The 226,298-nt window shown below is 64.2% G+C and carries 218 protein-coding genes, 7 tRNA genes and 1 pseudogene (1 of these 226 running past the window's edge); 151 read left to right on the forward strand and 75 right to left on the reverse strand.

All coding sequences use genetic code 11. The features are described 5' to 3' along the window. Nucleotides 1–258: 258 nt before the first annotated feature. From A6723_RS11300 to A6723_RS32105, 4 genes are all read right to left on the reverse strand, one after another. Complete coding sequence (locus A6723_RS11300; protein WP_064979651.1) at nt 259–498, reverse strand: hypothetical protein; 240 nt, start codon at nt 496–498, stop codon at nt 259–261. Between the two features lie 35 nt (nt 499–533). Beyond that, nucleotides 534–926, reverse strand: a complete 393-nt coding sequence (locus A6723_RS11305) for a hypothetical protein (RefSeq protein ID WP_064979653.1) — start codon at nt 924–926, stop codon at nt 534–536. A gap of 203 nt (nt 927–1,129) precedes the next feature. Next, on the reverse strand, nt 1,130–1,411 hold the full coding sequence (locus A6723_RS31215) for a hypothetical protein (protein WP_083192828.1): 282 nt from the start codon (nt 1,409–1,411) through the stop codon (nt 1,130–1,132). Nucleotides 1,412–1,617: 206 nt separating this feature from the next. Then, nucleotides 1,618–1,782 carry a hypothetical protein gene (locus A6723_RS32105; RefSeq protein WP_175405540.1) on the reverse strand — a complete coding sequence of 55 codons (165 nt, stop codon included), beginning with the start codon at nt 1,780–1,782 and terminating at the stop codon, nt 1,618–1,620. A 1,015-nt stretch (nt 1,783–2,797) separates the two neighbouring features. On the opposite strand from A6723_RS32105, the gene A6723_RS32110 reads away from it, so the two are divergent. Next, nucleotides 2,798–3,412: an SH3 domain-containing protein gene (locus tag A6723_RS32110; protein WP_064979654.1), complete on the forward strand. Its 615-nt coding sequence runs from the start codon at nt 2,798–2,800 to the stop codon at nt 3,410–3,412. A 5-nt stretch (nt 3,413–3,417) separates the two neighbouring features. Here the strand turns inward: A6723_RS32110 and A6723_RS11315 are convergent, their stop codons facing one another. The 6 genes from A6723_RS11315 to A6723_RS11335 all read right to left on the reverse strand — a co-directional run bounded on the left by A6723_RS11315 (nt 3,418) and on the right by A6723_RS11335 (nt 6,559). After that, complete coding sequence (locus A6723_RS11315; RefSeq protein WP_064979656.1) at nt 3,418–3,627, reverse strand: hypothetical protein; 210 nt, start codon at nt 3,625–3,627, stop codon at nt 3,418–3,420. Between the two features lie 196 nt (nt 3,628–3,823). After that, nucleotides 3,824–4,291 carry a hypothetical protein gene (locus tag A6723_RS11320; RefSeq protein ID WP_064979657.1) on the reverse strand — a complete coding sequence of 156 codons (468 nt, stop codon included), beginning with the start codon at nt 4,289–4,291 and terminating at the stop codon, nt 3,824–3,826. After that, nucleotides 4,291–4,629 carry a hypothetical protein gene (locus tag A6723_RS31710; protein ID WP_139092955.1) on the reverse strand — a complete coding sequence of 113 codons (339 nt, stop codon included), beginning with the start codon at nt 4,627–4,629 and terminating at the stop codon, nt 4,291–4,293. The genes A6723_RS11320 and A6723_RS31710 overlap by 1 nt, the downstream gene beginning before the upstream one ends. Next, nucleotides 4,626–5,249 (reverse strand): hypothetical protein, encoded by a 624-nt coding sequence (locus A6723_RS11325; protein ID WP_064979659.1) that lies wholly within the window; start codon nt 5,247–5,249, stop codon nt 4,626–4,628. Before A6723_RS11325 ends, A6723_RS31710 begins: the two co-directional genes overlap by 4 nt. Nucleotides 5,250–5,275: 26 nt before the next feature. Continuing rightward, nucleotides 5,276–5,740 (reverse strand): zinc ribbon domain-containing protein, encoded by a 465-nt coding sequence (locus A6723_RS32115; protein WP_175405541.1) that lies wholly within the window; start codon nt 5,738–5,740, stop codon nt 5,276–5,278. A 21-nt stretch (nt 5,741–5,761) separates the two neighbouring features. Further along, entirely contained in the window at nt 5,762–6,559 is a 798-nt protein-coding gene (locus tag A6723_RS11335; RefSeq protein WP_256546898.1) for a S24 family peptidase, read from the reverse strand. Nucleotides 6,560–6,597: 38 nt separating this feature from the next. Here A6723_RS11335 and A6723_RS11340 point away from each other — a divergent pair, with 38 nt between their 5' ends. Further along, nucleotides 6,598–6,837, forward strand: coding sequence for a YdaS family helix-turn-helix protein (locus A6723_RS11340; RefSeq protein ID WP_064979665.1), 240 nt, complete (start codon nt 6,598–6,600; stop codon nt 6,835–6,837). Here A6723_RS11340 and A6723_RS11345 read toward each other — a convergent pair. Beyond that, entirely contained in the window at nt 6,806–7,033 is a 228-nt protein-coding gene (locus A6723_RS11345; protein WP_064979667.1) for a hypothetical protein, read from the reverse strand. The two genes, A6723_RS11340 and A6723_RS11345, sit on opposite strands and share 32 nt — an antisense overlap. A gap of 96 nt (nt 7,034–7,129) precedes the next feature. Further along, on the reverse strand, nt 7,130–7,327 hold the full coding sequence (locus A6723_RS11350; RefSeq protein WP_064979668.1) for a hypothetical protein: 198 nt from the start codon (nt 7,325–7,327) through the stop codon (nt 7,130–7,132). Between the two features lie 206 nt (nt 7,328–7,533). On the opposite strand from A6723_RS11350, the gene A6723_RS11355 reads away from it, so the two are divergent. From A6723_RS11355 to A6723_RS11525, 37 genes and pseudogenes are all read left to right on the forward strand, one after another. Next, entirely contained in the window at nt 7,534–7,965 is a 432-nt protein-coding gene (locus tag A6723_RS11355) for a phage regulatory CII family protein (RefSeq protein WP_064979670.1), read from the forward strand. Nucleotides 7,966–8,059: 94 nt separating this feature from the next. Further along, nucleotides 8,060–8,251: a hypothetical protein gene (locus A6723_RS11360; protein ID WP_064979672.1), complete on the forward strand. Its 192-nt coding sequence runs from the start codon at nt 8,060–8,062 to the stop codon at nt 8,249–8,251. Beyond that, complete coding sequence (locus tag A6723_RS11365; protein ID WP_064979674.1) at nt 8,248–9,237, forward strand: replication protein; 990 nt, start codon at nt 8,248–8,250, stop codon at nt 9,235–9,237. Before A6723_RS11360 ends, A6723_RS11365 begins: the two co-directional genes overlap by 4 nt. Then, the gene (gene dnaB, locus A6723_RS11370; RefSeq protein ID WP_064979675.1) at nt 9,234–10,574 is read left to right on the forward strand and encodes a replicative DNA helicase; all 1,341 of its coding nucleotides are present in this window, start codon (nt 9,234–9,236) and stop codon (nt 10,572–10,574) included. Before A6723_RS11365 ends, dnaB begins: the two co-directional genes overlap by 4 nt. A 118-nt stretch (nt 10,575–10,692) precedes the next feature. Then, complete coding sequence (locus A6723_RS11375) at nt 10,693–10,878, forward strand: hypothetical protein (RefSeq protein ID WP_064979677.1); 186 nt, start codon at nt 10,693–10,695, stop codon at nt 10,876–10,878. After that, on the forward strand, nt 10,871–10,996 hold the full coding sequence (locus A6723_RS32405; RefSeq protein ID WP_256233804.1) for a hypothetical protein: 126 nt from the start codon (nt 10,871–10,873) through the stop codon (nt 10,994–10,996). Before A6723_RS11375 ends, A6723_RS32405 begins: the two co-directional genes overlap by 8 nt. Beyond that, a complete protein-coding gene (locus tag A6723_RS11380; RefSeq protein ID WP_054908762.1) occupies nt 10,989–11,576 on the forward strand; it encodes a DUF1367 family protein in 588 nt (195 codons plus the stop codon). The genes A6723_RS32405 and A6723_RS11380 overlap by 8 nt, the downstream gene beginning before the upstream one ends. Next, on the forward strand, nt 11,573–11,878 hold the full coding sequence (locus tag A6723_RS11385; protein ID WP_054908761.1) for a hypothetical protein: 306 nt from the start codon (nt 11,573–11,575) through the stop codon (nt 11,876–11,878). The genes A6723_RS11380 and A6723_RS11385 overlap by 4 nt, the downstream gene beginning before the upstream one ends. A 241-nt stretch (nt 11,879–12,119) precedes the next feature. After that, nucleotides 12,120–12,722: a recombination protein NinG gene (locus A6723_RS11390; protein ID WP_054908799.1), complete on the forward strand. Its 603-nt coding sequence runs from the start codon at nt 12,120–12,122 to the stop codon at nt 12,720–12,722. Between the two features lie 47 nt (nt 12,723–12,769). Continuing rightward, entirely contained in the window at nt 12,770–13,570 is an 801-nt protein-coding gene (locus A6723_RS11395; protein WP_065348194.1) for an HNH endonuclease signature motif containing protein, read from the forward strand. A gap of 258 nt (nt 13,571–13,828) precedes the next feature. After that, nucleotides 13,829–14,401, forward strand: a complete 573-nt coding sequence (locus tag A6723_RS11405; RefSeq protein ID WP_054908758.1) for a hypothetical protein — start codon at nt 13,829–13,831, stop codon at nt 14,399–14,401. 137 nt (nt 14,402–14,538) lie between these two features. Beyond that, a complete protein-coding gene (locus A6723_RS32120; protein ID WP_175405542.1) occupies nt 14,539–14,715 on the forward strand; it encodes a hypothetical protein in 177 nt (58 codons plus the stop codon). A gap of 244 nt (nt 14,716–14,959) precedes the next feature. Beyond that, complete coding sequence (locus tag A6723_RS11410) at nt 14,960–15,277, forward strand: hypothetical protein (protein ID WP_054908757.1); 318 nt, start codon at nt 14,960–14,962, stop codon at nt 15,275–15,277. Between the two features lie 219 nt (nt 15,278–15,496). Next, on the forward strand, nt 15,497–15,721 hold the full coding sequence (locus A6723_RS11420; protein ID WP_054908755.1) for a hypothetical protein: 225 nt from the start codon (nt 15,497–15,499) through the stop codon (nt 15,719–15,721). Beyond that, nucleotides 15,721–15,885, forward strand: a complete 165-nt coding sequence (locus tag A6723_RS32125) for a hypothetical protein (protein WP_175405543.1) — start codon at nt 15,721–15,723, stop codon at nt 15,883–15,885. Before A6723_RS11420 ends, A6723_RS32125 begins: the two co-directional genes overlap by 1 nt. Further along, nucleotides 15,882–16,310 (forward strand): hypothetical protein, encoded by a 429-nt coding sequence (locus A6723_RS11425; RefSeq protein ID WP_054908754.1) that lies wholly within the window; start codon nt 15,882–15,884, stop codon nt 16,308–16,310. The genes A6723_RS32125 and A6723_RS11425 overlap by 4 nt, the downstream gene beginning before the upstream one ends. Nucleotides 16,311–16,315: 5 nt before the next feature. Continuing rightward, nucleotides 16,316–16,915, forward strand: a complete 600-nt coding sequence (locus A6723_RS11430) for a hypothetical protein (protein WP_054908753.1) — start codon at nt 16,316–16,318, stop codon at nt 16,913–16,915. Between the two features lie 2 nt (nt 16,916–16,917). Further along, nucleotides 16,918–18,411, forward strand: coding sequence for a hypothetical protein (locus tag A6723_RS11435; RefSeq protein WP_054908752.1), 1,494 nt, complete (start codon nt 16,918–16,920; stop codon nt 18,409–18,411). A gap of 4 nt (nt 18,412–18,415) precedes the next feature. After that, on the forward strand, nt 18,416–19,810 hold the full coding sequence (locus A6723_RS11440) for a DUF4055 domain-containing protein (protein WP_054908751.1): 1,395 nt from the start codon (nt 18,416–18,418) through the stop codon (nt 19,808–19,810). Beyond that, a complete protein-coding gene (locus A6723_RS11445; protein ID WP_054908750.1) occupies nt 19,797–20,885 on the forward strand; it encodes a minor capsid protein in 1,089 nt (362 codons plus the stop codon). Before A6723_RS11440 ends, A6723_RS11445 begins: the two co-directional genes overlap by 14 nt. A gap of 9 nt (nt 20,886–20,894) precedes the next feature. Next, complete coding sequence (locus A6723_RS11450) at nt 20,895–21,170, forward strand: hypothetical protein (protein ID WP_054908749.1); 276 nt, start codon at nt 20,895–20,897, stop codon at nt 21,168–21,170. Between the two features lie 111 nt (nt 21,171–21,281). Beyond that, on the forward strand, nt 21,282–22,040 hold the full coding sequence (locus A6723_RS11455) for a hypothetical protein (protein WP_054908748.1): 759 nt from the start codon (nt 21,282–21,284) through the stop codon (nt 22,038–22,040). A 19-nt stretch (nt 22,041–22,059) separates the two neighbouring features. Then, nucleotides 22,060–23,052: a major capsid protein gene (locus tag A6723_RS11460; protein WP_054908747.1), complete on the forward strand. Its 993-nt coding sequence runs from the start codon at nt 22,060–22,062 to the stop codon at nt 23,050–23,052. A 44-nt stretch (nt 23,053–23,096) separates the two neighbouring features. Beyond that, nucleotides 23,097–24,050 carry a hypothetical protein gene (locus A6723_RS11465; RefSeq protein ID WP_064979679.1) on the forward strand — a complete coding sequence of 318 codons (954 nt, stop codon included), beginning with the start codon at nt 23,097–23,099 and terminating at the stop codon, nt 24,048–24,050. A 2-nt stretch (nt 24,051–24,052) separates the two neighbouring features. Continuing rightward, nucleotides 24,053–24,550, forward strand: a complete 498-nt coding sequence (locus A6723_RS11470; protein WP_054908745.1) for a DnaT-like ssDNA-binding protein — start codon at nt 24,053–24,055, stop codon at nt 24,548–24,550. Then, entirely contained in the window at nt 24,547–24,930 is a 384-nt protein-coding gene (locus A6723_RS11475) for a hypothetical protein (protein WP_054908744.1), read from the forward strand. Before A6723_RS11470 ends, A6723_RS11475 begins: the two co-directional genes overlap by 4 nt. After that, entirely contained in the window at nt 24,930–25,325 is a 396-nt protein-coding gene (locus tag A6723_RS11480; protein WP_064979682.1) for a hypothetical protein, read from the forward strand. Before A6723_RS11475 ends, A6723_RS11480 begins: the two co-directional genes overlap by 1 nt. A 3-nt stretch (nt 25,326–25,328) precedes the next feature. Continuing rightward, nucleotides 25,329–25,748: a phage tail terminator-like protein gene (locus A6723_RS11485; RefSeq protein WP_054908741.1), complete on the forward strand. Its 420-nt coding sequence runs from the start codon at nt 25,329–25,331 to the stop codon at nt 25,746–25,748. Between the two features lie 3 nt (nt 25,749–25,751). Next, nucleotides 25,752–26,897 (forward strand): phage tail tube protein, encoded by a 1,146-nt coding sequence (locus tag A6723_RS11490; protein WP_054908740.1) that lies wholly within the window; start codon nt 25,752–25,754, stop codon nt 26,895–26,897. Nucleotides 26,898–26,942: 45 nt separating this feature from the next. Continuing rightward, a complete protein-coding gene (locus A6723_RS11495) occupies nt 26,943–27,347 on the forward strand; it encodes a hypothetical protein (protein WP_054908739.1) in 405 nt (134 codons plus the stop codon). Nucleotides 27,348–27,626: 279 nt separating this feature from the next. Then, nucleotides 27,627–30,092, forward strand: coding sequence for a tape measure protein (locus A6723_RS11500; protein WP_054908738.1), 2,466 nt, complete (start codon nt 27,627–27,629; stop codon nt 30,090–30,092). After that, on the forward strand, nt 30,092–30,958 hold the full coding sequence (locus A6723_RS11505; RefSeq protein WP_054908737.1) for a DUF2460 domain-containing protein: 867 nt from the start codon (nt 30,092–30,094) through the stop codon (nt 30,956–30,958). Before A6723_RS11500 ends, A6723_RS11505 begins: the two co-directional genes overlap by 1 nt. A 40-nt stretch (nt 30,959–30,998) precedes the next feature. Beyond that, nucleotides 30,999–31,115: pseudogene (gene zipA / locus A6723_RS31720) on the forward strand (cell division protein ZipA); the annotation flags it as partial. Nucleotides 31,116–31,416: 301 nt separating this feature from the next. Further along, on the forward strand, nt 31,417–32,310 hold the full coding sequence (locus tag A6723_RS11510) for a DUF2163 domain-containing protein (protein WP_054908736.1): 894 nt from the start codon (nt 31,417–31,419) through the stop codon (nt 32,308–32,310). Beyond that, nucleotides 32,307–32,738, forward strand: coding sequence for an NlpC/P60 family protein (locus tag A6723_RS11515; RefSeq protein ID WP_054908735.1), 432 nt, complete (start codon nt 32,307–32,309; stop codon nt 32,736–32,738). The genes A6723_RS11510 and A6723_RS11515 overlap by 4 nt, the downstream gene beginning before the upstream one ends. Then, nucleotides 32,735–35,830: a phage tail protein gene (locus A6723_RS11520; protein ID WP_064979683.1), complete on the forward strand. Its 3,096-nt coding sequence runs from the start codon at nt 32,735–32,737 to the stop codon at nt 35,828–35,830. The genes A6723_RS11515 and A6723_RS11520 overlap by 4 nt, the downstream gene beginning before the upstream one ends. Further along, nucleotides 35,827–37,035 (forward strand): DUF2793 domain-containing protein, encoded by a 1,209-nt coding sequence (locus tag A6723_RS11525; protein WP_054908733.1) that lies wholly within the window; start codon nt 35,827–35,829, stop codon nt 37,033–37,035. The genes A6723_RS11520 and A6723_RS11525 overlap by 4 nt, the downstream gene beginning before the upstream one ends. Before the next feature lie 75 nt (nt 37,036–37,110). Here A6723_RS11525 and A6723_RS31225 read toward each other — a convergent pair whose 3' ends face one another. Then, a complete protein-coding gene (locus tag A6723_RS31225; RefSeq protein ID WP_175405544.1) occupies nt 37,111–37,842 on the reverse strand; it encodes a hypothetical protein in 732 nt (243 codons plus the stop codon). Nucleotides 37,843–37,869: 27 nt separating this feature from the next. On the opposite strand from A6723_RS31225, the gene A6723_RS11530 reads away from it, so the two are divergent. From A6723_RS11530 to A6723_RS11540, 3 genes are all read left to right on the forward strand, one after another. Continuing rightward, nucleotides 37,870–38,364, forward strand: coding sequence for a glycoside hydrolase family protein (locus A6723_RS11530; protein WP_054908732.1), 495 nt, complete (start codon nt 37,870–37,872; stop codon nt 38,362–38,364). Continuing rightward, on the forward strand, nt 38,361–38,864 hold the full coding sequence (locus A6723_RS11535) for a lysis system i-spanin subunit Rz (RefSeq protein WP_054908731.1): 504 nt from the start codon (nt 38,361–38,363) through the stop codon (nt 38,862–38,864). Before A6723_RS11530 ends, A6723_RS11535 begins: the two co-directional genes overlap by 4 nt. Nucleotides 38,865–39,183: 319 nt before the next feature. Next, entirely contained in the window at nt 39,184–39,675 is a 492-nt protein-coding gene (locus A6723_RS11540) for a MarR family winged helix-turn-helix transcriptional regulator (protein ID WP_054908730.1), read from the forward strand. Between the two features lie 3 nt (nt 39,676–39,678). Here the strand turns inward: A6723_RS11540 and A6723_RS11545 are convergent, their stop codons facing one another. Continuing rightward, on the reverse strand, nt 39,679–40,428 hold the full coding sequence (locus A6723_RS11545; RefSeq protein ID WP_054908729.1) for a sulfite exporter TauE/SafE family protein: 750 nt from the start codon (nt 40,426–40,428) through the stop codon (nt 39,679–39,681). A gap of 55 nt (nt 40,429–40,483) precedes the next feature. After that, nucleotides 40,484–42,451: a bifunctional tRNA (5-methylaminomethyl-2-thiouridine)(34)-methyltransferase MnmD/FAD-dependent 5-carboxymethylaminomethyl-2-thiouridine(34) oxidoreductase MnmC gene (gene mnmC / locus A6723_RS11550; RefSeq protein ID WP_054908798.1), complete on the reverse strand. Its 1,968-nt coding sequence runs from the start codon at nt 42,449–42,451 to the stop codon at nt 40,484–40,486. A 109-nt stretch (nt 42,452–42,560) separates the two neighbouring features. Between mnmC and pap the strand changes: the two genes are divergently transcribed. After that, nucleotides 42,561–44,066, forward strand: coding sequence for a polyphosphate:AMP phosphotransferase (gene pap / locus A6723_RS11555; protein WP_054908728.1), 1,506 nt, complete (start codon nt 42,561–42,563; stop codon nt 44,064–44,066). Nucleotides 44,067–44,613: 547 nt separating this feature from the next. On the opposite strand, the gene lapD is transcribed toward pap, so the two are convergent. Both lapD and lapG read right to left on the reverse strand, forming a co-directional pair. Then, nucleotides 44,614–46,569: a cyclic di-GMP receptor LapD gene (gene lapD / locus A6723_RS11560; RefSeq protein WP_054908727.1), complete on the reverse strand. Its 1,956-nt coding sequence runs from the start codon at nt 46,567–46,569 to the stop codon at nt 44,614–44,616. A gap of 11 nt (nt 46,570–46,580) precedes the next feature. Beyond that, nucleotides 46,581–47,282 (reverse strand): cysteine protease LapG, encoded by a 702-nt coding sequence (lapG, locus tag A6723_RS11565; protein WP_054908726.1) that lies wholly within the window; start codon nt 47,280–47,282, stop codon nt 46,581–46,583. Nucleotides 47,283–47,490: 208 nt separating this feature from the next. On the opposite strand from lapG, the gene A6723_RS11570 reads away from it, so the two are divergent. Genes A6723_RS11570 through A6723_RS11585 form a run of 4 tightly spaced genes read left to right on the forward strand, consistent with a single transcriptional unit; the run spans nt 47,491 to nt 53,891 of the window. Continuing rightward, the gene (locus tag A6723_RS11570) at nt 47,491–48,636 is read left to right on the forward strand and encodes an efflux RND transporter periplasmic adaptor subunit (protein ID WP_054908725.1); all 1,146 of its coding nucleotides are present in this window, start codon (nt 47,491–47,493) and stop codon (nt 48,634–48,636) included. Then, nucleotides 48,633–51,728: a multidrug efflux RND transporter permease subunit gene (locus A6723_RS11575; RefSeq protein ID WP_054908724.1), complete on the forward strand. Its 3,096-nt coding sequence runs from the start codon at nt 48,633–48,635 to the stop codon at nt 51,726–51,728. The genes A6723_RS11570 and A6723_RS11575 overlap by 4 nt, the downstream gene beginning before the upstream one ends. Nucleotides 51,729–51,774: 46 nt before the next feature. Beyond that, complete coding sequence (locus tag A6723_RS11580; protein ID WP_024766145.1) at nt 51,775–52,467, forward strand: heavy metal response regulator transcription factor; 693 nt, start codon at nt 51,775–51,777, stop codon at nt 52,465–52,467. Further along, nucleotides 52,464–53,891, forward strand: a complete 1,428-nt coding sequence (locus A6723_RS11585) for a heavy metal sensor histidine kinase (protein WP_082450666.1) — start codon at nt 52,464–52,466, stop codon at nt 53,889–53,891. Before A6723_RS11580 ends, A6723_RS11585 begins: the two co-directional genes overlap by 4 nt. 310 nt (nt 53,892–54,201) lie before the next feature. Here the strand turns inward: A6723_RS11585 and A6723_RS11590 are convergent, their stop codons facing one another. Next, complete coding sequence (locus A6723_RS11590; RefSeq protein ID WP_024766143.1) at nt 54,202–54,600, reverse strand: YbaN family protein; 399 nt, start codon at nt 54,598–54,600, stop codon at nt 54,202–54,204. Nucleotides 54,601–54,651: 51 nt separating this feature from the next. Beyond that, the gene (locus A6723_RS11595) at nt 54,652–55,239 is read right to left on the reverse strand and encodes a YecA family protein (RefSeq protein WP_054908723.1); all 588 of its coding nucleotides are present in this window, start codon (nt 55,237–55,239) and stop codon (nt 54,652–54,654) included. 196 nt (nt 55,240–55,435) lie between these two features. Between A6723_RS11595 and recQ the strand changes: the two genes are divergently transcribed. The 6 genes from recQ to A6723_RS11625 all read left to right on the forward strand — a co-directional run bounded on the left by recQ (nt 55,436) and on the right by A6723_RS11625 (nt 63,381). Further along, nucleotides 55,436–57,580, forward strand: coding sequence for a DNA helicase RecQ (gene recQ, locus A6723_RS11600; RefSeq protein WP_054908722.1), 2,145 nt, complete (start codon nt 55,436–55,438; stop codon nt 57,578–57,580). Nucleotides 57,581–57,683: 103 nt separating this feature from the next. Continuing rightward, on the forward strand, nt 57,684–57,956 hold the full coding sequence (locus tag A6723_RS11605) for a hypothetical protein (RefSeq protein ID WP_037010097.1): 273 nt from the start codon (nt 57,684–57,686) through the stop codon (nt 57,954–57,956). A gap of 67 nt (nt 57,957–58,023) precedes the next feature. Continuing rightward, on the forward strand, nt 58,024–59,220 hold the full coding sequence (locus A6723_RS11610) for a diguanylate cyclase (RefSeq protein WP_054908721.1): 1,197 nt from the start codon (nt 58,024–58,026) through the stop codon (nt 59,218–59,220). A 97-nt stretch (nt 59,221–59,317) separates the two neighbouring features. Then, on the forward strand, nt 59,318–60,334 hold the full coding sequence (locus A6723_RS11615; protein ID WP_054908720.1) for a DUF2804 domain-containing protein: 1,017 nt from the start codon (nt 59,318–59,320) through the stop codon (nt 60,332–60,334). A gap of 119 nt (nt 60,335–60,453) precedes the next feature. Then, nucleotides 60,454–60,888 (forward strand): transcriptional regulator SlyA, encoded by a 435-nt coding sequence (gene slyA, locus A6723_RS11620; RefSeq protein WP_024766137.1) that lies wholly within the window; start codon nt 60,454–60,456, stop codon nt 60,886–60,888. Nucleotides 60,889–61,275: 387 nt separating this feature from the next. Continuing rightward, complete coding sequence (locus A6723_RS11625; RefSeq protein ID WP_306304366.1) at nt 61,276–63,381, forward strand: FimV/HubP family polar landmark protein; 2,106 nt, start codon at nt 61,276–61,278, stop codon at nt 63,379–63,381. Between the two features lie 186 nt (nt 63,382–63,567). Here the strand turns inward: A6723_RS11625 and A6723_RS11630 are convergent, their stop codons facing one another. After that, on the reverse strand, nt 63,568–65,754 hold the full coding sequence (locus A6723_RS11630) for a patatin-like phospholipase family protein (RefSeq protein WP_024766135.1): 2,187 nt from the start codon (nt 65,752–65,754) through the stop codon (nt 63,568–63,570). Between the two features lie 70 nt (nt 65,755–65,824). On the opposite strand from A6723_RS11630, the gene A6723_RS11635 reads away from it, so the two are divergent. The 3 genes from A6723_RS11635 to A6723_RS11645 all read left to right on the forward strand — a co-directional run bounded on the left by A6723_RS11635 (nt 65,825) and on the right by A6723_RS11645 (nt 67,850). Further along, nucleotides 65,825–66,109, forward strand: a complete 285-nt coding sequence (locus A6723_RS11635) for a SelT/SelW/SelH family protein (RefSeq protein WP_054908718.1) — start codon at nt 65,825–65,827, stop codon at nt 66,107–66,109. Nucleotides 66,110–66,232: 123 nt separating this feature from the next. Continuing rightward, entirely contained in the window at nt 66,233–67,225 is a 993-nt protein-coding gene (rfaD, locus tag A6723_RS11640) for an ADP-glyceromanno-heptose 6-epimerase (protein ID WP_024766133.1), read from the forward strand. A gap of 121 nt (nt 67,226–67,346) precedes the next feature. After that, a complete protein-coding gene (locus A6723_RS11645; RefSeq protein WP_054908717.1) occupies nt 67,347–67,850 on the forward strand; it encodes a hypothetical protein in 504 nt (167 codons plus the stop codon). Between the two features lie 211 nt (nt 67,851–68,061). Here A6723_RS11645 and A6723_RS11650 read toward each other — a convergent pair whose 3' ends face one another. The 3 genes from A6723_RS11650 to A6723_RS11660 form a co-directional block, all read right to left on the reverse strand. Next, a complete protein-coding gene (locus tag A6723_RS11650; protein WP_054908716.1) occupies nt 68,062–68,928 on the reverse strand; it encodes a DMT family transporter in 867 nt (288 codons plus the stop codon). A gap of 87 nt (nt 68,929–69,015) precedes the next feature. Further along, a complete protein-coding gene (locus A6723_RS11655; protein WP_054908715.1) occupies nt 69,016–69,357 on the reverse strand; it encodes a tRNA-binding protein in 342 nt (113 codons plus the stop codon). A 74-nt stretch (nt 69,358–69,431) separates the two neighbouring features. Next, a complete protein-coding gene (locus A6723_RS11660; RefSeq protein WP_054908714.1) occupies nt 69,432–70,196 on the reverse strand; it encodes an AraC family transcriptional regulator in 765 nt (254 codons plus the stop codon). A gap of 137 nt (nt 70,197–70,333) precedes the next feature. Here A6723_RS11660 and A6723_RS11665 point away from each other — a divergent pair, with 137 nt between their 5' ends. Both A6723_RS11665 and A6723_RS11670 read left to right on the forward strand, forming a co-directional pair. Next, complete coding sequence (locus A6723_RS11665; RefSeq protein WP_024766131.1) at nt 70,334–71,143, forward strand: UDP-2,3-diacylglucosamine diphosphatase; 810 nt, start codon at nt 70,334–70,336, stop codon at nt 71,141–71,143. Further along, nucleotides 71,140–72,183 carry a glycosyltransferase family 1 protein gene (locus tag A6723_RS11670; RefSeq protein ID WP_054908713.1) on the forward strand — a complete coding sequence of 348 codons (1,044 nt, stop codon included), beginning with the start codon at nt 71,140–71,142 and terminating at the stop codon, nt 72,181–72,183. Before A6723_RS11665 ends, A6723_RS11670 begins: the two co-directional genes overlap by 4 nt. A 3-nt stretch (nt 72,184–72,186) precedes the next feature. Here A6723_RS11670 and A6723_RS11675 read toward each other — a convergent pair whose 3' ends face one another. Continuing rightward, nucleotides 72,187–72,435 (reverse strand): hypothetical protein, encoded by a 249-nt coding sequence (locus A6723_RS11675; RefSeq protein ID WP_024766130.1) that lies wholly within the window; start codon nt 72,433–72,435, stop codon nt 72,187–72,189. A 214-nt stretch (nt 72,436–72,649) separates the two neighbouring features. On the opposite strand from A6723_RS11675, the gene A6723_RS11680 reads away from it, so the two are divergent. Continuing rightward, on the forward strand, nt 72,650–73,783 hold the full coding sequence (locus A6723_RS11680) for a GNAT family N-acetyltransferase (protein WP_054908712.1): 1,134 nt from the start codon (nt 72,650–72,652) through the stop codon (nt 73,781–73,783). An 88-nt stretch (nt 73,784–73,871) separates the two neighbouring features. Here A6723_RS11680 and A6723_RS11685 read toward each other — a convergent pair whose 3' ends face one another. The 6 genes from A6723_RS11685 to A6723_RS11710 form a co-directional block, all read right to left on the reverse strand. After that, nucleotides 73,872–74,435: a cytochrome b gene (locus A6723_RS11685; RefSeq protein ID WP_054908711.1), complete on the reverse strand. Its 564-nt coding sequence runs from the start codon at nt 74,433–74,435 to the stop codon at nt 73,872–73,874. A gap of 142 nt (nt 74,436–74,577) precedes the next feature. Beyond that, entirely contained in the window at nt 74,578–75,852 is a 1,275-nt protein-coding gene (locus A6723_RS11690) for a virulence factor family protein (RefSeq protein ID WP_054908710.1), read from the reverse strand. Between the two features lies 1 nt (nt 75,853). Further along, nucleotides 75,854–78,487 carry a bifunctional lysylphosphatidylglycerol flippase/synthetase MprF gene (gene mprF / locus A6723_RS11695; RefSeq protein ID WP_054908709.1) on the reverse strand — a complete coding sequence of 878 codons (2,634 nt, stop codon included), beginning with the start codon at nt 78,485–78,487 and terminating at the stop codon, nt 75,854–75,856. 161 nt (nt 78,488–78,648) lie between these two features. Continuing rightward, nucleotides 78,649–78,725 (reverse strand) — tRNA-Met (locus A6723_RS11700). 115 nt (nt 78,726–78,840) lie between these two features. Further along, nucleotides 78,841–78,917, reverse strand: a tRNA-Met gene (locus tag A6723_RS11705). 115 nt (nt 78,918–79,032) lie between these two features. Next, nucleotides 79,033–79,109 (reverse strand) — tRNA-Met (locus tag A6723_RS11710). 219 nt (nt 79,110–79,328) lie between these two features. Between A6723_RS11710 and dinB the strand changes: the two genes are divergently transcribed. Next, nucleotides 79,329–80,387 (forward strand): DNA polymerase IV, encoded by a 1,059-nt coding sequence (dinB, locus tag A6723_RS11715; RefSeq protein WP_082450664.1) that lies wholly within the window; start codon nt 79,329–79,331, stop codon nt 80,385–80,387. A 17-nt stretch (nt 80,388–80,404) separates the two neighbouring features. On the opposite strand, the gene A6723_RS11720 is transcribed toward dinB, so the two are convergent. The 4 genes from A6723_RS11720 to A6723_RS11735 form a co-directional block, all read right to left on the reverse strand. Then, nucleotides 80,405–80,803 (reverse strand): META domain-containing protein, encoded by a 399-nt coding sequence (locus A6723_RS11720; protein WP_054908708.1) that lies wholly within the window; start codon nt 80,801–80,803, stop codon nt 80,405–80,407. Then, complete coding sequence (locus A6723_RS11725; RefSeq protein ID WP_054908707.1) at nt 80,800–81,240, reverse strand: hypothetical protein; 441 nt, start codon at nt 81,238–81,240, stop codon at nt 80,800–80,802. Before A6723_RS11725 ends, A6723_RS11720 begins: the two co-directional genes overlap by 4 nt. Nucleotides 81,241–81,302: 62 nt before the next feature. Next, nucleotides 81,303–82,292 carry a 2-hydroxyacid dehydrogenase gene (locus tag A6723_RS11730; protein ID WP_054908706.1) on the reverse strand — a complete coding sequence of 330 codons (990 nt, stop codon included), beginning with the start codon at nt 82,290–82,292 and terminating at the stop codon, nt 81,303–81,305. A gap of 16 nt (nt 82,293–82,308) precedes the next feature. After that, the gene (locus tag A6723_RS11735; RefSeq protein WP_054908705.1) at nt 82,309–85,080 is read right to left on the reverse strand and encodes a response regulator; all 2,772 of its coding nucleotides are present in this window, start codon (nt 85,078–85,080) and stop codon (nt 82,309–82,311) included. 127 nt (nt 85,081–85,207) lie between these two features. Between A6723_RS11735 and A6723_RS11740 the strand changes: the two genes are divergently transcribed. The 6 genes from A6723_RS11740 to mazG all read left to right on the forward strand — a co-directional run bounded on the left by A6723_RS11740 (nt 85,208) and on the right by mazG (nt 92,817). Continuing rightward, nucleotides 85,208–85,918: a response regulator transcription factor gene (locus A6723_RS11740; RefSeq protein ID WP_054908704.1), complete on the forward strand. Its 711-nt coding sequence runs from the start codon at nt 85,208–85,210 to the stop codon at nt 85,916–85,918. Nucleotide 85,919: 1 nt separating this feature from the next. Next, nucleotides 85,920–87,266, forward strand: coding sequence for a sensor histidine kinase (locus A6723_RS11745; RefSeq protein WP_054908703.1), 1,347 nt, complete (start codon nt 85,920–85,922; stop codon nt 87,264–87,266). Between the two features lie 102 nt (nt 87,267–87,368). Continuing rightward, nucleotides 87,369–88,268, forward strand: coding sequence for a cysteine synthase CysM (gene cysM / locus A6723_RS11750; RefSeq protein ID WP_054908702.1), 900 nt, complete (start codon nt 87,369–87,371; stop codon nt 88,266–88,268). 1 nt (nt 88,269) lies between these two features. Further along, nucleotides 88,270–89,640, forward strand: a complete 1,371-nt coding sequence (rlmD, locus tag A6723_RS11755) for a 23S rRNA (uracil(1939)-C(5))-methyltransferase RlmD (RefSeq protein ID WP_054908701.1) — start codon at nt 88,270–88,272, stop codon at nt 89,638–89,640. A 92-nt stretch (nt 89,641–89,732) separates the two neighbouring features. Continuing rightward, entirely contained in the window at nt 89,733–91,991 is a 2,259-nt protein-coding gene (gene relA / locus A6723_RS11760) for a GTP diphosphokinase (RefSeq protein WP_054908700.1), read from the forward strand. Further along, entirely contained in the window at nt 91,984–92,817 is an 834-nt protein-coding gene (gene mazG, locus A6723_RS11765; RefSeq protein WP_054908699.1) for a nucleoside triphosphate pyrophosphohydrolase, read from the forward strand. Before relA ends, mazG begins: the two co-directional genes overlap by 8 nt. Nucleotides 92,818–92,940: 123 nt before the next feature. Here mazG and A6723_RS11770 read toward each other — a convergent pair whose 3' ends face one another. Continuing rightward, nucleotides 92,941–93,873: an aspartyl/asparaginyl beta-hydroxylase domain-containing protein gene (locus A6723_RS11770; RefSeq protein WP_054908698.1), complete on the reverse strand. Its 933-nt coding sequence runs from the start codon at nt 93,871–93,873 to the stop codon at nt 92,941–92,943. Nucleotides 93,874–94,034: 161 nt separating this feature from the next. On the opposite strand from A6723_RS11770, the gene A6723_RS11775 reads away from it, so the two are divergent. Further along, nucleotides 94,035–94,574 (forward strand): DUF2058 domain-containing protein, encoded by a 540-nt coding sequence (locus A6723_RS11775; protein WP_054908697.1) that lies wholly within the window; start codon nt 94,035–94,037, stop codon nt 94,572–94,574. 18 nt (nt 94,575–94,592) lie between these two features. Here A6723_RS11775 and A6723_RS11780 read toward each other — a convergent pair whose 3' ends face one another. Continuing rightward, nucleotides 94,593–94,871 (reverse strand): Rho-binding antiterminator, encoded by a 279-nt coding sequence (locus A6723_RS11780; RefSeq protein WP_054908696.1) that lies wholly within the window; start codon nt 94,869–94,871, stop codon nt 94,593–94,595. Nucleotides 94,872–94,882: 11 nt separating this feature from the next. Beyond that, nucleotides 94,883–95,107 carry a thioredoxin family protein gene (locus A6723_RS11785; RefSeq protein ID WP_054908695.1) on the reverse strand — a complete coding sequence of 75 codons (225 nt, stop codon included), beginning with the start codon at nt 95,105–95,107 and terminating at the stop codon, nt 94,883–94,885. Nucleotides 95,108–95,221: 114 nt separating this feature from the next. Here A6723_RS11785 and A6723_RS11790 point away from each other — a divergent pair, with 114 nt between their 5' ends. Beyond that, a complete protein-coding gene (locus A6723_RS11790) occupies nt 95,222–95,791 on the forward strand; it encodes a MarR family winged helix-turn-helix transcriptional regulator (protein ID WP_054908694.1) in 570 nt (189 codons plus the stop codon). Nucleotides 95,792–95,954: 163 nt separating this feature from the next. Here the strand turns inward: A6723_RS11790 and A6723_RS11795 are convergent, their stop codons facing one another. The 4 genes from A6723_RS11795 to A6723_RS11810 all read right to left on the reverse strand — a co-directional run bounded on the left by A6723_RS11795 (nt 95,955) and on the right by A6723_RS11810 (nt 99,716). Continuing rightward, a complete protein-coding gene (locus A6723_RS11795; protein ID WP_054908693.1) occupies nt 95,955–97,244 on the reverse strand; it encodes an outer membrane protein transport protein in 1,290 nt (429 codons plus the stop codon). Between the two features lie 185 nt (nt 97,245–97,429). Further along, a complete protein-coding gene (locus A6723_RS11800) occupies nt 97,430–97,909 on the reverse strand; it encodes a hypothetical protein (protein ID WP_054908692.1) in 480 nt (159 codons plus the stop codon). A gap of 182 nt (nt 97,910–98,091) precedes the next feature. Next, nucleotides 98,092–98,745, reverse strand: coding sequence for a tetratricopeptide repeat protein (locus A6723_RS11805; RefSeq protein WP_054908691.1), 654 nt, complete (start codon nt 98,743–98,745; stop codon nt 98,092–98,094). A gap of 116 nt (nt 98,746–98,861) precedes the next feature. Beyond that, the gene (locus A6723_RS11810) at nt 98,862–99,716 is read right to left on the reverse strand and encodes a sulfurtransferase (RefSeq protein ID WP_054908690.1); all 855 of its coding nucleotides are present in this window, start codon (nt 99,714–99,716) and stop codon (nt 98,862–98,864) included. Between the two features lie 80 nt (nt 99,717–99,796). Between A6723_RS11810 and A6723_RS11815 the strand changes: the two genes are divergently transcribed. Continuing rightward, nucleotides 99,797–100,591: a 1-acyl-sn-glycerol-3-phosphate acyltransferase gene (locus A6723_RS11815; RefSeq protein WP_054908689.1), complete on the forward strand. Its 795-nt coding sequence runs from the start codon at nt 99,797–99,799 to the stop codon at nt 100,589–100,591. Nucleotides 100,592–100,595: 4 nt separating this feature from the next. Here A6723_RS11815 and A6723_RS11820 read toward each other — a convergent pair whose 3' ends face one another. Beyond that, nucleotides 100,596–101,657 carry an SMP-30/gluconolactonase/LRE family protein gene (locus tag A6723_RS11820; protein WP_064979685.1) on the reverse strand — a complete coding sequence of 354 codons (1,062 nt, stop codon included), beginning with the start codon at nt 101,655–101,657 and terminating at the stop codon, nt 100,596–100,598. Nucleotides 101,658–101,790: 133 nt separating this feature from the next. Here A6723_RS11820 and rnd point away from each other — a divergent pair, with 133 nt between their 5' ends. The 3 genes from rnd to A6723_RS11835 all read left to right on the forward strand — a co-directional run bounded on the left by rnd (nt 101,791) and on the right by A6723_RS11835 (nt 104,440). Further along, complete coding sequence (rnd, locus tag A6723_RS11825) at nt 101,791–102,930, forward strand: ribonuclease D (protein WP_054907201.1); 1,140 nt, start codon at nt 101,791–101,793, stop codon at nt 102,928–102,930. Between the two features lie 33 nt (nt 102,931–102,963). Then, nucleotides 102,964–103,257, forward strand: a complete 294-nt coding sequence (locus A6723_RS11830; RefSeq protein WP_024766453.1) for a YcgL domain-containing protein — start codon at nt 102,964–102,966, stop codon at nt 103,255–103,257. Between the two features lie 250 nt (nt 103,258–103,507). Continuing rightward, nucleotides 103,508–104,440 (forward strand): D-2-hydroxyacid dehydrogenase, encoded by a 933-nt coding sequence (locus A6723_RS11835; protein WP_024766454.1) that lies wholly within the window; start codon nt 103,508–103,510, stop codon nt 104,438–104,440. Nucleotides 104,441–104,606: 166 nt separating this feature from the next. On the opposite strand, the gene A6723_RS11840 is transcribed toward A6723_RS11835, so the two are convergent. Further along, a complete protein-coding gene (locus A6723_RS11840) occupies nt 104,607–105,200 on the reverse strand; it encodes a nitroreductase family protein (RefSeq protein WP_054907202.1) in 594 nt (197 codons plus the stop codon). A 258-nt stretch (nt 105,201–105,458) separates the two neighbouring features. Here A6723_RS11840 and A6723_RS11845 point away from each other — a divergent pair, with 258 nt between their 5' ends. Next, nucleotides 105,459–105,908 carry a YcgN family cysteine cluster protein gene (locus tag A6723_RS11845; RefSeq protein ID WP_024766456.1) on the forward strand — a complete coding sequence of 150 codons (450 nt, stop codon included), beginning with the start codon at nt 105,459–105,461 and terminating at the stop codon, nt 105,906–105,908. A gap of 1 nt (nt 105,909) precedes the next feature. On the opposite strand, the gene A6723_RS11850 is transcribed toward A6723_RS11845, so the two are convergent. Beyond that, entirely contained in the window at nt 105,910–106,257 is a 348-nt protein-coding gene (locus A6723_RS11850) for a CPCC family cysteine-rich protein (protein ID WP_054907203.1), read from the reverse strand. Beyond that, nucleotides 106,257–108,317 carry a S9 family peptidase gene (locus tag A6723_RS11855; RefSeq protein ID WP_054907204.1) on the reverse strand — a complete coding sequence of 687 codons (2,061 nt, stop codon included), beginning with the start codon at nt 108,315–108,317 and terminating at the stop codon, nt 106,257–106,259. The genes A6723_RS11850 and A6723_RS11855 overlap by 1 nt, the downstream gene beginning before the upstream one ends. Before the next feature lie 103 nt (nt 108,318–108,420). Here A6723_RS11855 and A6723_RS11860 point away from each other — a divergent pair, with 103 nt between their 5' ends. The 4 genes from A6723_RS11860 to A6723_RS11875 all read left to right on the forward strand — a co-directional run bounded on the left by A6723_RS11860 (nt 108,421) and on the right by A6723_RS11875 (nt 110,794). Beyond that, a complete protein-coding gene (locus tag A6723_RS11860; protein WP_054907205.1) occupies nt 108,421–108,891 on the forward strand; it encodes a hypothetical protein in 471 nt (156 codons plus the stop codon). 64 nt (nt 108,892–108,955) lie between these two features. Continuing rightward, nucleotides 108,956–109,402 (forward strand): HIT family protein, encoded by a 447-nt coding sequence (locus tag A6723_RS11865; RefSeq protein WP_054907206.1) that lies wholly within the window; start codon nt 108,956–108,958, stop codon nt 109,400–109,402. A 3-nt stretch (nt 109,403–109,405) separates the two neighbouring features. After that, nucleotides 109,406–110,179 (forward strand): class II glutamine amidotransferase, encoded by a 774-nt coding sequence (locus A6723_RS11870; protein ID WP_054907207.1) that lies wholly within the window; start codon nt 109,406–109,408, stop codon nt 110,177–110,179. A 90-nt stretch (nt 110,180–110,269) separates the two neighbouring features. Further along, on the forward strand, nt 110,270–110,794 hold the full coding sequence (locus A6723_RS11875; RefSeq protein ID WP_054907208.1) for a DUF2937 family protein: 525 nt from the start codon (nt 110,270–110,272) through the stop codon (nt 110,792–110,794). A 105-nt stretch (nt 110,795–110,899) separates the two neighbouring features. Here A6723_RS11875 and A6723_RS11880 read toward each other — a convergent pair whose 3' ends face one another. From A6723_RS11880 to A6723_RS11895, 4 genes are all read right to left on the reverse strand, one after another. Further along, nucleotides 110,900–111,166, reverse strand: a complete 267-nt coding sequence (locus A6723_RS11880; RefSeq protein WP_024766463.1) for a DUF2790 domain-containing protein — start codon at nt 111,164–111,166, stop codon at nt 110,900–110,902. A gap of 259 nt (nt 111,167–111,425) precedes the next feature. After that, nucleotides 111,426–111,656, reverse strand: coding sequence for a cytochrome Cbb oxidase CcoQ (locus A6723_RS11885; protein WP_054907209.1), 231 nt, complete (start codon nt 111,654–111,656; stop codon nt 111,426–111,428). 1 nt (nt 111,657) lies between these two features. Beyond that, entirely contained in the window at nt 111,658–113,085 is a 1,428-nt protein-coding gene (ccoN, locus tag A6723_RS11890) for a cytochrome-c oxidase, cbb3-type subunit I (RefSeq protein ID WP_064979687.1), read from the reverse strand. Nucleotides 113,086–113,235: 150 nt separating this feature from the next. Then, nucleotides 113,236–113,670, reverse strand: a complete 435-nt coding sequence (locus A6723_RS11895; RefSeq protein WP_054907211.1) for an NUDIX hydrolase — start codon at nt 113,668–113,670, stop codon at nt 113,236–113,238. Between the two features lie 120 nt (nt 113,671–113,790). Between A6723_RS11895 and rluB the strand changes: the two genes are divergently transcribed. Continuing rightward, the gene (gene rluB / locus A6723_RS11900) at nt 113,791–115,248 is read left to right on the forward strand and encodes a 23S rRNA pseudouridine(2605) synthase RluB (protein ID WP_054907212.1); all 1,458 of its coding nucleotides are present in this window, start codon (nt 113,791–113,793) and stop codon (nt 115,246–115,248) included. Between the two features lie 165 nt (nt 115,249–115,413). Here the strand turns inward: rluB and A6723_RS11905 are convergent, their stop codons facing one another. The 5 genes from A6723_RS11905 to A6723_RS11925 all read right to left on the reverse strand — a co-directional run bounded on the left by A6723_RS11905 (nt 115,414) and on the right by A6723_RS11925 (nt 120,430). Continuing rightward, nucleotides 115,414–116,340, reverse strand: coding sequence for a GGDEF domain-containing protein (locus A6723_RS11905; RefSeq protein ID WP_054907333.1), 927 nt, complete (start codon nt 116,338–116,340; stop codon nt 115,414–115,416). A 267-nt stretch (nt 116,341–116,607) separates the two neighbouring features. After that, the gene (locus tag A6723_RS11910) at nt 116,608–117,351 is read right to left on the reverse strand and encodes a YciK family oxidoreductase (protein WP_054907213.1); all 744 of its coding nucleotides are present in this window, start codon (nt 117,349–117,351) and stop codon (nt 116,608–116,610) included. A gap of 53 nt (nt 117,352–117,404) precedes the next feature. Continuing rightward, complete coding sequence (gene mupP / locus A6723_RS11915) at nt 117,405–118,082, reverse strand: N-acetylmuramic acid 6-phosphate phosphatase MupP (RefSeq protein ID WP_139092956.1); 678 nt, start codon at nt 118,080–118,082, stop codon at nt 117,405–117,407. Then, the gene (gene ubiG / locus A6723_RS11920; RefSeq protein WP_024767043.1) at nt 118,079–118,777 is read right to left on the reverse strand and encodes a bifunctional 2-polyprenyl-6-hydroxyphenol methylase/3-demethylubiquinol 3-O-methyltransferase UbiG; all 699 of its coding nucleotides are present in this window, start codon (nt 118,775–118,777) and stop codon (nt 118,079–118,081) included. The genes mupP and ubiG overlap by 4 nt, the downstream gene beginning before the upstream one ends. Before the next feature lie 327 nt (nt 118,778–119,104). Further along, nucleotides 119,105–120,430, reverse strand: a complete 1,326-nt coding sequence (locus A6723_RS11925; RefSeq protein WP_054907215.1) for a TRZ/ATZ family hydrolase — start codon at nt 120,428–120,430, stop codon at nt 119,105–119,107. Between the two features lie 153 nt (nt 120,431–120,583). On the opposite strand from A6723_RS11925, the gene mtnA reads away from it, so the two are divergent. The 11 genes from mtnA (at nt 120,584) to rarD (ending at nt 135,501) form a co-directional block, all read left to right on the forward strand. After that, entirely contained in the window at nt 120,584–121,660 is a 1,077-nt protein-coding gene (gene mtnA / locus A6723_RS11930) for an S-methyl-5-thioribose-1-phosphate isomerase (RefSeq protein ID WP_054907216.1), read from the forward strand. A 233-nt stretch (nt 121,661–121,893) separates the two neighbouring features. Continuing rightward, a complete protein-coding gene (gyrA, locus tag A6723_RS11935; protein ID WP_054907217.1) occupies nt 121,894–124,683 on the forward strand; it encodes a DNA gyrase subunit A in 2,790 nt (929 codons plus the stop codon). A 14-nt stretch (nt 124,684–124,697) separates the two neighbouring features. After that, the gene (gene serC / locus A6723_RS11940; protein ID WP_054907218.1) at nt 124,698–125,783 is read left to right on the forward strand and encodes a 3-phosphoserine/phosphohydroxythreonine transaminase; all 1,086 of its coding nucleotides are present in this window, start codon (nt 124,698–124,700) and stop codon (nt 125,781–125,783) included. Then, nucleotides 125,783–126,880 carry a prephenate dehydratase gene (gene pheA, locus A6723_RS11945; RefSeq protein ID WP_054907219.1) on the forward strand — a complete coding sequence of 366 codons (1,098 nt, stop codon included), beginning with the start codon at nt 125,783–125,785 and terminating at the stop codon, nt 126,878–126,880. Before serC ends, pheA begins: the two co-directional genes overlap by 1 nt. A gap of 1 nt (nt 126,881) precedes the next feature. Next, nucleotides 126,882–127,517 (forward strand): adenylyl-sulfate kinase, encoded by a 636-nt coding sequence (gene cysC / locus A6723_RS11950; RefSeq protein ID WP_054907220.1) that lies wholly within the window; start codon nt 126,882–126,884, stop codon nt 127,515–127,517. Further along, nucleotides 127,507–128,619 carry a histidinol-phosphate transaminase gene (hisC, locus tag A6723_RS11955; RefSeq protein ID WP_054907221.1) on the forward strand — a complete coding sequence of 371 codons (1,113 nt, stop codon included), beginning with the start codon at nt 127,507–127,509 and terminating at the stop codon, nt 128,617–128,619. Before cysC ends, hisC begins: the two co-directional genes overlap by 11 nt. Continuing rightward, on the forward strand, nt 128,612–130,831 hold the full coding sequence (locus A6723_RS11960) for a bifunctional prephenate dehydrogenase/3-phosphoshikimate 1-carboxyvinyltransferase (protein WP_054907222.1): 2,220 nt from the start codon (nt 128,612–128,614) through the stop codon (nt 130,829–130,831). Before hisC ends, A6723_RS11960 begins: the two co-directional genes overlap by 8 nt. Beyond that, on the forward strand, nt 130,831–131,520 hold the full coding sequence (gene cmk / locus A6723_RS11965; protein ID WP_024767051.1) for a (d)CMP kinase: 690 nt from the start codon (nt 130,831–130,833) through the stop codon (nt 131,518–131,520). The genes A6723_RS11960 and cmk overlap by 1 nt, the downstream gene beginning before the upstream one ends. Nucleotides 131,521–131,915: 395 nt before the next feature. Further along, nucleotides 131,916–133,598, forward strand: a complete 1,683-nt coding sequence (rpsA, locus tag A6723_RS11970; protein WP_038803317.1) for a 30S ribosomal protein S1 — start codon at nt 131,916–131,918, stop codon at nt 133,596–133,598. Nucleotides 133,599–133,738: 140 nt separating this feature from the next. Next, nucleotides 133,739–134,608: a carboxylate/amino acid/amine transporter gene (locus A6723_RS11975; RefSeq protein WP_054907223.1), complete on the forward strand. Its 870-nt coding sequence runs from the start codon at nt 133,739–133,741 to the stop codon at nt 134,606–134,608. Then, nucleotides 134,605–135,501: an EamA family transporter RarD gene (gene rarD, locus A6723_RS11980; RefSeq protein WP_054907224.1), complete on the forward strand. Its 897-nt coding sequence runs from the start codon at nt 134,605–134,607 to the stop codon at nt 135,499–135,501. The genes A6723_RS11975 and rarD overlap by 4 nt, the downstream gene beginning before the upstream one ends. Before the next feature lie 37 nt (nt 135,502–135,538). On the opposite strand, the gene A6723_RS11985 is transcribed toward rarD, so the two are convergent. The 3 genes from A6723_RS11985 to A6723_RS11995 all read right to left on the reverse strand — a co-directional run bounded on the left by A6723_RS11985 (nt 135,539) and on the right by A6723_RS11995 (nt 137,434). Further along, nucleotides 135,539–136,096 (reverse strand): C40 family peptidase, encoded by a 558-nt coding sequence (locus tag A6723_RS11985; RefSeq protein ID WP_371914055.1) that lies wholly within the window; start codon nt 136,094–136,096, stop codon nt 135,539–135,541. Between the two features lie 391 nt (nt 136,097–136,487). Then, nucleotides 136,488–136,892, reverse strand: a complete 405-nt coding sequence (locus A6723_RS11990) for an NUDIX domain-containing protein (RefSeq protein WP_054907226.1) — start codon at nt 136,890–136,892, stop codon at nt 136,488–136,490. Next, on the reverse strand, nt 136,889–137,434 hold the full coding sequence (locus A6723_RS11995) for a dihydrofolate reductase family protein (protein WP_139092957.1): 546 nt from the start codon (nt 137,432–137,434) through the stop codon (nt 136,889–136,891). The genes A6723_RS11990 and A6723_RS11995 overlap by 4 nt, the downstream gene beginning before the upstream one ends. A 171-nt stretch (nt 137,435–137,605) precedes the next feature. On the opposite strand from A6723_RS11995, the gene A6723_RS12000 reads away from it, so the two are divergent. After that, nucleotides 137,606–138,943 (forward strand): DEAD/DEAH box helicase, encoded by a 1,338-nt coding sequence (locus A6723_RS12000; protein ID WP_139092964.1) that lies wholly within the window; start codon nt 137,606–137,608, stop codon nt 138,941–138,943. Between the two features lie 59 nt (nt 138,944–139,002). On the opposite strand, the gene A6723_RS12005 is transcribed toward A6723_RS12000, so the two are convergent. Next, nucleotides 139,003–140,667, reverse strand: coding sequence for an MFS transporter (locus tag A6723_RS12005; protein ID WP_054907229.1), 1,665 nt, complete (start codon nt 140,665–140,667; stop codon nt 139,003–139,005). 221 nt (nt 140,668–140,888) lie between these two features. On the opposite strand from A6723_RS12005, the gene A6723_RS12010 reads away from it, so the two are divergent. Further along, nucleotides 140,889–142,184 carry a hypothetical protein gene (locus tag A6723_RS12010; protein WP_054907230.1) on the forward strand — a complete coding sequence of 432 codons (1,296 nt, stop codon included), beginning with the start codon at nt 140,889–140,891 and terminating at the stop codon, nt 142,182–142,184. Between the two features lie 58 nt (nt 142,185–142,242). On the opposite strand, the gene A6723_RS12015 is transcribed toward A6723_RS12010, so the two are convergent. Then, nucleotides 142,243–142,506: a DUF2790 domain-containing protein gene (locus A6723_RS12015; RefSeq protein ID WP_024766324.1), complete on the reverse strand. Its 264-nt coding sequence runs from the start codon at nt 142,504–142,506 to the stop codon at nt 142,243–142,245. A 473-nt stretch (nt 142,507–142,979) separates the two neighbouring features. After that, nucleotides 142,980–145,127 carry an FUSC family protein gene (locus tag A6723_RS12020; protein WP_054907231.1) on the reverse strand — a complete coding sequence of 716 codons (2,148 nt, stop codon included), beginning with the start codon at nt 145,125–145,127 and terminating at the stop codon, nt 142,980–142,982. Nucleotides 145,128–145,471: 344 nt separating this feature from the next. Between A6723_RS12020 and A6723_RS12025 the strand changes: the two genes are divergently transcribed. From A6723_RS12025 to A6723_RS12145, 25 genes are all read left to right on the forward strand, one after another. Beyond that, nucleotides 145,472–146,419, forward strand: a complete 948-nt coding sequence (locus A6723_RS12025) for a LysR family transcriptional regulator (protein ID WP_054907232.1) — start codon at nt 145,472–145,474, stop codon at nt 146,417–146,419. Nucleotides 146,420–146,623: 204 nt separating this feature from the next. Then, nucleotides 146,624–147,667: a TRAP transporter substrate-binding protein gene (locus tag A6723_RS12030; RefSeq protein ID WP_054907233.1), complete on the forward strand. Its 1,044-nt coding sequence runs from the start codon at nt 146,624–146,626 to the stop codon at nt 147,665–147,667. A gap of 45 nt (nt 147,668–147,712) precedes the next feature. Then, nucleotides 147,713–148,351: a TRAP transporter small permease gene (locus tag A6723_RS12035; RefSeq protein ID WP_054907234.1), complete on the forward strand. Its 639-nt coding sequence runs from the start codon at nt 147,713–147,715 to the stop codon at nt 148,349–148,351. Continuing rightward, nucleotides 148,348–149,628, forward strand: a complete 1,281-nt coding sequence (dctM, locus tag A6723_RS12040) for a C4-dicarboxylate TRAP transporter large permease protein DctM (protein WP_054907235.1) — start codon at nt 148,348–148,350, stop codon at nt 149,626–149,628. The genes A6723_RS12035 and dctM overlap by 4 nt, the downstream gene beginning before the upstream one ends. 150 nt (nt 149,629–149,778) lie before the next feature. Continuing rightward, a complete protein-coding gene (acs, locus tag A6723_RS12045; protein WP_054907236.1) occupies nt 149,779–151,734 on the forward strand; it encodes an acetate--CoA ligase in 1,956 nt (651 codons plus the stop codon). A 572-nt stretch (nt 151,735–152,306) separates the two neighbouring features. After that, nucleotides 152,307–153,086, forward strand: a complete 780-nt coding sequence (locus tag A6723_RS12050; RefSeq protein ID WP_054907237.1) for an ABC transporter substrate-binding protein — start codon at nt 152,307–152,309, stop codon at nt 153,084–153,086. A 140-nt stretch (nt 153,087–153,226) separates the two neighbouring features. Continuing rightward, complete coding sequence (locus tag A6723_RS12055; RefSeq protein WP_054907238.1) at nt 153,227–153,916, forward strand: ABC transporter permease; 690 nt, start codon at nt 153,227–153,229, stop codon at nt 153,914–153,916. 16 nt (nt 153,917–153,932) lie between these two features. Next, nucleotides 153,933–154,631, forward strand: a complete 699-nt coding sequence (locus tag A6723_RS12060; protein WP_037017106.1) for an ABC transporter permease — start codon at nt 153,933–153,935, stop codon at nt 154,629–154,631. A gap of 10 nt (nt 154,632–154,641) precedes the next feature. After that, nucleotides 154,642–155,754 (forward strand): succinylglutamate desuccinylase/aspartoacylase family protein, encoded by a 1,113-nt coding sequence (locus A6723_RS12065; protein ID WP_054907239.1) that lies wholly within the window; start codon nt 154,642–154,644, stop codon nt 155,752–155,754. 17 nt (nt 155,755–155,771) lie between these two features. After that, the gene (gene aotP / locus A6723_RS12070) at nt 155,772–156,536 is read left to right on the forward strand and encodes an arginine/ornithine transport ATP-binding protein AotP (RefSeq protein WP_024766334.1); all 765 of its coding nucleotides are present in this window, start codon (nt 155,772–155,774) and stop codon (nt 156,534–156,536) included. A 37-nt stretch (nt 156,537–156,573) separates the two neighbouring features. Then, a complete protein-coding gene (gene argR / locus A6723_RS12075; RefSeq protein WP_054907240.1) occupies nt 156,574–157,557 on the forward strand; it encodes a transcriptional regulator ArgR in 984 nt (327 codons plus the stop codon). 425 nt (nt 157,558–157,982) lie between these two features. Next, nucleotides 157,983–159,203: an aspartate aminotransferase family protein gene (locus tag A6723_RS12080; protein ID WP_054907241.1), complete on the forward strand. Its 1,221-nt coding sequence runs from the start codon at nt 157,983–157,985 to the stop codon at nt 159,201–159,203. 152 nt (nt 159,204–159,355) lie between these two features. Continuing rightward, a complete protein-coding gene (gene aruF, locus A6723_RS12085; RefSeq protein WP_054907242.1) occupies nt 159,356–160,372 on the forward strand; it encodes an arginine/ornithine succinyltransferase subunit alpha in 1,017 nt (338 codons plus the stop codon). Between the two features lie 11 nt (nt 160,373–160,383). Beyond that, the gene (astA, locus tag A6723_RS12090) at nt 160,384–161,403 is read left to right on the forward strand and encodes an arginine N-succinyltransferase (RefSeq protein WP_024766337.1); all 1,020 of its coding nucleotides are present in this window, start codon (nt 160,384–160,386) and stop codon (nt 161,401–161,403) included. 25 nt (nt 161,404–161,428) lie between these two features. Further along, the gene (gene astD / locus A6723_RS12095; protein WP_139092958.1) at nt 161,429–162,895 is read left to right on the forward strand and encodes a succinylglutamate-semialdehyde dehydrogenase; all 1,467 of its coding nucleotides are present in this window, start codon (nt 161,429–161,431) and stop codon (nt 162,893–162,895) included. Continuing rightward, nucleotides 162,895–164,241 (forward strand): N-succinylarginine dihydrolase, encoded by a 1,347-nt coding sequence (gene astB, locus A6723_RS12100; RefSeq protein WP_054907244.1) that lies wholly within the window; start codon nt 162,895–162,897, stop codon nt 164,239–164,241. The genes astD and astB overlap by 1 nt, the downstream gene beginning before the upstream one ends. Nucleotides 164,242–164,250: 9 nt before the next feature. Next, complete coding sequence (locus A6723_RS12105) at nt 164,251–164,532, forward strand: hypothetical protein (RefSeq protein WP_054907334.1); 282 nt, start codon at nt 164,251–164,253, stop codon at nt 164,530–164,532. Between the two features lie 50 nt (nt 164,533–164,582). Further along, the gene (gene astE / locus A6723_RS12110) at nt 164,583–165,575 is read left to right on the forward strand and encodes a succinylglutamate desuccinylase (protein WP_054907245.1); all 993 of its coding nucleotides are present in this window, start codon (nt 164,583–164,585) and stop codon (nt 165,573–165,575) included. Nucleotides 165,576–165,875: 300 nt separating this feature from the next. Next, nucleotides 165,876–166,880, forward strand: coding sequence for a low-specificity L-threonine aldolase (gene ltaE / locus A6723_RS12115; protein ID WP_054907246.1), 1,005 nt, complete (start codon nt 165,876–165,878; stop codon nt 166,878–166,880). Between the two features lie 121 nt (nt 166,881–167,001). Further along, complete coding sequence (gene alaS / locus A6723_RS12120) at nt 167,002–169,626, forward strand: alanine--tRNA ligase (RefSeq protein ID WP_054907247.1); 2,625 nt, start codon at nt 167,002–167,004, stop codon at nt 169,624–169,626. Between the two features lie 101 nt (nt 169,627–169,727). Continuing rightward, nucleotides 169,728–170,963: an aspartate kinase gene (locus A6723_RS12125; RefSeq protein WP_054907248.1), complete on the forward strand. Its 1,236-nt coding sequence runs from the start codon at nt 169,728–169,730 to the stop codon at nt 170,961–170,963. Nucleotides 170,964–171,149: 186 nt separating this feature from the next. Beyond that, the gene (gene csrA, locus A6723_RS12130; protein ID WP_003085981.1) at nt 171,150–171,335 is read left to right on the forward strand and encodes a carbon storage regulator CsrA; all 186 of its coding nucleotides are present in this window, start codon (nt 171,150–171,152) and stop codon (nt 171,333–171,335) included. A gap of 60 nt (nt 171,336–171,395) precedes the next feature. Further along, nucleotides 171,396–171,486, forward strand: a tRNA-Ser gene (locus A6723_RS12135). Nucleotides 171,487–171,595: 109 nt separating this feature from the next. Beyond that, nucleotides 171,596–171,672 (forward strand) — tRNA-Arg (locus tag A6723_RS12140). Nucleotides 171,673–171,770: 98 nt separating this feature from the next. Beyond that, a tRNA-Arg gene (locus A6723_RS12145) sits at nt 171,771–171,847 on the forward strand. Nucleotides 171,848–171,913: 66 nt separating this feature from the next. Here the strand turns inward: A6723_RS12145 and bamE are convergent. Beyond that, a complete protein-coding gene (gene bamE / locus A6723_RS12150) occupies nt 171,914–172,441 on the reverse strand; it encodes an outer membrane protein assembly factor BamE (RefSeq protein ID WP_054907249.1) in 528 nt (175 codons plus the stop codon). Between the two features lie 322 nt (nt 172,442–172,763). On the opposite strand from bamE, the gene mgtE reads away from it, so the two are divergent. Further along, nucleotides 172,764–174,206 carry a magnesium transporter gene (gene mgtE, locus A6723_RS12155; protein WP_054907250.1) on the forward strand — a complete coding sequence of 481 codons (1,443 nt, stop codon included), beginning with the start codon at nt 172,764–172,766 and terminating at the stop codon, nt 174,204–174,206. 129 nt (nt 174,207–174,335) lie between these two features. Here mgtE and amrZ read toward each other — a convergent pair whose 3' ends face one another. After that, a complete protein-coding gene (gene amrZ / locus A6723_RS12160; RefSeq protein ID WP_024764908.1) occupies nt 174,336–174,668 on the reverse strand; it encodes a transcriptional regulator AmrZ in 333 nt (110 codons plus the stop codon). A 486-nt stretch (nt 174,669–175,154) separates the two neighbouring features. Between amrZ and phnN the strand changes: the two genes are divergently transcribed. Then, nucleotides 175,155–175,718: a phosphonate metabolism protein/1,5-bisphosphokinase (PRPP-forming) PhnN gene (gene phnN, locus A6723_RS12165; RefSeq protein WP_054907251.1), complete on the forward strand. Its 564-nt coding sequence runs from the start codon at nt 175,155–175,157 to the stop codon at nt 175,716–175,718. Between the two features lie 2 nt (nt 175,719–175,720). On the opposite strand, the gene A6723_RS12170 is transcribed toward phnN, so the two are convergent. Next, a complete protein-coding gene (locus A6723_RS12170) occupies nt 175,721–176,197 on the reverse strand; it encodes a GNAT family N-acetyltransferase (RefSeq protein WP_054907252.1) in 477 nt (158 codons plus the stop codon). 92 nt (nt 176,198–176,289) lie between these two features. On the opposite strand from A6723_RS12170, the gene A6723_RS12175 reads away from it, so the two are divergent. After that, nucleotides 176,290–176,366 (forward strand) — tRNA-Arg (locus tag A6723_RS12175). Between the two features lie 208 nt (nt 176,367–176,574). Here A6723_RS12175 and A6723_RS12180 read toward each other — a convergent pair. The 7 genes from A6723_RS12180 to wecB form a co-directional block, all read right to left on the reverse strand. Beyond that, entirely contained in the window at nt 176,575–177,681 is a 1,107-nt protein-coding gene (locus A6723_RS12180; protein WP_054907253.1) for an acyltransferase, read from the reverse strand. Between the two features lie 11 nt (nt 177,682–177,692). Further along, the gene (locus A6723_RS12185) at nt 177,693–178,796 is read right to left on the reverse strand and encodes an acyltransferase (protein ID WP_054907254.1); all 1,104 of its coding nucleotides are present in this window, start codon (nt 178,794–178,796) and stop codon (nt 177,693–177,695) included. Between the two features lie 152 nt (nt 178,797–178,948). Next, entirely contained in the window at nt 178,949–180,016 is a 1,068-nt protein-coding gene (locus A6723_RS12190) for a diguanylate cyclase (RefSeq protein ID WP_054907255.1), read from the reverse strand. A gap of 96 nt (nt 180,017–180,112) precedes the next feature. Further along, nucleotides 180,113–180,988 carry a DUF4434 family protein gene (locus A6723_RS12195; RefSeq protein WP_054907256.1) on the reverse strand — a complete coding sequence of 292 codons (876 nt, stop codon included), beginning with the start codon at nt 180,986–180,988 and terminating at the stop codon, nt 180,113–180,115. Further along, a complete protein-coding gene (locus A6723_RS12200; RefSeq protein ID WP_054907257.1) occupies nt 180,988–184,170 on the reverse strand; it encodes a hypothetical protein in 3,183 nt (1,060 codons plus the stop codon). The genes A6723_RS12195 and A6723_RS12200 overlap by 1 nt, the downstream gene beginning before the upstream one ends. Continuing rightward, nucleotides 184,167–186,341 carry a cyclic di-3',5'-guanylate-activated glycosyltransferase NrfB gene (nrfB, locus tag A6723_RS12205; protein ID WP_054907258.1) on the reverse strand — a complete coding sequence of 725 codons (2,175 nt, stop codon included), beginning with the start codon at nt 186,339–186,341 and terminating at the stop codon, nt 184,167–184,169. The genes A6723_RS12200 and nrfB overlap by 4 nt, the downstream gene beginning before the upstream one ends. Next, complete coding sequence (gene wecB / locus A6723_RS12210) at nt 186,338–187,492, reverse strand: non-hydrolyzing UDP-N-acetylglucosamine 2-epimerase (RefSeq protein WP_054907259.1); 1,155 nt, start codon at nt 187,490–187,492, stop codon at nt 186,338–186,340. The genes nrfB and wecB overlap by 4 nt, the downstream gene beginning before the upstream one ends. Before the next feature lie 254 nt (nt 187,493–187,746). On the opposite strand from wecB, the gene A6723_RS12215 reads away from it, so the two are divergent. From A6723_RS12215 to A6723_RS12275, 13 genes are all read left to right on the forward strand, one after another. Continuing rightward, complete coding sequence (locus A6723_RS12215; protein ID WP_054907260.1) at nt 187,747–188,598, forward strand: LysR family transcriptional regulator; 852 nt, start codon at nt 187,747–187,749, stop codon at nt 188,596–188,598. 218 nt (nt 188,599–188,816) lie between these two features. Continuing rightward, complete coding sequence (gene flgB / locus A6723_RS12220) at nt 188,817–189,224, forward strand: flagellar basal body rod protein FlgB (protein ID WP_024764913.1); 408 nt, start codon at nt 188,817–188,819, stop codon at nt 189,222–189,224. A 2-nt stretch (nt 189,225–189,226) separates the two neighbouring features. After that, a complete protein-coding gene (flgC, locus tag A6723_RS12225; RefSeq protein ID WP_054907261.1) occupies nt 189,227–189,673 on the forward strand; it encodes a flagellar basal body rod protein FlgC in 447 nt (148 codons plus the stop codon). A gap of 16 nt (nt 189,674–189,689) precedes the next feature. Next, nucleotides 189,690–190,388 (forward strand): flagellar hook assembly protein FlgD, encoded by a 699-nt coding sequence (gene flgD / locus A6723_RS12230; RefSeq protein WP_054907262.1) that lies wholly within the window; start codon nt 189,690–189,692, stop codon nt 190,386–190,388. A 27-nt stretch (nt 190,389–190,415) separates the two neighbouring features. Further along, complete coding sequence (flgE, locus tag A6723_RS12235; RefSeq protein ID WP_054907263.1) at nt 190,416–191,723, forward strand: flagellar hook protein FlgE; 1,308 nt, start codon at nt 190,416–190,418, stop codon at nt 191,721–191,723. A gap of 221 nt (nt 191,724–191,944) precedes the next feature. After that, nucleotides 191,945–192,688: a flagellar basal-body rod protein FlgF gene (gene flgF, locus A6723_RS12240; protein WP_054907264.1), complete on the forward strand. Its 744-nt coding sequence runs from the start codon at nt 191,945–191,947 to the stop codon at nt 192,686–192,688. A gap of 56 nt (nt 192,689–192,744) precedes the next feature. After that, nucleotides 192,745–193,530, forward strand: a complete 786-nt coding sequence (gene flgG / locus A6723_RS12245) for a flagellar basal-body rod protein FlgG (RefSeq protein WP_024764918.1) — start codon at nt 192,745–192,747, stop codon at nt 193,528–193,530. Nucleotides 193,531–193,704: 174 nt separating this feature from the next. After that, nucleotides 193,705–194,397, forward strand: coding sequence for a flagellar basal body L-ring protein FlgH (gene flgH, locus A6723_RS12250; protein WP_037014602.1), 693 nt, complete (start codon nt 193,705–193,707; stop codon nt 194,395–194,397). Nucleotides 194,398–194,498: 101 nt separating this feature from the next. Next, on the forward strand, nt 194,499–195,554 hold the full coding sequence (locus A6723_RS12255; RefSeq protein ID WP_235376402.1) for a flagellar basal body P-ring protein FlgI: 1,056 nt from the start codon (nt 194,499–194,501) through the stop codon (nt 195,552–195,554). A 10-nt stretch (nt 195,555–195,564) separates the two neighbouring features. Then, the gene (gene flgJ, locus A6723_RS12260; RefSeq protein ID WP_054907266.1) at nt 195,565–196,821 is read left to right on the forward strand and encodes a flagellar assembly peptidoglycan hydrolase FlgJ; all 1,257 of its coding nucleotides are present in this window, start codon (nt 195,565–195,567) and stop codon (nt 196,819–196,821) included. 34 nt (nt 196,822–196,855) lie between these two features. Then, nucleotides 196,856–198,853, forward strand: a complete 1,998-nt coding sequence (gene flgK, locus A6723_RS12265) for a flagellar hook-associated protein FlgK (RefSeq protein WP_054907267.1) — start codon at nt 196,856–196,858, stop codon at nt 198,851–198,853. A 10-nt stretch (nt 198,854–198,863) separates the two neighbouring features. Continuing rightward, nucleotides 198,864–200,459, forward strand: coding sequence for a flagellar hook-associated protein 3 (locus A6723_RS12270; protein WP_306304365.1), 1,596 nt, complete (start codon nt 198,864–198,866; stop codon nt 200,457–200,459). A gap of 50 nt (nt 200,460–200,509) precedes the next feature. Further along, nucleotides 200,510–201,160, forward strand: a complete 651-nt coding sequence (locus A6723_RS12275; protein ID WP_024764923.1) for a hypothetical protein — start codon at nt 200,510–200,512, stop codon at nt 201,158–201,160. Between the two features lie 300 nt (nt 201,161–201,460). Here A6723_RS12275 and A6723_RS12280 read toward each other — a convergent pair whose 3' ends face one another. Both A6723_RS12280 and A6723_RS12285 read right to left on the reverse strand, forming a co-directional pair. Beyond that, nucleotides 201,461–203,047, reverse strand: coding sequence for a methyltransferase domain-containing protein (locus A6723_RS12280; RefSeq protein WP_054907268.1), 1,587 nt, complete (start codon nt 203,045–203,047; stop codon nt 201,461–201,463). Nucleotides 203,048–203,138: 91 nt separating this feature from the next. Beyond that, complete coding sequence (locus A6723_RS12285) at nt 203,139–204,776, reverse strand: tetratricopeptide repeat protein (RefSeq protein WP_054907269.1); 1,638 nt, start codon at nt 204,774–204,776, stop codon at nt 203,139–203,141. A 209-nt stretch (nt 204,777–204,985) separates the two neighbouring features. Between A6723_RS12285 and A6723_RS12290 the strand changes: the two genes are divergently transcribed. The 16 genes from A6723_RS12290 to A6723_RS12365 all read left to right on the forward strand — a co-directional run bounded on the left by A6723_RS12290 (nt 204,986) and on the right by A6723_RS12365 (nt 221,153). Continuing rightward, nucleotides 204,986–206,131 carry a flagellin gene (locus A6723_RS12290; protein ID WP_024764928.1) on the forward strand — a complete coding sequence of 382 codons (1,146 nt, stop codon included), beginning with the start codon at nt 204,986–204,988 and terminating at the stop codon, nt 206,129–206,131. A 79-nt stretch (nt 206,132–206,210) separates the two neighbouring features. After that, entirely contained in the window at nt 206,211–206,552 is a 342-nt protein-coding gene (locus tag A6723_RS12295) for a flagellar protein FlaG (RefSeq protein ID WP_054907270.1), read from the forward strand. A gap of 103 nt (nt 206,553–206,655) precedes the next feature. Continuing rightward, nucleotides 206,656–208,062 carry a flagellar filament capping protein FliD gene (gene fliD, locus A6723_RS12300; RefSeq protein WP_054907271.1) on the forward strand — a complete coding sequence of 469 codons (1,407 nt, stop codon included), beginning with the start codon at nt 206,656–206,658 and terminating at the stop codon, nt 208,060–208,062. Between the two features lie 137 nt (nt 208,063–208,199). Continuing rightward, nucleotides 208,200–208,580 (forward strand): flagellar export chaperone FliS, encoded by a 381-nt coding sequence (gene fliS, locus A6723_RS12305; protein WP_024764930.1) that lies wholly within the window; start codon nt 208,200–208,202, stop codon nt 208,578–208,580. A 26-nt stretch (nt 208,581–208,606) separates the two neighbouring features. Further along, entirely contained in the window at nt 208,607–208,903 is a 297-nt protein-coding gene (gene fliT, locus A6723_RS12310) for a flagellar protein FliT (RefSeq protein ID WP_054907272.1), read from the forward strand. Between the two features lie 269 nt (nt 208,904–209,172). Continuing rightward, the gene (locus A6723_RS12315) at nt 209,173–210,648 is read left to right on the forward strand and encodes a sigma-54 dependent transcriptional regulator (protein ID WP_054907273.1); all 1,476 of its coding nucleotides are present in this window, start codon (nt 209,173–209,175) and stop codon (nt 210,646–210,648) included. Between the two features lie 122 nt (nt 210,649–210,770). Further along, a complete protein-coding gene (locus A6723_RS12320; protein ID WP_054907274.1) occupies nt 210,771–211,991 on the forward strand; it encodes a PAS domain-containing sensor histidine kinase in 1,221 nt (406 codons plus the stop codon). Nucleotides 211,992–211,996: 5 nt separating this feature from the next. Next, the gene (fleR, locus tag A6723_RS12325) at nt 211,997–213,409 is read left to right on the forward strand and encodes a sigma-54-dependent response regulator transcription factor FleR (RefSeq protein WP_054907275.1); all 1,413 of its coding nucleotides are present in this window, start codon (nt 211,997–211,999) and stop codon (nt 213,407–213,409) included. A gap of 334 nt (nt 213,410–213,743) precedes the next feature. Next, nucleotides 213,744–214,076, forward strand: a complete 333-nt coding sequence (fliE, locus tag A6723_RS12330) for a flagellar hook-basal body complex protein FliE (protein ID WP_024764936.1) — start codon at nt 213,744–213,746, stop codon at nt 214,074–214,076. Nucleotides 214,077–214,095: 19 nt separating this feature from the next. Then, nucleotides 214,096–215,886: a flagellar basal-body MS-ring/collar protein FliF gene (gene fliF, locus A6723_RS12335; RefSeq protein WP_024764937.1), complete on the forward strand. Its 1,791-nt coding sequence runs from the start codon at nt 214,096–214,098 to the stop codon at nt 215,884–215,886. Further along, the gene (fliG, locus tag A6723_RS12340; protein ID WP_017520274.1) at nt 215,879–216,895 is read left to right on the forward strand and encodes a flagellar motor switch protein FliG; all 1,017 of its coding nucleotides are present in this window, start codon (nt 215,879–215,881) and stop codon (nt 216,893–216,895) included. Before fliF ends, fliG begins: the two co-directional genes overlap by 8 nt. 1 nt (nt 216,896) lies before the next feature. Next, nucleotides 216,897–217,685: a flagellar assembly protein FliH gene (gene fliH / locus A6723_RS12345; protein WP_054907276.1), complete on the forward strand. Its 789-nt coding sequence runs from the start codon at nt 216,897–216,899 to the stop codon at nt 217,683–217,685. Continuing rightward, a complete protein-coding gene (gene fliI, locus A6723_RS12350; RefSeq protein WP_024764939.1) occupies nt 217,675–219,030 on the forward strand; it encodes a flagellar protein export ATPase FliI in 1,356 nt (451 codons plus the stop codon). The genes fliH and fliI overlap by 11 nt, the downstream gene beginning before the upstream one ends. Before the next feature lie 136 nt (nt 219,031–219,166). After that, nucleotides 219,167–219,610, forward strand: coding sequence for a flagellar export protein FliJ (gene fliJ, locus A6723_RS12355; protein ID WP_082450515.1), 444 nt, complete (start codon nt 219,167–219,169; stop codon nt 219,608–219,610). Between the two features lie 65 nt (nt 219,611–219,675). Beyond that, nucleotides 219,676–220,512: an aminoglycoside phosphotransferase family protein gene (locus tag A6723_RS12360; protein ID WP_054907277.1), complete on the forward strand. Its 837-nt coding sequence runs from the start codon at nt 219,676–219,678 to the stop codon at nt 220,510–220,512. After that, entirely contained in the window at nt 220,500–221,153 is a 654-nt protein-coding gene (locus A6723_RS12365; protein ID WP_196912671.1) for a DUF1345 domain-containing protein, read from the forward strand. The genes A6723_RS12360 and A6723_RS12365 overlap by 13 nt, the downstream gene beginning before the upstream one ends. Here the strand turns inward: A6723_RS12365 and A6723_RS12370 are convergent. From A6723_RS12370 to A6723_RS12380, 3 genes are all read right to left on the reverse strand, one after another. Continuing rightward, complete coding sequence (locus A6723_RS12370; RefSeq protein WP_054907278.1) at nt 221,150–221,770, reverse strand: LysE family translocator; 621 nt, start codon at nt 221,768–221,770, stop codon at nt 221,150–221,152. The genes A6723_RS12365 and A6723_RS12370 overlap by 4 nt on opposite strands. Nucleotides 221,771–221,819: 49 nt before the next feature. Then, on the reverse strand, nt 221,820–222,623 hold the full coding sequence (locus tag A6723_RS12375) for an AraC family transcriptional regulator (RefSeq protein WP_054907279.1): 804 nt from the start codon (nt 222,621–222,623) through the stop codon (nt 221,820–221,822). A 304-nt stretch (nt 222,624–222,927) separates the two neighbouring features. Continuing rightward, on the reverse strand, nt 222,928–223,644 hold the full coding sequence (locus tag A6723_RS12380) for a TorF family putative porin (RefSeq protein WP_024764953.1): 717 nt from the start codon (nt 223,642–223,644) through the stop codon (nt 222,928–222,930). Nucleotides 223,645–223,893: 249 nt separating this feature from the next. On the opposite strand from A6723_RS12380, the gene A6723_RS12385 reads away from it, so the two are divergent. The 3 genes in view from A6723_RS12385 to A6723_RS12395 are tightly spaced (at most 55 nt apart) and all read left to right on the forward strand, a layout consistent with a single transcriptional unit that may run on beyond the window. After that, entirely contained in the window at nt 223,894–224,199 is a 306-nt protein-coding gene (locus A6723_RS12385; protein WP_054907280.1) for an STAS domain-containing protein, read from the forward strand. Nucleotides 224,200–224,227: 28 nt separating this feature from the next. Next, nucleotides 224,228–225,925 carry a SpoIIE family protein phosphatase gene (locus tag A6723_RS12390; protein WP_054907281.1) on the forward strand — a complete coding sequence of 566 codons (1,698 nt, stop codon included), beginning with the start codon at nt 224,228–224,230 and terminating at the stop codon, nt 225,923–225,925. A gap of 55 nt (nt 225,926–225,980) precedes the next feature. Continuing rightward, nucleotides 225,981–226,298, forward strand: partial view of an Hpt domain-containing protein gene (locus A6723_RS12395; protein WP_054907282.1) — the 5' portion only. The gene runs 24 nt beyond the window's last position; 318 of the gene's 342 nt are visible here — the first part of the coding sequence; its start codon is at nt 225,981–225,983; its stop codon lies off the right edge, out of view.

Below are 226,298 nucleotides of genomic sequence, written 5' to 3' on the forward strand. Positions count from 1 at the left end.
GCTGATGCGGCTGCCGACGCAGCGCGCCAGTGAGATCGCCGAGTTGTTGCCGCATAACTGGCTGCCGTTACGCAACCTGTAATGCCCGTTCGCTTACCGAAAAAATGCCCGGCGTACCGGGCTAAGAGGGGTAGGGTGGGGATGGCCGGGGATGAAGCCGGCTTGCTCTCTAGGTGACGGAAAGCTCACGTCTAGCCCGTGCTCGGATCATCATTCCGCTATGCATCCCCATTGAAGGGTGGCGTCCTTGCCGGGGAGTCAGTCGGCGCTCTTCTCGCGCACAACAATCTCGTGTGTCGCCCGGCAGTCTCGGCAGATGGCAGCCATGTCCCCGCAGTAGTCGAGCTTGCAGTTGGTGCCGAGCATCATCTCGTCAGCAGGGATGTTGTTGCCCCACGAGTCGTTGCCGTTCTTGTCGGGCCACTCGTAGTTCAGGTTCGCGTCGTAGAAGCATTTGCTGCCGCATACGTCGCATGAGTAGTAGTCACCAGCTGCCATATCTCGCCTCCAGTGTGTGTATGCGCAAGGGCGCGTTAGGCGGTGGCCTTGCTGATTGTTGCCTGAGCCGAGCGAAGGTTCTGATCTTCGCTCTCCATCTTGTCTACCGGGTCGCAATCGCCACCAAGTGAGAGGATTCGGTCGTGAGCAGCTTCGAGCAGGCGAACGTAAGCGCGGTAAAGGCTTTTGAGTTCGTCCAGCAGCTCCGGCGCCGCAGCGATAAGGCGGGCGTTGGCTTCCTTCAGTCCAAGGCCAAGCTCATCGCTGAAGCCTTCATCCGTCAGCGTATGAACTCCTGGATCACAGTCAGCGATCATCCAGCCATCAGATGCGTGTGCTAGGCATCCGTCGCCGCTGTCTGCACCTAGCTTGGAAAAGACCTCGACGCGGTTACGGACCTCCCAAGGCCCCGGCGTGTGCTTACTCATCTATTTCTCCTGTGTGCGGAGCCATGGGGGAGCGGTCTGGCCGGTGCTGATCTCCGGCTTTCTCGAGGCCGCTTCGGTTGGTGAGTCAGTGCGCGGAAGGAGTGGACGCGCCCAACCTACTGAGGTTTCCAGTCAGCCCTGGGATTCAGACCGCTCCCCTCATGACTCCAAGGTTCGATGCCTATAACTGAAAATCGTGGCGGCTATTCTGTGCCGGTAAGCCATTCCACGCCTTTTGCTTCAGCCAGCCACTCGCGAAGAGTGCCAAGCGGTGCTTTGTCTTCATCTACCCACTGCTCATCTAGAAGCGGTCCAGTTACTTCTTGACAGTTATCGATGTCATCCGGATCGCACCCAAGCATTTCTGCATGCTTAGCTATGGCTTCTTCATAGGTGCTTGCTGCGTAGTAATCGCTTTCATCAACGCAGAAAACTCTCAACTTCTGTACTACTGGCTGGCCATCCAGGGTTAATTGTTCGTTCATGCTTCTTACCTTTGTATGAAGCCAAGTGGCAAATTGGTTATGTCAGGAAAACTTGCCAGTTAGTTACTTGATTAGATCAATCCCAAGAGCTTCCAATATGCAGGCGGCTAGGATGGCAATTTGATCGTTATCCAGCTCCGATGGATCGAAGCCTGCCGACCTCATGTGGTCGGCTATCGCTTCTATCTGTTCATATGTAAGGCTCATTAAGCGGCCACCTTCATGGAGGCTACGAAAGCGTCATGACCCATCTTCTTCAGGCGCTTTACCAGCTTGGTTGCACTGCTACGGTCGCGCAGCTTGTTGCTCATGCGGGTGCTGTAGCTCGTGCCTTTGTATTCGCGGATTTCGTAGAGGGTTACAGTTTTCATCGTCTTATCTTCCAGGTTCCGGTTGTCATCCCGCAGCCAGCTCTGGGGAACTGGCTGAAGTGATGCACTGGTGCCGCTCGCACCTTCTGGGATCTTGAGCGGCTGCATGCTCAACAATGTGTCGTCTGACCCGCTGCCGATGCCTGCAGCTAAGGCCTTCTAGATGGTGGCTTGGGGCTTCCCTGGTCATGGCGCCGTGGGCATCGTGTTCGTTTCGCCATGGTCGTCGGGCATATACAACTCGCCGCGTACAGCCCCGGTGCCCAGTTGGTGTAGGGCACACGACGAGAGGTCCGGCGCGCCTTCAGCCGAAGCTCGGCGCGCTAATTCGATTCGGTGTCGCTCCGCGTTCGCCTACTGGGCTTCTACAACCCGCGGGTGGTGCTGTCCTCACCACTGCCGATAGCAGCTCGGACTAGATATGTTTGGCCTTGGGCTTCCCTCGCTGCGCCTTCAATCGGCTTACGGAGCAGGTCATGGGGTTCAGGATTTCTCTCGCGGCCTACTGCAGCCCGGCGGCCTGGTGATGTGGGCAGCTGCTCGCGAGGTGCCGACCCGTGTTGTCGGCTGGGCTTAGTTCTGCATTGGCTGGTTCCTCCTCTGTCATTTGTTCCTCCCCATGCGCGGCGCCGCGGTTTCCCCACCTGCCGGCATTGCACATTTCGTGGTCGATGCGCTCCCGGTGGCTTGCATGGTTTGGCGTCCTCCCATATGGGGAGTCCGGCAGCTTTCCAGAGGCTGCGTGGGCGACGGTTTAGCTTTCTCACCACCGGCTGGGGCCGGTACGTCGCTTGGGTCACGTCGGATTGTGTAAAGAGCGTCGGCGCTTGGCCTGGCCGGCGGTGTGTTGCTCGGCTTGGGATTAAATATGTACCACAGGTTCATATCGAGTCAAGAACCAGTGGTACATATTTTTCTGAAGGGCATGAAAAAGCCCGCACGTGGCGGGCTCAAGTTCGTGTTACTGGATGGTCTGGCGGGTAGAATCCAAGGCTATGTATGGAGGAGGCCAACCATGGAAGACGACGAGAAGAAATGCCCGTTCTGTGCCGAGCTCATCAAGTCAGAGGCCGTCAAGTGCAAGCACTGCGGATCGACACTTGCAGGCGCCGGCTTGCCCGTGAGCGCAGCCAAGAAAGGGATCGGAGCACTGGGGTGGGCCGCGTTAGCTGTCATCGCTGGCGGCGTGGCGTTGCTCGGGTTCGGCGCTTACATTGGTTCCACGCCAGAAGGGAAGGCGCGTAGCCAGGCGCGCGCAGCGATCGATCTGTGTCATGAGGAGCGCGACCGGCAGCCAAGCGGCAGTTCGACATGGCAGTTCGTAGATAGAACCTGCAAGAAGATGGAGCAGGACCTGCGCAGCGGGAGGCCTGCTGTTTCCATTGCGGAACCGCAGCCGAACTATCCATCACCGGAGGGCCGCCAGCCAGCGGTCAAAGTCGGTCAGATGACGGCCCCGTTGAAGGCGAAGGTGTTTCTGCGGGAATCTCCAGACATCCAGGCTCGCGTCGTTCGGGAAGTCCGTCCTGGAGAAACACTGGTTGTCCACGAGATACGAGATGGATGGATTCAGGTGTCAGATAACAAGTCTCGCCAAGAATGGGCGATTCCGGATCTTCTGGATTGGTAGGCAAGTCATCCTTCGCGCGCAATCAGCTCCACCATCGCCTCGGCGATGAAGTCGGAGTTCTCGATCAGCGTCTCCAGGTGGAGCTTCACGGCGTCGGATGTCTCGGTCGAGCCTCGCTGCTCAACCCAGATAGCCAGCTCCTCGACTGCGGCGCCGACGGCGTTGATGTTCTGGTTGAGGCGGTAGAGCAGGGCGGGGAGAGGGGAGTCGGCCATGGCAACCTCCTGGGCAGAGGTTTCAGCGTAGGACAGAAAAGAAAAAGGCCGCACCCATAGATGCGGCCTTTGCCATGTAGCCGCTGCTCTCCGAGCCACACGGCAGGTGAAAATTTACCAAAACGGGCAGGGCGGTCAAGACCTGGCAGAAACGAAAAGCCCCGCGGTGCGGGGCTTGTCTGTGAGCTTCAGCGGGCTATTGGCTTTGGCCAAGGCGTCCCTGTTGCTTCTGCAGGTCAAGGATGGCGTTCGTGGTGATGATTCTGTCGTCGCGCATCTCTTTCCGCAGCAACTCAAACTGATGATTCATGTCCTCTCGACTCTTCCGCAGCTCTTCGCGAATGTCTTGGAGAGCCTGCTCGGAAGCCACGTCGCTCATCTTGTCGTTGATCTTGTCGATCTTCGAGTCGATGAATCCGTATAGGGTAAGCCCTCCGAGCAGCATGACGCCGATCAGTGAGAGCGTTTCCTTCCATTGGAAAGCCTGTGTTTGTGCTGCTGCCATTTCCTCAACCTCGATGGCTGCTGGGGATGAGCCATCTACGTTCTCCAGTATACCGAACGGCGTGGCTTCCAGGGTGAGTTCGAAGCTGATCACCGTTCGCTCTATCGCGCGAAGCGAAGTGAATACCTGAAAATCATCAGCGTGGGCGACGGCGACCATTAGTCGTCCCCGATGATTTTTGGCGCTATGTGGTGAGCATTGAACAGAGCCGTATGCCCGCAGTTCGGGCAAATCAGCATATACATCCAGGCGCCGATGCCTTTGACGTGAGGCACAGCAGCCGTAACTAGAGCTGCTGATTCGCCATTAGGGTCAGTTGGAACAAAGTACTCAGCTTGGCCGCAGTAGCTGCATTTTGCGTCTGGCGCAACCTTGTTCAGAAACCCGGCAAGAAGACCAGGTGTAACCTTCAGGACGCGCTGGGAGCGCTCTGAGCTCATTGGCTCAGATGGAGGCTGTCCGTTCCCGCTAATTTCGATTTCGTCATCCTTGCTCATTGCCCCATGATCCTCCGGTACTCCTGCTGGTACTGCTCGTAGGGCAGGTTGCGCTGCTGGAGCTTCAGAATCTGCTGATCGCGCGTCAAGGCTGGGCCTGCAGGTGCCGTTGGAGCCTGGGGCGCGAGAGTGCCGGCCGCATAGCTGCGCTTCAGATACTCCATCGCATCGGCGAACTCCTCGGCGCGCGACTCGGAGCGGAAGAAGATGCGGCGCGCCGTGGTCTGCTCGACGGTGCGGATGATCACCGCATAGCGATTCTCGCGAGCGTTCTTCTTGTAGACCTGGATGTCGCCAACCGACCGGAAATAGATCCGCTGGTTGATATCCTGGGTTGTCATGTAGGTCGATCCAAGGCCGACAACGACGCCGTTATACGCAGACGCCTGGCCGAGGTTTACGCCACGACTCACGGTGCCGTTCGAGAGGGCGATGTACTCGGGCGTCACCATGGCTGACTGGGCCTTTTCCTTCCCGAAGTCCTCATAGAAACCCTGCTCGACCACCGATGCCGCCTGCGCAGCATCCATCCCTGGGCGAGGCTTTGGGGTGTAGTCGACCCTGGTGTGGCCGCAGGCAGCAAGCAGTGCGAAAAGCATAAGAATGGCTACAGAGCGCATAGAGCCTCCTTGCGCAGGATCGTCAGTTATTTGAACTTGACGCTTTGCGCTGTCCAGGTCTTCCCATCAGCGGATGGCCCGAGCACCGCTACATAATGGGTTCTGATCTTTGCGCCAAAACTGTTCTGGGAGTCCACGTAGGCATCAACCTGGAACTTGCAGGACGGAAGTTTGGAGACGCTGACACCATCTGACGTGATGTAGGGGAAGTCGGCGGTTGACGGAGCCTTGAGCGACTTCTCGACGAAGCCCTGAGACATAACAAACGCCATCGTCGTATCGCTGCAATGGTCGACTGTCTTGGCAGCGCCAGATCCCCCGGTCGCCCCGGATCCGCCGAACATCTTGGAGAAGATGAATATTGCAATGCCAATGACGATCAGTCCGCCAAGGGTGCCCACCGTTTTCTGCGGCTTTGCGCCACATGACGGGCAAGCCTTGGCGTTGCTTGATACCTGACCACCGCATTCCTTGCATTTGACGAGTGCCATCTGGACTCCCTGTCTGCCCGGCTAAAGCTCAACGTACCTGGTTGATTTCGAGATAGCGCCCATGAAGTGGATCTTCTCGATGTCTGTCTCGGCGATCGTCAGCGGTGGGTGGGCATCGTTCACGCTCAATAGGCGAACCATGCCATCCCTCGCGTACATGAAGACTTTGATCATGGACTGACCACTTGTCGTCCTGACTAGCACCTCATCGCCCGCGACATACGGTTTGTTCGGCTCGATGATGACGAACTCACCACTACGAATTCTCGGCTCCATGCTGTTGCCGACAACCTTCAGCGCGTAAGCATTCGGATCATCACTGCTGATCCTGATGTAGCCGTCCCCATGGCCTACTGGGTAATCCAGGGCCTCGAAATAACCGTCCGTTCCCAACTGCGCCATCCCTACGACTGGAACCAAACCGTCCTTGACTGCCATCGGTCCGCCTTCGACGTTACCGATGTTCTCTGCGGACAGGGCCGCTAGACGTATAGCTTCCCTGGTCATCTCTGGGGTCATGAATTTGCTTTGCTTGGGTTCGACTCCGTGCTCAAGCCATTCAGCTCGCACCTTCAGGAAGTCGGCGAGCCTAAGCATCGTCATCCGATCAGGCATCGACTCAAGGTTCAGCCATTTGCTGGCCGCCTTCGGAGTGACCTTGCCAGCATCCGCTAAACGCTTGCCCAGCCCCCATTCTTTCAGCCCTGCGTCTGCAGCAGCCTCTTTCAGTCTCGCAGCAAAGCCGCTTCTGATCATTTCGATGTTCTGAACCATGCGTTCAATTTCGCATGTTCTTGCATGTACATTCAGTTCAGACATAATATGTACTCATGGTTCACATTGGCCCGGAGGCCGCCATGAGCAATCTCAAGGAATTCATCGACATCGCCGGTGGCGTGCCAGCGGTAGCTAAGGCGTGCGGTATCAGCGACCGGGCCGTTTACAAGTGGCTTGCGACCTGCAGCCTGCCGCGAACCGAGTACACCGGCGAAACCAACTACGCAGAGGCCATTGCGGGCTTGGCTAGCCAGCGCGGTGCCGCCGTTGATGCAGCAACGCTCCGCGCTAACGCTGCGCCTGGGCGCACTGCCGCTTAACCCTCATCCGCACGACGGCGCAGGCGAAACCTGCCTTCCCGGCGTCGTCGAGGTTACCCAGCAGTAGATGTTCCAGCTCTTCGAACCGCCGCCACATCGAAGCCTGAGAGGCGATAGGGGCAACGTTCAGCAGAGCAGCAAGGGCACAGGTAAGGGCGAGTACTTCGCCACGTAATTCGGACAGATCAGCAGCCATGGGGGAGTTCCTCCGGGCGGGAGAGAGACAGTGAAGCTTGAGATTTCTGCGGATCTTCGCGCCCTGGAGGAGGTTGGTGACCGGATTGAGCGGTCGCTACTTGCCCTTGAACAGGTTCCCCAGTTTCCCCTGGAAGAGTTCCTTGGCCTGCTTCATGGCCTGATCGCGAATCTCTCCGTAGACGCCCTTGGCTCCGCATCCGGCGCACGTAATGACCGAATCGTCCTGCGGGTTGGTGGGCTGCTCGAACTGTTCGCCGCCGCAGTTGGAGCACTTGAAGGTCAGTTGTGCCATCGGGATTCACCTCTGCTTGGTTGACGGTTGGCGCTTTCAGCCTAGCGGAGAACGCGTCACCTGCGCAGTGGTGAGGAAGCCGGGGCAGACCGGCACGGATTTGGAGGTCGAGCGGCATGGGGAATTCCCTGTCGGTTGATCGAGTGATGACAGGTTGCCAGCGCGCCGTCAGCGACGGAACGCGAAACGAAACGAGGATTCGCGAGATGGAAAACTTCGAAAAGGCCATTCACGACGAGGTGATCGCCCACGGCGGCACCGATCTGGCCAAGAGCATGGGGGTGAACCGCACCCGCCTGCTGGATTGCGCCAACCCGAACCGTGAAGAGCACCGCATGAACCTGCAGATGTTCGGCCTGGTTCTGGCCCACGTTCCCGAGGAAGGCCGTCGCCGCATCCTGCGCTCGCTGCTCGGCGAGTACGGCTACGACCTGGTGGCACGAGCCACTCCGCGCGCAGAGGCGCCCCTGCAGGCTCTGGTAGGGCTCCTGGCTGAAGTAGGCGACGTGACCCGTGAGCTTCACGACGCGCTGGAAGACAACCGCATCACCCAGTTCGAGAAGGCAACCCTGAGCCGTTCGATCAGTGAGATCCGCTCCGCTGTGGAAGTGCTCGAGCACTCGGTGAAGGTCGCCTGATTTTCCGCGCCGTGCGCGGATTTTGATTTTCACGGAACCGCGGAAAACGTCCCTGTGGCTTCGCATTAGAGATGTAGGCAACCAGAGAAAGCTGATGAGAAAGCGACTGACTCAAGGGGACTACGAGGCGATGGCCAAAGCGGCGGAAGAGCTGGAATCGCTTTGCGCGAATGATGCGCGGCGAGAAATGAACAAGGCCCTGCAGCAGTACTACAGGGCCTTGGCAATGCGCAAACCGGTGGCAGCCGGAGTGCAAATGGAAACGCGAGCAACGGAGTCAGTATGAGCAACGTTATCTCATTGCGCAATACCGGGGGGTTTACCCGGATGGACAACAGCCTGATGGAATCACTGGCCAAGGTTGATTTGCCTGCCCGTGAGTTCCGCGTTCTTTTCGCAGTAAGCCGCCAGACGATCGGCTACCAGGTCGAGGCAAAGCGCCTCACTGCCGACGAGATTGGCGCTCTAACCAACATGCGCCGCGACGTAGTTTCCAAGGCGATCAGCCACCTCCTCGAGCGTCGCATCCTGTTCCGTATTGGTGGAAGCCGCGGTGAGTTGGGCGTCGCTCCGGCTAACGAGTGGGTCTTCTTCGAGGAGAAGGAAAACAGTCTCAGTGAGACCAAATCATCTCACTCGGACAATGTGGTCTCACTAGGCGCGCAGTCGAGTGAGACCAAATCTGCTCAGACCCTTCTCTATACAAAGAAAGAAGATCTCCCCCTAGAAACTGTTCCTTCGGAACAGATTTCCGCCCCCCAGGGGGCCGATCACCCTCCGGTCGAGAAATCCAACGGGGTTTCGTTCGATGGCGAGGAATTCCAAGTTGAGCCCGAGCTGATCGCAAAGTGGGCTGGCGTCTATGCCCCGGTTGACGTGGAAACCGAAGTTTCCCGTGCTGCAGTCTGGGCTGCTGCCAACCCTCGCAAAGTGAAGAAAGACTGGCGCCGCTTCCTGGTCAACTGGATGGCTAAGCGCGCCGCCAAGGCCGTGAGCGAGGCCGGCGTTCCGGTCGACAAGATCATCGACCTGTACCACCGCACCTGCCCGAATCTTCCCACTGTCGCGGTTGCCGGCGACAAGGTTCTCCGCGCCCTGATCGTTGAGCGCTGGAACGAGAGCGACAAGCACCAGGCCAGCCCGCTCTGGAAGACCATTTTCGACCGCGCAAACCGCATGACTCAGGTCTGGTACCGCGGCGCCAACGTTGTTCCTCGTCTCGAAGTGATCTGCTCCCGTGCAGTGTTCCGCCAACTGGAGGAGCAAGCATGATCGAACTCCATAGCCTGGAAGCAGAGCACGGCGTCATCGGCGCCATGCTCAAGCAGCCGCATCTGATCAGCGTTCTTTCCGATGAGCTGGCGCCGGATGCCTTCGCATACTCGATCAACGCCGACCTGTACCGCCTGATCCTCGACCTTGAGTTGGCAGGCACGCCGATCGACATCATCACCCTCGGCGAAGCCAAGGAATTCTTGGACGACGAAACGCGGACCATGGCTTACGTCGGCGAGATCATGGCGAATACGCCCAGTGTGGCCAACGCCAAGGAGTACGCCCGCATCGTCCGTGAGCGCGCCATCTCCCGCCAGATCGCAGGCGCAGCGAGCGGTATTGAGGAGATCGCGCACCAGAGCGGCTCCATCGAGGACAAGATCGCCCAGGCCCAGGCTCTCGTGCTCGGTTTGGATGTTGGCGGCGCCGACGGTGAGTGCCAGATGATCGGTGACATCCTTCGAGATCACGTTGAGGTGATCCAGGAGCGACACGACCGGGCGATGCGTGGCGAGGTCATCGACGGCCTGAAGTCCGGCATCCCCGACCTGGACAAGTTCACCCAAGGACTCAAGGCAGGCCAGATGGTGGTCATTGCTGGTCGGCCGGCCATGGGTAAGACCACCTTGGCAATGAACATCGTTGCTGATGTTGCCATCGCCCAGAAGAAACCGGCCCTCGTCATCAGCCTGGAAATGACCAAGACCCAGCTGACTGACCGCCTGCTGGCCGCTGTAGGCGGTATCCCGCTGCCGAACCTGAAGGACGGCTCCTGCGCCCATAAGGACTCGACCGAACTCGGCGCGGCGACCTTGAAGCTGCGCGATGCCCCGATAGTGGTTTCCGACGTTCCGGTGATGACCATGCCGCGGATTCGCTCCATCGCGCGCCGGCAGAAGCACCGCATGGGTGACCTGGGCCTTATCGCTATCGACTACCTGGGTCTCGTGGAGGGCGACGGCAAGGGGCGCGTCGACGACGTCACTACGATGTCCCGCCAGGTGAAGCTGCTCGGGCGCGAAATGGGCTGCCCGGTGCTGCTGCTCTGCCAGCTCAACCGTGGCTGCGAATCCCGCCCTGACAAGCGCCCAGTGCTCAGCGACCTCCGCGAGTCCGGCGCCATCGAGCAGGACGCCGACATCGTGATGTTCGTGTACCGCGACGAGGTCTATCACCCGAACACCCAAGACAAGGGTATCGGGGAAATCATCATCCGCAAGAACCGTGACGGCCAAATCGGAACCGTGCTGACCGCATTCCAGGGTGAGAAGTCTCGTTTCATGCCTCTGGCCAGCCACTTCCGCCGCGAAGAAGAAAAGCAGGAGGACTGGTGATGAAACGCTGCTGGAAGGTAATCCTGCCGGGCCGCCCGGCATTCACGATGATCCTGATGGAAGACTGCGACCCGCTGCAGGTCGTGCAGTCGATCTGGCCGAATGCGGAGGTGGCGTGATGGCTGAATTCGAGATCGAGTACATCCATAACGGCGCCCACCGGGTGGCGATCATCCTCGCCGACGACCACCGCGACGCCTACCAGGCCTTCGAGTCGATGAAGTCCAACGGCGTGATCGGCGACGAGATCGTCGAGCGCGGCGATGCGGGCGTAGAGGTAGAGAGGAGGGCGTGCAATGGCTGACCTCTCCATCATCGCCATCCTGTCGTTCTTCGGCTGGCTATCGCTGAACCGCAGTAGCCTTATCGGAATTGGCCTTTGCATGGCGCTCGCTGTCGCCTTTGGAGCGAGCCATGGCTGAACTCGCACTGATTCGTACCGCCCAGGGTCTGGTGCCGGCCACCGAGGCAGACCGCGAAACCGTCCAGAAGTGGAAGGCCGGCCAGGTTGTCCATGGCAAGTTCACCAAGATGCGCAATGCCAAGTTCCACGGGAAGTTCTTCGCCATGCTCGATCTGGCCTGGGAGTACTGGGAGCCGAAGGGCGGCCTGGTTCCTCGCCAAGAGATGCGCGGCATCCGCGGACTGGCCAAGTACTTCGAGGAGTTGAACGGACGTCCTGGGCAGCTCCAGAACGCCGTCGCTGCCTACATCGAGAAGCTGGAAGCTGACCGCGCTGACCGCTTCCCTGCAGTCGAGAAGAGCCGCGAGGCCTTCCGCGAGTGGATCACCATCGAGGCCGGCCACTTCCACCTGGTGCACACCCCAGAGGGCGTGCGCAAGGAAGCCAAGTCGATCAGCTGGGCAAACATGGATGACACGGCATTCGAGCCGCTGTACCGCGACGTATTCGCCGCCTGTTGGCGTCTGGTCCTGTCCTCTCACTTCGAAACCGAGGCTGATGCCATGGCCGCAGCCGATCAGATGGGGAGTTTCGCATGAGCAAGTTCAAGGCTGGCGATCTCGCGCTCGTGATCAAGGCGAACCATGAAGAGAATCTGGGGAAGGTTGTAGAGCTGCTTCGCTCCAGCAATGAGTCGCAAATTGACTGCGGCCGACATGCAAGGACGGCAAACCCAGAGCGCCTTCAATGCTGGGTGGTTCGGCATGAATCAATCCTTGTTGCCAATACGCTTGGGTTCCAGCGGGTCGTAACGGACGCAGCGCTGCCGGAGTCATGGCTCATGCCCCTCCGCGGCGACTTCCAGCCCGAGCAGCAGAAGGCGAAGGAGGTCGAGGCGTGATTAACCTCAATAGTCTCTCCGCGAACGCTCGCTCGGCCGCAATGCGCGGTGGAACCGCTGGCTGGGGTGAGATGGGAAGCGCCAGTGCGAACGTCCGCTACATGGAGCAGTTGGAGAAGCGTCGCGGCCGGCGCCGAAAATGCCATTGCGGCTGCGATCGTCCGATCACCCACCGCGGCATGGCCAATGGCGTATGCCTGATGACCGGGTGCGAGCTAACAGTTCGCAGATGGGTGAAGGCATGACGCTCTCCACCCGCCAGACCAAGCCAAAGCGCTGCCAGAACGCTGAGTGCGGCCAGGAATTCGTACCGCGCTTCAGCTCCACGCAGAAGGTCTGCTCCCCGGCCTGCGCCCTGGCCACCAAGGACATGAACCAGGCTTCTGCGCGGAAGGCGATCGCCGATCGCCAGCGCAAAGAGATCAAGGTGCGCAGGGAGAAGCTGAAGAGCAGGGCGGATCACCTGCGCGAAGCTCAGGCGGTAATCAATCGGTACGTTCGCCTACGCGACGAGCATCTCGGCTGCGTCAGTTGCGACAAGCCAGCCACATGGGGAGGCCAATGGCACTGCTCGCATTTCCGCAGTGTTGGAGCCGCACCTCAGCTCAGGTTCAACCTGTGGAACATGAACAAGTCCTGCAGTGCATGTAACAACCACCTGAGCGGAAACCTGATGGTTTATCGGCCTCGCCTGATCGAGAAGATTGGCCAATCCAGGGTTGATCAACTGGAAGGAAACAACTCCGTCGCCAGGCACGACATCCCATACCTGAAGCGCCTGAAGGCTGTCTTCTCCAAGAAAATTCGCCGGATGGAGGCTCGACGCAAATGCAATGCCGCGTAGATGGTTGCGATCGGGAAGCCCACTACAAGGGAGTCCAACTCTGCCAAATGCACTACTTCCGACTTCGTAGGAATGGCGATTTTACGCTGAAGCTCGACAAGAAGAAGGAGGATCTTGGCTACACGAGGGTGTACAGGATAACGATGCCCGGAAGGGGCTATCAGCGGCTATATGAGCCAACTCATCCGCTGCGAGACAGTCAGGGCTATATCGCCGAGCACCGAATGGTTATGTACGCAAAGTACGGCGCCGCTCTTCCTGATTGTGAGCTTTGCGGCGTTCCTTTGAACTGGTCTACATGCCACATCGACCACAAGGATCGCGACGTTAAGAACAACGTCGAAGAAAACCTTCGGCCACTTTGCCCTCCATGTAACACGTGGCGGGATTACCCAGCCCAGGCATCTCTTGAGAAGAATCACCGCATAACTATCGACGGAGTGACCCTGACTCCTGAGGAGTGGAGCCGCGTCCCAGGAGTGAAGGTTAGCGGCCGGACGATCATCGGCAGGAAGAGCCGCGGATACAGCGATTTCGATGCTGTGTACGCACAGAAGATCACTCACAACGGCAGAAAGCGGATCGCTCCAGCGCCCAAGACAAACCACAAGCATGAGCGCAGCAATGCGGTGGCTATCAGCATTGAAGGGGTAACGATGACTGCCGCTGAGTGGTCGCGCTTTGACGGCGCAGCAGTTACTGAGAACACCATCATCGATAGGTTCCGCGCTGGGTGGGATGCCACCGAAGCAATCGTCACTCCGGCGTTTCGCCGTCCTGCAGGTTACGAGGCCAAAACGGCCGAATTCCGCGCCAAGGTGCGCGAGCTGAAGGGGAGAGCAGCGTAATGAGCATCATGCCGAACGGTTCGTGCTTTCACCTTCTGAGCAAGCCTCGCATCAAGAAGCAGTACGGCATCTGGTCCTGCATCAGCAGCTACTTCTGGCATGGGGCGAAGCACTCGCGCTTGGCGTATGGGGACTCGCCATCCGCCGCATACGAGAAATGGAAAGCAATGGGGACCATACGGCAATGACCCTCGCCGACTACATCGCAATCCAGTGGGCAATCCTTCGGGAATACGGGCTTATCAAAGGGGAATGACTATGACCGTTTACCGCGACGCCGAGCACGCAATCGCTCGCATCATGAGCATCGAGACCATCGACGGCACCAAGAAGGCCGACTGGCAGCGTCGGTACGAGTCTGGCTGGCAGGAGGAGCCCCTGGCGGCTAACCCATGCCCACTGTCGACCGAGGAGCGGCTGACCCAGGACGCGATGACCCGCGCGCTTCTGCATCGTGAGCTTTCCCAGGCGCACTGGAACGCCCTGGTGGCCAAGTACAGCATCGACGATATCGAGGTAGGCGATGCGGTGCGCTGGCTGGTTCCAAGGGTGGTAACGCCAGCCCATCACCTTTTCCGCACCTTCTGCGTTACGGCTTGGGCCATTCCTCCGAAGCGCGGCGTGCAGGCAGGCGCCAAGACATCTCGCCGCGGACTCAAGCCGGAGTTCTACGAGATTCACCGGTGGGACACTGACGGCACACCGGAAGGCAGCCTGCGCCGGTGGAAGCACTTGACCTTCCGTTGGCTAGAGGATCAGGTAACCGAGGGGATCCGCTCGGTGAGTTCGATCCTGGAGCAGAACGAGCTGATCGAGCGCCAGGCAGCCTGATTCACAAAAAGTTCGGCAAATGCTGAAAATACACCTTGCATTCCACCGAACAACCGAACAAAATTCTCTCATGCTACCCAAGTAGTCGAATCCAAAGCCCTGGCACACGCCGGGGCTTTTTCGTTTCTGGAGCCCGCATGCCCCTCGAAGCCCGCATCAAGCGCTGGTACTACGAGGCGCAGAGACGCGGGATCACACTCCAGAGCATCCTGATCCACCCCAACGACTACCATCGAGCCTGCCGGGACTTTCCGTTCCTGCCCATTCGAGTGCTCGGTGGTAGCATCAGAAGTGCAGATGAATTCCAGGGCTGACTGGACCAAGTTCGCGTAAGGCGTCGCCGGATAACGAGCGCCCGATTCAGTCGGGAGATTAGGGAGCCGGCCCCGCATCCCCTGCCGCGACTGCTTAGTGGGTGCTGCATCCTATGCAGTTAGGGGGTTAGCTCAAGCATGCTGGAGATCAGCGCCAGCCATCTGCCATTTTTCCGCGCGCTCCCCAGCGCCCTCTGCCGGGTCTATCTAGTACGTCCCCGGCGTTTTCTTCTGGAGACACGCAATGACCGACGTTTCGCGCATTGCGGACAGTCCCTTGTTCAAGCTCGTGGTCCCGGTGGTCCAGACCCTGCTGTCCGCTGCCGCGATAGGCGCCTTCACCTTCGTGATCGGGTCGCTCTCATCGATCAATGCCCAGCTCAGCAACTACCAGACCAGCCAGGCGCTTCTGACCCAGCGGGTCGAGGCCCTGGAGCGCGCACGGGACAGCAGTGACAAGTTCATCGACTCGCTGCGGGTCGAAGCCCAGGAAAGCAGATTCAAAGTCGCCCAGATCATGGAATGGCAGAAGGGGCTGGTGCTTCAGACGAGGCCGAAGTGAAACGGCTGCTGCTGATCGTCCTCCTCGCCGGCTGTGCGCAGCAGGAGAGGGTGCAGCTACCCTCCAGGCCCTACGTCCCGACTCCGGTAGTCCGCCACTGTGACTGCCAATGCGAACCCATCGAGCCGATTCGCCGGAAGCTCCGCCAGGCCATGAAAGACGCGGCCGAGTGGAAGCGCTACGCCGAAAGCCTCGAACAACTACCCGCGGTGAAACCAGATGGAGCTCATCCCTGAAGCCAAGCACTGGTGGCGGCTGAGCAGTGTGCAGCTATCCATCCTTGGAGTGGCGCTCAACGCCGCCGCAACCGGATGGTCTGCATTCCAGGGCGCCGTCGACCCGCTGGTGTTCTCTGTGGTGAACATGATCCTGGGCATCGCCGTCGCCGTGTCGCGGGTGATCGCCCAGCCCTCTCTGCCGAGAGAGCAGAAGGAAGGTGAGTGATGGCCGCCACCCAACTGACCGTAAGCATCAAGCGCGCATGGTGGGTAATCCCCTATGTCCGCGCCTGCATGGTGTTCGCCTGGCTGACAGGCATGGAGCCGGACGGCGAGAAGATCGCTGACACTGCGATGCGTGGCATGAAGTTCGAGTTCAAGAGCCAATGACCACCATCGCCTACAAGGACGGAGTGATCGCCTACGACTCGCTGGTAACTGCCGGCGACACGGTGATGTATGACGACTTCGACAAGAAGAGAGAGCGCGATGGCGTGCTGTTCTTCGGAGCAGGCAGTACTCAAGACATCCAGCTACTGATCGCGGCGTACTTCGGCGAAGTCCCAGGCTTCGACCTCGATGCCAGGGCGCTGGTATTCCGTGACGAGAAGCTCTCGGTTCTTTGCTTCAGCGATGGCCGCGTATACGAGAGTGAGGTTCTGCTGGATCGGAGCTATGCCATCGGCAGTGGGCGCGACCATGCGTTCACCGCCATGGACATGGGTGCATCCGCCCTCCAGGCCGTTGAGCTTGCAGCCAAGCGTGACACCTGCACCGGCGGGCTGATTCGCACCTTCACTCTGCCCAAGGGCTAGCGGCAATGACTACTAAGCAGACCGACTGGGAAGCTATCGAGCGCGCCTTCCGCGCCGGCGCCCTGTCGATCCGCACAATCGCTGATCGCCACGGGGTAAGCGACACCGCTATCCGCAAGCGTGCAAAGGCTGGCGGATGGGAGCGCGACCTCTCCGAGCAGGTCCGCAAGGAAGTTCGCAACAAACTCGTTCGCGGCGAGGTTCGCGACGATCAACCTGCGAACCCTGAGGATGATGCCGGGATTATCGAGGAGGCTGCCCAGGAAGGAGTCACCGTAGTTCGTTCCCATCGCCGGGACATTCGCAAGGCCACGAACCTTGCTGATCTGCTGATGGATGACCTGCTGCTGACTATCCGCAAGCGGGAAGAGATCGAAGACGCGATCGAGGACGAGACGCGCGAGGACAAGAACGGAATGCGCCGGGCCACGATGCTCGCCGCAGTCGCGCTGCCCAGCAACGCCAAGACCCTGTTCCAGCTGTCCTCGGCCATGAAGAACCTGCAAATCCTGGAGCGCCAGGCATTCGGCCTGGACGACAAAGACACCCCGACCAATTCGGACGAGCTGTCCAAGCTGATGGATGAGCTATCGAAGGAAGCCTGAGCATGAAGCCCGAGCACTTGAAGCTGCTCAGGGACAAGCAATGGCGCCTGAACAACCTCTACTTCATCACGGACCGGCACGGTAAGAAGGTCAGGTTCCGGATGACGCCGGAGCAGCTCGATTACTTCGAGGGGCTGCACACCCGGAACATCATCCTGAAGGCCCGCCAGCTGGGCTTCACGACTGAGCAGTGCATCATCCAACTGGATGCGGCGCTGTTCGAGTCGGCCAAGTGCGCGCTGATCGCTCACACGCTGAACGACGCCAAGCGTCTGTTCCGCGAGAAGGTGAAGTACGCCTACGACCACCTGCCCGAGCAGATCAGGAAAGCGAACCCAGCCAGGAACGACGCGGCTGGTGAGTTGGTGTTCGCCAAGGGCGGTTCGCTTTACGTCAGCACCTCCTTTCGCGGCGGTACACTGCGTTACCTGCACGTCTCCGAGTTCGGGAAGATCTGCGCCAAGTACCCTGACAAGGCCAGGGAGATCGTCACTGGCGCCTTCGAGGCAGTGGCTGCTGATTGCGTCGTCACCATCGAGTCGACGGCGGAAGGACGGGCTGGCTACTTCTTCGACTTCAGCCAGGCGGCCGAGAGGCAGAAGATCACCGGCGCGCCGCTGGGCAAGCTGGATTGGAAGTTCTTCTTCTTCCCCTGGTGGCGGAGCCCTGAGTATCAGGTTGAGCCGCTATCGCCGGCACCGCAGCGCCTGCAGGATTATTTCAAGGAGCTTGAGGCCAAGCACGGCATCAAACTGAGCGAAGGCCAGAAGGCCTGGTACGCCGCCAAGGAGAGAACCCTCGGCGACGACATGAAACGGGAATACCCGTCGACGCCGGCCGAGGCGTTCCAGCAGTCGGTAGAGGGCGCCTACTACGCCAAGCAGTTCTCGAAGCTCTACGAGAAGCAGCGCATCGGCGAGCTTCCCGACAACAGTCACCAGGTGGTTCACACCTTCTGGGACATCGGTGTCGGCGACTCCACCGCGATCTGGTTCGTACGTGAGGTCGGCGAAGAGTTTCATGCCGTCGACTACTACGAGAACAGCGGCGAGGGGTTGAGGCACTACCTCAAGATCCTCCGCGACAAGGCCAGGGGCCGCGGCTACGCATATGGCGAGCACTGGGGTCCGCACGATATCGACAACCGAGAATTCGGCAGCGACGGCAAGACACGCCGAGAACTGGCGAAGGAAGGCTACGAGATCGACGGCCAGCGGTACGCCATCAAGTTCAACGTGGTGCCGAAGCTGGGTGTCGACGAGGGCATCGAGCAGGTCCGCGAGATTCTTCCGCGCTGCGCCTTCGACGAGGCCATGTGCGAAGAGGGTCTGAACGCCCTGGAGAACTACCGCAAGGAGTGGGACGAGAAGCACGGGTGCTGGAAGGACAAGCCCCTGCATGACTGGTCATCCCACGGATCAGACGCATTCCGGTACTTCGCAGTGGCGAAGACCAAGCGCATTCGCAAAGCAACCTCCGAGCCCCTAAGGATGTAACCCAATGAGCGATGATCCGAGCATCGTCAGCCCCGACGTGCAGAAGATGCGTGCCCATTGGGCCATCGTCAGTCCGCTGATGGGCGGGACTGGGGCGATGCGTGTTGCTGGTGAGGAATTGCTGCCGCGCTGGCCAGCCGAGGACTCCGAGTCCTACAAGTGCCGCCTGCTGTCGTCCACGCTGCTGCCTGCTTACTCGGAAACCGTGATGAACATGGGCAGCCGGGTATTCGCCGAGCCGATCCACCTGATGGATGACGTCCCTGCGCGCCTGCGCGAGTACTGGCAGGACATCGATCAGCAGGGCAACAACGGCACAGTGTTCGGCCGCGGCTGGTTCGAGGACGCCCTGGCCAAGTCGATCAGCTTTGTCTACGTCGACTACCCGCAGAGCCCGGCGAACGAATCGGAAGGCGAAACCATCGTCACCGAGGCGGACGTCATCACCACTGGCGCGCGACCATACGCTATCCACATCCGGCCTGAGCAGGTCCTGGGCTGGAAGGAGTCCGGCGGCCAGCTCCTGCAGTTCCGCTACGAGGAATGCGTTTACGAGGATGAGGGCGCTTTCGGCCAGAAGGCTGTCGCGCAGATACGCGTGCTCGAGCCAGGTAGCTGGGCCATCTACCGGCACGCCGGGAAGGATGGCTGGTACGTCCACGACAGCGGCCCCTCCAGCCTCAGCTACATCCCGATCGTGCCGTTCTACACCAAGCGCACCGGATTCCTCACCGGTAAACCGCCGCTGATGGAGCTGGCTTATCTGAACGTCAAGCACTGGCAGAGCCAGAGCGACCAGGACACGATCCTGCACTACGCCAGGGTGCCGATTCTGTTCGGCGCAGGCTTCGAGGAAGATCACGCCATCGTCATCGGTGGTGGCACGCTGGCCAAGAACGACAACCCGGAAGCCAAACTCTCCTACGTGGAGCACGGCGGCAAGGCCATCGAGGCGGGCCGCGACTCCCTGAAGGACATGATCGAGGAGATGCGCATTGCCGGCGCCAAGCTCCTGCGTCTGGAGAATGCCGCGCCGAAGACCGCCGAGCAGGCCCAGGAAGACGCCGCAATCGAAATGTCGCCGCTGCAGATGATGTCCGGCCAGTTCGAGGACGCTTACGCCCAGGTCCTCCAGATCATGGCGGACTACATCGAAGAGACTGACGGCGGCCACGTTCAGGCGCGCGGTAACTTCGAGATCGATTACGCGCCGGAAGCGACCATGCCGACCCTGCTGAGCATGGCGTCCCAGGGCAAACTCTCCGACGAGACCCTGTTCGGCGAGTACCAGCGCCGAGGTGTGCTCTCCAGCGAACTGGATTGGGATTCGGAGAAGGAGCGCATCGAGTCGCAAGGCCCAGCGCTCGGCATGATGGGAGCCGGCGGTGGCAACGGTTAACGACAAGCTGGCAGACGCCGAGATCGCGCACGCGGTCAGCATGCAGCGGTTCAGCAATGGCGTGGTGCGGCGCATGATCGCGCTACTCAACAGAGTGGACAACGACCTCTATGCCAAGCTCATGGAAGCGATTGAGCAGATGTCGCCCGGTAGCTTTACGGTTCAGCGCCTGGACCAACTGCTTCAATCAGTGAAATCCCTGAACGCCCAGGCCTATCAAGCTCTCGGGCGTGAGCTCGATGAAGAGATGCAGGCCTACGTTGCGTACGAGGCTGACTACCAGCACAAGCTCTTTGTGAACACCATCCCTGAGCCAGTCCAGGTCGTTGTCCCGGTCAACACTGTGAACGCTCAGCAGGTCTACGCGGCGGCGATGGCCAGGCCATTCCAGGGCAAGCTGCTCTCGGAGTTCACCAAAGACCTCGAAGCGGACCGCATGACCCGCGTGCGGGATGCCGTTCGCACCGGATTTGTCGAAGGCGAGACGATTGACCAGATGGTCCGTCGGATTCGCGGCACTCGCACTGCCGGCTACGCAGACGGTCTGCTGGAGATTGACCGCCGGAACGCCGAGGCAATCGTCCGGACCTCGGTCAACCACCTGTCGAACTTCACCCGCCAGGCCTTCTACGCGGAGAACGACGACCTGGTGGATGAATGGCAATTCCTGGCCACGCTGGACGGCCGGACCACGATCACCTGCGCAAGCCTGTCGGGTAAGACCTTCCCGATCGGAAAAGGCCCGATGCCGCCGCGGCACATCAACTGTCGCAGCACTTCCACCCCTGTCATCAAGTCTTGGGAGGAACTGGGCCTTACCAAGGAAGAGATCGGCAAGGGCACCCAGGCGAGCATGGACGGGTATGTCGCTGACGACGTGACCTACAGCGACTGGCTGCGCGACAAGCCGGCTGCCTTCCAGGACGAAGTTCTTGGCCCGACCCGCGGGAAGCTCTTCCGCGACGGCAAGGTGGACATCGATAAGTTCACCAACGACAAGGGCAAGGTCTACACCCTGGACCAGCTGAAACAGCGCGACGAAGACCTCTTTGAGCGGGCGGGTGTTGCGGCGTAAGATCGCTGCATGACTGATCACCTTCGCCTAGTGCCCAAGCGTGAGCCGACCGAGAAGGAAAAGCTCATTCAGCGTCTGAAGAACGCCCCGAAGCCGGACGGGATGCTTTCCTGTCCGGAGTGCGGCGGCCGCAGCGCTGTTACGGTGGAGAACGGTGTTTTCGTGAAGAACGGGCGCCGGACCAAGGGGACTGTGATCCACCGAGACATCTGCGACGTCTGCAGGACCCTGAAAGGGCGGATCGTGAAGATGCGCACCGGCAAGGAAAAGCCTGAGATCGTCTGATCAAACCAGTTTCCAGAAGCCCGCCTAGTGCGGGCTTTTTCATTTCCAGCCTCGGCAATGCCGGGGCTTTTTTATGCGCCAAGGGCGCCAACAGTCCCAAGGGGATAACACATGTTCCAACTCAAGCAGCTGTTCATGCAGGAAGAAGGCGGCGAAGGCGGTAACGGTGGTGGCGGCCAAGGGCCAGAGATCACCCCGGAAATCCAGGCTCTGATCGATGCGCAGGTCAGCGCGGCAGTGGGCGGTCTCAAGACCAAGAACTCCGAGCTCCTGGGCAAGCTGAAAGAGCAGGGCGACAAGCTGAAGACCTTCGACGGCATCGACCCCGAGGCCGTGAAATCCATCCTGCAGCGCTTCTCGGACGACGAAGAAGCCGGGCTCATCGCAGCCGGCAAGATCGACGAAGTCCTGACCAAGCGCACTGAGCGCATGAAGTCCGGCTATGACCGCGATCTGCAGGCCGCCCGCGACGAGGCAACCCGTCATCAGTCCCGCACCGAGAAGTTCGCTTCCCGCGTGCTCAAGGGCGAGGTGATCGGCGCCGCCACCGACGCAGGCGTCCACAAGTTCGCCATGGAGGACGCCATGCTGGCTGCTTCGCGCGACTTCGAGCTGGACGATGAGGGTAACCCCATCGCCAAAGAAGGTCGCTTCGGCAAAGACGGCAAGCCGCTGACCCTCAAGGAGTGGTTCGCGGAGATGAAAGAGACTCGCCCGCACTGGTTCCCTGCCAACGGCAGTGGCAGCGGCGCCGGCGGCACTGGTAGCGACGTTCGGCCGGGCACCCCGCGGTCCAAGATGACCGCCAAGCAGAAGGCCGAATACATCAGCAAAAACGGGAAAGACGCCTACCTGGCGCTTCCCGCCTAAGCCATTGGGAGAATGAATCATGGCCGCAGGCAAAGCTTCTGACTTCAAGGTCTATCAGGACCAGTTCCAGGCGGGCGTCATCGAGACCCTGACCCAGAACAGCAACGCGTTCAACGCGGCCTCGGCCGGCGCGATCGCCCTGTCCACCCTCAGCCGCCGCGGTGATTTCTCGCAGCAGGCGTTCTTCAAGAATGTCGCGAACCTGATCACCCGCCGCGACACCACCAGCACCTCGGCCGCCACCATCCTCGGCATGACCCAGGACGAGTGGGTCAGCGTCAAGCTGAACCGCAAGATCGGCCCGGTCGACCAGACCAAGGACGCCTTCCGCAAGATCATGGCCGGCCTGGCTGAAGATGAGATGTCCTTCATCCTCGGCGAGCAGGCAGCCAAGGCCATGCAGGTGGAAATGCTCAACTCCGCCCTGCGTGCCGGCCGCGCAGCCCTGAACGCCCAGGCTGCGGTGAAGTACACCATCCCCACCAACGGCACCCTCGGTACCGCTGGCCTGGTCTCCGGCCTGTCGAAGTTCGGCGACGCCGGCAGCCAGATCGTGTGCTGGGTCATGCACTCCAAGGCCTACTACGACCTGGTGCAGAACCAGATCACCTCCAACATCGACGGCGTGTCGAACTTCAACGTGGCCACCGGCACCCCGGTAACCCTGAACCGCCCGGTTCTGGTGACCGACTCCGACGCGCTGCTCGTGAACTCCGGCTCCGGCTCCACCGCTGTGACCGACTATTACACCCTCGGCCTCACCGCCGGCGGTCTGATCGTCGAGAACACCGAGGAAGAGGAGCTGGTCATCGAGAACGTGACCGGCAACGAAAACCTGATCACCCGCCTGCAGGGTGAGTTCGCCTACAACCTGGGCGTCCGCGGCTTCAAGTGGGACATCGCCAACGGCGCTGCCAACCCCACCGACACCGCTCTGGGTACCGGCACCAACTGGGACCCGAACCGCGATTCCTTCAAGGACTTCGCGGGCGTGGTCATCCAGAGCCGCTAAGGCCAGAAGCCCCTCTTCGGAGGGGCTTTCTTTTGGAGGTTGCAATGAAGATCGGTATCTACGCGCGGGACCACCAGGTTGCCGCAGTGGCCATGAAGCATGGCTTCGAACTGCAGGGCCAGCGCGCACTGTTCCGATCCCTGCCGGACTACGGGCATGGCTGCATCGAGGACTTCGACCTCGTTGTGATCGTTGGCCTGCGCGGCAAGGGCGCCGATGCGCTGCGTGACTACCAGGAGCGCGACGTGCCGGTCCTCGTGATCGACTACGGCTACCTGAGCCGCGCCACTGCTGACGATGCAGACGGCTATTGGCAGGTTGGCCTGGGCGGTCTGAACCAGATCCCCGAATTCGAATGCCCGAGCGACCGTTTCGAGGCGCTGGGGCTGGATATCCAGAAGCCCGTGAAGGGCGACGGCCCGGCTATCCTCTGCGCCCAGGTGGTTGGCGATGCCGCCCACCCGTTCGACACAGTGGAGAAGCTGGAAGCCTGGGTAGAAACCGTTGAGCACGACGAGTATCGCGCGCATCCGGTTGCCGGTGGTGAATCTGAGCCGCTGAGCGATGTTCTGGCACGCGCCGGCAAGATCATCACCTGGAACAGCAACGTCGGCCATGATGCTCTTCTCGCCGGAGTTCCGGTGGAAGCCCATGGCCCGGCGCCTTACGCTGGCGTTGCAGTCGATGCCAGTGAGGCCTACTTCGCCCGCGTCGCCTACGGTCAATGGACGGTGCCGGAGATGGAGGATGGCCACGCCGCCGCCTTCGTACTCGAAAAGCTGCTCGGCCAGCCTGCTGCTGTTGCTCCGGTTGAGGAGGTCACGAACACTCTGACCGAGACCGAGACCGAGACCGAGACCGAGACCGAGACCGAGCAGGCGCTGACTGTGGTCCAGAAGGGCCGCGGCAACTACTCCGTCGTCCGTGCGGATGGCTCTGTCGTCGCCGAAGGCCTGAAGAAGGCTGCCGCTGACGCCATGGCGAAAGGTAAAGCCTGACCATGGCCCTCGTCATTGAAACTGGCGGCGGCCTGCCTGATGCCGATTCCTTCGCCACCGTTGATGAACTGGTGCAGTTCGCCAGTGACTACGGCTGGACCATCCCGGATGACACCGCCGCGCGCGAAGCGATCCTGCGCCGCGCTGGCGTGGCCATGTGGGCGATGGAGTGGGTAGGCACCCAGCTTCATGACGAGCAGGGCTTGCCCTGGCCGCGTTACTACACCGTCCGTCGTGGATTCATGGCGGATGGCGCTTCACTGCCTCGCAACATCAAGATGGGACAGATGGCGCTGGCCTGCGAAATCCACCAGGACGACATTGACCCGCCCGAGGCCCGCACTGGTGCTGTCACCGAGGAGCGCGTAGAGGGCGCCGTCGACGTCAAGTACGGCGCCATCAGCGGCTACAAGGCCAAGGCTGCCGCAGGGCGTCAGTCCGATGGCTTCTTCGCCAAGTACACCTTCGGTCCTTACAACGGCCGCCTGGTGCGCGCATGAGCGCCTTCTACGACCGAATGGCTGCGACGGCCCTGCGCCTGATCAGCCGTTTCGGGTCGGAGCAGACCCTGCGCGACGTCACCGCAGGCGTATATGACGATGTGAGCGGTACGTGGACCACGCCGCCGACTGACATTAGCCAGCCGGCCCAGCTCCTGCTGCTGGACTACACCCTGCAGGAATCCGGCCAGCAGTACGCCGAAGGCTCCGAGATTCGCCAGGGCGACAAGAAGATCATCATCGCCGCCAGGGGGCTGGCTTGGGCGCCTGCGCTTACCACCCGCATCGACGTCGACGGCGTGCTCTGGCAGGTTGTGAACGTCAAGGAAGCGAACCCCGCCGGCACTCCGCTTGTGTACTTCTGCCAGGGGCGCAAGTGATGAGCTTCACCAGCGACATGGACAGCGCGGTCCGGAAGATCATCGACGCCCAGGACAAGATCGCCAGGGCAGCGACCATCGACTTCTTCAGCGGCACGGTGAAAGACACCCCTGTCGACACAGGCCGCGCCCGCGGCAACTGGGTGACGACCACTGACAAGCCGGCCCAGGGCGAGATCAACCGCGAGGATAAGTCGGGATCGGCCGCCATTTCAGAAATCGTTGCCAAGACTCCGGAAGGGGCAGGGCAGGAGACATTCATGTCGAACTCGCTCCCCTACATCGACAAGCTCGAGTACGGCAGCAGCAAGCAAGCCCCGAACGGCATGGTGCGCCGCAACTTGGCGCGCGTGCAGCGCATCGTCGACACCGCCATCGCCAAGTTTCGAGTCTGACCAATGTCTGAAATCAAGATCAACGCCGCCCTGGTGTCAGGGCTGACGGCGGCTGCGCTCGGCATCCCTACTGCCAATGAAGGGAAGAGCTTCACCCCGCCGTCGCCGTCACTGCCTTGGGCGGCCTGGTTCAACCTGCCGGCCAGCACCGACCCTTCGAGCCTCGGTGTGGGCGGCATGGATGAAACCGTCGGCCTCTTCCAGGTCGACCTGAACTACCCGATGAACGACGGCACCGGGAACATCCTCGCCGCCGTGCAGAAGCTGCGCGACTACTTCGTTGCCGGCCGGCGCCTGGTCTACCAGACCCAATGCGTCCACATCGACCGCGTCACCCGCAACAACCTCCGGCCCGTCGACGGCTGGCAGCAGATCAACGTCTCCATCTACTACAGCGCCAACACCATCCGCCCGGAGGTATAACCCATGGCCTGCTTCGCCAACGGCTCTGCCGTCAAGCTCTACTACGTCCTCGAGGGCGCGACCAAGACCGCCGCTACGATCAGCGCGACCGCGTCGGACTCCAGTTACAACGACTCCGGCAATGGCTTCCTGACTGCAGGCTTGGGCGTCGGGCAGATCATCACCGTCTCCGGGTTCGCCAACGCGGCGAACAACGGCAAACGCAAGATCGCCACCGCCGCAGCCGGCAAGATCACCGTCACCAACGTCGACGGCTCGGCCGTCACCCTGGTGGACGCAGCGGCCAGCCCGTCGATCACCATCGTCATGGAAGGCTCGATCCCGGGTAACCCCCAGTTCAAGCCGATCCGCTTCGTCACCGAAGGCCTCAGCCCGAACATCAACCAGATCGAGTCGGCCGAGATCAACCAGGCCCGGCAGCGCGCGCCGAGCCGCGGCGGTAACTACAGCGTCCAGGGCGAGATCGCCGCCGAGGTGAGCTTCGGCAGTTTCGACGACCTGATCGAGGCGGCACTTCAGGGAACCTGGACCGGTGACGTGCTGATCGTTGGCTCGACCGAGCGCTCCTTCGCCATCCTCGAGCGTCACTCCGACATCGGCGCCGACTACATCTACCGCGGCTGCCGCGTGAACACCATGAACATCGCGGCCCCGCTGGGCGACAAGGCCGGTATTACCTTTGGGATGATCGGCACCAAAGCCGAGCCCTACACCATCCCCGGCGGCGCCACATTCATGGCCGCAACCACCAGCGACATGATGGTCACCACCAACGGCTCCTTCACCGAAGGCGGCCAGGTGATCGCCTATGCCACGGAGTGGAACCTGAGTCTCGATAACGGCATGGAGGCCGCCTTCTCGCTGTTCCAGCGCGAGGCCTACTGCGTCACCAACGGCATCGCTGCCGTCACCGGCACCATGAACGCCTACCTCAAGGACGGCTCCCTGTGGGCCAAGGTGCTGAACGAGACCGAAACCAGCCACATCGTTGTGCTGGAAGAGGGTACCGATAGCTACACCATAGAGTTGCCGAAGGTTCGCTATACCCAAGGCCAGAAGCAGGTCAGCGGTCCTGGTGCGGTGATCCCGCAGTACACCTACTCGGCCGGCTACGACGGCACCACCACCCTTCGCATCACCCGCAGCTAATCAAGCGGCCCCTCTTCGGAGGGGCTTCTTGTGTCTGGAGAGACCATGCGCAAAGAAGACTTCTACACGAAGCCGAACGCCGACAAGGGCGTGAAGATGCAACTGATGCAGGCCGACGGCAGCCCTTCGGAGCATTGGCTGATGGTACGGGGCATCGACTCCGACGCCTTCCGTAAGGTGAAGTTCGAAGGATCGCGTACCATGCGTGACCTGCCCGCCAACGCCAGCGACTGGGACCGCGCTGCTGCTCGGGATGAGGCCGTCATGAACAGCCTCGTCTCCCTGGTGGCCGACTGGTCGTTCGACGAACCCTGCACGCCTGAAGCAGTGCGTGAATTCCTCTCCAACGCGCCTATCGTCGCGGATGCTGTTGATAGCGCGGCAGCGGACCGCTCCCGTTTTTTCGGGATCGCCTCGGAGCCCTCGAGCGACACGCCGAAGCAGAGCTAAAGCTCCTAAAGCGCGCTCCGGGCTCGAAGCGCACGACTCGTGAACACCTGGAACAGATCGCCAGAGTCATCGGCGAGCAGCCCCCAGAGCTCCAGACGCCTCCAATCCCAGATGAACTCGCCTACCTGCTGGGCGTTTTCTTCCAGATCCGCCGGTCACCCGACCCTCTCACCTACACCGAACTGCGCAACTGGTCGCTGATGACCCATCAGGAGCTAGAGCCCCTGGAGGTCGAAGCGATCATGCGTCTCGACGCCATCGCCACCAAGGTCCGACACAATGACTGAATACGCCCGCCTGGTCCTGTCGGTCGACTCTACGTCGGCGAAGAAGGCCACCGACGAGCTGCGCATCATGATCGATGTGACGGCGAAGGCGGATAAGTCGAACCAAGAACTCACGAAGTCGACCAACGGGCTGGGCAAGGCGTTCGGCGCCCTGGCTGCAGCTATCAGCGTGCGGGCGATCATCGCGGCATCGGACCAGTACGGCCAGATGGCCGCGCGAATCAGGATGGCGACCTCATCGACGGAGGAGTACACCAAGGTCCAGGACCGCCTGCTGCAGACCGCAAACGCCACCTATCGTCCGCTGAACGAGGCCCAAGAGGTCTACATCCGGACGGCCGACGCCATTCGCACGCTGGGTTACAACACCGACGACGCCCTGGATATCACGGACAGCTTCAGCTTCCTGCTGGTGACCAACGCCGCGTCGGCAGACAAGGCGTCATCGGCCATCGATGCCTACTCCAAGGCCATCCAGACCGGAAAGGTTGAATCGGACGGCTGGCAGTCGATCCTGGCGGCGATGCCGACCATCGTGAATGACCTGGCGGCAGCCACCGGGCGTTCGACGGCTGACATCCGCAAGCTCGGCATTGAAGGGAAGCTGAGCCTGGCGGCCCTGAACGAAGCGCTTCGGCAGTCGCGGGACAGCAACGAAGAGCTAGCAGCGTCTATGGAGACGTCTGTTGCGGACTCCACGACTGCGCTTTCGAACTCCTTCCAGGTGTTCGTCGGCAAGGTCAACGAGACCTCAAAAGCATCTGCAATCCTGACGGGCAACATTGGCGAGCTTGCAGAGACTCTTCAGGATCCGAAGACAATCCGTGCTGCGCAGGAGCTTGCTGCTGGCGTTGTCACGGTATTCAACAACATCGCGAAAGGCGTCCGTGAGGCTATTTCAGTCGTCCAATGGTTTGGTGCTGAGGTGGCCTATCAAGCCAACGGTGGGCGCGCTGCGGCCGATGATATCGTGCGCCTGAACGACCAGCTTATTCGGCAGCAGGGCGAATTGGCTGAGCAAGAGAAGGCGCTGGCAAACCTTCGGACGATTGATCCCAATGCGAAAGAGTCGCCTCAGATGGCGAAACTGCGCGAGGAGATCAAAGGCGTTCAGGCGCTTCTCAAACTGAACGACGAACTTATGTCCGCGCGCTCCAATAATGGCGCCGCCGCTCCTCCTCCAAAGACGCCTCCGGAGGAAAAGCCAAAGATTGATGCCGAGGCGCCACCAGCCCCGCCAAAGCCGAGAGGTTCAGCGCTAACTGACGAGCAGCGCTCAGCCAAACAGCTTGCCTCTGCGTACAAAAACGTTGAGCAGAGCCTGGCTCAGCAGGTCGCCCTGTTCGGGCAGACGACGGAGGTCGCGCGAGTCCGCTACCAGTTGGAAAACGGCGAACTCTCCAAGCTCAACGCCCAGCAGAAGCAGCACCTGCTCGACCTCGCCACCGAACTGGACGCGAAGCAGGACCTGGTGGATCAGGACAACGTTCGTCTCGCGATCCTGCAGGAGACAGGACAGCTCCAGGCCGCTAACGACATGCAGTTCGAGCTCGACTACGCGAAGAAGATCGCGCAGTACGAGACGCAGGGCAACGTGGCTGCTCTGCAGCGTCTCGAAACCCTGAAGCAGATCCGCGATGTTGCCAGCAAGTCGGATGTTGAAAAGGGCACCGTTGAGGGCGTCACCAAGGCCCCGAAAGTCGGGAATCTGGACGCCAGCGTCGGTGGCGCCAACAGCGAAATGACCCGCCTGGATGAGGAAGCCAGAGAACTCGAAATCTGGCGGACGACTGAACTGGAGAAGCAGAAAGCTTTCCTCGACGCCAAAGCTATCAATGAGGAGACCTATGCCACCCGGGTGAATTCGATCAACCAGCAAGGTCGAGATGGTCAAGCGAAAATTGATCAGGCGAAAAACCAGGCGCTCCTTGAGAGTAGCGAGCAATTCTTCGGGCAAATGGCGACCCTGAGTCAGTCCGGGAACAAGCGCCTGGGTGCAATAGGCAAGGCTGCAGCCATCGCGCAGGCCACAATTTCCGGCTTTACGGCGATCCAGAATGCGTTGGCGGTTCCGCCTTACCCGGTGGGTGTAGCGCTGGCCATTTCGGCCGGCGTGATGACCGCGGCGAACATCGCCAGCATCGCGGGCGTTGGCTTCAAGACTGGTGGCTATACCGGCGATGGCGGAGTGAACGATGTCGCTGGCGTGGTCCACGGGAAGGAGTTCGTCTTCGACGCAGCAGCGGTTTCACGGATCGGTGTGGACAACCTCGAGGCCATTCGCCGTGGTCAAAGCCCTGACCCATCCAGTCCTGGCCAAACCTTCAATCAGCAGCGCTCGACGACCGTGAACATCAACCTCAACGGCGCCAACGATTCCAAGGGAATGCGCGAGTCGACCGCGCGCATGGGCCGCCGAGTCGTCAGCGCAGTCACCAAAGCCAACAGGTACGCATGATGAGCCAGTTCCTGGAAGAGCGCCTGGCAGAGAACATCGACTATGGCAGCGGGTTCGGCTCGAGCTATGCGGCGGAGACGGTGGTCACGGCAGGCGGTAACGAGTACCGGGCGCTGAAGCACCCGTACATCAAGGCATCCATGACGATCGAGTTCGAGCGCCAGACGAACTTCATCATCAGCGAGATCGTAGACCTCAACAACCGCGCCGGCGGCACCTATCGGGGCTTCCGGGTCATGCACCCGGCCGACTACTCCACCAATAACTACCGCGGCGATCCGACTGCATTCGACCAGCCGATGGTCCTAGTGAATCCGACGGTGCCTGGCGTGTACCAGTTGATGCGCTGGTACGGCGATAGTTCGGATGCCTCGTGCATCCGCCGGCGGATCAGGAAGCCGGTGGCTGGCACCGTGAAGGTAGGGGTTCACGGTGCCGTCTTCCCGGCAGCCCAGTGGAGCGTCGACAACACAACCGGCATCGTGACCATGGCGGCGAACAAGACCGGCGTGATCACGAACATCACCAAGGGCTCTACGACGACCATCACGGTCGCAAACAGCATGGCCGTTGGCGAGTCGGTGCTGATCGCCAATGTGGTTGGGATGACTCAAATTAACGGGATGCGCTCGCCGATCACTGCTCGAAGCGCAGGGTCGATTACCGTGGCCGTCAACTCCACCGGGTTCAGCGATTACACCAGCGGCGGAGTCGTGAATACCGCTCCGCAGGCCGGAGAATTGGTAACCACTGGATGTGAGTTCGACATTCCGATGCGTTTCACCGACGACCTCAGCAGCCGCTTCTCCAACTGGGACACGATCGACGCCGGGAATATCGACGTCATTGAGATCTTCAACCCATAACGGCACATACACTAGCGAGACGCTATTGGCGCACTAACAGGATCTCAATGGAGAGACGAAGGCCGAGCAGCGCAGCGTGATGACCGCGCAGACCATCAAGCATTACCGTCAGCGCATCATCGACTTCGAGCGGCGCGCCCTGACCCAGAAGCGCTAACCTTTCCCCACCTGAAAAGCAAAAGCCCCGGGCGCTCGCAACGCCCAGGGCTTTCTGTTTCAACCCCATGACTATCCCATGAGGAGAACTTGGTTGGATTCTAGCAAGATCATACGAGAGGTGCGAATGATGGCGGACAAGCTGCCGGCCCTGAGATTTTGGGGCATTTGGCTGATTCTCCTCATCGCCGCTGCAGGTTATGCGGCAGGCAATATCCCCTGGGACAAAATCCTCTAACCAACTCGCATCACCTTCCGGCAAAAAGCCCGCCCAGTGCGGGCTTTGTCGTATCTGGAGTTCTATGAAGCCACACGTTGCCGACTGGCCGACGAAGGTTCACTGCGCCCGAATTGTGGCGCGCGACGGCACAACCGTCAGGATAACGGAGTATCCAGTTGACCTCGTCATGAGTAATGGCCAGGTCTATCGCTGTGACACGGGGTACGAGTTCACTGGCTTCGACGATCAGTCGAATCTCGCTTCAGGCAGTTTCGACCTGACCGGCATCCTGGATCACGGTATTACTCGCGATCAGCTCGGCAGTGGCGTGTTCGACAACGCACGGATCTATGCCTTTGCCACCAGTTGGAAGGCACCGATTGAGGACGAGGAGGCTCTAGCTCTTGGCTTCCTTGGTAAGGTCACGATCAATGACAACACCTACAGAACAGAGGTGATGTCGGCTGCTGATGTGCTGAGTCAGGAGGTCGGAAGAATCTATAGCCCGCAGTGCCAGTGGACGTTGTTTGACGGGCACCTCGGGCCGACTGGAGACCAGATCATTGCCTCCACACGTAGCAGATGCACAGGCCCGCGTTCTGCTCCGGATGGTCCGAGCATTACGGCTTTCAAGGTGAGCGGCAGCGTTACTTCAGTTACCAGCCAGTACCAGTTCCAGAGCGTTGCACGCACTGAAGCCGACGATTGGTTCACTGCTGGAGAGGTTCTGTTCACCAGCGGTCAGAATGCCGGCTTGCAGCCTCTGAAGATCAAGCGCAGTACCGCCGGCGGTCAGTTCTATCTGCATGGCGGCGCGTACTACTTGCCGCAGGTCGGTGATACCTACGTGATGATTCCCGGCTGCCGCAAGCGTTTGGACGATTGCCGCGACAAGTTCGGCAACGTGATCAACTTCGGCGGCCAGCCACACGTTCCGAGCACTTCCGAGTACACCCAAGTTGGGCGTGGTTCATGAAGCGATCCGAGATCGTCGACGTAGCCATGGCGACCCTGCGCACGCCGTTCATGCACCAGGGGCGGATTGCCGGTTTGGCGCTGGATTGTGTAGGGCTCTACATCCACATCTGTGGAGTTCTAGGTCTGGAGTGCATCGACACGACTGGCTACGCGCGCGACCCCTACGACGGAACGCTCGAGCGTGAGCTTGACCGCCAGCCTTGCCTTGAGCGGATCAATCCGGCGGAAGCGAACGCTGGCGACCTGCTTGCTATGCGCATCAGCAAGGCCCCCCAGCACATCGCCATTCATGCCGGGTTCATCGGCGGCGAGCCCTACATCATCCATTCCAGCGAGGAGGCTGGCCATGTCTGCCACCACCGCGTGGACTCGACCTGGCGCCATCGCATCCTCATGGCATACCGCTTTAAAGGGGTCGAGGAATGAGTCTCAGTGCCCAGATCTTCGGTCGCGACAGCGGCATCTTCAAGTTCAATAACATCATGCTGGGCGGCGGCCCAGGCATCATCGACAGCCTCTACCGCAAGCTGTTCCCCGAAGCGAAGACCCCGTCGCCGACGATCCCGACCGTCCAGGACAGCGCCTACGGCAACCCGATCCCGCGCTTCTACGGCATGGTTGGCACGTCCGGTAACGTCATCTGGCTGAAGGGCGGAAAGTTAGATGTCGTCGTCAAGAAGAAAAAGAGCGGCGGCAAAGGCGGCAGCTCAAGTGCCTCGCAGACGACCTACAAGTACTACGCGACCTTCGCTCTGTCGCTGGGTGAGGGACCAATCGCTGGCGTGCGCCGCATTTGGTGCGGCGACAAGCTCATCTACAACGCGGGCAGTGACGATTTGGAAACCATGGTCGCCAGCAATAACGCGGCGAAGGGCTGGAAGCTTTACCGCGGCACCGACAGCCAGATGCCGGACCCTGATATTCAGGCTGACAAGGGCGTGGCAAATACACCTGCCTATCGCGGTCTTGCCTACATCAAGTTCAAGAAGTTCGCCCTCAAGGACTATGGTGATTCGCTGGCCGGCAGCCAGTTCAAGGTCGAGGTTGTTTCATCGACCAATATCGATCAGCGCATCATCCGCCAGGCAACCCTGACTGTTCCTGTCCCTGGCCTGCTACCTAAGGTCGCGTATATATCCGCAGATCGCGTCGACTTCTGGGTGCCGGGCTGGGGCGGCGATTATCCACCGAACAGCTATGCCGATCGTTACACCTTCCGCCTGAACTCGCAGGGCTTTGAAGCGCGACAGATCATCAGTGGAATCCAGTCGCTCGATGTTCCGCCGTCGGGTACGAATGATCAGCAGCTGTTCTACAAGGACATCCGAGAAGTTTTCCCAAGCCTTGCAAATGGACCGTTATTTGGCCCTGCAGACCCTAGTTATCCGGATGGGCAGTATCAACAGGTAGGGAACTGGGCTGCAGTCATCATAAGGCCTCCGTCTCCGCGTTTTTACTTCGGGCAGAAGGGGTTCACCCCGATACAGATAACCGAAAACTCCTATGCCGTCGCGGTTGGCGAAGGGGTTGTGTACTCCTTTACGCCCTCTGGCGTAACGCAATACAACGGCCTTGGTACAGCGCTGGCCGCGAAGACGTTTGCTTTTACGATGACGGCGAACGCTAAGGCGGCAATATCGGATGGGAGTCTGTGGCTGTATACCGGCAGCACAACCAACAGGGTCTACCGGATCAGCCTTGACCTCTCTACCGTTGATTTGATCTTGACGCTTCCGACTGCGCCTTCGGCTGCCGACATCTCGGTGTATTTCTCTGACGCATTAATTGTGCGCGCCTGGCACCTGTCCACCGATCAGACGGCAACGGTTCAGTGGTACTCGCTGGGCATTGTCGATCCGCAGAAGATCAGCCTGGGCGATATCATTGAGGAGGAGTGCAGTCGCTCTGCACTGATCGGGCCGGGCGACATCGATGCCTCCTCGCTGACCCAACTCGTCACCGGCTACCGCATCGGTGGCGGTTCGATTCGGGACATCATCGAGCCATTGCGCGCGGCGTGGCCCTTCGATGCCAGGATGAATGGCTACAAGCTTCAGTTTGTACCGCGTGGCCAGCCTTCGGTTGTATCGATTCCATGGGGCGACCTGGCGGCCAGCGACTCGGACGAGATTGGTGACTCGCTGCCATACGATCGGGAAATGGATACCCAGTTGCCAGCCAAGGTGACTGCAAAAGGGATCAGCGCTACTCGTGAGTATGCAGATTCAAGCCAGACCTACGAGCGGATCGGGACTATGGCTGTCAACTCGCAGACCATCGACCTTGGGCTGGTGCTCAGTGACGACGAGCTCGCGCAGATCGCTACGATGGCCTGTGATAGCGCCTGGGATGAGCGGCAGCCGTTCACCCTGAACTTGCCACCGACCTACCAAGCGCTGCAGCCGGCGGACGTCGTGACGGCCAATTCGAAGTTCGGGATCTTCGACATCCGGTTGACCGAGGTATCAACAGGCGCCAATGGGATCGTTTCTGCCAAGGGCTTTCTCAACAGCGCGGCTACCTACGTCCGGACGGCTGTCGGCGCGCCGGCTCCAGGCCCTGACGGGACTGTCGGCAATGCCGGCGAAAGCCTTTGGGTTCCAATGGATATCCCGGTAGTGGATGACGCCCTCCAGAACGAGCCTGGTTTCGCTTCGGCGGCGGCCGGTTATTCGAATGGATGGCCCGGTGCTGTGGTGGTTCGCTCGGCAGATGGCGGCCAGACCTACACCGACATCCAGGGCTACAACGAGAAGGGCTCCATCGGTATTGCCAGGAATGCACTCACGGCAAACTCAGGCTTCCTGATTGACTACGTCTCGCAGCTCGCGGTGACCATGCTGGCGGGCCAGATGGAAAGCATAACCCGCGACCAGATGGTGCTTGGCCGCAACTACGCGGCCTATGGCGTCGATGGACGCTGGGAGATTGTTCGCTTCCAGACCGCAACCCTGCAGACCGATGGTTCCTACATCGTGACTGGGTTGGTGCGCGGCGATAAAGGAACGGAGTGGGCTACCGGTCTTCACCAGGTCGGCGACTACTTCGTCTTGCTGGAGGACCCGGATAACGCCTTCATCGGCATGGCGCAAGCCACGATCGGCGTCTCGATGATCTACAAGGCCGTGACCTCGGGCGGTGACATCGACTCGGCGCTCAGCCAGAGCTTCACCTACCGAGGCGTCAACCTGAAGCCACTGAGCCCAGTGCTGGCCAAGGGCTCGCGCGATGGCTCCGGAAACTTCTCCGGAACCTTCCATCGCCGTAGCCGGCTGTCCAGCAGTTGGTGGACCAATGGCATCGAAGCGCCCGTTGGCGAGGCCTCCGAGTCTTACCAGATCGACGTCATGTCCGGCGCCACAGTGAAAAGAACCATCAGCGTCACCTCGCGCGCCTGGACCTACTCGGCGACTGACCAGGTTACAGACTTCGGCTCCGCGCAAAGTGCCATCACCTTCCGTCTTTACATGATCTCCGCCGCAATCGGGCGGGGCTACCCATTGGAGGTCACTCTGTGACGACCCCGCACGCGAAACTTCTTGAGACCGCGAACGGCCAGGACAACGCTCTCAACGTGAACGAGGCGTTGGCCTGGATCGACGTCCTGCTCAAGACTCCGGTGATCAGTCGGACCCTGACCGCCGCGCCTGGCTCGCCGCTCGATGGCGCCTTCTACATCATGGCGTCGGCCTGGGCAGGGGTGACAGGAGCTGCTGCAAATGCCCTGGCGCTCTATCGCACGAGCTTGGGCTGGCAGGCCCGCACACCTGAAACCGGCTGGGTTGTGGAGGATGCCACTGACGGAAACCTCTATCGCTTCAGCGGTTCGGCGTGGGTTCTTCAGCCAAAGGGCATCTCCGGGGTCAGCAATAGCGGAAGTGGCGCTCAGGTGCTCGCCAGTATCGATGGGTCTCGTAACGTTGTCGCCCGGCGCCTTGTGGCGGGGACAAACGTCACCATCACCCAGAACACTGACGACATCACAATTTCTGCTTCTGGCGGCGGCGGCGGTGGCAGCGGTTCGGTGATCAACCAGACCGATTCGGCTTCGCTGCCGGCAGCCAGCACGGCCGGAAACGTCTCTCTGCTGACGGACAAGAACATCCTTGTCTTCGACTCAGGAACCTCCTGGTTGCCATGGGGGCCGGTAAACAAGCTTGTCGCCCCGCCGACCTCTGGTTGGTCGTGGGTGAACCAAGGCACGTCTGCCATCACGAGCAGCGCCTTCGACCAGGTACTGACGGGTGGGGCAGCAGGCGCCGGTGCGAATGTGGTGGCCAGGGTTCGCACTGCACCGGGTACGCCGTACACAATCACCACGCATTTAAAGGCGGTGATGGCCCACAAGGCCTTCCAGAGTTATGGGTTGTGCTTCCGCAATAGCACGAGCGGCGCTATGCATATCTTCGATGTGATCGCCAGTGATCTCGGCTTGACCACCGTTGCCATCCGCTCGACGAAGTTCAACTCGGGGACCTCCTTCAATGCCGATTACACGACGGTCAAGATTCCTCAGATGGCCAACTGGCTTCGCATCTCCGACAACGGCACCAATCGGATCTGCAGTATCAGTGAAGACGGGGTCAACTGGCTGGTGATTCACACCATCGGCCGGACTGATTTCATCACTGCTGACCAGGTTGGATTCGTCGTTGGCGTTGAGAACAGCGCCACCCCTAACTTCGCGCCGATCCTTCGCGTCATGAGCTGGGAGCAGACTTGATGCCAATCACCGAAGCGCAGCTCCTGCGCATCTACCCAAACGCCGGCCAGAGAGCTGGCGTTTTTGTTCCTGCGCTCAGGGCGACTTCCTGACGCTCTTGGGTAGATAAGATTCCCTGGATCGGCGCGGCTTGAGTCTGCTTGTTGTGGAAACCGCTAACTCCGCGGGTATCCCAGCATTGATGCGATAGTGAGCGGTGGTGAGATTTACGCCGAAATGTCGGCACGCATCGGCGATGCTCGAGAACTCAAGGCCTTCAACCACGATCTTCATAAGTCCTCGACGATTCTCTGCACCCTGTTGTGCGAATGTCGCCCACCTACAGTTTTCCGGCGAATAATCCATGTCTGGATCCAGGCGATCGATGCTGTATTTGCCGGGCGGCCTGGGCCCCATGTCCTCAAAGAAGGCGACGAAAGAGTTATTCCATCTGTCGCACACCTTGATTCCACGCCCACCCCAGTTCGGGTAGTCCTTGCACTTCACGTCATAACAGCGGCGCTTCATGCCGATCCATGTCCTGTACTCCACGGAAACTTTGCCTGGCCTCTTATGGCCGTGCTTCGTGACTTTCTCGGCGCGCTTCCTGACAAATTCAGGGTTGCTCCCCATGTGAGAAGACCATTCAGAGGCAAGGCAGCCACAAGAGCGTGTCGAGCCTCCCCGTAAATGGCTGCTGAGCGCTTTCGCCTGATTTCCGCAATCACATTGGCACAGCCATAGAGAGCCTCCGTTTTCTCCAGGCGATAGATAGCCAATCACTAAAAGACGCCCAAAGCGAAGCCCGGAAATATCAATCCGTCTCATATCATTCACCTTTGTGGGGACAGTTAAATGGCAGTGATTTCGGTATCAGCCGCCGGAGGAAAGAATGTCGTCGCGTTCCTGGACATGCTTGCTTGGAGCGAGGGGACGAGAACCAGCCGCTACACCAAAGACGACGGCTACGACGTGATTGTCGGCGGGCTGGATTCGCCTAACGTTTTCAGCAACTACGCCGGTCATCCAAACATCCTCGTGAAGGTCAACAGCAAAGGCTTGGCGTCGACTGCCGCCGGCCGATACCAACTGCTGTTCCGCTGGTGGAAGCCCTACCGCGATTTGCTTCAGCTGAAGGACTTCAGTCCAGAGAGCCAGGACCGCGTGGCAATCCAACAGATCCGCGAGCGTGGCGCTATGGGTGACATCCAGGCCGGCAGGGTGCGCGAGGCGATCGCTAAGTGTTCGAACATCTGGGCGAGCTTGCCCGGGGCAGGGTACGGCCAGCGTGAGCACCGCCTTGAAGACCTGGTACAGCAGTACCGTGCGGCTGGTGGAGTAGTGGCATGATCTGGCTACTCAGCTACTGGAAGCCGCTGCTCGCCGGCATACTGCTGTTCCTATCCGCCGCCGGTGGCTGGCACGAGGGCAGCGCACGAACGGATGCCGTCTGGAAGGAAAAATGGGATCGGCATCTGGCGGCTGACACAGAGGCGACCGCCAAGGCCCAGCAGGCCGCCAACGAACAGCGCCAAGCGCTCGCCAAGGCTATCCAGCAGGATTCCGCTACCCGATATCAGGAGTACACCGATGCCCAGCATCAGAACTCTCAGCTTCGTGCTGATCTGCTCACTGCTCAGCGCCGGCTGTCAGTCAAGGTCAGTGGTTGCAGTGCCGCCGCCCAAGTGCCCGGCACCGCCAGCGCCGGAAGCGTGGGTGATGCAGAAGGTCGAGCCGACCTTGACCCTGGAGACTCTGCGGCTCTTCTCGGGATCGTCAACCGGGGTGACGACGCCATCAGGCAACTGACTGCCTGCCAGGCGTATGTGAAGCGAATCTTGGGGGAGTAGGGTGCCCAGGACGGGCAAGGCGAGATCGTTCTCGTACCACTTTTTGTACCAAAACGATGATCTAAAGGGGGTTTTAGGGGGGGGAGAAGGCCCTAGAATCCCCTCTAGGGCGCGTATTTAGTACTCCTGCTATTCCGCACATGTCCTTACCGGATCTCCGTTGGGGATGAAGTGGGTGGCGTCTCATGGACGCCTGTGGGGCGCGACAGCGTCGAGGTGCGACGCCTTCTTACGCGGCCCATAGGGGATGACCCGTCGATCTGGCGAGAGTTCTATTTGATTTCATTGAGGAAAAATGACGGAGCAGCAGGTGGACTAAATGGCCGACAGCAAGACTTCGATGCGCAACGCCCACGCACTCTCGATGTTGCAGGCCCTGCGGCGCCTGCAACAGGCGGCAGAGGTGCACTCCAAGAGCCTGGGCCGGGATGGCGAACTGACACCTCTGCAGTTGCTGATCCTGCAGGTGGTGGAGTTGGAGGGGGAGATAACCGCTGGTCAGTTGGCGCGGCATGTGGCGCTGTCCCAGTCATCGCTTTCCGGTGCGCTGGCCCGGTTGGAAAGCAAGGGGCTGCTGACGCGGCGGCGCGACGATGATGACCGTCGCAAGCAATGGATGAGCCTTGAAGCCGATGGCCGCAAAGCGCTGAAACACAGCCCGGCGCTACTGCCCGAGCACGCCCTGGAACGCTTCGCCGGTTTGCCCGAATGGGAGCAGCACGCGATTCTCGCCGGGCTGTTGCGCGCGGCCGAGCTGTTCGAGACGCCGGGGAGCGGCGTCGAGGAAGAAGAAGAGGAAGAAGAGTTCTGAGCGTCAGCTCATCAGTTTCTGTGCCGCCAGGGACAGGCTGACCGCCACCAGCATCAGCGCGAACAGGCGCTGCAACGTCGCGCCGCCAAGGCGCACCGCCAGGCGATTGCCGAACAGCACGCCCAGTGCACCGCCCGCCGCGAGGCACGCCAGCAAGGGCAGCGGTGGCTGTGCGTGGGTCAGATAGAGCAGGAATCCACCGCCGGACACCAGCGCGATCACTGCCATGGACGTCGCGGTTGCCGCCATCATCGACAGCGGCGTGAACCACAGCAGCCCCGGCACGATCAGGAAGCCGCCGCCGACACCCATCAGGCCGGACAGCATTCCCACCGCCAACCCCACCGCAAGCAGCGGACCGTTGCGCGTCGGCTGGTCGGACACGCGCGGCTGGCTGGAGCCCTGCCACATGCGCCAGGCCGACCACAGCACCAGCACGCAGAAGCCAATGATCAGCCAGCCATCGGGCACGAACTTGCCCAGCCACTGGCCGATGGCGTTGCCCGGCCAGCCGGTGATCACCAGCCAGAACAGCGGTTTCCACGCCACCTGCCCTTGCCGCGCGCGCGGCACCGCGCCGATGGCGGCCGAAAGCGCCACCGCGCCCAGGCTGACGCCAATGGCATCGTGCAACGGCAGGTGCAGGCTGAGCAGCAGCGGCAGCGCCACCAGCGAGCCGCCGGCGCCGGTCAGGCCCAGCAGCAGCCCGAGGATCAGGCCGATGGCGGAGGATTCAAGCAGCAGTGCATCCATGTCGGTGGTCCGCTCTGGAAGCTGGTCGCGGTCCTGTCGCTGGACCGCGAGATGATCAGGCGTTCTTCTGGCCGCGCACGATGTCGCGCAGGAAGAAACGGTTCGGGTGGCAGGCCTCGGCCACGGCACGGGGCAAGGGTAGCGGTTCGTCGTCGATCCAGGCAGCGAGCAACTCACCAGCCAGCGGCGCGGTGACCAGCCCGCGGGAGCCGTGGGCGCTGTTCAGGTACAGGCCGTCGAGCCAAGGGCACGGAGTTTCCGGCACCTGGCGCGCATCCTTGCCCAGTACAGCGTAGGCGCTGGCGAAGGCTTCGCGGTCGGCCAGCGGGCCCACCAGTGGCAGGTAGTCCGGCGTGGTGCAGCGGAAGGCGGCGCGGCCCTGCAGAGTTGCCGGGTCCAGTTGGGCGATGTGCATGCGTTCGCTCAGGTCTGTGGATATCTCCGCCAGCAGGTCGAGGTTGCCCAGGTGTTCTTCCAATGATGGCTCAGTGTCGTCTCGCTTGAATTCGAAACTGGCGCCCAGGGTGTGCTCGCCGTGACGCGGCGGGGCGACGTAGCCTTCGGCGCAGACCACGGTGCTCAATGCAGCGCTTTCGGCGGTGGCCGGCACACGGGTGATCTGCCCGCGAATGCGCTTCATCGGCAGGCTCGATGCGCCTTCGAAGCGGCGCACCTCGGCGGCGGTGGCAAGGATGGCGACGGGCGCGCTGGCAAGTTTCGCGTCGCCGCTCCAGGCGCTCCAGCCATCGGCTTCGCGTTGCAGGCGGACTTCCTCGCCGGCCAGCACGCGGATGTTCGGATGTCGCGCCAGGTGCCGGCACAGGGCCGGCGGATGTACCCAGCCACCTTCGGGGTAGAACAGCCCGCCAGCGGGCAGGCCGACGCCGGCGAGGTTTTCCGCCTCGGCCTTGTCCAGCAGGCGCAGCAGCGAGTCGGGGAAGGCGTCGGCGAGTTTCGCCTGGCGGCCGGCTTCGGCTTCATCAAAGCCCAGTTGCAGCACGCCACAGTCGGACCATTCCTCGCCTTTCTGCAGACGCTGGATCAGCCGCCGGGTATGCCCGAAGCCGCTGACGATCAGCCGCGACAGTGCGGTGCCGTGGGCGGACAGCTTGAGGTAGAGCACGCCCTGGGGATTGCCCGAGGCTTCCTCGGCAAGGCCGGCATGACGCTCGATCAGGGTCACCTGCCAGCCGCGTGCGGCGAGACTCGCGGCGCTGGCGCAACCGGCCATGCCACCGCCGATCACCAGGGCTTCGCGCGCTCCTTTCGCGCGAGCGGGGCGGGCGTACCAGGGCTTGCCGGCGGGCTGTTCGAGGCCGATGAATTCGCCCTGGGACATCTCCCATTTCTTGCCGAAGCCCAGGGTACGGCGAATCTTGAAGCCGGCTGCGCCCAGTCCGCGGCGGACGAAACCGGCGCTGGTGAAGGTGGCGAGGGTCGTGCCCGGCGCCGAAAGGCGGGCCAGCTGCGCGTAGAGCGCGTCGTTCCACATCTGTGGGTTCTTCGCCGGAGAGAAACCGTCGAGGAACCAGGCGTCGATGCGTGCGTCCAGCTCCGGCAGCGTGTCCAGTACATCGCCAATCAGCAGGCTCAGCACCACGCGGCCGCCCGCGAAGACGAAGCGCTGGAAGCCGGGATTGATCGCCACGTACTGCTCCAGCACCTGCCCCGACAGGTGCGCCAGCTCCGGCCAGAGGGCGAAGGCGCGGCGCAGGTCTTCAGGGGCTACCGGGTACTTCTCGGTGGTGACGAAGTGCAGCCGTGCACCGCCAGGTGCCAGTGCTTCGAACAATTGCCAGGCACAGAGGAAGTTCAGCCCGGTGCCGAATCCGGTCTCGCCAATGCACAGGCGCCCGCCCGCTGGTAGCGCCGCGAAGCGCTCTGGCAGACGGTTGCCGTCGATGAACACGTGGTGCGTTTCGGCAATGCCCGAGTCGCGGGAGAAATACACGTCGCCATAGACGCGGGAAGTGGGCTGGCCGTTCTCGTCCCAGTCGATCTGGGCGCTGCTGATATCTGGCATGAAGGAATGCAGGGCAGGGAAGCGAAGGCGGCAGTTTAGCCGATCCATTCCGAGGACAGGCTGCGTCACTTCCGCTACCTTCTATTCACTTCGAAACAAGGAGAGCTGCATGTTCGAATCCGCCGAGATCGGTCATTCCATCGACAAGGAAACCTACGAGAAGGAAGTCGCTGTGCTGCGCGAGGCCTTGCTCGAGGCACAGTACGAGCTCAAGCAGCAGGCGCGCTTCCCGGTGATCGTCCTCATCAATGGTATCGAGGGGGCCGGCAAGGGCGAGACGGTGAAGCTGCTGAACGAGTGGATGGACCCGCGTCTGATCCGCGTGGAAAGCTTCCTCCTGCCCACCGATGAGGAGCTTTCCCGTCCACCACAGTGGCGCTTCTGGCGCCGCCTGCCGCCCAAGGGCACGACCGGGATTTTCTTCGGCAACTGGTACAGCCAGATGCTTTACGCGCGGGTTACCGGCGAGATCAAGGACAGCCAGCTCGACGGCCTGATCAACGACGCCGAGCGCTTCGAGCGCATGTACTCCGACGAGGGTGCGCTGATCTTCAAGTTCTGGTTCCACCTCTCCAAGAAGCAGCTCAAGGAGCGTCTCAAGGCGTTGGAGAATGACCCGACGCGCAGTTGGCAGCTCAGCGACGTGGACTGGAAGCAGAGCGAGGTCTACGACAAGTTCGTGCGCTACGGCGAGCGCGTGTTGCGCCGCACCAGCCGCGACTACGCGCCCTGGTACGTGGTGGAGGGTTCCGATGAGCGCTACCGCAGCCTGACGGTGGGCCGCACCATCCTCGAAAGCCTGCAGGCCGCACTCAAGCGCAAGGACCGCCCGACGCCGCAACCGCATGCCGCGCCATTGGTCTCCAGCCTCGACAACAAGGGGCTGCTGGACGCGCTGGACCTGAGCCTGAAGCTGGACAAGGACCAGTACAAGGAACAACTGGCCAAGGAGCAGGCGCGCCTGGCCACGCTGATGCGCGACAAGCGTTTCCGCAGCCACTCGCTGATTGCCGTGTTCGAGGGCAACGACGCGGCCGGCAAGGGCGGCGCGATTCGCCGTGTCACCGACGCGCTGGACCCGCGCCAGTACCGTATCGTGCCGATTGCCGCGCCCACCGAAGAGGAGCGTGCGCAACCCTACCTGTGGCGCTTCTGGCGGCACATCCCGGCGCGCCGGCAGTTCACCATCTTCGACCGTTCCTGGTATGGCCGCGTGCTGGTGGAGCGGGTCGAAGGCTTTGCCACCGATGCCGATTGGCTGCGCGCCTATGCGGAGATCAACGATTTCGAGGAGCAACTGGTGGACTACGGCATCGTGCTGGTGAAGTTCTGGCTCTCCATTGACCAGGACACCCAGCTGGAGCGCTTCAAGGAGCGCGAGTCGATTCCCTTCAAGCGCTTCAAGATCACCGAGGAGGACTGGCGCAACCGTGACAAGTGGGACCAGTACGTGGATGCGGTGGGGGATATGGTCGATCGTACCAGCACCGAGATTGCGCCCTGGACGCTGATCGAGGCCAACGACAAGCGTTATGCGCGGGTGAAGGTGCTCAAGACGATCAATGATGCGTTGGAGGCCGCTTACGGAAGCGCGAAGAAGGGCAAGAAGGACTGATCTGGCGCGCTGCTTGCCCCTTGTAGGAGCGAGGGGGGCGCTTAGCCCTTGCTCGCGAACCCGACCAACGCTGGTGTCCCCATGTAAGAGTGGATTTCCTCCGCAATGCTCTTGCTTTTGATTGGAGATTCCAGCGTCGCTTCGGTGGGCGCGCGGACTTCTCGTTTCGCCCCCTCGGGCGACCCACTTTGGCAAACGCCCCAAAGTGGGCAAAGGTCTTGCCCCGGACATCCGGTTTTTCGCTTGGGGCGAAAAATTCCCTCGCTGAAGCGAAGTTTCAGGGGCATGCCACGACGGGCCATCCCTGGCCCATCGTGGCTCTCGCGACATCCATGTCGCTCAACCCCTGAAACTCCGCTTCAACGAGGCCTCCTGAACGGGGCCGTCCGGAGTGCTCGGATGTTTTTCTGGAAGTCTTTAAGAGCCGGAGCCGGAGCCGGAACGTGACGCAGGTTTTCATGTAGGAGCGAGCTTGCTCGCGAACAGGCCCCGTCGCGGGGGTGGTTCGCGAGCAAGGGCTAGGCGCCCCCTCGGTCCTGCAAGGACATCAGGAACCGTTCTTCTGCGACGGCTTCGGCGCACCAATCAGCCGGCCCATCGCCCCGGCAATCCCCATCTCCCGCAGCACCTGCAGCTCGCCCTCGGTCTCGACCATCTCTGCGATCAGCGGCAGGTCGATGCTGTTGGACGCGCGGTACATGGCCTCGATGAACAGGCGCTTGTCGTTGTCCTGGTCGATGGCGCGGATGTAGCTGCCGTCGATCTTCAGGTACGCAAGACCCAGGCGGGTGAGGTTGCCGATCAGGCTGAAGCGCCCGCCGAAGTGCTGCAGGCCGAGCTTGGCGCCGACTTCCTGGACCGACTGGGCGAGCTTCTCCAGCTCGGCCGGCGGCGGCAGGTAGCGTTCGTCCACTTCCAGCGTCATCAACTGCGCTTCCTGCGGGTGGGCACGCAGGATTTCGAAGAGCTGGCGCAGGGGCTCGGCGCTGCGCACGGTTTCCGCCGAGAGCGACAGGGCCAGTGGCGCCGGTTGCTGGGCGAGGTGGGCGAGGGCGTGTTCGAGCATCGCCAGGTCGAAGCGCGCCGACCAGCCGAAGCGCTCGATCCAGGGCAGGAATTGCCCGGCGGCCACGGCCTCGCCCTTGGGATCGAGCAGCCGCGCGAGAACCTTCTGGTGCAGCAACTCGCCATTCTCGACGCAGGCGCGCACGGGCTGGAACCACAGCTGCAGCTTGCCTTTCTGCAGGGCGTCGTCGAGCCAGTCGCGCCAGGCGCGGGAGTCCTGGGCGGGCTGGCTGCCGGAGCTGTCCAGGCGTTGCCAGGTGCGGTCCGGGGTGGCCTGCGCCTGGGCCAGTGCCTGGTCGGCGCGCGACAGCACGCCAGCGGAGGGCTCGCCCGGTCGGAAGGCCGCCAGGCCCAGGTGCGCTACCGGCGTGCAATCGCTGGCGCCCGTGCCGCGCAGGTTTTCCAGGGCGGCACTGAGTTCGTCCGCCAGGTGCTCGGCACTGGCGCTGTCCAGGCCGGGCGCGAGCAGGGTGAATTCGCCGCCGCGGCTGCGCGCGGCCAGCCAGTCCGGGGTGCCGTGCTGCTCGCGCTCACGTTCCAGTAGTTCGGCGACGTCGCGGATCAGCGCGTCGGTGCGCTGCCCGCCGAGGCGCTGGTTGAGCCCGGCCAGGTCGTTCAGGCGCAGCAGCAGCAGGTAGCCGGCGGCGTTCTGCTCGCTGGGCGAGAGCTGCGCGTCCAGCCGTGCGTCGAACAGGCGACGGTTGGCCAGGCCGGAAAGGCTGTCCTGGTAGGCTTCCTCGCGCAGTTTCTCGCTGCGGCTGGCTTCCTCGGCGAACAGGGCCTTGAGCTTGTCGACCATCTGGTTCATCGCCTGTACCACGCGCCGCAGCTCCGGGGTACGCGGTTCCTTGGGCAGGGTGAGGAATTCGCGGCGGGTAATGGCGTGGGCTTGCTGCACCATCTGGTCCAGCGGCTTCAATTGGGTACGCAGCAGCCAGCCGCCAAGGATGGCGCTGACCAGCCCGCAGGCCAGCAGCCAGGCGAGGCTGCCCAGCGCGCCGTCCCACAGCTTGGCCAGGGCGAACTGTGGATGGCTGACCACCTCGACCCGCGCGGCCTGTTCCCAGCCGCGCATGATCAGCGCGTCGCCGCCCTGGGCCTTGAGGTTGACCAGCTTGGCGAACCAGGCCGGCACCTGCTGGTTCTGCGTGTCGCTGTCGCGCTCGACGATGACCTTGCCCTCGGGAATGCTCACCACGCGGATGGTGGCGAAGTAGCCGGAGTCGAAGATCGAGCTGACCATCAGCTCGATCATCGCCGGGTCGTCCACGTGCGGGGTGAGCGACAGGCCCAGCGCGGTCGCTGCGTCCTGGGCATGGGAGCGCAACTGGCCGATCAATTGCTCGCGGGAGCTTTCCAGGCTGGCGGCGAAGCTGCCGGCGAAGGCCACCACGAGGAACAGGCAGATCGCCAGGAACAGTTGCTTGAGCAATGACATGCCGGGTTCTCCTATCGCGTCTCGTCGAGGTCCAGGCCCTCGGCGCGCATCTTGGTCAACAGGTCCTGCCAGCGCGACAGCTTCTTGCTGTCGCCGGTGCGCTTGCCGCCGCCGGGGCCGGGCAGCCACAGCCCCTCGGCGTTGAAGGCGTAGACGGGCAGGAGGTCCTTGCGCTGGGAGGCGGGCTTGATCTGCGGGATCAGGTTGTCCAGCACCAGCGGCTCGGCAGTGGGGGAGGCGTAGTAGGTGAGCACCATGTGCGCCTGGTTCTGCTGCAGCGCCTTGACGTAGGTGATGCGCAGCTTGTCGCTGGCGACTCCGAGGCGGCGCAGGGTGACGAACTTGGCGATGGAGTAGTCCTCGCAGTCGCCGGCGCCCTTGTAGAGCGACTCCACCGGGGTGGCCCAGTAGTCCTCCTGGTGCCAGACGGTGCGGTCGTCGGTGAACACCAGCGCGCCATTGAAGAAGGCGTTGACGGCCTTGAGCTTGGCCATCTCGTCGAGATTCTCGCTGTCGTCGATCAGGCGACCCCAGGATTCGATGCGGGTCTTGGCGGTGCCGAGGTTACCGTAGCGCTGCTCGGCGTTCTTCAGGATGGTGTCGAAGTTCCAGGCGGCGCCGGCGCTCAGCGTGAGGAGCGCGAGCAGCAGCACGCCGGCCCGCAGACGCAGCGGGCTGGCGAACAGCCAGAGGGCTCCTCGGGGTGGCTGCATCGCCAGCGCTCCATGTGGGATGTGTGGAGTCTAGGCGGTCTTCGAGAACTTGCGCCGGCCTATCGCCATTAGGCGCAAAGCCCCGTTGTACGGGCCTTGAAGACGAAACTGACAGGATTGTCATTTAAGGGTCAGCGTCCGGTCCCGGCTGCTGGCTTATAACCCCAGGATGCGGCCGCTGTGGCCGATCCAGACGCAGGAGAGCGGGATGCAGGGGCAACGGCGGGTTTGGCTGGCGGCAGGATTGCTGGGGGTGACGGCGCTGGGAGCAGGCATCTGGGGCTTTGCCGGCCGGCACGAGGCGCCGCAGGCCGCAGCCCAGCCAGCCGGCATACCGGTAACCCTGGCGCGAGTGGCCCGTGAGGACCTGGCGCAGAACCTCGACGGCGTCGGCACCGTTACCTCGCTGGCCAGCGTGCTGGTCCGCCCGCAAGTGGAAGGCCAGCTCACCGCGTTGCTCGTCGAAGAGGGGCAAATGGTCAAGCAGGGCGAGCTGCTGGCGACCATCGACGACCGCGCGATCAAGGCTGCGCTGGAGCAGGCCGAGGCGACCAAGCAGAGCAACCAGGCGCAACTGCGCATCGTCGAGCAGGACCTGGCGCGCTACCAGGCGCTGATCCAGCGCGGCTCGATTTCCCGGCAGACGGTGGAGCAGAGCGAGGCCGAAGCCGCCCGCCTGCGTGCCACCCTGCGCGGCAACGACGCCACCATCGACGCCGAGCGCGTGCGCCTGTCCTACACCCGGATCACCTCTCCGGTTGCCGGCCGCGTTGGCATTCGCAACGTGGATGTCGGCAACCTGCTGCGCACCAATGACAGCAGCGGCCTATTCACCGTCACGCAGATGTCGCCGATCTCGGTGGTCTTCGCCCTGCCGCAGGAAAGCCTGCCAAAGTTGCAGCCGCTGATGAGCAGCGATTCCCCGGTAGTAGCGCGCAGCCGTGACGGCGGCCAGTTGCTCGGCGAAGGCCACCTGCGCAGCATCGACAACCAGGTGGCCGCCAGCACCGGCACCATCCGTGTCCGTGCTGTCTTCGACAACAAGGACGGCCAGCTCTGGCCGGGGCAGTTCGTCGCCATCGACCTGCAGTCAGGCGTGCTGCACAACGGCCTGGTGCTGGACAGTCGTGCCGTGCGCCGTGGCCTGGACGGTGCCTTCGTGTTCCGCATCGAGGACGGCAAGGCGCAGAAGGTGCCGGTGCGCATCGTCGCGGAAGTGGACGGGCGCACCATAGTCGAGGGCCTGGCGGTGGACGATGAGGTCGTCCTCGACGGCCATTCCCGCCTGACGCCCGGCGCACGCGTCGAGGTGCAGGGCGACGTGCAGGCCCTGGCCCGCAGGAGCGAGCCGTGAGTGTGCGCGCCGGCATGTCCGGCTGGTGCGTGCGCCACCCCATCGCCACCTGCCTGCTGACCATCGCCTCGCTGCTGCTCGGGCTGCTGGCGTTCTTCCGGCTCGGCGTCGCGCCGTTGCCGCAGGTGGACTTCCCGACCATCCAGGTCCAGGCCCTGCTGCCCGGCGGCAGCCCGGAGACCATGGCGTCGTCGGTGGCGACCCCGCTGGAAGTGCAGTTCAGCGCCATTCCCGGCATCACCCAGATGCTTTCCACCAGCGCCCTGGGCTCGACCACCCTGACCCTGCAGTTCGACCTGGACAAGAACATCGACGTCGCCGCCCAGGAGGTCACCGCCGCGATCAACGCCGCCGCCGGCCGGCTGCCGGCGGACATGCCGAACCTGCCGACCTGGCGCAAGATCAACCCGGCGGACAGCCCGATCATGATCGTGCGGGTGAACTCCGAGCTGATGCCGCTGATCGAGTTGAGCGACCTGGCCGAAGTACTGCTGTCGCGGCAGCTCAGCCAGATCGCCGGGGTGGGGCAGATCTTCGTGGTCGGCCAGCAGCGCCCGGCGATCCGCATCCAGGCTCAGCCGGAGAAGCTCGCGGCGTACCGCCTGACCCTGGCCGACCTGCGCCAGTCGCTGCAATCGGCGAGCATCAACCTGGCCAAGGGCGCGCTGTTCGGCGACGGCCGCGTGTCCACCCTGGCGGCCAACGACCAGTTGTTCAGCCCCGACGAATACGGCGATCTCGTCGTCGCTTACCGAGTGGGCGCGCCGGTGTTCCTGCGCGACCTGGCGAAGGTGGTGAAGGCGCCGGAAGACGACTACGTGCAGGCCTGGCCGGATGGCCGGCCGGGCGTTGCTCTGGTGATCCTGCGCCAGCCCGGCGCGAACATCGTCGAGACCTCCGATGCCATCCAGGCCGAGTTGCCACGCCTGCGCGAAATGCTGCCGGCGGGCGTCGAGGTGGAAGTGCTCAACGACCGCACCCGCACCATTCGTGCCTCGCTGCACGAAGTCGAACTGACCCTGCTGTTGACCATGGGCCTGGTGGTGCTGGTGATGGGGCTGTTCCTGCGCCAGCTGTCGGCGACCCTGATCGTCGCGACTGTCCTGGCGGTGTCGCTCAGCGCGAGTTTCGCGGCGATGTACCTGCTGGGCTTCACGCTGAACAACCTGACCTTGGTAGCGCTGATCATCGCGGTGGGCTTCATCGTCGATGACGCCATCGTCGTGGTGGAAAACATCCACCGCCATCTGGAGCAGGGCAAGGATCGGGTCGAGGCGGCGCTGGCCGGCGCCTCGGAGATCAGCTTCACGGTGGTCTCGATCAGCTTCTCGCTGATCGCTGCGTTCATTCCCCTGCTGTTCATGGGCGGCATCGTCGGCCGGCTGTTCCGCGAATTCGCCGTCAGCGTCACGGCGGCCATCCTGATCTCGGTGCTGGCCTCGCTGACCGTGGCGCCGATGCTCGCCTCGCGCTTCATGGGCAAGCCGAAGCATGGACATGATGACGGCGGCATCGCCGGCTGGCTGCTGGCGCGCTACGCCAGGGGACTGGACTGGTCGCTCAAGCACCAGCGTACGGTGCTCGCCGGCTTCGTGGTCTGCGTGGCCATCGCGGTGGCCGGCTATGTCGGGATTCCCAAGGGCTTCTTCCCGTCCCAGGACACCGCCTTCATCTTCGGTACCACCCAGGCCGCCGAGGACATCTCCTATGCCGACATGGCCGAGAAGCACAAGCAACTGGCGGACATCATCGCCGCCGACCCTGCGGTGCAAAGCTACAACCACGCCATCGGCATCACCGGCGGTAGCCAGAGCCTGTCGAACGGGCGCTTCTGGATCGTGCTCAAGGATCGCGGCGACCGCGACGTGTCGGTGGACGAGTTCATCAACCGCATCCGGCCCAAGCTGGCCAAGGTGCCGGGCATCGTTCTCTACCTGCGTTCGGCCCAGGATATCAACCTTGCCACCGGCCCGGTGCGCACCCAGTACCAGTATGCCCTGCGCAGCAACGACAGCGCGGCACTGGCACTCTGGGCGGACCGGCTGACCCAGCGGCTGAAGGAGGAGGGCGGCCTGCAGGACGTCTCCAACGACCTGCAGATGGGTGCCAGCGTGACCTCGCTGCAGATCGACCGAGTGGCGGCGGCGCGTTTCGGACTGTCCGCCGAGGATGTCAGCCAGACGCTCTACGATGCCTTCGGCCAGCGCCAGGTGGGTGAGTTCCAGACCGAGGTCAACCAGTACAAGGTCATTCTCGAACTGGATTCCCGGCAGCGTGGTCGCGCTGACAGCCTGGCGTGGTTCCACCTGCGCTCGCCGCTGACTGGCGAGATGGTCCCGCTGGCGGCGCTGGCGCGGGTCGTGCCGGACAAGTCCGGGCCGCTGCAGATCAACCACAACGGCATGTTCCCGGCGGTGACCCTGTCCTTCAACCTGTCGCCGGGCGTGGCTCTGGGCGATGCCGTGAGTCTCGTCCAGCGCGCGCAGGCGGAGATCGGCATGCCGTCGAGCATCAGCGGCGAATTCCAGGGTGCGGCGGCGGCCTTCCAGAGCTCGCTGGCCAGCCAGCCGTTGCTGATCCTGGCTGCGCTGTTCGCGGTCTACGTGATCCTCGGCGTGCTCTACGAGAGCTTCGTGCACCCGCTGACGATTCTTTCCACCTTGCCTTCGGCGGGCATCGGCGCAGTGTTCCTGCTCTGGGGCTGGGGCCTGGAGTTCTCGGTGATGGCGCTGATCGGCCTGGTGCTGCTAATCGGCATCGTCAAGAAGAACGGCATCCTGATGGTCGACTTCGCCCTGGCTGCACAACGCCAGCGCGGGCTGTCACCCTACGATGCGATCCGCGAGGCGTGCCTGGCGCGCTTCCGGCCGATCATGATGACCACGCTGGCCGCGCTGCTCGGCGCGATCCCGCTGATGATCGGCTTCGGCACCGGCTCGGAACTGCGCCAGCCGCTGGGCGTGGCCGTGGTGGGCGGGCTGATCTTCAGCCAGGCGCTGACCCTGTTCAGCACCCCGGTGGTGTACCTGGCGCTGGACCGCGTCTTCCACCGCCCGCAGCCTGCGCCGGTAATCGCCGGAGGTGCGGCATGAAGCGCGGCTGGGTAGCATGGCTGGACGCTGCGAACGGAGGGCCGGCATGCGCGTACTGATTGTCGAAGACGAGAGCAAGACCGCCGATTACCTGCAGCGCGGCCTGAGCGAGCAGGGCTTCACCGTGGACGTCGCGGCCAACGGCATCGACGGCCGGCACCTGGCGCTCAACGGCGAATACGACGTCATCGTGCTCGACGTGATGCTTCCCGGTATCGACGGCTACGGCGTACTGCGCGCGTTGCGCGAGCAGCGGCAGACGCCGGTGATCATGCTCACCGCCCGCGAGCGTGTGGAAGACCGCGTGCGCGGCCTGCGCGAGGGTGCCGACGACTACCTGATCAAGCCGTTCTCCTTCCTCGAACTGGTGGCGCGCCTGCAAGCGCTGACCCGCCGTGGCGCGCACCTGGAAAGCGCCACGCAGATGCGCATCGCCGACCTGGCCATTGACCTGGTCAGCCGCCGCGTGCAGCGCGGCGGCACGCGCCTAGAACTGACCGCCAAGGAATACTCGCTGCTCTGCGTGCTGGCCCAGCGCAGCGGCGAAATCCTCTCCAAGACGGCCATCGCCGAGCTGGTCTGGGACATCAATTTCGACACCGATACCAATGTCGTCGAGGTCGCCATCAAGCGCCTGCGGGCCAAGCTCGACGGGCCGTTCGACACCAAGCTGCTGCACACCATCCGCGGCATGGGCTACGTGCTGGAGAGCCGCACCGTGCAGGAGCGCGAAGCGTGAAAGGCCTGTCGCTGTCGACGCGCCTGGCCGGCATGTTCGCCGTCGCCGCACTGGGCATCTTCCTGCTCATCGGTTCGGCCATCTATTGCGTGCTCGATGCGCAGATCGAGCGCCTGCAACGCTCGGAGCTGGACACCCGCTTCAACATGGTCGCGCGCATGCTCGACAAGCCCGACCTCGCCGAGCGCTGGCCGCACATGCAGCTCAAGCTCAACACCCTGAGCCAGGAGTACCAGCTGATCCGCTTCTGGATCGATAGCGACGACGCGCGCTTCCGCTACGGAAAACCCAACGAGACGGTCAACCGGATGCTCGGCACCGGCAACGGTTATGCCGAGCTTGAGCTGCCCGAACACGACGCACCGCTCTCCGCCCGAGTCGGCCGCCTGCCGGCCAGCGATGGACGACCGGCGCTGGTGCTGCTGGCGGCGATCGACAGCGTGGCATTCAAGCACGCCCGCGAGGCGACGCTGATGACGCTGTTCGTGCTCTCCGCGCTGGGGATCGCGCTGGCGACCTTGTGCGGCCACTGGATTGCCCGCGTCGGTTTGCGGCCGCTGCACGAACTGTCTGCCGAAGCGAGGCAGATCAGCCCCCGCCAGCTGTCCCAGCGGTTGCGCCTGGCCGGCTTGCCGGCGGAGCTGTCGGCGCTGGCCGGTGCCTTCAACGAAGCACTGGACAGGCTGGAGCAGGCTTATCTGCGTCTGGAGTCGTTCAACGCCGATGTCGCCCACGAGCTGCGCACGCCGTTGGCCAACCTGATCGGCCAGAGCCAGGTCGCGTTGTCCCGCGAGCGCAGCGCGCAGGATTACGAGGAGGTGCTGCAGTCCAACCTGGAGGAGCTGGAGCGCCTGCGTGCCATCGTCAACGACATGCTGTTCCTCGCCCGTGTCGACCAGGGCGGGCTGGCTGCCGAAAGGGTGGAAACCTCACTGGCGGTCGAGGTGGCGACGACGCTGGACTTCCTCGAGGTGATCTTCGACGAACAGAGCGTGCAGGTGAATCTGCGCGGCGATGCGCGGGCCTGCGTCGAGCGCGCGCTATTCCAGCGCGCGGTGACCAACCTGCTCTACAACGCCGCCCAGCACACCGCGCCGGGCGGGCGCATCGACGTACGCCTGAGCGGCGAGCGCGGCGCCGCGCTGGTGGAAGTCAGCAACCCTGGCGAGCCGATCACCGCCGAGCAACGCGCGCGGCTGTTCGAGCGCTTCTATCGCGCCGACATGGCCCGCGCCAACAGCCAGAGCAACCATGGGCTGGGGTTGTCCATCGTCAAGGCGGTGGCAAGCATGCACGGCGGCTTGGTGTTCGTGCGCAGCGAAGGCGGGGTGAATACCTTCGGCTTTACGGTGGATGGGGTGGGGCCAGTCGGGCCGGCGCAGGATGATCAGCAGGATGTGAATGGCGAAGTGGTGCCAGTCTGAGGGCTTCAGTGCTTGGGCAATAGCCCTCTCCCTAACCCTCTCCCTGAAGGGAGAGGGGACTGGATCGGCATCAGGCGACTCACCGAGTTGGCAGGGCGCCGTCAACGGCCCGATCTCCCTTCAGAGAGGGGCTGGATTGGCATCAGGCGAGTCACCGAGTTGGCTGGGCGCCGTCAATGGCCCGCTCTCCCTTCAGAGAAAGGGGCTGGATTGGCATCAGGTGAATTGCCGAGTTGGCCGGGCGCTGTGAACGGCTCCCTCTCCCTTCAGGGAGAGGGCTGGGGAGAGGGTATTCGAGCCCGCAGCGGACTCAATCCAATCGCCGTGTCTTTGTCCGAATCAGGTAGATGCTCACCAGCGTCGCACTGGTCAGCATGAACGCCCAGGCCCAGGGCCGCTGCACGATGAATCCTGAAATCAGGATGCTGCACCACATCAGGCCGATGGCGTAGACCTTGCCCTTGAGCGGAATGCCTTCGCCGTCGAGGTAGTCGCGAATCCACGGGCCGAGTTTCGGGTGGTTCACCAGCCAGTCATAGAAGCGCTGGGAGCTGCGCATGAAGCAGGCGGCGGCGAGCAGCAGGAAGGGCGTGGTGGGCAGCACCGGCAGGAAGATGCCGATCACGCCCAGTGCCACGCTGAGCCAGCCGATGCCCAACAGGCAGTAGCGCACCCAGGCGTGACGGCTTTGGCGGATTTCTCGTGGCATCGACGTACGCGTAGCGAATCCGGAGCCGCGTTGCGCGGCTCCGGCAATGGATCAGTGGGTGCGGGGCTTGAGCAGGGCCGGTTTTTCCTCCGGAGCCTGGCACAGCAGGAACAGGTTGGTCAGCAGTTCCGGGATCTGCGCGACCATGTCGTCCACCAGCCCGCGGTCGCTGGCGATCTCGTCGAACTCGGGTTGTTCGTCGAACAGGCCGGAACCGACCATGATCGGCAGCAGCAGCTCGCTGACTTCTTCCTCGGCCTGCTCGAACCACACCGCTTCACGCAGGAACACGCCTTCCATGAAGCCGATGCACCAGCCGCGGATGTCGGAGTCGTCCGGCTCGTCACCCAGGTAGGGTTCGCAGGGCAGCTCCAGCTCTTCGTCACCGGCCATCTGGCGGATGATGTGCGCCTTGAGCTGGGCCAGGGTCGACTCGATTTCGCTGCGCTCTTCCTCGCTGCGGTAGTGCGGCGGCTCGGCGAACAGGGCGTCGATCCACTCGCGCTCCGGCACTTCCTCCGGGCAGATCGCCAGGGCGGTCAGGTAGCCGTGTGCCGCCACGTAGTCCAAGGCTTCCTCGTGCAGGTCATCGGCATCGAGAAAGGCTTGCAGGCGGGACAATTGGTCGGCGAAGGACATCGGGTACTACCTCGGAGGTGATCGGTCCCGAATTGTAGTCCTTCCGGGGGCCCGCGGCAAAAGCCAAATGCCCGTGCAGCCTGAGCCGACGCGGGGTTCGGACGCATGTGGCGGATTTTTCCGCAGTTTCCCGGACAAGGTGCCGGCCGTGGGCGGACGGCTTGCGTATAATGCGCGGCTTCATTCGGAGTCCCCCATGCTCGATCAGGCACTGCGCATCCTCAAAGACGTTTTCGGTTACGACGCCTTCCGCGGCAATCAGGCGCGGATCATCGAGCGCGTGGCCAGCGGCGGCGATGCCCTGGTGCTGATGCCCACCGGCGGCGGCAAGTCGCTGTGCTTCCAGGTCCCGGCGCTGCTGCGCGACGGCCTGACGGTGGTGGTCTCGCCGCTGATCGCGCTGATGGAAGACCAGGTCGCCACCCTCGACGAACTGGGCGTGCCGGTGGCGGCGCTGAACTCCTCGCTGAGCCCCGAGGCCCAGCGCGAAATCGCCGCTCGCCTTCAGCGTGGCGAAATCAAGCTGCTCTATCTGGCGCCCGAGCGCCTGGTGCAGCCGCGCATGCTGGACTTCCTGCAGCGCCTGGAGATCGGCCTGTTCGCCATCGACGAGGCGCACTGCGTGTCGCAGTGGGGCCATGACTTCCGCCCCGAATACCTGCAGCTGGGCCAGCTCGCCGAACTGTTCCCGCACGTGCCGCGCATCGCCCTGACCGCCACGGCGGACATGCGCACCCGCGAGGAGATGACCCAGCGCCTGCACCTGCAGGACGCCGAGCAGTTCCTCTCCAGCTTCGACCGACCGAACATCTTCTACCGCATCGTGCCCAAGGAGCAGCCGCGCAAGCAGTTGCTGGGCTTCCTGGCCGAGCGCCGGGGCGATGCCGGCATCGTCTATTGCATGTCGCGCAAGAAGGTCGAGGAGGTTGCCGAGTTCCTCTCCGCCCAGGGCTTCCCGGCGCTGCCCTACCACGCCGGGCTGTCCAACGACCTGCGCGCCTATCACCAGAAGCGCTTCCTCAACGAGGAAGGGCTGATCATGGTCGCCACCATCGCCTTCGGCATGGGCATCGACAAACCCAACGTGCGCTTCGTCGCGCACCTGGACCTGCCGAAAAGCCTCGAGGCGTATTACCAGGAAACCGGCCGCGCCGGCCGTGACGGCCTGCCCGCCGATGCCTGGATGGCCTACGGCCTGCAGGACGTCTTGCTGCTGCGGCAGATGATGCAGAACTCCGAGGGCGACGAGCGCCACAAGCGCGTCGAGCGGCACAAGCTCGAAGCCATGCTGGCGCTCTGCGAGGAAACCCGCTGCCGCCGCCAGGCGCTGCTGGCCTACTTCGACGAGGTGATGCCCAACCCCTGCGGCCATTGCGACATCTGCGTCGATGGCGTGGAGACCTGGGACGCCACCGAGCCCGCGCGCCAGGCGTTGTCGGCCATCTACCGCAGCGGCCAGCGCTACGGCGTCGGCCATCTGGTGGACGTGCTGCTGGGCAAGGACACCGAGAAGGTGCGCAGCGTCGGCCACCAGCACCTGGCGGTGTTCGGCATCGGCAAATCCCGCGCCGAGGACGAATGGCGCACGCTGTTCCGCCAACTGGTCGCCCGTGGCTTCGCCGATGTGGACGTCGACGGCTTCAATGGCCTGCGCCTGACCGAAGCCTGCCGTCCGCTGCTGCGCGGCGAGGAAACGCTGGCCCTGCGTCGCGATCCGAAGCCGCAGCGCAACAAGTCGTCCTCTTCCGGCGGGGCCAGTTCGGCCAGCCAGCTGGTGCGTCAGGAAGAGCGCGAGATGTGGGAAGCCCTGCGCACCCTGCGGCGCAAGCTGGCACAGGAGCACTCGGTGCCGCCCTACGTCATCTTCCCCGATGCGACTCTGCTGGAGATGCTGCGCAGCCAGCCGCGCTCGCTGGCGGAAATGGCCCAGGTCAGCGGCGTCGGCGCGCGCAAGCTGGAGCGCTACGGCCAGGCCTTCCTCGATGTGCTCACCGAATCCGAGGCGGCGCCCGCCACTCCGGCACCGGTGGCCGACCTCAGCCACGAACTGGTCACCCTGGCCCGCGCCGGCATGACCCCGGCGCAGATCGCCCGCCAGCTCGATTGCAGCGAGAAGAACGTCTACAGCCTGTTGGCCGAGGCCATCGGCAAGCAGCAGCTGGGCCTGGAACAGGCGCTGGACCTGCCCGAGGAACTGCTCGGTGAAATCCAGGACGCCTTCCTCGACGAGGACGGTGAGCTGCCGCCGGTGACGGCGATCGCCGAGCTGTTCGAAGGCCGCGTCCCGCTGGGCGTTCTGCATTGTGTGCGCGCCGCCCTGCAGGCCGAGCTGGAAGTCTGATCGCGCCGAAATACGGCGTTACAGATGAAATATCAATGTGCCAGCAACGGCGCCTTTTGCCACCAGTCCTATCTGTCAGTACGGAACACTTTCGGAGTGACAGATGGCGAGCTGGGTGCGGGTAGTGGCGGGGCTGCTGGTCGTTGGGCAACTCAGCGGATGTGCCAGTGGTGGCGGGCTGACCGAAGGTGGCAAGAACGCCTTGATCGGCGTTGCGGCGGTCGCGCTGGTAGCAGGGCTGGTCATCATGTCCAAGGACGATGACGACGACGATCGAGACTGCCGCAAGCATCACAATCGCTCCGAGCGCCGCTATTGCAATGACTCCTACTACAACCACGACCGCTACCGGAACTCCCGTGACGATCGCTGGTGATTGCACTGCCCCGTCAGTTTCGTGACGGGGCAAAACGACAAACTTGTGACGCACGTCCCGAACAGCTATGGTGGCACTTAGACCTCCACGAGAAGAGGTGAGCGTGCCACAACAACAAAGCTGGCTGGACGACGTCCGCTCCAATGCCTATGCCGAACAGCTCTCCCGGGGCTTTCGCCGCCTGCGTTTCGAGCCCGACCTCGAGACCCAGTACCGTCATTACCTGCTCGAAGACAGCTTCGACCTCAAGCGCACCGCGCTGACCATCGGCGTGCTGATCTGGCTGGCGCTGGCGGCCATCGATTTCCTTCTCATCCGTGGTCCCGAACACTGGCAGATGCTTGCCGTGCGCATCGGCGTGCTGGTGCTGCTGACCGTCTGCGGCGGGTTGATCCTGCAGCGTCGCCATATCCACCTGCTGGTGCCGCTGAGCCTGGCCTGCATCCTCAGCGTCGGCATCGGCGCGGCGGCAGTCGCCGGTATCGCCCACACCGTCGACCAGAGCTATCCCTACGAAGGGTTGTTGCTGGTCAGCATGGCTGCGTACTTCCTGATCGGCCTGCGCTTCGCCGAGGCGGTGGGCAGTGCTTCCGTGATCCTGCTGGCCTACGTGGGCTTCGAGCTGTATGCCGGGCTGCCGCTGCCCAAGCTGGTCAGCAACGTGGTCTTCCTGCTGTTCGGCAACCTGGTCGGCGCGGTGGGCTGCTACCTGCTGGACTACAAGTCCCGCCAGCATTTCCTGATCAGCCGCCTGCTCAAGGTGATGGCCGAGCATGACGCGCTGACCGGCCTGCACAATCGCCGCAGCTTCAACCGCCAGCTGGAGCGCCTGTGGCGCCAGGCACAGCGTGAGAGCGTGGGGCTGGCACTGCTGCTCTGCGATGTCGACCACTTCAAGGCCTACAACGACCGCTACGGCCACCAGGCCGGCGATGGTGTGTTGCAGCGTATCGGCGAGGTGCTGATGGCCAGTGCCCGGCGCCCGCTGGATATGGCCGTGCGCCTGGGCGGCGAGGAGTTCGCCGTGCTGCTCTATGGCGCCAGCGAGCGGGAAGCCAAGGAGCGTGCCGAGGTGCTGCGCGAGGCGGTACAGGGGCTGGGGATAACCCACGAGGGATCGCTGACAGCGGATGAGGTGACGCTGTCCATCGGCGTCTCCTGCCTTTGGCCGGAGACCGGGCATCCACTGCGCAGCATCTACGAGCACGCCGACCGCGCGCTCTACGAGGCCAAGGCGTTCGGGCGCAACCAGGTCGTCGCCTGATGGCCCATTCCGTCCCTCGAGCTGGCGCCGTGCGTGACTGCGGCGTGCGCAGGGCCGGTGTTAGGATTCGCCGCACCTTGCCTCCGAGCCCGCGCCCATGCAGCAGCTGATCCAGCCCAACGGCCAACCGCACTACGGCATCTTCCCCGGCACCCCGGCGACCATCAATCACCGCGACTTTGACTTCCGCTCGCCCATGGGGCGCCGCCTCGGCGCGTTGAGCAAGTGGCGCAGCTTCCACCAGTTCCAGTACTTCGGCCTGATCAGCCCGACGCTGATCGGCGGCTGCGCGCTGGCGGACCTCAGCCTGCTGTCCATCGGCTTCGTCTACCTCTACCACCCCGAGAGCGGGCGGATGATCGAGCGCCAGTTCAAGTGCCCGCTGGGCAAGGGCTCGAATTTCTCGCAGACACCCAACGACGGTGTCTGTGAACTGCGCCAGGGGCGCAACCTGCTGCGCCTGGAGAATGGTTCCTCGCCCCTGGAAAAGCGCCTCCTGGTGGAACTGGACGACGGTACCCGTATCGACGCCCGTTTCAGCGAGGAGCAGCCAGCGTTCGAACCCATGAGTATCTGCACACCGACGGCGGTCAACGGCTGGGTCTACGCCCGCAAGGTGGCCGGCGTGCATTGCCATGGCGAGGTGCGTAGCGCGCTGGGCGACTACGACCTGCGGGAGCTGGATGCCTACGCCCACCATGACTGGTCCGCCGGCTACATGCGCCGCGAGACGTTCTGGAACTGGGCGTGCCTGTCCGGCGAGGCGCAGGGGCGGCGTGTCGGCCTGAATCTGTCCTGCGGGGTCAACGAGACCAGCTTCACCGAGAACTGCTACTGGCTCGACGGCCAATTGGTGAAGGTCGATACGGTGCGTTTCGAGTTCGACCGCGATCATCCGCTGCAGCTCTGGACCATCCGTTCCTATGACGGCCAGGTCGAGTTGCGTTTCGAAGCCCACGGCCTGCATCAGGAACGCCTGAACCTCGGCGTGCTGGCGAGCAACTTCAAGCAGATCTTCGGGCGCTTCAGTGGCGTGCTGAAACCGGCAGGGCAGGCCGAGGTGCATATCGACAATCTGTGGGGCTTCGTCGAAGACCAATATGCGAAATGGTGAGGCCCGAGGTCACACCCTGCGACAATCTGTCATTGTACGGGCTTGATTAGCTGGCTAATAATTAGTCAAATCAACTTAGCCGACTCATCCTCGATTCTCTCAGTAGAAAGCCCGACGCAATGTCAGATAACGATAAGCACTACTTCGGTACCCAATTGGCCCAGGCTTCGCGTGCATGGCGGGCTGAACTCGACCGCCGTCTCAGTCATCTCGGACTTTCCCAGGCGCGCTGGCTGGTGCTGCTGCACCTGGCGCGCCACTCGGCCGCCCCCACCCAGCGCGAGCTCGCGCAATCGGTCGGGGTCGAAGGTCCGACGCTGGCCCGGCTGCTGGACGGCCTCGAAGCCCAAGGTCTGGTCCGGCGGCAAGCCGTGGCCGAAGACCGTCGCGCCAAGCGTATCGCCCTGACCCCCAAGGCAGATGTGCTGATCACCGACATCGAGAACATCGCCGCCGCGGTTCGCAACGAAGTGCTGGCGGGGATTACCGAAGATGAAATCGCCCTATGCCAGAAAACGCTCAGTCGGATTCTCGGCAATCTCGAGCGGAATTGAGCAATTCATCACGTTATTCGGGTAAAGTAGCCATTTTTCTGGCGGTCCTTTGCAGGGCCGCTGGCCATTCGCTATCCACTCCCTAACCATTCGCCGGTTTTTCGACGATTTATCTTGACCAAATCCAGCGCACCACCTAATCCGTGATATCAGACGGCCTGTACTCTGCAAGGTACAGTGGGTAGTGCGTGACGGTCTGTAGTCCGGCATGGCTTCAAGTGTGTGGACAGGTTCAGCCTGCTGCTTTCGAGTGGTCAGGGAATGGCGTGCAGACCCGGACAATGGGATGGGGTTATGGCTCGAATAAATAGAATTCCGCTGACGCTTGCCGCACTTTCGGTTTTAGTCTCCGCTCACGCGAATGCCCTCGGTCTGGGGGATATCACGTTGCATTCCGGCCTGAACCAGCCGCTGGATGCCGAGATCGCTCTGCTGCAGACCGGCGACATGACGTCCGACGAACTGGTGGCCAAGCTCGCCAGCCCCGCGGACTACGAGAATGCCGGGGTCGACCGCTTCGTGTTCCTGCAGAACCTGCGCTTCACCCCGGTGATTCGCAACGGTCGTGGATACATCAAGGTGGTGTCCACGCAGCCGGTACACGAGCCTTACCTGAATTTCCTGATCGCCGTGGAGCGCCCCAACGGTCGCCTGCTGCGCGAGTACACCGTGCTCATCGATCCGCCGGAGTACAGCGCCAACCGCAGCCTGGCCGCCAATCTGGCGAGCAGCGTGCCGGCGCCTTCGCGGGCTTCAGGCTATCGCCCGGAACCTGTACACCGGGCTCCGGCGCAACCGTCGTTGCCGGCTGGCGATGGCCGCTACACCACGGTGCGCAATGACACCCTGTGGAAGATCAGTTCGCGCCTGAGCGGCACTGGCGTATCGCGCTCGCAACTGATGGACAGCATCGTCGCGCTGAATCCGCAGGCCTTCGTCAATGGCGATCCGCATCGACTGAAGGTCGGCCAGACGCTGATCCTGCCGCAGGGCCAGCAGCTCGCCGGCAATACTGCCGCGCCCGCTCCGCAGGCAGCTTCAACAGAAGCATCCACGCCTGCCGCGCCCGCAGCCGCTGCCCCGATCCAGGCACCGGGCAACACCGCTGCGTCGACTGCGCCGGCCGGTGGAGCCGATGTCGCCAAGGTCGAGGCCGACCTGCTCCTGGCCAACGCCCAGCGCGACCAGTTGAACCAGCGCATGGACGACATGCAGAAGCAGCTGGAGTCCCTGCAGCAGGCGTTGCAGAGCCGCGACCAGCAGGTGCAAACGCTGCAGGCCGAGCTGGATCGTCGCCAGGGCGAAGCCGCCTCCGGTAATGCTCCGGAAGCCGATGCTCCCACGGCCAATGCGCCAACCAATGCCATTCCCGCTGCCCCCAATGCGGTGGCGCCGGTGCAGCAGGACGCCCCGGCTGCGAGCGTTGCCCAGCCGGCGACCCCGGTGCAGGACGCGCAGGACAGCGGTTTCAACTACTGGCCATGGCTGGGCGCTGGTGCTCTCGGCGCACTTTTGGTTGGCCTGCTGTTCGCCCGCCGCAAGCGCGAGGAAAAACCGGTCGAGATGCCGCCCCTGCAGGCGGCTGCCGAGCCGGTCAGACCGCTTCCGCCGGCCAAGCCGCTGGCCGCTGCCGTCGTGGCCCCGGTGCCGGTTCCGCATCCGGTGGTGATCGCCACTCCGGAACCGGGCGTCGCCCGGCTGCCGGCCGCCAGCGCGGACAGCCTGGAAGGTGCGGACATCTATATCGCTTACGGCCGCTTCAACCAGGCCCGCGACATGCTGCGCAAGGCCGTCAATGCCGAGCCGAACCGCCGCGAGCTGCGCATGAAGCTGCTGCTGGTGCTGGCCGAGCTGGGTGACGTGGCGGGCTTCCATGAGGAAGAGCGCGCCTTGGCGGCAGTCGGCGGCGACCAGAAACAGATCGACCAGCTCAAGTCGCGTTACCCGGCGATGCTGATCCGCCCGGAAGACACCCTCCAGGCGCCCACCGGGGAGACGCTGACCGATTGGGACGATCTCGAGCTGGGCGAACCGGTAGCTGCCCCCGTGGAGCAGCCCAAGGCGGCGCAGGACCAGCCGGACTTCGCCATGAACCTCAGCGACCTGTCGCTGGACCTGGATTGGGACAAGCTCGACAACCCCTTCGAGTCGCCCAAGCAGGGCAAGGCTGCTTCCAAGGCCGCCCAGGAAGTGCCATCGGACTTCCGCAGCAACCTGCATGAACTGCCGGAAATCACCGAGCTGGATCTGGGCGAACATGGCGAGATGTTCGGTCATGGCAGCAAGGCCCAGGTTGAGGACGACCTGACCTTCGACCTGCCCGACGACATCGGCCACGAGCATGACGAGTTGCTGGCCAGCCTCGACCGTGCGCGCAAATGCATCGACCAGGGCAACCTGGAAGAAGCCTACGGCATCCTCAAGCAGGTGATCGCCAGCGGAGACTCCAAGGCCAAGGCCGAAGCGCGCGAGCTGCTGGCGCTGATTGCCTGATCCGCTGTCTGAATGAAGAAGCCCGGCACTTGCCGGGCTTTTTCATTTGCGAGAGGCCGACATTGCTTACCTCCCGAGGATCGGGCCGCGAAGGCTATTGCAGGGGCGAGCTTGCTCGCAAACGGCGTTTTCCGGCGGGTTTGCCGGTGGGCAGTTCGCGAGCAAGCTCGCTCCTACAAGACTGGCTCAGAAGTTACGGCCCAGGTTGATGTACACCGCGTGCTCGCTGGCATCGTTCAGGCCGTAGCTGAAGGACAGCGGACCCAGCGGTGTCTCGAAGCCCATGAGGATGCTGCCAGCGTTGACGTAGCCGGTGTCGTAGCTGTTGTCGTTGTTCCATACCCGCCCGCGTTCCAGGCTGCCGCCGAGGTAGAAGGGGAAGTCCAGCGGCAGGAATGATCGCTCGGTCATGCGCCGGTAGTAGATGACCCGGCCCAGGCTGTAGTTCTGCCCGGCGAGGGCGTCCTGGCGGTAGCCGGAGAGTTGCCGCGCGCCGCCGAGCAGGAAGCTCGAGACCACCACCTCGGCGTCATCGATGGTGCGTCCGTAGCCGCCGCCCAGCACCCAGGTGTTGGGGCCGCTGCTCAGCGCCTTGTCCAGGCGCAAATCCCATTGCCGGTAGCGGTCGTCGTCACCCAGGGACGGCGTGTGTTCGCGGAAGGAGGTCTGGATGTTCTCGCCTTCGCGCGGGAAGTCGACGTTGTCCATGGTGTCGAAGGAGTATTTGAGCTCGGCGTAGCCTTCGGTGAAGTGGAAGTCCGGCAGGTCCTGTTCGCCGACCCGCACATCCGCCTTGCCGAACGCCTGGGCCACGCCGAGGCGGATCTCGCCGTTGTTGGCGATCTGCCGGCCAAGGTTCAACCCGTAGCCGTAGCGCTCCAGGCGGTACTCGGCGATGGGGTCGTCGTTGTCGGTGGCCTCGACGTTCTGCGCCTCGTTGAACAGGTAGGGCGCGACGAAGTAGCGCGAGCCCACGTCCAGCGGCTGGTAGAACTCGCTGTAGAGCTCCTGCTGGTCGCCGATCTGCAGGCGCGTCAGCCATTCCGCGCCGAGGCGGTTGATACCGTTCATGCGGTAGCTGCCGCCGACGTTGAAGGTGCTGTCGCCACGCAGGTCGTCGGAGAGGTTCAGGCCCAGGCGCAGGTAGTCGGTGCCGCCGCGCTTGCCATAGGCGTGGATCACCAGCGCGTTGCCATCCTTGCGGTGCACGACCCGGTACTGGACCTGGTCGAAGTAATCCAGGCCGTAGAGGGTGCTCATGTCGCGCTGCAGGCGTTCCAGGTCCAGGTGCTCGCCCAGCGGTTGGCGAATGTAATGGAGGATGACGTCATCGCTGACCTTGGAGTTGTTCTCCACCTCGATGCGGTCGATCACCGGTTGGCGCTCGCCCGGTGTGCGCGCCTCGTTCAGCGCCACTGCCTGGGCGTCGGCAGGTTTGCGCAGCGCTGCCAGGCGCGGGGCGAGGATGCTGGTGGCGCGGTAGCCGGCGTCGATCAGCTGCGGCACGCGGCCAAAGTCGGTGGAGCTGTAGCCGCTGAGCGGCGGCTGCACCAGGATGTCGCTGGATTTCAGGGTGGCCAGCTGTGCTTCAGAATTCTTGCGGGTCATCAGAGTGATGGACTGGTTGAGCATGTCCACCACCGTGGCCAGCTGCTTGCGGTCCAGCAGCGGGTTACCGATGTCGACCACGATGACCACGTCGACGCCCATCTGCCGGGCCACGTCCACCGGGATGTTGTCGACCATGCCGCCGTCCACCAGCAGCTTGCCGTTGACCTCCACCGGCGCGAACACCGCCGGGATCGACATGCTGGCGCGGATCGCCTGGGGCAGGTGGCCCTTGCTGAACACCACTTTCTCGCCGGTGGAGATATCGGTGGCCACCGCGCGGAAGGGAATCGCCAACTGATCGAAGTCGCGGGTATCGCTGGTGTGCACCAACAGGCTTTCCAGCAGCATCGACAGGTTCTGCCCCTGGATGGCCCCCAGCGGCAGGCCGAGGGTGCCGTCGTCGCGGAAGCTGAGCTTCTGCTTCACCAGGAAGTCGCGGTCGTCCTGCTTGCGGCGGAAGGGCACGTCGACCCGCGGCGGCGAGTCGGACAGCGCTTCCTTCCAGTCCAGCCCCAGGGCCAGTTGTTCCAGCTCCTTGGGCGTATAGCCCGCTGCATACAGGCCGCCGATCACTGCGCCCATGCTGGTGCCGGCGATGGCGTCGACGTGGATGCCCTGTTCGTCCAGCGCCTTCAGTACGCCGATGTGCGCCAGGCCGCGCGCTGCGCCGCCGGAGAGGACCAGGCCGATCTTCGGCGGAGTGTTCGCCGCCAGGGCGCCGAGGGGAAGGAGCAGGAGGAGGGCGAACAGCAGTCGGCGCATGAAGAGAAGAGTCCGGTAGGGCATTTCAGAGCGGTATTATAGGTTCGCGTCCTACTGCAGAGTCTGATTCATGTCCGAAGCCAAAGCCGAAATCGTCATCACCTATTGCACCCAGTGCCAGTGGCTGCTGCGTGCTGCCTGGCTGGCCCAGGAACTGCTGAGCACCTTCGCTGACGACCTGGGCAAGGTCAGCCTGGTGCCGGGCACGGGCGGGGTCTTCCACATCACCTGCGACGCCGAGCAGATCTGGGAGCGCAAGGCCGACGGCGGTTTCCCCGAGGCCAAGGTGCTCAAGCAGCGCGTGCGCGACCGCATCGATCCGCAGCGCGATCTGGGCCATAACGATCGTTCCTGAAGCGTCGCGGTACCGGTCGGCGGAACCATTCGATAGCTGGCTAACTTCCTTGCTTCATATCAACGGGGTACGCGCGTACCACTCTTAGTCTGAGAGCACCCATTCTCCACAGGAGGTGCCCTCATGAGCATCATTGTCACAGGCGCCGCCGGCTTCATCGGCAGCAATCTCGTCAAGGCGCTGAACCAGCGCGGCGAGACCGACATCATCGCGGTCGATGATCTGACCGAGGGTGACAAGTTCGCCAACCTCGCCGACTGCGACATCAGCGACTACCTCGACAAGGGCGATTTCATCGCGCGTTACGCCCGCGGACGCTTCGGCGTGGTGCGTGCGCTGCTGCACCAGGGCGCCTGCTCCAGCACCATGGAGCGCGACGGGCGCTACATGATGGACAACAACTACCGCTACAGCTGCGAGTTGCTGGACGCCAGCCTGTCCCTGGGTGTGCCGTTCCTCTATGCCTCGTCGGCGGCGGTCTATGGCGGCGGCCAGGAGTTCCGCGAGACGCGCTCCTGCGAGCGGCCGCTGAACGTCTACGGCTACTCGAAGTTCCTCTTCGACCAGCGCGTGCGCAAGGTGCTGCCCACGGCGCGTACCCAGGTGGCCGGCTTCCGCTACTTCAACGTCTACGGCCCGCGCGAGCAGCACAAGGGGCGCATGGCCTCGGTGGCCTTCCACTGCTTCAACCAGTTCCGCGAGACCGGCAAGGTGAAGCTGTTCGGCGAGTACGGCGACTACCCGGCCGGCGGCCACCTGCGCGATTTCGTCTCGGTGGAGGATGTGGCCAGGGTCAACCTGCATTTCCTCGACAACCCCGAGCGCAGCGGCATCTTCAACCTCGGCAGCGGCCGTGCCCAGCCGTTCAACGACGTGGCGCTGGCGGTGATCAATACCCTGCGCGAACAGCAGGACCTGCAGCCGCTGACCCTGGACGCGGCGATCCGCGATGGACTGCTGGAGTACACCGAGTTCCCGGACGAGTTGCGCGGCAAGTACCAGTGCTACACCTGCGCCGATATCGCCTTCCTCCGCGAGGCGGGCTACCGCGCGCCGATGATGGGCGTGGAGGAAGGGGTGCAGCGTTACTGCCGGTGGTTGCTGCAACAGGCTTGATACCCCGTGTATCGGGCTTTTTACCCAGTCTTTACCCAGTGCTGACACTCGGCGCAGGGGCGGCGCGAGACAATGTTCACCACGAACGGCGGGCGGTGGATCGCCCGTGACTGGAGGTGAAATGAAGCTGTCCTCGCGCATCGCGCTCAAATCCGTCGCCACCCTGCTGGCCCTGAGCCTGTCGGCGAGTGCGCTGGCGGGGCCGCATGGCGGACCCGGCGGGCCGGGCGGCCCAGGGCCAGGTCCGTACCATGGCTGGGGCCCAGGCCACGGCTATGGGCTGCCGGATTACGCGCGGGAAGTGTGGATCGGCAGCATGCTCTACTTCGTCGCCGCCGGGACCTACTACCTGTGGAATGCCGACCGTCGCCAGTATGTGGCGGTGGAAACACCGCCTGCCGTGCAGGCGGCGCCGACCACCAGCTATGAGGTGATCGCCTATCCCGCCAGCGGCCAATCGCCGGAGCAGCAGAGCCGCGATCGCTACGAATGCCACACCTGGGCGGTTGGCCAGAGCGGCTTCGACCCGGCCGCCGCTACCCAGGCGCCGCCGGCCGGCATGTCCGATACCTACCGCCGCGCATTGGGCGCCTGCCTGAGCGGGCGCGGGTACAGCATCAACTGATTCCCGGCGCCTTATCCACAGGCGCCACACCGAACAGGCCGCCTCGCAGGCTGTCGTGCGATGAGTCCTTGGCATTCCCTCCCCGGGGCAAGGTTCGAGATACGCACGCTGCGGGGCGGCCTTCTTTTTGTCTCACGCACTGCTTTGGCTCTTTGTAGGAGCGAGCTTGCTCGCGAACAATCTCCACTCCAGAACCAAGCGGTACAGGTCGTCAATGCGAGCCGCGTGCGCTGAGGAAGGTTGCGAAGATGATCAGCGCGCCGCCCGCCAGCATCCGCAGACTCGGCTCCTCGCCGAACAGCACGGCGGCGAAGGCGATGCCGTAGACCGGCTCCAGGGCAAAGATCACCGCCGCCGTGCGTGCCTTGATCAGCCGCAGGCTGGCGACGAACAGGCTGTGGGCGACACCGGTGCAGAGCACGCCCAGCGCCACCAGCCACAACCAGTCCATGCTGCGAATCGCGGGCAACTCGAAGAGCACCAGCGGCAGCAGGCAGGCGATGATCGTCAGGTTCTGGCACAGCGCCGCCTGGATTGGGTCGATCCCCCGCACACTGACCCGGTTGGCCAGCGACAGCAGGGCGAACAGCAGCCCGGAGAGCGTGCCCCAGAGCAGGCCGGCGGTGGCGCCGTCGCGCAGGTCCAGTGTCGGCGTGACCATCACCAGGCCGATGCACACCAGCGCCACCACCAGGTATTCACCCTTGCGGATGCGTTCGCGGAACAACAGGCCTTCCAGCAGCACGGTGAAGGCGGGGAAGCTGGCGAAACCGAGGGTGGCGACCGCCACGTTGCCGACTTTCACGGCGAGGAAGAACGTCAGCCAGTGGGTGCACAGCAGCACGCCGCCACCCAGCAGCATGGCGGCCTGTTTCAGCGTAGGTCGCTTCTGCTGCCGCAGATGCCCGGCGAATACCGCTGCCAGCGACAGCGAGCCGAACAGCGCGCGGCCGAAGACGATGACCAGGGGGCCGGCGAGGATGAGTTTGCCGAAGATGCCGGACAGCCCGAACATCAGGGCGCCGATGTGCAGGCCGATCAGGGCGCCGCGGGGTGTGAGTTGGGTAATGCGATTCATGCCTGAGCTCCCGCCGATTGCTGTGGCGGGGCCTTGTCGGGAAAGAGGCAAGCGCGCCGGGCTGGCTGGCGCGCGGTGAGTCGAAGATCAGGCCAGCCGCGCGCCATTGGGCAGCGGCTTGTCGAAACCGGCGAGCACCACCTTGTCGTCGCTGTCGTAGGCGCCGGTGACCAGCACTTCCGAGCGCACACCGGCGATGGACTTGGGTTCGAAGTTGCACACGCAGAGCACCTGGCGGCCGATCAGCTCGTTGGCTTCATAGTGTGCGGTGATCTGTGCGCTGGAGGTCTTGATCCCCTGCGGACCGAGGTCGACCTGGAGGATGTAGGCGGGCTTGCGCGCCTTCACGTTGGGTTCGGCCTGGACGATGGTGCCCACGCGCAGTTCGACGCGCTCGAAATCCTGCCACTCGATGGTGTCTGCCGACATCGCTGCTCCCGTTGGGGTATTGGGTTCGATGGCCGGCAGTCTAGGCCCTGGGCGCGCGGCTGTCTGTCGCGCGGCTAGCGGGAATTGTCGCGCGCCTCCTGGCGAAGCTGGCGCGCGGTGGTGCCGAACTGGCGCACCAGCGCGGCGGTGAAGGCGCTCTGCGAGGCATAGCCGACCTGCGCGGCGATCTCGCCGACCGATTGGTGCGAACCGCGCAGCAGGTCGCGGCCCAATTGCAGGCGGCGCTGGCGCACGTAGTCCATGGGCGTCTGCCCCGTCTCGGCGAGGAAGCGGGCATGGAAGCGCGCAGCGGATAGCCCGGCGAGCCGCGCCAGGTCGGCCACCTGCAACGGATGCGCAGCGTGGCGATCGATGTAGCTGTCGAGGCTGGCCAACGGCAATTGCGTAGGTTCCTCTACGCGCTGCTGGCCAGCGGCGAGGCTGGCGAGCAGGAGGATCGCACCCTGGCGCGCCAGTACCGGGTCATGCAGGGGGCTGCCGGCCAACCAGTGCACCAGTTGCGCCTGGTCGTTGTTGAGCAGGCGCTGGCCGGGGGTTTCCAGCAGGCGGCGGCCAGCGTCGCAGTGCAGGCCCAGGCCACCGAGCAGGTCTTCCTCGTCTTCCAGGTCCACCACCAGGCAGCGGCTGCCGTCCGGGCTGGCGCAAGCGTGGTGGGCCTCGCGCGGTACCACGGCGAAGGTCTGCCGGGTCACCAGGCTGCCGCGTCCGCCCACTTCGAAATCCAGGCTGCCGGACAGCCCAAGCACCAGCTGCGCATGGCTGTGGCTATGGGCGAGATGGTCGTGGCTGTAGTGGCGCAGGGAGAGGATCGGGTTCATGCGAACTGCTTTCCGAAGCTGGCGGCAGGTGGACAGTCTAGCGCGCCGCGGCTTGTCACGGGACTGTCGCCAGTCGGTCATGTTGGCTTCACCGCTGCGGCCGACACTCGGAGAAACCCCTCTGGAGGTCGCCGACGATGAGCAGCGCGCAACGCATGACGCCGACGAAGAAACAACGGGTGCGGACCCTGTGGATATCCGATGTCCACCTCGGCACCCGCGACTGCCAGGCCGAGCATCTGGCCGGCTTCCTCAAGCGCTACCACGCCGACCGCATCTACCTGGTGGGCGACATCATCGACGGCTGGAAGCTGCGCGGCGGCATCTACTGGCCGCAGGCGCACACCAACGTGATCCGCCGCCTGCTGACCATGAGCAAGCGGGGCACCGAGGTGATCTACGTCACCGGCAACCACGACGAGTTCCTGCGCCGCTATTCCTCGCTGCTGCTGGGCAACATCCGCCTGGTCGACGAGATCGTCCACACCACCGCCGACGGCCGCCAGTTGCTGGTGATCCACGGTGACCAGTTCGACGTCATCACGCGCTACCACAAGTGGCTGGCCTTCCTCGGCGACTCCGCCTACGAGTTCACCCTGACGCTTAACCGCTGGCTGAATCACTGGCGCAGCCGCTATGGCTACGGCTACTGGTCGCTGTCGGCGTACCTCAAGCACAAGGTGAAGACGGCGGTGAACTTCATCAGCGACTTCGAGGAAGCCATCGCCCACGAGGTGCACAAGCGCGGCCTCAACGGCGTGGTCTGCGGGCACATCCACCACGCGGAAATCCGCCAGATCGGCGAGGTGGAATACCTCAACTGCGGTGACTGGGTGGAATCCTGCTCGGCGCTGATCGAGCACTGGGATGGCAGCATCGAGCTTTACCGCCTGGCCGAGGAACCGGTGCGCGCCGAGGCGCCTGCGGTGGTCGAGTCGGCGGCATGAGGCTGCTGATCGTCACCGATGCCTGGCTGCCGCAGGTCAACGGCGTGGTCACCAGCCTCCGGGCACTGGTGGCCGAGTTGGAGGAAATGGGGCACACGGTCGGCCTGATCACCCCGCAGGATTTTCGTCACCGGCCTTGCCCGAGCTACCCGGAAATCCCCCTGGCGTGGAACCTGTGGACAGTCGGCGAGAAGATCGCCGACTTCGCCCCGGACTGCGTGCACCTCGCCACGGAAGGCCCGCTGGGCTGGGCTGCACGGCGCTGGCTGGTGCGCCGCGGGATGAAGTTCAGCAGCGCTATCCATACGCGCTTTCCCGAATACGTGAACACTCGCTGGCCCTGGCTGCCGCTGGCCTGGGGCTACGCCTTCCTGCGTCGCTTCCATGCACCGAGCCAAGCCGTGCTGGTGAGCAGCGAGCGCATGCGCGGAGCTTTCGCCGATCACGCTTTCGACAATCTGGCGCTGTGGCGCAAGGGCGTGGATCTCCAGCGCTTTCAGCCGGGGGAGGGCGCACCGCCCCAGGAACCGGTATTCCTCTATGTCGGCCGGCTGGCGCGGGAGAAGAATCTCGAAGCCTTCCTTGCGCTCGACCTGCCGGGGCGCAAGCGCGTGGTGGGCGACGGCCCGCAGCGCGCGGAGCTGCAAGCGGCTTATCCACAGGTGGAGTTCCTCGGCTATCGCCACGGCGACGAACTGGCGAAGGCCTATCGCAGCGCCAGTGTGCTGGCCTTCCCATCGCTGACCGACACCCTCGGCCTGGTGATGGTCGAGGCGCTGGCGTGCGGTACGCCAGTGGCGGCGTTCCCGGTGACGGGGCCGCTGGATGTCCTCGAGGACGGCGTCACCGGGGTGATGGACGTGGATTTGCGCAGCGCCTGCCTGCGGGCGCTGGGGCTGGATCGCCAGGCCTGCGCGCAGTGGGCGCGCGGGCAGACCTGGCGGGCATCCGCGCAGGAGTTCCTGGCGCTTCAGGTGAGCCTGACGCCATTGCCAGTCAGTGCGCCGGTCAGCGAAGAACCGGGCTATGTGAGCAGCTAGAGATCAGAACAGCCGACGGTCGTGGTCCAGGTTCTGGTCCACCAGCCATTTGCCGTGGGCGATGGAAGCGTGCTGGGCCTTCTGCAGATCCGACATGAAGGCAAACTCCACCGGTAGCGTCTTGCGTTTGGTGGTCTGCCCGTCCGGGGCGGTGATGTGGCAACCGCCGGCCCAGGGAGTGGGCAGGCCGGGATGCTCGACGACATCGGCGGTGATGGTGTACTTGCGGTACTCGCATTGCATCAGGCTCATGGGGCGTCCTCCTGGCTGGTCGCCAACGGCCCGCGAAGGGCGTGTGGCGAGCGGAACGATGCTGGCGTCGTGCGCCGGCAAGCCTTGCTAACCCCCAACATAGACCACTCTGCCGGCCCCTCCGGCGGATACCGACGAACGTGAATGTCACCGGCGTGCGAGTTTTCCCGCTTGAATCTTCCCTTCGCTCGCGCCTCGCGCCAGACTGTCGGCCATGCCTATCCAGACCATTTCCCGCCTTGCCGAAGTCGACGCCCGCCAGTGGGACGCCCTGCTGCCGGACGACCAGCCGTTTCTGCGCCATGGCTTTCTCTCCGCCCTGGAGGAAAGCGTCAGCGTCGGCGGCCGTAGCGGTTGGAAACCTTCCCACCGGGTGCTTCTGGCCGACGATGGCCGCCTGCTCGCCGCGGCGCCGGCCTATCTGAAAAGCCACTCCTACGGCGAGTACGTGTTTGACTGGAGCTGGGCGGATGCCTGCCTGCGCGCCGGTATTCCCTACTACCCCAAGCTGCTGGTGGGGATTCCCTTCACCCCGGTCGGCGGCGCTCGCCTGCTCGGCGCGCCGGACGCCGCGCTGAGCCTGGTCGGCGCGCTGGCGGGCGAAGTGGACGAGGGGCATTGCTCCGGCGTACACGTGAATTTCACCGATGCTGCCGCCGATGCCCTGCTGGGCGCTGCAGACGGTTGGCTGGAACGCCTGGGTTGCCAGTACCACTGGAGCAACCGCGGCTACCGCGACTTCCAGGACTTTCTCGACGCTCTCAGCTCACGCAAGCGCAAGCAGATCCGCAAGGAGCGCGAGCAGGTCGCCGGGCTGGGGCTGGATTTCGTCTGGATGGAAGGGCGCGAATTGTCTGAAGCGCACTGGGACTTCGTCTATGCCTGCTACAGCAGCACCTATGAGGTCCGCGGGCAGGCGCCCTACCTGAGCCGAGCGTTCTTCAGCCTGATCGGCGAGCGTATGCCCGAGGCGATCCGCGTGGTCTTCGCTCACCAGAATGGCCGGCCTGTGGCCATGGCTTTCAGTCTGCTCGGCGGCGATACGTTGTACGGCCGCTACTGGGGCTGCCTGGCGGAGTTCGACCGCCTGCACTTCGAGACCTGTTTCTACCAGGGCCTGGACTTCGCCATCGGCCACGGCCTCCAGCGCTTCGACGCTGGAGCGCAGGGCGAGCACAAGCTGATCCGTGGCTTCGAGCCGGTGATCACCCGCTCCTGGCACCGCCTGGGACATCCCGGACTGCGCGAGGCGGTGCAGGAATTCCTGATAGGGGAGAGGGCGGGCATCCTGGCTTATGCCGAGGAGGCGCGTGCTGCGCTGCCCTATCGTCAGGACTGCTCTTCGTAGGAGCGAGCAAGCTCGTTCCTACGAAGAGCAGCTTTCCCTGCAGGAGCAGACCTTGCCCACGGCTGGTCGGCGCTGCAGGGCGGGGAAATTACTCCGGCTTTGCCTCGCCCTTGCCCGGCAGCATGCGCACCAGGGTGTTGTCGCGGCTGATGTAGTGATGGAACAGCGCGGCCAGTGCGTGGATACCGATCAGCCAGTAGCCGAGCACGGCGATGGTTTCATGCCAGTACTTCACCTGCTTGGCCAGGTCCGGGTTCTTGCCCACCAGGTGCGGCAGCTCCATGCCCCAGAACGGCACCGGCTTGTCGGCGGCGCTGAGGATGATCCAGCCGGCCAGCGGCAGGCCGATCATCAGGCCGTACAGTGCCAGGTGTGCGAGCTTGGCCAGGACCATCTGCCAGGCCGGCGGTGCCGGAACGATGGGCGGGGTGGGGTAGATGAAGCGACCGATCAGGCGCAGCCAGACCAGCACGAACACACTCAGGCCGAGCATGAAGTGCCATTGGGAGAACAGCGCGCGGGTGTCGCTGCCTTTGGGGAAATTGGTGCGATATTCCATGCAGAAGTACACGGCGGCGATCAGCACCAGCATGATCCAGTGCATGGCAATGGACAGGCTGCCGTAGCGGGACGGGGTCTTGGACAGGCTCATGACGGTTCCTTGTTTGGCTCGGTTATCGTGACGCCCCGTTCTGGCGACGGGCTTGTCAGTCTGAGCATAGAGCCTTAAGCGTGCCTGAAACACCATGAAGGCAAAGTGAAAGGGCCGCGATGTGCGGCCCTTTTGATGTCGGTCAGCCTTCGTCGTCGGCTGACTGGCGGGAGCGGATGGCGTTCACCAGCCTTTTGGCCAAGGCCGGGTAGTCCTCGTCGAAGTGGTGTCCGCCGGGCAACTGCAGGTTCTCGCCCACGGCCTGGGGCTGGGTGCAGCCGCTCTCGTCCTTCTCTTCCACGCCGTACACGCAGAGCACCTTCGGTCCGGGCAGGCGCGCCATTTCCGGGCCGGTGGAAGCTTCCTGGCCGGCCTTGCCGAGCCAGCCCTGCACCTCGATCTCGAAGCTGCCACTGCGGGCGAAGGCCAGCAGGATCACCGAGCTGACGTCCTTCTTGGCGTCCGCCGGCAGGCGGTTGTAGATCGCCGGCAGCACGTCGGCGCCAAAGGAGTAGCCGGCCAGCACGAAGTGCTTGGCTCCCCACTTCTCGCGGTAGTGCTGCATCAGCAGGGCGAGGTCGGCGGCGCTCTGCTCCGGGGTCTTGTGCTCCCAGAAGTAGCGCAGGGCATCGACTCCCACCACCGGATAGCCCAGCTCGGCCATCTGCGCGGCAACGTCGCGGTCGAGGTCGCGCCAGCCGCCGTCGCCGGAATAGAACAGGGTGACGGTTTCCGAGGGCTTGGCGGCCGGGACTTCCACCACCGGTACGTTATCGCCGCCGCCTTGCAGCTGCTGGCGCAGTTGATCGGCAAGGACCTTGGGCAGCGGCGTGTCGTAATCGGTGATCACCGTTTCGGCGTTTTTCAAGCCACGGGCGAAGCGCGCGCTGGCATCGTCCGGGTTGTCGTTCCAGGCAGCCAGCCAGTGGCCGTGGGGAGCGTTCTGCGGCAGAGGGGTGGCGGCGCAGTCGGGCTTCTCCAGGGAGAAGCCCACGGACAGCGCCTTGGCCTTGTCGTCGGTCTGCCCGGCGAGCCAGCGGAAGGCCCAGGCGCTGCCCGGACCGATACCGGCGACCAGGGTCGGCTGGCCGTCGAGCAGCTCACCAGCGGCCTGGATGCGAGCCTGCTGGGCCTTGCAGTCGTTCTCCGGGAAGACGAACTGCACCACACGGGCGCCGCTGTCGTGGGCCAGGGCCAGCAACTGGGCGTCGTCCAGTTTCTGGTCGGCCTGCACGGCCAGCAGCACGCGTGCATTGGGCTGCTTGCCGGGGTTGGCCAGGCTGGCGGCGCTGCCGTCGGGCAACTGGCGGTGGTCCAGGGAGGCCTGCGGGGCCGGGCGGCTCCACAGCAGCAGGCCGACGGCAATGACGATCAGCAGGAGAAGGGCGAGCAGGTGTCGCCAGCGTCGTTTCAACATATCAGCGTTTTACCAATCCACTCAGGCCGCCCGCGATGAGGGCGGCTGTGTCGGCCAGGGCCACCAGCGGATCCAATCCGGCGGGCACGGCCAGGTAACGGGGTTCCCAGTCGGGCTGGAACTTGTCCTTGAAGCGACGCAGCCCCTGGAAGTTGTAGAACTGCTCACCCCGGCGAAAGACCAGCGCGCCGAGACGTTGGGTCAGCGGGGCGCCGCGGCGCGGCTGCAAGCCGGCCAGGGGCACCATGCCGAGGCTGAAGCGGGTGTGCCCGCTCTCCTTGTAATGCAGGATCAGGCCGAGCATGAGGAACTCCATGGTCAGCTTGGGCGCATCGGGGACGACGCGCATCAGGTCAATGCTCGCCAGTTCCTTGCCGGACGTTTCCAGCAGGTTGGCGAAAGCCACGGCGCGGCCCTGGAATCGGACCACGACGACGCGGAAATAGTGCAGGTATTCAGGGGTGAAGCGGCCGAGGGAGAAGCCTTTCTCACGGACGTTCTTGCCGCCCAGCCAGGCATCGGAGATGGCGCGCAGCTCGTCCATCGGCGCCTGCCCGGCATCATGGAACTCCAGGCTCAGGCCATCGCGCTGGCCGCGGTTCCAGGTGTAGCGCAGGTCCTTCATCTCCTTGCCCTTGCTCTCCAGGTCGAAGCGGCGCAGGTCAACCCGCGCTTCTTCTCCGAGCTTGAGCGCGGTCAGGCCGATGTCCATGTACAGCGGCAGGTTCTCCGCGCGCACCTGGTAGAACACCGGGCGGGCGTGGTGCAGGTCGCAGAGGTCGCGGAACTGCCAGATCAGCTCCGCGCGGGCCTGTGCCGGGCCGATCGGATCGAACAGCGCGACCAGGCTGCGGCCGCGGCGGGCATACATCAGGAAGGCGTCGTTGCCCTCGTGGAACAGCAGCGCCTTGTCGCCGGACAGGGCCAGGCCGCCGTCGGGCTGAGCGGAGTTGGAGAGGATGCCGGCTGCGCTGTCCAGCTCCTCGCGTGTGGGCGCGTGGATCGCCGGCGGCGCAGTGCGCAGCAGCCAGTACAACGCCAGGGCTGCCAGCAACAGGCAACTGCCCAGGGCCGCGCGCAGGCCGCGCGGGGCATCGGCGTCCAGGGCGAACTGCCACCAGAGCTCATGGCTGTAGGGCACGTCCTGGTAGGCAAACAGCAGCAGCCAGATGGAAGCGGCGATGACGCACGCGGCTGCGCCCAGGTACAGCGGCGAGAAGGGCAGGTCCATCAGGCGGCTGCGACGGTAGAAGGCGCTGCGGAAGATCACCAGCAGGGCGGCGGTGAAGCTGAGGATCAGGGCTTCTTCCCAGTCGAAGCCCTTGAGGAGCGACAAGGCAGCGCCGGCGATCAGCAGGCCGAGGGTCAGCGCCCAGGCAGCGGAGAGGCGCCGGCGCAGACCATAGGCGAGCAGCAGGCAGAGCACGCCGATCAGGCTGGCGGCCAGGTGCGAGGCGTCGATCAGGCGGTGCGGGACGAGGAAGCCGACCTCGTCGAGGCGGGTATCGATGGACGGTGTGGCGCCGGAGAACAGCAGCACGATGCCGGAGATGAACACTAGCAGCGAGAGGATCTGCGCGGCAAAGCCGGAGGTGATCCGCACCGCCTGCTTGGCCACCAGGATGCGGCGTGCCTCGAGGAACAGCAGCAGCAGGCAGGCGACGATCAACGGCAGTACGACATAGATCAGGCGGTAGAGCAGCAGCGCCGCGGCGAGCGGTGCGGCACCCAGTTGTCCGGCGAAGGCAGCCAGCAGCACGGCCTCGAACACGCCGACGCCACCGGGGACGTGGCTGAGCACGCCAGCCGCCAGGGCAATCAGGTAGACCAGCAGGAAGGCGCCGAAGGGCGGGGCCTCGGGCAGCAGCAGATAGAGCACGGTGGCAGCAGCGGCAACGTCCAGCGCAGTGATCAGCAGTTGCAGCAGCGACAGCCGCAGGCCGGGCAGGCGCAGCGTGCGGCGGCCGACGCGAACCAAGTGGCTGTCCGGCGAAGGTTGCTCGGGCAGGCGGCGACGTTCGATACCGACCACCAGCAGCAGGCAGAAGGCGATGATGCCCAGCGCGAGGACCGCCACCAGCCACTGTGGCAGGTGCAGGGCCAGCGATGCGTCCGCGAGGTCGCTCAGTGCGGCCACGGCCGCCAGCACTGGCAGGGCGCAGCCCAGCGAGAGGCTGGCAAACAGGGTCATCAGCGCGACATCGCCGGCACCCAGTCCCAGCCGGGCATACAGGCGATAGCGCACCGAACCGCCGGACAGCATCGACAACCCGACGGCATTACCGATGGCAAAGGCGGAGAAGCCGCCAGTCAGCAGTGCCGGGGTGGGTAGTTTCACACCGGCGAAGCGGCTGGCCGACCATTCATAGCCGAGCAGGAAGATGAAGCCCACGACGGTGGCCGCGAACGCGCCGGTCAGCGCGGTGGTAGGCACATCGAGCAGGGCGTCGTGCAGGGAATAGGCATCGATGTCGCGCAGCAGGTGGTAGCAGGCGATCAACGCCAGGCTGAACAGCACCAGAGTTACGCCCAGGCCGAGTGCCTGGCGGTTGGCGTTGATCCAGTCGAGCCATGCCGCTCGTGGCGTGGCTTCGTCGGGGGCAGGTGTATCGGGTGTGGCAGGGTTGGCGCTCATTGGGCACCTCTAACGATCCTGCGCGACAGAGTAGGGGCACTGTCGCGAATTCCCAAGTCCTTGGAGAGTATTTTCGTCATTCGGCTGGCGCCACCCGTACGTGGTTTTTTCTGCGCACAACGAAAAAAGCCACTCCTAAGAGTGGCTTTCTTCTTGATGTCTGGTTGCGGGAGCAGGATTTGAACCTACGACCTTCGGGTTATGAGCCCGACGAGCTACCAGACTGCTCCATCCCGCGGCGGCAATTCTACGGATATGAAGCCTCGTGTCAAACGATATTTCGTTTTCGATCAATAATTTAAATCGCGCGCAAACGAAAAAGGCCACTCCGAAGAGTGGCCTTTTCCTGTGTCTGGTTGCGGGAGCAGGATTTGAACCTACGACCTTCGGGTTATGAGCCCGACGAGCTACCAGACTGCTCCATCCCGCGCCGGCCATTCTACGTAAATGAAAGTCTCTGTCAATCGATATTTGTTCTGCGATCAAAAATTTAAATGACGCGCAAACGAAAAAGGCCACTCCGAAGAGTGGCCTTTTTCTGTATCTGGTTGCGGGAGCAGGATTTGAACCTACGACCTTCGGGTTATGAGCCCGACGAGCTACCAGACTGCTCCATCCCGCGACGCCCATTCTACGCCGGTGCGCCCGGGTGTCAATGAAAAAAGGGAAAAAGTGATTTTCTATCAGATATTTAGCCGCCAGGAATGGAATCGTCGCAGGGATCGACAAGGGTGATTTACACGGCTGTGGATAACCGGGACGGCAGGTTTTTGCATTACCATGGGCGGGTTTTCCGTCTTCTATAAAGGCGGTTTCCGTTGGTGATGCAGGCGCCTCCTTCGTGACTCGGCAGAGAAAGATCATCCACATCGATTGCGATTGCTTCTATGCCGCCATCGAGATGCGCGACGACCCCAGCCTCGCGGGCAAGCCGCTGGCCGTGGGCGGGTCGCCGGACAAGCGTGGCGTGGTCGCGACCTGCAATTACGAGGCGCGTGCCTACGGCCTGCATTCGGCCATGGCCATGCGTACCGCCGTGAAACTCTGCCCGGACCTGACCATCGTCCGCCCGCGCATGGACGTCTATCGCGAGACCTCGCGGGACATTCACGCGATCTTCCGCGACTACACCGACCAGATCGAGCCGCTGTCCCTGGACGAGGCCTACCTCGACGTCAGCGACAGCGAGCGTTGCGGCGGCAGCGCCACGCGCATTGCCCAGGAGATTCGCCAGCGCGTCTGGGAGACCCTGCACATCACCGTGTCTGCCGGGGTGGCGCCGAACAAGTTCATTGCCAAGATCGCCAGCGATTGGCGCAAGCCCAACGGCCTGTTCGTGGTCACACCCGATGAGGTCGACGGTTTTGTCGCCGAACTGCCGGTGAAGAAGCTGCATGGCGTGGGCAAGGTCACCGCCGAGAAGCTGGCGCGCCTGGGCATCCGCACCTGCGCGGACCTGCGCGACTGGTCGCGGATCCAGTTGGCCAAGGAGTTCGGCAGTTTCGGTGAGCGGCTCTGGGGACTGTCGCGGGGCATCGACGAGCGCCCGGTGCAGGTGGACAGCCGGCGGCAATCGATCAGCGTGGAGAACACTTTTGACCAGGACCTGCCGGACCTGGCAGCCTGCCAGGAAGAGCTGCCGTCACTGCTGGGCGAGCTGGAGCGGCGCATGACGCGCCTGGACGCCAGCTATCGGCCGGGCAAGCCGTTCATCAAGCTGAAGTTCCACGACTTCACCCAGACCACCCTGGAGCAGGCCGGCGCCGCGCGGGATCTGGAAAGCTATCGGCTGCTGCTGGGGCAGGCCTTCCAGCGCGGCAACAAGGCGGTTCGGCTGATCGGCGTAGGCGTGCGCCTGGTCGATCTGCGCGGCGCCCACGAGCAATTGACGCTCTTCTAGACCTGCCCGGAAGAGCCTCAGCCTTCCGGCCACATGCGCATGGCGCGACCGCTGGCCGGCCACAGGCGCAGCTCGCCTTCGTCGGTGATGTCCCAGCGCTGCACCTGGCCGAGCATCTTGAGGAACTGCTGTTCCTGCTCCATCACCAGGTCGGCGCAGAGCTTGCGGGTGGCGCCCGGCTGGCCGAAGGTCAACTGGTCGCCCTCGAGCTTGTAGCTGGCGAACCAGTGGTTGCAGCCGGCGCTGCCATAGGCGCGGCCATCGCCGTCCAGGGTCAGGCTGATGTGGGTGTAGTCGATCAGCGGGCGTTCGCCGATCCATTCCACGCGGTAGTTCTGCTCGGCTTCGGGCACCGGCTTGCTGGCGCAGCCGGCCAGGGCCAGCGCGGTGCAAGCGCTGGCGATCAGGGTTTTCATGCAGTCTCCTTGCTCTGGCAATCCGGGCAAAGGTGGCGCTTGCCGGCCTTGGCCCATCCGAGTTCGGCGATGCGCGCTTCGGCGGCCGGCTGTTGGGCGGCCTTGCCGAGGGTGGCATCGACGGCGAATTCGAAGTCCAGTGTAGCCGCGCAACCGTCGCAGTTGACCGTCCATTCGTGGATACCCAGTTCACGGAATGCCGGCCCCTTGGCCACGGCCATCCACTGCCCGGGCGGGTTGATCAGGTGGCGGACCTTTTCCACTTCCAGGGTCATGCTCAGGCTCTTGCTGCCCTTGAGGCTGACCAGCAGGGTGTCGCCGGCCTTGATCGAACCGCCGATGCCGGTGACCTGGTAGCGGCCCGGGGTCAGTGCGCGGCACTCGTTGAGGGTGAATTGCGGGTTGAGCAGGGTGTAGCGGAAATCGTGCTGGGCCATGGGTCCTCCGGGAAAGCGCGGCATTCTAGGTGGCACAGCGCCGGGATGCGAGGGGCAACTGATCAACCTTCGACCAGATTGACCGGCCGGCCCGCCTGCCAGGCGGCGATGTTGGACAGGGTGGTCTGGGCGATCCCGGCCAGGGCTTCACGGGTCAGGAAAGCCTGGTGCGCGGTGATGATCACGTTGGGGAAGGTCAGCAGGCGCGCCAGCACATCGTCCTGCAGCGGCTGGTCGGAGCGGTCGGCGAAGAAGATGTCGGCTTCCTCTTCATAGACGTCCAGGCCGAGGTAGCCGAGCTGGCCGCTTTTCAGCGCCTCGATCAGCGCCGGGGTGTCCACCAGCGCGCCGCGGCCGGTGTTGATCAGCATCGAGCCGCGCTTCATGCGCGCGAGGCTCTGGGCATTGATCAGGTGTTTGGTGGCGTCGTTGAGCGGGCAGTGCAGGCTGATGATGTCGGACCGCGCGAGCAGTTCGTCCAGCTCGACGAAACGCCCGCCCAGGGCCTCGATGGCGTGGTTGGGATAGGGGTCGTAGGCCAGGATGTGGCAGCCGAAACCGCTCATGATGCGGGCGAAGACCTCGCCGATCTGCCCGCTGCCGATCACGCCCACGGTGCGCCCGTGCAGGTCGAAGCCGGTCAGGCCATGCAGGGAGAAGTCGCCTTCGCGGGTACGGTTGTAGGCGCGGTGTAGGTGCCGACATAGCGCCAGGACCAATCCCACGCCATGTTCAGCCACGGCATGGGGCGAATAGGCCGGTACGCGAACCACGGCCAGCCCCAGCGCGTGGGCAGCGGCTAGGTCGACATGGTTGTAGCCGGCCGAGCGCAGGGCGATCAGTTTCGTGCCGCCGGCGGCCAGGTGCTCCAGCACCGGGCGAGACAGGTCGTCGTTGACGAAGGGGCAGACCACCTCGAAGCCCATGGCCAGGGCGACGGTGTCCAGGCGCAGCTGGGTCTGCTGGAAGTGCAGCTCGAAGCCGTGGCCGTGGTTGGCGGCGAGGAAGCTGTCGCGATCGTAGGTCTGGTTGCTGAACAGGATGATGCGCATCGCTTGGATTCCGTCCTCAGTGCGGCTGGCCGGCCTCTGCTTCCAGGTGGCCCTCGGTCGCTTGTGCCAGTTCGGCCATCGCCATGTCGAGTTCATCCAGCGCGGCGGGGGCGTCCGGTTCGTTCTGCTTGAGCAGGGTTTCGGCGCGCTGGCAGGCGGCGCGCAGCATCGGCACGCCGCAGTAGCGGGTGGCGCCGTGCAGGCGGTGGATGCGCTCGAGCAGGGTATTGCGGTCGTTGCGCTCACGGGCCTGGCGAATCACCTGGCGGTCGGCGGACAGCGAGGCGAGCAGCATGCCGAGCATGTCGGCAGCCAGTTCCGGTTTGCCGGCGGCCAGGCGCAGGCCTTCCTCGGGGTCCAGGACGCTGAGCCCGTCAAGCTTGGATTCGGTGTGGCGCGGGCGTTCGTCACGTGGCTCGCCCAGCGCCAGGCCGGTCCACTTGAGGATCACCTGGACCAGTTGGCGCTCGTCGATCGGCTTGGTCAGGTAGTCGTCCATGCCGCCCTGCAGCAGGGCGCGTTTCTCGTTCGCGAGGGCATGGGCGGTGAGGGCTATGATCGGTACCGGGCTGACCTCACGGTCGCCTTCCCACTGGCGGATCGCCTCGGTGGCCTGGCGGCCGTCCATGATCGGCATCTGCACGTCCATGAAGACCAGGTCGAAGCGCTCGCGCTGAACGGCCTCGACGGCGGCGAGGCCGCTGTCCACGGCAGTCACTTCTGCGCCCATGTCGGTCAGCAGGGTCTTCACCAGCAACAGGTTGGCGGGGTTGTCATCGACGCAGAGCAGGTGCGGGGTGCGCTCGAGCCGGCCGTTGGCCGATTTGTCCTTGCGCAGGGGGCGCAGGTGCAGCAGTTCGTTCATCGCCTGTTGCAGCTTGCGCGTGCAGGCGGGTTTGCTCTGCACCTGGGCGTCGGGCAGCACGTCGTTGTAGTGCGCCTGCTCGATGGTCGGGCATAGCACCAGGCTCTTGCAGCCATGCTGTTCCAACTCGCGGATGGACTGGCGCAGCGCCTCGGGTGGGTGTTCGGCGGCGGTCACGCCCAGCAGCGCCAGGGTGATCGGCGCCTTGTCCGACGGCCCGGCCAACAGCGCCTTTTCCAGTGTGGCGAGGTCGGGAAACTCGGTGACTTCCAGGCCGCAGTCTTCCAACTGGTGGTGCAGCGCGGTGCGGGTCAGTTCATGGGGCTCGTACAGTGCCACGCGCAGGCCGCCGGCCATGGCGGGCGGCAGGTCGTCGCCGTCGTCACGGGCCTTGGGCAGGTTGAGGCTGATCCAGAATTCCGAACCGTCGCCGGCGCTGCTTTCCACGCCGATCTCGCCACCCATCTGCTCGATCAGGCGCTTGGAGATCACCAGCCCCAGGCCAGTGCCGCCGGCCTGGCGTGAGAGCGAGTTGTCGGCCTGGCTGAAGGCCTGGAACAACGCGCGCAGGTCGGCGTCGGTCAGCCCCACGCCGGTGTCCTGCACGCTGATGCGCAGTTGCGCGCGGTCGTCGCTTTCGTCCTCGAGCATGGCGCGTACGGCGATGCTGCCGTCGTGGGTGAACTTGATGGCGTTGCTCACCAGGTTGGTCAGCACCTGTTTCAGGCGCTGTGGGTCGCCCACCAGCTGCAGCGGGGTGTCGCGGTAGATCAGGCTGACCAGCTCCAGGTGCTTCTCGTGGGCGGCGGGGGCGAGGATGGTCAGGGTGTCCTGGATCAGCTCGCGCAGGTTGAACGGGATGTTCTCCAGCACCAGCTTGCCGGCCTCGATCTTCGAGAAGTCGAGGATCTCGTTGATGATCCCCAGCAGGCTTTCGGCGGACTTGTGGATGGTGCCCAGGTAGTCCTGCTGGCGCGTGGTCATCTCGCTCTTCTGCAGCAGGTTGGTGAAGCCGAGGATGCCATTGAGCGGGGTGCGGATCTCGTGGCTCATGTTGGCGAGGAACTCGGACTTGATCCGGCTCGCCTCCAGGGCTTCCTTGCGCGCCAGGTCCAGTTCGATGTTCTGGATCTCGATGGTCTCCAGGTTCTGCCGGACGTCCTCGGTGGCCTGGTCGATGTTGTGCTGCATTTCTTCCTGGGCGCTCTGCAGCGCCTCGGCCATGCGGTTGATGCCGCCGGCCAGCTCATCCAGTTCGTGGCTGCCCAAGGCGGGCAGGCGGGTTTCCAGACGGCCTTCCTTGAGCTGGGCGACGCCCTGGGCGATCTGCCCCAGCGGCGCATTGATCGCGCGGCTCATGCGCAGGGCGAGCAGGGCGGTGACGGCAAGCCCGGCGCCGATCAGCAGCAGGCTGGTGAACAGGCTGCGGTAGCCGCGCAGCAGGGTGCCGTGGTGCGACAGCTCCAGCTCGACCCAGCCCAGCAGTTTCTCGGCGTCATCGTCGGGGTCGCCGGAGAGGCTGCGGTGCTTGCCCAGCACCGGCAGGAGGAAGTGGGTGGTGTCCAGATTGCTGGACATGCTCAGGTGCGAGCCGTCGCCGGAAGGAATGGGGGTGAGGATGCTGGGGCCGGCGTGGACCAGTTTTTCCCGGTCCGGGTTGAGGAAGGTCACGGCGCGTACGTCAGGCTGGTCCAGCGCCTCGTTGGCGATGCGTTCGAGCAGCTCGTTGTTGTGGTGGGCCATGGCCGGGGCCGACAGCGGTGCCAGTTGCTCGGCGATCAGTTGCCCGCGCTCGATCAACTGGGCGTGCATGTCCGCCAGCTGCACCCAGGTGAAATAGCCGCCCAGCACCAGCGCCAGCAGGCTGGTGGGCAGCAGGGTGAGCAGCAGTACCCGTCCCTTGATGCCGAGATCCTTGAACACGCGCTTCCTCCGATGCGTTTATCCCCGGCAGTGTAGCGGTTCGGCCCCTGCTCGGAAGCCCTTTGCCTTGCCGAGACGACGCGGAATCGTGAATACTTCACGCAATTGCTAATCACTCTTATTTGATATGAATGCCATTGCTTCGTCCGGCCTGCGCCTGTTGACCATCGAGGACGACCCGACCCTGGGCGCCCACCTGTCCTCCCACCTGAGCGAGCGCGGCTTCGAGGTTACCTGGTGCCTGGATGGTGACGAGGGCCTGGCCCAGGCACGCGGCGGCGACTACGACCTGGTGCTGATGGACATCATGCTGCCCGGCACCAGTGGCCTGGATATCCTCCGCACGCTGCGTCGCGAGCGCGCGGTGCCGGTGATCCTGATGTCCGCCCTGGGCGCCGAGCAGGACCGCATCGCCGGCTTTTCCCAGGGCGCCGACGACTACCTGCCCAAGCCCTTCAGCCTCGCCGAGCTGAGCGTGCGCGTGGATGCAGTGCTGCGCCGCGTCGCGCTGGAGCGCGGCAGCCAGTCCCTTGGCAATACGGTGACCGGCCTGCAGATGGACCCGCAGAAGGACGACGTCGGCCTCGACGGCCAGTGGGCCGGTCTGACCGGCACCGAGTACCGCCTGCTGGAGACCTTCCTCGGCAGCCAGGGCGAGACTCTCAGCAAACCCTTCCTTTATCAGCACGTGCTGCACCGCGCCTTCACAGCCCACGATCGTAGCCTGGACATGCATGTCAGCCACCTGCGCCGCAAGCTGCAGGCTATAGGCTACGTCCGCCACCAGTTGCACACCGTGTGGGGCAAAGGCTATGTCTTTGCCGAGGCCGAGGACTGACATGCCCGGCCGCCACTCGCTGTTCTGGAAGCTCGCCTTTGCCTTGGTAGTGCTGTGCCTGTCGGTGATCTGGCTGTCCTGGAACTGGGGCAAGCAGATGGAGCGCGACAGTTACAACCTCTCCGAGGATGCGCGGCATGTCCTGGGTGGCTATGCCGAAGAGGCGCAGCAGGCCTGGCGTACTGGCGGGGCTACGGGCGTCGACAGCTGGCTGGCAGGGATGAAGCAGCGCGAGCCGGTGTGGATGGTGGTGGTGGACGGTCGCCTGCAGTCGCTGGGCACGCAGCCGCTGCCCATGGCCGATGTGGCGCACCTGACCTTCCAGCGCGGGCTGGACTGGCCGGTTAGCTCGCGCTCGGTCAACCTGCCCTACATCGGCATACCGTTTCCTGACGACCCGGCTGCCGGCCGCCTGGTGCTGCAGCTGCCGCAGCGCTTCCTCCCCGGCGGCCTGAGTTTCCTGCGCCAGTCCATCAGCCATGCACTGGTGCCAGCGATCCTCGCGCTGCTGCTCTGTGGGCTGATCTACCGGCGCCTGGTGCGCCCGCTGGGGCGTCTGCGCGAGCACGCCAATTCCTTGCAGGCGGATAACCTGGGCTCGGTCGCCGGCCCCGAACTCGTCACCCGCCGCGATGAACTGGGCGAGCTGGGCCGCGCGCTGGACCACATGGCCGAGCGCCTGCGCGGCCATGTCAGCCTGCAGCGCCAACTGTTGCGCGACCTGTCTCACGAACTGCGCACGCCACTGAGCCGCCTGCGCGTGGCAGGGGACAGTCCGATCAGCGAAACCGCGCTGCGTCAGCGCGTGGAGCGTGAGGTGGAAGTGATGCAGCGACTGGTCGCCGATACGTTGGAACTGGCCTGGCTGGATACAGAGCGCCCGCGCGTGGAGCTGGAAGAGATCGACCTGCGTTCGCTGTGGGACCTGCTGGTGGACGATGCGCGCTTCGAGGCTGGCTGGAGTTCGGAGCGCTTCCTTTATCAGGTGCCGGCGGAATGCCGCGTGCGCGGTCATCTGAACGGGCTGGCCCAGGCGCTGGAAAATCTGTTGCGCAATGCCATCCGCCACTCCCCGGAGGAGGGTCGTATCCGCTTGAGTGGCCGGCGCGAACCGAGCGGCTGGCACCTGTGGCTGGAGGACGATGGCCCAGGCGTGGCGGAAAGCGACCTGGAGCGTATCTTCCTGCCCTTCACCCGGCTCTCCGATGCCCGCACCGGCGAAGGTTTCGGCCTGGGCCTGAGCATCGCCCGCAGCTCGCTGCGCATGCAGGGTGGCGAACTCTGGGCGGATTGCGCCGACGCTGGCCTGCGCGTTCACCTGCGCCTGCCGGACGCGGCGGCGGCCTGAGGCGCGCCTCGGACCCCGAACACGGCTTGTTAGGAAGTTTCGTATGGCAGGGCGTCTTTTGCCGGTATCATAGGGCGCCCTGTTCCAGATCCGAGTGCCTCCATGACCGTGCAGTACCCGACTATCGCCGATTGCGTCGGCAATACCCCGCTGGTGCGCCTGCAGCGCCTGGCCGGGGAAACCTCCAACACCCTGCTGGTGAAACTCGAGGGTAACAACCCCGCGGGTTCGGTGAAGGATCGCCCGGCGCTGTCGATGATCGCCCGTGCCGAACTGCGCGGCGACATCAAGCCTGGCGACACGCTGATCGAGGCCACTTCCGGCAACACCGGCATCGCCCTGGCGATGGCCGCGGCGATCAAGGGTTACCGCATGATCCTGATCATGCCCGACAACTCCACCGCCGAGCGCAAGGCCGCGATGACCGCCTACGGCGCCGAGCTGATCCTGGTAACCAAGGAGCAGGGCATGGAAGGCGCCCGCGACCTCGCCGACCAGATGGCGCGCGAAGGGCAGGGGAAGGTGCTCGACCAGTTCGCCAACGGCGACAACCCGATCGCCCACTACCATTCCACCGGCCCGGAAATCTGGCAGCAGACCGGCGGTGAGATCACCCATTTCGTCAGCTCCATGGGCACCACCGGCACCATCATGGGCGTGTCGCGCTACCTCAAGGAGCAGAACCCAAACGTGCAGATCGTCGGCCTGCAGCCGATGGAAGGCTCGGCCATCCCCGGCATCCGTCGCTGGCCGCAGGAATACCTGCCGAAGATCTTCGACGCCACCCGCGTCGACCGCGTCGTCGACATGCAGCAAACCGAAGCTGAGGACGTGATGCGTCGCCTGGCTCGCGAAGAGGGCATCTTCTGCGGCGTGTCTTCCGGCGGTGCGGTGGCGGCCATGCTGCGACTCTCGCGCGAACTGGAAAACGCGACCCTGGTGGCGATCATCTGCGACCGTGGCGACCGTTACCTGTCCTCGGGCGTGTTCGACGCCAACTGACATGGCCAAACAAAGATCCGGCCTGCGTTTCCAGCCCAGCGGCGGAGCGCGCAGCCCCGCGGTACCCGTGGGCAAGAAGCAGCGCCTGAACATCGAGCGCCTGGCCCACGACGGCCGCGGCATTGCCCACGCCGACGGGCGCACCTGGTTCGTCGCCGGCGCCTTGCCGGGCGAAGCGGTGGAAGCCCGCGTGCTGTCGGCACGCGCGCAGATCGTCGACGCCCGCAGCGAACGCCTCTTCAGCACCGCCGCCAACCGTCGCACCGAGCCTTGCCCGGTAGCCGGCACCTGCGGCGGCTGCAGCCTGCAGCACCTGCCCCACGCCGATCAGCTGGCGCTCAAGCAGCGCACACTGGCCGAGCAGCTGGAGCGCTTCTCCGGCCTGGTTCCGCAAGAGTGGGCCGCGCCGCTGGTCGGGCCGGAATTCGGCTACCGTCGCCGCGCTCGCCTCGCCGTGCGCTGGGACGTCAAGGCCAAGCGCCTGGATGTCGGCTTCCGCGCGGCTGCCAGCCAGGCCATCGTCGCCTTCGACGACTGCCTGGTGCTGGTGCCCGAGCTGCAGGTCCTCGCCCGCGAGCTGCCGGAGCTGCTGCGCGGCTTCACCAAACCGCAGTCGCTGGGCCATGTCGAGCTGTTCCATGGCACTTCCAGCGCGCTCCTGCTTCGGCATATCGAACCTTTGTCCGATAGCGACCGCGCGCGACTGCTGGAATTCTGTTCGGCACGGGATGTGCAACTGTGGTTGCAGGGCGACGGCGAGCCGACGCTTTGTTCCAGCGGCGCAGAAAACAGCGGGAACCGGGAGCTCGGCTTCCGGCTCGAAGCCTGGAATCTGACCCTGGCCTACCGGCCCGGCGACTTCGTTCAGGTGAACGCGCCGGTGAACGAGGCGATGGTCGCCCAGGCGCTGGACTGGCTGAAGCCCAGCAGCGACGAGCGCGTGCTGGACCTGTTCTGTGGGCTGGGCAACTTTGCCCTGCCGCTGGCGCGCCAGGTGCGCGAAGTAGTGGGCGTGGAAGGTGTGCAGACCATGGTCGAGCGCGCCGCCGCCAATGCCCATGCCAACGGCCTGGCCAACACCCGGTTCCATCAGGCGGACCTGACGAAACCGCTTGCCGAAGCCCCCTGGGCGGCGGAGGATTTCACCGCCGTGCTGCTCGACCCTCCGCGTGACGGAGCCTTCGAGCCGGCGCGGCAGATGCGTTCACTGGGCGCGGAGCGGGTACTCTATGTGTCCTGCAACCCGGCGACCCTGGCGCGCGACGCTGGCGAACTGGCCCGACAGGGCTATCGCCTGAAGCGTGCCGGCATCCTCGACATGTTCCCGCAGACGGCCCATGTCGAGGCCATGGCTTTGTTCGAGGCAGGCTAGGAAGGCCTGCGCAATCCGACCGGCTCAAGCAAGAAGAAAGGCCGGCGCAGTGAGCGGTGTGTTGTGGCGCACCGTGGGGAAGGGTAGACACGATGGTACAGGTGAGAGCGCATCAGCCGGTCAACACGGACGGCAGCATCAATCTCGAGGCCTGGCTGGACCATGTCCAGACCCTGGTCCCGGGCCTGGATCGCCAGGTCCTGCTGGAAGCCTGCGAGTTCGCTCGCGAGGTGGAAGACAGGGCTGTCAGCACGGCTGACAACTCCTGGGCGGATGGCACCTCCAGCTTCCAGACGGGACTGGAGATCGCCGAGATCCTGGCGGACCTGAAGCTCGACCAGGAATCGCTGGTCGCCGCGGTGATCTACCGTGGCGTGCGCGAGGGCAAGGTCAAGCTCGAGGACGTGGCGCAGCGCTTCGGCCCTGTCGTCGCCAAGCTGATCGAAGGCGTGCTGCGCATGGCTGCGATCAGTACCAGCCTCAGCCCTCGGCAGTCGCTGGTGCTCGGCACCCAGGCGCAGATCGAGAACCTGCGCAAGATGCTGGTGGCCATGGTCGACGACGTGCGCGTCGCGCTGATCAAGCTGGCCGAGCGCACCTGCGCGATCCGCGCGGTGAAGAACGGCGACGATGAAAAGCGCATGCGCGTCGCCCGCGAGGTGTTCGACATCTACGCGCCGCTGGCCCACCGCCTCGGCATCGGCCATATCAAGTGGGAGCTGGAGGACCTGTCCTTCCGCTACCTGGAGCCCGACCAGTACAAGCAGATCGCCAAGCTGCTGCACGAGCGCCGGCTGGACCGCGAGCAGTACATCGCTACCGTGATGCAGCAGCTCAAGGACGCCCTGGCTGCCACCGGCATCAAGGCCGACCTGTCCGGCCGCGCCAAGCACATCTATTCCATCTGGCGGAAGATGCAGCGCAAGGGTCTGGACTTCAGCCAGATCTACGATGTGCGCGCCGTGCGCGTGCTGGTGCCGGAAATGCGCGACTGCTATACCGCGCTGGGCATCGTGCACACCCTGTGGCGGCACATCCCCAAGGAATTCGACGACTACATCGCCAACCCCAAGGAAAACGGCTATCGCTCGCTGCACACCGCGGTGATCGGCCCCGAGGGCAAGGTGCTGGAAGTGCAGATCCGCACCCACGCCATGCACGAGGAAGCCGAACTGGGCGTCTGCGCGCACTGGCGCTACAAAGGTACCGACGTCAAGGCCAGCTCCAACCACTACGAAGAGAAGATTTCCTGGCTGCGCCAGGTGCTCGAGTGGCACGAGGAGCTGGGCGACATCGGCGGCCTGGCCGAACAGTTGCGGGTGGATATCGAGCCCGACCGGGTCTACGTCTTCACCCCCGACGGCCATGCCATCGACCTGCCCAAGGGCTCGACGCCGCTGGACTTCGCCTACCGTGTGCACACCGAGGTTGGCCATAACTGCCGCGGCGCCAAGATCAACGGCCGTATCGTGCCGCTCAACTACAGCCTGCAGACCGGCGAGCAGGTGGAGATCATCACCGGCAAGCAGAGCGGGCCGAGCCGTGACTGGCTGAACCAGAACCTGGGCTACGTCACTACCTCGCGGGCGCGGGCGAAGATCGTCCACTGGTTCAAGCTGCAGGCGCGTGACCAGAACGTCGCCGCCGGCAAGGCCATGCTCGAACGCGAACTCGGCCGCCTGGCGCTGCCGCCGGTGGACTTCGAGAAGCTCGCCGAGAAGGCCAACTACAAGACCGGTGAAGACCTCTTCGCCGCGCTGGGCGCCGGCGACCTGCGCCTGGCCCACGTGGTCAACTACGCGCAGCAACTGGTGGAGCCCGAGCGCGGCACCGAGCAGCTCGAACTCATTCCGCGCAAGCCGAGCAAGATCGGCCATGGCAAGCGCGGCGACATCCAGATCCAGGGCGTCGGCAACCTGCTCACGCAGATGGCCGGCTGCTGCCAGCCGCTGCCGGGCGACCCGATTGTCGGCTACATCACCCTCGGTCGCGGCGTGACCATCCACCGCCAGGACTGCGCCACCGCGCTGCAACTGGCCGGGCGCGAGCCGGAGCGGATCATCCAGGTCAGCTGGGGCCCGGTGCCGGTCAGCACCTACCCGGTGGATATCGTCATCCGCGCCTACGACCGTTCCGGCCTGTTGCGCGACGTCTCGCAGATGCTGCTCAACGAGCGCATCAACGTGCTGGCGGTGAACACCCGTTCGGACAAGGAAGACAACACCGCGATCATGCGCCTGACCATCGAGATCCCCGGTCTCGATTCGCTGGGCCGCCTGCTGGCGCGCATCTCCCAGTTGCCCAACATCATCGAGGCGCGGCGTGATCGCGCGGGTGCCAAGGATGCATAAGCTCGAAGATCTGCTGTACCTCATGGCCCGCCTGCGTGACCCGCAGAACGGTTGCCCCTGGGATCTCAAGCAGAGCTACGCGACCATCGTCCCCTACACCCTCGAGGAAGCCTACGAGGTCGCCGATGCCATCGAGCGCGGCGACTTCGACCACCTGCGTGAGGAACTCGGCGACCTGCTGTTCCAGGTCGTCTACTACGCGCAGTTGGCTCGGGAAGAGGGCCGCTTCGAGTTCGACGCCGTGGTCGACGGCATTACCACCAAGCTGATTCGCCGCCATCCCCATGTCTTCCCTGATGGCGACCTCTACGGCGAGCCGGACCCGGCGAAGCTGGAGGAAGCGGCGGTCAAGCAGCGTTGGGAAGAACTCAAGGCCGAGGAGCGTGCCGCCAAGGCCGCCGAGCCGGTGCAGTTGTCGCTGCTGGACGATGTGCCCAACGCGCTGCCAGCGTTGAGCCGCGCTGCCAAGCTGCAGAAGCGCGCCTCCCAGGTGGGCTTCGACTGGGCCGACGCGCTGCCGGTGGTGGACAAGGTTCGCGAGGAGCTGGACGAGGTACTCGAAGCCATGGCCGGCGGCGACACCGAGGGCCAGGCGGAGGAGGTGGGCGACCTGCTGTTCGTGGTGGTCAACCTGGCGCGCAAGCTCAAGGTCGACCCGGAAACCGCCCTGCGCGCTGCCAATGCCAAGTTCGAACGCCGCTTCCGCTATATCGAGACGGCCCTGCGTGACCAGGGACGCACGCTGGAAGACAGCAACCTGGAAGAGATGGACGAACTGTGGGGCGCTGCCAAGCGTGACGAGAAGAACCCGCTCAGCTGTGGATAAGTGCTGCCACCGTTGAATTGGCGCCCATGAAAAAGCCCCGCGATTGCGGGGCTTTTTATTTCTCTTCGTAGGAGCGAGCAAGCTCGCTCCTACAAGATGCTGTTGGCGCGTGGTGTCTGCTCGTCAGCCGAACAGCCAGCGCAGGATCAGCACCAGCAGCACCACCGCCAGCACCGGCCGGCCGATGCGGTAGGCCTTGGGATAGGCGCGCTTGAACACCTTCACCTTGCTGCCCACGGCGTCGCCGAGGCGAATCAATACCGAGTAGGCCTGGTTGATCCCGCCGACGCGTTCGCCCTCGACGTTCTGCGGCGCCGTGGCGCGGCCGAGGAAGGCACTGACGCGGCGGTTGATGCGGGTCAGCAGTGGTGACTTGAGCGGGCGCTCGATGTCGCAGAAGAGGATCAGGCGCGATTCGTCCGTCTCGTTCTTCACCCAGTGGACGAAGGTCTCGTCGAACATCACGTCCTGGCCGTCGCGCCAGGCGTAGGGCTGGCCGTCGACGAAGATGCGGCAGTCGTCGGAGTTCGGCGTGGCGAGGCCCAGGTGGTAGCGCAGCGAGCCGCCGTAGGGGTCGCGGTGCTTGTTCAGGTGGCTGCGCGGCGGCAGGCGGGTGAACATCGCGCCCTTGACGTTGGGGATGCTGCTCACCAGTTCCACGGTCTTCGGGCACAGCTGCTGGGCCGAGGGCAGCGGGCCGTCGTACCAGGTCAGGTAGAAACGGGTCCAGCCCTTCTTGAAGAAGGAGCCGAAACCGGCTTCGTTGTTGTTCAGGGCGTCGCGGATGTAGCCCTCGTCGAACAGTTTCTCGGCTTCCTCGCGGATCATCTGCCAGTTGTCGCGCAGCTTGTCGAGTTCGGGGAAGCGCTCGCGGTCCAGGTACGGCTTGGACGGCACGCTGGAGTTCAGGTACATCAGCGAGTTGTAGGGGGCGAACCACGCGGAGTGGTTCACCACCTGGCGGAGGAAGGGCAGGCGCACCTTGCCGCGCAGGTGTACGTAGAGGATGGCGATGAGGAAAATGGCCAGTATCGCTAGAACAATGAGCTTCAGCATGGAGGTAACGAGTCCGCTCCAGATGAGTGAATTCGAGCCAGGCACTTGCGCTGCGCTGGCACAGGCCCGAGGATTATACCCCCTGAGGACAGTCCCGCAGCACCTATGCGTTGGTCTGGGATTTGTCCGGCATCAATTGGGCTGTTGGAGAGCCTTGATTCATGAGCATGTCATTGCGTGATCAGTTGCTGAAAGCCGGGCTGGTCAACGAGAAGCAGGCCAAGCAGGCCGGCAAGCAGAAGCAGAAACAGCAGCGCCTGGAGCACAAGAACCAGGTAGCGAAGGACGACAGCCAGCGCCAGGCGGCCCTGCAGGCCCAGGCCGAGAAGCAGGCCCGTGATGCCGAGCTGAACCGCCAGCAGCAGGAGAAATCCGAGAAGAAGGCCAAGGCCGCACAGATCAAGCAATTGATCGAGGGCACGCGCCTGCCGAAGCTGGAGTCGGACGACTACTACAACTTCGTCGACAACAAGAAGGTCAAGCGTATCGCGGTCAACGACCTGATCCGCGACAAGCTCAGCCGCGGCAGCCTGGCCATCGTCAGCTATGACGGTCGCTACGAGATCGTCCCGCGCGATGCCGCGCTGCGCATCCAGGAGCGCGATGAGCGCCGCATCATCGTCCTCAGTGAGCCCAGTGGCGAGCCGGACGAAAACGATCCGTACAAGGATTACGTGGTGCCCGACGACCTCATGTGGTGAGGTTCCGCTGGCCCGGTTTCAGGCCGGGCCCAGCATCACCCTGCCGAACAGCGCCTGCGCCGACAGTGGCGTGATGGCGTGCAGACGGTCCAGCCGGAACTCTCGGCTGGCGTCGTCCACTCGCACTTCCAGATACTCCTCCAGCGATCCGTCCACGGTTCGCCGCGTGTGCGTGGTGAAGGCCTGGGCGTCGAACGCCAGGCCGTCACGCAGTTCGATACGCAGCCAGTAGCGATAGAGGCAGGCGATTTCCAGGTAGTCATGGAGATCGCAATGCAACGGCTGGTAGTTGCTCATGTCGCCAGGCCTTATTTCAGGTCGGCCAGGGCCGCGCCGAAGTTCAGGTGCAGCACCTGCCCATCGATCACCAGCGCCGGTACGGATTTCACTCCCACCGTCTCGGCTTCGGCCACGCGCGGCGACTGCTCGCCCAGGTGTACAACTTCGACTTCGCGGTTCAGCAATGGCAGCAGCGCCCGCTCGGCTTCGACGCAGACAGGGCAACCGGCATGGTAGTAAACGGCTTTGTTCATGATCCTTCTCCTGATCAGTTATGTATCGATTCGATACCATTTTAGTCTGCAAGCGAAATTGACCTTCTGTCAAACTGGTTTTTGATCGATACTATCTATCGGGAGGATTAGCCCATGACCGATACGACCCTGTACGACTACCTCGAACGCATCGCCAGCCTGATGCGCGCCTGGGCTCGTGAGCAGCCGCTGATGGCGGATCTGCAGCCGATCCAGCTGAGTGCGCTCAATTACCTGGCGCGCTGTAACCGCTATTCGAATACGCCGCTGGGGGTGACGGATTTCCTCGGGCTGACCAAGGGCACGGTGTCCCAGTCGCTCAAGGCATTGGAGGCCAAGGGGCTGATCGAGAAACGCCCGGATGCCCAGGATCGCCGTAGTGTGCACCTGGAGCTGACTCGGGAGGGCAGGGGGCTGATCGATGCACTGGCGCCGCCGGCTTTTCTGCGGCGCGCAGAGGAAACGCTGGGGGAGCGCGGTGAGTTGCTGGTCGAACTGCTGCGGGAGTTGCTGACGACTGTGCAGCGCCAGGAGAACGTGCCGGGCTTTGGCCTGTGTCGCACCTGCCGCTTCCACCAGCCACTGGATGACGGCGCCCTTTGTGGTCTGATGGGAGAGCGGCTGGGCGCGCACGAAGGCGCACTGATCTGCCGCGAGCATGCCGCACCTGACGAAGTGGCCTGAGCCGAAACGGCCGTCCTTGTAGGAGCGAGCTTGCTCGCGAACCGATTGACTCCGAAGTCGCCTGGGAAAACCTGTTCGCGAGCAAACTCGCTCCCTCAGGGTTTCGCGGGGCGGAAATGAAAAAACCGGGCATCGGCCCGGCTTTTTCATTGCGCGAAAGCTATCAGAAGCGATAGGTCATCTGCGCGGTAAGGCCGTGGGCACTGTTGTCGTACTTGGCGCTGTAGGCCGGCTGCAGTTGCAGGCCGGACAGCTCCTGGCCGTCAGGCTGGTTCACGCCGGCAGTGGATTCCCACAGGTAGGCGTAGGCCACGTCGATGGTCATGTCAGCGTTGGGCGAGTAACCGGCACCCAGGGTGAAGATCTTGCGATCGCCCACCGGGATACGCACGGTACGGTGCTCGTTGGTGGTCGGCGACGGGTCGTAGGCGAAGCCGGTACGCAGCACCCACTGGTCGTTCCACTGATAGGAGGTACCGATGGCGGCCGACCAGGTGTCGTGCCAGCTCAGGTCTTCGCCGATGGTGTCGAAGGAAGAGATCGGGGCGCCGCTGTTCTGCACCTCGATGGACTTCAGACGGCTCCAGCGCGTCCAGGTGGTGCCGCCGTAGACGGTCCAGCGGTCATCCAGCTTCTGGGTGACGGACAGGTCCAGGGACTCGGGCAGGGTGATGTCCAGGCTGGCGTCCATGCGCGAGTCGAACAGGCCGGCCGGGGAGTTGGAGACGGTGGTGTGACCTTCCAGCTCGTACTTGACCTTGGAGTGGTAGGTGGCGCCGATGGAGGTGCTCTCGGTCGGGGTGATCAGCAGGCCGACGTTGAAGCCGGTGGCGGTGTCGTCGCCCTTGATGCTGATCTTGGTGTCGCCGCCGTTACCGCCCAGGGCGCTGTTCAGGCCGCCGGTGTCCAGGTAGTTCTCCAGCTTGCCGTCGATGCGGTTGATGGTCGGACCGAAGCCGACGGACACCACGTCGTTGAACTTGTAGCTGATGGTCGGCTGGACGGTGATCACCTGGACCTTGCTGTAGGAACCGTGGGAACGGCCCTGGAAGCCACTTTCGTAGTCGTTGATGATGCCGTAGGGCACATAGATGCCGAGGCCGACGCTGACCTTGTCATCCAGCGGAGTAGCGAAGTAGCCGAAGGGTACGGCGGCCAGCGGGACGGAGTCGCCCTTGTTGGAGCCGGAGGCAGTGCTGTGTGCGTCACTGATGTCGTCCTTGGCGGAAACAACGGCGAGACCGCCGCTGACTTCAGTGCGCTTGAGCTTGGACAGGCCGGCCGGGTTGCCGTAGATGGTGCTGGCGTCCAATGCCGAAGAAGCACGACCCGCGTAAGCGGTGCCGGCGCCGCTGGCGCTCTGCTCGTTGATGGCGATGCCGTTGGCAAGAGCCTGGGCAGAGGCAGCGCTAATGGTCAGGGCTAGTGTGGTCTTGAGCCATGTTGTTTTCATTGTAAGAGCAACTCCTGTGTTTATCGGCGCGCAAGCTACCAAGATTCCCGGGTCTTGGGTAGTGGTTGGCAGGCGCTCTACCTTGGGCTTCAGGGCTCAAACGAGCGTTCCATCTGAATGATGGCCGTTCGTCGCTGTATGTAAATATTTTCTGACCGATCGGTCACGGTTCGGGTACGAAAGTACTAGGCAACGCGACTGAAATTGCCAACATAGCTGTGCCAGGCGTCGACGAAATCGTGGAGGCGTCCGTGAGGGTGGAACACCTGGCGCCAGATCCGGGCCAGTTCCATGGGGTCGTCCGACAGTGGCAAGGGCAGTTGTTCCGCCTCGACCAGCATCCAGGCGATGGCAGTGCTGTAACGCAGGTTGACCGTCAGTTCGAGGTGCGGCGCGTCGAGGAATGCATGCTGGCTGGCCAGCCCTCGGACGCGGCTGGCCAGCTCGGGGTCCAGCGCCAGGAATCCATCCCACAGCGTCTGGTGCCGTTGTTCACCAATGCGATACAGCCCGTGGCCATGGCTGTCATCCAGAGCGCTCCCCAGCGCCGACTGACAGGCCGCTGCCCCCAGCAGCAGCGATTCGGCCGCGATACTGTGGCGCCCCAGGTAGTGCAGGGTGGGGCGGATCACATACTGGCAGAGATCGTTCGCGGCGATTCCCATGACATCCTCGTCATCAATGACCGGCGGGGCTGGGCGTCTTGGCAGCTTCTGATGATTATCCTCGGCCCCGCCGGAAGCGGACTTAGCCGCTCGAATTGAAGTGTAGTGCGATGAATGTGATGTAAAGGACTGTTTTTAAATTGTTTCGTCGGCGCCGCTTTCCTTCATATTCCTTCTGGCGATTAGATGCTCGGCGGTAACTCCGGCATCGCAGCCAGCTTTTCCGCTGCCTCTTCGTGGCCCTGTTCCGCCGCCTTCTGGTACCAGGAGCGCGCCTGGGCCGGGTTCTTCGCCACGCCGCGGCCCTTGGCGTAGCTCTCCGCTACCTGGAACTCGGCGTCTACATCTCCCTGCTCGGCCGACTGTAGATAGAGGGCGAAAGCCTTCTTGTAGCTGCGGGTCACGCCGGTGCCGTTCTCGTACATGATTGCCAGGTTGAACTGGGCGTCCTTGTCGCCCTGGTCGACGGCTTTCTGATACCAGTACACCGCCTTGGCCGAGTCCTGCTCGACGCCGTCGCCGTTGTCGTAGGCATTGCCCAGGTTGTACTGGGCACAGGCATGGCCCTGCTTGGCAGCCTTTTCGTACCAGTAGGCGGCCTTCTCGTAATCCTGGTCGTACTCGTCGCTACCGGAGTCGTATTCCAGGCCGAGCGTGTACTGCGCACTGGCGTGGCCGGCCTTGGCGGCTTTCACCAGGTCGTCGCCATAGAGGTCGGACCACTGGTCCTGGATTTCACAGGGGGTGGCTTCGAGCTCGGTGGCGAAGGCCGGGGCAGTGCTGCACAGGCCAAGCAGCAGGCTGGCGAGCAGGGTCTGGCGGATGCGCGAGGGCATGGGGATCACTCCTTTGAAGATTGGGCACGAGTCTGACGGATGCCCTTACACCTATCCATGAGAACGGAAGACGCTGGTGTGACGCGTCTTCCGCTTTTATTGCCGGAAGGAGGCAGTCAGTCGCCTGTGGCCACCGGGCGTCGCGCATCGGTGATCCATTCACTCCATGAGCCCGCATACAAGCGGCCCAGCGGGTAGCCAGCAAGGCTCAGGGCGAACAGGTTGTGGCAGGCGGTGACGCCGGAGCCGCAGTAGGCCACCAGATCCTCGGCCGGGCGGCCGCGCAGCAGCCCGGCGAAGCGCTGGTGCAGGTGCTCGGGGCGCAGGAAACGGCCGTCATTGCCGAGGTTGTCGGTGAAGGCCGCGCACTGGGCGCCGGGAATGTGCCCGGCCACCGGGTCGATGGGCTCCACCTCGCCACGGAAGCGCGGCAGGCCGCGGGCGTCGATCAGCGGCAGCTCGGCGTCGCCGAGTTTTGCGGCCAGTTCGCTGGCACTGATCAGCAGGCTGTTGTCCGGCTCGCCCTTGAAGTCGCCGGGTCGCACCGGCGTTTCGGCGGTAGTCAGGCGCTGGCCGGCGTTGCGCCAGGCGGTCAGGCCGCCATCGAGCAGATAGACGCCCTCGCTCTTGCCCAGCCACAGCAATAGCCACCAGGCGCGGGCGGCGAAGGCACCGGGGCCATCGTCATACAGCACCACTTCGCTGTCGGCATTCAGCCCCCAGCCACGCAGCTTCTCCAGCAGGTGCTGCGGGTCGGGCAACGGATGGCGGCCCGTTACACCCGGCCGCACCGGGGCGGAGAGGTCGCGGTTGAGATCGGCGAAATGCGCGCCGGGAATATGATTCTCCTGGTAGCTGCGTGCGCCGTAGGCCGGGTCTTCGAGGGCGAAGCGGCAGTCGAGCAGGACGAGATTCGGGTCATCGAGGCGGGCGGCCAGTTGCTCCGGAGTGAGCAGGCGGGCTTGGGTCATGGGCGCGTTCCTGTGTCGTGACGGGGCCGAAACGCATCATAAGGCTTGTATGAAGAAAAGTTGGTGGGGAGTTGGCGAACATGCTCAACCTGCAATCGGCGCCGCGCAAGGCCGGCCCGCTGCGAGTCGCCCTGGTGGGGCTTGCGACCGTTCTGATCACCCTGGGCTACAGCGTCCGGGTTCTGGTGCTGGGCGCCATTGGCCGGCTTCGCCGCAGCAAGGTCGACGGCTTCACCCGTGACTGGTCCGGCAGCCTGTTGCGCCTGACTGGCGCGCGCCTGAGCCGCCATGGCGAGGTACCGGACTTCGGCGATGGCCGCCGCTACATGATCCTCTGCACCCACTCCAGCTTCTATGACATCCCGGCGATCTTCGTGACCATGCCCGGCTCGATCCGCATGCTGGCCAAGCGTGAGCTGTTTGCCGTGCCGGTGTGGGGCGCGGCCATGCGGGCGGCGGAGTTTCCCTCCATTGACCGGCATAACCGCCACCAGGCCATGGCGGACCTTGCCAGGGCGCGCACGATGATGGAGAGCGGCATCGTGCTCTGGGCTGCGCCGGAGGGCACGCGTTCCAAGGACGGCAGGCTGCAGCCGTTCAAGAAAGGGTGCTTCCGCCTGGCACAGCAGACCGACGCGATCATCATTCCGGTGGCGATTCGCGGCATCCAGCAATTGCTCCCGGCCGGTGGCCTGAAGCTGAATCTTGGCATGCCGGTGGAAGTGCACGTCGGCGCGCCGATCGACTCCACCCAGTTCACCGAGCATGGTGTCGATGCGTTGATGAGTGAGGTGCGCGAGCGAATGCTGGAATTGCTGGAGCCCTCCACAGTGCCCGCACCGGCGCCTGCCCTGAAGGAGCAGACGCCGGCCTGAGGCGTCAGTGAATCTGGAGACGTCCGATGCGATCGTTCTCCAGGCTGCCCAGGTAGAGCACGCCGTTCACCGGTTTAGCCGACGTCACCATGCGCAGGTGCTGGCCGCTGGTGTCATGCAGGCTGCGCACGATCTCGCCTTTCTCGTTCACCTGGATCACCAGGCCATAGGGCACCGGCTTGGGCAGGACCGCGCGCGGCAGCTTGGTGAGCTGGCGTTTCAGCCAGGGCATCTGCTGGATCACATCGGCGTCTGCCTTGCGCGGCGAGGGCAGGGCGACCCAGAAGGTGCCGCTGCGATCGCTGGCGAGGTTGTCCGGCAGGCCCGGCAGGTTGTCGATGAACACGTCGTGTTGCCCGGCCTTCTCGCCCTTGAGCCAGTAACGCGTGATGCGGTAGCGGTAGGTCTCGTTGACCAGCACGAAGTCCTCGTGCTGCGACAGCGCTACGCCGTTGGCGAAATACAGGTCCTTGAGCAGCGTCTCGGTCTTGCCGGTGGCCGGGTCGTAGCGCAGCAGGCGGCCATGGGGGCGGGCTTCGAGCAGGTCGAGGACGTAGTCGGGCTGGTGGAAGCGGCTGGAAGCGTCACTGAAATAGATGCGTCCGTCGCTGGCGATGTCCAGGTCGTCGGTGAAGGCGAAGGGAACGCCATCGGCCGAATCGGTCAGTACGCGGATCATGCCTTGCGGGTCGACCTGCAGCAGGCCTTTCCAGGCATCGGCGACGATCAGGTTTCCGGCCTTGTCGAATGCCAGCCCGAGCGGGCGTCCGCCGGTTTCGACGAAGGTTTGTGCCTTGCCGTCGGCACCGATGCGCACGATGCGCCCGTCGTCCAGCCCGGCAAACACCTGGCCCTGGCTGTCCACGGCCGTGTCCTCGGGACCGACGATCTGGCCCTGGGCAAGCAGTTCGGCCTTCATCAGCGTGTCGTTGGGTTCCATCACGCCGGTCATCGGCGGCGCCTTGGGCGGCGTCCAGGCCAGCGGATCGATGGGGCTGGGCGTGACGGCCAGGTAAACGGCGAGGGCGGCGACCAGCAGGACGACCAACCCGAGAAGCTTCTTCATGTAAAGCTGCCTTATTGTTGTTGTGGGCGGGGCAAAGCGTAGAGACCGCTGGCCGATCGTCACAGACCGATGGCCGAGTGGAATGCTCGCACATCATGCATCTCTATATACTGCGCGCACCGAAACGAAGGAGATGTTCGTGACCGCCCTCGATATACAGTGGATTCGCGACGATGCCACCCTGGAGCGCAAGTGCCAGGACTGGAAAGAACTGCCGTACCTCGCGCTCGATACCGAGTTCATGCGTGTCGATACCTTCTACCCGGAAGCCGGGCTGGTGCAGGTGGGGGACGGCAGCGGCGTGTGGCTGATCGACCCGCTGCTGATCCGCGACTGGTCGCCGTTTGCCGCGTTGCTCGAATCGCCGCTGGTGGTCAAGGTGTTCCATGCCTGCGGCGAAGACCTGGAAGTATTCCAGCGCCTGACCGGCAGCCTGCCGCAGCCGCTGTTCGATACCCAGTTGGCCGCCGCCTACCTGGGCATGCCGCACTCCATGGGCTACTCCAAGCTGGTGCTGGAAATCCTCGGCCTCGACCTGCCCAAGGATGAAACCCGCTCCGACTGGTTGCAGCGCCCGCTGACCGACATGCAGGTGCGCTACGCCGCCGAGGATGTGCAGCACCTGGCCGAGGTCTACGTGAAACTGGCGCCGCGCCTGAGCGACGAGAAGTTGCAGTGGCTGCTGGCCGATGGTGCCGACCTGACCCAGAACCAGAGCCGTGTCAGCGACCCGCAGCAGGCTTACCTCGACGTCAAGCTGGCGTGGAAGCTCAATCCCCAGCAGTTGGCCGTGCTGCGCGAACTGTGTGTCTGGCGCGAGGAGCAGGCACGCTTGCGCAACAAGCCGCGCAACCATGTGCTGCGCGAACACACCCTGTGGCCGCTGTCGCGCTTCCAGCCTGGCGACAAGGTTGCACTGGCGCGCATCGACGACATGCACCCGCGTACCGTGCGCCAGGACGGCGACACCCTGATCGCCTTGATCGCCCATGCGGCGAAGCTGCCCGAGGCCGATCGCCCGCAGACCCTGCCGGAGCCGCTACCGCGCGAGATCACCCCGGTGCTGAAGAAGCTGCGCGAAGTCGGCCAGAAGGAGGCCGAGCGCCTGGACATGGCGCCCGAGCTGATGCTGCGCAAGAAGATTCTCGAAGCCCTGCTCAAGACCGGCTGGCCCAATGGCCCCTACCAACTGCCCGATTCGCTGCAAGGCTGGCGCCGCGAGCTGATGGGGCAGGCCCTGCTGGACAGCCTGGCTGCCCCGACTGCCGAATAACGCGGCCCACTCCATCACGCAGAAAGAACCGACATGAAACGCATCTGCTCCATCTACAAGAGTCCGCGCAAGAACGAGATGTACCTGTACGTCGACAAGCGCGAAGCCCTCAGCCGCGTACCCGAGGCGCTGCTCGCAGCCTTTGGCGCGCCGAAGCACACCTTCGATCTGGTCCTGAGCCCCGAGCGCCAGCTCGCTCGCGAAGACATCAACGTGGTGCTGGAAAACATCGAGAAACAAGGTTTCCACCTGCAGATGCCACCGGCCGAAGACGAGTACATCGAGCACCTGCCCGAAGAGCTGCTGCGGCGAAACGATCCAGTCTGATCCCGACTGGCTCGTCACTGCGCTCAGGCCGCGGATTTGCCCAGTGCTGGCACTGTGCAAGTTCGCGGCTTGAGCGCATTATGCGCTCAGAAATAGGGTTCAACGGAGCGGAACGCTTGGTCTCTGGCTGTGTCTATAGCCGCCTGACTTCCCTAGAACTGACCACGTTTTATCCCAGGGAAGCTCCCTTGAAGCGAGTCCAGATGCGCCAGCCGGAAATGCACCACCGCTCGAAGCGAAAGGCCTGACCATGCGCCTGCTCGTACTCGATCGCGAACACTCCCTCTACGCCGCCCTGCTGATGGCGGCCGAACCCCGGTTGACGGTGATCTCCGGCAACAATCCCGATGCCCTGGTGGAAGCGGCGGCGGAGTGCCCGGTTTGGCTCGGCGAGCCGACCCTGGCCGCGCAGCTGTTGCGCCATGGCGTGCACCCGGTGTGGATCCAGTCCAGTTGGGCGGGCATCACCCCGCTGCTGGCCGACGACTTGCCCAAGGACTACGCGCTGACCCGCGCCGTCGGCATCTTCGGCCAGGTCATGACCGAATACCTGCTCACCTACATGCTTGCCCACGAGCGCCAGTTCCTTGGTCGCCTGGCCAGCCAGGTCGGCGTGCAGTGGGACGATCGTTCGCCGGGCAGCCTGAGCGGCCGGCAGATCCTCATCGTCGGCACGGGCGAAATTGGCCAGGCCGTAGCGCACATGCTGGCGCCGTTCGGCGTCGAACTGGTCGGCGTGGCGAAGAACCCACGCGCGCTGGTGCCGTTTGGCCGCATGGGCGGCCTGGATGACCTGCCGCGTCTGGCCGAGACCGCCGACTACGTGATCAACCTGTTGCCCGATACGCCGGAAACCGCCGATATCTACAACCTGGCGCTGTTTCAGCGGATGAAGCCCACCGCGCTGTTCCTCAACGCCGGGCGCGGTACTTCGGTGGTGGACGAGGATCTGGTCGCGGCGCTGGAAGCCAACCAACTGGCCGGCGCAGTGATCGACGTCTGCCGCCAGGAGCCGTTGCCGACGTCGCACCCGTTCTGGCACACGCCGCGCCTGCTGCTGACCGGGCATACGGCCGCGCCGACCTTGCCTGGCCTGCTGATCGAACTGTTCCGCGACAACCTGACCCGTTTCTGGGCGGGGCAGGCGATGCGTGGCGAGGTGGATTTCTCCCGCGGTTACTGATCGCCGTCGCACCCATGAAAAAGGCCCCAATCGGGGCCTTTTCTTTTGCTCTGCTGCAGGAGCGAGCTTGCTCGCGAACCTGCACGGCACGGAACTATGCGGTTCGCGATCAAGGACTAGGCGTCCCCCTCGGTCCTACAAAGGGCGGGAGCAGCCGCGCTGGGCGTCAGAGCGAGAAGTCGCCCTCGGCCACGATTTCCGCCAGCGGGCGGCGGGCGTTCGGTACTTCGCGGGCCTGCAGGCTCTCGGAGAGGATCGACTTGTCGCCCAGCTTGCCGATGGCGATTACCGCATGGATTTCGTGGTCCGCCGGAACTTTCAGTTCGGTGCGCGCCAGTTCGCGGTCGAAGCCGGCCATACCGTGGGTGTGCCAGCCAGCCAGGCTCGCCTGCAGGGCGAGGAAGCCCCAGGCGGAGCCGGTGTCGAAGCTGTGCCACAGCGCAGGCTTTTCTTCGCTGGAGCCGGGCGGGGCGAAGGTGGTCTTGGACAACACGACGACCAGCGCCGAGGCGTGCTGCGCCCAGCCGCGATTGAACTCGCCCAGCAGGTTCAGGTAGCGCTGCCAGTTCGGCGTGTCGCGCAGGGCGAAGAGGAAGCGCCAGGGCTGCGAGTTGAAGGAGGACGGTGCCCAGCGCGCGGCCTCGATGAAGCTCAGCAGGGTCTCCTGGGGAATGGCTTCGCCGTTGAAGGCGCGGGGCGACCAGCGATTGATGAACTGTGGGTCGATGGGGTGCTCGGAAACGCGAGGGTTGGCGCTCATGGTGGCTCCTTGAAGGGCGTGGAATCTGCCGATGGTGCCGTGGTCGGCCGGGCATCGCGGTGGGATCGGGCGGCGCGGCTGCGGGAAGCGGCTGGCGAGTCCAGCCTGATGTGTCGGCGGACCGGGCCCGTGGGGCGATCAAACTAACCAGCACGGCCCGCTCTGGCAAGCGCCGCGCGGCCAATGGTCGCCTGCGCTTGGCCTGCGAGCGCGGCGGGCTTAGACTTTGCGCCCCGTGAAATTGCCCCTGTACAAAAAATGGCCGCCAAAGTAGAGCCCTTCTGGAAACGCAAGACCCTTGACCAGCTCGACCAGGAAGAGTGGGAGTCGCTGTGCGACGGCTGCGGCCTGTGCTGCCTGCAGAAGCTGGAAGACGAGGACGACGGCACCGTCTACTACACGCGCATCGCCTGCAAGCTGCTGGACCTGAAGACCTGCCGCTGCACCGACTACGCCAATCGCCGCGCCAGTGTGCCCGACTGCATCCAGCTCACCCCGGCCCAGGCCGATGAGTTCCAGTGGCTGCCGCCGACCTGCGGCTACCGCCTGGTGGCCGAGGGCAAGGACCTGCCGCTGTGGCACCACCTCGTCTGCGGTGATCCGGAGGCGGTGCACCATGAGCGCATCTCGCAGTCCGGCCGCATGCTCGCCGAGGGTTCGGTGCCCGAGGACGACTGGGAAGAGCACCTGATCTTCCGCGCCGGCTGAGTCAGCCCGGCGTCGGCGTGCGCAACCAGTAGCAGGCTTCCTCACCGGTCAGTGGAGCCTCGCCATCCGGCAGGTCCACGCGCTTTTCCCAGAGCGGAAACCAGCGCTCGTCCTTCTCGTCGTCGATGGTCGCCGGGCGCACCTGCGCGCGGAAGCGCCGCTCGCACGCGCCCCATTGCACGAAGTTGACCTGTGCTTCGATCAGGCTCACGGCGTTGGCTCCGCCGCGGGCGTCGGGGAAGCAGAGTTGCAGGTGATCGTCTTCCCAGAAGCAGATCTCGCAGATTTCGTACGACCCCGGAGGGTCGCTGAAACTGAAATAGCCGCAGCAGGGACAGGTGTAGAGCATCAGGCGTTGCCTTCGATGCCCAGCACCTTGAACAGGAAGGCGTATTCCAGCGCTACGTCCTTCAGGCCCTGGTAGCGACCGCTCATGCCGCCGTGGCCGGCGCCCAGGTCGGTCTTGAGCAGCAGCAGGCGGTCGTCGGTCTTGCTGACGCGCAGCTTGGCCACCCACTTGGCGGCTTCCCAGTACTGCACGCGGCTGTCGTTGTAGCCGGCCACCACCAGCAGGGCGGGGTAGTCCTGGGCGCTGACGTTCTCGTAGGGCGCGTAGGCCTTGATCCGTGCGTAGACCTCCGGCTCCTGCGGGTTGCCCCACTCGTCGTACTCGGTGACGGTCAGCGGCAGGTCCGGATTGAGCATGCTGTTGAGCACGTCGACGAAGGGCACTTCGGCGATGGCCGCGGCGAACAGCTGCGGGCGCTGGTTGAGCACCGCGCCGATCAGCAGGCCGCCGGCGCTGCCGCCGCTGATGGCCAGTTGCGCCGGGGTGCTGTAGCCGTGGCCGAGCAGATGTTCGGCACAGGCGATGAAGTCGCTGAAGGTGTTCTGCTTGTGCGCCAGCTTGCCGGCGCGGTACCAGGCTTCGCCCAGCTCGCCGCCGCCGCGTACGTGGGCAATGGCGAAGACGAAGCCACGCTCCAGCAGGCTCAGGCGGGCGTGGGAGAACCAGGGGTCGAGGCTCTCGCCATAGGCGCCGTAGCCATAGAGATAGAGCGGGGCGGGCTTGCCGCGGGCGACGTCTTCCAGCACGTCGCGACGGCCGACCAGGCTGATCGGCACCTGTACGCCGTCAGCGGCATCGGCCCAGAGGCGGCGGCTTTCGTATGCGTCGGCGTCGAACGGGCCTTCCACCGGGGTTTGCTTGAGTACTTTCTGTTCCCCGCTCGAAAGCTCCAGCTGGCGGATCTGCGCCGGGCGGTTGAGGGCTTCGTAGCGCAGGCGGATCGCGGCGCTGTCGAACTCCAGGCTGTCCTGCACGTAGAGGTTATAGGCGGCGTCCGGCAGGTCTACCCGGTGCGGCGGTTGTCCATGGGGATGGACTTCGACGATCGGCAGGCCGCCTTCGCGCAGGCTCAGGGTGAGGGCGCTGGCGTTCAGGGTGAGGCCTTCCAGCATCACGTCGTCACGGTGCGCCACCAGTTCCTGCCAGTGGGCGCGGGTGGGTTGCGTCTCGCTGGCGTGGTAGAGGGCGAAGTTGATGCCGGTCTGGTTGCTGCGGATCATCCAGGCCCAGTCGCCGTTCAGGCGACCGTGGTCCGGGTAGTACTCGTGGTCTTCCTCCCGTGGTGCCAGGCAGACGAACTCGCCCTCGGGCGTATTGGCATCCAGTACCCAGGCTTCACTGGTGGTCTTGCTGTTGAGCAGCAGGATCAGCTGGCGTTCGGAACTGGCGCGGTAGCAGTTGAGGAAGAAGCGCCCATCGGGCTCCTCGAAGATCAGCTGCGCGCCGCTCTCGCCCAGGCTGTGGCGGTAGAGCTTGTGCGGGCGGTGGGTGTCGTCCAGCTCACCGAAGAACAGGGTGCGGTTGTCGTTGGCCCAGGTCAGGCTGCCATCGCAGTCCTCGAAGGGCAGGGTGGTGACGCTGCCGTCAGCCAGTTCCTTCACGTACAGGGTGTAGATCTCGTCGCCGCTGGTATCCAGGCTGTAGGCCAGCTTCGAATGATCGGGGCTGATGCTGAAGGCGCCCACGGACAGGAAGCCCTCGCCGGCCAGGGCGTTGGGGTCCAGCAGCAACTCCTCGGCGCTCTCGTCGACGGTGAGCGAGCCGTCGGCCGGGCGGGGGCTGCGGTAGTGGCGCGGGTACTCGTCGCCGGCGGTAGTGCGCTGGTAGTAGAGCCAGGGGCCCCAGGGCGTGGGAAGCGACAGGTCGGTTTCGCGGATGCGGCCCTTGATCTCCTGGAACAGGGTTTCGCGTAGTTTCGTCTGAGGAAGAAGCTGATCTTCCAGGTAGGCATTTTCTGCTTTCAGGTAGTCGAGGACGTCCTCGGCGTCACGGTTTTCCAGCCAGGAATAGGGATCGGCGGCGGCCTCGCGGCGGGCGATGGGGGGCTGGCGGTCGGTCATGGCGAATCCTCGGCGGCGGCATGGATGACGCCTGGCTGCGCACCCACGGGGAAAAGGAGCTATCATACGCACCCCTCTGTCGACACCGCACGTACGCACGCGCATGAACGAACACGATTACACGCTTGCCTGGGGCGCCTATATCGCCGCCGGCCTTGGCCTGACCCTGGTCTGGTTCCTGATGACCGGCTGGATGTGGCGCTGGCTGCGCGAGCCGCTGCGGGTGATCGTCATCGTCCTGCTGTTCACCCCGACCCCGGTGGACCCGGCGAACAACCTGTACGCCCCGGCTATCGCGATCACCGCGCTGGACGTGGTGTTCAAGGTTGGCAACAACGCCTGGCGCGCCGTCTCCGACCTTGCCCTGGTGCTGCTGGCGGCATTCGGTGTGTACCTGCTGTTCGTGCTTGTCCGCTGGCCGCTGGAACGCTCGCTGAAGAAGCGCCGCCAGGAAAAGGTCGACGAAGACGAGCCGACCCTGCGCCAGCTGATGCAACCGCAGCTGATGCCCGACGTTGACAGCCGCACCGACGATCACGGCGAGCGCCGCATGCGGATCGAACCGCGCCTGTAGTCCGGCCTTGCGTACTGCCCCGCACGCGTCCAGCATGAACTGAACGGCCTTTCGAGGAGTTCCCATGGACTGCGTGTTCTGCGCCATCGCGGCCGGTCGCGTGCCGGCCCGTATCCTCTACGAAGACGACCATTTCATTGTGCTGCTGGACATCTATCCGCTGCGCCCCGCGCACCTGCTGCTGGTCGCCCGCGAGCACGCGGCTTTCCTGCACCAGCTCTCCGAGGCTGCGCAGCAGGACCTGATCCCGTTGGCCGAACGCATGGAGCGGGTGCTGCGTCGCGCCGGCTACGGGCGAGTTGGCATCAACCTGCTGGTCAACGACGGCCCCGCGGCCAACCAGCACGTGGCACATTTTCATCTGCACCTTATCCCGCGTGAGTTGAACGACCTGCCGGCCCTGCTGCTGCGCGCGCTGACGCGGTTCCTGCCACTGGGGCGGAAAAGGATGCAGAATCGCCTGGAACGCGAGCTGCATCAGCTGCGCGAGGCACTGATGGAGGAGAACTGATTCATGTGCGAGTTGCTCGGCATGAGCGCCAACGTCCCGACGGACATCGTCTTCAGCTTCACCGGGCTGATGCAGCGCGGCGGCGGCACCGGCCCGCACCGTGACGGTTGGGGCATCGCCTTTTATGAGGGGCGTGGTGTGCGGCTGTTCCAGGACCCGTCCGCCAGCGTCGACTCGGAAGTCGCGCGGCTGGTGCAGCGCTACCCGATCAAGAGCGAAGCGGTGATTGGCCACATCCGCCAGGCCAACGTCGGCAAGGTCTGCCTGGCCAACACCCATCCGTTCGTGCGCGAGATGGGCGGCCGCTACTGGACCTTTGCCCACAACGGTCAGCTCGCCGACTTCCATCCCGAACCCGGTCTCTACCGCGCGGTGGGCGACACCGACAGCGAAGCGGCCTTCTGCGACCTGCTCAACCGCGTGCGGCGTGCCTTCCCCGAACCCGTACCGGTGGAGGTGCTGTTGCCCACGCTGGTGACTGCCTGCGCGTCGTACCGTGAGAAGGGGGTGTTCAACTGCCTGCTCAGCGACGGTGACTGGCTGTTCACCTTCTGTTCCACCAAGCTGGCGTGGATCACCCGCCGTGCGCCCTTCGGGCCTGCGCGCCTGAAGGACGCCGATGTCACTGTGGACTTCCAGTCGGAAACCACACCCAACGACGTGGTCACGGTGATCGCCACCGAGCCGCTGACCGACAACGAGAGCTGGACCCTGATGCAGGGCGGCGAGTGGATGCTCTGGTGGCGTGGCGAGATCGTCACCCAGGGGCGCATCTGAGCGGGACGTGAAGCATTCCCGGAACGTGGACGCGGCAAGCGGGAGAATCCCGCGTCGCCTTGCACATCATAAGAACGAAAGGGGGAAAGAATGCTGCGCAGCTATATACGCATGGTGCTGTTCGCACTGGGGCTGATGGTCGCGGTCCAGGTTCCGGGCTTCATCAAGGACTACGCGCAACGCGTCGATGCCCACCGCATCGAGGCAACGCAGGCGCTGCAAGGCTTCAAGGACACCTCGGGGCAGTTCTTCAAGGGCGACCTGAGCGCCCTGGTGGCGCATTACCGCGGCAGCGCCGACCCGGTATTCCAGCGCGACGCCGACAATATCGAGCGGTTGATGCGTCGCGCCCAGTTGTTCGACAACGAGTGGCAGGCGTTGCAGGGCACCTGGTACCAGCGCGCACTGCACATGCTCACCTCGCCGAATCACGAACTGCTGCAGGAAACCTACGAGAACTACCGCTACCAGGTGATGCTGGAGCCCGAGGCAATTGGCTGGGCGCTGGCCGGTGGTCTGTTGCTGGCATGGATCGCCGAGGTACTGATGGCCTCGGTGGCGGCGCTGGTCGGCCTGGGAGACAACCGTCGCGCTTCGCGGCGGCATTGGAACTGAGCGACATCACCTGGCGGCGGGCCACTCATCAGGAGCGCCCCCCGGTCGCCACCACTGGCTCGCGGGGTTTGGCCAAGACGGCCGGAGGGCGATGCTAGGTAAGGCTCAGCCCTGGCTGGTGCTGCCGCCCCATTCGAGGAAGCGGACCTTGTGGGTCTGGCCTTCGTGATCCTGGTAGACCATGTACGCCGGCACGATGCCGACCTTGCCGGAGTTGTCGGTGCGGTGCAGGACCTTGTCGACGTCCAGGGACATGCCGTAGTGGTATTCGGTGACCGGCAGGTCGGCGCCGGGGTTCTTGATTGCGTCCTGGGCAAAAGCCATCGGGGCGAGGCTGGAGATGACAGCCGACACGACAGAGGCAAGCTTCATTCTTTATTTCCTCGGTGAAGGACCCGGTCAGGGATCCTTGAGTGGGATGGAAAGCCCCACCGGGGAGCACTGGCATCGATGATGTCTGTCCTGGGGTCCAGACAGGACAGGGGACGATGCTGCAGGCGTCCATCAGGTGGCGGGGCACGGAAGTGATATTCCGCCTCCGCACGCCCGCCGGGAAATTGATGTGCTTGCTAATGAAAATTGATGAAGGTGATGTGGCGCTCTGTCGCAGGCATGCCCGCAAACTGGCGCGCTAGGGCTGCCAGTCGCGCCAGTGTTCGCAGTCGCCCCTGCACTGGCCGGGGCAGCCGCAACCGGTGCGACTGCGCCCGGTGGCTTTTTCCATGCGCCGGGCCACTTCCTCGTCATCGGCGAAGGGCAGCATGCTGGCCTCCTCGATACCGCGCTGGCGGTGCGCCCGCAGGCTCCAGCCGACGCCGAAATACAGCGCCAGCAGGCCGATCAACCCTAGCCACAGCGTCATCTCAGGCCATCCGCTCGGCGACGCGCATCGCCTCGGGGCGCGCCTGGCGCACGGTGAACCAGGTATTCCAGGCCATCAGCAGCATGCCGCTGAGGAACATCAGTCCGCCGGTCATGCGCACCACGAAGCCGGGGTGGCTGGCCTGCAGSGCTTCGACGAAGGAGTAGGTGAGSGTGCCGTCGGCGTTSAYCGCSCGCCACATCAGGCCCTGGGTGATGCCGTTGACCCACATSGAGGCGATGTAGAGCACCGTGCCGATGGTGGCCAGCCAGAAGTGAGCGTTGATCAGACCGATGCTGTGCATCTGTTCGCGACCGAAGACCTTGGGAATCAGGTGATAGAGCGAGCCGATGGAAATCATCGCTACCCAGCCCAGCGCGCCGGCATGGACGTGGCCGATGGTCCAGTCAGTGTAGTGAGACAGGGCGTTGACGGTCTTGATCGCCATCATGGGGCCCTCGAAGGTCGACATCCCATAGAACGCCAGGGAGACCACGAGGAAGCGCAGGATCGGGTCGGTGCGCAACTTATGCCAGGCGCCGGAGAGCGTCATCATGCCGTTGATCATCCCGCCCCAGCTCGGCGCCAGGAGGATCAGCGACATCACCATGCCCAGGCTCTGCGCCCAGTCGGGCAGGGCGGTGTAGTGCAGGTGGTGCGGGCCGGCCCAGATGTACAGGGTGATCAGCGCCCAGAAGTGGACGATGGACAGCCGGTAGGAATACACCGGGCGCCCGGCCTGCTTGGGTACGAAGTAGTACATCATCCCGAGGAAGCCGGTGGTGAGGAAGAAGCCCACCGCGTTGTGCCCGTACCACCACTGCACCATGGCGTCGGTGGCGCCGGAGTAGACCGGGTAGGACTTGAACCAGTCCACCGGAATGGCCAGGTGGTTGACGATGTGCAGCATCGCCGTGACCAGGATGAAGGCGGCGAAGAACCAGTTGCCCACATAGATGTGCGGCGTCTTGCGCTTCATCAGCGTGCCGAAGAACACTACCGCGTAGGCGACCCAGACGATGGCCATCCACACGGCGCCGGTGAATTCGATCTCGGCGTATTCCTTGGTGGTCGTGTAGCCCAGCGGCAGGCTGATCATCATTACCACGATCAGTGCCTGCCAGCCCCAGAAGGTGAAGGCTGCGAGACTGTCGGAAAACAGCCGCGTCTGGCAGGTGCGTTGCACCGTGTAGTAGCTGGTGGCGAATAGCGCGCAACCGCCGAAGGCGAAGATCACCAGGCTGGTGTGCAGCGGGCGCAGGCGCCCGAAACTGGTCCACGGCAGGTCCAGGTTCAGTTGCGGCCAGACCAGTTGGGAGGCGATCAGTACCCCCATGGCCATGCCGACGACGCCCCAGACCACCGTCATGATGGCGAATTGGCGAACCACCTTGTAGTTGTACGCCTGCTCCGTGCTTCTCGTGTTCATGCTGGATTCCCGCTTGTGACAGAACGTCCGGGCGCACCACTGGTGGAAAACCAGGGCGCTCCGGTGAGCGGGCAATCTAGGAAAATGCGGGCGGGGGAAACAGATTCAGATGGGCCGCTCAAATGCGTATCAGCGGCCCGGCGCGCGGATTCAGGCGATGTCCATGCGCCCTGCGAGGAAATGCCGCAGGCGTTCCTGCAGGTAACCCACCGCCTGTTCCTCGGCGAGGTATTCGCTGACGCGCATCAGCCGCCAGTACTGGCCTTCATCGCCGAAACGGATGGCCTCGAACTCGTTCTGTTGCAGCCGCGCCACCAGGAACCAGGCCCAGGGCGCTGGGCCGTGCGTAGCAGGGTAGCGGCGCTGCCATTCGATGCGTTGCTCGCCCAGGCGTAGGCCAAACTCTTCTTCCAACTCGCGCAGCGCGCATTGCGCCGGGTTCTCGTCGCCTTCGCGGCCGCCGCCGGGAAAGTCCCAGCAGCCTGGGTAGGGAATTCCCGGCTTGTCGTCGCGCTTGTAGACCACCAGTTGGCCCGCATGGAACAGCGCCAGCTTGGCCCCGGTGAAGTCGTCTTCGTGCTGCATGGCTTCATTCCCCTGTAAGTCGACTAGTCTTTCCCGACTGCGGGCGGTGCTTTGCCGCGCACAAGCGCGTATGATGCGCGACCTTTTTCTTCGTTGCACGACACACCGGGAGGTGCCGAGATGAACGACCAGCACGAAAACACCGAACTGACCCCCGCTCCGGAAGGCGAGAAGCTGCAGAAGGTCCTGGCCCGCATGGGCGTAGGCTCGCGCCGCGACGTCGAGGCCTGGATCGAGGAAGGCCGGGTCAAGGTCAATGGCGCCGTCGCCACCCTTGGCCAGCGCGTGGGCGACCGCGATGCCATCGCCGTCGATGACCGCCTGCTCAAGCGCGAGAAGATCGAAGAGCATGTGCGCCGCGTCCTGATCTACAACAAGCCCGAAGGCGAAGTCTGCACCCGCGACGATCCGGAAGGCCGTCCGACCGTGTTCGACCGCCTGCCGCGCCTGCGCAGCGGCCGCTGGATCAACGTCGGCCGCCTGGACATCAACACCACCGGCCTGCTGATGTTCACCACCGACGGCGAACTGGCCAACCGCCTGATGCACCCCTCCTACGAGATGGACCGCGAGTACGCCGTACGCGTGCGCGGTGAAGTCGACGAAGAGATGATCGAACGCCTGAAAGCCGGCGTGATGCTCGAAGACGGCCCCGCCAAGTTCAGCGACATCCAGGAAGCGCCCGGCGGCGAAGGCTTCAACCACTGGTACCACGTGGTGGTGATGGAAGGCCGTAACCGCGAAGTTCGCCGCCTGTGGGAATCCCAGGGCGTAATCGTCAGCCGCCTGAAGCGCGTGCGCTTCGGACCGGTGTTCCTGACCTCCGAACTGACCATGGGCCGCTACCGCGAAATGGGCCAGCGCGAGCTGGACATCCTCAGCGAGGAAGTCGGCCTGACCCCGGTTGCCCTGCCAGCCGTATCGACCAAGACCAAAGAGAAGGTCGAGCGCCAGGAGCGCAAGCTCGGCAAGAAACTTGCGCCCAGCGAGCGTCCGGGCCGTGGCTCGCGTACCCGCACCGAGCGCGCCGAAGGCGAGCGTCCGCAGCGTGCTCCGCGCCCGGCGGTTGGCGAGCGCCCGGCTCGTGCTTCGCGTGATGGCGACGAGCGTCCGGCGCGCGCACCGCGCGACAGTGCTGACCGCCCGGCGCGCGCTCCGCGTGATGCCGGTGATCGTCCGGCCCGTGGCCCGCGCAGCGATTCCGCTGACAGCCGTGCCCCGCGCAAGCCGCGTGATGCCGGTGGTGATCGTCCCGCTCGCGCTCCGCGTGATGCCGGTGACCGCCCGGCCCGTGGCCCGCGTAGCGATTCGGCCGACAGCCGCGCCCCGCGCAAGCCGCGTGATGCCGGTGGTGATCGCCCTGCTCGCGCACCGCGCGACGGCGCTGATCGTCCGGCCCGTGGCCCGCGTAGCGATGCCGGTGAGAACCGTGCGCCGCGCAAGGCTCCAAGCGACCGTCCGGCGCGTGAAAAAGGCGCCCCGCTGGCCGAGCGTCCCGGCAAGCCGGCGCGCAAGCCGATCGCCAAGCGCCGTCCGCAGGCTGCCGGTGACGGCATGCGTCCGGGCTTCAAGCGCTAAGCGTCAGCGGTAAATGGAAAAGGGCTCCTCGGAGCCCTTTTTTCTTGCCTGTGATTTAGCGGAAGTCTTCTGCAGGAGCGAGCTTGCTCGCGAACCCGCTTGACGCCAGAGCTGCCGGGAAATCCGTTCGCGAGCAAACTCGCTCCTACAGGGGCTCTCGCTGGGTCAGCTGGCGCAGGCCAGGCGGTTGCGGCCGTCGCGCTTGGCTTCGTAAAGCGCGCTGTCGGCGCGGCGCAGCAGATCATCCACCGACTCGCCGCCATTGAGGGTGGCGCAGCCCAGGCTAATGGACAGCGGCAAGCGCTTGCCGCCGGCGGCCAGGTTCAGCTCCTCCACGGCAGCGCGCAGCCGTTCGCCCACCTGCGCGGCGGCGACGCCGGGGGTGTTGGACAGCAGCACGAGGAATTCCTCGCCGCCGAAGCGGAACACCATGTCGACATTGCGCAGGCTGTTCTTCAGCGCCGTTGCCACGGCGCGCAAGGCGTCGTCGCCGACGCTGTGGCCGTGCTCGTCGTTGATCTGCTTGAAGTGGTCCAGGTCGAGCATGAGGATCGACAGTGGCAGCAGATGGCGCCGGGCTACCTCGACCTCGCGCCCCAGGGTCTGGTCCATGGCAATGCGGTTGCCAGTGCCGGTCAGCGCATCGCGGAGCGCCGACTGCACGGCGGCGCGGTAGAGCAGGGCGTTGCGTAGGGGATAGAGCAGGCAGGCCATCAGTGATTCCAGCTGCGCCAGCTCGGCCTCGGAGAAGCGCCGGGCACGACGGAAGCTGATCTCGCCGAGGTATTCACTGGCGTGGGTCAGGCGGTAGTCGGCGCTGTGCCGGGCCGCTTCGCCGAACTCCAGGCGCAGGTCGGCGCCGGCGTGGTAGTACGCCAGGTAGGCCACTGGCAGCATCTGCTGGATCTCGCGGAAGAACACCGCGAGGATGCGGTCAGCCTCCAGGCTCACCTGCAATTGCAGGTTCAGCTGCTGGCGCAGTTCCAGCAGCTCCAGCGGACGCCGCGAGGGTGTGCGGATGTCCTGGCTGGCCGCGCGCTGGAGCTTGGCAGCATCGAAATCGATGGTATTGGAGTGCTTGGGAGGAACCATGGCGGCGACCATATTTACGGCGTTTGCAGGGACAGAGCGATTTCCGTGCCAGGGCGCGGAAAGGCCTGAAAAGACGCCGTATTGACCGACCGGTGGTGGTCAGGGTTCCCGGTCGGGGAAAGGTTTCGCCAGAAGTCTGGCGAAATAGTGGCACTTTGCCGGAGGGGAGAGCGGGGCGGAGCCAGAAAAATGGCGGGAGGCGGCGTGGTTGCTGGGCTGCAGACCGACGCCGCTGGTACGCCAGTACCGATTGTGCAGGGCCGGATCTCAGTCCTGGGCGTTGAAGGCCTGACCGTTCACGCCCTTGCTGTCCGGGCCCATCAGGTACAGGTAGACCGGCATGATGTCTTCGGGCGCCGGGTTGTTGTAAGCGTTCTCGCCCGGGTAGGCGTGAGCGCGCATCGCGGTGCGGGTGGCGCCCGGGTTGACGCTGTTGGCGCGCACGCTGGTGATGTCCTCGCACTCGTCCGCCAGCACCTGCATCAGGCCCTCGGTGGCGAACTTCGACACCGCGTAGGCGCCCCAGTAGGCGCGGCCCTTGCGGCCGACGCTGCTGGAGGTGAAGACCACCGAGGCATCCTCGGAGAGCTTGAGCAGCGGCAGCAGGGTGTGGGTGAGGCTGAACATGGCGTTGACGTTCACCTGCATGACGCGGGTGAAGTTGTCGGTGGAAATCTGCTCGATGGGCGAGCGCAGGCCGAGGATCGAGGCGTTGTGCAGCAGGCCGTCGAGCTTGCCGAACTCGTTCTCGATCATGGCTGCCAACTCGTCGTACTGGTGCGGCAGGGTGGTTTCCAGGTTCAGCGGGATCACCACCGGTTCCGGGTGGCCGGCGGCAACGATCTGGTCATAGACCTCGTTGAGGTAGTCCTCGGTCTTGCCCAGCAGCAGCACGGTGGCACCGTGGGCGGCGAAGGCGAGCGAGGCGGCCCGGCCGATGCCGCGGCCAGCACCGGTCACGAGGATCACGCGGCCCTTGAGCAGGTCGGGGCGGGCGGAATAGTCGAACATGGTTTCTCCTTGGCGGAACCCGTCAGCGCGCTGGCGGGCTCGCGAGGTTCGGTTCAGCAGGAGCAGAGGGCGCGGTCGAGAACCGCCAGCAGGTCGCGGGGATGGTCGACGATGACGTCGGCGCCCCAGTGCGCGGGGTTGTCGTCCGGGTGGATGTAGCCGTAGCGCACGGCTGCGGTCTTGGTCCCGGCGGCGCGGCCGGACTCGATATCGCGCAGGTCGTCACCGATGAACAGCACTTCGGACGGGTCGATGTTCAGCTGGCTGCAGGCCAGCAGGAGCATTTCCGGGTCCGGTTTGCTGTTCTTCACGTGATCCGGGCAAACCAGCACCGCGGAGCGCTCGGCCAGGCCCAGCTGCTGCATGATCGGCGCGGCGAAGCGCACCGGCTTGTTGGTCACCACACCCCAGATCAGGCGGGAGCGCTCGATGCTCTCCAGCAGTTCCGCCATGCCCTCGTACAGGCGGGTGAAGACGGCGCAATGCTCCTGGTAGCGGTCGAGGAATTCCTGGCGCAGGGTCTCGAAGCCAGGCGCTTCCGGGTCCATGTCGAAGGTCGCGGCGACCATGGCGCGGGCGCCGCCGGACACCACGTCCTGAATGCGCTGGTCGTCGATCGGCGCGCGGCCATGGGCGACGAGCATTGCCTGGCACACGGCGACGAAGTCCGGCGCGGTGTCCAGCAGGGTGCCGTCCATGTCGAAGAGAACCGCTCTGAGCATGCGATTCACTCCTCCCGCAGGGTCTGGATCATGTAGTTGACGTCGACATCGTTGGCCAGCTTGTAGTGCTTGGTCAGCGGGTTGTAGGTCAGGCCGATGATGTCCTTGACTGCCAGGCCGGCGTCGCGCGACCAGGCGCCCAGCTCGGAGGGGCGGATGAACTTCTTGAAGTCATGGGTACCGCGCGGCAGCAGGCGCATCACGTATTCCGCACCGACGATGGCGAACAGGTAGGCCTTCGGGTTGCGGTTGATGGTGGAGAAGAACACCTGGCCGCCGGGCTTGACCATCTTGTGGCAGGCGCGGATCACCGAGGCCGGGTCGGGCACGTGCTCGAGCATTTCCAGGCAGGTCACCACGTCGAACTGCTCGGGCATTTCCTCGGCCAGCTCTTCGGCGGTGATGCGGCGGTATTCCACCGGCACGCCGGACTCTAGCTGGTGCAGCTGGGCGACTGCCAGGGGCGCTTCGCCCATGTCGATGCCGGTGACGGTAGCGCCGCGCTGGGCCATGGCTTCGCTGAGGATGCCGCCGCCGCAGCCGACGTCGAGGACCTTCTTGCCGGCGAGGCTGACGCGCTCGTCGATCCAGTTGACCCGCAGTGGGTTGATGTCGTGCAGGGGCTTGAACTCGCTTTCGCGGTCCCACCAGCGGTGGGCGAGGGCCTCGAATTTGGCGATCTCGGCGTGGTCGACGTTGCTCATGGTGTCCCTATTGATCAAAAAGCTGGAAACGAAGACTGGCTATGATGCCAGCTTCGTGGAATGGATGGGGCGCGGCATGACAGATTGTCGCAGTGGCGCCTTGCTGGGCGCGTGTGCCTACCGTGGCCCGCCGTGGCTTTGAAGTGCTGGTGCTGGGCGTTACCCTATCCCCAGCCCTCTCCCTGAAGGGAGAGGGAGCGTTCTGGGCAGCGTGAAGGATTCTGCGCTTCCAGCTGCCATAGTATCGGCGACCTTCAGACTCAACTTTCGCGCCGATCCAGTCCCCTCTACCTCAGGGAGAGGGACTCTTCCTGAGCGGAGTCTCTATCAGGCCCCGGCGATCTTCCTGCCCCACTCGCCTGCTACGGCGATCAGGCGCTCTTCGTCCAGGCGAGTGAGCTTGCCGTCTTCGAGCAGTTGCTTGCCGCCGACCCAGACGTGGCGCACGCAGTCGCGGCCGCTGGCGTAGATCAGCTGGGAAACCGGCTCGTACACCGGCTGCTGGGCCAGTCCGGAAAGGTCGAAGGCCGTGATATCGGCCGCCTTGCCCAACTCCAGACTGCCGGTCTCCTGTTCCATGCCCAGCGCGCGGGCGCCGTTCAGGGTGGCCATGCGCAGGGCGCGGTGGGCGTCCAGCGCGGTGGCCTGGCCGGCCACGGCCTTCGCCAGCAGGGCGGCCGTACGGGTTTCGCCGAGCAGGTCGAGGTCATTGTTGCTGGCCGCGCCGTCGGTGCCGATGGCGACGTTGACGCCGGCCTGCCACAGGCGCTCCACCGGGCAGAAGCCGCTGGCCAGCTTGAGGTTGGATTCGGGGCAGTGCACCACCGAACTGTTGGTCTCCACCAGCATGGCCAGGTCTTCGTCGTTTACCTGGGTCATGTGCACGGCCTGGAAGCGCGGGCCGAGCAGCCCTAGGCGATGCAGGCGGGCCAGCGGGCGCTCGCCGTGCTTCTCCAGCGCCTGCTGGACTTCGAAGGCAGTCTCATGGACGTGCATATGAATGCCGGCGTCCAGTTCCTCGGCGAGCATCAGGATGTTTTCCAGCTTGTCGTCGCTGACCGTGTAGGGCGCGTGCGGGCCGAAGGCGACCTTGATGCGCGGGTGATGCTTGAGATCGTCGCGCAGTGCCAGGCCCTGGCGGATGGCGTCGTCGGCGTCGCGGGCGCCGGGGACCGGGAAATCCAGTACCGGCACGCTGATCTGCGCGCGAACGCCGGCCTTGTGCACCACCTCGCAGGCTATCTGCGGCAGGAAATACATGTCGGAGAAGCAGGTGATGCCGCCCTTGAGCTGCTCGGCGATGGCCAGTTCCGTGCCATCACGGACGAAGTCCTCGCTGACCCACTTGGCTTCTGCCGGCCAGATGTGCTCCTGCAGCCAGGTCATCAATGCCAGGTCGTCCGCCAGGCCGCGGAACAGGCTCATCGCCGCATGGCCGTGGGCGTTGATCAGGCCGGGGGAGAGCAGCATGCCCGGCAGTTCGCGGGTTTCCGCCGCCGGATGGCGTAGCGCTTCGGCGCGCGGCGCGAGCAGGGCGATGCGACCGTCGCGGATGCCCAGGCCATGGTCACGCAGGACGATGCCGGCGGGCTCCACGGGGACAATCCAGGTGGGGAAGAGCAGCAGGTCGAGCGGGACTTTGGTGGTGGGCATATGGCGCATCCTGGGCGCGATAATAAAGCGCCCGAGTATAGCCGAGCGCCACCGCCGCAGGCTCGGTATACTCGGCGCTTTTACCCGCCTGCGCGGGAAGATTCCTGGGGGCCGGGAAAGGCCCGCGATTCCATTGAATTGAAGAGGTGTTCCATGCGTGAGCGACTGTTGGCGGCCGAACGGGTCACGGCCATTGATTGGCGCAAGGGCACACTCCGACTGCTGGACCAGCGCCTGCTGCCGCTGGAGGAAACCTGGCTGTCCTTTGAGACCGCCGAAGGCGTGGCCGAGGCCATCCGCCAGATGGTCGTGCGCGGCGCGCCCGCCATCGGCATTGCCGCTGCCTATGGTCTGGCACTGGGCCTGCGCGCCCGCCTGGCCGCCGGCGGCGACTGGCGTACGGCGCTGGAAGAAGATTTCACCGTGCTCGCCGAATCGCGTCCCACCGCGGTCAACCTGTTCTGGGCGCTGAACCGCATGCGTGACCGCCTGGAGCGCCTGAAGCCGGGCGAGGACCCGCTGGCGCTGCTCGAAGCCGAGGCGGTGGCGATCCACGAAAGCGACCGCGAGGCGAACCTGACCATGGCCCAACTGGGCGTGGAGCTGATCCGCAAGCACCATGGCGGCCCGCAGAAGATCCTCACTCACTGCAATACCGGCGCCCTGGCCACCGGCGGCTTCGGCACCGCGCTGGGCGTGCTGCGTGCGGCGCACCTGGAAGGGCTGATCGAGCGCGTCTACGCCGACGAAACCCGCCCCTGGCTGCAGGGCGCGCGTCTGACCGCCTGGGAACTGGCGAACGAAGGCGTGCCGGTCACCTTGAACGCAGATGCCGCTGCGGCGCACCTGATGAAGACCGAAAGCATCACCTGGGTCATCGTCGGTGCTGACCGCATCACTGCCAACGGCGACGTCGCCAACAAGATCGGCACCTACCAGCTGGCGGTCACCGCCATGCACCACGGCGTGCGCTTCATGGTGGTGGCTCCAAGCTCGACCATCGACATGGGGCTGGAAAGTGGCGAGGACATCCCGATCGAGGAGCGCGACGGTCGCGAACTCCTGGAAATTGGCGGCAAACGTGTCGCCGCTGACGTGGATGCCTACAACCCGGTGTTCGATGTGACCCCGGCGGACCTGATCGATGCCATCGTGACCGAGCGCGGCGTCGTCGAGCGTCCGGACACCGAGCGGATGGCCCAGTTGATGAGCCGCAAGCGCCTGCATTGACGGGGCCTGCGGCAATTCATCGAGGGGCTTGGGCGAGGGTAGGGTTTGACCCTGGCTTGTGGTAAGCTCCGACGGTTCTTGATGGGGCATTTTTACGGCCCCCACAGCATCGCGGATCAACGGCCAAGTCGTTGATTTGTAGAGAGTCGGTGGCGCTTTGATAGCGCACCGCGCTCCGCCAGGCCCAGGACGGGCATGACGGAGACCCATTTGAAAAAGGAACCAGGCTTCTCATGGGCGAACTGGCCAAAGAAATCCTCCCGGTCAACATCGAAGACGAACTCCGACAGTCCTACCTCGATTACGCCATGAGCGTGATCGTCGGTCGTGCCCTGCCCGATGCACGCGATGGCTTGAAGCCCGTGCACCGCCGCGTCCTGTACGCCATGAGCGAACTGGGCAACGACTGGAACAAGCCCTACAAGAAATCCGCCCGTGTGGTCGGTGACGTGATCGGTAAGTACCACCCGCACGGCGACACCGCGGTGTACGACACCATCGTCCGCATGGCCCAGCCCTTCTCGCTGCGCTACATGCTGGTCGACGGCCAGGGCAACTTCGGTTCGGTGGACGGCGACAACGCCGCGGCCATGCGATACACCGAAGTGCGCATGTCCAAGCTGGCCCACGAGCTGCTGGCCGACCTGGACAAGGAAACCGTCGACTGGGTGCCCAACTACGACGGCACCGAGCAGATTCCGGCGGTCATGCCGACCAAGATCCCGAACCTGCTGGTCAACGGTTCCAGCGGTATTGCCGTGGGCATGGCGACCAACATCCCGCCGCACAACCTCACCGAGGTGATCGACGGCTGCCTGGCGCTGATGGACAACCCCGAGCTGTCCGTCGACGACCTGATGCAGTACATCCCCGGTCCGGACTTCCCGACCGCCGGCATCATCAACGGTCGTGCGGGCATCATCGAGGCCTACCGCACCGGGCGGGGCCGCATCTATATCCGTGCCCGCGCCACCATCGAGGACATGGAGAAGGGCGGCAATCGCCAGCAGATCATCATCACCGAGCTGCCCTACCAGCTGAACAAGGCTCGCCTGATCGAGAAGATCGCCGAGCTGGTGAAAGAGAAGAAGATCGAAGGCATCACCGAGCTGCGCGACGAGTCCGACAAGGACGGCATGCGCGTGGTCATCGAGCTGCGCCGCGGCGAAGTGGGCGAGGTCGTGCTGAACAACCTCTACGCCCAGACCCAGCTGCAGAGCGTCTTCGGCATCAACGTGGTGGCCCTGGTCGACGGCCAGCCGCGCACGATGAACCTCAAGGACATGCTCGAGGTCTTCGTCCGCCACCGCCGTGAAGTGGTGACCCGCCGGACCGTCTACGAACTGCGCAAGGCCCGCGAACGCGGCCACATCCTTGAAGGCCAGGCGGTCGCCCTGTCGAACATCGACCCGGTGATCGAGCTGATCAAGACTTCGCCGACCCCGGCCGAAGCCAAGGAACGCCTGATCGCCACTGCCTGGGAATCCAGCGCCGTGGAAGCCATGGTCGAGCGCGCCGGCGCCGATTCCTGCCGTCCGGAAGACCTGGATGAGCAGTACGGTCTGCGCGAAGGCAAGTACTACCTGTCGCCGGAGCAGGCCCAGGCCATCCTGGAACTGCGCCTGCACCGCCTGACCGGCCTGGAGCACGAGAAGCTCCTGTCCGAGTACCAGGAAATCCTCACCCTGATCGGCGAGCTGATCCGCATCCTGACCAACCCCGAGCGCCTGATGGAAGTCATCCGCGAGGAGCTGGAGAAGGTCAAGGCTGAGTTCGGCGATGCCCGCCGTACCGAGATCGTCGCGTCGCAGATGGACCTGACCATCGCCGACCTGATCACCGAAGAAGAGCGCGTGGTCACCATCTCCCATGGCGGCTACGCCAAGTCCCAGCCGTTGGCCGCCTACGAGGCCCAGCGTCGTGGTGGCAAGGGCAAGTCGGCCAGTGGTGTGAAGGACGAGGACTACATCGAACACCTGCTGGTCGCTAACAGCCACGCCACCCTGCTGCTGTTCTCCAGCAAGGGCAAGGTCTACTGGCTGCGCACCTTCGAGATCCCGGAAGCCTCGCGTACCGCCCGTGGCCGTCCGCTGGTGAACCTGCTGCCGCTGGACGAAGGCGAGCGCATCACCGCGATGCTGCAGATCGACCTGGAAGCCGTGCGCGCCCAGTTCGCCGGTGACGAAAACGACGATGACGACGTGGTCGCCGAGCAGGTCGCCGAAGTGGTGGAAGCCGAAGAAGGCGAAGAGGGCGACGACGCCGACTTCAGCCAGGACGAGCCGACCGGCGCGTACATCTTCATGGCCACCATGAAAGGCACCGTGAAGAAGACCCCGCTGATCCAGTTCACCAAGCCGCGTTCCAACGGCCTGATCGCCCTGAAGCTGGAAGAGGGCGATTCGCTGATCGCCGCTGCCATCACCGACGGTTCGAAGGACGTGATGATGTTCTCCGACGCCGGCAAGGTGATCCGCTTCAAGGAAAGCAAGGTGCGCATCATGGGCCGTAACGCCCGTGGCGTGCGCGGCATGCGCCTGGGCGAAGGCCAGCGGATCATTTCCATGCTGATCCCCGAGTGCCGTGAAGCGCAGATCCTCAGCGCCTCCGAGCGTGGTTACGGCAAGCGCACCCCGCTGGCCGACTACCCGCGTCGCGGTCGTGGTGGCCAGGGCGTGATCGCCATGGTGATCAACGAGCGTAACGGCAACCTGGTAGGCGCCGTGCAGGTGCTGGACGGCGAGGAGATCATGCTGATCTCCGACCAGGGCACCCTGGTGCGTACCCGTGTCGACGAAGTTCGCGGTGCTGGCCGTAACACCCAGGGCGTGATCCTCATCAAACTGGCCGCTGACGAAACCGTCGTAGGCCTGGAGCGGGTGCAGGAACCGACCGTCGTCGAAGGCGAAGAGATCGAAGGCGAGATCGTCGACGGCGAGATCGTCGAAGGTGAAGTAGCGGACGAGAACCAAGAAGCAGGCGAAGTCGCGGCTGAAGAAGCCCCGCAAGCCAGCGAAGACTGATAGCGAGAGTGGATGTGAGCAAGCGAGCCTTTAACTTCTGCGCCGGTCCCGCGGCGCTTCCCACCGAGGTGCTGGAACGCGCCCGCGCCGAGCTGCTGGATTGGCAGGGCAAGGGCCTGTCGGTCATGGAGATGAGCCATCGTAGCGACGACTACGTGGCCATCGCCGAGAAGGCCGAGCAGGACCTGCGCGACCTGATGGCGATCCCGTCGAACTACAAGGTGCTGTTCCTGCAGGGCGGCGCCAGCCAGCAGTTCGCCGAGATTCCGCTGAACCTGCTGCCCGAAGACGGCGTGGCGGACTACGTGGAAACCGGCATCTGGTCGAAGAAGGCCATCGAAGAGGCTCGTCGCTACGGCAACGTCAACGTCGCCGCCAGCGCATCCAAGTACGACTACTTCGCAATCCCCGGCCAGAACGAGTGGAACCTGTCCAAGGACGCGGCCTACCTGCACTACGCGTCCAACGAGACCATCGGCGGCCTGGAATTCGACTGGATTCCGGAAGTCGGTGACGTCCCGCTGGTGGTGGACATGTCCTCGGACATCCTCTCCCGCCCGATCGACGTGTCGAAGTTCGGCCTGATCTACGCCGGCGCGCAGAAGAACATCGGCCCGTCCGGCCTGGTGGTCGTGATCGTGCGCGAAGACCTGCTGGGTCGCGCCCGCAGCATCTGCCCGACCATGCTCAACTACAAGGTCGCCGCCGATAACGGCTCCATGTACAACACTCCGGCGACCTACTCCTGGTACCTCTCCGGCCTGGTCTTCCAGTGGCTGAAGGAGCAGGGCGGCGTCGACGCCATGGAACAGCGCAACCGCGCCAAGAAGGACATGCTGTACGGCTTCATCGACAGCAGCGACTTCTACACCAACCCGATCCAGCCCAGCGCCCGCTCCTGGATGAACGTGCCGTTCCGCCTGGCCGACGAGAAGCTCGACAAGGCCTTCCTCGCCGGTGCCGACGCGCGCGGCTTGCTCAACCTGAAGGGCCACCGTTCGGTGGGCGGCATGCGTGCCTCCATCTATAACGCCCTGGGGCTGGACGCCATCGAAGCCCTGGTTGGCTACATGGCCGAGTTCGAGAAGGAGCACGGCTGATGAGCGACGCTGACCAGCTCAAGGCGTTGCGCGTACGCATCGACAGCCTCGACGAGAAGATCCTCGAGCTGATCAGCGAACGCGCCCGCTGCGCCACCGACGTGGCGCGCGTGAAATTGGCCTCCCTGCCCGAAGGCGAGAAGCCGGTGTTCTACCGGCCCGAGCGCGAGGCGTGGGTGCTCAAGCACATCATGGAGCTGAACAAGGGCCCGCTGGACAACGAGGAAGTCGCTCGTCTGTTCCGCGAGATCATGTCCTCCTGCCTGGCCCTGGAGCAGCCACTGAAAGTGGCCTACCTCGGCCCGGAAGGCACCTTTACCCAGGCCGCCGCGCTCAAACACTTCGGCCACGCGGTGATCAGCACGCCGATGGCGGCCATCGACGAAGTGTTCCGCGAAGTTGCCGCCGGTGCGGTGAACTTCGGCGTGGTGCCTGTGGAAAACTCCACCGAAGGCGCGGTCAACCACACCCTCGACAGCTTCCTCGAGCACGACCTGGTGATCTGCGGCGAGGTGGAACTGCGTATCCACCACCACCTGCTGGTCGGTGAGAACACCAAGACCAACAACATCACCCGCATCTATTCCCACGCCCAGTCCCTGGCCCAGTGCCGGAAGTGGCTGGATGCGCACTACCCGAACGTCGAGCGCGTGGCGGTTTCCAGCAATGCCGACGCCGCCAAACGGGTGAAGAGCGAGTGGAACAGCGCTGCGATTGCCGGCGATATGGCGGCCAGCCTGTACGGCCTGGACAAGCTGCACGAGAAGATCGAGGACCGCCCGGACAACTCCACGCGCTTCCTCATGATCGGCAATCAGGAAGTGCCGCCCACGGGCGATGACAAGACTTCCATCATCGTCTCCATGCGCAACAAGCCGGGCGCGCTGCACGAGCTGTTGGTGCCGTTCCACAGCAACGGTGTTGACCTGACGCGCATCGAGACCCGCCCGTCGCGCAGCGGCAAGTGGACCTACGTGTTCTTCATCGACTTCGTCGGCCACCACAAGGACCCGCTGATCAAGGACGTGTTGGAAAAGATCAACAGCGAAGCCGTTGCCCTGAAGGTACTGGGTTCGTACCCCAAGGCCGTGCTTTGACATGGGGCGAAATGCCCATTGGCCGTCGCAGACGGTCGATTGTGCAGGGCGCGCCGGCCTCAAGGCCCAGCGCCCCTGCCTGGTCTGGCTGACTGGGCTGAGCGGTTCCGGCAAGTCGACGCTGGCCGATGCCCTCGAGCAGCGACTGCATGCGTCCGGGCGGCACACCTACCTGCTCGATGGCGATCATCTCCGTCAGGGCTTGAATCGGGACCTCGGCTTCAGCGCTGAAGACCGCTGTGAAAATATTCGCCGCGTCGGGGAGGTGGGGGCGCTGATGGTGGATGCTGGCCTGATCACCATCGCCGCGTTCATTTCGCCGTTTCGTGCGGATCGCGACAGAGTTCGCAAGCTGTTACCCGAGCGTTTCGTGGAAGTGCATGTCTCCACGCCGCTGAAAGTGTGCGAGGAGCGCGATCCCAAAGGGCTCTACCGCAAAGCGCGAGCCGGCGAACTCAAGGAGTTCACCGGCATCGACTCTCCGTTCGAGGCGCCGCTGGCCGCCCACGTGAGCATCGATACGTCCGTGCTGTCGGTAGAGGAATCTGTTGACCGTATCTGCGATTACATGGCTGCCGCCGGCTATATCGAGTCAGTCTGTGCGGCCCCAGTCGAGAGAGATGTCCATGAGCTGTGATTTCCTTGCCCTGGCCCAGCCGGGCGTGCAGAAACTTTCTCCCTACGTTCCCGGCAAGCCGGTCGATGAACTGGCCCGCGAGCTGAAGCTCGACCCCGCTGGCATCGTCAAACTGGCCAGCAATGAGAACCCGCTGGGCCCGAGCCCCAAGGTCCTCGACGCCATTCGCGCCGAATTGGCCGAACTGACCCGCTACCCCGACGGCAACGGCTTCGAGCTGAAGTCCCGCCTGGCCGCCCGCTGCGGCGTCGACACCGCGCAGGTCACCCTGGGCAACGGCTCCAACGACATTCTCGACCTGGTCGCCCGCGCCTATCTGGCGCCTGGCCTGAACGCCGTGTTCAGCCAGTACGCCTTCGCCGTCTACCCGATCTCCACCCAGGCCGTCGGCGCCCAGGGCAAGGTCGTGCCGGCGAAAGACTGGGGCCACGACCTGGAAGCCATGCTGGCGGCCATCGACGCCAACACCCGCGTGGTCTTCATCGCCAACCCGAACAACCCCACCGGTACCTGGTTCGGCCCGGACGCGCTGGAGCGCTTCCTCTCGCAGGTGCCGGAGAGCGTCCTCGTGGTGCTCGACGAGGCCTACATCGAGTATGCCGAAGGCGAGGAACTGCCGGACGGTTTGAAGTACCTGGCCCGCTACCCGAACCTGCTGGTCTCCCGCACCTTCTCCAAGGCCTACGGCCTGGCCTCGCTGCGCGTCGGTTACGCGATCTCCTCGGCGCAGGTCGCCGACGTGCTCAACCGCGTTCGCCAGCCGTTCAACGTCAACAGCCTGGCCCTGGCCGCCGCCTGTGCGGCGCTGGACGATGCTGACTACCTAGCCCAAGGCAAGCGCATCAACGACGAAGGCATGGCGCAGCTGGAAAACGGCCTGCGCGCCCTGGACCTGCAATGGATTCCCTCCAAGGGCAACTTCATCGCCGTGGACCTCAAGCGTGACGCCGGCCCTGTCTACCAGGCGCTGCTCGCCGAAGGCGTGATCGTCCGTCCGGTGGGTGGCTACGGCATGCCGCAGCACCTGCGCATCTCCATCGGCCTGCCGGCCGAGAACGCCCGCTTCCTCGAAGCGCTGGCCAAGGTGCTTGCCCGTGCCTGAAGTTGTTCAGCGCAAGCGCCTGGTGGTGGTGGGGCTCGGCCTGATCGGCGGCTCCTTCGCCAAGGGCATCCGCGAAAAGGGCCTGTTCGAGGAAGTGGTCGGCGTCGACCGTGACCCGCAAACCCGCCGCCTGGCGGTGGAACTGGGAGTGGTCGACCGCTGCGAGGAAAACCTTGCTGCCGGTTGCCGCGAGGCTGACGTGATCCAGCTTGCGGTGCCGATCCTGGCCATGGAGAAGGTCCTCGGCGAACTCGCCACCCTCGATATCGGCAATGCCATCCTCACCGACGTGGGCAGCGCCAAGGGCAATGTGGTGCGCGCTGCGAAAGCCGTGTTCGGTGGCATGCCGGCGCGCTTCGTTCCCGGCCATCCCATCGCCGGTTCCGAGCAGAGCGGGGTGGAAGCGGCCAACGCGAAATTGTTCCGCCGTCATAAAGTCATCCTCACCCCGCTGGATAATGCCGACGCGGACGCGATCCAGTGCGTCGAGAGCCTCTGGCGCGAGTTGGGCGCTGATGTCGAGCAGATGGCCGTCGAGCATCACGACGAAGTCCTCGCCGCCACCAGCCACCTGCCGCACCTGCTGGCCTTCACGCTGGTCGACTCGCTGGCCAAACGCAGTGAGAATCTGGAAATCTTCCGTTATGCCGCTGGCGGCTTCCGCGATTTCACGCGGATCGCCGGCAGCGACCCGGTGATGTGGCACGACATCTTCCTTGCCAACCGCGAGGCGGTGCTGCGCATCCTCGACGTATTCCGTGACGACCTCGACGATCTGCGCGAGGCCGTCGACCATGGGGACGGGCAACAACTGATGGGTGTTTTCACCCGCGCCCGCGTTGCCCGCGAGCATTTCAGCAAAATCCTGGCCCGCCGGGCCTATGTGGACGCCATGCACAACGATGACCTGATTTTCCTGGCCCAGCCGGGTGGCCGCCTCTCCGGACGTGTTCGCGTACCGGGCGACAAGTCCATTTCCCACCGCTCGATCATGCTCGGCTCGCTGGCCGAAGGCACGACCGAGGTACAAGGTTTCCTCGAGGGTGAAGACGCCCTCGCCACCATCCAGGCCTTCCGCGACATGGGCGTGGTCATCGAAGGCCCGCACCACGGCCGCGTGACCGTGCATGGCGTCGGCCTGCATGGCTTGAAGACGCCGCCCGGCCCGATCTACCTGGGCAACTCCGGCACCTCCATGCGCCTGCTCAGTGGCCTGCTGGCCGCCCAGCCGTTCGACACCACCCTGACCGGCGATGCGTCGCTGTCCAAGCGCCCGATGAATCGCGTCGCCAAGCCGCTGCGCGAGATGGGCGCAGTGATCGAGACTGGCCCCGAAGGCCGTCCGCCGCTGACCATCCGTGGTGGCCAGAAGCTCACCGGCATGCACTACGACATGCCCATGGCCAGCGCCCAGGTGAAATCCTGCCTGCTGCTTGCCGGCCTCTACGCAGCCGGTGAAACCTCCACCACCGAGCCGGCCCCGACCCGCGACCATACCGAGCGCATGCTGCGCGGCTTCGGCTACCCGGTCGACGTCGAAGGCGCCACCGCTCGCGTCGAGTCCGGCCACAAGCTCACTGCTACCTCGATCGAAGTCCCGGCCGACATTTCCTCCGCCGCCTTCTTCCTGGTTGCCGCGAGCATCGCCGAAGGTTCCGACCTGACCCTGGAACATGTCGGCATCAACCCGACCCGTACCGGCGTCATCGACATCCTCAAGCTCATGGGGGCCGACATCACCCTGGAAAACCAGCGTGAAGTGGGTGGCGAACCGGTTGCCGACATTCGCGTGCGCTCGGCGCAGCTGAAAGGCATCGACATCCCCGAAGACCTGGTGCCGCTGGCCATCGACGAGTTCCCCGTGCTCTTCGTTGCCGCCGCCTCTGCCTCCGGCCGCACTGTGCTGCGCGGCGCGGAAGAACTGCGGGTGAAGGAATCCGACCGCATCCAGGTCATGGCCGACGGCCTGCTGGCCCTCGGCGTGAAGTGCGAGCCGACCCCGGACGGCATCATCATCGACGGCGGCAGCTACGGCGGCGGCGAAGTCTGGAGCCACGGTGACCACCGTATCGCCATGTCCTTCAGCGTGGCTTCCCTGCGTGCCGGTGCGCCTATCCGCATCCACGACTGCGCCAACGTCGCGACCTCCTTCCCGAACTTCCTCGGGCTGGCGTCCGGCGCGGGTATTCGCGTCGCCGAGGAGAAAAACTGATGAACGGCGAATGGCCGGTCCTCGCCATCGATGGCCCCAGCGGCTCGGGCAAGGGCACCGTCGCCGGTCTGCTGGCCAAGCGCCTGGGCTGGAACCTGCTGGACTCCGGCGCGCTGTATCGCCTGCTGGCGTTCGCTGCCGGTAACCACGGCATCGACCTGACCAATGAGGAAGCCCTCAAGGTTCTCGCCGCACACCTGGACGTGCAGTTCACCCATGCCAAGGGCGGACAGGGTCAGCACATCATCCTCGAAGGCGAAGATGTCACCGATACCATCCGTACGGAGCAGGTCGGCGCCGGCGCCTCGCAAGTCGCCGCACTACCGGCGGTGCGCGATGCGCTGCTGCAACGCCAGCGCGCCTTCCTCGAAGCCCCCGGCCTTGTCGCCGATGGCCGCGACATGGGTACCGTGGTCTTCCCCAGCGCACCGCTGAAGATCTTCCTGACAGCGTCGGCCGAAGAGCGTGCCCGTCGCCGTTACCTGCAGCTCAAGGGCAAGGGTATCGACAGCGATCAGGCGCAACTGGCGGAGGAAATCAGCGCCCGCGACGAGCGTGACAGCCAGCGTGCCGTGGCTCCGCTCAAGCCCGCCGAAGGCGCCATCCTGGTGGACTCCACCTCGATGAGCATTGAAGAGGTCGTGGACAGTATCCTCGCCGAGGTTTCTCGTCGCGGCCTGGCGGACTAGTCGAACGGCTCACGAAAATCCCCGGCCAGCCGGGGATTTTTCTTTCCCGGGGCGAGTGCGTCGCAGGACGGATCTGACAGGCGGTCCTCCCGTCTTCCGAGGCTGGGCGAAAATGAAGGAATGAGGCTGGAGTCGTGAAGGACATCGGAAACCGGGGCGCCGATTGACGCAACCGACATCCGTTGCTACCATTCCAGACCTTGTATCGGGAGGGTTTCGCCCATATTGAGCGAAGCGTTCCCTTAAAATCTGAATGTGGAGCATCCGTTTCGGCGGGTGCAACAGGGGGCCGGCAGGATACCAGTCTTGATCCTGCTGGCTTCTTTTTCATCACTTGACCGTGTTCGCTGGTGGCGCGGAATCGGGCTTACAAGCCTTTGACTACAGGTATAGACATGAGCGAAAGCTTCGCAGAACTCTTTGAAGAAAGTCTTAAATCCCTCGACATGCAGCCGGGTGCAATCATCACCGGCATCGTGGTCGACATCGATGGTGACTGGGTCACCGTCCATGCCGGTCTGAAATCCGAGGGCGTCATCCCGGTCGAGCAGTTCTACAACGAACAGGGCGAGCTGACCATCAATGTGGGTGACGAAGTCCACGTTGCGCTTGACGCGGTAGAAGACGGCTTTGGTGAAACCAAGCTGTCCCGCGAAAAAGCCAAGCGTGCCGAGAGCTGGATCGTTCTGGAAGCTGCTTTCTCTGCCGACGAAGTGGTCAAAGGCGTCATCAACGGCAAGGTCAAGGGTGGCTTCACCGTCGACGTCAACGGCATCCGTGCGTTCCTGCCGGGTTCGCTGGTCGACGTGCGTCCGGTGCGCGACACCACTCACCTGGAAGGCAAAGAGCTCGAGTTCAAGGTCATCAAGCTGGACCAGAAGCGCAACAACGTTGTCGTTTCCCGCCGCAGCGTGCTGGAAGCCGAGAACAGCGCCGAGCGCGAAGCTCTGCTGGAATCCCTGCAGGAAGGCCAGCAGGTCAAAGGTATCGTCAAGAACCTCACCGACTACGGTGCGTTCGTTGACCTGGGCGGCGTCGATGGTCTGCTGCACATCACCGACATGGCCTGGAAGCGTATCAAGCATCCGTCGGAAATCGTCAACGTTGGCGACGAGATCGATGTCAAGGTTCTGAAGTTCGACCGCGAGCGCAACCGCGTATCCCTGGGCCTGAAGCAACTGGGCGAAGACCCATGGGTTGCCATCAAAGCCCGTTACCCGGAAGGCACCCGCGTTACCGCGCGCGTCACCAACCTCACCGACTACGGCTGCTTCGCCGAGCTGGAAGAGGGCGTGGAAGGCCTGGTACACGTCTCCGAAATGGACTGGACCAACAAGAACATCCACCCGTCGAAAGTCGTTCAGGTTGGCGACGAAGTGGAAGTTCAGGTTCTGGACATCGACGAAGAGCGTCGTCGTATCTCCCTGGGCATCAAGCAGTGCAAGTCCAACCCGTGGGAAGATTTCTCCAGCCGCTTCAACAAGGGCGACAAGATCTCCGGCACCATCAAGTCGATCACCGATTTCGGTATCTTCATCGGCCTGGAAGGCGGCATCGACGGTCTGGTTCACCTGTCCGACATCTCCTGGAACGAAGTTGGCGAAGAAGCCGTTCGCCGCTTCAAGAAGGGCGACGAGCTGGAAACCGTCATCCTCTCCGTTGATCCGGAGCGTGAGCGCATCTCCCTGGGCATCAAGCAGCTGGAAGACGATCCGTTCTCCAACTACGCATCGCTCAACGAGAAAGGCACCATCGTTCGCGGCACCGTGAAGGAAGTGGACGCCAAAGGCGCTGTCATCAGCCTGGGCGGCGAAATCGAAGGCATCCTGAAAGCCTCCGAAATCAGCCGTGACCGCGTTGAAGACGCTCGCAACGTTCTGAAAGAAGGCGAAGAAGTCGAAGCCAAGATCATCAGCATCGACCGTAAGAGCCGCGTCATCTCCCTCTCCATCAAGTCGAAAGACGTTGATGACGAGAAAGATGCGATGAAAGAACTGCGTCACAAGCAAGACGTAGAAGCCACTGGTCCGACCACCATCGGTGATCTGATTCGTGCTCAGATGGAGAACCAGGGCTAATCCCTGATTCACCATCCAAGGAAAAGGGCGACTTCGGTCGCCCTTTTTCGTTTCTGCCTTTCGCAGGGCGCGGGCGTACAGCGCTTTTCCTGTGCTGAGACTGACGCTATGTTGCCTGCCCCGTTCCGGTCTTCCTTTCCATGCCTTACCTGCTTTTCGTCACCGTCCTCTGGGCGTTCTCCTTCAGCCTGATCGGCGAATACCTCGCCGGGCAGGTCGACAGCTATTTCGCCGTGCTGACCCGCGTGGTGCTCGCCGGCCTGGTGTTCCTGCCACTGACCCGCTGGCGCGGCGTCGATCCTCGTTTCATTGGCGGGGTGATGCTGGCAGGCGCGCTGCAGTTCGGCATTACTTACGTTTGCCTGTACCAGAGTTTCCGGGTGCTGACGGTCCCGGAGGTGCTGCTGTTCACCGTGCTGACGCCGTTGCACGTGGCGCTGATCGATGACGCGTTGAACCGGCGCTTCAATGCCTGGGCGCTGCTGGCGGCCGCGGTAGCGGTGCTGGGCGCCGGGATCATTCGCTATGACGGCGTTAGCGGCGACTACATACAGGGCTTCCTCCTGCTGCAGGTGGCCAACGCGACCTTCGCAGCGGGGCAGGTGTTCTACAAGCATCTGGTGCGACGCTATCCCTCGGACATCCCGCAGTACCGCCGCTTCGGCTATTTCTTCGTCGGTGCGCTGCTGGTCGCGCTGCCGGGCTGGTTGCTGTTCGGTAATCCGCAGAAGCTGCCGACCACCGACCTGCAATGGGGCGTGCTGATCTGGATGGGGCTGCTGGCCACCGCGCTCGGGCAGTTCTGGTGGAACAAGGGGGGCACCATGGTGGATGCCGGCACCCTGGCGGTGATGAACAACCTGCATGTACCGGTGGGGCTGCTCATAAACCTGCTGATCTGGAACGAGGCCGCTGACTTGCCGCGCCTGGCGCTGGGTGGTGCGGTGATCGTTGCTTCGCTGGGCGTCAATCGCCTTGGCCTGCGCCGTCGCAAGGAGCGCTTCGCATGAATATCTCCGGACGTGGCGTAGCGCTGTCCCTGGCGTCTTCCGTGCTGTTCGTGACCTTGCCGGGTTACATCCATTCGCTGGCGCCGCTGACCAGCATCCAGGTGATCGCCCACCGGGTGGTCTGGTCGATTCCCATGGTCCTGCTGCTGGTGCTGTTCACCCGCCAGGGCGGAGTGCTGCGTGAGGCGGGCCGCCGTCTGTTGCGCGAGCCATGGCTGCTGGCATGCTTCCCGTTGACGGCGGCGATGATGCTGATCCAGTGGGGTGTGTTCATCTGGGCGCCCATGGTTGGGCGCACGCTGGAGCTGTCGCTGGGCTACTTCCTGCTGCCGCTGACCATGGTGCTCTGCGGCCGGGTGTTCTATGGCGAGCGTCTGACCACGTTGCAGGGCATTGCCGTCGCCTTCGCGCTGGCGGGCGTGCTGCACGAGTTGTGGCTGACCCGCGCGTTCTCCTGGTTCACCCTGATCACTGCGCTGGGCTATCCGCCGTATTTCATGCTGCGCCGCAAGATGGCGGTGGATTCGCTGTCCGGCTTCGTCTTCGAGATGATCGTGCTGCTGCCGTTCGCCCTGGCCGCCTTGTGGATAACTGATAGTGCCAAGGTGCTGGAAGAGGTGCCTCGCCTGTGGGCGCTGCTGCCGCTGCTGGGCCTGATCAGCGCGCTGGCGTTCGGCGCGATGATGGCGGCCAGCCGGCTGTTGCCCATGGGGCTGTTCGGGATTCTGAGTTATGTCGAGCCGGTGCTGCTGTTTGCCATCGCCGTGCTGTTCCTGGGCGAGGCATTCAACCCGGCGCAGATCTGGACCTACGGGCCGATCTGGATTGCCGTGCTGCTGACCGGTTGGGATAGCGCGCGACTGCTGCGCCGGCAGGCGCGTCGCGGCCTATAAGAGTTGAGCGCTCTCCCGCAAGGGGAGAGCGCCCTAATCAGTCGTAACGACCGCCGACGTCGGCTTTCGCCAGGGTTTCCGGCAGGATGCGGCGGGCAGCGGTGTAGTGCTTCTTCCAGTAGTCGCCACTGAGGTCAGAGACACGAACCTTCTGGCCGCGGCGCGGCGCATGGACGAACTGGTTGTCTCCGACGTAGATGCCGACATGGTCGACATTGCGACGGTTGTGGATGCGGAAGAACACCAGGTCGCCGGGCTGCAGATCGCCACGCGCCACTTTCGAGTTGCCGCGCATGCTGTACATCTGCTGCGCGGTACGCGGCAGGTCGACTTCGTCGACGTTCTGGAACACGTAGTTCACCAGGCCGCTGCAATCGAAGCCGCGCTTGGGCGAAGTGCCGCCCCAGCGGTATGGCGTGCCGATCATGCTGTAGGCACGCTGGGTGACCTGGTGCGCCTCGCTCTTGGTCGGCTTGACCGGCTTGGCATTGAAGGTCAGTAGGGCACTGCCCTGGACCGGGACTCGCAGATCAACCGGTGCAGGTTGATAGGTGCGCGTGATCTTGGAGGAGGCGGTTGCCTCGGTGGCGGCCAAGAGGGTCGCCAAGCCTATGGAAAGGCATGTCAAAAGGGTACTTCGCATTCGGCATGTCTTCTTGCTGGTTGATATCGCCCAGACTCCGCTGGATCGCCATTGTTGTCGGCGTGGTTTCCTTTGGTCCGCTCAAAAATTCCACGCATTCTGAACGACTTTTCATGACAGTTCGTACCGTCTGTCGACTCTGATATTTCCCCTGTGACTTGTAGGACGCTGCGTGACATGTGTTCGGACGCATCAGTCACGGCCTGACCTTATAGCCGGAAGCCCTATAAAACGGGGCTTTCGGCCGCGCGACGGAAAGCCGGCGGGTTGATGGCCAAAAGCCAGGCGCTTAAGGTTTCTTAAGGAAAAACCCGACGAAATGCAGGTAATTGTTCTGAACGAATCAGCCCAGATGGGCGAGCAGGGCGGGAAGAACCTGTTCGCTCAGCAGCGGGGCAAGGTTCTGTGGGTATTCGCCGGTCGGATCCAGCCAGGCGAGCTCTTCCAGCTCGGCGGCGGGCTGGACGGCATGGGGCAGGGCGGCGACGAAGACCTGGGCGTCCACGCGCATGTTCGCCTCGTTGGCGGCCTTGGCCTGGAAGTGGCCGAGCGGGGTCAGTGCGGAAGTCACAAGGTGCAGGTCGAGTTCTTCGCCCAGCTCGCGCAGCAGGGCCTGGACCGACGTCTCGCCGGGTTCGTGCTTGCCGCCGGGCAGCATGAAGGCCTGGGTGCCACGCTTTCGTACCAGCAGCAGGCGTCCGGCGTCATCGAGCAGGCAGGCGGCGGCGATACGAATGGTGGAGGTCATGGCGAGGGCGTTTCCTTCAGAACCTGGTAGCGCATCTGCACGATGCCGCTGGGAAAGCTGCGCTGCTCCAGCAGCTGCAGGCGTTGCTCGAGCCCGATGCTGAACAGCGGAATGCCGGCACCGAGCAGGTGCGGAATGATGCTGACGATCACTTCGTCGAGCAAGCCTGCGGCGAGGAAATTGCCCGCCAGGCTACCGCCGCCCACTAGCCAGATGCGCTGGCAGCCGCGTGCCTCCAGTGAGGCGAGGGCGTCTACCGGTGCGTAATGCTCAAGTTCCACCTGCGGCGCGGCCCTGGACAGGTGATTGGAGCGGGTCATGACCAGCGCAGGTTTGTCGGGGTACGGCCATTCGCCCTGGCTCAGGTAGAACAGATAGGTGGCGCGCCCCATGAGCAGGCCGTCGATGCTGGCATAGAAGGCGCTGTAGCCGTGGTCATCAACCTGGCTGCCGTGGCCTTCGAGCCAGTCCACGCTGCCATCAGGGCGGGCGATGTAGCCGTCGAGGCTGGCGGACACGTAATAAATGAGCGTCGATGGCACCTGCGTTCTCCTTTTTGTCAGGCCCATCAGAGCATGGCATCGCCCTTCGCCAAGCGACGGTACGTTTGTCGGATTATTGACGCGACGGTGCGCCGCAAGCGGCCGCCGGCAATATTTCCAGCGCGCAGGCTCGGCAAACATTAAGCTATGCAGCTATTTGGTCTTTACGTGATATCGAGGTCTGCCTTGTTCTCCCAATTCGCCCTCCACGAACGCCTGCTCAAGGCGCTCGATTCGTTGTCCTTCACCGAACCGACCCCGGTCCAGGCCGCGGCTATTCCGAAGGCCCTGGAGGGACGCGACCTGCGGGTGACGGCGCAGACCGGCAGCGGCAAGACCGCTGCCTTCGTGCTGCCGCTGCTGCATCGCCTGCTCAGCGAAGAGAAGCCCAAGAGCGGCGCCCGCGCGCTGATCCTGCTGCCGACCCGTGAGCTGGCCCAGCAGACCCTCAAGGAAGTCGAGCGCTTCGCCCAGTTCACCTACATCAAGGGCTGCCTGATCACCGGCGGCGAAGACTTCAAGGTGCAGGGGGCGCGCCTGCGCAAGAACCCGGAAATCATCATCGGCACGCCTGGCCGCCTGAACGAGCAATTCAACGCCGGCAACCTGCCGCTGGGCGATGTGGAAGTGCTGATCCTCGACGAAGCCGACCGCATGCTCGACATGGGCTTCTCCGAGGACGTGCTCAAGCTCGCGGCGCAGTGCCCGGCCGAGCGCCAGACCCTGCTGTTCTCCGCCACCAGCGGCAGCGGCCTGCACGAGATGGTCGAGAAGGTCCTGCGCGAGCCGGAAACTCTCCAGCTCAACCGCGTCAGCGAGCTGAACGAGGATGTCAGCCAGCAGGTGATCCTGACCGACCACACCGGGCACAAGGAAGAACTGTTGCAGTGGCTGCTGGCCAACGAGACCTATGAGAAGGCCATCGTCTTCACCAACACCCGCGTCGCTGCCGACCGCCTGACCGGCCGTCTGATCGCTGCCGGCCACAAGGTCTTCGTGCTGCACGGCGAGAAGGACCAGAAGGACCGCAAGCTGGCCATCGAGCGCCTGAAGCAGGGGGCGGTGAAGATCCTCGTCGCCACCGACGTGGCCGCCCGTGGCCTGGACGTCGACGGCCTGGACCTGGTGATCAACTTCGATATCCCGCGCCGTGGCGACGAATACGTGCACCGCATCGGCCGCACCGGCCGTGCCGGCGCCGGCGGCACCGCGATCTCGCTGGTCGGCCATGGCGACTGGAACCTGATGTCGAGCATCGAGCGCTACCTCAAGCTGCGCTTCGAGCTGCGCACCATCAAGGAACTCAAGGGCACCTACAAGGGGCCGAAAAAGGTCAAGGCGTCCGGCAAGGCTGCTGGCACCAAGAAGAAAAAGGACGATGCGAAGAAGACCGGCAGCAAGTCGCCGGCGAAGAAGAAGCCCGCCGCCAAGCCGAAATCCGGCCCCTCGAAGGTGGTGAGCCAGGACGGCCTGGCGCCGCTCAAGCGCAAGAAGCCGGCGGCTGAGTAAAACGCCTGCGTCACCCTAAACGCCTCTCCTGACCGAGAGGCGTTTTTATTTGTGCGCGGTTAACCCAGGGTTTCCGGCGGCGCTTCGTAGCTGCCGGACTCGTAGCTCACGCCGTGACGGATCACCGGCGGCGCGTCGCCATCGTGGAGGCTGGTCACGTTGTCGATGATGGTCTTGTCCTCGAGGGTGAGCCGATCGAGCATGCGCAGGTGGCCGATCCAGTTGTCCACCAGGAACAGCTCCTGCCAGACCTCGGGATTGCTCACGTCGCGGTACAGCGCCCAGCGTTCCGCGCCGTTACGCAGGCGCAGGCGGCGCAAGGGTTTGGCGGCGCGGACGAAGTCGCGGGTGCGCTCGGCGGGAATCCGATACTCGATGGAGACCATCACCGAGCCGCGCTCGGGGTTGAACACGAAGGTCGGCTGGCCCGGTACGCCGCCCGGTGCACGGGCGATGCTGGCGGAGTTCAGCTCCGGCAGGCGCGAGTTGTAGAGCAGCGCCACGGAGATCAGCAGCAGGCAGCCGGCGGCGATCAATGCGCCTTGCACGCCCATGGTTTCGGCGAAGTGGCCCCAGAGGAAGGAGCCTGCCGCCAGCCCGCCGTAGATGGCGGTCTGGTAGAGCGCCAGGGCACGCGCCTTGACCCAGTCGGGCACGAGGATCTGCACGGCCGAGTTGTAGGTGGCGACAGCGGCGATCCAGCAGGCGCCGCCCAGCACCAGCGCGGGGAAGATCACCCAGAGGTTGTCGACCCAGCCCAGGGTCAGCATGACCAGCGCCAGGGTGGCGGCGGCGAAGCTGATCAACCGGCTGCTGCCCAGCCACTGGCGAGCCTTGCTGACGATGGTGCTGGCGACAATGGCGCCAAGCCCGAGTGCCCCCAGCATGTAGCCGTAGACCGAGGCGCTGCCGTCCGGGTTACGGTGCGCCAGTAGCGGCAGGAGTGCCCAGATGGCGCTGGCGGAGAGACCGAACACCGCCGAGCGCAGCATCACCAGGCGGGTGACGCTGGAGTACTGGGTGAAACGCAGCGCGGCGATCACGCCCTCGAAGATGTGTTCCGGCGGCAGGGTGCGCTTGGGCACGTCGCGGCGCCATTGCCAGATCGCCCAGATCAGCGCGGCGTAGCAGATGCAGTTGAACAGGAACACCCAGGACGCGCCGGTGGCCGACAGCAGAAGGCCGCCGATGGCCGGGCCGACGGCGCGGGCGACGTTGTAGTTGACGCTGTTGAGCAGCACTGCGTCGCCGAGCATGCGCGGCGGCACCTGCTCGTTCACCGCCGCCTGCCAGGCGGGAATGGTGATCGAGCTGCCCAGCGATAGCCAGAGGATCGACACGATCAGCATCAGCGGGTCGAGATAGCCCATGAAGGCCAGCACCGTCACCAGTGCGGCACCGGAAAGTTCGACGCTCAAGCCCACCAGCATGATCTTGCGGCGGTCGTGGTTGTCGGCCAGCACGCCGGACATGATCGACAGCAGCACCAGCGGCAATGCCGAGGCGACCTGGATCATCGCAACCATCAGTGGGCTGGCGTGGGCCTCGGTGACCACCCAGGCGGCGGCGACCGACTGCGCCCAGGTGCCCAGGTTGGCGAACAGGTTGCAGATCCAGATGATGCGGAACGCGGCGATGCTGAAGGGGGCGAGTACGCCACTGCGAGGTTCGGCTGGATCGGGCTTGAGGGGGAGGTCGTGCTTGGGTGAAACGGACTGCAGCATGGGGACGCCCTTATTTCAAGTGGTCGGCACGCGTGTGGAACCGGTGCCTGTCCATGCCGGGCAAGTGTAGTGGCTGGGGCCGTATGCGCCATTGATGATGGTCAGGCGTGGCGTTATCGGTGACTTGTGCTGGCAAGCTTCGACAGTGCCGGCAGGGCTTTGTGTTGTTAGTCTGCGTCGGAATTTTCCGAATTGCATTGCCAAATAAGAGCGAAAAGCCGATGAAGCGTCTTTCCACCTGCCTGCTGGCTGGCCTGCTGGTCCTGCCGCAAAGTCTCTGGGCCTGGTCCAATCACACCCTGGGCAGCTACATCGCCCTGCAGCAGTTGCCGGCCGTCGTCCAGGCGCCGGACGTCGAGGTCGAGCCGCTGGAGAGCTTCATCAGCCAGCAGCGTGCCGGCCTGGTGAAGCTGCTGGACGAGCAGGAAGCCTATGCGCGCGAGCATTTCCGCGAGTATCCGCCGCGTCCGGATGACCTGCGCTTCACCGAGGGTGGCCGCGACGATCTGCGCAAGGCCTTCCTCATGGCGCTGCGCCTGAATCCGGAGATCAAACTGGCCACCGCCGTGCAGCCTCCGCCTGGTGGTGAGTTGCCGAATCATGTGGCGTTGCAGCCGGCCGAGGTGCTGGTGTTCCGCAACCTGTCCGGCTGGAACCAGTGGCGTTTCGTGCAGTTGCAGGCTGGCGAGAAGATTCCGGCCATCGACGTGCTGGCCAGCGCTGCCGACGAGCCGGACTTCGGTCACGACATCAACCTGTTCAGCGACAACCCCGGCGAAGCCGGCCAGCGCTACGGCTTCGGTACCCAGCCGTTCGGCGACCCGCGCTACGAGTTCAGCTCCCAGGCGCCGTTCCACATGGGCTTCTACCATGAGGACGCGATTATCTTCACCGGCGCACCGTACCTGGAGCGCAATTGGCCGGAATGGCGCGCGTATCAGTTCTTCGGCCTGGCGCGCTTTGCCTTCGAGAACGGCCATCCCTACTGGGGCTACCGCTTCCTCGGCTGGGCGATGCACTACATCCAGGACATGACGCAGCCCTATCACTCGACGCCGCTGCCGGGCGAGACCACCGCCAGCATGCTGTGGACGGCGGGCAAGTCCATGGCGGGCTTTGATGCCGACAAGCAGGCGGCGATCCAGCGCGTGGCGGACCGGCATACGGGCGTGGAGCGTTATCAGGTGGACTGGCTGCGCGAGACGCTGCGCCTGGGCGGGCAGTCGCCGTTGCTGACGGCCTATGCGGATGTGAGTACTGACGGCACTTATCCACCGTACTCGACGCAATACCTGCGTGAGGTGGTAGCGAGCGAATCCCATGCCCATGCGGCGGCGTTCGATGCGGCGATCGGCCATTGGCTGGAAAACGAGAAGGCGCCAGCGGGGGATTTCAGCGCGGGGAACTCACCGGAGCCGTTCCGGCACGATGAGGCGTTGGATGAGCAGATTCTGCAATTGATCCGGCACTTCGGTGCGCACAGTCGCAACATTGCGAAGGCAGCCCTGCAGCCGTAAAAGAGGGCTGGCAGTTGCGCCGGGGCTGCGTGGGCCTCGGCGCAACTGCACAAGTCGCTTAGCCGCCGGAGCAGCCGTTGCCCCACACCTGGTATTCGACGGTGTGGCGCTGACCCTGGGTATCTTCGTAGGTCATGCGCGCCGGCACGATGCCGCACTCGTTGGACACGTCGGTGGTCGAGATCACGTGGGCGACGTCCAGTTTCATGTCGTAGGTGTACTGCTCCACGGCCGCGCTTGGCGCCTGGTCGGCGGCGTTCACCTGCTCGGCCAGGGCGAGCGAAGAGAAGCCCAGCATGGCCAGGATGACTACAGCTTTCATGAATTTACCTGCCTTGTTCCCGGTGTCCGGACGTGACGGGTCCGTGACGTTCAGCGGATGGCTGCGTCGGGAATCGTTGGGGTTGATTACGGGTCTTGGGTGGTGTTGCGGCGCGCGCTGTAACAGCACGGAAATAATAGGATTTGCCTGACCTGAGTCATATATCCAGGCGCCAACAAGACTTCGTACTCAGAGGCAATAATCCAGGATTGACGCGGGTTTCAGGGATGTTCCTGCGGCGGGTGGTCGCAGGTTCTGGCAATTTCGGGACGCAGTTGCAGGGGGCGTAGGAGCGGACTTCGTCCGCGATCGATTCCGCATCGCGCCCAGGCCAATCGCGGACGGAGTCCGCTCCCACGAAACGATCTGAAATTCGGTGCCGTGCCGTGCCGTGCGGTTCGCGAGCAAGCTCGCTCCTACAGGTGGATGTCGGATCTTGTGTAGGAGCGAGCTTGCTCGCGAACCCGACCCGCTCAATCGCGCAGGGGCGACTGTGGATCGAGCAGCGAGGTGCGGATGAAGTGCAGGTAGCTGCACACGCGGCGCAAGGGCGAGGAATCGAAGTGCGGCGGGCGGCGATCGTCGGTAGTGCGGGTCGCGTGGATCGCGTGCTCCACGGCAGCCAGCGCACGCTGGCGGTTGCTCTCGCTGGGCTGGATGAACAGCCGGATCAGCGCCCGGCCCAGCGCGCGGATGGCCCGGCGCCAGGGCATGCGCTCGGCGTACCAGGGCTCTTTCGGCAGGGCCTCCTGCTCGCGGCGCAACTCGATGATCGACAGGCCGATCTCCTGCACCTGGAAGGTCCAGCGCAGCAGCCGGCGTTGCACGTCCGGGCGGCCTGTGGATAACCCATACGCCTGGTTCAGCAGGTCGCGGGTGCCACTCTCGAAATTGGACGACAGGCCCTTCAGCGGATCGCTGATCACCCGTACTACGCGCAGGCGCAGCTCGGCTTCCAGGCGCTCCCACAACCATGGCCGGTTGGGTGGCAGGATGACGATCGCCGCGACGACGGCCATGCCCATCGACAGCAGCATCGCCAGGTATTCGTTGATGAAGGTGTAGGCATCGTAGCGCGCCAGGTTCGCCGGCAGCGAGGCGATGCAGAACCACACCAGCAGGCCGACGCCGTAGCCGCTCCACTTCGGCCGGGTGATCAGGAAGGCGCCGAGGGCGAACACCGGGGTGAGCACGAAGCACAGCAGCGGGAAGCCGTCGATGTGCGGCAGCACGCGGAAGGTAAGGATGAACCCCAGCGTGGCGCCCAGCAGCGTGCCGAGGGTCAGTTGCAGTGACAGGCGCTTGGGATTGGGTGAGGCGGAGGAGAGCGCTGCGATCAGTACCGAGGTCAGCGCGAATGTGGCGCCGCTGAGCCAGGATGTTTCGATCCAGAACACACCGCCGACGATTACCAACAGCGCGCAACGGAAGCCCGCTACGGCGGCGGCAAGCGCATTCGCCTTGGGCGTGAAGCGCTCCTTCCACTGCTCGCGCTCGTGCTTGTGCGCGGCGAGCGAGGCGTGGGTCTGCGCATAGTTGTGCATGTCGTCGACGAAGCGGAAGAGCAGCTCGGCGGCGGTCTCGAAATCCAGCTGGTCGGCCTCTCGCGGGCAGGTGTGGCCGAGGCTGGCACGGGCTTCGCGGATGCGCGGCATCAGGTGATGCTTGCACAGTTCGAGCTGCACGCTCAGGCGCTCGGCATCCGCTTCGGCGAGTGGCCGGCCGTGCCAGCTGGCGAGCAATTCGCTGACATCGATCAGGCAGGGCATCAGCACTTCCAGTACATTGCTGGCCTGCCGCTCGCGCAGGCGGTCGAGCAGGCGCTGCAAGGCGTGGAAGCGCGTCGTCAGTTGCATGAACTCGCTGTTCAGCCGCGCCAGGCGGCCGCTGCGCAGGCGCATGTGCGGGTCTTCGAAGGCGGTGACATTGCGCAGGCTTTCCAGGCCCACGACCTCGGCGGCGATGCGCGCACTGGCCTGTTCGAAGCGCTCGCGTTCCAGCGTGCCGTTGAGGCCGGCGCTGGCGAGGCCGGCGAAGTCACCGAAGCGAGTGTTCAGCGCATTGCGCAGGGCGGCGGTGCTGGTCTGCGGTAGCACGACGGCGCTGACCACGCCGGTGCAGAGAATCCCCAGGGTGATCTCGATCACCCGCCACAGCGCCTGCATGAAGGCGCCTTCGGGGTGCAGCGTGGCGGGAATGCCGATCATCACGGCGGTGTAGCCGGCCAGGAGGCAGGCATAGGCGCGGAAGTCGCGATAGCGTGCCGCACCGGCGGTGCACAGGCCGACCCAGATCGCCACGCAGAGCAGGAACAGCACGCGCTCCTGGGCGAACAGGGCGATGAAGGTGACCATCACCGTGAGCCCGGCCAGCGTGCCGAGGATGCGGTAGAAACTCTTTGCCAGCACCTGGCCGCTCTGCGGCTGCAGCACGATGAAGGCGCTGACCAGCACGGTATTGGGCTGCGGCAGCTCCAGACGGTAGGCCAGCCACAACGCCGTGAAGGCAGTGATCAGCGTCTTGAGGATGAACATCCAGGTAACGCCATCGGTGTGCGCCCAGTCGGACAGGGCGAAACGCACCGCGGCGGCCTTGGGCAGGCGCACGGACAGACTGCTCATCAGGCTTATCTCGGCAGGCGGTGGTCGGGCTGGATCGGGCCTTGAGGACCCTGTAGTTCGAGGTGCAGAGGAGTGGGAGGCACGTTGCACGAAAGGCGGAGCACGGGTGCGAATCCTGGGGTGTCGCGGTAGACCGCGTTGGGGACGGCGATTCTAGAAGTGCGCCGGGGGGCAGGATAAGCTGACGGTTGGATGAATTATTGTTGCCTGAAAGGACAATAATCCCGTCGCGACAGGTATGCGACAATTCGCCACCTGTCATGAATCTGTAACAAGGCGTTGCTCGTCCGAGCGCCGTTGCAGAGGCCGCCCGCCGTGGCGTGGACAGGCTCTCAGGAGAAATGATGGACCTGCTGCACAACATGCGTGCTTTTGTCTGTGTCGCCGAGACCGGCAGCTTCACCGCCGCCGCCCAGCGCATGGACCTCACCACCGCGTACGTCTCGCGGACGGTGGCCAAACTCGAAGCGCACCTGCGTACCCGCCTGCTGCACCGCACCACCCGCCGCATCGCCCTCACCGAAGCCGGCCAGCGCTACCTGCAGCGCTGCCAGCAGATCCTCGGTTACATCGAGGAAGCCGAGGCCGAAGCAGGCGATGCCCACGCCCGGCCCCACGGCAAGGTGAAGGTGCATGCCATGACCGGCATCGGCCAGCACTATCTGATCCGTGCGATCTCGCAGTACTGCGAGATCTACCCGGAGGTCACCTTCGACCTGACCCTGGCGAACCGCATTACCGACATCCTCGACGAGGGCTACGACATCTCCGTGGTCATCGCCCAGGAGTTGCCGGACTCGGGCTTCGTCTCCAAGCGTATCGGCAAGACCTACAGCGTGCTCTGCGCATCCCCCGAGTACGTGGCGCGCCAGGGCATGCCCAAGAAGCTTGCAGAGCTCACCGATCACCGTTGCCTGCGTCTGGTGAACTCGGTGATGTCGCTGGACAAGTGGCTGTTCGACGGCCCCGATGGCCAGGAAATGGTCGGCATCAACCACAGCCACTTCCAGGTCAACACCGCCGACGCCATGACCGAGGCGGTACGCGCCGGTATGGGCATCGGCGCGCTGCCGGTGTATTCCGCCGTGCAAGGGCTCAAGGATGGCAGCCTGGTGCGCGTGCTGCCCGACTACAGCCTGTTCCACCTGAATGTCTACGCGCTGTACCCGTCGCGCCAGTACCTCGACGCGAAGATCCGTACCTGGGTGGAGTTCCTCCGTGATTGCGTGCCCGGCATGCTCGAGGAACACGAGCGGATGATGCTCGAGCACCGTACGCGGGTGCCGGGCTGACGCGCCATCCCGCAGCCTTGAGCTGTTGATCCTTTCCGCGCCCGGCCCCTGCCGGGCGTTTCTTTTCGCATCTGGCGTTCCGTTTTTTCGAACGCGGCTTTGGGAAAAGATGAATTCTCCGAACGCCAGCATTTGCGTCAGTCTCCCTGCGAGCCTGTTCCCAGGCTCACCTCGCAAGCACAAGAACAAATTGAGGGTGACGCGATGTTTGGATCGAGGCTCGGATCGACAGGGCGGGCGTTGCTCGCCGTCCTGGCGTTGGCCTGCGCTACTGCCACACAGGCTGCCGATGAACCGCAGGCTGCCAAAGAACCGACTGTTCATGAACCCATAGTGATCAAGTTCGCCCACGTGGTCGCCGAGAACACGCCCAAGGGGCAGGGGGCGCTGATGTTCAAGCGCCTGGCCGAAGAGCGCCTGCCCGGCCGGGTGCGCGTGGAGGTCTACCCGAACTCCTCGCTGTTTGGTGACGGCAAGGAAATGGAAGCCCTGCTGCTGGGCGACGTGCAGATGCTCGCGCCGTCCCTGGCCAAGTTCGAGCAGTACACCAAGAAGGTGCAGATCTTCGACCTGCCGTTCCTCTTCGACGACATCCAGGCCGTCGACAACTTCCAGCGCAGCCCACAGGGCCAGAGCCTGCTGACCAGCATGCAGGGCAAGGGCATCCTCGGCCTGGCGTACTGGCACAACGGGATGAAGCAGCTGTCGGCCAACCGCCTGCTGCTGGAGCCAAGCGATGCGCGGGGGCTGAAGTTCCGCGTACAGGCCTCGGACGTGCTCAACGAGCAGTTCCGCACGCTGCGCGCCATTTCCCGCAAGATGTCTTTCGCCGAGGTCTACCAGGGCCTGCAGACCGGCGTGGTGAATGGCACCGAGAACACCTGGTCGAACTACGAGAGCCAGAAGGTCAACGAGGTGCAGAAGTACTTCACCGAGTCCAACCACGGGCTGGTGGACTACATGGTGATCACCAACGCGAAGTTCTGGAACGGCCTGCCGCCGGACATCCGCGACGCGCTGCAGAAGATCATGGCCGAGGTCACCGTGCAGGTGAACCTGGAAGCCGAGCGCCTGAACCGCGACGCCCGCCAGCGCATCCTCGCCAGCGGCGGCAGTGAGATCCACGCGCTCACCGCGCAGCAGCGCGCCGAGTGGCGCGAGGCGATGCAGCCGGTGTGGCAGAAATTCCGCGACAACGTCGGCGCCGATTTCCTCCAGGCCGCCGAAGCCTCCAATCGTCCCCATTGATCCGTCCGGCCCCGCTGGATGGCGGGGCTTTCTGGAGCTTATTCCATGAATCGACTCGTGCGCGTCTGGAACCACTTCGAGGAAGGCGCCATCGCCTTCCTGCTGGCGACCATGACGCTGGTGACCTTCGTCTACGTGGTGATGACCAACGTCTTCACCCTGTTCTATGACCTGGGTGATCGCCTGCCCGCCGTGCAGGCACCGTTCTACGCCATCGGCGATGCGATCCTCGGCGTCGCCCAGGACATGTCCTGGAGCAACGCGCTGACCAAGGCCCTGTTCGGCTGGCTGATCTTCTTCGGCATCGCCTACGGCGTGCGTACTGCCGGCCACCTGGGCGTGGACGCGCTGGTGAAGCTGGCGCCGCGCCCGGTGCAACGTTTCATCGGTGTGCTCGCCTGCCTCTGCTGCCTGGGCTACGCCGGGCTGTTCATGGTCGCCAGCTTCGACTGGGTGAAGACGTTGTTCATCGCCGGCATCGGCGCCGAAGACCTCGACCACTTCGGCATCCTCCAGGCCTACATCGCGGTGATTGTGCCCATCGGCTTCGGTCTGGTGCTCCTGCGTTACCTGGAAATCCTCGTCAGCCTGTTGCGCGGCCGCCAGCTCGGCCTGGGCCTTGCCGACGAGGCTGCGGAGGCCTCGAAACTGGCTGGCGAAGAAGCCGCGGAGAACCGTCCATGACCGTGATGATGCTGTTCCTCCTGCTGTTCGTCTTCATGTTCATCGGCGTGCCCATCGCCATTTCCCTGGGGCTTTCCGGCGCACTGACGATCCTGCTGTTCAGCCCGGACTCGGTGCGCTCGCTGGCGATCAAGCTGTTCGAGACCTCCGAGGCCTACACGCTGCTGGCGATCCCGTTCTTCCTGCTCTCCGGCGCGTTCATGACCACCGGTGGCGTGGCGCGCCGGTTGATCGATTTCGCCAACGCCTGCGTCGGCCACATCCGTGGCGGCCTGGCGATTGCAGCGGTGCTGGCGTGCATGCTGTTCGCCGCGTTGTCTGGTTCGTCGCCGGCAACGGTGGCGGCGGTGGGCTCGATTGCGGTAGCCGGTATGGTGCGCTCGGGCTACCCGCGCGAGTTCGGCGCCGGGATCATCTGCAACGCCGGAACCCTGGGCATCCTGATCCCGCCGTCGATCGTCATGGTGGTGTACTCCGCCGCCACCGAGACTTCGGTGGGCAAGCTGTTCGTCGCTGGCGTGGTGCCGGGCCTGCTGCTGGGCGTGATCCTGATGGTGGTGATCTACATCGTCGCGCGGGTGAAGAATCTTCCGGCACAGCCGCGCGCCAGCCTGCGCGAGTGGCTGTCCGCTGCACGCCGTGCCGGCTGGGGGTTGCTGCTGCTGGTGATCATCCTCGGCGGCATCTACTCCGGGCTGTTCACGCCGACCGAAGCGGCGGCGGTGGCGGCGGTCTATTCGGCCTTCGTCGCGCTGTTCGTCTACAAGGACATGCGCCTGCGCGACTGCCCCAAGGTGCTGGTGGAGTCGGGGCGGTTGAGCATCATGCTGATGTTCATCATCGCCAACGCCATGCTCTTCGCCCACGTGCTGACCACCGAGCAGATTCCCCAGCAGATCACCGAGTGGGTGATGCAGGAAGGGCTGACGCCGATCGGCTTCCTGCTGATGGTCAACGTGGTACTGCTGGTGGCCGGCAGCTTCATGGAGCCATCGGCCATCGTGCTGATCCTGGCGCCGATCTTCTTCCCCATCGCCATGCGCCTGGGGATCGACCCGATCCACCTGGGGATAGTCATGGTGGTGAACATGGAGATCGGCCTGGTCCATCCGCCGGTGGGGCTCAACCTGTTCGTCACCTCCGCAGTCACCGGGTTGCCGCTGGGCTCGACCATCCGCGCGGCGCTGCCGTGGCTGATGATCCTGCTGCTGTTCCTGATCCTGGTGACCTACGTGCCCTACATCTCGCTGGCGTTGCCGCACGCGCTGGGCATGTGACAGGTTGTCGCGGCCCCATGGCAGTAGGAGTTATGGGGCTCATCACTACGACTAAGGATTGGTAAGACCATGGTCGTATGGTTCGGGGAAGGGTGTCGCCGTTACAACTTAGGGCAACAAAAACAACACTCTTCACCGAGGTAAAACGCCATGACAGCGGCATCCGTGTACCCCGTGCGTCCCGAAGTGGCCGCGACCACTCTGACTGACGAGGCCACCTACAAGAAGCTGTACCAGCAGTCGGTGGTCAATCCCGACGGCTTCTGGCGCGAACAGGCCCAGCGCATCGACTGGATCAAGCCGTTCACCAAGGTCAAGCAGACCTCGTTCGATGACCACCACGTGGACATCAAGTGGTTTGCCGACGGCACCCTGAACCTCTCCTACAACTGCCTCGACCGCCACCTGGCCGAGCGCGGCGACCAGCTCGCCATCATCTGGGAAGGCGACGATCCTTCCGAACACAAGGAAATCACCTACCGCGAGCTGCACGAGCAAGTCTGCAAGTTCGCCAACGCCCTGCGCGGCCAGGACGTGCACCGTGGTGACGTGGTGACCATCTACATGCCGATGATCCCGGAAGCCGTGGTGGCCATGCTGGCCTGCGCCCGCATCGGCGCGATCCACTCCGTGGTGTTCGGCGGCTTCTCTCCCGAAGCGCTGGCCGGCCGCATCATCGACTGCCGTTCCAAGGTGGTGATCACCGCCGACGAAGGTCTGCGCGGCGGCAAGAAGACCCCGCTCAAGGCCAACGTCGACGACGCGCTGACCAATCCGGAAACCAACAGCGTGCAGAAGATCATCGTCTGCAAGCGCACCGGCTCGGACATCAAGTGGAACCAGCACCGCGACGTGTGGTTCGAGGACCTGATGAAGGTCGCCGGCTCCACCTGTGCGCCGAAGGAAATGGGCGCCGAGGACCCGCTGTTCATCCTCTACACCTCCGGCTCCACCGGCAAACCCAAGGGCGTGCTGCACACCACCGGCGGCTACCTGGTCTATGCCTCGCTGACCCACGAACGCGTGTTCGACTACCGCCCGGGCGAAGTCTTCTGGTGCACCGCCGATATCGGCTGGGTCACCGGCCACACCTATGTCGTCTACGGCCCGCTGGCCAATGGCGCGACCACCGTGCTGTTCGAGGGCGTGCCGAACTACCCGGACATCTCCCGCGTTGCGAAGATCGTCGACAAGCACAAGGTCAACATCCTCTACACCGCACCGACCGCCATCCGCGCCATGATGGCCGAGGGCAAGGCCGCAGTCGAAGGCGCCGACGGTTCCAGCCTGCGCCTGCTGGGTTCGGTCGGCGAGCCGATCAACCCGGAAGCCTGGCAGTGGTACTACGAGACGGTCGGCCAATCGCGCTGCCCGATCGTCGACACCTGGTGGCAGACCGAGACCGGTGCCTGCCTGATGACCCCGCTGCCGGGCGCCCACGGCCTGAAGCCGGGCTCCGCCGCCAAGCCGTTCTTTGGCGTGGTGCCGGCGCTGGTGGACAACCTGGGCAACATCCTGGAAGGGGCTACCGAGGGCAACCTGGTGATCCTGGACTCCTGGCCGGGTCAGGCGCGCACCCTGTACGGCGACCACGACCGCTACGTGGACACCTACTTCAAGACCTTCAAGGGCATGTACTTCACTGGCGACGGTGCCCGTCGTGACGAGGACGGCTACTACTGGATCACCGGCCGCGTCGATGACGTGCTGAACGTCTCCGGCCACCGCATGGGTACCGCCGAGATCGAGAGCGCCCTGGTGGCCCACCCGAAAGTCGCCGAGGCGGCGGTGGTTGGCGTACCGCACGACATCAAGGGGCAGGGCATCTATGTCTACGTCACCCTGAATGCCGGTGAGGAAACCAACGAGCAACTGCGTCAGGAACTGCGTGCCTGGGTACGCAAGGAAATCGGCCCGATCGCCACTCCGGACGTGATCCAGTGGGCGCCCGGCCTGCCGAAGACCCGCTCGGGCAAGATCATGCGCCGCATCCTGCGCAAGATCGCCACGGCCGAGTACGACACCCTGGGTGACATCTCCACCCTGGCCGATCCGGGTGTGGTTCAGCACCTCATCGACACGCACCAGGCCATGCGCGCGGCCTGATCTGCGGCTCCATGAAAAACGCCCCGCTTGCCGGGGCGTTTTCATTTCTGCGTTTTGGCTTTTCGTAGGAGCGAGCTTGCTCGCGAACGCATGACGCCGAGCCAATCCGGTTCGCGCGCAAGCTCGCTCCTACAGTGTGCTTCCTGCCCACCGGTAACATTTCCCTGCGACAAAATGAGGCGCCAGGAAACAATTCGCACAGATTCTGTGCGACTTTTCTGTCTCTGCGGAATGAGTCAATATCGCGCACCCCGCGCAGGACCTGGAGTCGGGTGCTTGTGGCCCAATTTCTGCAAGTAAATTGGGTTTTACTACTCGCTTTCAGATCACGTAAAATCCGCGCCGTCAAGCCGCCGGGGCTCAGTCTCCGGCGCTTCTATAATTACTTGTCGCATTGAAGAAATAACCGCTCCGGGGCTGTCGCTAGAATGCCGCTCACCCCGGTAGGCGCGCTTTTCACAAGAATCGCGCCGGCAATGCGCAGACGAACAATAACCTTCACTTCTGCACGGGCAGCCTGGGCCAACCCCTTTCTCCTGCCAATCGAAGTCCTACCCTCGAAGGAGTTACTGATGAAGAAGTTTGCACTTCTCGGTGCGCTGGCCCTGTCCGCGCTTTCCCTGGTTGCCCACGCTGACGACAAGCCGGTCCGCATCGGCATCGAAGCCGGTTATCCGCCTTTCTCCTTCAAGACTCCTGACGGCAAGCTCGCCGGTTTCGACGTGGATATCGGCAACGCACTGTGCGAAGAGATGAAGGTCAAGTGCACCTGGGTCGAGCAGGAGTTCGATGGCCTGATCCCGGCGCTGAAGGTCCGCAAGATCGACGCCATTCTCTCGTCCATGACCATCACCGACGAGCGCAAGAAGTCCGTCGACTTCACCAACAAGTACTACCACACCCCCGCGCGCTTCGTGATGAAGGAAGGCGTGACCCTGAACGACCCGCTGGTCGACCTGAAGGGCAAGAAGGTCGGTGTGCTGCGTGCTTCGACCCATGACCGCTACGCCACCGACGTCCTGGCCCCGGCCGGCATCGAAGTGGTGCGCTACAACTCGCAGAACGAAGCCAACATGGACCTGGTCTCTGGCCGCATCGACGCGACCATGGCCGACTCGGTCAACCTCGACGACGGTTTCCTGAAAACCGACGCCGGCAAGGGCTACGCCTTCGTAGGCCCGGAATACAACGATCCGAAGTACTTCGGTGGTGGCGCCGGCATCGCCGTGCGCAAGGGCGATACCGCCCTGGCCGAGAAATTCAACGCGGCCATCGCCGGCATCCGTGCCAACGGCAAGTACAAGGAAGTACAGGACAAGTACTTCAAGTTCGACGTCTACGGCGAGAACTGATCCACGTCCAGAAGTGGCACAGACCCAGGCCCGGTCCTGATGTTTGTGCCACTTTTTTATTGGGGGCGATCCGTCAGGTGGCGGGCGCCCTGCAGCGTCCGTGCGGTTGCGGGCGGCTTCCGGTCTAGAGGTGCGAAACTATGTTCAATGGCTACGGAGCCACCATCGTCGATGGTGCCTGGCTGACGCTTCAGCTGTCCTTGCTGTCGATGGCCCTGGCAATCGCGTTGGGCCTGCTCGGCGCGGCCATCCGCCTGTCGCCGGTGAAGTGGCTGGCCTGGTGCGGCGACCTCTATTCCACCGTGATCCGCGGCGTGCCGGACCTGGTGCTGATCCTGCTGATCTTCTACGGCGGCCAGGCTGCGGTGAACTGGGTCGCGCCGATGGTCGGCTATGACGACTATATCGATCTCAATCCGTTCGCCTCCGGCGTCGGCACCCTGGGCTTCATCTTCGGTGCCTACCTGTCCGAAACCTTCCGTGGCGCCTTCATGGCGATCCCCAAAGGACAGGGTGAGGCCGGCTTCGCCTATGGCATGAGCCCGCTACAGGTGTTCTTCCGCATCCAGGTCCCGCAGATGATCCGCCTGGCSATTCCSGGCTTCACCAACAACTGGCTGGTGCTGGTCAAGGCCACCGCGCTGATCTCCGTGGTCGGCCTGCAGGACATGATGTTCAAGGCCAAGCAAGCCTCGGACGCCACCCGCGAACCCTTTACCTATTTCCTCGCCGTGGCGGCGCTGTACTTGGTGGTGACCAGCGTTTCCCTGGTGCTGCTGCGCATGCTCGAACGCCGCTATTCGGTCGGCGTGAAAGTCGCCGAGCTTTGAGACCGGGAGCCTGATCATGATCTTCGACTTCTCCGTCATCTGGGACAGCCTGCCGCTCTACTTCAGCGGCCTGCTAGTGACCCTCAAGCTGCTGGCCATCTCGCTGTTCTTCGGCCTGCTCGCGGCGGTGCCGCTGGCGCTGATGCGCTGTTCGAAGAACCCGGCGGTGAACCTGCCCGCCTGGCTCTACACCTACGTGATCCGCGGCACCCCGATGCTGGTGCAGCTGTTCCTCATCTATTACGGCCTGGCGCAGTTCGCCGTGGTGCGCGAAAGCTTCCTCTGGCCTTGGCTGTCCAACGCCACCTTCTGCGCCTGCGCCGCGTTCGCCATCAACACCAGCGCTTACACCGCCGAGATCCTCGCCGGCAGTATTCGCGCCACGCCGCATGGCGAGATCGAAGCGGCCAAGGCCATGGGCATGTCGCGCCTGAAGATGTATCGCCGCATCCTGCTGCCCTCGGCCCTGCGCCGCGCGCTGCCGCAGTACAGCAACGAAGTGATCATGATGCTGCAGACCACCAGCCTGGCGTCCATCGTTACCCTGGTGGATATCACCGGCGCCGCGCGCACCGTGTACTCGCAGTACTACCTGCCGTTCGAGGCGTTCATTACCGCCGGCATCTTCTACCTGATCATGACCTTCACCCTGGTGCGCCTGTTCAAGCTGGCCGAGCGCCGCTGGCTGGCCTATCTCGCGCCGCGCAAGCACTGAGGAAACGACCATGGAACGTATCGATCATCTGCTGCCGTGGAGCAGCCTGGGCAGCGAACGTCGCCTGAGCGTATTCCGCTACGGCAAGGGCCCGCGCAAGGTCTATATCCAGTCCAGCCTGCACGCCGACGAGTTGCCGGGCATGCGCACTGCCTGGGAACTCAAGCAGCGCCTGGCCGACCTCGAGTCGCGCGGGCAACTGAACTGCGTTGTCGAACTGGTGCCGGTGGCCAACCCCATCGGCCTGGGCCAGACCCTGCAGGCCAGCCATCTGGGCCGTTTCGAGTTCGCCAGCGGGAAGAACTTCAACCGCGATTTCGTCGAGCTGAGCGCTCTGGTTGCCGAGCGTGTCGGCGAAAAGCTGGGCGCTGACGAAGCCGCCAACGTCGAGCTGATCCGCCAGGCCATGCGCGACAGCCTCGATGCACTGCCGCCGGCCTCGTCCGAGCTGCAGGGTATGCAGCGCATCCTGCTGCGCCACGCCTGTGATGCCGAGGTCGTACTCGACCTGCACTGCGACTTCGACGCCGCTATCCATGTCTACGCGATCCCGCAGCACTGGCCGCGCTGGAAGTCCCTGGCCGCGCGCCTGAAGGCCGGAGTGGCGCTGCTCGCCGAAGACTCCGGTGGCAGTTCCTTCGACGAGTCCTGCTCGCTGCCCTGGCTGCGCCTGGCGCAAGCGTTCCCGCAGGCAGCGATTCCGCTGGCGTGCCTGGCGACTACCGTTGAGCTGGGCGGCGTAGGCGATACCCGCGTCGACCAGGCGCAGGACAATTGCGAAGCCATCCTCGGCTTCCTGGCCGAGCAGGGCCTGATCGCCGGCGACTGGCCGGCGGCTCCGGCCGAGTGCTGCGAAGGCATGCCCTTCGAAGGTACCGAATACCTCTACGCGCCCCACGTCGGTGTCGTGAGCTACCTGCGCAAGGCGGGGGAGTGGGTGGAGAAGGGCGACGCGCTGTTCGAAGTGGTCGACCCGCTGAACGACAAGGTCAGCACCGTACGCGCCGGGACCTCCGGCGTGCTGTTCGCCATCGAGCGTGGGCGCTACGCCCAGCCAGGGCTTTGGCTGGCCAAGGTGGCCGGGCGTGAGCCGTTCCGCAAGGGCCGGCTGATCAACGACTGAATTCGAGAACCGACACCATGTACAAACTTGAAATCCAGGACCTGCACAAGCGCTACGGCACCCACGAGGTGCTCAAGGGCGTCTCCATGGCGGCCAAGGCAGGCGACGTGATCAGCATCATCGGCTCCTCCGGCTCGGGCAAGAGCACCTTCCTGCGCTGCATCAACCTGCTGGAGCAGCCCCACGCCGGCAAGATCCTGCTCAACGGCGAAGAGCTCAAGCTCACCCCGAACAAGGACGGCGCGCTCAAGGCTGCCGACGCCAAACAGCTGCAGCGCATGCGCTCGCGACTGTCGATGGTGTTCCAGCACTTCAACCTGTGGTCGCACATGAGCGCCCTGGAGAACGTCATCGAAGCGCCGGTCCATGTGCTCGGCGTGTCGAAGAAGGAAGCGCTGGAGAAGGCCGAGCACTACCTGGCGAAAGTCGGCGTGGCGCACCGCAAGGATGCCTATCCCGCACACATGTCCGGCGGCGAGCAGCAGCGCGTGGCGATTGCCCGTGCACTGGCGGTCGAGCCGGAAGTGATGCTGTTCGACGAGCCGACCTCGGCGCTCGACCCCGAGCTGGTTGGCGAAGTGCTGAAGGTCATGCAGGACCTGGCGCAGGAAGGCCGCACCATGGTGGTGGTGACCCACGAGATGGGCTTCGCCCGCGAGGTCTCCAACCAACTGGTGTTCCTGCACAAGGGCCTGGTGGAAGAGACGGGCTGCCCGAGGGAAGTCCTCGCCAATCCGCAATCGGAACGCCTCAAGCAGTTCCTTTCCGGCAGCTTGAAGTAAGCTGTCTGTCATTCGCACCGTTGGGTGAACCTGCCGCATGACCGCACAACGCATCGGATTCCTGCTCTGGCCGCACACGCGGGCGCTGACCCTCGCGCTGGCCGAGGAGGCCCTGCGGGTCGCCCGCCGGCTGCACCCTGAAGCGCTCTACGAACCGGTGTTCATGAGCGCCGAACCGGTGGCCGAAGCGGACGGCTGGCGCCTGCCGGGGCAGTCCTGGAACGGTGTGCTGGAACAGTGCCAGCGTATCTTCCTGGTCGCCGACGAGATTCCCCAGACGGTCTCCGCGCCGCTGGGCGCCGTGCTCAAGCAGCTGTCGCGCAGTGGCGTGAGCATCGGCGCGCTGTCTGCCGGCATCTACCCGCTGGCGCAGCTCGGCCTGCTCGATGGTTACCGCGCCGCCGTGCACTGGCGCTGGCACGACGACTTCACCGAGCGTTATCCCAAGGTTATTGCCACCAACCACCTGTTCGAGTGGGATCGCGACCGCCTGAGCGCCTGTGGCGGCATGGCGGTGCTCGACCTGCTGCTGGCCGTGCTGTCCCGTGACCATGGCGCGGAACTGGCTGGCGCGGTATCGGAAGAGCTGGTGGTGGAGCGCATCCGCGAAGGCTCCGAACGCCAGCGTATCCCGCTGAAGAACCGCCTCGGTTCCAGCCACCCGAAGCTCACCCAGGCGGTGCTGCTGATGGAGGCGAACATCGAGGAGCCGCTGACCACCGACGAGATCGCCCAGCACGTGTGCGTCTCGCGCCGCCAGCTGGAGCGCATCTTCAAGCAGTACCTGACCCGCGTGCCGAGCCAGTACTACCTGGAACTGCGCCTGAACCGCGCGCGGCAGATGCTCATGCAGACCAGCAAGTCGATCATCCAGATCGGCCTGTCCTGCGGCTTCTCCAGCGGCCCGCACTTCTCCAGCGCCTACCGCAACTTCTTCGGCGTGACCCCGCGCGAAGACCGCAACCAGCGCCGCGGCCAGGGCGTTGCCGAAGCCGCCCCGGTGGTCGCCGAGCGCGGCTGAGTCAGCGCTTTTGTAGGATGGCGTGGAGCGAAGCGATACCCATCAATGGGGTGGCTCCACGCGACATCTTCTTTATGAACTCGAAGTTCAACGCGTAATCGTTCGTCCGGCCCCAGTTTGTCCGGCGCGCTGGCGGCATGGGTATCGCTGCGCTCCACCCATCCTACGAACCGGATGAAAAGCCTCTCCTGCCTTATTCCCGTTTCGCTCATTCGCCGAGCGAACAAATTCCACGCGCGTTGGTACCCGCAGCAGTTCGCAGGCCTTACACTGCGCCTTCCCGACGCTTTCTGTCGCATTTCCGTAAGCCTCGGCAATTCGCGGGTTGGCGCTATAACAAGTTGTCGCATGGCGGCAATGACGGCCCGCTGATCGTCCCTACAATCCATTCATCGATAGCCGCCTTACCAGGCAGGAGAACACCGATGTCCGCTCCGCAAGCTCAGGTCCAACGCTCCGACTTCGACCAGGTCATGGTTCCCAACTATTCGCCGGCGGCTTTCATTCCGGTGCGTGGCGAAGGCTCGCGAGTCTGGGATCAGAGCGGCCGAGAGCTGGTGGACTTCGCGGGTGGTATTGCGGTGAGCTCGCTGGGTCACACCCACCCGGCGCTGATGCAGGCGCTGACCGAGCAGGCCGGCAAGATCTGGCACGTCTCCAACGTGTTCACCAACGAGCCGGCCCTGCGTCTGGCCAAGAAGCTGATCGACGCCACCTTCGCCGAGCGCGTGTTCTTCGCCAACTCCGGCGCCGAGGCCAACGAAGCCGCGCTCAAGCTGGCGCGTCGCTACGCCCATGACGTCCATGGCCCCGAGAAGTACGAGATCATCTCGATGGTCAATAGCTTCCATGGCCGTACCTTGTTCACCGTCAACGTCGGCGGCCAGGCCAAGTATTCCGATGGTTTCGGCCCGAAGGTCGAAGGCATCACGCACATTCCGTTCAACGACCTGGAAGCCCTCAAGGCAGCCATCTCCGACAAGACCTGCGCCGTGATCATCGAACCGGTGCAGGGCGAGAGCGGCGTGCTGCCGGCCGACAAGGCCTACCTGGAAGGCGTGCGCAAGCTGTGCGACGAGAACAGCGCGCTGCTGATCTTCGATGAAGTGCAGAGCGGCTTCGGTCGTATCGGCTACCTCTACGCCCACCAGTACTACGGCGTGAACCCGGACATCCTCTCCAGCGCCAAGGGCCTGGGCGGCGGCTTCCCGATCGGCGCCATGCTGACCACCGCGAAGATCGCCGAGCACCTGGTCGTCGGCACCCACGGCACCACCTACGGCGGCAACCCGCTGGCGTGTGCGGTCGCTGGCGCCGCCTTCGACGTGATCAACACCCCGGAAGTGCTCGAAGGCGTGAAAGCCAAGCACGAACGCTTCAAGGTCCGCCTGGAGAAGATCACCGCCGAGTACGGCATCTTCACCCAGGTGCGCGGCATGGGCATGCTGATCGGCGCGGTGCTCAACGACGCCTTCAAGGGCAAGGCCAAGGACGTGCTCAACGCCGCCGAGAAGGAAGGCGTGATGGTCCTGCAGGCCGGCCCGGACGTGGTGCGCTTCGCGCCCAGCCTGGTGATCCCGGACGCCGACATCGACGAAGGCCTGGATCGCCTCGAGCGTGCCATCGCCAAGCTGACCCGCGGCTGATCCCCCGGCTACGCTGAATCGGCGGGGCCTGCGCCTCGCCGTTTAGCCGGCCGGATCGTCCCGGCTGGTGCTTTCGAATGCCCTGATGAGTGCGGCACGGGTTGTGTCGCGCCTGCCAATCACGAATTTTGTCTGGTTAGAGGAGTGACGCCATGCTGGTGATGCGCCCCGCCCAAGTGGCCGACCTGCAGCAAGTGCAGCGTCTCGCCGCGGACAGCCCGGTCGGCGTCACGTCGCTGCCGGACGACGCGGAACGCCTGCGCGAGAAGATCCTCGCCTCGGAGGCCTCGTTTGCCGCCGAAGTGAGCTTCAACGGTGAAGAAAGCTATTTCTTCGTGCTGGAAGACACCGACACCGGCCGGCTGGTCGGCTGCTCGGCCATCGTCGCCTCGGCGGGTTTCTCCGAGCCGTTCTACAGCTTCCGCAACGAGACCTTCGTGCACGCTTCCCGCGAGCTGAAGATCCACAACAAGATCCACGTCCTCTCGCTGTGCCACGACCTTACTGGCAACAGCCTGCTGACCAGCTTCTACGTCGAGCGCGAGCTGGTGAACACGCCGATCGCCGAGCTCAACTCCCGTGGCCGCCTGCTGTTCATGGCCAGCCACCCGGAGCGCTTCGCCGACGCGGTGGTGGTGGAGATCGTCGGCTACAGCGACGAGCAGGGCCAGTCGCCGTTCTGGAACGCCATCGGGCGCAACTTCTTCGACCTCGACTACACCGAGGCCGAGAAGCTCTCGGGGCTGAAGAGCCGCACCTTCCTCGCCGAACTGATGCCGCATTACCCGATCTACGTGCCGCTGCTGCCGGATGACGCGCAGGAGGCCATGGGCCAGGTGCATCCGCGCGCGCAGATCACCTTCGACATCCTGATGCGCGACGGCTTCGAATCCGACAACTACGTCGACATCTTCGACGGTGGCCCGGCGCTGCACGCGCGCACCTCGGGCATCCGTTCCATCGCCCAGAGTCGCCAGGTGCCAGTGCGCATCGGCGAGGGCGGCAAGGGCAATCGCGGTTACCTGGTGACCAACGGCCAGTTGCAGGATTTCCGCGCCATTGTCGTCGAACTCGATTGGGTACCGGGCAAGCCCGTGACTCTGAACCAGCAAGCCGCCGAAGCCCTGGGCATCGGCGAGGGCGCCAGCGTGCGCCTGGTTGCGATCTGAGGGGAGAGAGCATGATCGTCCGTCCCGTAACCAGCGCTGACCTGCCGGCTCTTTTCGATCTGGCGCGCAGCACCGGCACCGGCTTGACCACACTGCCGGCCAATGAACAGCGCCTGCAGCACCGTGTGAACTGGGCCGAAAAAGCCTTCCGCGGCGAGGCCGAGCGCGCCGATGCCGACTACCTGTTCGTCCTCGAAAACGATGACGGCAAGGTGGTGGGGATTTCCGCCGTCGCCGGTGCTGTTGGCCTGCGCGAGCCCTGGTACAACTACCGCGTTGGCCTGACCGTCAGCGCCTCGCAAGAGCTGGGTATCCACCGCGAAATTCCCACGCTGTTCCTGGCCAACGACCTCACCGGCCAGTCCGAGCTGTGCTCGCTGTTCCTGCATGCCGACCATCGCGCCGGCCTGAACGGTCGTCTGCTGTCCAAGGCGCGCTTCCTGTTCATTGCCGAGTTCCGCGAGCTGTTCGGCGACAAGGTGATCGCCGAGATGCGCGGCATGTCCGACGCGGCTGGCCGTTCGCCGTTCTGGGAAAGCCTGGGCCGGCACTTCTTCAAGATGGAATTCAGCCAGGCCGACTACCTGACCGGCGTGGGCAACAAGGCCTTCATCGCCGAGCTGATGCCCAAGTTCCCGCTCTACAGCTGCTTCCTCTCCGAGGATGCGCGTGAAGTGATCGGCCGCGTCCACCCGGACACCGAGCCGGCGCTGGCCATGCTCAAGGCCGAGGGCTTCAGCTACCAGGGTTACGTCGACATCTTCGACGCCGGCCCCGCCATCGAGGCGCCGACCGAGAAAATCCGCGCCATCGCCGACAGCCAGAACCTGGTGCTGGCCATCGGCACGCCGGGCGATGACGCCGAGCCCTTCCTGATCCACAACCGCAAGCGCGAGGAGTGCCGCATCACCGCCGCGCCCGCGCGCCTGGCCGCTGGTTCGCTGGTGGTCGATGCGCAGACCGCCAAGCGCCTGCGCCTGTCCGCCGGGGCCTCGGTCCGCGCGGTGCCTCTCTCCGGAAAACGCAACTGACGCCGCCCGGCGTCAGGGGAGCCTGATGATGAATACCCACTACATTGCCGGCCAGTGGCTGGCAGGCGAAGGCGAGCCGCTGGAATCGCTCTGCCCGGTCAGCCAGGCCGTGGTCTGGTCCGGCCGTGCCGCCTCCGAGCAGCAGGTCGCCGCTGCTGTCGCTGCCGCACGCAACGCCTTCCCGGCCTGGGCGCGCCGCCCGGTGGAAGAGCGTATCGCCGTGCTGGAGCGCTTCGCTGCTGCGCTGAAAGGCCGTTCCGAGGAACTGGCCCGCGCCATCGGCGAGGAAACCGGCAAGCCGCTGTGGGAAGCTGCCACCGAAGTGACCAGCATGGTCAACAAGGTCGCCATCTCGGTCCAGGCCTTCCGTGAGCGCACTGGCGAGAAGAGCGGCCCGCTGGCCGACGCCACCGCCGTGCTGCGCCACAAGCCGCACGGCGTGGTTGCCGTGTTCGGCCCGTACAACTTCCCCGGCCACCTGCCCAACGGCCATATCGTGCCGGCGCTGCTGGCGGGCAACGCCGTGGTGTTCAAGCCCAGTGAGCTGACCCCGAAAGTGGCCGAGCTGACCCTGCAGGCCTGGGTCGAGGCGGGCATTCCCGCTGGCGTGATCAACCTGGTCCAGGGCGCCCGCGATACCGGCGTGGCGCTGGCAAGCAACGACGACATCGACGGCCTGTTCTTCACCGGCTCCAGCCGTACCGGCAACCTGCTGCACAGCCAGTTCGGCGGTCGCCCGCAGAAGATCCTCGCGCTGGAAATGGGCGGCAACAACCCGCTGGTGGTCGACGAAGTGAAAGACGTCGACGCCGCCGTCTACACCATCATCCAGTCCGCCTTCATTTCCGCCGGCCAGCGCTGCACCTGCGCCCGCCGCCTGCTGGTGCCGCAGGGTGCCTGGGGCGACGCGCTGCTGGAGCGCCTGGTGGCCGTGGCCTCGACCATCAAGGTCGGTCGCTTCGACGAGCAGCCGGCGCCCTTCATGGGCTCGGTAATCTCCCTCGCGGCCGCCGAACACCTGATCAAGGCTCAGGACAATCTGCTGGCCAAGGGCGCCAAGCCGCTGCTGGCGATGACCCAGCCGTTGGCTACTGCTGCGTTGCTGACCCCCGGCATTCTCGATGTGACTGCCGTGGCCGAGCGCCCGGACGAAGAGTTCTTCGGCCCGCTGCTGCAGGTGATCCGTTACGCCGACTTCGACGCCGCCGTGCGCGAAGCCAACGCTACCCAATACGGTCTGGCTGCCGGCTTGCTGTCGGACTCGCGCGAGCGCTATGAGGACTTCCTCATCGAGAGCCGCGCCGGCATCGTCAACTGGAACAAACAGCTGACCGGCGCCGCCAGCAGCGCGCCATTCGGCGGCATCGGCGCCTCCGGTAATCACCGCCCGAGCGCCTACTACGCAGCCGACTACTGCGCGTACCCGGTCGCCTCGCTGGAGAGCGACAGCCTGAGCCTGCCTGCAACCCTGACTCCGGGAGTGAGCCTGTGATGACCGCCTATGAAATGAACTTTGACGGTTTGGTCGGACCGACGCACAACTACGGCGGCCTGTCCTACGGCAACGTCGCTTCGCAGAGCAACAGCCAGGCGGCGTCCAACCCGCGCGAAGCGGCGAAACAGGGCCTGTCGAAGATGAAGGCGCTGATGGAACTGGGCTTCAAGCAGGGCGTGTTCGCCCCGCAGGAGCGCCCGGCCGTCGCCTCGCTGCGCGCCCTGGGCTTCTCCGGTACTGATGCGGAAGTCATCGCCAAGGCTGCCAAGGAGGCCATGCCGCTGCTGGCCGCGGTCAGCTCTGCGTCCTGCATGTGGACGGCCAACGCCGCCACCGTCAGTCCCAGTGCCGACACCGCCGATGGTCGCGTGCACTTCACTGCGGCCAACCTGAACTGCAAGTTCCACCGTTCCATCGAGCATCCGCAGACCAGCCGCATCCTCGCGGCGATGTTCAACGACGAGCAGCGCTTCGCCCACCACGCCGCGTTGCCGGCGGTCGCCCAGTTTGGCGACGAGGGTGCGGCCAACCACACGCGCTTCTGCAAGTCCTACGGCGAAGCCGGCGTGGAGTTCTTCGTGTTCGGCCGCAGCGCTTTCGACAGCCGCTTCCCGGCGCCGCAGCGCTACCCGGCACGGCAGACCCTGGAAGCCTGCCAGGCGGTCGCCCGCCTGCACGGCCTGGGCGATGACGGCGTGGTGTACGCCCAGCAGAACCCGGCGGTGATCGACCAGGGCGTGTTCCACAACGATGTGATTGCCGTGGGCAACGGCGAAGTGCTGTTCCACCACGAAGACGCCTTCCTCGACACCGAGCGTGTCCTCGCCGAACTGCACGACAAGCTGGGCCGCCGTGGCGGCCGCTTCCGCGCCGTGTGCGTGCCGCGCGATCAGGTCACGGTCGAGGACGCGGTGAAGTCCTACCTGTTCAACAGCCAGCTGCTCACCCGTGCCGACGGCAATATGCTGCTGATCGTCCCGGAGGAGTGCCGCAAGAACGAGCGCGTGTGGAACTACCTGTCGCGCCTGACGGCCGAGGACGGCCCGATCCGCGAGGTGAAGGTGTTCGACCTCAAGCAGAGCATGCAGAACGGCGGCGGCCCCGCCTGCCTGCGCCTGCGCGTGGCGCTGAACGACACCGAACTGGCGGCGGTCAATCCCGGCGTGATCATGACCCCGACCCTGCACGACACCCTGGTCGCCTGGGTCGACAAGCATTACCGCGATCGCCTGGCCGAGTCCGATCTGGCCGACCCGCAACTGCTCGTCGAGTGCCGGACGGCGTTGGATGAATTGAGCCAGATCCTTAAACTGGGCTCGGTTTATCCCTTCCAGCAGAACTGAGTGAACGACATGACCGAAAGCCTCCCGCTGATTCTCGAAGACAACAAGGGCGAACGCCGCGAGACCCACACCGCGCGCCTGGCCATCCGCCTGGAAGGCCGCGAGCTGTGGCTGGAGGCCGACGGCAAGGGCGGCCTGGTGATCTACGCCGACTCCCATGAGGACGATGCCGAGATCCCGCTGCTGGTGGTGCGCCCGCAAGCGGTGAACCAGTTGGGCCTGAGCCTGGAGCTGGAAGCCGCCGAAGTCCACGAACATGGTCCAGACTGTGGATGTGACCACCACCACTGACCGCGGAGTCCACGGCCGGCCAGGCCGCAGGACATGATGGAGGCGTCCGCATGCTAGCCCTGGGCAAACTGCTCGAACTGACCCTCGCCGGCCGTGAGCCGACGGAAAAGATTCAGCTCACCGCAGACGGCACCCGTTTGCACTGGCTGGCCGAAGGCGCCCTTGAAATCACTCCGCCGGTGGCGCGGGACAATGGCCGCGACCTGCTGCTCTCGGCCGGTATCCATGGTAACGAGACCGCGCCCATCGAGCTGCTCGACCGCCTGGTGCACCGCGTCGCCCGCGGCGAGCTGAAGCCGGCGTCGCGGGTGCTGTTCCTGCTTGGCAACCCCGAGGCCATGCGCCGTGGTGAGCGCTACCTGGAACAGGACATCAACCGCCTGTTCTGCGGTCGCCATGAAGAGGGCAGCGGCAACGAGGCCCTGCGCGCAGCCGAGCTCGAGCGCCTGGCCGCCGCGTTCTTCGCCCGCGAAGGCCGCCCGCGCCTGCACTACGACCTGCACACCGCGATCCGCGGCTCGAAGATCGAGCAGTTCGCGCTCTATCCCTGGGCCAGCGGCCGCGAACATTCCCGCGAAGAGCTGGCGCGCCTGCGCAGCGCCGGCATCGACGCCGTGCTGCTGCAGAGCAAGCCGGGCATCACCTTCAGTGCCTACACCTACAGCCACCTGGGCGCCGAGGCCTTTACCCTGGAGCTGGGCAAGGCGCGGCCGTTCGGGCAGAACCAGGCGGTGAACCTGGATCGCCTGGAAGCCATGCTCGAAGGCGTGATCAGTGGCCAGGAGGCAGACGGTGCGCAGCTCGACGGCCTGCAGCTGTTCGCCGTTTCCCGCGAAGTGATCAAGCACAGCGACCACTTCCGCCTGCACCTGGACGACGCGGTGGACAACTTCACCGAGCTGGACCACGGCTTCCTGCTGGCCGAGGACATCGGCGGGACGCGCTGGATCGTGGAAGAGCAGGGCGCGCGGATCATCTTCCCCAACCCGCGGGTAAAGAACGGCCTGCGCGCCGGCATTCTGGTGGTCCCCACCGAGCTCTGATTTGCCATTCTTCCCGGCTGGCTTCGCGGTTTCCCTTCACGCCGAACGGCTCCCTCTCCCTTCGGAGCGGGGCGCGTAGCCAGGGCTGGGGAGAGGGGAGCGGGCTACGGGGATACTTCGGCGTAGACTTGGCACCATTCTCCCTCCCTGACCCTCCCCCTGAAGGGAGAGGGGAGCATCCGGCGTGGCTGCAGGTGATGCTGCTCGCCGACGAGGCTCTATTAATAATCCGCGCCTTGTTCCTCTGCCTCCAAGCCCTTAGCATCGGCCCTTTCCGCCTGATGCCCGAGGAGCCTTGCCATGTCCATCATCGACCTTCGCAGCGACACCGTGACCCTGCCCACTGCCGGCATGCGCGAGGCGATGGCGCGGGCCGAGCTGGGCGATGACGTCTACGGCGAAGACCCGACGGTCAATCGCCTGGAAGCGACCCTGGCCGAGCGCCTGGGATTCGCTGCCGCGCTGTTCGTCCCCACCGGCACCATGAGCAACCTGCTCGGCCTGATGGCCCATTGCGGCCGCGGCGACGAATACATCGTCGGCCAGCAAGCGCACACCTATAAATATGAAGGTGGCGGCGCCGCCGTGCTGGGCTCGATCCAGCCGCAGCCCATCGATGGCGAAGCCGATGGTTCGCTGGATCTGACCAAGGTCGAGGCAGCGATCAAGCAGGACGATTTCCACTTCGCCCGCACCCGCCTGCTGGCGCTGGAAAACACCATGCAGGGCAAGGTCCTGCCGCTGACCTACCTGGCGGCTGCGCGCGAAATGACCCACCGTCGCGGCCTGGCGCTGCACCTGGACGGCGCGCGCCTGTACAACGCGGCGGTGAAGCTGGGCGTGGACGCCCGTGAGATCACCCGCCACTTCGACTCCGTTTCGGTCTGCCTGTCCAAGGGCCTTGGTGCGCCGGTGGGCTCGGTGCTCTGCGGCGATGCCGAGCTGATCGGCCGCGCGCGCCGCCTGCGCAAGATGGTCGGTGGTGGCATGCGCCAGGCCGGCGGCCTGGCAGCGGCTGCGATTTACGCGCTGGACCATCAGGTCGAGCGACTGGCCGATGACCATGCCAATGCCGAAGCGCTGGGCCGTGGCCTCGCTGAGCTGGGCTACAGCATCGAGCCGGTACAGACCAACATGGTCTACGTTGGCATTGGCGAGCAGGCCGGCGTGCTGGGCGAGCACCTGGCTGAGCGCGGCATCCGCGTCAGCCCGGCAGCGCGCTTGCGCCTGGTCACCCACCTCGATGTGAAAAGCGCCGATATCCCGCGTATCGTCGAAGCTTTTGCCGCCTTTCGTCGTTCCTGACAGAAATTATTGCGCGATAGGGGTTAACTATCGCGCAAAGACACTACAACCTTGATGCGGGGCCGATATAATGCGGCCCTTTGCCGGCGATTCGTGGCCGCATTTTTCCGTGGAAGAACCTATGAAAAGCGCTGAAATCCGTGAAGCCTTCCTCCGCTTCTTCGAAGAGAAGGGGCACACCCGCGTAGCGTCCAGTTCGCTGATCCCCGCGAACGACCCGACCCTGCTGTTCACCAACGCAGGTATGAACCAGTTCAAGGACTGCTTCCTGGGCCTGGAAAAGCGCGCCTACACCCGCGCCACCACCAGCCAGAAGTGCGTGCGTGCCGGCGGCAAGCACAACGACCTGGAAAACGTCGGCTACACCGCGCGCCACCACACCTTCTTCGAAATGCTGGGCAACTTCAGCTTCGGCGACTATTTCAAGCGCGATGCCATTACCTATGCCTGGGAATTCCTCACCTCGGACAAGTGGCTGAACCTGCCCAAGGACAAGCTCTGGGTCACCGTCTACGCCACCGATGACGAGGCCTACGATATCTGGACCAAGGAAGTCGGCATTCCCGCCGAACGCATGGTCCGTATCGGCGACAACAAGGGCGCTCCCTACGCGTCGGACAACTTCTGGGCGATGGGCGACACCGGTCCGTGCGGCCCGTGCACCGAGATCTTCTTCGACCATGGCGCCGACATCTGGGGCGGCCCGCCTGGCTCGCCGGAAGAAGACGGTGACCGCTACATCGAGATCTGGAACAACGTCTTCATGCAGTTCAACCGCACCGCGGACGGCGTCATGCACGCGCTGCCGGCGCCGAGCGTGGACACCGGCATGGGCCTGGAGCGCATCAGCGCCGTGCTGCAGCACGTCCACTCGAACTACGAGATCGACCTGTTCCAGAGCCTGCTGAAAGCTTCGGCCGACGCCATCGGCTGCGCCAACGACGACGCACCGTCGCTGAAAGTGGTCGCCGACCACATCCGTTCCTGCGGCTTCCTGATCGCCGACGGCGTGCTGCCGTCCAACGAAGGCCGCGGCTACGTGCTGCGCCGCATCATCCGTCGCGCCTGCCGCCACGGTAACAAGCTGGGCGCCAAGGGCACCTTCTTCCACAAGATCGTGGCCGCGCTGGTCGGCGAGATGGGCGAAGCCTTCCCTGAGCTCAAGCAGCAGCAGGCGCACATCGAGCGCGTGCTGAAGACCGAGGAAGAGCAGTTCGCCAAGACCCTGGAGCAGGGCCTGAAGATCCTCGAGCAGGACCTGTCCGAGCTCAAGGGCAGCGTCATCCCCGGCAACGTGGTGTTCAAGCTGTACGACACCTACGGCTTCCCGGTGGACCTGACCAACGACATCGCCCGCGAGCGCAGCCTGACCCTCGACGAGGAAGGCTTCGAGCGCGAGATGGAGGCTCAGCGCGAGCGTGCTCGCTCCGCCAGCGCCTTCGGCATGGACTACAACAGCCTGGTGAAAGTGGATGGCGACACCCGCTTCCTCGGCTACCAGGGCGTTTCCGGCGCTGGCCAGATCGTCGCCCTGTTCAAGGATGGCAAGGCCGTCGAGCAGCTGAACGAAGGCGAAGAGGGCGTCGTCGTCCTTGACCAGACCCCGTTCTACGCCGAGTCCGGCGGCCAGGTCGGTGACAGCGGCTACCTACAGGGTGCTGGCGTGCGCTTCGACGTGCGCGACACCACCAAGGCCGGTGGTGCGCACCTGCACCACGGTGTGGTTGCCCAGGGCAGCCTGAGCGTTGGCGCGGCTGTCAAAGCCGAAGTCGACGCCTCCGTGCGCCAGGCCACCGCGCTGAACCACTCCGCTACCCACCTGCTGCACGCCGCGCTGCGCCAGGTGCTGGGCGATCACGTCCAGCAGAAAGGCTCGCTGGTCGACAGCCAGCGCCTGCGCTTCGACTTCAGCCACTTCGAGGCGATCAAGCCCGAGCAGCTGAAGCAGCTGGAAGACATCGTCAACACCGAAATCCGCAAGAACTCCGAGGTCGAGACCGAAGAGACCGACATCGAATCCGCCAAGAACAAGGGCGCCATGGCGCTGTTCGGCGAGAAGTACGGTGATCAGGTGCGCGTGCTGAGCATGGGCGGTAGCTTCTCCGTCGAGCTGTGCGGCGGTACGCACGTTTCCCGTACCGGCGACATCGGCCTGTTCAAGATCACCAGCGAAGGCGGTGTAGCCTCCGGCGTGCGCCGTATCGAAGCGGTCACCGGCGCTGCTGCGCTGGCGTACCTGAATGGCGCCGAAGAGCAGCTCAAGGAAGCGGCCGGCCTGGTCAAGGGCAGCCGCGACAACCTGCTGGACAAGCTGTCCGGCCTGATCGAGCGCAACCGTCAGCTGGAGAAGGAGCTGGAGCAGCTCAAGGCCAAGGCCGCCAGCGCAGCCGGTGACGACCTGGCGGGTTCCGCCGTGGACGTCGGTAGCGTGAAGGTGCTGTCCTCGCGTCTCGACGGCCTCGACGGCAAGGCGCTGCTGGCGCTGGTCGACCAACTGAAGAACAAGCTGGGCAGCGGCGTGATCCTGCTGGGCGGCGTGTTCGAAGAGAAGGTCGTACTGGTCGCCGGCGTGACCCAGGACCTGACCGCCAAGCTCAAGGCCGGCGATCTGATGAAGCAGGCCGCTGCGGCCGTGGGCGGAAAGGGCGGTGGTCGCCCGGACATGGCCCAGGGCGGTGGCGTGGATGCCGGCAAGCTGGACGAAGCTCTGGCGCTGGCAGTGACATTTGTCGAACAGGGCCTCTAAAGGCCCTGAAATACGGGGCCCGCAGCGCGTCCGGCGGGCCTTGGCAGCATGCGGTGATGCATGTTTAATGGGCGCCCTTCAGGAATCAGGCGGCTTTTGAAATGGCTTTGATCGTACAGAAGTTTGGAGGGACCTCCGTCGGCACCGTCGAGAGAATCGAACAGGTAGCCGAGAAGGTGAAGAAATTCCGTGAAGCGGGCGACGACATCGTCGTGGTGGTGTCCGCCATGAGCGGCGAGACCAACCGCCTGATTGGTCTGGCCAAACAGATCATGGATCAGCCGATCCCGCGCGAGCTGGACGTCATGGTCTCCACCGGCGAGCAGGTGACCATCGCCCTGCTGAGCATGGCGCTTATGAAGCGCGGCGTGCCGGCGGTGTCCTACACCGGTAACCAGGTTCGTATCCTGACCGACAGTTCCCACACCAAGGCGCGTATCCTGAGCATCGACGATGCGAACATTCGCGCAGATCTGAAGGCTGGCCGCGTGGTCGTGGTCGCCGGCTTCCAGGGTGTGGACGAGCACGGCAATATCACCACCCTCGGCCGTGGCGGCTCCGACACCACGGGCGTGGCCCTGGCGGCGGCGCTGAAGGCAGATGAGTGCCAAATCTACACCGACGTCGATGGCGTCTACACCACCGACCCGCGCGTCGTGCCGCAGGCGCGCCGCCTGGACAAGATCACCTTCGAAGAGATGCTGGAAATGGCCAGCCTCGGTTCCAAGGTGCTGCAGATCCGTTCGGTGGAATTCGCCGGCAAGTACAACGTCCCGCTGCGCGTGCTGCACAGCTTCCAGGAGGGTCCGGGCACCCTCATTACCCTTGATGAAGAGGAATCCATGGAACAGCCGATCATCTCCGGCATCGCCTTCAACCGCGACGAAGCCAAGCTGACCATCCGTGGCGTACCGGATACCCCCGGCGTTGCTTTCAAGATTCTCGGCCCGATCAGTGCCGCCAATGTAGAAGTCGACATGATCGTGCAGAACGTCGCGCACGATAACACCACCGACTTCACCTTCACCGTGCACCGCAACGACTACCAGGCCGCCCTGGAAATCCTCAAGCAGACCGCCACCAGTATCGGTGCGCGCGAAGCCACCGGCGACACCAACATCGCCAAGGTTTCCATCGTCGGCGTCGGCATGCGTTCCCACGCTGGTGTGGCCAGCCGCATGTTCGAAGCCCTGGCCAAGGAGACCATCAACATCCAGATGATCTCCACCTCGGAAATCAAGGTTTCCGTGGTCATCGAAGAGAAGTACCTCGAGTTGGCGGTCCGTGCCCTGCACACCGCTTTCGAACTCGACGCCCCGGCCCGACAGGGCGAGTAAGGCGAGAACTACCGAAAGGCGCGGCTACCCCGCGCCTTTTGTCGTTTTTGACTGTCTGACAGGAACTTTCTTTCCGGCAGGACTGGTCAATACTTGGGTGAAGGATTCGTGCACTTGATCTATACGAATCTGCCACCATTTCTTTTTTTGCAGACTGCTTATCCCGTAACACGTAAGGAGAAAGGAATGCTGATTCTGACTCGCCGGGTCGGAGAGACCCTGATGGTCGGTGATGACGTCACCGTGACTGTACTGGGCGTCAAAGGAAATCAGGTGCGTATCGGTGTGAATGCGCCGAAGGAAGTTGCTGTGCACCGTGAGGAAATCTACCAGCGCATCCAGAAAGAGAAAGACCAAGAACCAAACCATTAATTTTTCTAAAATTTTTCTTTGCAAACGGGGAAAACATGGATATCATGCGCCCCGTGTTGCGGAGAGGTGGCCGAGTGGCCGAAGGCGCTCCCCTGCTAAGGGAGTACACCTCAAAAGGGTGTCGGGGGTTCGAATCCCCCCCTCTCCGCCATTGCATCCTCTGGTGCGATGGTTTGTCAGGTAACGTAAGTTACTGAAAAGATTGAAAAATCTTGTTGACGAATCAGAAAAATCGCTCTAGAATTTGCGCCCTCATCAGCGCACTCATAGCTCAGCTGGATAGAGTACTCGGCTACGAACCGAGCGGTCGGAGGTTCGAATCCTCCTGAGTGCGCCATATACGAGGCAACGCGAAAGCGGGGCTTCAGTGGCGAAAGGGCTGAAAAGCCGTTAGCTGCAACCAGTTGGTGAATCTGGTTAAACTTTACCGACGACGCACTCATAGCTCAGCTGGATAGAGTACTCGGCTACGAACCGAGCGGTCGGAGGTTCGAATCCTCCTGAGTGCGCCATATATGAAAGGGCCTGCAGAAATGCAGGCCCTTTTTCTTTGCCTTCGAAAAATAGCGACAGTGCTTTCAGCGCTTCGCCTTGCCCATTACGCAACCGTCTTCGTCGAAGGTCACGGTTTGCGCGCCGCGCTTCTTGTCCGCGTTGTAATGGTAGCGCAGCGTTTCATTGTGTTGGCTGACCTTGTCGGGCCTTCCCAGGGTGCTCTCCACGTCGTTGCGGGTCATACCTGTCCTGATCCTGCCTTCGATGATTGCCTTGCGCCGCGCGCTGCCTGTGACACGGTTGCCGCAGCCGTTCTGCTGCTCGCCGACCACCACCACGGAGCGATCGTCGGCCTCCTTGTCCTTGCCTTTGCTTCGCGCCTGCGAGGCCTTCTGTGGCGCGGATTCCTGTGCTCTCGCCATGGGCACCGGCTTTCCGCTACCCGGTGTGGGATTGCTCGCTTCCTGGATTTTCTGCTGCCGTTCTTCGGGGCAGCCATACTGACTGAATAGCACGCTGCCATCGGCGGCAGTGCAACGGAACACCGAGGCCGCTTGGGTGGTCGGTACCCATGAGGTCAGGAGTGCGCAGAGCAGGGCAGGCAGGCGCATGGTTTCCTCCGTGTTGGCGGGCCTGCCTGCAGCCTAGGAGTGGAATTTGTCAGTCGGAGCCGGGTGTCCTGTGGGAGCTTTCGGGCGTCGAACCGGGCAGTGATTCGGCAGTGAACTTTCGCCCGCAAGCGATTGTTCTAGCCGCCATTTTGTAACGCCTAATGCACCTTGGAGTGTTATCATTTCCCGCATCTGCCCTCGATGGGCGCATGGGACACCACCATGGACTTACCCAGTAGTTACTCAGAACCCCGATTGCGTAAACACGACCTGATGTATTGATCCCCTCTGGCCCGTTCTGCCACTGGGGGTGGAGCGTGCTATGACCGAAGTAGAAGCCAAGAAGCCGCAGGAAAGCCTGCAGGACCGCCTCAACCAGGTGGTCGACCTGCTGCACAAGCACAAGCTGGTGGAAGACCTGACGCACCGTCAGGAAGGCCAGCATCAAGACCTCGTCGAAAACCTCGTGCACCGCCAGAACCTTGCCGAATTGCAGCGCAAGATGGACGAGTTGCACCCGGCCGACATCGCCCACATCCTCGAATCGCTGCCGCTGGACGACCGCCTGACGGTCTGGCAGCTGGTCAAGGCCGAGCGCGACGGCGACATCCTCCTCGAAGTCTCCGACTCGGTGCGGGAAACCCTGATCGCCGACATGGACGATCACGAGATTCTCGCCGCCGCCCGCGACATGGACGCGGACGAGCTCGCGGACCTGGCGCCGGAACTGCCGCGCGATGTCGTCCACGAGCTGATGGAAACCCTCGACCAGCAGCAGCGCGAGCGTGTGCGCTCGGCGCTGTCCTACGAGGAAGACCAGGTCGGCGCGCTGATGGACTTCGAGATGGTCACCATTCGCGACGATGTCAGCCTGGAAGTGGTATTGCGCTACCTGCGCCGCCTTAAGGAGCTGCCGGGGCACACCGACAAACTCTTCGTGGTCGACTATGACGGCGTGCTCAAGGGCGTGCTGCCGATCAAGCGCCTGCTGGTGAACGATCCGGACAAGGACGTGGCGGAAGTCATGGCCACCGATCCTGTGACCTTCAGCCCTGACGAGGATGGCTACGATGCCGCCCAGGCGTTCGAGCGTTATGACCTGATTTCCGCCCCCGTGGTGGACAAGAACGGAAAACTGATCGGCCGTCTGACCATCGACGAGATGGTCGACCTGATCCGTGAGGAAAGCGAAAGCGAAGTCCTGAACATGGCCGGTCTGCGTGAAGAGGAAGACATCTTCGCCTCGGTCTGGAAGTCGGTCGGCAACCGCTGGGCCTGGCTGGCCACCAACCTGGTCACCGCCTTCATCGCCTCGCGAGTGATTGGCCTGTTCGAAGGCTCCATCGAGAAGCTGGTGGCACTGGCGGCGCTGATGCCCATCGTGGCCGGCATCGGCGGCAACTCCGGTAACCAGACCATCACCATGATCGTCCGCGCCATGGCCCTGGATCAGATCCAGACCAGCAGCGCCAACCGCCTGCTGCGCAAGGAACTGGGCGTAGCGTTGGTGAACGGCCTGGTGTGGGGCGGAGTGATCGGCCTGGTCGCCTTCTATCTGTACGGCAACTGGGAGCTGGGCGCCGTGATGACCGGCGCCATGACGCTGAACCTGCTGCTTGCTGCGTTGATGGGGGTGCTGATTCCGATGACGCTGTTGCGCCTGGGGCGCGACCCTGCGATGGGCTCCAGCGTGATGATTACCGCCATGACCGACAGTGGTGGCTTCTTCATCTTCCTCGGGCTGGCCACGCTGTTCCTGATGTAGCGCCCATCCCGCCGAAAAGGCCGCCCGTGAGGCGGCTTTTTTGTGCCCGCCATGCGGACCTGGAGGGCATGAAAACGCGCGCATGAAAAAGCCGGCTCGAGGCCGGCTGTTTCGGGTGTCGCGAGCGAATCAGGCTTCGTTCTGCGCCATCTCGGCATCGTGCGCGATCAGGGCGATCAAAGCGTTCTGCTGACGGTGGGTCAGCTGGCGGAAGCGCTGCAGCAGTTCGCGTTCGTGCAGGCTGAGTTCCGGGCTGTCCAGGCGGATGCCCAGGTTGTCCTGCAGGGCACCTTCCTGCAGCAGGCTCTGTTCGAGACGCGCGATGATCTCGGAGTTCATGCTGCGGTGGTGGCTGCGGGCGACGTCGGCGATACGCTCACGCATGCCTTCGGGCAGACGTACGACGAATTTGTCAGCAGTACGGCTGGAGTAGGTGGGGGTTGCCTGTTTCAATGGGCGCATACTTTAAACCTGTAAGTCAGGGAGGCCGATGCCATGGGTCAGCGTTCGTTCAGGCCCTTTGACAGCGATTTCCAATGGCCGTTCAGCGCGTCGTCAAAGCTTTTGTGAAAATATCCAATAACTTGACGTCAAACCTTCGGCATATTGTGTCTTGGGTGAAGGCTAAATGCCAGCACCAATCGTCCGAAATGAGACCGCCTAGGCAGACCTTTCTTTAGATGGGAGTTAAGGGGGAAAGCTGGCGATGTGCCCATATCCGTCAGCGTAGTCGATATGTCATCCGTGGCAGCCTGCCGTTGGGCAGCCCGATGGGTTCGCTTCGGAGCAGGCTGCATGATGGCACAGCGCCCAGCGACGAGTCAGCGGATGCCGCTTCAGCGGTCTTTCATGATGAGTTTTCACTGATATCGCACAAGGCTCAGCGTATTATCCGGCCTGCGGATCAGAATTGAAGTAGCACCGAGCCGCCGGTGTACCGAGAGTCTTATGACCCCTGGCAGACTGATTTTCCTGATGGGCCCTTCGGGATCCGGCAAGGACAGCGTATTGCAGGCAGCCAGCGCTCCCCTGGCCGCGATGGATTGCCGGATTGTCCGACGCGTCATCACTCGCTCCGCTGAAGCGCGTGGCGAGGAAGCGCTTTCGGTGAGCGTCGAGGAGTTCAGCCGCCTGGAGCGTTCCGGTGCTTTCGCCATGAGCTGGCGTGCCAATGGCCTGCACTACGGAATTCCCCGCGAGATCGATGACTGGCTTGCCGCCGGTCACGACGTGCTGGTCAATGGTTCACGCAAATACCTGCCTGAAGCCCGCCGTCGCTATCCACAGTTGATCGCGGTGCTGCTGAAGGTCGAGGCTGATGTGCTGCGCCAGCGTCTGCTCAAGCGTGGGCGGGAGACGCCGACGGAAATCGAGGAGCGCCTGGCGCGCAATGCGCACTTCGCCGATGGCCTGCCGGGCCCGCTGGTGGAGTTGGACAACTCGGTGTCCCTGGAGGTGACGGTCGGCCATCTGCTGGACCTGCTCGCCCCTCCGGATGCCCAGGCCAGCTGAGGTCAGTCCAGGCTCAGCGACAGGCTGACACCGTGGGGCGCAAAGCCCATCGCTGCGTAGAAACGGTGTGCCATTTCCCGGTCCTGGTGGCTGGAGAGCGCCAGCTTGTAGCACTTCCAGTCCCGCGCCCACTCCACGGCTCGGCCGATCAGCGCCTGGCCGATACCCTGGCCGCGCGCACGGCTGTCCACCACCATGTCTTCGAGGATTGCCGAGCGGGCGAAGCCATGGGCGATGTGTTCGATCAGGTGCAGGGTGCAGGTGCCCAGCAAGGCTCCATCACGCTCGGCGATGAGTGTCACTCGTGACGGTAGCTGGTTGCCCAGGGCCAGCGCGAGCAGCGCGGTGTCGGGCAGCGGGTCGCGGGTTCCCAGTTGCTGCAGTAGCGGAGCGAGGGCCGCAGCGTCCTCGACCGTGGCGACGCGTACATCGAAGGTGGCGAAGGGGGAGTCGGGCAGGGCGCCGTCTACTGAGGTCATGGTGATTCTCCGGCTGACGGCAAAATTATGGACCGCGCCGGTGGCGGTGGCATGACAAATCGCTTGTCGGTGGTTAACATGCCGACCCGATTGTCCCGGTAGCTCAATTGGATAGAGCGTCCCCCTCCTAAGGGGAAGGTTGGAGGTTCGACCCCTCTCCGGGACACCATTCAGATCGGCAGCGATTCTGTCATCCGCTAAGTATCTACGCAGCGAGCATGCCCGAGCGTCCTGCTCATCTCGCCGCGGTATGTATTGCCAGATAAGAGAGTGATCTCTAATCGCTGAGCGAATGCCGCCTGGCATCTGCAAGCTCGGCCAGCGGCACCCACGCAGCTTGGGATTTCCAGCAAACTGGTGGTGTGCCCAATCGCACTCTACTGCGCTACGTGTGTACGGATGTTCTCGCTGAATTTCTTGTCGCGTAGTCTGAGTATTTTGGCTTCGAAGAACTTGTAGACCAAGGCTGAGACTAGGAAGGTGAGGAATATGAATGCCAAAAATAGGGCGATGCAGGACAGGCTATCTGTCACCGGAACTTTGAATTTCATTAGCAACATCAGGACTGGCAAATTAGCCAGATAGGCGGAATAAGACCATCTGGATATCCTTTCGGTGACGAAGGAAATATTGCATCGGATTTTACTGGTTATTCCCAGTAGGACGAGTCCCACTCCTCCGAGCGATGCCATTGTGAAAATACTCGAACGTATCGCATAGCTTTCATTCAGGCTGCTGTCTGGCCATGAGGCTACGTAGCCGCATACAAAAAATATAACGGAAAGTCCCACCGCCAGTCGGAAAATCGTTGTCTGCTCCTTATAGCGTTTCACGAGAAGTGCCGCGAGTACGCCGAACATAATCGAGTCGAGCCGGAAGACGGTAATTTTTCTCAGCCCTTCGTCCATTGTTGGATTGTTCAGGATTAGCGCGAGAATTCGTAGGGTTGTGCTGGTGAGTATGACCAGCATGGCAGTTCTCAGCATCGCCTTTTCTGCCGTGGCCCCGAAATACATGAAGGCTGCGATCAGCAGTGGGCTCAACAAATAGAATATTTCCTCGACAGCCAGGCTCCATGCCTCACCAAAAAAAGGCGGATGCTGCCAAGCCAGACTTTGGGTGAAAGTTATGTAATAGAAAATGTTGGGTAGGTCGGCAGGGCGAATCGAATGCGCCAATGCAATGTTGATGGTGAGAAAAAGCAGATAGTTTGGAAGTGTTCTCAGCCACCGTCGCGTCCAGAATAGAGGTACCCAGGATACGGCAGAGCGAGACTCTTCGGCCGAGCGCAGAATGATACCGCCTATCAGGAATCCAGATAGCACGAAGAACAGTTCAACACCGAGAAAGCCCCCGAACTTGAAGTTCTGAGCGGCAGGAAACGCAGGCGTGAGAAAATGCCGGCCATGCGACAACAGCACCAGGGAAATTGCCAGGCTGCGGCAGATATCCAGCCATTGGTTTCTTGTCGAAGCTGCTGCCATCTTTTTTCCAGTTAACGGTCCGGGGACTGTGCGGATGTCGATGCAGTCGACAACGCGTGCTTTTCTATCTTCGCTACTTTGACGAGCCAGGATTTTTTCAAGTCGAGGAATGGCTTTTCTACGAAATGCCAGGAAGCGGCGGCGGCGAGCATTGAGAGTGGAATAGCGATGATTGCTAGTTCAATAGCAGAGATTTCCGGTCGTGAATGGATGATGCATTGTTGGATGGGGAAGGAGTACAGGTAGATTCCGTATGAGTAGTCAGCAGTTCCGAAAGGGCTCGGGATCTTCTTCGAGTAGGCGAGAAGTATGGCCAAATATCCCACGGCGAAGTAGATAAGGACGCTGTTCTGCAGAGAGAAGTAGATCAGCAAGGCTAGTGTGGTTATCACGAGAGCTAGCCGCTTGCTGGCTGGGATTCGATGGCGAAGCAGAAAGAGCGCGCATCCACTGAAGAAGCAGATTGTCAGCTTTAGTGTTTCGGTGTTTTTTTCCAGTAGCGGAAGATGATCGAAGACGAGAAGTCCCCAGAAAATGGTGAGTACGACGGTGAATAATTTCAGATTACGAAGCGCACCGACCAGATAGAAGACTGCTATGTAGAGATAGAGTCTGGCCTCGATAGGGATGGTCCATAGGCTTCCATTTATCCCGTATTTTCCGAGGTCAACATAGGGGAGTGAGAACTGCGCTGCAATCAGGAAGGAATTCTTCCACACGTAGTTCAAGAATTCCGGGTGTTGGAGAAACTCTAGAAGAGGGTGGCTGGAGAGAAAGGTGCCTGCGAAAAGTGTGGTGCTGGCAATGCACGCCCATAGTGCCGGGAGTATCCTGCACAGTCTCGAAATGGAGTATTCCTTCAGACTATTGCGCTTGCAGATGCTACCGGTAACCAGAAAACCACTGATGCAGAAAAAAATAAGCACGCCAAGGCCGTGTGGCCGAATGCCGGCGTAGGTGATTTTTTCCAGGTTTTCCGGGGTCCCTTCGATTGACAGTCCCAGAGAATGGCCAGCAACCACCATGAGGGCAGCGACAACCCTGATGAGCAGGAAGTTGTTGCTGTCCTCACGTGAGCGCGTGCTTTCGAGATTGCCTAGGGAGTTCCAGTACATAGTTCACTCAGTGCCCGATAGGCCGGCACGCAGATGCCGAACCAAAGGCGTGAATCGTAACAAATACCCGCTTGAAACATCTCAACAGTTGGTCATTTGCCCTCAAACATCCGCTGTTCAGGGTAGCGGGGTAATAATGATGGCACTGAGCTTCAGGGCGAATAGGTCGTTCGATTGCGGCCATTGTGCTTGGAGCTGTAGAGCGCCTTGTCTGCCTTGATCAGTGCTTCGCTGAGGTTTCCCTCCAGGCTCAGGTGCGCGAGGCCGAGGCTGATGGTGACGCTGGGGTGGCCGGGAAGGTCGGCGGTGGCCTCGCGCAGTTGCTCGAGCCGTGCCTGTGCCTGGTCGGCATCCAGGCCCCAGAGGTAGAGGCCGAACTCCTCGCCGCCCAGCCGGGCGAACTCGAAGTCGCCCATCTGTTGCTTGATCGCCAGTGCGACGCGGGTCAGCACTTCGTCGCCGATGTCGTGCCCGTAGGTGTCGTTGACTCGTTTGAAATGGTCGATGTCGATCATCGCCAGGTAGCGTTGCTCGCCGTCTTCCACCAGGCGCTTGCCCACTCGCGCCATGAAGGAACGACGATTGGGGATCCCGGTCAGGGTGTCGATGTAGGCCTGATCGAGCAGCAGGCGGGCCATGGCGTAGTTGTGCAGCTTGGCCTGGCTGAGGTGGTGGAAGATGTATACCGTGAGGGCGCTGATGAAGACCGGATAGCAGATCAGCATGCTGTGTCGCACGTTGAACTCCGGCACGTTGCCCAGGAAAGGGTTGAGCAGCAACCAGGTGATGGCCAGTACCGCGAAGAAGGCCGGGCGGTTCAGTGGTAGCACCGTCGCGCTGTAGAGCACGGTGGAGGCGCAGATCACCAGCCAGGCCTGGCGGACGTCACTGGGAATGCCTTCGATCAGCAGGCGCGCGCCCCAGGCGAAGGTCACGACGAAGGCGAAGTTGATCAGGTAGAAATGCACTGCGCGGCGGGCCACTGCGGTCAGGGCAAAAAGGATGACGAAGGCTGCGAGGAACAGCAGCGAGATGTAGCTGAAGCCCTGGCCGGTCTGGAAGCTGACGATCAGGTCGAAGAGAAGCCAGATGCCGATGCTGACGCCGAATACCAGCAGGCTGAAGCCTTTGAGCCGCTCGAAGTCATGCTGGAGAAACTCGGCGCGCAGTTCAGGTGAAACGTGTTGCTTCACGACTTCCGATTCGATGGTCTTGAACATGAACGGTCCTGTACGGGTGCGGGATCGCTCGCGCGAGAATAGACGAACTCGGTTGCCCCCGCGCGGTGTCCGGCAGGTCGCGCGCGGGGGCTGGTCTCAAGGGTGCAGGGCGGTGCCGGCTCGCGCCCGCTGGTTGTCCAGCAGGAGTTTGCCCCAGGGCCGATAACGCACTTCGAAGACGGCACTGGCGTGACAGCCTGTGGAGACGCTGGACGGTGCGGCAGGCTCGGCGCGGAAGGCCTGGCCGGCGGCACTGGTCTGGCGGAAGGCTTCGCGGACGATGCCAACCGAGCAGGGTAGAGCGGCAGCGTACGCCTGGCGTACTCGCTCGGGCAGCGCGCCGGTGCCGGCGCCGTCCTGCCACCAGACCTGTACACCGAGGCTGGCGATTTCGCCCAGCCAGTCGCCGTATACCTGCGGCGCGAGCTTGCCGCCGGAGAATGCGCTCAGTTGCAGGGGGGCCTTCAGCTGAGCGGCGAAGTCCTTGAGCTGGCGTTGCAGGGCTTGTCGGCGTTCGGCGGCCTGGAAGTGCCAGTCGTCCAGTTCCATCGGCAGGTACCAGGCGGTAACGGGGAGTTTCCATTGCTCGCTCACTTGCCGTTGTTGCGCCAGGGAGCGGCCGAGCTGGTGCTGCCAGTAGGCCTCCAGGCCGGGTGTGTCCAGTTCGCTCTGGCGCTGGTAGTAGGCCGTGTCCATGTACAGGCCGAGGACCAGTTGCAGGCCGTTGTCGTGGGCGCTTTTCAGGGCATGTGCGAGCCAGCCGGTGGCGCCGCCGAAGTCGGAGTCGCCATAGGCGGTCCACTGCACGATCAGCGTCTTCGCGCCCTGGGCTGCGCTGGCGCGCCAGATCTGTTGCCACTGCGTCTCGCTGAGTGACGCATCGACGTTCAGCGGCTGATAGAACAGGCGATCGTCGGCCTGGGCAGCGAAGGCGGAGAGGAGCAGGGCGAGGGAGAGAATCAGGCGGCGCATCAGAAGTTCACCTCGAGTCCCACCAGCCAGCCGTTGGCCTTTTCGTAGAGATTGCCGGCCATGCCCAACTGGTATTCGGTGCGCACGGTGACGTGGGCGCGGTAGGCGTTGTAGCGATCCTCGCCGTACCAGTATTGCCAGCGCAGGCCAACGCCGCTGCGCAGGTCCTGGCGCCAGTCGTTGCTCGGGTCCTGCGTGGAGAACTCGGCAAAGCCGTAGGGCATGATCGTTTGCGGCGAATCCACCGGCAGTTTCCAGGTGTGGCCCTGCTGGTAGCGCGAGACCCACTGGTGGTCGCCGGCGTGGGTCCACCAGGCGAAGTCGGTGTAGAGGAAGCGTTCGTCCCAGTCGCTCTCGTCCACGCGCCAGTCGTTGCGGTACTCGCCCTGGTCGAGGAAGGAGGCCGTGGCACGCAGCAGGAAGTCGGTGGAGGTCTGGCCGTACTTGTCACGCTGGCGGGCGTAGCGCTCGAACTTCTCGGGAGTGCCGATCTCGTGCCAGCGGATGCCTTCGAAAGCGTCTTCGGCATCGCCGTCGTTCTTGATGGTGTTCTGCTTGTACAGCTCGCTGTAGAGGTTGAGGTTGTAGTCGCCGAAGGGTTTGTAGCGCAGGCCGAAACCGGCGGCGAGGGTCTGCGTGTATTCCTTGCGCCCCTCGTTGCCGGCGATCGCCCGGCCATACACCGAGAGGGTGCTGCCGTTGCGGGTCGGTTCATCGCCCAGCGCGTGGTCCCAGATGAATGTTTGCAGGTTCTGCGATTGGGCGCGGCGTTTGTTGCCAACCTTGTTTTCGCCGATGGGGACGGCCACGGTGGTGATTCCTGCCGGCGACCAGGTACTGGCGATGGTCAGGTTGTCGCGCTGGGACAACGTCTGATGCGCACGGCGCTGACGGAAGCGACGGGCTTCGAGGCTGCCGTATTCGTCGTCGGCGGCCACCGGGTCCTGCTCCAGGTCGATGACCCGGCGCAACTCGCGGCGGGCGGCGAAGCTGTCCTCGGCCTCGTCGTAGCGCCAGGCCAGGGTTTCGCCCAGACGGAAGTCTTCCGGGTAGTCGCGGGTGGCGCGTTCCAGGTAGGGAATCGCAGTGCGCCGCTCTTGCGGCGTATCGGTGCCGGCCAGGCGCATGCCGTAGTCGGCGCGGAAGCGCGGGTTGTTCGGCTCGCGGCGTACCGCCTCGGCCAGCCAGAGTTTGCTCTGCTGCTTGTCGCCGGCCTTCTGAGCGCTGCCGGCGGCATTGTAGTAGTGCTGGCCGTTGGGCTCGTGTTGCAGGGCCGCGCGGTGCCGGGTGAGGGCCAGGGGATAGTCGCCACGGGCATCGGCGATGTTGGCGCCCAGTGCCCAATCGTCCGCGCTGCCTTTCTTCGCCTGCTGCCAGTAGCGTTCGGCGCCGGCATTGTCGTTGGTGAGCAGGGCGGCGCGGCTGGCGGTGAGGCGGGAGTTGTCGTTGAGTTCGCTGGCGGGCAGGGCATTGAAGATGCGCAGGGCGCCGGCCGGGTCACCGGCGGCTTCCAGTGCATAGGCCAGCGGCAGTTGGCTGTCCTTGTCGCCGTGGGCGATGGCGGCCTGGTAGTAGACCACCGCTTCGCCGGGGCGCGCGGGCATGGCGCAGCGGCCCAGGGCGCGCAGTTCGCCGGGGGTGTTGGAATCCGGGCTCAGGTAGCGTTGCAGGGCATCACAGCGCCCGGCTTCGGCCAGGCGACCGAGCAGGTAGCCGCGCGAGACCGGGTCGGCCTTGGGCAGCAGGGCTTCGATGCGGGCGACGTCCAGCGGCGTATCACTGCGTGCATGGATGCCGGCCAGGCGCTGCAGCAGCGTGGGCGGCAAGTTGCCGCCGCGTCGGTCGTAGGCGCTTTCCAGCAGTTGCTTGGCGCGTTCAGTGCGCCCGGCGTTGAGCGCCAGATAGCTGGCCTGGTCCAGCGCCTTGAGGTCGCCGGTCTGGCGGTAGCGCTGCTCCCACAGTGCGGCCGCTTCGCCGGTGCGGCCGCGGGCCTGCAGCAGCTCGGCGCGCTGGCGCACGGTATCGGGTGTCTGCGGCTGGCGGGATAGCCAGGCCAGGGCCAGGTCGGTGCGCCCCTGGCGTCGCCAGGAGTCCACCAGTTGGTCGCGGCGGGCGGTGTCCCAGGGTTCGGGCAGCCGGGTGTTTTCCAGCAGGTCGGTGGCCTCCAGGCGTTGGGCCAGGACCAGCCAGGTCTTCGGATCGTCAGTGGGCTTGCATTGCTGCAGCTTCGCCAGTGCCGCTGCCTGGTCGTGGCGTGACAACCATTCGGTGGTTTCCAGGCAGGGGCGGTTCTGCGCATCGCTGAGCTGCGTTACCAGGGCCGCGTCACTGCTGTCGCGCGCGACTTCGAGCAACTGTGCCTGGCGCGTCGGGTCGCGGCGGTCCTGCTCGGGCAGGGTGAGCAGCCAGCGCTTGGCCACTTCGGTCTGCTCGACGGCGATGGCGCGGTCGATGATCGCCAGCCGGGCCTTGCGTGCCGACTCCGCGTCCGGGGCCTGCTGGATCAGTTGCTCCAGCGGCTTTTCGTCCAGGCGCTGGGCATAGGCGTTGGCCAGCCGGTTCCAGTCCACGGCGGAGAGCTGGTGGGCGGCGGCCAGCGGCGCCAGTTGGGCGATGGTGGTATCCCAGTCACGCAGCTGTTCGGCCCAGTTCGCCCGCGCTTCGCGCAGTACTCGGCCGTCACTGCCCGGCGGCAAGGTGCCGAGCCATTCCAGCGCCTTGGCCGCGCCCTGGGTCTGGCCGAGCTTGAGGCTGTAGGCCTGCCACAGCCGCACACGCTCATTGGCATCGGCATGGGCCAGCCACTGGTTGACCTGCACTTCGGGCGGCGGGCCGTTCTCGATCAGGTCCAGGCGCAGGTTGGTCAGCGCCTCGGCGCCGGCATCGGTGCCGGCCAGGGCCTGGGCTTCCTTTTCCGCATCGGCATAGCGCTGTTGCTTGGCCAGGGACTGGATCAGCAGGGAACGCGCTTCGGTGTTGTTGGGTACGCGGTCGAGCAGGTGGCGCATCAGGCGTTCGACTTCCGCCCAGTTGTTCTTCTTCGCTTCCTTGTAGCCCTTGTCCAGGTAGGGGAAGCTGCGGAAGCGCTGGAATTCGCTGAGCTGGTCGTCGGCGGCCTGCGCCAGCGGAGCGGCGATGCTCGCCAGGATCAGGCCGTAAAGCAGGGTTTGTTGCGGTTTCACACGGCCTCCCGGGCAATGCGATAGGCCTCGTGCTGTTCGCTGGCCTGTTCCTCGAGTGCTTCTTCGAGCACCTGCTGGGTGATGATGCCGCGCTTGATCAGATGTTCGCCGAGGGAGTCCTGCTCGGGGTCGAAATCGATCAGGGCCTGGTTGAACAGGCTCGGCGGGACCATCCCGCGGACCTGCAGCAGGGTGCCGAACATCACCACATGTCCACAGAGGCGCTCCATCAGGGTTTCATCGCCGTTGCGCTGACGGAGCGCGTCGACGATGGCGCGGGTTTCGTCGCTCTGGTGGCGCCCGCCATACCAGTGGCGCAGGCCGAGAGTGACGCGCCCCTGGGGAGCCAGACGCCCACGCACCGGACGCTTGAGCTGGCGGCTGATAGCACCGAGGGATACCTGGCTGATCTGCTGTTCGCTGGCCAGCACCAGGGTGTCGCCCTCCAGGGCTACCGGCAGCACGGCATAGCGCAGCGCCAGCTTGCGCGGCAACGCTTCAATCAGCTTCGCATCGAGGGTGAAGGGGTTGAGCGGAGCCCATTCCTCGCCCAGTTCCTCGGCCAGGGTTTCCACCAGTTGGGTGCTGGTGATCAGCTCGCGCAGCAGCAGCTCGCGGCCCAGGCGCCGGCGCACCGGGCTGGTGAGCGCCGATTGCAGCTGCTCCTCGGTGATCAGGCCTTTTTCCTTCAGGCGCTGGCCCAGCGGTGTGCGTTGCGGGCCGGCGAGGGCGGGGAACTCGTGGGTGGTCTTGTCCCACGCCACGCGGCGCGAGTCGCCCATTTCCATCACCTGCTTGAGCGCGCGCAGGTTGGCGAAGAAGTTGACGAAGTTGCTCCACATCATCCGCGGCGCCGACAGCAGCCCCTCGAAGATGCCGTAGAAGCGGGTGACGAACCAGAAGCGCTGGAACAGCCGGTTGAGCAGCATCAGGCCGTTGAGGAACAGCAGCACTACCAGCAACTGGCTGCCTTCGAGGATCGAGGGGAAGCGCCAAGCGTTGGGCGACAGGGTGGTGATCAGCCACATGGTGATCAGCACCAGGAACAGCAGGTTGACCAGGAAACTCAGCAGGTAGGCGATCAGCCCCCGGCGATCGCGCCAGAGGAAGTAGTTGAGCATCCCCTTGCTGCTCCAGCCCAGGTTGCGCGTGCCCTGGAAGACAATCCCGGTGATCCACCGGGACTTCTGGCGGATGGCGTGCTGCCAGGTGCGCGGGAAGTGTTCGCGCACGCAGATGACCTGGGAGAAGCGCCGGTCCATGCCCGGCACCCAGGTGCTTTTCAGCGCCAGCTGCGGGTCGGTGATGGAGTAGCGGGCGAAGATGCACTTCATGCCCTTCTGCTTGAGGCGGAAGCCGATGTCGTAGTCCTCGGTGAGACTCTGCACATCGAAGGCGATGCCGTCGCCGTCTTCCAGCAGCGCGGCAATGGCGCGGCGGCTGAAGCAGGTACCGACGCCGGCGCTGGGCACCTGGCCGGTCAGCGCCTCGCGCACCGGCACATCCTTGCCGTGGTTCTCGGCGAACTCGTCGACATAGTGGCCGGCGGTGAAGCCGGTCCATTCCGGGGCGTAGGGGTAGACCGGGATCTGGATCAGGTCCTTGGCCGGCAGCAGGTAGTTGAACAGGCGCAGTTCCAGCGGCGAGATCACGTCCTCGGCGTCGTGCAGGATGAAGCCGGCGAACTCGATCTTCGCATCGGCCTCGAAGCGCAGGATGGCGTCGATGATGTTGTTCAGGCAGTCGGCCTTGCTGGTGGGGCCGGGGCGCGCGCAGACCACCTTGTGCACGTTGGGGTAGTGCAGGCAGACGGCATCCACGTCCGCCTGGGTCTGCGGATCGTTGGGGTAGGTGCCGACGAAGATCTGGTAGTTCTCGTAGTCCAGCGTCGACGCCGCCAGGCGTGCCATCTCGCCGACCACGCCGACCTCGTTCCAGGCCGGCACCATGATCGCCAGGGGCTTCTCTGCGGCGGCGAAGAGGCGTTCCTCGTCGGCCCGGTCGAAGCGGTTGTAGATGCGGAAGCGCCGCACCAGCACACGGCCCCAGTACACCAGGTCGATGAACAGGTCATCCAGGCCGAGCAGGAACATCAGCGCGGCCAGGATGATCGCCAGGTACTTCAGGGCATACAGAACGTAGGTGAGGATATCGACCAGTTCGAGGCTCATTCGAACTCGCTTGGCGTGCGTGATTCACCGAACCAGGACAGCAGCCGGGCGACGATCTTCTCGCTGGCGTGGCCATCCCCATAGGGGCTGAAGACCCGGCTCATCTGTTCGTAGACTTCTTCGTCGCGCAGCAGGTGGCTGGCTTCGCTGACGATGCGGCCGGTGTTGGTACCCACCAGCACTACGGTGCCGCCTTCGAGTACGGCGGGGCGCTCGGTGACGCGGCGCAGCACCAGCAGCGGTTTGCCCAGCGCCGGGGCTTCTTCCTGGATGCCGCCCGAGTCGGTGAGGATGATGTAGGCGCGGTCCATCAGCCAGACGAAGCTCTGGTAGTCCTGCGGGGCGATCAGGTGGATGTTCGGCTTGTCCGAGAGCAGGCCGTAGACGGCGTTCTGCACCTGCGGGTTGAGGTGTACCGGGTAGACGAAGTCGACATCGGGGAAGCGCTGGGCCAGCTCCGCCAGGGCCTGGCAGATTCGCTCGAAACCCTTGCCGAAGTTCTCCCGGCGGTGGCCGGTGATCAGCACCACGCGGCGGTCGCCGGTGAACCTGGCCAGCGGTGAGTCGGGCGCGGGTTTCCAGTCGGTCTCGTGCAGGTGTTCGCGCATCCATAGCAGGGCGTCGATCACGGTGTTGCCGGTGACCTCGATCTGGTCGATGTTCACTCCTTCACGCAGCAGGTTGTCGCGCGAGGCCTTGGTCGGCGGAAAGTGCAGGTCGGCGATCACCGCGGTGAGGCGGCGGTTGGCCTCTTCCGGCCACGGCTGGTGGATGTTGCCGGTGCGCAGGCCGGCCTCGACGTGGCCTACCGGAATCTGCCGGTTGAAGGCGGTGAGGGCGGCGATGAAGCTGGTGGTGGTATCGCCGTGCACCAGCACGATGTCCGGGCGGTGGCGGTCGTAGCTGTCATCCAGCTTGCCCATCATCTGCAGGGACAGGCTGTTCAGGGTCTGGCCCTGGGTCATGACGTCGAGGTCTTCGTCGACCTCCAGTTCGAAGGAGTTCAGCACTTGCTGTAGCATCTCGCGATGCTGGCCGGTGGAGCAGATGCGCAGCTCGATTTCCGGGGTACGGCGGAGGACGCGGGCGAGGGGGGCCATCTTGATGGCTTCCGGACGGGTGCCGAAAACCATGGTGACTTTGTACTTCATCAATTGCTCCTTGGGCGCACCCTTGTGAGGCCGCCTTCGGTTTCCAGGTGGGATTTTTCCAAGGGCAATGAAAGTCGCTCAACTCCGGGCTGTCCAGCGCCAACTGGTGTTGCCAGTGATACAGGTCAGGTACATTGACCTTTTCAGGGCTTTTGTCGCTAAGCTGAAGGCCGCGTCGCCAGTGGGCTGGCGCCGGTTTGCCGGCAGCGTTGAGAAAAACTGTTGATGAATTTTTCGAAGAGGCGGGTCGGCCGATGCTCAGCGCTGAACTGAAGGCGTTCTACCGGGTTGCCAGGCTGGGCAGCATCACCCAGGCGGCGAAGAAGCTCGGCCTCAGCCAGCCGACCGTGACCACCCAGATCCGCAACCTGGAAAGCCAGTACGCGGTGGAGCTGTTCTATCGCGGCGGCCGGCGCCTGACCCTGAGCGACGAGGGCGCGCGCCTGCTGCCGATGGTCGAGGCGCTGCTGCAGCAGGAAGCCGACATCGAGTTCTACCTGCGCAACTGCGGGCAGATGCAGGGCGCCCTGCGTATCGGCGCCACCTCTCCTTATTATGTGCTCGGGCTGATCAAGGACTTCCGCGAGCGCTTCCCGCAGATCGAGGTGTCGGTGGAGATCGGCAATTCCCAGCAGGTGCTCGAATCGCTCATCGAATGCCGGGTCGACCTGGCCGCCTCTTCGCAACAGGTGGATGACGCGCGCCTGACCCGCGTGGTGCTGGGCAGCGATCCGCTGGTGCTGGCAGTGCACCGCAGCCATCCGCTGGCGGCCATGCAGTCGGTGAACCTGGGAGACCTGCGCCAGCATTGCCTGCTGATGCGCGAGGCGGGTTCGACCACCCGTCAACTGACCGAGGCGATGTTGCAGCAGGCCGGAGTGGTACCCGCCTCGGTGCTGGAAATCGGCAGCCGTGAATCGATTCGCGAGGCAGTGATCCGCAACCTGGGCGTAAGCATCATTGCCCGCCAGGAAGTGCCCGATAACCCCCAGCTGTGCGTACTGGAGATCAAGGGCGCGAGCCTGATCGACGAGTACCTGTATTGCCTGAAGGACCGGCGGCAGGCGCGGTTGCCGAGCGCGTTCCTGGCGTTGGCGCAAGCGTAGGAACCTTTCGCTGGAGCGAGCCGGCTTGTTGCCGTGTGATGTGTCGAGCGGCAACGGCGGGAGGGGCGGCAAGGAAATCGGTTGCCGCTTTGCCGCCTTTTGCCGCTCCTTGCCGCCCTTGATGGCTGCTCAAGCCATTGAATATCAAGGAAATAGATGTTTGGCACGCACCTTGCTGAAGTGTTGGCAAGCCCACACCGGCAAACAGGTTCGCGACCATGAGCATCAGCTTCGACAAAGCCCTCGGCATCCACCAGCAAGCACTGAGCTTCCGCTCCCAGCGCGCTGAAGTGCTGGCCAACAACCTGGCCAACGCCGACACGCCCAACTACAAGGCGCGTGACCTGGACTTCGCCTCGGTGCTCGCGGCGCAGTCCGACAAGCTGAAGAACGGCACCTTCAGCACCGCCCTGACCAACGCTCGCCACATCGAGGCGGATGGCCTGGCCATGGGTGACGAATCGCTGAAGTACCGCATTCCGAACCAGCCCTCGATCGACCAGAACACCGTGGATGCGCAGATCGAGCAGGCCAACTATGCGGAGAACTCCGTGCAGTTCCAGGCCTCCTTCACCTTCCTCAACAGCAAGTTCAAAGGGCTGATGAACGCCCTGCGCGGAGAGTAATCATGTCCCTCGCCAGTGTCTTCAACATCGCCGGTACCGGCATGAGTGCCCAGACCACCCGTCTGAACACCACCGCTTCGAACCTTGCCAACGCCGAGAGCGTGTCCTCGAGCATCGACCAGACCTACCGTGCCCGCCATCCGGTGTTCTCGGCGATGCTCAACCAGGCGCAGGGCGGCAGCGAACAGGGTTCGCTGTTCGGCGAGACCGACCAGGCGGGTTCCGGCGTGCAGGTGCTGGGCGTGGTCGAGGACCAGAGCCCGCTGGTGCCGCGCTACGAGCCGAACCATCCGGCGGCCGACAAGGACGGCTACGTCTATTACCCGAACGTGAACGTGGTGCAGGAGATGGCCGACATGATCTCCGCCAGCCGTTCCTTCCAGAGCAACGCGGAAATGATGAACACCGCCAAGCAGATGATGCAGAAGGTCCTGACCCTGGGTCAGTAAGCGCAGAGGACGCCCCATGAGCATCAATACCGACAACAGCACGAGCTCGATCCTGTCTTCGCTGAACGCAGGGTCCAAGAACTCGTCGTCCACCACCGAGACCGGCACCAGTGCGCTGGGCAAGGATTCGTTCCTGCAACTGCTGGTCACCCAGCTGAACAACCAGAACCCGCTGGACCCGCAGGACAACACCGAGTTCGTCTCCCAGCTGGCGCAGTTCAGCAGCCTGGAGAGCATGCAGAACCTCGACACCACCCTGGGCACCTTCTACTCCTCGTTCCAGTCCTCGCAGGCCCTGCAGGCCTCGTCGCTGGTCGGCCGCTCGGTGATCGTCAACTCCAGCAAGGTGCAGGTCGACGACCCGTCCGCTGGCGTCAAGGGTTCGCTGGTGATGCCGTCCAAAGGCGATGGCGTGACGCTGAAGATCTACGACGACTCCGGCGACCTGGTCCGCACCGTCGACATGGGCAGCCAGAAGGCCGGCAACATCGATTTCACCTGGGATGGCAAGGACGACAGCGGCGAGCTGGTGGGGGCTGGTTCCTACACCGTCAAGGCCACCGCGACCCTGGACGGCACCAGCACCGCCCTGACCACTTACCTGCCGGCCACGGTCAACAGCGTCACGCTGGGCCAGAACGGCGGGGAAATGACCCTGAACCTGGCGGGCATCGGCGCCGTTTCCGCCTCCAGCATTCAGACCATCGGAAAATAACGCCGCGTTTCGGCACAGGAGCAACACATGTCTTTCAACACCGCCCTGAGTGGACTCAACGCCGCGTCGATGGACCTGAACGTCACCGGCAACAACATCGCCAACGTCGGCACCACCGGCTTCAAGTCGTCGCGCACCGAGTTCGCCGACCTCTATGCCTCCTCGATGCTCGGCACCGGCCGCATCGCCGTGGGTAATGGCGTGGTCACCCAGTCCGTCTCGCAGCAGTTCACCCAGGGCAACCTGAGCACCACCGGGCGCAGCCTGGACCTGGCGGTGAGCGGCAACGGCTTCTTCATGACCAGCGACAACGGCAGCCGCGTCTATACCCGCAACGGCACCTTCAACACCGACGCCAGCGGTTACATCGTCGATGGCTCGGGCAACCGCCTGCAGGGTTATGGCGTCAACGGCAACGGCAGTATCGTCAATGGCGTGATCACCGACCTGAAGGTCGATACCGCCAACCAGCCGCCGAGCCCGACTTCGAAGATCACCTCGACCCTGAGCCTGAACTCCAACGCCACCACGCCCAAGACCACGCCGTTCGATGCCACCGACTCGGACAGCTACAACTGGTCGACCTCCGTGGACATCTACGACTCCCAGGGCAACTCGCACACCATGACGAACTACTTCGTCAAGGACGCCGCCAACAACTGGAGCATGTACACCCTGGTCGACGGCCGTAACCCGCAGACGCCGACCAGCACTACGCCGCTGAGCAGCGACATCACCTTCAATAGCGCCGGCCAACTGACGGGCATCACCTCCACCGGCATGACCGTCAACGCCGACAAGACCATGACCCTGACGGGCTGGACGCCGGCAGCTGTCACCGACTCCACCACCAGCCCGGTGACCTGGGGCGCCAACGGCGCGGCGGGGGCGACCGGCGGCATCAGCATCGACCTGACCAAGACCACCCAGACCAACGGCTCCTTCGCCGTGACCGCGGTGACCCAGGACGGCTACGCCACCGGCCAGATGTCCGGCCTGTCTTTCGCCCAGGACGGCCAGATGTACGCCACCTACACCAACGGCCAGTCCAAGGTGATCGGCCAGGTGGTCCTGGCCAACTTCGCCAACACCCAGGGCCTTACCCCGGTAGGCAACACCGGCTGGAAGCAGTCGCTGGCCTCGGGCGAGGCGGTGATTGGCACGCCGACCTCCGGCACCCTCGGCGCGGTGGGCTCGGGCACGCTGGAGGAATCCAACGTCGACCTCACGGCGCAGCTGGTGAACCTGATCGTTGCGCAGCGCAACTACCAGGCCAACGCCAAGACCGTACAGACCGAGAGCACCATCTCCGACACCATCATCAACCTGCGTTGATGAGGTCGGCCGGCAACGGTGCTCTCCGTTGGCAAATCGTCCTTTGCCGCAGGCGGCAGTCATTCGCCGCCTGACGGCCATCGAGGCTCCTTCGGGAGCCTTTGTTTTTTGATAAATCCTTCCCTATCAGCGTCTTGCGCTTGTTTTCAGCGTTCTGGCACAACCCTTGCTGAAGTCCCTCCAGCACCGCCGGGAATCCGACCCGGCACTGGAGGAATGCCTTGGACAGAATGCTGTATGTCGCCATGAGCGGAGCGAGCCAGAACACCCTGGCCATGCAGGCTCACGCCAACAACCTGGCGAACATTTCCACGAGCGGTTTTCGTCGCGACTTCGAACAGGCGCGCGCGATGCCGGTCTTCGGTGACAGCTTTCCGGCGCGCGTCTACGCCATGAGCGAGCGCCCGGCCACCGACTTCACCGCCGGCGCCTTGCAGGAAACCGGCCGTGACCTCGATGTCGCCGCCAAGGGCGATGCCTGGATCGCCGTGCAGGCGCCCGATGGCGGCGAAGCCTACGTGCGCACCGGCAGCCTGGAAATCGACGCCCTCGGCCAGCTGCGCACCGGCAACGGCATGCCGGTGATCGGCAATGGCGGGCCGATTGCCGTGCCGCCGGAAGAGAAGATCGAGATCGGCGACGACGGCACCATCACCGTCCGGGGCCTGGGCAACCAGCCCAATGCACTGGCCACCGTCGACCGCATCAAGCTGGTCTCTCCCGATCCCAAGCAACTGGAGAAGGGCGCCGATGGCCTCATCCGCCTGAAGGCCGGGCAGCCCGCGCCGCAGGCCGATGCCAACGCCAGCCTGCAGTCCGGCGTGCTGGAAGCCAGCAACGTCAACGCCGTCGAAGAGATGACCTCGATCCTGGCGCTGTCCCGCCAGTTCGAACTGCACGTAAAGATGATGCGCACCGCCGAGGATGACTCCCAGGCCATGGCGCGTGTTTTGCAATTCAGCTGATAACACCTGATTACCCGTTCGAGGCGCCATGAATCCGGCGCCCGAGGAGAGAAAACATGCTTCCGGCACTTTGGGTCAGCAAGACCGGTCTGTCCGCCCAGGACATGAACCTGACGACCATCTCGAACAACCTGGCGAACGTGTCCACCACGGGCTTCAAGCGTGACCGCGCGGAGTTCCAGGACCTGCTCTACCAGATCAAGCGGCAGCCCGGCGCCAACACCACCCAGGACAACCAGCTGCCCTCGGGCCTGCAACTGGGTACCGGTGTGCGCATCGTCGGCACCCAGAAGAACTTCACCGCCGGCAGCCTGCAGACCACCGACAACCCGCTGGACATGGCCATCAACGGCCGTGGCTTCCTGCAGGTGCTGACCCCGGACGGCACCGTCGCGTACACCCGTGACGGCAGCTTCCACCTGAACTCCGACGGGCAGATCGTCACCTCCAACGGCAACGCCCTGGAGCCGGCCATCGTCGTCCCGGCGGAAACCCAGACCTTCACCGTCGGCAACGACGGCACCGTCTCGGTCACCGTCGCCGGCAACGCCACGCCGCAGATCATCGGCAACATCCAGACCGCCGACTTCATCAACCCGGCGGGCCTGCAGGCCACCGGCAACAACCTGTTCCTGGAGACCGCCGCCAGCGGCGCGCCGCAGGTTGGCACCCCCGGCCTGAACGGCCTGGGCACCGTGCTGCAGAACACCCTGGAGAACTCCAACGTCAGCGTGGTGGAGGAGATGGTGAACATGATCACCACCCAGCGCGCCTACGAGATGAACTCCAAGGTGATCTCCACTGCCGACCAGATGCTCTCGTTCGTCACCCAGAACCTTTAACGACCGGCTGCGCGTCGGCCATGCGGCGTTGAAATCGAATTAGGAATGCTCATTGGCTGGAGCCAACTCCGCTTCCAAATTCGATTTCGCCTTGCCTGACCTAGCTCGCGCGGTCGTGAGACAAACCGGCCCTTGGGCCAACACGTAGTCGCTCTCCCCGAGAGGTAGCTGTAGATGAACCGTTCCCACCTCCTTCCGCTGCTGGCCATCGCCGCGTTGGCAGGGTGCGTGAGCCCGCCGCCCAAGCCGGACGACCCCTATTACGCGCCGGTGCTGCCGCGCACGCCCGCGCCGGCTGCGCAGAACAACGGGTCGATCTACCAGGCCGGGTTCGAGAACAACCTCTACGGCGACCGCAAGGCCTTCCGCGTGGGTGACATCATCACCATCACCCTCAACGAGAAGACCCAGGCGAGCAAGAAGGCCAGTTCGGACATCTCCAAGGACAGCAAGAACAAGCTCGGCCTGACCTCGATGTTCGGCAGCAGCCTGACCACCAACAACCCGGTGGGCAGCGGTGACCTGAGCCTCTCCGCCGAGTATTCGGGCAACCGCGAGAGCAAGGGCGACAGCCAGGCCGGGCAGAGCAACAGCCTGACCGGTTCGATCACCGTCACCGTCGCCGACGTCATGCCCAACGGCATCATCGCCGTGCGCGGCGAAAAGTGGATGACCCTGAACACCGGCAACGAGCTGGTGCGCATCGCCGGCCTGGTCCGCGCCGACGACATCGCCACCGACAACACCGTGCCGTCCACCCGTGTGGCCGACGCGCGCATCACCTACTCGGGCACCGGTGCGTTCGCCGATGCGAGCCAGCCGGGCTGGTTCGATCGCTTCTTCCTCAGCCCGCTGTTCCCGTTCTGAGGATGATAAGCATGGCCTTCTCTGGAAAAACGCTGGTGGCGATTGCGGGCCGAGTCCGCTCCTACGTTCTGGTGGCGTTGTGTGCGTTGCTGGCGGTGCCGATGGCGCAGGCCGAGCGGCTGAAAGACATTGCCACCATCCAGGGCGTGCGCAACAACCAGCTGATCGGCTACGGCCTGGTCGTCGGCCTCAATGGCACGGGCGACCAGACCACCCAGACGCCCTTCACCCTGCAGACCTTCAACAATATGCTGGCGCAGTTCGGCATCAAGGTCCCGGCCGGTTCGGGCAACGTGCAGCTGAAGAACGTCGCGGCGGTGTCCATCCATGCCGACCTGCCGCCGTTCGCCAAGCCGGGCCAGGCCATCGACGTCACCGTCTCCTCCATCGGCAACGCCAAGAGCCTGCGTGGCGGCAGCCTGCTGATGACCCAGCTCAAGGGTATCGACGGCCAGACCTACGCCATTGCCCAGGGCAACCTCGTGGTCGGCGGCTTCGATGCCGAGGGCCGCGATGGCTCCAAGATCACCGTCAACGTTCCGTCGGCCGGCCGCATCCCGGCGGGCGCCACGGTTGAACGTGCCGTGCCGAGCGGCTTCGACCAGGGCAACAGCCTGACCCTGAACCTCAACCGCCCGGACTTCACCACCGCCAAGCACATCGTCGACCGCATCAACGAACTGCTCGGCCCGGGCGTCGCCCAGGCAGTGGACGGCGGCTCGGTGCGCGTGAGTGCGCCGTTGGATCCGAACCAGCGCGTGGACTACATGTCGGTGCTGGAAAACCTCGACGTGCAGGCCGGCGAAGCCGTAGCCAAGGTCATCATCAACTCGCGTACCGGCACCATCGTGATCGGCCAGAACGTGCGCGTGTCGCCGGCCGCCGTGACCCACGGCAGCCTGACCGTGACCATCACCGAAGACCCCATCGTCAGCCAGCCCGGCCCGTTCTCCAACGGCCAGACCGCCGTGGTCCCGCGTTCGCGGGTGAATGCCGACCAGGAAGCCAAGCCGATGTTCAAGTTCGGCCCGGGCACCACGCTGGATGAAATCGTCCGCGCCGTTAACCAGGTGGGCGCCGCGCCCAGCGACCTGATGGCGATCCTCGAAGCCCTGAAACAGGCCGGCGCACTGCAAGCCGACCTGATCGTGATCTGAGGACGCCGACGTGGACGCCAGACTGCTTTCCTCCAGCACTTCCAGCACTTCCAGCACCGACAGCGGGTCCTACACCGACCTCAATCGCCTGTCGGCGATGAAGACCGGTTCGGCCCGCGACAGTGCCGGCAACATCCGCAAGGTCGCCCAGGAATTCGAATCGCTGTTCATGAACGAGATGCTCAAGTCCATGCGCTCGGCCAACGAGGTGTTCGCCAAGGACAACCCGATGAACAGCGAGGCCTCCAAGCAGTACCAGGACATGTACGACCACCAGCTGTCGGTGTCGCTGGCCACCCAGGGCCATGGCATCGGCCTGGCCGACGTGCTGGTCAAGCAGATGGAAAAGATGCAGGGCGTGCGCCACACCGGCAACAACCCGTTCGCCCAGGCAGGCGCCCAGGCCTCTGCCGACGCGACGCCGAGCGCGACGGCCACCGCAGCCGCCTCCGACCGCCAGAAAGCCCGCAGCCTGTGGTCGCCCAACGGCAAGGACCTGCCCCAGCCCGAAGCCGGCCGCGATGATCGCCAGGCCCTGAACTCGCGTCGCCTGGCACTGCCGGGCAAGCTCGCCCAGCGCATCGCCGCCGGTATCGTGCCGGGCGCCGACAGCGGCAACGCCGTAGCTTCCAGCGCCGGCCAGCCGGCGCAGCTGGCCAGCAACGACTGGCGTGCCAACCGCGCCTACACGCAGCAGATCGACACCCGCGTGCCGGTCGCAGACGTCGACACCTCGGCCATCTCCACCAAGCCGGGCAAGTCGATGTTCGCCTCCGCCGACGACTTCATCAGCACCATGCTGCCCATGGCCGAGCGCGCCGCCAAGCGCATCGGCGTGGACCCGCGCTACCTGGTGGCCCAGGCCGCGCTGGAAACCGGCTGGGGCAAGAAGATGATCGCCCAGCGCGACGGCAGCAGCAGCCACAACCTGTTCGGCATCAAGAGCGGCTCCAGCTGGAAGGGCGATTCCGCCCGCGCCACCACGACCGAATTCGAGAACGGCAAGCAGGTCCGGGAGGTGGCGTCGTTCCGCGCCTACAACTCCTTCGAGCAGAGCTTCCAGGATTACGTGAGCTTCCTGCAGAACAACGACCGCTACCAGGGCGCGCTGGATTCCGCCGCGCGCCCGGACCAATTCATGAAGGAGTTGCAACGCGCCGGCTACGCCACCGACCCGCAGTACGCACGGAAGGTGAACCAGATCGCCAAGCAGATGCAGGTCTACCAGACCGTGGCGATGGCCGACGCCCCGACCCGCGCCCTTTGATGCCCACCTCAAGGGAACGCTCTAAGGAAAGCCCATGAGCCTACTATCCATCGGACTGTCCGGACTCAATGCCTCGCAAGCGGCACTGAGCACCACCGGCAACAACATCACCAACGTCAACACGGCCGGCTACACCCGCCAGTCGACGTCGCAGGTGACCTCTGCCGAGCAGTTCGCCGGGCAGTACTACGTCGGCACCGGCACCACGGTGCAGGACGTGCGCCGGATGTACAGCGAGTTCCTGGCCAACCAGTTGCGCGGTGCCACCTCGGTGGACAGCGATGCGCAGACCTACCTGTCCCAGGTCAACCAGATCGACTCGCTGCTGTCGGACAGCACCACCGGCCTGTCCAAGGTCATGCAGAATTTCTTCGCCTCGCTGCAGACCGCCTCGGCCACGCCGACCGACGCCGCGTCGCGCCAGCTGGTGCTGACCCAGGCCAGTAACCTGGCGCAGCGTTTCAACTCGATCTCCACCCAGCTGGGCACCCAGAACAGCTACGTCAACACGCAGATGGACAGCCTGGCCGGGCAGGTCAGCGACCTGGCCAAGACCATTGCCCAGTACAACCAGGCGATCATCGCGGCCGAGGCCGGCGGCGCCAGCGCCAACGACCTGCAGGACAAGCGCGACCAGGCGGTGCTGCAGCTCTCGGGCATGATTGGCGTCAGCGTGGTCAAGCAGGGCAGCAGCCTCAACCTCTACCTGGGTTCCGGCCAGCCGCTGGTGGTGGGCGCCAACGCCTCCACCCTGACTGCCGGCCCGAGCGCCAACAACCCGTCGCAGTTCAGCCTGAGCCTGAGTTCCGGCAGCTCGACCATGGACGTCACCTCGGTGGTCACCGGCGGCCAGATGGGCGGCCTGCTGCGCTACCGCAGCGATGTGCTGGACAGCACCCAGAACGAGCTGGGGCGCATGGCGATCGTTCTCGCCGATACCTTCAACAGCCAACTGGCCCAGGGCCTGGACCTCAATGGCAACTTCGGCGCGCAGCTGTTCAAGGACATCAACGACGCCAGCGTGATCGGCAACCGCAGCCTGGCCAACACCCACAACACCGGCACCGGCAACCTCAACGTCAACATCACCGACAGCGGCGCGCTGACCACCAGTGACTACGAGGTGACCTTCACCTCCGCCACCGGCTATACCATCAAGCGTTCCTCCGATGGCACGGTGCTGGGCAGCGGTGACCTGACCGACAACCCGCCGAAGGAATTCGACGGCTTCAGCATCAGCCAACAGAGCGTCGGCACGGTGCAGGCTGGCGACCGCTTTACCGTGATCCCGACCCGCACCGCCGCGGCGGACATTTCGGTCACCATGACCGACTCCAACCGCCTGGCCTTCGCCTCGGCGGTGACCGCCAGCACCACCACCGGCAACAAAGGCAGCGGCACCATCAGCGGCACCAGCCTGACCTCGCAGCTGGACTCGACCAACAGCGCGGCCATGTCGGCGGCAATCAAGGCTGGCCTGCCGGTCAAGCTGGTGTTCGACGCCGCCAGCGGCGGCACCCAGGGCTATACCATCTACGACTCGGCCGGCAATCCGCTGGGCACCGGCAACATCGTGCCGGGGCAGAGCAACGACCTCAGCATCACCGTGCCGGGCACGCCGTCGTTCACCTTCGAGACCACCATCGCCGGCTATCCGGGGCAGGGCGACAGCTTCTCCGTGGCCTTCAACAGTGACGGCGACGCCGACAACACCAACGCGCAGAAGCTGATCGACCTGCAGAGTGCCAAGACCGTTGGCAGCGGCACCGGCAGTGGTAGCGGCATGAGCCTGACCGGCGCATACAGCAGCCTGACGGAGACGGTCGGCGCCACCGCCAACCAGGCCAAGCTCGACGCCACCGCTACCGAGGCGGTGCTGACCCAGGCACAAGGCACGCGCGATTCGCTGTCGGCGGTGAACCTCGATGAGGAAGCGGCCAACCTGGTCAAGTTCCAGCAGTACTACACGGCCTCCGCGCAGGTCATCAAGACCGCGCAGACGCTCTTCGACACTTTGATCAACAACATCTGAGGAGGCCGAAATGGTAGTGCGAATTTCCACCCCGCAGATCTTCAACTCCAACATCGACAACTACAACCGCGGCTATGCAACCCTGTCCAAGCTGCAGGAGCAGATCTCCAGCGGCACGCGCATCCAGACGCCCGCCGACGACCCCGTCGGCGCCGCGCGCCTGCTGCAACTGGAACAGCAGCAGGCGCTGCTGACCCAGTACAGCGGCAACATGACCAGCGCGACCAACAGCCTGAACCAGGAACAGAGCGTCCTCGACTCCATCACCACTGCCTTGCAGCGCGCCCGCGAACTGACGCTGCGCGCCGGCGACGGCTCGATGACCGACGAAGACCGCGGCGCCATCAGCGATGAACTGGGCGCGATCCAGAACCAGCTGCTGACCCTGATGAACAGCAAGGACGCCAGCGGCAACTACCTGTTCTCCGGCAGCAAGAGCACCGTGCAGCCGTTCGTGCAGAACGCCGACGGCAGCTTCAGCTACCAGGGCGACCAGAGCACGCTCAAACTGCAGATCTCCGACAGCCTGCAGATGTCGACCAACGATAATGGCTGGAGCATCTTCGAGATGGCCGCCAACGCCAGTCGTACCATCAGCTCGGTGACCAGCAACCCGAGCACCGACGGCATCCAGCGCGTGTTCCTGTCCCAGGGGACCGTCACCAGCGACAGCCAGTACAACGCCAGCTTCCGCGACGGCGCGCCGTACACCCTGAAAGTGCTCAGCGGCACGCAGTACCAGATCCTCGACAAGGACGGCAACGACGTCACCAGCGAGGCCACCACCAACGGTACCTACGACGCCACGTCCACCGACAGCAACGCCATCAACTTCCGTGGCTCGCAGTTCCAGCTCGACGTTTCGCTGCCTTCCAGCGACGACGCCAGCAACATGGACAGCCTGGTCGGCGGCTACAGCTTCAGCTTCGGCACAGCGCCGGACAGCCTGTCGATCAAGCGCAATGCCACCAACACTTCGACCGCGCAGATCACCTCGGCCGCGGTGAGCAACAACACCGCCTATACCACGCAGTTCCCCAGCAGCGGCGTGCAACTCAAGTTCACCAGCGCCACCGCCTACGAGGTCTATGCGCTGCCTACCAGCCAGGGGGCCACGCCGCTGTCCACCGGCACGCTGGGCGCGACCTTCCCGCAGACCGTGACCGTCGCCGGCGTGGACATGAGCATCAGCGCGGCCCCCGCAGCCGGAGACCAGTTCAGCGTCACCGCCAGCTCGCCGGAGCGGCAGAACATCCTCAACACCATCGGCGACCTGCGCAAGGCGCTGGATACCTCGACGGCCGGCGACCCGCAGGCGCAGCTGAATATCCGCAACATGGTGGCCACTGCACTGACCAACCTGGACAAGGCGAGCGACCAGGTGCTCGCGACCCAGTCGTCGATCGGCGCACGGCTCAACACCATCGATGTGCTGACCCAGGAAAACCAGAGCCTGGCGCTGACCAACACCACCACCCAATCCTCGATCCGCGACACCGACATGGCCGCGGCGACGTCGCAGCTGGTGTTGCAGCAGACCATGCTCGAAGCGGCCCAGGCCGCGTTTGCGCGGATCAGCCAGCTCAGCCTGTTCAACAAACTCTGATTCATCCGGCCCGCCGGTAAAGGCGGGCACTCACTACGGAAGACACGCACATGGGCGATATCGACTTCAGTTCCAAGGGCCGCCAGTTGATCGAGATGTACGGGCAGATGGCCCGCGAAGGCTACGATCGCAGCGATGAGCAGCACGTCGAGGTGGCCTTCAGCGACTTCGAGTTGCGCCCGTTCCGCCCGCAGATCCGCGAGATTCTGCAGGGGCACGGCATCCGCAATGTCCTGGACTACGGCTGCGGCGGTTCGGACTGGACCATGCCCGGCTTCGACGACAATGGCCAGTCGGCGGTGCAGTACTTCAATCTTGAATCGGTCTTCCGCTACGAGCCGGCGCGCGGCATCGACGAGCGTCGGAAAGTCGACTGCGTGGTGTCCTTCGACGTGCTCGAACACATCTTCGTCGCCGATGTGCCCAAGGTGCTGCGTGATATCTACTCCTGTGCAGACCGGCTAGTAATCCTCAATGTCGCCTGCTATCCGGCGCAGGCGCTGCTGCCCAACGGCGAGAACGCCCACATCACCGTGCGTCAGCCGCTGTGGTGGAAGGGCATGGTCGATTGCATCACGCCTGAATTCCCCAACGTGACCACCTGCCTGATCTGCTCCACCGCCTGGCGCCAGGCCACCGGTTTCCCGCAATGGAGCGGCAACGGCTGGCAAGCCAGCGAGACGTTCGTCATCGCCAACTGATCGGCTCCTGATCGACAAGAAAAGGCCTCCCTTGCGGAGGCTTTTTCATGTCAGTGCGAGCGGCTCCTGGGAGAGAGGGGACGCCTGGCCTTTGTCCGCGAAATCCTTCGCGGAGGATTGCTGATCCTTCGGCAGATACCCGAGCTCGCCGCATCCCCCTGTGGGAGCGAGCTTGCTCGCGAACAGATTTCGGCGGCAAAGGAACTGGGCGGTTCGCGAGCAAGCTCGCTCCTACAAACACCCCCAAAGGCCAAAGAAAAAGCCCGGCAAACGCCGGGCTTTTTTTATCGCAGCGATGAGTCAGTCCAGTCGCTTGAACACGCAGAAGCCACGGTGATGGACCTTGTCGTCCAGCAGCTGGCCCTGGTACAGCAGGAAGAAGCCCTGCTCGTAGAAGTGCCGCACGTTGGCGAAGAACTTGGTGTCGTTCATCTTCAGGTCGTTGCTCTCGATGACCACGATGCCGCCGGGCTTGAGCAGGCTTTTCAGGTCGGCAACATAGTCGGGCATCGGCTTGCCGATCCACACGTGCACGGCGAAGGAGAAGATCACGTCGAACAGGTCCGGTTCGCTGGCGCGCAGGTCTTCATAGGTGCAGGTGCGGAACTCGCAGTTCTTCACCTCATGGTATTGCGCCAGGCGTTCGGCGATACGGATCAGCGAGTCGTTGTTGTCGAAGCCCAGGTAGCTGCCGACTTTCTGTGCCACCTCGATACCGAAGCAGCCGATGTTGCAGCCGATGTCCAGCACACGGTCGGTGGGCGAGAGCCATTTTTCCAGCGCATAGCGCTCCATCCGGAACAGCGTCGGGCGGGCGCCGGGCAGGTCCCAGCCTTCGTGGCCCTGGTACAGCTCCTTGTTGGCGCCGAATACCTGGGACTGCGAGAAGAAGTTCTCGTGCACGTCCAGCTTGCAGTCGCGCCATTCGCTGTCTTCCGGCGCGGCGTCGGGGCTGCGCAGGTAGCAGAGCACGTCGTTGCCATCCACCAGGTTGAGCTGTTCGCGCAGGTTGTGCTCGGCCCAGACTTCCAGCACATCCGGCGAGGAAGGCACGGCGGCGCGGCGGATCAGCACCGGCGCATGGCGGCCCTCGAACTGCAGGAAGCCCTGGTAGTAGAAGTAGCCCATGCGGATATAAGGCACCTGCTCGTATGGCGCGGGGTAAACGATGCCGTTGCCGGACTCGAAGAACAGGGGGGCGATCTTCTGCACCAGGTCCTTCGGATCGAACAGCGCCTGCAGGTTCAGGGTGCCGGACTCGATACGCTGCCAGCCGGTGACCGCCAGCAGGTCGTCACGCTGGCTCGGGTTCTGCTCCATGATCGCCTTGGCGCCGGGCGGGCCGCCGGCGGTGGCGGCGTTGCTCGAGCGGGCGAAGACACGGGCCTTGCCGAAGAAGCTGCTGGCCTCGGCCTGGCGCATGCCCTGGAGCATTTCCAGCTGGGCCAGCAGGTCGGCGGTGTCGGCGCGCTTCTCGTAGGTGGAGAGGCTGGCCAGCCAGTGATAGGCCTCTTCCAGGTGTCCCTGGAACAGCGCCAGGGTGGCCAGGGTGTTGCGCACTTCGAAGTCTTCCGCGTCGATTTGCACGGCCAGGTGCAGGTACGGATGGGCTTCGTCGTAACGGCGCAGGCGCACCAGCAGGCGGCCGAGCAGGCTGTTCACTGCGGCGTTGTCCGGCACGGCGCGCTGGATATGCAGCAGGTGTTCGAGCGCTTCATCGTTGTGCTGGCCGAGCTCGCCCAGGGCGATGGCCAGGCTCAGGCGCACCGGCAGGTCGTCCGGGCGTTCGCCGTGCAACTCGCGGAAGGCGGCGACGGCCTGTTCACGCTGACCGCTTTGTTGCAGTTGCTGAGCCTGGGCAATGCGGGCTTCAAAAGGTTGGGACACTGTGGTTCTCCTCCAAGCGGAGTCGCTGGCGATCAGGGATGGCGGGCGCCACACGGGCGGGCCGGTTGAAAGAAGTTGGCGGCAGCGGTGTTCATATCACCCCGCTTCCGCGCATGCGTTGCACGGCCTGCTCCAGGGCTTCGCCCCAGCGGCCCAGCTCGCGGTTGCGGATCAGTTGTACGGACGGATACCAATAGCTGGTTGCATCGTCGACACCCCAGCGCCAGTTCGGGTTGAGCTGGAGCAGCACGAAGGTCGGCACGCCCAGCGCGCCGGCCAGGTGGACAGTGGTGTTGTCGATGCTCAGCACGGCGTCCAGCGCGGCAAGCTGGCTGGCCTGGGCATCCATGTCCTTGAGTGGATTGACGGCGGCGTCATGGTGGATGTGCAGGCCGAGGCTTTCGGCCTCGGCACGTTCCGGATCGGTATTGCCGTACTGCAGGTTGATGAGCTGGACGTTGTCCAGCTTCCTCAGTTGTGCCAGCTCCTGCATCTCGATGCGACGGCTCTGCATGTCGTTGGCCGTGTCGGTGCCGCCACGCCAGGAAATCCCTACCAGGCGCTTGCCGGGGAACAGTTGCTGGTACTCGGCACGCTTGGCCCGGGTCAGTTGCTCGTCGGCCTTGAGGTAGGCGCGGGTGCCAGCGAAGGAAGCGAGGGTAGGGCGCAGGAATTCGCCCAGGCTGCCCATGGGAATCTGGTAGTCGCTGCGCGGCCAGGTCTGCCGGTGCATCATGCGCTGGCCGTTGTGGACCTGGCCGGTGCTTTCGCGCTGGATGATGGAGAGGCCCGGCAGGCTGCGGTGCAGCAGGGGGTAGAGACGGTCATAGGTCTCGACATGCACCTGGCCGCCCAGCTTGAGCAGGTCCGGCAGCATGCTGGCGAACATGACGTGATCGCCGATGCCCTGTTCGGCCCAGACCAGAAGCGTCTTGCCCTCCAGTGGCTCGCCACGCCAGCGCGGCGTGTTGAACTCCTGGTGATGCTCCTTCAGTGAGGTCTTCCAGCGCGCATCGTAGTTTGGCCAGGCCACATCGAATTGCTTGAAGCGCAGCTGCAGCAGCGACAGGTTGTTATGCGTGCCCGAATGCTCCGGTGCTTTCTGCAGCATCTGTTCATAGAGGCGGTAGGCCTCCTGATAACGGCCTACCTGCTCCAGGGACAGGGCGAGGTTGAACGGGCCGTAATAGTAGTTGGGCGTCAGTTCTACCGTCAGTTGATGGCAGGCGACGCTGTCGTGGTAGCGGCCGCATTCGAAGTACAGCGTGCCCAGCAGGCCAAGCAGGCTGCTCTGCTGCCATGGCTCCAGCGGCTTCTCCAGTGCCTGGGTATAGAGGGTTTCCGCTTCGTCGAAGCGTTTGCGCAGGCTCAGCGCAGCGCCGTACAGCGCCATGCGCGGCAAACTTGGCGAGGCCTTGTACCAGCGCTCGGCGCGCTCGAGATTCTTGATGAACAGCCGATGGGTTCGCATCGTGTCGAGCAGCTCTTCATCGACCTTGGGGTCTGTGCTCATGTCCAGCGCTCGTTCGGCCCAGGGCTCCGCCGATTGCGGGTCCTGCAGTTCCAGATGCAGGCGGGCGATCTTCGCGTGGACCATCGCCGTGTTCGGCGCCAGTTTCGCCAGGGCTTCATACAGACGGATCTGCTCGCCGCGATCTTCACGGTCTTCGGCAACCTGCAGCGCCTGGCTGAGGCGCTGGATCTCGGATTGGAGCTTGTGGTTGGACATGCGGAACCTGCTGGTGACGGAGCTTTGGCGCGTGCGAGGGGGCTTTGCAAGAACGAGGCCAGCCGGGGGCTGCAGAGCGTTCTGAAGAAAACTCGAAAAAAAAGTTAAAGCCCATCCGACTTGGGACGATAACCCTAACGAAGGTTCTCCACGCCATTTCGAATCAATCGGGCAGGGAGGCCACTTAGCCCTAACACGAGGAATTCGTCATGGCTCTTACCGTCAACACCAACATCGCCTCGCTGTCGGTTCAAAAGAACCTGACCAAGGCCGCCAACAACCTGAACACTTCGATGACCCGTCTGTCCACCGGCCTGCGTATCAACAGCGCCAAGGACGACGCCGCCGGCTCGCAGATCTCCAACCGTCTGACCAGCCAGGTCAACGGCCTGAACGTAGCCGTGAAGAACGCCCAGGATGCCAACTCCATCGCCCAGGCCGCCGAAGGCGCCCTGCAGGAGTCCACCAACATCCTGCAGCGTATGCGTGAACTGTCCCTGCAGTCCGCCAACGGCTCCAACAGCAGCGAAGACCAGACCTCGCTGAACCAGGAGTTCAAGTCGCTGACCGCTGAACTGACCCGTATCTCCAAGACCACCACCTTCGGTGGCGGCACCTCCGGCATCAAGCTGCTCGACGGCACCGCCGGCACCAACGGCACCCTGACCTTCCAGGTCGGCGCCAACGCCAACGAAACCGTCAGCTTCACCCTGAGCGACATGAGCGCCACCGCGCTGAAAGGCTCCTCGCAACTGGCTTCCGCCAGCCTGGACCTGTCCACCGTGCTTTCCGGCACCGGTGGCGTTGCAGCCACCGCCGGCTCGATCACCGTCAACGGTACCCAGGTCAGCTACGCCAAGGGCGCCAGCGCCAACGACATCGTCTCGGCAATCAACACCAACATCAGCGGCGTAGCGGCAGTAGCCGGCGCGGCTGGCAGCGGCGGCACTACCACCTCCATCTCGCTGACTTCCGGCAAGGACTTCACCGCAGGTGTGGGCACTGGCGCCGGCAGCGCGCACGCTGTGGTTACCTCGAACTCCACCATCCAGGCGCTGGACATCGCGACCGCCAAAGGTGCCCAATCGGCTACCCAGGTGATCGACGCCGCCCTGAAGCAGATCGACAGCCAGCGTTCCTCGCTGGGTGCCATCCAGAACCGTCTGGACAGCACCATCTCGAACCTGCAGAACGTGTCCGAGAACGCCACCGCTGCACGCAGCACCATCCAGGACGTGGACTTCGCCGCAGAGACCGCGGAGATGACCAAGCAGCAGACCCTGCAACAGGCCGCCACCGCGGTTCTGGCCCAGGCCAACCAGCTGCCTTCCGCTGTCCTGAAGCTGCTCCAGTAAGGGGTTGCCGAAAGGCAAAAAACGGAAAGGAAGGGCGCCCGGCGCCCTTCCTTGCTTTGCATTCGGAGGGTAACACCTGATGGATACCAGCCTCGGAATCAACAACCCGCGTCCGGTCGACAGCGCCGTCGCAGGCAGCAAGCCGGTTAGCGGCAACAGCTTGCCGCAGGGCGCCAAGGAATCGCCGGCCAGCAACAAGGCTCGCAGCCTGAACGAAGCCGTCAGCCGGCTGCGTGAACAGGCCCAGTCGGTGCAACGCAACCTGGAGTTTTCGGTGGACGACGCCAGCGGCGAAACCGTCGTGAAGGTCGTGGCCTCCGATACTGGCGAGGTCATACGCCAGATTCCTTCGGAAGTTGCACTCAAGTTGGCAGAAAGCCTGAAGGAAGCGGGTAATCTGTTGTTCAGCGAACGCGCCTGATCTCTTTAGATTAGAGATCCTTGGCGCGATTCTTGAATGAAGCGTTACCAGACGCAGGCGGCACTCTGAGAACCGCCAGAAAATTGGACAGGAGGGTAGGCAAATGGCCGGGACTTCGATCAACGGTGTAGGGTCGGGATACGACATCGACTCCATCGTGACCGCTTTGGTCAATGCGCAGAAGGCGCCAAAGTCGAATCAGATCGCCAACCAGAAGACCGCCACCAACACCACGCTCTCCGGTGTCGGTTCGCTCAAGAGCGCCCTGTCGACTTTCCAGACCGCCCTGGGCAAGCTCAACGACCCCGACTCCAATGCTTTCGCCGGCCTCGCCGTCAAAAGCTCCAACACCGACGCGCTGACCGCGACCCTGGGCACCGGCGCTTCCGCCGGCACCTACAACATCGAAGTACAGAACCTGGCGACCAGCTCCAAGGTGGCTACCCAGTACGTCGACAAGTCCGCTTCCTTCGGGGCCGGCAGCCTGACCATCAGCCAGGGCAGCAGTACCTACAAGGTCAACGTCAAGGCCGGCGCCAGCCTTACGGACATTCGCGACAGCATCAACAGCCAGCTCAAGGACAGCGGTTTTACCGCCAACATCATCACCGACTCGAACGGCCCGCGCCTGGTGCTGGGCTCCAGCGTCACCGGTGCTGGCAGTGACATCAGCGTCACGACCACCGGCGATAGCAGCCTGTCGGTCCTGGCTATCGATGGTGCCAACACCAAGGCTTCTGCCACGGCCGGCGGCTACGTCGACAAACCGGCGATGAATGCCAACTACACCATCGACGGGCTGGAAATGAGCAGCTCGGTGAACAAGATTTCCAGCGCCATCAGCGGCGTGGAATTCAGCCTGGTGGCCGAGGGCAAATCCACCCTCAGCGTCAATACCAACACCGACGGCCTGAAGAGTTCCGTGCAGTCGTTCGTCGATGCCTACAACGCGTTGATGACCAGCATCAACTCGCTGACCAAGGTCACCACCACCACGGATTCCAGCGGCAACCCGACCACGTCGGCTGCCTCGCTGGCCAGTGACTCGATGACCCGCAACCTGCTCAACACCCTGCGCACCCAACTGGTTGGTTCCTCCACTGATGGTGGCAGCATCAAGCTGCTCTCCCAGTTGGGCGTCACCACCAAGAACGACGGTACGCTGGAGGTCGATAGCGAGAAGCTCGACAAGGCCCTGGAGAAAAACTTCTCCTCGGTGCAGGGCTTCTTCACCGGTGATGGCGGCCTGCTCTCGCGCATGAGCAACAGCATGGACCTGTACACCAAGACCAACGGCCTGATCGATCAGCGCCAGTCTGCGCTCAACGACACCCTGAGCGACCTGGCTGACCAGTCCACCAAGCTGGATACCCGCATGACCAAGCTGACCGAAACGCTCATGGCCAAGTACACCGCCATGGACACCCTGGTCGCCCAGCTCAATGCCACCAAGTCCAGTGTGCTGACCACGCTCAACGCGCTGAACAAGACCAGCAGCTCCGACAGCTGATTCCTGAGCAACCCGCCGCTCTGCGGCGGGTTGCGGGGCCGTACGCCCGTGCAGATTTTTGCCTAAAGGTTTTCCCGCCAGCGCCGATACTTTGAATATCGACGATTTGATCGTTCAGCGAATCAAGGGGAAATCAGATGAACGCTTCGGCAGCGCTGCGCCAGTACCAGAATGTGAACAACCAGTCGCAGGTGCACGACGCCTCTCCCCATCGTCTGATCCAGATGCTGATGGAAGGTGGCCTGAGCCGCATCGCCCAGGCGCGCGGCTCGATGGAGCGCGAGCAGTTCGCCCAGAAGGGCATGCTGATCGCCAAGGCCACTGCGATCATCGCCGGCCTGCGCGAAGCGCTGAACTTCGAGGCGGGTGGCGAGGTGGCGGAAAACTATGCCAACCTTTACGACTACATGAGCCGTCGCCTGGGCGACGCCAACCGCAGCAACGAAGTGCAAGTGCTCGACGAAGTCTCGGGTCTGCTGCGCACCATCAAGGAAGGCTGGGACGCCATCGCTCCGTGATTGCGGCCTGCCAGGAGATACCGAACATGACTCTCGCCGTCCAGCAGATCGAACAGACCCGCCTTGCTCTCGGGGCCGCACTGGCCCAGGAAGACTGGGAAGCGGTCGCCCAGCTCGACCTTCAGTGTCGCGAGCACGTCGATGCCGCGATGGTCGAGCCGATGGACGATGACAGCGAGCTCAAGCGCAGCCTGGAAGGATTGCTGGCGCTCTACCGCGAACTGGTCCAGGCTGTCACCCGGCAGCGCGAAGACGTGGCCAGCGAGATCGTCCGCGTCAATCGCTCCCACCAGGGCGCCAAGGTCTACCAGATGTTCGGCTGATCTATTCGGATCGGCTTTCTTCAGGCGGTGATCGGTCAGGTACCGGTGGCCGCCTTCTGCGCTTCGAACTACCCTCCAGTTCGATTGCCATGACAAGGATCAACACCCTTCGTCGGGCTACATCAAAAAAAACACGCCATAAATTTGACTCTAGCCACAATTTTGACTTAACTAGTGGCCAAATGCTGGCAAGCACGAGGAATTTGTGCTGTGGCCAGATCGTGTCAGCCGCCGTACGACGGCCTTCAAGCCCGGGATGACAAGCTAAGATGTGGCGCGAAACGAAAATCCTCGTGATCGATGACAACCAGGACCGCTGCCGGGACCTCTCGGTGATCATCAGCTTCCTGGGTGAAGACCAGCTCTCCTGCAGCAGCCGTGACTGGCGGCAGACCGTCGACCCGCTGCCCAACGGCAGCCGCGACGTGCTCTGCGTGCTGGTTGGCGCCGTGGAGAGCAAGGGCGGGGCGCTGGAGCTGCTCAAGCAGCTCGCCGCCTGGGACGAATACCTCCCCGTGCTGCTGATGGGCGAGCCGGTGCCCAACGAATGGCCCGAGGAACTGCGCCGCCGCGTGCTGGCCAGCCTCGAGATGCCGCCCAGCTACAACAAGCTGCTCGACTCCCTGCACCGCGCCCAGGTCTATCGCGAGATGTACGACCAGGCCCGTGAGCGTGGTCGCCAGCGCGAACCCAATCTGTTCCGCAGCCTGGTGGGCACCAGCCGTGCCATCCAGCAAGTGCGGCAGATGATGCAGCAGGTCGCCGATACCGATGCCAGCGTGCTGATTCTCGGCGAATCCGGCACCGGCAAGGAGGTGGTGGCGCGCAACCTGCACTACCACTCCAAGCGTCGTGATGCGCCATTCGTGCCGGTCAACTGCGGCGCGATTCCGGCGGAGTTGCTGGAAAGCGAACTGTTCGGCCACGAGAAGGGCGCGTTCACCGGCGCCATCACCACGCGTGCGGGCCGCTTCGAGCTGGCCAACGGCGGCACGCTGTTCCTCGACGAGATCGGCGACATGCCGCTGCCGATGCAGGTCAAGCTGCTGCGCGTGTTGCAGGAGCGCACCTTCGAGCGCGTGGGCAGCAACAAGACGCAGAATGTGGACGTGCGCATCATCGCCGCGACCCACAAGAACCTCGAGAAGATGATCGAGGACGGCAGCTTCCGCGAGGACCTGTACTACCGCCTCAACGTCTTCCCCATCGAGATGGCCCCGCTGCGCGAGCGCGTCGAGGACATCCCGCTGCTGATGAACGAACTCATCTCGCGCATGGAGCACGAGAAGCGCGGTTCGATCCGCTTCAACTCGGCCGCCATCATGTCGCTCTGCCGTCACGACTGGCCGGGCAACGTGCGCGAGCTGGCCAACCTCGTCGAGCGTCTGGCGATCATGCATCCCTACGGCGTGATCGGAGTGGGCGAGCTGCCGAAGAAATTCCGTCACGTCGACGACGAGGACGAGCAACTGGCGACCAGCCTGCGCGAGGAACTGGAAGAGCGCGCGGCGATCACCGCCGGCCTGCCGGGCCTGGACTCGCCGGCCATGCTGCCGGCCGAGGGCATCGACCTGAAGGACTACCTGGCCAACCTGGAACAGGGATTGATCCAGCAGGCGCTGGACGACGCCAGTGGTGTAGTCGCCCGTGCCGCCGAACGCCTGCGCATCCGCCGGACCACCCTGGTGGAGAAAATGCGCAAGTACGGCATGAGCCGCCGCGAAGAGGAAATGGCGGAGGATTGACGCCTCCGTCACACTCGTTTTTTCAAGTCATTGAAATATAACGAGTAATTTTTAGGCACGCGGTTTGCTAAGACTCATCCGACCGACAGATTCACGCCGTCGGACGGATGAGGAAAAACCGCATGATGCCCGCCACCAATCGCCAGACTGAACTCGCTTCCCGGCCCTCCGAACAGGTGCCGGTGGAGCAGCAGAGCCGCGCCCATCTGGAGCAGACCTTCGAGCTGTTCAGCCAGATGTCCAGCCAGCTCAACCAGTCCTACAGCCTGCTGGAAGCCCGCGTCACCGAGCTCAAGGGCGAACTGGCCCTGGTCAGCGCGCAGCGCATGCAGGAGCTGGCGGAGAAGGAGCGCCAGGCCAACCGCCTGCAGAGCCTGCTCGACGTATTGCCCGGCGGCGTCATCATGATCGACGGCCAAGGCGTGGTACGCGACGCCAATCCGGTGGCGGTCGCCTTGCTCGGCAAGCCGCTGGTGGGCATGCTCTGGCGCGAGGTCATCGCCCGCAGCTTCGCCCCGCGCGCCGACGACGGCCACGAAGTTTCCCTGCGCGATGGTCGCCGTGTGTCCATCGCTATCCGCCCGCTGAACGGCGAGCCCGGCCAGCTCATCCTGCTCAACGACCTGACGGAAACCCGTCGTCTGCAGGACCAGCTTGCCCGTCACGAGCGCCTGTCCGCCCTGGGCCGCATGGTCGCTTCCCTGGCTCACCAGATCCGTACCCCGCTGTCCGCCGCCATGCTTTACGCCGGCCACCTGAGCGAAGGCGAGCTGCCGGTCGAGCAGCAGCAACGCTTTGCCGGCCGTATCAAGGAGCGCCTGCACGAGCTGGAAAGCCAGGTGCGCGACATGCTGGTATTCGCCCGCGGCGAGCTGCCATTGCCGGACCGCCTCGCCCCCAACCAACTGTTCAGCAGCCTTCGCGCGGCGGCCGAATCCCACGTCGTCGGACTCAATCTGCGTTGGCAGTGCGATGCACGCGTGGGCGAGTTGTTGTGCAACCGCGACACGCTGGTCGGCACCGCACTCAACCTGGTGGAGAACGCCATCCAGGCCGCTGGCCGCGAAGTGCGCCTGAAGGTGCACCTCTACCAGCGCGGCAACAGCCTGCGCCTGAGCGTCAGCGACAACGGTCCGGGCATGAGCGCCGAAACCCTGGCGCGTCTCGGCGAACCCTTCTTCACCACCAAGACCACCGGCACCGGCCTCGGCCTCGCGGTGGTGAAAGCTGTCGCCAAGGCTCACCAGGGTGAATTGCTTCTGCGCTCGCGGCCGGGTGTCGGTACCTGCGCCACCCTGGTCCTGCCGCTGATCCTGGCTCAATCCGCCGTCCACGAGGAGTGATTTCCATGGCCGCCAAAGTCCTGCTGGTCGAAGACGACCGCGCCCTTCGTGAAGCCCTCTGCGACACCCTGTCGCTCGGCGGGCACGACTTCATTGCCGTCGATTGCGCCGAGGCCGCGTTGCCGGCGCTGGAGAAGGACGCCTTCAGCCTGGTGATCAGCGACGTCAACATGCCGGGCATGGACGGGCACCAGTTGCTCGGCCTGATCCGCAAGCGCTACCCGCAATTGCCGGTGCTGCTGATGACCGCCTATGGCGCCGTCGACCGCGCCGTGGATGCCATGCGCCAAGGGGCTGCCGACTATCTGGTCAAACCGTTCGAGCCGCGTGCGCTGCTGGAGCTGGTGGCCCGTCACGCGCTGGGGGCCGTATCGGCCAGTGCCGGCGAAGGCCCGGTAGCCCTGGAGCCCGCCAGCCAGCAATTGCTGGAGCTGGCTGCCCGTGTCGCGCGTAGCGATTCCACCGTGCTGATCTCCGGCGAGTCGGGTACCGGCAAGGAGGTGCTGGCGCAGTACATCCACCAGCAGTCGCCCCGCGTCGGCAAGCCGTTCGTTGCGATCAACTGCGCTGCGATTCCGGACAACATGCTCGAGGCCACCCTGTTCGGCCACGAGAAGGGCGCCTTCACCGGCGCCATCGCCGCCCAGCCGGGCAAGTTCGAACTGGCTGACGGGGGCACGATCCTGCTCGACGAAATTTCCGAGATGCCGTTGGCCCTGCAAGCCAAGCTGCTGCGCGTGCTGCAGGAACGCGAGGTGGAACGTGTCGGCGCGCGCAAGCCGATCAGCCTGGATATCCGCGTGCTCGCCACCACCAACCGCGACCTGCTCGGCGAGGTGGCTGCCGGCCGATTCCGCGAGGACCTCTACTATCGCCTGTCGGTATTCCCGTTGGCGTGGCGACCGCTGCGCGAGCGTCCTGCCGACATCCTGCCGCTGGCCGAACGCTTGCTGGCCAAGTACGCGCGCAAGATGAACCACGCGCCCGTCACCCTGGCCGATTGCGCCCGCGCCGCTTTGCTGACGCACCCCTGGCCGGGCAACGTGCGCGAACTGGACAACGCCATCCAGCGCTCGCTGATCCTGCAGCAGGGCGGCCAGGTGCTGGCCGCTGATCTGTGCCTGACCTCGCCCATCGGCCTGGCACCGCGCCCGATGTTGTCGGCAGTGCCGGCATCGGCACCGCCGGCTTCGGCCAGCGTCGACATTCCGTCAGTCGCCTCCACCGAGGCCGGGCAACTGGGCGAAGACCTCAAGCGCCGCGAGTTCCAGATGATCATCGACACCCTGCGCAGCGAGCGCGGCCGCCGCAAGGAAGCCGCCGAGCGCCTGGGCATCAGCCCGCGCACCCTGCGCTACAAGCTCGCGCAGATGCGTGACGCCGGCATGGATGTGGAGGCTTATCTCTACGCCAGCTGAGCCGCCGACACATAACCCCTCTTGGCCCGCATTCGTGCGGGCCTTTTCTTGGCGCTCTGCCGGCCAGGTAGGGCGCGCTTTTCGTAGGAGCGAGCTTGCTCGCGAACCGACGTTGCAGCGGGGTTGTTCGCGAGCAGGCTCGCTCCTACAGGCAAGTCCTGTCCCGGCGTCGAAACAGCTGCCATCCGCGTATTTGCCTTTCCCCTGAAAGGCCCTGCCCAGAGCCTTCTTCTTCGATTTTTCTGCGTCTTGAAAACCTGGCACCCAAGTTGCAATCACCTCTGCAAAGCGCCGCGCAGTGTCAAAAAACCGCGGCCGGTCGGAGGGGTAAGTGATGAGTCAGGGTATCGAGTTCAATCGTCTGTTGCTGGAAATGCGCTCCATGCAAATGGAGGCCATGGCCAAGGCGAAGACGACGCAGGCGGCGCCGGTCGAAGCGGGGGCGCCGAGCTTCTCGCAGATGCTCGGCCAGGCCGTGGACAAGGTGAACGGTACCCAGCAGGCCGCCTCCGACATGGCCTCCGCCTTCGAGATGGGGCAGAAAGGGGTCGATCTCACCGACGTGATGATCGCCTCGCAGAAGGCCAGTGTTTCTTTCCAGGCGATGACCCAGGTACGCAACAAGCTCGTGCAGGCGTACCAGGACATCATGCAGATGCCGGTTTGATCGGCGAGGATCGTAGGTAATGTCCCAAGCCTCCGTTGTTGATAGCCAGATTCCGGCCAAGGTCGGCGCCGACGCGCCGAAAAAGCCGCTGCTGGGCCTGGCCTTCCTCGAGAACCTCGCGGACATGCCGGTGCTGCGCCAGGTCGGCCTGCTGGTCGGCCTTGCCGCGAGCATCGCCATCGGCTTCGGCATGGTCCTGTGGTCGCAGCAGCCGGACTACAAGCCGCTCTACGGCAGCCTCAATGGCGTCGACGCGAACAAGGTGGTCGAGGCGCTGTCCGCCGCCGATATCGGCTACAAGATCGAGCCCAACTCCGGCGCGCTGCTGGTGAAGGCCGACGACCTCGGCCGTGCGCGCATGAAGGTGGCCGGTGCGGGCCTGGCGCCGACCGACAGCAACGTCGGCTTCGAGATCCTCGACAAGGAGCAGGCGCTGGGCACCAGCCAGTTCATGGAAGCGACCAACTACCGTCGCGGCCTGGAAGGCGAGCTGGCGCGCACCGTCGCCAGCCTGAACAACGTCAAGGGTGCCCGCGTGCACCTGGCGATCCCGAAGAGCTCGGTGTTCGTCCGTGACGACCGCAAGCCCAGCGCCTCGGTGCTGGTCGAGCTGTACCCGGGCCGCAGCCTGGAGCCAAGCCAGGTGCTGGCCATCGTCAACCTGGTCGCCACCAGCGTGCCGGAACTGGACAAGTCCCAGGTCACCGTGGTCGACCAGAAGGGCAATCTGCTTTCCGACCAGCAGGAGCTCTCCGAGCTGACCATGGCCGGCAAGCAGTTCGACTTCACCCGCCGCATGGAAAGCAACTTCACCCAGCGTGTGCACAGCATCCTCGCGCCGGTCCTGGGCAACGGCCGCTACAAGGCCGAGGTGTCCGCCGACGTCGACTTCAGCGCGGTGGAATCCACCTCCGAGTCGTTCAACCCGGACCAGCCGGCCCTGCGCAGCGAACAGGTGAACAACGAGGAACGGCAGAACAGCAACGGCCCGCAGGGCGTGCCGGGTGCGCTGTCGAACCAGCCGCCGAACCCGGCCAGCGCGCCGCAGACCACCGGTCAGAACGCCGGCGCGGATTTCGTCGCTCCGGGTCAACCGCTCAAGGACGCCAACGGCCAGACGATCATCGATCCGAAGACCGGCAAGCCGGAGCTGGCTCCGTACCCGACCGACAAGCGCCAGCAGAACACCCGCAACTACGAGCTGGACCGCTCGGTGAGCTACACCAAGCAGCAGCAGGGTCGCCTGCGCCGGCTTTCCGTCGCGGTGGTGCTGGATGACCGCGTGATCGCCGATCCGAAGACCGGCGAAGTCAGCCACCAGCCCTGGACCGCCGACGAACTGGGGCGCTTCACCCGTCTGGTGCAGGACGCGGTAGGCTACGACGCCAGCCGTGGCGACAGCGTCAGCGTGATCAACGCGCCGTTCGCCCCGGAACTGGGTGATGAAATTGCCTCGCCGCCGTTCTACTCGCAGCCCTGGTTCTGGGATGTGGTCAAGCAGGTGCTGGGCATCGTCTTCATCCTGGTGCTGGTGCTGGGCGTGCTGCGCCCGGTGTTGAACAACCTGTCGGGCAACAAGAGCAAGGCTCTGGTGGCCGGCGGCGCAGGCGAAGGCGGCCTGGGCGAGCTGGGTGGTCTGGAGGGCGAGCTGTCCGAAGACCGCGTGAGCCTCGGCGGCCCGGCCAGCATCCTGCTGCCGAGCCCCTCCGAGGGGTACGATGCACAATTGAATGCGATCAAGAGTCTGGTCGCCCAGGACCCGGGGCGCGTAGCCCAGGTAGTGAAGGACTGGATCAATTCCGATGAGTGAAGCCCGCATGAGCGCCAAACTGAACAAGGTCGACAAGGCTGCCATTCTCCTGCTCTCCCTGGGTGAGACCGATGCCGCGCAGGTGCTGCGCCACATGGGCCCGAAGGAAGTGCAGAAGGTCGGCGTGGCCATGGCGCAGATGCGCAATGTGCACCGCGAGCAGGTCGAGCAGGTGATGGGCGAGTTCGTCGAGATCGTCGGCGACCAGACCAGCCTGGGCGTGGGCGCCGACAGCTACATCCGCAAGATGCTCACCCAGGCCCTGGGCGAGGACAAGGCGAACAACCTCATCGACCGCATCCTGCTGGGCGGCAATACCAGCGGCCTGGACAGCCTGAAGTGGATGGAGCCGCGTGCCGTGGCCGACGTGATCCGCTACGAGCACCCGCAGATCCAGGCCATCGTGGTCGCCTACCTCGACCCGGACCAGGCCGGCGAAGTGCTCAGCCACTTCGACCACAAGGTGCGCCTGGACATCATCCTGCGCGTGTCCTCGCTCAACACCGTGCAGCCGTCCGCGCTCAAGGAACTGAACCTGATCCTGGAGAAACAGTTCGCCGGCAACGCCAACTCCACCCGCACCACCATGGGCGGCGTGAAGCGCGCGGCAGACATCATGAACTACCTCGACAGCTCGGTCGAAGGCGCGCTGATGGACGCCATCCGCGAAGTCGACGAGGACCTGTCGGGCCAGATCGAAGACCTGATGTTCGTCTTCGACAACCTCGCCGACGTCGACGACCGCGGCATCCAGGCGCTGCTGCGCGAGGTCTCCTCGGACGTGCTGGTGCTGGCCCTCAAGGGCTCGGACGAGGCGATCCGCGAGAAGATCTTCCGCAACATGTCCAAGCGCGCCGCCGAGCTGCTGCGCGACGACCTGGAGGCCAAGGGCCCGGTGCGCGTCAGCGAAGTGGAAGGCGCGCAGAAGGAAATCCTCACCATTGCCCGGCGTATGGCCGAGTCCGGCGAGATCGTGCTCGGCGGCAAGGGCGGCGAGGAGATGATCTAAGTTGGTCAAGGACGAGGACAAGCTCAGCGAGCTGATCCGGGCCCGCGATACCGTGGGGTTCGATCGTTGGTCGCTGCCCAGTTTCGACCCGGCCCGGCCGGCCCCGGAACCCGAGCCCGAACCCGAGCCGGTGCTCGACGAACCGCCGCAGATCGAAGAGGTGCCGGAGGAAGAGGTCAAGCCACTGACGCTGGACGAGCTCGAGGCGATTCGCCAGGAGGCGTACAACGAGGGCTTTTCCACCGGCGAGAAGGACGGCTTCCACGCCGGCCAGCTGAAGGCGCGCCAGGAAGCCGACGCGGCGCTGCAACCGCGCCTGCAGAATCTCGAAACCCTGATGTCGCACCTGCTCGAGCCCATCGCCGAGCAGGACCAGATGCTCGAACAAGGCATGCTCAACCTGGTGACCCACGTGGTGCGCCAGGTGGTGCAGCGCGAACTGGCCACCGATTCCAGCCAGATCCGCCTGGTGCTGCGCGAGGCACTCAAGCTGCTGCCCATGGGCGCCAGCAACATCCGTATCCAGGTCAACCCGCAGGACTTCGAACTGGTGAAAGCGCTACGCGACCGCCACGAGGAAAGCTGGAAGATCATCGAGGACGATGGCCTGCTGCCCGGCGGTTGCCGTATCGAGACCGAGCATTCGCGCATCGACGCCTCTGTCGAGACGCGCCTGGCCCAGGCCGTGAAGCAACTCTTCGAGCAGCAGCGCGACCAGGCGACCCATGCGCTGGAGCCTGACCTGCATGTGGACCTCGACGCTGGCCAAGGCGACCCCGATGCGTCTTGATCGCGTCAGCTTTGCCCGCCGCCTGCAGGGCTACAGCGACGCCGTGAGCCTGCCGACGCAGCCGGTGGTGGAAGGCCGCCTGCTGCGCATGGTCGGCCTGACGCTGGAGGCCGAAGGCCTGCAGGCCGCCGTCGGCAGCCGTTGCCAGGTGATCAACGACGGCGGCTATCACCCCGTGCAGGTGGAAGCCGAAGTCATGGGCTTTGCCGGCAGCAAGATCTACCTGATGCCGGTGGGCAGCCTCGTCGGCATCGCGCCCGGCGCCCGCGTGGTGCCGCTGCCGGACTCCGGCCGCCTGCCCATGGGCATGTCGATGCTCGGCCGCGTGCTCGACGGCGTCGGCCGCGCACTGGACGGCAAGGGCGGCATGCGCGCCGAGGACTGGGTGCCGATGGATGGCCCGATCATCAACCCGCTGGCACGCGACCCGATCCATGAACCGATGGACGTCGGCATCCGTTCGATCAACTCGCTGCTCACCGTCGGCCGCGGCCAGCGCCTGGGCCTGTTCGCCGGTACCGGCGTCGGTAAATCCGTGCTGCTGGGCATGATGACCAAGTTCACCAAGGCCGACATCATCGTGGTCGGGCTGATCGGTGAACGGGGCCGCGAGGTGAAGGAATTCATCGAGCACATCCTCGGCGAGGAAGGCCTCAAGCGTTCCGTGGTCGTCGCCTCGCCGGCGGACGATGCGCCGCTGATGCGCCTGCGCGCCGCGCAGTATTGCACCCGTATCGCCGAGTACTTCCGCGACAAGGGCAAGAACGTGCTGTTGCTGATGGATTCCCTGACCCGTTACGCCCAGGCCCAGCGCGAGATCGCCCTGGCCATCGGCGAACCGCCGGCGACCAAGGGCTATCCGCCGTCGGTATTCGCCAAGCTGCCGCGTCTCGTTGAGCGCGCCGGTAATGGCGAAAAGGGCGGCGGTTCGATCACCGCGTTCTACACTGTGCTCAGCGAAGGCGACGACCAGCAGGACCCGATCGCCGATGCCGCGCGGGGTGTGCTCGACGGCCACTTCGTGCTGTCGCGCCGGCTGGCCGAGGAAGGCCATTACCCGGCCATCGACATCGAAGCCTCCATCAGCCGGGTGATGCCGCAGGTCACCTCGCCGGAACACCTGCGCGATGCCCAGCGCTTCAAGCAACTGTGGTCGCGCTACCAGCAGAGCCGCGACCTGATCAGCGTTGGCGCATACGTGGCCGGTGGCGATCCGGAAACCGACCTGGCGATCCAGCGCTTCCCGATCATGCGCCAGTTCCTCCGCCAGGGGCTGGACGAAAGCCAGAACCTCGACGACAGCCGCCTGCTGCTCGACGCGGTCGTCAGTGGCAAGGCCGGCTGATGCCCGGCCTCCGCGAAGCTGCTCGTAGGATGGGTGGAGCTTGCGATACCCATCGTCTTTCAGCTTGTGGCGAATCGCAGCATGGGTATCGCTGCGCTCCACCCATCCTACGGAAAACGCAGCGGGAGAAGCGCTTGTGAACCGCCGCGCCGAACGCCTGGCTCCGGTGGTCGAGATGGCGCTCAAGGCCGAGCGCGAAGCCGCGCGCCAGCTTGGTCTGGTGCAGGGTCAGCTACAGCAGGCGCAGCGCAAGCTTGCCGAGCTGGAACGCTACCGCTTCGACTACCAGCAGCAGTGGATCCGCAATGGCCAGCAGGGCGTCAGTGGCCAGTGGCTGATCAACTACCAGCGCTTCCTCTCCCAGCTCGAAGGTGCGGTGGAGCAGCAGAACCGCTCCGTCAGCTGGCACCAGGAAACCGTCGACAAGGCACGAGCCGTCTGGCAGGAGAAGTACGCGCGCCTGGAAGGCCTGCGAAAACTAGTGGAGCGTTATCGCGAGGAAGCGCGCCTGGCCGCCGACAAGTACGAGCAGAAGCAGCTCGATGAGTTTGCCCAGCGTCTGAAACCCTCCGTCGACTGACTGCGCCAGCGGCGCGGCGCGGCGGCGTGCTAGGCTCCACGGAGTCCTCCCAGCGGAAGCCTTTCATGCCTCTCCCCACGCCTGTTCCTGTGGATTTCCAGCGCGTCCTGGACCTATGGCAACTCACTCCCGAAGGCGATCCCATCGTCACCCCCAGCAGCCACCTGTTGCCGGTGCGCTGGCGCGGCCGGGCAGCGATGGTCAAGCGTGCGCTGGACATCGACGAGCAGGTCGGCGCGCAGGTGATGAACTGGTGGAATGGCGAGGGCGCCGCGCTGGTCTACGCCTTTGACGGTGACACCCTCCTGATGGAGCGTGCCGAGGGCACTCGATCGCTGATGCACATGGCGCTCAATGGCGAGGACGACCAGGCCAGCCGCATCGTTTGTGATGTCGTGCGCCGCCTGCACTGGCCGCAGGAGCAACCGCTGCCGCCACTGCTCGGGCTGCGCGAATGGTTCCGCGATCTGGCGCCTGCGGCGGCGCGTTACGGCGGCCTGTTCCCGCGCTGCCTGGAAACCGCCGAAGCGTTGCTGGCCAGCGAGCATGACCGGGGCGTGCTGCACGGCGACGTCCATCACGACAACATCCTGGATTTCGGCGAGCGCGGCTGGCGCGCCATCGATCCCAAGCGCCTGTATGGCGAGCGTCTGTTCGACTACGCCAACCTGCTGTGCAACCCGGACCTGCCCACCTCTCGCGAGCGTGCGCGCTTTCTCCGCCAGCTGGATGTGATCGTCGAGCACGCCCGTGTCGATCGGCGGCGCCTGCTGGAGTGGGTGCTGGCTTTCGCCGGTCTTTCCGCCGCCTGGTTCCTCGACGATGGCATGGCCGCAGAGAGCGATCTCACCGTCGCGCAGCTGGCGGCCGCCGAACTGGATCGCACCGCATGCTGCGCGTGAATCGCACGTTGCTGCGGGCGCATCCACGCCTGCTGGGGGCCGGGTTGTTCGGCGTTTTGGCGGGGCTGGCCTGCTACTGGCTGTCACCCATGACGCGGGTGCTGGTGGGGTGGAACGGCATGGCCTGGCTGTACGTGCTGCTGATCGGCTGGCTGGCCTGGCGGGCCGACGCCGCTCAGGTGAAGCGCGTGGCGAGCATCGAGGACGAGAACGCCGAAGCAGTGCTGGTGTTGATCATCGTGGCGGCGCTGGCGAGCCTGGGGGCGATCATCGTCGAACTGGCCACCGCATCCCACGCCGGTGACCGCGAGAAGCTGGTGCGTTATGCCTTCACGGCCAGCACCGTGCTCGGTTCCTGGTTCCTCATCGGCACCATGTTCAGCATGCATTACGCGCGGATGTTCTATGCCGCCCACGAGAGCAAGCCGGTGCTGCGCTTTCCCGAAGGCGAACAGCATCCGGACCTGTGGGACTTCCTCTACTTCTCCTTCACCCTCAGCGTGGCGGTGCAGACCTCCGATGTGGAAGTCGCCTCGCGTTCGATGCGCAAGGTGGTGCTGGCGCACTCGGTGATCGGCTTCCTGTTCAATACCGCGATCCTGGGGTTGGCGATCAACATGGGCGCCGGCTTGGTCGGCTAGGCGGGCGGCAGCGTCTCGGCGGCCAGGCGCAGCGCAAGCACGACGAAGGCCAGCGAGAAGCCCCAGCGAATCCCTTTCATCACGGCGGGTCGACCGATCACGTGGTCGCGCACCCGGGCTGCCAGCAGCCCATAGCCGATGAACACGAGGAAGGTCATCAGTGCGAATGCCAGGCCGAGCACCAGGAACAGGGCCTTGGCGTCCGCGCTGCCGGCCGGCACGAACTGCGGCAGGAAGGCCAGGAAGAACAGCCCGAGCTTGGGGTTGAGCAGGTTGAGCCAGAGCCCGGTGCCCACCAACTGAGTGGTGCTGCGCGGGCTGCCGGCCGAGTCCAGCGCCAGGGCGCCGTTGCCGCGCAATACCTGCCAGGCGATGAACAGCAGGTAGGCGGTGCCCAGCCATCTGATGACCTGGAAGCTGGCCGCGCTGGCCTGCAGGATCAGCGACAGGCCGAAGGTCGCGAGCAGCAATTGCGGGACCATGCCCAGTGTGCAGCCCAGTGCCGCAAGGGTGGCCGCGCGGGCACCGAGTCCGAGGCCGACGGCCAGGGTGTAGAGCACACCGGTGCCGGGCAGCAAAACGACGACGAACGCCGTCAGCAGGAATTCTGCGTTCATTCCCGTGGGTTTCCTGTCTGGAAGAAGTGAGGCCGTGAGGCCGGCGAACTCAGGGTGCTGGTAGTGGTGCCCTGAGCGAGGAGCGCCATTGTCCTGGCGTCGGCCCGAGCTGGCGGGCGAAGGCGCGGGTCATGTGGGACTGGTCGGCGAACCCGGCGAGCAGGCTCGCTTCGGCCAGCGAGCGGCCCTCGCCGATAGCCTTGTGGGCCACTCGCACGCGGTACTGCAGCAGGTACGCATGGGGCGTGGTGCCCAGTTCGCGGCGGAAGCGGCGCAGGGCCGCAAAGGGTGTCAGCCCGGCCAGGCTGGCGAGCTCGGCCAGTGTGGGAGCGTGGCGCGGGTCATCGTGAATCCGCTCGAGCATGCGCGCCACGCTCCGGGAGGGCAGGGCGGCTGCTGTCGTGGCGGTACGCCGGTCGAGCAGATCGCCGAACAGGTCGATCAGGCCTTCGCTGGCTTCATCGGCGCAAGCGTCCGGCAGGCGCTGCAACAGGCTGGCGATGCGCCGGGCGAGTCGCGGGTCGGCCAGCGTCGGCAGGGGAAACTCCCTGCCGGCCATCTCGCTGCCGGCCAGTCGTGCAATCAGCGTCGGCTCGACGTACAGCATCCACCAGCGGCGGGGCGCACTGCGCAGGGGAATGCCGTCGTGCAGTTCGTTGGGGCTCACGGTGATGATGTCGCTCGGCCCGGCCTCGACCTGGCCGCGGCCGCTCCACGAACGATGGCCGCCCTCGAGCATCACGCCGATGCCGTACTCGTCGTGGGCATGGCGCGGGAAGCTGCGCTGGGTAAGGATCTCGACGGTGCGCAGGCCGGGCAGGGCAGTGGAAGTGCAGTTCACTCGGTGCAGCATGGGTCAGAGCCTGCGGGCGTGGTGTGGTGACTGGCAGAGTAGCCCCTTGTGCAGCGATGCTCTTGAATGAAATTGACTCTTTCGCCACTGCCGACCGTCGGTACTCGGTTTGCCCCTCACCTCAACTCTCTCCCGAGGGAAAGGGGGCCGTTCGGTGTGTGCGGGGAACTGCTCTCTGCGGGAATCGATGGTGCAGGAAAAACGGTGGATTCAGCCCAGGCACGGGCTACCCCCTCTCTCTCAGGAGCGGGGCGCGCAGCCAGGGCTGGGGTGAGGATGCTCCGCGGACTGAGAATGTCCAGGCTCAGAAGAACGGCCGTGACGCCTTGAACATGAATGCCGAGTCGCAATAGGCGTTGTGCCCGGAGTAGGCACTGCAGTCGCCGCCGGTGAGGCTGCTGCCGCTGTAGGAGAAGTTCAGGTCGATGCCTTTCCACGGTCGGCTGAAGTTCAACGACCAGTCGCCGTACTCGCTGACGCTGCCGCCGCTGCTCAGGCTCACGGGGGAAGCGAGACTGTAGGCGGAGTACTTGAAGGTCACGTCGAAGCCGAGGTCGGACTGTACGCCCAGGTCGGTGAACAGCGTCGCGGTGCTGCGCCCGGCCTGGGCACTGTAGGCCGCGCCGAGGCGGCTGCCGAACACCGAGAGGCCACCGTAGAGCGCCTGGCTGTCGTAGTCGGGTTGCTCCGGGCGGCTGTAGCGCAGGGTGCCTACTTCGTAGCCCAGCTTGCCGTCACCCAGCGGGTGCTTGAAGCCGGCGTAGCTGTCGATCTCCAGGGGCTTCTCCTGCTCCAGGTTCGATGTCCAGCTGCCCACATACCACCCACTGTCGTGGGTGATGTCGAGGCCACCCTGGGCGCTGCTGGCCTGGCCCGGCTGGACCAGCCCCTGGGCCATGCTGCGCGTCGGCGAGTTGGCGAACTTGAGTTCGAAGTCACCCAGCTCGCGCTGCATCACCTGGGCGGCGGCATACGGCGCTGCACACAACATGCAGGCCGCGATGAGAATGGACTTGGTCATGCTCCCCCCTTCTTGCGGCTGCGACCCTTACAAGGCTTCTTGCGAGCCTTCACCCCGCGTCGCACGCGTAAAAGGGTAAAGGCATTCGCCATGCCTGTGTCGACCGGTGGTCCATTAATCGACTCGCGCGGCGAAGGCCAGACGGGCCTGGCCCGGCGGTTTCCCATCGCTCGCCGAGGTTGCCGCTGTCATCGCTAACTGCTACATCTTCAAGCTCGTGCGCGACCATCGATCGATAAGGAGAATCCCATGGCCATCACTTCCGTTCCCTCCGCTGACGGGCAGGAGCTCACCATCGTGGTCCAGGGGCGTTTCGATTTCGGCGCACACCAGGAGTTCCGCAACGCCTACGAGCGCGTCGAGACCACTCCCAAGCGCTACGTGGTGGACCTGAAGGGTGCCACCTATCTGGACAGCTCGGCGCTGGGGATGCTCCTGCTGCTGCGCGACCATGCCGGTGGCGAGAGCGCGCAGATCAGCCTGGTGCACTGCAACCCCGATGTGCGCAAGGTGCTGGCCATTTCCAACTTCGAGCAGCTGTTCAAGATCAGCTGACGCGGCCCGGTCCGCAGTGGCAACGGCCATGTCCGAACTCCTCACGGTACTGATCGCCGACGACAACGCCGCCGACCGCCTGCTGTTGTCGACCATCGTCAGCCGCCAGGGTCATCGCGTGCTCACCGCCGCCAACGGGCTGGAAGCCCTGGCGCTGTTCGCCCAGGAGCGCCCGCAGCTGGTGCTGATGGATGCACTGATGCCGGTGATGGACGGCTTCGAGGCGGCGCGGCGGATTCGCCGGCAGGCCGGCGAGGAGCTGGTGCCGATCATCTTCCTCACCTCACTGAGCGAGCCCGAGGCGCTGGTGCAGAGCCTGGAGGCGGGCGGCGACGACTTCCTCTCCAAGCCCTACAACCGCATCATCCTCGAAGCCAAGATCCGCGCCATGGGGCGCCTGCATCACCTGCAGCGGATGGTGCTGGAACAGCGCGACCTGATCGCCCGGCACAACGAACACCTGCTCAACGAGCAGCGGGTGGCCAAGGCGGTGTTCGACAAGGTGGCGCATTCGGGTTGCCTGAATGCGGCGAATATCCGCTATCTGCAATCACCCTTTGCCTTGTTCAACGGTGACCTGCTGCTGGCGGCCTTCAAGCCTTCCGGCGGCATGCACGTGCTGCTCGGTGACTTCACCGGCCATGGCTTGCCGGCGGCCATCGGTGCCATGCCGCTGGCCGAGGTGTTCTACGGCATGACTGCCAAGGGCTACCCGATGGCGGACATCCTTCGGGAGATGAATGCCAAGCTCAAGCGCATCCTCCCGGTAGGGGTGTTCTGCTGCGCCGCGGTGCTCAATCTGAGTTTCCAGCGCGGCCTGGTGGAGGTGTGGAATGGCGGCCTGCCCAATGGCTACCTGCTGCGCCAGCAGCCGCGCGAAATCGTGCCGCTGGTCTCGCGGCACTTGCCGCTGGGGATACTCGAGGCGTCTGCCTTCAGCGACCACTGCGAGGTCTACGCCATGGAGGAGGGCGACCGTGTGTTTCTCTTCTCCGACGGAGTGCTGGAAGCGCGCAATGCCGCCGGCGAAGTGTTCGGGGAACAGCGCCTGCGCGAGGTCTACGACAGCGAGCCAAGCTCCGCGCGCCTGTTCGATGGTATCCAGGCCGCCCTGGCGCGCTTCCGCGGCGAGGCCCAGGATGACGTCAGCATGCTGGAGGTCGCGCTGGTCCCCGAGAACTCGCTGCAGCGCCCGCCGCTGGCATTCTCCGACAATGGCCTGAGCAGCCCGCTGGACTGGTCCGCCAGTTTCGAGTTCCGTGCGCCGACCCTGCGCAATTTCAATCCCCTGCCTTTCCTGCTGCAGCTGCTGATGGAAGTGCACGACCTGCGCCCGCGCGGCGGCGCGCTCTACACCGTGCTCGCCGAGCTGTACTCCAACGCCCTGGAGCACGGCGTGATGGGCCTGGACTCCACGCTCAAGTGCGATGCCGCCGGCTTCGCCCGCTATTACCAGGAGCGCAGCCAGCGTCTCCACGAGCTGCACGACGGCTTCGTGCGTTTCCACCTCGACCTCGCGCCCCACGGCGATGGCGGGCGGTTGCTGATGCGGGTGGAAGACAGCGGCGACGGTTTCGACGTCGGCGCGGTGCTCGCTTCGCAGCAGGCTGCCGGCAGTCTCTGCGGGCGCGGCCTCACGCTGGTCCGGCAACTGGCCGACCGCTGCCAGTGGTCGAGCGACGGCAAGACCGTGGCCGTGGAGTTCTTCTGGTCGGCTCAGGCATAATCGGGGCCTTCTTGTCCCCCCGCAGGGTGGCGAGCCGTCCTCCAGGGAGTGCCCCATGTCCGAGCCGCATCTCGATGGCGCCGTGCTGAGCAATTTGCTGTCGATCATGGAAGACGAGTACCCGCTCCTGGTGGAGACCTTCCTCAGCGACTCCGAAGAGCGCCTGCGCAGCATCCGCGAGGCGTCCGCCGTCAGCGATGCGCCAGCACTGCGCCACGCTGCGCACAGCTTCAAGGGCAGCTGCGGCAACATGGGCGCTTCCGTACTGAGCAGTCTGTGCAAGCGCCTGGAAGAGGCCGCACGGCAGAATGACCTGGCCAGCGCCCAGAGCCTGATCGGCAAGGTCGAGCACGAATTCTCCATCGTCCGTACC

Origin of the sequence: Pseudomonas sp. AU11447 (assembly GCF_001672555.2) — a bacterium.
Taxonomy (GTDB): Bacteria; Pseudomonadota; Gammaproteobacteria; order Pseudomonadales; family Pseudomonadaceae; genus Pseudomonas; species Pseudomonas nitroreducens.

Coding starts and splice junctions, on each gene's coding strand:
- A6723_RS12285 (WP_054907269.1), bottom strand. CDS start 204,776: ATGTCCAACCACAAGCTCCAATCCGAGATCCAGCGCCTCAGCCAGGCG.
- A6723_RS11615 (WP_054908720.1), top strand. CDS start 59,318: ATGCAGCAGCTGATCCAGCCCAACGGCCAACCGCACTACGGCATCTTC.
- A6723_RS12105 (WP_054907334.1), top strand. CDS start 164,251: ATGACCGAAAGCCTCCCGCTGATTCTCGAAGACAACAAGGGCGAACGC.
- A6723_RS11390 (WP_054908799.1), top strand. CDS start 12,120: ATGACGCTCTCCACCCGCCAGACCAAGCCAAAGCGCTGCCAGAACGCT.
- A6723_RS11645 (WP_054908717.1), top strand. CDS start 67,347: ATGAAGCTGTCCTCGCGCATCGCGCTCAAATCCGTCGCCACCCTGCTG.
- A6723_RS12195 (WP_054907256.1), bottom strand. CDS start 180,988: ATGCGCCGCCTGATTCTCTCCCTCGCCCTGCTCCTCTCCGCCTTCGCT.
- A6723_RS11740 (WP_054908704.1), top strand. CDS start 85,208: ATGAATGCCATTGCTTCGTCCGGCCTGCGCCTGTTGACCATCGAGGAC.
- A6723_RS11440 (WP_054908751.1), top strand. CDS start 18,416: ATGAGCGATGATCCGAGCATCGTCAGCCCCGACGTGCAGAAGATGCGT.
- A6723_RS12060 (WP_037017106.1), top strand. CDS start 153,933: ATGATCTTCGACTTCTCCGTCATCTGGGACAGCCTGCCGCTCTACTTC.
- A6723_RS11845 (WP_024766456.1), top strand. CDS start 105,459: ATGGCCGCCAAAGTAGAGCCCTTCTGGAAACGCAAGACCCTTGACCAG.
- A6723_RS12295 (WP_054907270.1), top strand. CDS start 206,211: ATGGATACCAGCCTCGGAATCAACAACCCGCGTCCGGTCGACAGCGCC.
- A6723_RS12125 (WP_054907248.1), top strand. CDS start 169,728: ATGGCTTTGATCGTACAGAAGTTTGGAGGGACCTCCGTCGGCACCGTC.
- A6723_RS32110 (WP_064979654.1), top strand. CDS start 2,798: ATGGAAGACGACGAGAAGAAATGCCCGTTCTGTGCCGAGCTCATCAAG.
- A6723_RS11360 (WP_064979672.1), top strand. CDS start 8,060: ATGAGAAAGCGACTGACTCAAGGGGACTACGAGGCGATGGCCAAAGCG.
- A6723_RS11990 (WP_054907226.1), bottom strand. CDS start 136,892: ATGACCTCCACCATTCGTATCGCCGCCGCCTGCCTGCTCGATGACGCC.
- lapD (WP_054908727.1), bottom strand. CDS start 46,569: ATGTCATTGCTCAAGCAACTGTTCCTGGCGATCTGCCTGTTCCTCGTG.
- A6723_RS11340 (WP_064979665.1), top strand. CDS start 6,598: ATGAGCAATCTCAAGGAATTCATCGACATCGCCGGTGGCGTGCCAGCG.
- A6723_RS11475 (WP_054908744.1), top strand. CDS start 24,547: ATGAGCGCCTTCTACGACCGAATGGCTGCGACGGCCCTGCGCCTGATC.
- A6723_RS11635 (WP_054908718.1), top strand. CDS start 65,825: ATGTCCGAAGCCAAAGCCGAAATCGTCATCACCTATTGCACCCAGTGC.
- flgH (WP_037014602.1), top strand. CDS start 193,705: ATGAACCGTTCCCACCTCCTTCCGCTGCTGGCCATCGCCGCGTTGGCA.
- gyrA (WP_054907217.1), top strand. CDS start 121,894: ATGGGCGAACTGGCCAAAGAAATCCTCCCGGTCAACATCGAAGACGAA.
- A6723_RS11775 (WP_054908697.1), top strand. CDS start 94,035: ATGAGCATGTCATTGCGTGATCAGTTGCTGAAAGCCGGGCTGGTCAAC.
- A6723_RS12290 (WP_024764928.1), top strand. CDS start 204,986: ATGGCTCTTACCGTCAACACCAACATCGCCTCGCTGTCGGTTCAAAAG.
- A6723_RS11570 (WP_054908725.1), top strand. CDS start 47,491: ATGCAGGGGCAACGGCGGGTTTGGCTGGCGGCAGGATTGCTGGGGGTG.
- flgE (WP_054907263.1), top strand. CDS start 190,416: ATGTCTTTCAACACCGCCCTGAGTGGACTCAACGCCGCGTCGATGGAC.
- relA (WP_054908700.1), top strand. CDS start 89,733: ATGGTACAGGTGAGAGCGCATCAGCCGGTCAACACGGACGGCAGCATC.
- A6723_RS12375 (WP_054907279.1), bottom strand. CDS start 222,623: ATGCTGCACCGAGTGAACTGCACTTCCACTGCCCTGCCCGGCCTGCGC.
- A6723_RS11410 (WP_054908757.1), top strand. CDS start 14,960: ATGACCGACGTTTCGCGCATTGCGGACAGTCCCTTGTTCAAGCTCGTG.
- A6723_RS11605 (WP_037010097.1), top strand. CDS start 57,684: ATGGCGAGCTGGGTGCGGGTAGTGGCGGGGCTGCTGGTCGTTGGGCAA.
- A6723_RS11320 (WP_064979657.1), bottom strand. CDS start 4,291: ATGGTCGCCGTCGCCCACGCTGATGATTTTCAGGTATTCACTTCGCTT.
- A6723_RS11975 (WP_054907223.1), top strand. CDS start 133,739: ATGCCTTACCTGCTTTTCGTCACCGTCCTCTGGGCGTTCTCCTTCAGC.
- A6723_RS11420 (WP_054908755.1), top strand. CDS start 15,497: ATGGAGCTCATCCCTGAAGCCAAGCACTGGTGGCGGCTGAGCAGTGTG.
- A6723_RS31225 (WP_175405544.1), bottom strand. CDS start 37,842: ATGAGACGGATTGATATTTCCGGGCTTCGCTTTGGGCGTCTTTTAGTG.
- A6723_RS11540 (WP_054908730.1), top strand. CDS start 39,184: ATGGCCGACAGCAAGACTTCGATGCGCAACGCCCACGCACTCTCGATG.
- A6723_RS11335 (WP_256546898.1), bottom strand. CDS start 6,559: ATGTCTGAACTGAATGTACATGCAAGAACATGCGAAATTGAACGCATG.
- A6723_RS11685 (WP_054908711.1), bottom strand. CDS start 74,435: ATGAGCCTGTCCAAGACCCCGTCCCGCTACGGCAGCCTGTCCATTGCC.
- A6723_RS12010 (WP_054907230.1), top strand. CDS start 140,889: ATGAAGCGTCTTTCCACCTGCCTGCTGGCTGGCCTGCTGGTCCTGCCG.
- A6723_RS11670 (WP_054908713.1), top strand. CDS start 71,140: ATGAGGCTGCTGATCGTCACCGATGCCTGGCTGCCGCAGGTCAACGGC.
- A6723_RS12080 (WP_054907241.1), top strand. CDS start 157,983: ATGTCCGCTCCGCAAGCTCAGGTCCAACGCTCCGACTTCGACCAGGTC.
- A6723_RS11770 (WP_054908698.1), bottom strand. CDS start 93,873: ATGCTGAAGCTCATTGTTCTAGCGATACTGGCCATTTTCCTCATCGCC.
- flgD (WP_054907262.1), top strand. CDS start 189,690: ATGAGCATCAATACCGACAACAGCACGAGCTCGATCCTGTCTTCGCTG.
- wecB (WP_054907259.1), bottom strand. CDS start 187,492: ATGAAGTACAAAGTCACCATGGTTTTCGGCACCCGTCCGGAAGCCATC.
- A6723_RS11630 (WP_024766135.1), bottom strand. CDS start 65,754: ATGCGCCGACTGCTGTTCGCCCTCCTCCTGCTCCTTCCCCTCGGCGCC.
- fleR (WP_054907275.1), top strand. CDS start 211,997: ATGGCCGCCAAAGTCCTGCTGGTCGAAGACGACCGCGCCCTTCGTGAA.
- A6723_RS11425 (WP_054908754.1), top strand. CDS start 15,882: ATGACCACCATCGCCTACAAGGACGGAGTGATCGCCTACGACTCGCTG.
- astB (WP_054907244.1), top strand. CDS start 162,895: ATGACCGCCTATGAAATGAACTTTGACGGTTTGGTCGGACCGACGCAC.
- A6723_RS32125 (WP_175405543.1), top strand. CDS start 15,721: ATGGCCGCCACCCAACTGACCGTAAGCATCAAGCGCGCATGGTGGGTA.
- pheA (WP_054907219.1), top strand. CDS start 125,783: ATGAGCGACGCTGACCAGCTCAAGGCGTTGCGCGTACGCATCGACAGC.
- A6723_RS31215 (WP_083192828.1), bottom strand. CDS start 1,411: ATGAACGAACAATTAACCCTGGATGGCCAGCCAGTAGTACAGAAGTTG.
- A6723_RS11675 (WP_024766130.1), bottom strand. CDS start 72,435: ATGAGCCTGATGCAATGCGAGTACCGCAAGTACACCATCACCGCCGAT.
- A6723_RS11745 (WP_054908703.1), top strand. CDS start 85,920: ATGCCCGGCCGCCACTCGCTGTTCTGGAAGCTCGCCTTTGCCTTGGTA.
- A6723_RS11610 (WP_054908721.1), top strand. CDS start 58,024: ATGGTGGCACTTAGACCTCCACGAGAAGAGGTGAGCGTGCCACAACAA.
- A6723_RS12015 (WP_024766324.1), bottom strand. CDS start 142,506: ATGAAAGCTGTAGTCATCCTGGCCATGCTGGGCTTCTCTTCGCTCGCC.
- cmk (WP_024767051.1), top strand. CDS start 130,831: ATGAACGGCGAATGGCCGGTCCTCGCCATCGATGGCCCCAGCGGCTCG.
- A6723_RS12370 (WP_054907278.1), bottom strand. CDS start 221,770: ATGAACGCAGAATTCCTGCTGACGGCGTTCGTCGTCGTTTTGCTGCCC.
- A6723_RS11430 (WP_054908753.1), top strand. CDS start 16,316: ATGACTACTAAGCAGACCGACTGGGAAGCTATCGAGCGCGCCTTCCGC.
- A6723_RS11795 (WP_054908693.1), bottom strand. CDS start 97,244: ATGAAAACAACATGGCTCAAGACCACACTAGCCCTGACCATTAGCGCT.
- A6723_RS11530 (WP_054908732.1), top strand. CDS start 37,870: ATGGCAGTGATTTCGGTATCAGCCGCCGGAGGAAAGAATGTCGTCGCG.
- A6723_RS11455 (WP_054908748.1), top strand. CDS start 21,282: ATGTTCCAACTCAAGCAGCTGTTCATGCAGGAAGAAGGCGGCGAAGGC.
- A6723_RS11790 (WP_054908694.1), top strand. CDS start 95,222: ATGACCGATACGACCCTGTACGACTACCTCGAACGCATCGCCAGCCTG.
- A6723_RS11485 (WP_054908741.1), top strand. CDS start 25,329: ATGTCTGAAATCAAGATCAACGCCGCCCTGGTGTCAGGGCTGACGGCG.
- astA (WP_024766337.1), top strand. CDS start 160,384: ATGATCGTCCGTCCCGTAACCAGCGCTGACCTGCCGGCTCTTTTCGAT.
- A6723_RS11665 (WP_024766131.1), top strand. CDS start 70,334: ATGAGCAGCGCGCAACGCATGACGCCGACGAAGAAACAACGGGTGCGG.
- fliE (WP_024764936.1), top strand. CDS start 213,744: ATGAGTCAGGGTATCGAGTTCAATCGTCTGTTGCTGGAAATGCGCTCC.
- A6723_RS11365 (WP_064979674.1), top strand. CDS start 8,248: ATGAGCAACGTTATCTCATTGCGCAATACCGGGGGGTTTACCCGGATG.
- A6723_RS11580 (WP_024766145.1), top strand. CDS start 51,775: ATGCGCGTACTGATTGTCGAAGACGAGAGCAAGACCGCCGATTACCTG.
- fliI (WP_024764939.1), top strand. CDS start 217,675: ATGCGTCTTGATCGCGTCAGCTTTGCCCGCCGCCTGCAGGGCTACAGC.
- mgtE (WP_054907250.1), top strand. CDS start 172,764: ATGACCGAAGTAGAAGCCAAGAAGCCGCAGGAAAGCCTGCAGGACCGC.
- A6723_RS31710 (WP_139092955.1), bottom strand. CDS start 4,629: ATGAGCAAGGATGACGAAATCGAAATTAGCGGGAACGGACAGCCTCCA.
- A6723_RS32115 (WP_175405541.1), bottom strand. CDS start 5,740: ATGGCACTCGTCAAATGCAAGGAATGCGGTGGTCAGGTATCAAGCAAC.
- A6723_RS11815 (WP_054908689.1), top strand. CDS start 99,797: ATGCTCAACCTGCAATCGGCGCCGCGCAAGGCCGGCCCGCTGCGAGTC.
- A6723_RS11910 (WP_054907213.1), bottom strand. CDS start 117,351: ATGTTCGACTATTCCGCCCGCCCCGACCTGCTCAAGGGCCGCGTGATC.
- A6723_RS11345 (WP_064979667.1), bottom strand. CDS start 7,033: ATGGCTGCTGATCTGTCCGAATTACGTGGCGAAGTACTCGCCCTTACC.
- aotP (WP_024766334.1), top strand. CDS start 155,772: ATGTACAAACTTGAAATCCAGGACCTGCACAAGCGCTACGGCACCCAC.
- A6723_RS11450 (WP_054908749.1), top strand. CDS start 20,895: ATGACTGATCACCTTCGCCTAGTGCCCAAGCGTGAGCCGACCGAGAAG.
- A6723_RS11835 (WP_024766454.1), top strand. CDS start 103,508: ATGCGCCTGCTCGTACTCGATCGCGAACACTCCCTCTACGCCGCCCTG.
- A6723_RS11650 (WP_054908716.1), bottom strand. CDS start 68,928: ATGAATCGCATTACCCAACTCACACCCCGCGGCGCCCTGATCGGCCTG.
- A6723_RS11820 (WP_064979685.1), bottom strand. CDS start 101,657: ATGAAGAAGCTTCTCGGGTTGGTCGTCCTGCTGGTCGCCGCCCTCGCC.
- A6723_RS12360 (WP_054907277.1), top strand. CDS start 219,676: ATGCCTCTCCCCACGCCTGTTCCTGTGGATTTCCAGCGCGTCCTGGAC.
- A6723_RS11885 (WP_054907209.1), bottom strand. CDS start 111,656: ATGACGCTGTGGCTAGGGTTGATCGGCCTGCTGGCGCTGTATTTCGGC.
- phnN (WP_054907251.1), top strand. CDS start 175,155: ATGACCCCTGGCAGACTGATTTTCCTGATGGGCCCTTCGGGATCCGGC.
- A6723_RS11350 (WP_064979668.1), bottom strand. CDS start 7,327: ATGGCACAACTGACCTTCAAGTGCTCCAACTGCGGCGGCGAACAGTTC.
- flgB (WP_024764913.1), top strand. CDS start 188,817: ATGAGCATCAGCTTCGACAAAGCCCTCGGCATCCACCAGCAAGCACTG.
- A6723_RS12390 (WP_054907281.1), top strand. CDS start 224,228: ATGTCCGAACTCCTCACGGTACTGATCGCCGACGACAACGCCGCCGAC.
- A6723_RS11800 (WP_054908692.1), bottom strand. CDS start 97,909: ATGGGAATCGCCGCGAACGATCTCTGCCAGTATGTGATCCGCCCCACC.
- A6723_RS11840 (WP_054907202.1), bottom strand. CDS start 105,200: ATGAGCGCCAACCCTCGCGTTTCCGAGCACCCCATCGACCCACAGTTC.
- A6723_RS11480 (WP_064979682.1), top strand. CDS start 24,930: ATGAGCTTCACCAGCGACATGGACAGCGCGGTCCGGAAGATCATCGAC.
- mtnA (WP_054907216.1), top strand. CDS start 120,584: ATGCGTGAGCGACTGTTGGCGGCCGAACGGGTCACGGCCATTGATTGG.
- csrA (WP_003085981.1), top strand. CDS start 171,150: ATGCTGATTCTGACTCGCCGGGTCGGAGAGACCCTGATGGTCGGTGAT.
- A6723_RS11730 (WP_054908706.1), bottom strand. CDS start 82,292: ATGCGCATCATCCTGTTCAGCAACCAGACCTACGATCGCGACAGCTTC.
- A6723_RS11535 (WP_054908731.1), top strand. CDS start 38,361: ATGATCTGGCTACTCAGCTACTGGAAGCCGCTGCTCGCCGGCATACTG.
- pap (WP_054908728.1), top strand. CDS start 42,561: ATGTTCGAATCCGCCGAGATCGGTCATTCCATCGACAAGGAAACCTAC.
- A6723_RS12005 (WP_054907229.1), bottom strand. CDS start 140,667: ATGCTGCAGTCCGTTTCACCCAAGCACGACCTCCCCCTCAAGCCCGAT.
- slyA (WP_024766137.1), top strand. CDS start 60,454: ATGTCAGATAACGATAAGCACTACTTCGGTACCCAATTGGCCCAGGCT.
- A6723_RS11690 (WP_054908710.1), bottom strand. CDS start 75,852: ATGTTGAAACGACGCTGGCGACACCTGCTCGCCCTTCTCCTGCTGATC.
- A6723_RS11720 (WP_054908708.1), bottom strand. CDS start 80,803: ATGAAAACCCTGATCGCCAGCGCTTGCACCGCGCTGGCCCTGGCCGGC.
- rarD (WP_054907224.1), top strand. CDS start 134,605: ATGAATATCTCCGGACGTGGCGTAGCGCTGTCCCTGGCGTCTTCCGTG.
- fliD (WP_054907271.1), top strand. CDS start 206,656: ATGGCCGGGACTTCGATCAACGGTGTAGGGTCGGGATACGACATCGAC.
- A6723_RS11520 (WP_064979683.1), top strand. CDS start 32,735: ATGAGTCTCAGTGCCCAGATCTTCGGTCGCGACAGCGGCATCTTCAAG.
- acs (WP_054907236.1), top strand. CDS start 149,779: ATGACAGCGGCATCCGTGTACCCCGTGCGTCCCGAAGTGGCCGCGACC.
- A6723_RS11865 (WP_054907206.1), top strand. CDS start 108,956: ATGGACTGCGTGTTCTGCGCCATCGCGGCCGGTCGCGTGCCGGCCCGT.
- hisC (WP_054907221.1), top strand. CDS start 127,507: ATGAGCTGTGATTTCCTTGCCCTGGCCCAGCCGGGCGTGCAGAAACTT.
- A6723_RS12190 (WP_054907255.1), bottom strand. CDS start 180,016: ATGTTCAAGACCATCGAATCGGAAGTCGTGAAGCAACACGTTTCACCT.
- A6723_RS11505 (WP_054908737.1), top strand. CDS start 30,092: ATGAGCCAGTTCCTGGAAGAGCGCCTGGCAGAGAACATCGACTATGGC.
- A6723_RS11905 (WP_054907333.1), bottom strand. CDS start 116,340: ATGGTTCCTCCCAAGCACTCCAATACCATCGATTTCGATGCTGCCAAG.
- cysC (WP_054907220.1), top strand. CDS start 126,882: ATGGGGCGAAATGCCCATTGGCCGTCGCAGACGGTCGATTGTGCAGGG.
- A6723_RS11405 (WP_054908758.1), top strand. CDS start 13,829: ATGACCGTTTACCGCGACGCCGAGCACGCAATCGCTCGCATCATGAGC.
- A6723_RS12320 (WP_054907274.1), top strand. CDS start 210,771: ATGATGCCCGCCACCAATCGCCAGACTGAACTCGCTTCCCGGCCCTCC.
- A6723_RS11495 (WP_054908739.1), top strand. CDS start 26,943: ATGCGCAAAGAAGACTTCTACACGAAGCCGAACGCCGACAAGGGCGTG.
- cysM (WP_054908702.1), top strand. CDS start 87,369: ATGACCGTGCAGTACCCGACTATCGCCGATTGCGTCGGCAATACCCCG.
- rlmD (WP_054908701.1), top strand. CDS start 88,270: ATGGCCAAACAAAGATCCGGCCTGCGTTTCCAGCCCAGCGGCGGAGCG.
- alaS (WP_054907247.1), top strand. CDS start 167,002: ATGAAAAGCGCTGAAATCCGTGAAGCCTTCCTCCGCTTCTTCGAAGAG.
- A6723_RS11880 (WP_024766463.1), bottom strand. CDS start 111,166: ATGAAGCTTGCCTCTGTCGTGTCGGCTGTCATCTCCAGCCTCGCCCCG.
- A6723_RS32105 (WP_175405540.1), bottom strand. CDS start 1,782: ATGAAAACTGTAACCCTCTACGAAATCCGCGAATACAAAGGCACGAGC.
- A6723_RS12180 (WP_054907253.1), bottom strand. CDS start 177,681: ATGGCAGCAGCTTCGACAAGAAACCAATGGCTGGATATCTGCCGCAGC.
- flgG (WP_024764918.1), top strand. CDS start 192,745: ATGCTTCCGGCACTTTGGGTCAGCAAGACCGGTCTGTCCGCCCAGGAC.
- A6723_RS12185 (WP_054907254.1), bottom strand. CDS start 178,796: ATGTACTGGAACTCCCTAGGCAATCTCGAAAGCACGCGCTCACGTGAG.
- A6723_RS12170 (WP_054907252.1), bottom strand. CDS start 176,197: ATGACCTCAGTAGACGGCGCCCTGCCCGACTCCCCCTTCGCCACCTTC.
- A6723_RS12050 (WP_054907237.1), top strand. CDS start 152,307: ATGAAGAAGTTTGCACTTCTCGGTGCGCTGGCCCTGTCCGCGCTTTCC.
- dnaB (WP_064979675.1), top strand. CDS start 9,234: ATGATCGAACTCCATAGCCTGGAAGCAGAGCACGGCGTCATCGGCGCC.
- mazG (WP_054908699.1), top strand. CDS start 91,984: ATGCATAAGCTCGAAGATCTGCTGTACCTCATGGCCCGCCTGCGTGAC.
- lapG (WP_054908726.1), bottom strand. CDS start 47,282: ATGCAGCCACCCCGAGGAGCCCTCTGGCTGTTCGCCAGCCCGCTGCGT.
- flgC (WP_054907261.1), top strand. CDS start 189,227: ATGTCCCTCGCCAGTGTCTTCAACATCGCCGGTACCGGCATGAGTGCC.
- A6723_RS12315 (WP_054907273.1), top strand. CDS start 209,173: ATGTGGCGCGAAACGAAAATCCTCGTGATCGATGACAACCAGGACCGC.
- A6723_RS11460 (WP_054908747.1), top strand. CDS start 22,060: ATGGCCGCAGGCAAAGCTTCTGACTTCAAGGTCTATCAGGACCAGTTC.
- amrZ (WP_024764908.1), bottom strand. CDS start 174,668: ATGCGCCCATTGAAACAGGCAACCCCCACCTACTCCAGCCGTACTGCT.
- A6723_RS11380 (WP_054908762.1), top strand. CDS start 10,989: ATGGCTGAACTCGCACTGATTCGTACCGCCCAGGGTCTGGTGCCGGCC.
- A6723_RS11545 (WP_054908729.1), bottom strand. CDS start 40,428: ATGGATGCACTGCTGCTTGAATCCTCCGCCATCGGCCTGATCCTCGGG.
- A6723_RS12025 (WP_054907232.1), top strand. CDS start 145,472: ATGGACCTGCTGCACAACATGCGTGCTTTTGTCTGTGTCGCCGAGACC.
- A6723_RS11355 (WP_064979670.1), top strand. CDS start 7,534: ATGGAAAACTTCGAAAAGGCCATTCACGACGAGGTGATCGCCCACGGC.
- A6723_RS11435 (WP_054908752.1), top strand. CDS start 16,918: ATGAAGCCCGAGCACTTGAAGCTGCTCAGGGACAAGCAATGGCGCCTG.
- fliS (WP_024764930.1), top strand. CDS start 208,200: ATGAACGCTTCGGCAGCGCTGCGCCAGTACCAGAATGTGAACAACCAG.
- A6723_RS12030 (WP_054907233.1), top strand. CDS start 146,624: ATGTTTGGATCGAGGCTCGGATCGACAGGGCGGGCGTTGCTCGCCGTC.
- A6723_RS32405 (WP_256233804.1), top strand. CDS start 10,871: ATGGCTGACCTCTCCATCATCGCCATCCTGTCGTTCTTCGGCTGGCTA.
- A6723_RS11470 (WP_054908745.1), top strand. CDS start 24,053: ATGGCCCTCGTCATTGAAACTGGCGGCGGCCTGCCTGATGCCGATTCC.
- A6723_RS11805 (WP_054908691.1), bottom strand. CDS start 98,745: ATGCCCTCGCGCATCCGCCAGACCCTGCTCGCCAGCCTGCTGCTTGGC.
- A6723_RS11510 (WP_054908736.1), top strand. CDS start 31,417: ATGAAGCCACACGTTGCCGACTGGCCGACGAAGGTTCACTGCGCCCGA.
- mnmC (WP_054908798.1), bottom strand. CDS start 42,451: ATGCCAGATATCAGCAGCGCCCAGATCGACTGGGACGAGAACGGCCAG.
- A6723_RS11680 (WP_054908712.1), top strand. CDS start 72,650: ATGCCTATCCAGACCATTTCCCGCCTTGCCGAAGTCGACGCCCGCCAG.
- A6723_RS11465 (WP_064979679.1), top strand. CDS start 23,097: ATGAAGATCGGTATCTACGCGCGGGACCACCAGGTTGCCGCAGTGGCC.
- A6723_RS11305 (WP_064979653.1), bottom strand. CDS start 926: ATGAGTAAGCACACGCCGGGGCCTTGGGAGGTCCGTAACCGCGTCGAG.
- recQ (WP_054908722.1), top strand. CDS start 55,436: ATGCTCGATCAGGCACTGCGCATCCTCAAAGACGTTTTCGGTTACGAC.
- A6723_RS11655 (WP_054908715.1), bottom strand. CDS start 69,357: ATGTCGGCAGACACCATCGAGTGGCAGGATTTCGAGCGCGTCGAACTG.
- astD (WP_139092958.1), top strand. CDS start 161,429: ATGATGAATACCCACTACATTGCCGGCCAGTGGCTGGCAGGCGAAGGC.
- A6723_RS11725 (WP_054908707.1), bottom strand. CDS start 81,240: ATGGCCCAGCACGATTTCCGCTACACCCTGCTCAACCCGCAATTCACC.
- fliF (WP_024764937.1), top strand. CDS start 214,096: ATGTCCCAAGCCTCCGTTGTTGATAGCCAGATTCCGGCCAAGGTCGGC.
- aruF (WP_054907242.1), top strand. CDS start 159,356: ATGCTGGTGATGCGCCCCGCCCAAGTGGCCGACCTGCAGCAAGTGCAG.
- A6723_RS11895 (WP_054907211.1), bottom strand. CDS start 113,670: ATGCAGCACGAAGACGACTTCACCGGGGCCAAGCTGGCGCTGTTCCAT.
- A6723_RS11590 (WP_024766143.1), bottom strand. CDS start 54,600: ATGCCACGAGAAATCCGCCAAAGCCGTCACGCCTGGGTGCGCTACTGC.
- A6723_RS11855 (WP_054907204.1), bottom strand. CDS start 108,317: ATGACCGACCGCCAGCCCCCCATCGCCCGCCGCGAGGCCGCCGCCGAT.
- dctM (WP_054907235.1), top strand. CDS start 148,348: ATGACCGTGATGATGCTGTTCCTCCTGCTGTTCGTCTTCATGTTCATC.
- rluB (WP_054907212.1), top strand. CDS start 113,791: ATGAACGACCAGCACGAAAACACCGAACTGACCCCCGCTCCGGAAGGC.
- A6723_RS11595 (WP_054908723.1), bottom strand. CDS start 55,239: ATGTCCTTCGCCGACCAATTGTCCCGCCTGCAAGCCTTTCTCGATGCC.
- rfaD (WP_024766133.1), top strand. CDS start 66,233: ATGAGCATCATTGTCACAGGCGCCGCCGGCTTCATCGGCAGCAATCTC.
- nrfB (WP_054907258.1), bottom strand. CDS start 186,341: ATGAGCCTCGAACTGGTCGATATCCTCACCTACGTTCTGTATGCCCTG.
- A6723_RS12255 (WP_235376402.1), top strand. CDS start 194,499: ATGGCGCAGGCCGAGCGGCTGAAAGACATTGCCACCATCCAGGGCGTG.
- A6723_RS11500 (WP_054908738.1), top strand. CDS start 27,627: ATGACTGAATACGCCCGCCTGGTCCTGTCGGTCGACTCTACGTCGGCG.
- A6723_RS12385 (WP_054907280.1), top strand. CDS start 223,894: ATGGCCATCACTTCCGTTCCCTCCGCTGACGGGCAGGAGCTCACCATC.
- A6723_RS12065 (WP_054907239.1), top strand. CDS start 154,642: ATGGAACGTATCGATCATCTGCTGCCGTGGAGCAGCCTGGGCAGCGAA.
- argR (WP_054907240.1), top strand. CDS start 156,574: ATGACCGCACAACGCATCGGATTCCTGCTCTGGCCGCACACGCGGGCG.
- mprF (WP_054908709.1), bottom strand. CDS start 78,487: ATGAGCGCCAACCCTGCCACACCCGATACACCTGCCCCCGACGAAGCC.
- rpsA (WP_038803317.1), top strand. CDS start 131,916: ATGAGCGAAAGCTTCGCAGAACTCTTTGAAGAAAGTCTTAAATCCCTC.
- fliG (WP_017520274.1), top strand. CDS start 215,879: ATGAGTGAAGCCCGCATGAGCGCCAAACTGAACAAGGTCGACAAGGCT.
- A6723_RS11830 (WP_024766453.1), top strand. CDS start 102,964: ATGAAACGCATCTGCTCCATCTACAAGAGTCCGCGCAAGAACGAGATG.
- A6723_RS11785 (WP_054908695.1), bottom strand. CDS start 95,107: ATGAACAAAGCCGTTTACTACCATGCCGGTTGCCCTGTCTGCGTCGAA.
- A6723_RS11515 (WP_054908735.1), top strand. CDS start 32,307: ATGAAGCGATCCGAGATCGTCGACGTAGCCATGGCGACCCTGCGCACG.
- A6723_RS11810 (WP_054908690.1), bottom strand. CDS start 99,716: ATGACCCAAGCCCGCCTGCTCACTCCGGAGCAACTGGCCGCCCGCCTC.
- A6723_RS12275 (WP_024764923.1), top strand. CDS start 200,510: ATGGGCGATATCGACTTCAGTTCCAAGGGCCGCCAGTTGATCGAGATG.
- A6723_RS11875 (WP_054907208.1), top strand. CDS start 110,270: ATGCTGCGCAGCTATATACGCATGGTGCTGTTCGCACTGGGGCTGATG.
- A6723_RS11860 (WP_054907205.1), top strand. CDS start 108,421: ATGAACGAACACGATTACACGCTTGCCTGGGGCGCCTATATCGCCGCC.
- A6723_RS11925 (WP_054907215.1), bottom strand. CDS start 120,430: ATGCCCACCACCAAAGTCCCGCTCGACCTGCTGCTCTTCCCCACCTGG.
- A6723_RS11325 (WP_064979659.1), bottom strand. CDS start 5,249: ATGCGCTCTGTAGCCATTCTTATGCTTTTCGCACTGCTTGCTGCCTGC.
- A6723_RS32120 (WP_175405542.1), top strand. CDS start 14,539: ATGCCCCTCGAAGCCCGCATCAAGCGCTGGTACTACGAGGCGCAGAGA.
- astE (WP_054907245.1), top strand. CDS start 164,583: ATGCTAGCCCTGGGCAAACTGCTCGAACTGACCCTCGCCGGCCGTGAG.
- A6723_RS11315 (WP_064979656.1), bottom strand. CDS start 3,627: ATGGCCGACTCCCCTCTCCCCGCCCTGCTCTACCGCCTCAACCAGAAC.
- A6723_RS12270 (WP_306304365.1), top strand. CDS start 198,864: ATGGTAGTGCGAATTTCCACCCCGCAGATCTTCAACTCCAACATCGAC.
- A6723_RS11850 (WP_054907203.1), bottom strand. CDS start 106,257: ATGCTCTACACCTGTCCCTGCTGCGGCTATTTCAGTTTCAGCGACCCT.
- A6723_RS12020 (WP_054907231.1), bottom strand. CDS start 145,127: ATGAGCAGTCTGTCCGTGCGCCTGCCCAAGGCCGCCGCGGTGCGTTTC.
- rnd (WP_054907201.1), top strand. CDS start 101,791: ATGTTCGTGACCGCCCTCGATATACAGTGGATTCGCGACGATGCCACC.
- A6723_RS11395 (WP_065348194.1), top strand. CDS start 12,770: ATGCACTACTTCCGACTTCGTAGGAATGGCGATTTTACGCTGAAGCTC.
- A6723_RS11375 (WP_064979677.1), top strand. CDS start 10,693: ATGGCTGAATTCGAGATCGAGTACATCCATAACGGCGCCCACCGGGTG.
- A6723_RS11385 (WP_054908761.1), top strand. CDS start 11,573: ATGAGCAAGTTCAAGGCTGGCGATCTCGCGCTCGTGATCAAGGCGAAC.
- A6723_RS12035 (WP_054907234.1), top strand. CDS start 147,713: ATGAATCGACTCGTGCGCGTCTGGAACCACTTCGAGGAAGGCGCCATC.
- ltaE (WP_054907246.1), top strand. CDS start 165,876: ATGTCCATCATCGACCTTCGCAGCGACACCGTGACCCTGCCCACTGCC.
- A6723_RS11300 (WP_064979651.1), bottom strand. CDS start 498: ATGGCAGCTGGTGACTACTACTCATGCGACGTATGCGGCAGCAAATGC.
- A6723_RS12215 (WP_054907260.1), top strand. CDS start 187,747: ATGCTCAGCGCTGAACTGAAGGCGTTCTACCGGGTTGCCAGGCTGGGC.
- ubiG (WP_024767043.1), bottom strand. CDS start 118,777: ATGAGCAACGTCGACCACGCCGAGATCGCCAAATTCGAGGCCCTCGCC.
- A6723_RS12380 (WP_024764953.1), bottom strand. CDS start 223,644: ATGACCAAGTCCATTCTCATCGCGGCCTGCATGTTGTGTGCAGCGCCG.
- A6723_RS11870 (WP_054907207.1), top strand. CDS start 109,406: ATGTGCGAGTTGCTCGGCATGAGCGCCAACGTCCCGACGGACATCGTC.
- A6723_RS11660 (WP_054908714.1), bottom strand. CDS start 70,196: ATGAACCCGATCCTCTCCCTGCGCCACTACAGCCACGACCATCTCGCC.
- A6723_RS11780 (WP_054908696.1), bottom strand. CDS start 94,871: ATGAGCAACTACCAGCCGTTGCATTGCGATCTCCATGACTACCTGGAA.
- A6723_RS11490 (WP_054908740.1), top strand. CDS start 25,752: ATGGCCTGCTTCGCCAACGGCTCTGCCGTCAAGCTCTACTACGTCCTC.
- flgK (WP_054907267.1), top strand. CDS start 196,856: ATGAGCCTACTATCCATCGGACTGTCCGGACTCAATGCCTCGCAAGCG.
- A6723_RS12365 (WP_196912671.1), top strand. CDS start 220,500: ATGCTGCGCGTGAATCGCACGTTGCTGCGGGCGCATCCACGCCTGCTG.
- fliT (WP_054907272.1), top strand. CDS start 208,607: ATGACTCTCGCCGTCCAGCAGATCGAACAGACCCGCCTTGCTCTCGGG.
- bamE (WP_054907249.1), bottom strand. CDS start 172,441: ATGCGCCTGCCTGCCCTGCTCTGCGCACTCCTGACCTCATGGGTACCG.